Origin of the sequence: Candidatus Liberibacter asiaticus (assembly GCF_000590865.3) — a bacterium.
In the GTDB taxonomy this organism is placed as follows: Bacteria; Pseudomonadota; Alphaproteobacteria; order Rhizobiales; family Rhizobiaceae; genus Liberibacter; species Liberibacter asiaticus.
Map to the genome: position 1 here is coordinate 57,672 of NZ_CP010804.2, position 230,686 is coordinate 288,357.

The following is a 230,686-nucleotide window of genomic DNA, read 5'->3' on the forward strand; positions in this document are numbered from 1 at the left end:
CGTGTCCGACGAGGAGTATCAAGTTCATCTTTAACCGATAGCAGTTCCTGCTTGATAATACCCAGCAGACGAGATCGCGACGACAAAATGTCTAAGCACTCCTTAATCTCTATGCCAAGACTATTTAACTCATTACGAATATCGTCTCGACCCAATCCCGTCAACCGCGCTAAGCGAAGCTCTAGAATAGCACGCGTCTGTACTTCTGATAAGTACATCGTTCCATCACTACCTATAGTATAACTTGAATCATCAATCAGATCAATTAAATCTTTAATATCAGAAGCGTTCCAACTTCTCTGCATAAGCTCTCGCCGAGCAGTTTCTGGATTAGGTGAAAAACGAATAATACGAACAACTTCGTCTAAATTAGCCACAGCAATAGCCAAACCTACCAAAACATGAGCTCTATCACGTGCTTTATTCAAAAGATATTTTGTTCTTCTTACAACCACTTCCTCACGAAAAGCAACAAAAGCCTTGAGTATTCCTATGAGGGTAAAACGCTCAGGTTTATATCCATTCAAAGCAACCATATTGACGCTAAATAAACTTTGTAAAGAAGTATAACGATATAATTGGTTGAGAATAACATCCGCAGAAGCACCTCGCTTCAACTCAATGACCACTCGATAACCTTGACGATCCGATTCATCTCGCAGATCTGCTATATCAACTATCCGCTTTTCTCTAACTAATTCAGCAATCTTTTCAAGCATTGCCGCTTTATTAACCTGATATGGAATCTCAGTAACGACAATTTGCTCCCGATCGCCTGATGTTTTTTCTATGTGACTGACCCCTCGTATTACAATAGATCCCCGACCCGTTGCATAAGCATTTTTAATGCCAGTACGTCCTAAGATCACCGCTCCTGTTGGAAAATCTGGACCACGAATAATCTCCATCAAGGCATCCAGATCAATATCAGGATTATCAATTACGGCCACACAACCATCAACCACTTCTCCCAAATTATGAGTCGGGATATTGGTAGCCATGCCAACGGCAATACCGCCACCACCATTGACCAGCACATTGGGATATCTAGCACAAAGCACAACAGGTTCTTGAAAAGAGCCATCATAGTTAGGGCGGAAATCAACAGTATCTTTACCAAGATCATCTAGCAGAAAATGCGCTGCTTTCTGCAAACGACATTCAGTATACCTTTCTGCTGCCGGAGGATCTCCATCGACTGATCCAAAATTTCCTTGTCCTTCAATTAACAACAAACGCAAAGACCAGTCCTGTGCCATACGCGCCAATGCGTCATAAATGGCAGCATTACCATGTGGGTGGTATTTACCCATCACCTCTCCGGAAATACGTGCGCACTTCACATATTTTTTATTCCATTCTACGCCCATCTGCATCATACCAAAAAGTATACGACGATGAACAGGTTTTAACCCATCTCGCAAATCAGGGATAGCACGGCCTAAAATGACATTAATTGCATAAGTAAGATAAGAATTTTGCATTTCATCTGTTATTGAAACAGAAGTTATGCCCTTCTCCTCTTCTTCATCACTAGATATAATATGCTCGGTCAATGGATTTCATGATCCTCTTATAAAACTGTTAGTACACGTTACCGTATCAGTACCCCTCGTACAAGCGAAAAGTATAAATAGAGGGCACTCCAGTAGATCAAGAGATCACATCTACTGAATCTAATTCTTATATACGATTACTAAAACGGAATCTCATCGTCAAGTTCATCAGAGAATACACTCTCTTCTCGTGGTGATGAATAGCGGTTACCAACAACATTTTCCTTTAAATTATTACTATGCTGTTCACTCCTCTGTTCTTCACCTTGTAAAGAATCTCTACGCCCATCTAACATAACCATACTACGCATAATAATCTCCGTCGTATAACGGTTATTACCAGATTGATCCTGCCACTTACGAGTTTGAAGCGAACCTTCTATATAAACTTTAGAACCTTTGCGAAGATACTGTTCCACAATCCTACAAAGCTCTTCAGAAAAAACGATGACGGAGTGCCATTCTGTTTTTTCACGACGTTCATTCGTAACACGATCTTTCCAACTGTCAGAAGTAGCAATACGAATATTTACAATCTTACGCCCATCTTGCGTATGCCGCACATCCGGATCTGCTCCGAGATTTCCTATCAAAATAACCTTATTGAGACTTGCTACCATTTATAAAACACCCCAATTTCCTTAGTTGCTCATAGAATTCTTCATCAATAAAAACCAACTCTATTCTAAAAATATGGAATCGATATATTATATCCCTTTATTCGTATATGCTATTTTTCTATACTACTTTACAGGTGATTCTTCCTACCATACATAATAATTTGTACTAATATCCTCATCCAACACAGATTCTATCAAACATAATGAGTAAAATCAAAAATATTTCCATTCGCGGTGCTCGGGAACACAATCTTCAGAACATTAGCATAGAATTGCCACGCAATAAATTAATTGTCATGACTGGTGTTTCTGGATCGGGAAAATCCTCACTAGCTTTTGATACAATTCATGCCGAAGGACAAAGACGATATGTAGAAAGTCTCTCTACATATGCACGACAATTTTTAGGAACCATCAAAAAACCAGATGTAGAACAAATTGATGGCTTATCTCCTACCATATCCATTGAACAAAAAAATACATCTCATAATCCTCGTTCTACTGTTGGTACCATAACCGAAATCCATGATTATTTGCGCTTACTGTTTGCACGAATAGGCATTCCCCATTCTCCCACAACAGGACTCCCTATAGAAAGCCAAACTATCAGCCAAATGGCAGATCGCCTTCTTTCATTTGAACAAGGAACTCGCATGTACTTGCTAGCTCCTATAGTACGAAATCGCAAAGGAGAATATAAAAAAGAGCTAGCAGAAATACTCAAAAAAGGATTTCAAAGAGTGCAAATTGATGGGGTGTTTTATCATATATCCGACGCACCCGACCTTGATAAAAAATACAAACATACTATCGAAGTTGTTGTAGATCGCATTGTCGTTCATGAGAATATCAGAGAAAGAATCGTCAATAGCCTGAGAACTTGTCTGCAATTAACCAATGGTTTAGCTATTGCCACTATTGCGGATTCTACTTTCCATAATGATGAAAAAACAAGCCCAAATCTGTCTCATAACTCCTCTGATCATATTCTTTTTTCTGAAAATCTTTCCTGTCCTGTATCAGGATTCAGTATCGCAGAGATAGAACCTCGTATTTTTTCTTTCAATAACCCAGCAGGTGCCTGCCATCATTGCGATGGGCTGGGAACAAGACAAAAAGTAGATGAAAAACTTGTGATCCCTAATTCAAAATTAGCATTAAATAATGGCGCCATCGCTCCTTGGTCAAATCCTTTATCCGCATATCATACCAACATTCTCACCGCTTTAGGGAAAGATCTAGGATTTTCTATCAATGATAGTTGGGATCTTTTATCTAATGAAAATCAACAAATACTTCTTTACGGAACAAAAAAAAACAGCATTGCCCTAGCTCGTCATAAGAAATCTTCATATTCCAATCTATCCTTCAGGGGAATCATTCCAACCTTAGAAAAACGTTGGAGTGAGGCGGATTCCTCACTTCTCCAAGAAATAATACAACGATATATGTCTTCATCTCCTTGCACAATTTGTCATGGATATCGTCTTAAAGATGAATCACTCGCAGTCAAAATTGCCGGCAAACATATCGGAGAAATCGCCGATATGTCAATTAAAAAAGCACAAATTTGGTTTGAACAACTCCCCACACAAATCACACAAAAAGCCAATAAAATATCAGAATCTATTCTAAAAGAAATTCAGAAAAGAATTCATTTTCTTGTGGAAATAGGACTTGATTATTTAACTTTATCACGTAATTCCAACATGTTATCAAATGGAGAAAGTCAGCGTATACGCCTCGCATCCCAAATAGGATCTGCATTAACCGGAGTGCTTTATATATTAGACGAACCCTCTATAGGCTTGCACCAACGTGATAATACTAAGCTAATCAACACTCTCAAACATCTTCGCGATACAGGGAATACTGTGATCGTTGTTGAACATGATGAAGAAACCATGCTCGCTGCCGATCATATTGTAGATATAGGACCAGAAGCTGGTATTAATGGAGGGAAAATCGTAGCAGAAGGCTCTCCATCTCAAATTATAGCACATCCAACCTCCCTAACTGGGAAATATATGTCTGGCAAAATGAGCATTAAAATACCAGAAAAAAGACGCCAATATAATCCAAATCGAATGATTCACGTTATCAACGCACGAAGCAACAATTTGAAAAACGTCACAGGATCTATCCCTCTTGGATTATTTACCGCAATTACTGGAATATCCGGAGGAGGAAAATCTACTTTTCTTATATCTACTTTATACAAAGCAGCTGCGCGCATTATTATGGGATCTAAGTATAATCCTGGAATATATGACCGTATTGATGGGCTTGAGTATATCGACAAAGTTGTCAGCATCAATCAATCTCCTATCGGTCATACACCTCGCTCTAATCCCGCAACTTATGTTGGAGCGTTCACACCAATCCGCGATTTGTTTAGCAACCTACCTGAATCCAAAGCATGTGGATATAAAGCCGGATGTTTTTCTTTCAATGTCAAAGGGGGAAGATGCGAGGTTTGTGAAGGAAACGGTGTAATAAAAATTGCAATGCACTTCCTTCCAGATGTATACATCACATGTGATGTATGCCAAGGACAACGCTATAATCCTGAAACCCTACAAATACGCTTCAAAGATAAATCAATAGCCGATGTTCTCTCTATGACAGTTGACGAAAGCTTAGATTTTTTTGCGGCTATTCCCACAATACATAATAAATTAACAACCCTGAAAGAAGTAGGCCTGGGATACATTAAAATTGGACAGTCAGCCAATACACTATCAGGAGGAGAATCGCAACGCGTGAAACTTGCCAAAGAACTCTCGAAACAAGCTACAGGCAACACCCTCTACATATTAGATGAACCCACGACTGGTCTGCATTATCATGACATAGCCAAACTATTGAATATTTTGCACACACTCGTTGACAGAGGAAACTCTATTATTGTTATCGAACATAATCTAGAAGTTATCAAAACAGCTGATTGGATTTTAGATTTTGGACCAGAAGGAGGAGATGGCGGTGGAGAAATCATCGCATCTGGACCCCCAGAAGCAATAGCCAAAGAACCCCTTTCATATACTGGAAAATTTCTCAAATCTATCTTAAAAAACAAATGATTATAAGAATATGGTTTACTGTTATTAAAAATAATGATACCCGAACTGTATGTTGCCAATATCTCAAGTATTATACCATAGTAGAAACCATAGAGTACAACACACCTTTACCAACTAATATCAAAAAAAGATGATCTTCACATTGCGATATAAGAAAAAAATTTTCACTAAAGATTATTGTATTATTTCTTCATTACACAAAAAATAGAAGGAGAGTGTAAAATGGTTGATAAAGCTACTAGCATTATCCAAAAAATTGCACAAGAGAAGGTAAAATTCATTGATTTACGTTTTACCGACTTACAAGGAAAATTTCGCCATATATCAATGAACGTCTCCTTGTTCAATGAAAACACTCTTCTAAATGGAATCACGTTTGATAGCTCTTCTATCGATGGATGGCATTCTAAACATCCAAATTTACTTCTAATCCCCGATATAGAAACAATGCACATGGATCCATTTTATGCACAATCAACAGTAGCATTCATCTGTAACGTATATGACCCTATTACTCTCCAACCCTATAATCGTGATCCTCGTTATACTGCCCAAAAGGCAATAGATTACCTCCAAACAACAGACATAGGTGATACATTATTACTCGGAATAACAACCGAATTTTTTGTATTTGACAACGTTCATTGTACAATTTCGCCCATCAAATCAGGATTTGCATTGGAGTCCACTGAATTTTTACAAAACGGCAATAATAAAGGATATGATTCACACGCGAAGAGTAGTTATACACTGCCTCCACAAGATAAGTTGCATGATATGCGATCCGAAATTGTAAGCGCTCTAAATAACATAGGCGTTCAAATCACAAAATATCATAATCAAATAAATGATGCTCAACACTCATTCGGTTTACAATCAGAATCATTATTACATGCTTCTGACAATCTGCAAAAGTATAAATATTCTGTTCATCAAGTAGCCAATTCATATTGCAAGATTGCTACTTTTATGCCAAAACCTATCGCTTCTCATAATGGTTCAGGCATGTATCTAAATATGTCAATTCACAAAGGGGAAAAAGCGATTTTTACAGGGAATCAACATGATAGAGTATCTCTAAAAGGCCTTTATTATCTAGGAGGTATCATCAAACATGCAAAATCCTTGAATGCTTTAACAAATGCTTCAACTAATTCCTATAAACGCTTACTAACTGATAGTCAGTCTCCAACAAAACTTACTTATTCAACTCATAATCATTCAGCCTCTTGTCGTATCCCATATGAAAACAAGTCAGACAATAAAAGCATTGAAATCAGATTTCCCGATCTTAGTGCTAATCCTTATCTTGCACCTGCCGCCATCCTCATGGCAGGATTAGATGGAATTGCCAAAAAAATTCACCCTGGGAAAAATATTGATGAACTCTCTTTAGAAGAACAAAACACAATACCGAGAATATGCATTTCACTACGCGAATCCTTGGAAAACCTCGATAAAGATAGGGAATTCTTAAAAGTGGGAAATGTTTTTGACGATGATCAAATTGATGCATTTATCAACTTAAAAATGAAAGAAGTACTGAAGCTAGAAAGCAGCCCTTCCCCTGTTGAATTTGAAATGTACTGTTCAATATAAAGTGGATAGGGTAATTACTTAATCCTCGAAAATCGTCAATACTATCCTATTGGTTCAACGATTCTTTAAACCACTCCTGCAATTTTCAAAAATTAAAAAGGAGGGAAATCTCATGTCTGAAGAAGAGATAAAATAAGAATGGCGAAATCATGTAGATAGATAGTTTGTAAAGGTTTACAGAGCATGGATACAGAAGGAGAAAGACAGGGCACAACGTGCTGTAGAGGATACCCGAAAGAGCGTTTTAAGGCACTTCAACTTAATCGAGATGAAGCACAGCGGTATTTTAAGATAATACTGCTCTGTAAGAGCGTTAGCAATATTTATAGAAGTATCATATCTGTAGTAAGTCTAATTTTATTATCTACAAAAATATCTAATAAACTATTGAAGTAAAACTACTTTAGTGGAATTTTAAAATCAATTATCTATAAAATAATTTTTGAGTATTTGCAAAATGTACATTTTATATTCTCCTATATACTACTTTATTAATAGCTCAAAAGCGCAGAATTTATTCATTCTTAATCGTTTTCACGTCTCAAAGCCATCCTTCCTCATGTTCTATATTGTTTAAAGATATGAAAAAGCCAATTAGTGGTGGCTTCATCCTCCCTATGCATATTTATATTTTGATGACCCATGTTTAGCATCTATGAGAAAAAATTCAGCACCTGAATTTTTAATCGCCATAAAAGCCTTATGTACAAGTTCGATCCGATCCCTCTTTACCTATATTCTGGAAAAACGCCGAAAGGCTCTCTTTTAACAAAATTTATATTTACCTATTTGGATAATCAAATACTAACTGATTCCCTATTCAATTACGGAAGAAATAAACCCATGATTTTTTTATCCATACGTCATCAGGGAACTGTCGGTCGATTCAATATAAATTGATAAGAAAATGCACTAAAATAACTGCTAGAAAACCAATATCTTGATTTTTAGATCACCGAAGGATCAAATATTGACCAACCTGTGCGAATTGCTAAAAGTTCAAGCGCTTTAGCACCCAATAAGGAATTGCCAGAATTATCCAAACCAGGAGACCAAACAGCAATGGACGCTTTAGACGGCACAATAGCTAGAATACCTCCTCCAACACCACTTTTACCAGGAAATCCAACACGATATGCAAAATCACCAGAATGATCATAATGACCACATGTCAGCATTACTGCGTTCACGCAACGGGACTGTAGTGGAGAGATAACCGACTGATTCGTTAAGGAATTATATCCTCGAAATGCAAGATACAAACCCGACTTGGCAAGTTGCACGCAATTCATCATGAGGGAACATTGATGAAAATAAAATTTCAAAACATCCTCAATTTTATACCTTATGTTACCATAAGAACGTACAAAATTCGCAAGAGCAAAATTACGGTAACCCGTTTCAATTTCTGAATTAGCAACAACGGAATCAATATGAATTGATGCATCACCGGCAATACCACGCATAAAATTCAAAAAATTCTCTATTGCATCATCTGCAGAACTGCTCCCAAGAACTGCATCCGAGACAACTATAGCTCCAGCATTAACAAACGGATTGCGGGGAATACCATTCTCATTCTCAAGCTGTACTATTGAATCAAAAGAAGATCCTGAAGGTTCCCGACCAACGCGTTTCCAAATTTCCTCATCAAACTTTCGTAGAGCTATCGTGAGAAGAAAAACCTTCGAAATACTTTGAATTGAAAACAAAAATTCCGATTCACCTACGGAATAGACAGTGCCATCTTCTAAAGCAAGAGACATACCAAAATGATCAATACGCACCTTAGCCAATTCGGGAATATAATCTGCTACACGACCTTGACCAATTTGGGGCTTTATCTCTTCATAAATACCATCTATAATTTTTTTTAAATCCAAATATATTCCCCCAAGGTAATCTATCCCACAATATAGTTTTTAACGGGAATAAAACTCAACAACAAGATTAGGTTGCATAATAACAGGATACGGAACATCCTTGAGAGAAGACGGGATTCTAACAAAAGTAGCAACCATATTATCATGATTGACACTAATATATTCAGGCACATCACGTTCAGCGAGCTGGGAAGCTTCTAAAACAGAAGCCAATTGTTTAGATTTTTGTTTCACCTCTATAACATCACCTTCCTTACAGCGATATGATCCAATGTTAACAGAACGACCATTAACAAGTACATGACGATGATTCACAAACTGGCGCGCAGCAAAAATGGTAGGAACAAATTTAGCTCGGTATACTATGGTGTCCAAACGAGATTCAAGAAAAGAAATCAAATTATGAGAAGTATCGCCTCTACTACGATCTGCTTCTTTAAATATAGAGCGAAATTTCTTTTCACTGATATCACCATAATATTTTTTCATCTTCTGCTTAGCGCGCAACTGCAATCCAAAATAGGAAGGCTTCGACTTACGACGCTGACCATGTAAACCAGGTCCGTAGGAACGCGTATTGACAGGCGACTTCGGACGTCCCCATAAATTTTCACCTATACGACGATCAATCTTATGCTTAGATGACTCACGCTTACTCATATATACTTCCTCTCAAATTACCGCTTCCACATCCTCTATCCTCTAGAGAAACGATTAGGAAACGCACCCTCCTCTAACTTTGTTTTGCAAAATTTGACAGGTCACAAAAAATACACGTCATAGAACCGTGACCATGGGATACGTTTAATCAATAAAAAAGCAGGGTCGACTATCTTTTTTATATACTGTTATTTCTAAGCTGAATTCCTATTAAGGTCAATCCTCAAATATCATCTTACCATTTATGAATGCATTTTTTATAAAAAAGCTTTCAACTTTTCCCTTCGACACTATTATTGTTTTATACCAATCAAGATAAAGATACATTTTTTACCCGTTATTAAGAATTCTTTTGAATCATTTACATGAAAATCCATAATACAAAAAGTCATTAGAATTGTACTTGTAAATCAAGAATTTAAACTACTCCTTATCCTAAAGATCTTTTATTCGTAACTCCCCCACTTTTTATGAATCTCAAGAGGAAAGAAAATGACATCCTAAAAAGGGGTTCACAGAGACGAGTTATTGATTTATTATTCTTAAAATTTTTTTTAGTTAGTCGTCGAAATGAAAATTGCATTAATGGATGTTAGAAAATTATGGGGAGCATCTCTGCTATCATCGACAGTTATAATGAGTGACTGTGATTCATTTAGTTCTGGAACTCAAATGTATAACGATCTTAATATACATAGGCACATTAAAATATTATACCGTATAATCAATTGTTTAATCTCCTTATAACCCTTAAAACCCATCAATAATATCCTATTGATTCAACGATTATTTTTTAACCCCCCTCGCACCTTTCAACACTGAACAAAGAAGGAAAACTATGGCAAATAACACAGGATTAAGCCCTATTCAAGCAGGAGAAAAGCGGGTCAATGTCGATGATAAACGCATGTTGAATGCCCGCTCCGACGTCAATCAGTTATTACCCCTAAAATACGGATGGGCATGGGAAAAGTATTTATCTGCTTGCAATAATCATTGGATGCCAACCGAAGTACCTATGCAAGACGATCTTGCACTGTGGAAATCAAAAAACGGATTGACAGATGATGAACGCCTGATGATTAAACGTAACCTCGGATTTTTCGCCTCTTCTGAAAGCCTAGTCGCTAACAATATTGTCCTAGCAATCTATCGCCATCTTTCTAATCCTGAATGTCGACAATATCTCCTACGACAAGCATTCGAAGAAGCAGTGCATAGCCATACCTTCCAATACATTATCACTAGTCTCGGTCTTGATGAAGGAGAACTATTTAACATGTATCGAGAAGTCCCTTCCATCACCGCTAAAGCCAATTGGGCTTTACAGTATACTCAAACTCTGAGCTCTCCATCCTTCACTACTGGAACAAAAAGACGCAGATCAAGAATTCTTACAAGATCTCTTCGTTTTTTATGTCGTGTTTGAAGGAATGTGGTTTTACACGGGGTTTGCTCAAATACTATCGCTAGGAAGAGCCAATAAAATGGTGGGAATCGCCGAACAATATCAATACATCATGCGAGATGAATCACTGCATCTCAATTTTGGTATTGATGTCATCAACCAAATTAAAATCGAAAACCCCCATCTTTGGACAAAAGAGTTCCAACAAAAAAGTCGCACCATGCTCCATGAAGCTACCCTCCTCGAAATCGCCTATGCACATGAAACAATGCCAAAAGGGTTCGTGGGGTTAAATGCTCCCTCATGTGAACAATATATGCAGTTCATCGCCAATCGTCGTTGTCACCAAATCGGTTTAGAACCTTTGTTCAAATATACAGAAAACCCTTTCCCTTGGATGAGTGAAGTAATAGATTTGAAAAAGGAAAAAAACTTCTTCGAAACTCGGGTCACAGAATATCAACAAGGAGCAGGGTTGAAATGGGATTAAGCCATCAAAATCATTTCTAAAAAGCATTGAAATAAAGCGGTAACCCTTCTCAACCATAATTCCATAAACGATCGCTTTTTAACTAATTATCAAAAGTGTATACGTTGACTCAAATAAACCAATGATCAATTATTTGCAATCTACAAGTGCATTTTATGGCTATTACTAACGAAGCGATTAATTAAATGAATGCCACAAGGATTAATAGTAGCGTCTCTAATATCATCAGCCGCTACAAGAAAATGCTGAAGAAACTTATACCAAGGAGATGAAATCCAGTGATCAGAGCATCGAGGGAAAGAAAATAGGACATAGCATGTCCATGCAAAGACATAGTAAATATGATAAATTATGTAAAGCAGAAAGGAGAGCTACCACTAATCAAGGGAGGAATACCATTTCTAAAACCGAAATCCAAGAATCCAAGCAATGATATCTTGGTAAATGAGGAATGATAAAAAAAGGATCTTCATCCACATAGTCCTTTTGTACGGGGGTGATCTCAGATGACTGCCTATGCTCGTGTATCTAACCATGATCAAAAAATGACCTAGAGCGTCAGAAGCAATTTTTGAACTCTGTTATGCTCGACAAGGTTGGACTTTTGGGATTGAGATCATTGCTGATCTTGGCTCTGGTATGAACTATCGTAAAAAGGGTCTCCAATGGAAGGAAGTTCTTTTAGTCACGTATTACTTCAATATGTGTCTTCAGTATATTGGTCTTTTCAAAAAACATTTTTTACCAGAGATCTTATTGCTAAGTTTAAAAAATAATAATATATACGTTTATACAAAAAGATAAAGATTTTCCATGGATCAGAGAATTTAAATGGAATGCATTCACAAAAAATGCGATCATTATGTTTGAGTTGATAAAAAACTTATAATGTTCTTGCGTTTATAGCAATATTCTCCAAGAAAGATATCATAGTATTGAAAGAAAAAACGATGACTAACACTCGCAATGAACAAGATAGCTTCGGCACCATGAAAGTGCAAGAAGATCGTTACTGGGGAGCTCAAGCACAGCGTTCGTTAGAAAACTTCAAAATTGGAGAAGAAAAACAACCTCTTGTTATCATACGTGCACTCGGAATTATAAAACAAGCAGCAGCACGGGTTAATATAGAACTAGGCAAACTTGATCCAAAAATTGGGGAAGCAATTGTAAAAGCATCAGAAGAAGTAATCAATGGAAAATTAGACGATCATTTTCCTTTGGTTGTGTGGCAAACAGGATCCGGCACACAGTCAAATATGAATGTTAACGAAGTAATATCCAATCGTGCAATAGAAATACTCGGCGGAGTTATGGGGTCAAAGAGTCCCGTACATCCTAATGACCATGTTAATTTATGCCAATCTTCAAATGATACTTATCCAACAGCAATACACATAGCTTGCGCAGAACGCATAGTCCATCGTTTACTACCAACTCTTCGCAATTTGCATGTAGCCCTTACAAAGAAAATCAGTGATTTTCAGGATATTATAAAGATTGGACGGACTCATACCCAAGATGCTACTCCTTTAACTCTAGGTCAAGAATTTTCAGGATATGCCACACAAGTCAAAAACTCTATCAAACGCATAGAAATGACTCTTGATGGTCTTTATGAGCTTGCTCAGGGTGGAACAGCTGTTGGAACTGGACTTAATACTCCCGTAGGATTTGCCGAAAAAGTTGCTCAAAATATAAGAGACATTACAGGGTTGCCATTTATCACGGCTCCTAATAAATTTGAAGCACTGGCTTGCCATGACGCTATTGCTTTTTGTCATGGCGCGATTAATACCTCTGCTACAGCTCTCTTTAAAATAGCCAATGATATTCGTTTTCTGGGGTCTGGACCACGTTCAGGATTAGGAGAACTGATGCTGCCTGAAAATGAACCTGGATCTTCCATTATGCCGGGAAAAGTTAATCCGACTCAGTGCGAAGCAATAACACAAGTGTGTGCGCACATTTTTGGAAATCATGCCGCTATTACTTTTGCCAATAGCCAAGGACATTTTGAACTTAATGTCTATAAACCAATGATTGCCTATAACGTTTTGCAATCTATACAGCTTTTGAGCGATTCTATTGATTCATTCACTATTAATTGTATAGAAGGTATCCAAGCACGGAAAGAAAATATTCAGCTTTCTTTAAACCGATCTTTAATGCTTGTAACTGCCCTGACATCTAAAATAGGATATGACAATGCAAGTATGATTGCTAAAAAAGCTCATCACAATAGCACTACTCTTAAAGAAGAAGCTATTGCTAGTGGGCTTATCTCTGCCACAGAATATGACCTCATTGTTAAACCCGAAAAAATGATTTATCCTCATTGACTAAACGACAACGATATTACAAACATAAGCTATGCTTAACGGAATTAAAGGCATATCCATGCTAGGTGATTTTCTGAAAAAATGAACATCTATACTGTTGCAAGCCATATTTGATAACCAAGGCACTCATCGATAGTCTTTTCCCTGTCTAGCAACCATGGATATTTCCATATGGCATAAATCATAGCGATGGAAAAATTTTATTTTTTTATATCACTTATTCTACTTTTTCAGAAAAGATGCAACCCCTGCAATAGCTTGATCTGCTTTATTACCATTAGGTCCACCAGATTGAGCCATATGAGGGCGTCCTCCACCACCACCTCCTCCCAATACCTTCGCAGACAAACGAGCAAGGTCAACAGCATTAAAACGATCAAGTAAATCTTCCGTCACTACAATCAAAACAGAAGCCTTTTTCTCTTTAGAAATGCCAACAAGCATGATGATTCCAGACTGGATTTTCTTTTGCAGTGCATCCATTACACTTTTGAGCTCTTTAGAATCCACTTCAGAAATAATGTGGCTCATAAAATTAACATCTGCAATCTTATGACAAGATAAATCCTCAACATTTAATTGTAACTTGCGTTTAGCATGAATCAATTGCAACTTACGATATTCTTCCCATATTTCTTCTACACGTCCGACAACATTGCCCTGTGATACCTTAAGAAAAGATGCAAGTGATTTCAATTTTTCATCTTGTCCCATAAGATGAGAACGTGCCCTTTGTCCAGTGATAGCCTCAATACGACGGATACCAGCACGAATCGAACTTTCAGACACAATATACAAAAGCATAATTTCTCCCGTAGAAGAAACATGCGTTCCTCCACATAATGCAGAAGAATGCACTCCTCCATCTTCGTATTCTACAGAGACAACTCTGACTCTATCATTATATTTTGTCCCTAGTAAAGCAGCAGCACCAGATGCTATTGCATCTTCTCTATTCATGATTCTCGTAACAACGGGAAGGTTTTGTGCAATAATATCATTGACATTATCCTCAATAGATTTGAGTTCTGCACTAGTAATTGGTTTTGAATGTGTTACGTCAAAACGCAGTCCATCGGGAGTAATACATGATCCATTTTGAGAAACATGGGAACCAAGAATCGTGGATAACGCATGGTGCAATAAGTGCGTTGCCGAGTGGTTAATACTGAGTTGACGACGATTTTGGTAATCAATTGTAAGGACAAGCGACATCTCTGTTCGTAGTATACCTCGTTCAACAATCGCATGATGAACAAATATTCCTTCTGCTTTTTTTTGTACATCTGTGATTTGAAGACGAATTCCATCACCTATAGCACAACCTGTATCTCCTAATTGCCCGCCCGCTTCAGCATAAAAAGGTGTTTGATCAAAGACTACTTCGACTTTTTGTCCCGAAACTGCTTCCTCTACTATCTCACCTTGCTGTACAATCGCCTTAACTATAGATGAAACACCGTTAGTAAGATCTATAGGAGGTTTTTGACATAATACTTTTCTATCTTCCTTCATAAACTTAGACCCACGAAGCAGATCATATCCTATGAATTGAGTAGCACCATATTTTTCTTTGAGAGAAAACCAAATTTTTTCTGTTGTCCCTGATCCTAAACCCAAAGAATGCGCTCGTGCTCTTGATCTTTGTTCCTCTAAAGCCTGATTAAAAGAAATAATATCTATCCCTGCTAAACCTCGTGCACACAAAATGTCCTGCATAATATCTAAAGGAAGTCCATGGGTATCATATAATTTAAAAGCAACATCACCATTTAAAATCTCATCTTTCCCAAGATGAGACAACACTCCATCTAGTAGAACTAACCCTCGATCCAATGTCTTGCCAAATCGCTCATCCTCTGATCGGAGAGTTTCTTCAATTAGCAATTTTGCTTGAATTAATTCAGGATATGCACTTCCCATCTCCGTACAAAGAGCAGGCAAGAGATGCATCATAAGAGGCTCTGTATAACCTAGTAATCGGGCATAGCACATAGCACGACGCATAATACGCCGTAATACATATCCGCGCCCTTCATTTGCGGGCAATATACCATCTGCAATAAGGAACGAAGATGATCGAAGATGATCCACGATAACACGATGATTGACTATATTATTGCCCTCATATTTCATCCCCGTTACCTGTTCGGAAGCCTGAATAAGATGTTTGAAAAGATCTATATCGTAATTATTGGTCTTCTCCTGTAAAACCGTTGCCATCCGCTCCAATCCCATACCAGTATCTATGGACATTTTAGGTAAGATAAAACGTTCTTGCTTGTTTTGCTGTTCAAATTGCATGAAAACGAGATTCCATATCTCAATATAACGTTCTCCTTCCTCAGAAGATCCTGGTAATCCTCCTGGAATACACTCACCTTGATCGAAGAAAATTTCTGAACAGGGACCACAAGGACCTGTTTCTGCCATTGACCAAAAATTATCGTTAGTAGTGATACGGATAATTTTATCTGCGGATAAACCAGAAATCTTTTTCCACAGCTTAAAGGCCTCTTCATCTTCATCATAAACCGTTATATAAAGTCGACGCTGATCAAGATCAAATTCCTTTGTCAACAGATCCCAAGCAAGTTGAATAGCTCTTTCTTTAAAATAACCACCAAAAGAAAAGTTTCCTAACATTTCAAAAAAGGTATGGTGACGATTAGTACGACCAACATTGTCAAGATCATTATGTTTACCACCAGCACGGACACATTTTTGCACTGTCGTCACCGCTTGATATACAGGTTTCTCTTGTCCTGTAAAAATATTTTTAAATGGAACCATACCCGAATTTGTAAACATTAATGTCGGATCATTACACGGAATGAGTGAAGACGAAGGTAAAAGTTCATGTCCATTTTTTTGAAAAAATTCAAGAAATGTCGTCCGAATACTACTTACATTGCTCATAGTAATAGCCTTTAATTTCTATTGTGCAACAAACACGTAATACACAGGCTGCACTCAACTCATGATACATCAAACATCTATTTATTCAACATTATCAGTATCATCTTTATCTGCATCATCTTTCGTATTAATCGCAGGTTCCTGCAAAAGGCTATCTGCAACTAATCCGGCATTTTGACGTAATAAACTCTCTATATTTTCGGCAATCTCAATATTTTCCCGTAAGAATATTTTAGAATTTTCACGCCCTTGACCCAAACGTTGTCCTTTAAACGAAAACCAAGCTCCTGATTTATCAACGATAGATGCCTTGACACCTAGATCAATCAGCTCACCAAAAAAAGAAATACCCTCTCCATACATAATATCAAATTCTACTTGTTTGAATGGAGAAGCCATTTTATTTTTAACTACTTTTACCCGTGTTTGATTACCAGTAATCGAATCCTTGTCTTTAATAGAGCCGACACGACGAATATCCAAGCGAACAGAAGAATAAAATTTCAGCGCATTCCCACCAGTAGTAGTTTCAGGAGATCCAAACATAACTCCTATCTTCATTCTCATTTGATTAATGAAAACAAGAATACATTTCGAACGAGAAATTGATGATGTTAACTTACGAAGCGCTTGACTCATTAACCGAGCTTGCATCCCTGGCAAACTTTCACCCATATCCCCTTCAATCTCAGCACGCGGAGTCAAGGCAGCAACAGAATCTATAACAATAATATCTACTGCTCCCGATCGCACCAACATATCTGTTATTTCCAATGCTTGCTCACCTGTATCTGGTTGCGAAATAAGCAAATTCTTTAAATCAACACCCAGTTTTCTCGCATAAATAGAATCTAACGCATGTTCTGCATCTACAAAAGCACACGTCCCTCCTGTTTTTTGAGATTGTGCAATTGTATGAAGCGCTAAAGTTGTCTTTCCAGAACTTTCTGGTCCATAAATTTCAACGATGCGTCCTTTGGGGAAACCACCTATACCCAAGGCAATATCTAACCCTAAAGATCCACTAGAAACAACCTCTATCCCCTCAAAGATACTACCTTGAGAGCCAAGTTGCATTATGGCTCCTTTTCCATATACACGTTGTATTTGTGATAGTGCTGCTTCTAGCGCTTTACTCTTATCCACAATATTCATTTCCTTTCTATAATCCAAATCATCTAACTGTTATCCTTTTAGAAAGGAAATCATTCTAAGAAAAGATAGCGAAGTTATTTCTTATCCCGAAAGAGGGACAATAAATATCGAATAAAACAAGTGTTTCTCATATCATTTCTCACAGAAAAACCAATTGCTTTTAAAAGAGTGAACTTACGGACATCCATCCTTATCTTAAAAATAGTTTATATACTATTGCGACATACCAAGGATGTGATAATGAGCATAAAAACCCGATTTTTTTAGAAGTTCTTCGTGTACTCCCTTTTCCACGATCACTTGATCATGCAATACAAAAACCATATCCGCATCCTGAATAGCGGAGAGCCGATGAGATGCAAAAATTGTCGTACGCCCCCTTCTTTGTTCACGTAATACTTTCCATATTTTCTGTTCATTTTCAATATCTAATGCTGATCCCATCTCATCTAATAATAAAATGGGGGAATCTTTCAGAATAGCACGTGCGATAGCAATACGCTGGATTTGACCTGTCGATAAATGCACCGCACCATCCCCCAAAATTGTATCATATCCGTTCTCTAGACAACCGATAAATTCATGAGCCTGAGCAAGCATCGCTGCATTCTGTATCTCCTTACGGGTTGCATGAGGGCAACCTATCGCAATATTATCATACACGGACGCAGCAATCATTATAGGGTGTTGTGGAACCCACGCAATAAACCTACGAATTTCTTCCAATGATAGAAGCCGAAGATCTATCCCTTCTATTTCTACACTTCCTGAGCAAGGATCATAAAAACGGAGTATCAAAGAAAAAATACTAGTTTTCCCAGCACCAGAATCCCCTACCAATGCTATCGTTTCTCCTGGTTGTACTGTAAAATTAACATTTTTTAAAATAGATCTTTTTGATTTTCCAGGATAAACAAAAGAAACACTGCGAAAAGAAACACTCCCTAATACTGGAGAAGGAAATGTCCTAGATGAGATTGGAGACGAAATATCTAATTTGCATACTATTAACTCACGCAATCGCCGTAATGAAGCGATTGCTTGTGATATTCCACCAATAAATCCTAAACAAGACCTTATTGATGCAAAAAAAATAAAGGCATAAACGACGAATTCAGCTAATTTCCCTCTTGGCATCTCAGCGGTAGCAACATAATGAGCGCCTATTAAAAATACGATAAAAATACCACAAGATACGAAAAAAATAACAAAACATGCTATACATGTACGAATGAGTGCAGACCTTAAAAAACCTTTATATGTCTTTTGAGATTGTATGTCATAGAGTCGTATCGCCTCTTTCCCTGCATTAAAAGATTGCAATACCATCACAGACTTGATCATATCAGAAAAAATATTAAGTAACTTCTTTTCATCAGCATAGAGAGTATTGGTTTTTTTACGTGAAAATTTGATCATAACCATAAGGAATAATGTCACAATAGACACTACGATCAAAGAAAGCTTTATGCTAATGACAAACATCATACACATAGCACCAAAACCCATCAGCAAGCTGCGCAATACAATTGACATGCCGATTCCGATTATAGCTTTAATTCTCTCTGTATCCTTCACTAGAATAGAAAAAATTTCGCCATGACCCCGTGAATTAAAAAAAGAAGGAGATAATTTAATAATCTTTGCGATAACATCTCTTTGCATAAATAAAATCATGCGCTCACCAAGCATTGTAGCACAATAGTAACGTAAGGAACTTGCGACAGCCAAAAGCAACAACACGAACATGCCCCAAAGATATAGAGACACATCCCTTTTGTCCAAAAAAACCGAAGTCATTAACGGAGAAACACCCCTTTTGTCCAAAAGAACCGAAGTCATTACAGGAATTAATAGAGTAATGCCTGAATAAAGAAGGATTGCACATAACTCTCCTGTTAGAAACCACCAGCAATGTCTCAAATACAATATTTGAAACTTAAATAGCGAAATGTTCTCGTTGAGATTCTTATGTGTGATTTTATTTACCATATTATATCAAACAGACTACTACCGTTGGGTTTTACGTTGTGTTATATAACATGTCCATATCATATGTGTTGTGTTAAATAAAGAATATCAATATTATTTAAACTCTTACCATCTGTAATCTGTATTCAATTTCCAACCATTCATTCTAGGAGAAAAGCATGAAAAAAAATATTCATCCGGAAACTCACCTTATTACAGTAGTCATGACTGATGGAACGCAATATCAAACTCGCTCTACTTGGAAAGAAGAAGGAGCTGTTATGAAACTGGACATTGATCCTTTGTCACATTTTGCTTGGATTGGTGGAAGACAAAAGATTACTGATCGTGGAGGACAAGTATCAAGATTTAAAAAGCGTTTCGCTGGCTTATCAATTGAGTAAATAAAAATTTTTTATAAAGCATAGATTTATTAACTTCGGAATTGCATTATTGAATAACGTGCAATTCTTCCTTCTTCTCTGTCCAATTTCGAGGAATATGACAAACAATAAAGAAGGATTTCTGGCAAGTAATAATGGCAACGTTCTTCTAGGAACGTTTATTTACTTGATGTTCTTCAAAAAACCAATAACGAATCCACACAAATACGTGGGATCACCCTATCTCGTCAGAGAACGTGCTAACTTCAATTTGAAAAACCTCATAGGCTAGTCTAGTATAGCTATCTGTAGACAATAAGAACTAAAAGTGCATAGGTATGGCTATACTGTACATCACTTGGTTCTCGTGGCATGATATCCCATGCACTGTGCGTCTTGTAGCAATGCGGGATTACAGGAGCCAGTTCATCATAAAGCGGTGCATATAAAAACCATAGAGCACTCCTAACGCATAGCATGAGTTGCGAGTTTTTTTCTACATCGATTGTCATACTTTTCCCATATTTGAAATCGACAATGACTCTATTGATCAAAAAGCATAATGATAAAATCCGCTGTCCCTATTACATCTTTTTTCAATATAAACGCACCAATCGTCATTTTGATTTCAATAGGATCGCCTCCTCACAAGTTCAAAGCGAAGGACTGCTTCTACCCACTCAAAAAGATGTTAAAACATTTCTTGAGCTTTTTGAATCTATGACAACACCTGACGAGAAAGAAAAAAGGAGATGCCAAATACAGAGGATGAAAATTATGTATTGAGATATACACATCCAAAGTAATGAGATTGCTTTTATGTTATTTCGGTGAAGAATTTTACAATGGATCTCATAACACGTGAAGACCATAGTGGAAAAATATCAATATTATCTAAAATATTTCTGATATAAAAAATATCCCAGAAAACTTTTTCATCTTTTATACAACACAGATATAAATAATCGAAAAATAAGAGAGAATTCTTGTATTTTTATTATTTTTTGAATATACAAAGAGTTCCGTATGACAGATTCTCTTCTTATGAAGGATATTGAGAGTTATGCGCCCTTCGTCTATCGGTTAGGACGTCAGATTTTCATTCTGGAAAGAGGGGTTCGATTCCCCTAGGGCGTACCACATGATTATAATTTGATTACTATGATCATGAACGGCTCTTTCAAAGCTACTCTATTAATCATCGTCTACTGTGTATAAAAATGTGCCTAAGTAGAAGAGAGCAGTCTGAAGGGGGATGATTAGTACGATTTTTATATTTTCCTAATAAAGAAAACAATCCCCTCCTCTAAGAAAATAGAGAATGCTTAAGCATCTGTAAAAATAGTAACACAATCGACATAACAGGGAATCTAATCTCGGAATCGTTGCTATAATATAAAGGTTGCTATCGACCGCGAAATGTCAATCGCGTTAATATAACAACCGCCATCCTCATCTCTTAAAGCGATACCTCATTTTACTGAGGGGCAATCCCTGTAAACGGGCAATGTTAATCAACGTTTTTCAATTATAATAAAGATATACTGTGCAAATCACAATGACCATACTTTACCTTTTTGCACCCTATAGCCATCTATAAAACGAAAAAAATGCGTCTCAAACCACTCATAGTACTATTGATAATAAATTAATTAATATTGATTTAATTTAATACTACTGAAGACTTACAGAGACTGGCTATATAACACAGTAGCTTGGATAAAACTAACAAAAAGCGGATGCGGATCTAACGGTCTACTCTTTAATTCAGGATGATACTGTACTCCTATAAACCAAGGATGATTTATATATTCCACTACTTCGGGAAGAGCATGATCTACAGAAAATCCTGAAAATTTCAAACCACAACCCTCTAATTTTTCCCTATAACGCACATTGACTTCATAGCGGTGCCGATGACGTTCTGGAATTAAATCAAGACCATAGATTCTAGAAATTAAAGTTTCTTCTTTCAAAGAAACATCATAAGCCCCCAATCTCATTGTTGCCCCTAAATCATCCGAGGGCAAACGCTTTTCCTGCTGATCCCCTTTCATCCATTCACTCATAAGCGCAATAACTGGTACTCCTGCCTCAGAGAATTCAGTGGAACAAGCATTAGGTATTCCTGCAAGATTACGCGCAGCTTCTATAACAGCCATTTGCATACCAAAACAAATACCTAAAAAAGGTATTTTATTCTCACGAGCAAATTTTATAGCAGCAATTTTCCCCTCAGAACCACGTTTACCAAATCCTCCTGGAACAAGAATTCCATGAACGCCATAAAAGTGCTTTACAGGATCTTCTTTTTCTAATGTTTCCGCATCAATCCATGACAATTGTACCTTTGTATAATTGCTGACACCGCTGTGACGTAGCGCTTCTATTAAAGATCTATAAGCATCCTTAAGATGAATATATTTTCCAACGATAGCAACTTTCACCTCATTCTTCAGCGATAAAGTACGATCACAAAAAGTCTGCCAATTATCTATTTGAGGAAGTGAGACATTTTCAATGCCAAAAGCATTTAAAACGACACTATCTATTCCCTCACGGTGATATGAAAGTGGAACTTTATAAATATCATCAACATCAAGCGCTGGAATCACAGCCGACATCGGAACGTTACAAAATAAAGAAATCTTACGACGCTCCATCTCAGGAATATCCCGATCAGCACGTATTAATAAAATATCCGGATGTACACCAAGAGCTTGCAGTTCCTTAACAGAATGTTGCGTGGGCTTTGTTTTCAACTCCCCAGAAGACCTGATATATGGCATAAGAGTTAAATGAATATATAAAGCTTTACTACCACGATGTGAAAATTCATTCCCAAACTGCCGGATAGCTTCCACAAAAGGCATGACTTCAATATCACCAATAGTTCCACCAATCTCACAAATAACAAAATCAGCGTCTTCATTTCCTTGAGTGATAAACTCTTTTATTTCATTGGTAACATGAGGAATAACTTGTACAGTTGTACCGAGATAATCTCCTCGACGCTCTCTATCTATCACATTCTTATAAATACGTCCGGCAGTAATATTGTCTGCTTTAGCGGTAGAAATTCCCATAAAACGTTCGTAATGACCAAAATCTAAATCCGCTTCTCCACCATCATCTGTGACAAAAACCTCACCATGTTGTACTGGACTCATTGTTCCAGGATCAGAATTAAGATAAGGATCAAGCTTACGCACTCTCACTTTATATTTATGTGCCTGTAACAATGCACCTAGCGATGCTGCAGCCACTCCTTTCCCCAAAGAAGAAACTACTCCACCAGTGATAAAAATATACTTAACCACAAATACTCCTTAAAATATTCATCATCCCATCTTGCTAGGATAAAGAAAACGCATATTTCGCAAAATATATTAACACACGAAATCCGTCTACTTTGTACGAGAAGAAGAACGCTTCCCAGCAACAACAGAAGAAGAAGATTTCGCAGATACTGAATCTAATTTAGGTGAACTACCATCACCAAAATTATCATTACCCTGATCCTTTATAGAATCAACTAAAGACCGATGCATATTATCCTTGTACCTTGTAGAGGTATATCGTGAGATCATGCCCAAAGCGATCGAAGTTGCAAAGAAAAAAAATGCAAGAATTGCAGTAAAACGCCCTAGTGAATGTGCGGTACTGCGAACTGACGTAAAGTTAGAAGAAGAACCAAAAGCACTACTATCAGAAGATTGGATTAAAATTACACATACCAATCCAACAACCACAATCAAATGCACAACCATAAGAAATATCTGCATTAAAACGTTCCACTCATAAAGTTTCCCAATAAAGAGTATGTATACTATCTATAATGACGTATCTTCAAGACAAGAATCAACGTACACGCGCTCAACAATCTCAACAATTTTTAAAAATAATTCATGTTGAAGGCTCGCTCCACCGACTAATAACCCATCTATATTTTCAATCAACGAAAAATCTTCTGCATTCGCGACATCCACTGATCCACCATATAGAATACGCATCTTCTGCCCCTCTTCAGGAAAACGATCCAATAAAATACGACGCACAAAAGAGTGAATCTTTTCAAGATCAACAACAGCAGGGACACGACCCGTACCAATCGCCCATATAGGCTCATAGGCAATAACGGGAACCGAAGATTTAAACTCACTCGGCAAACTACAATCTAATTGTTTTTGCAATACTTCAAAGGTTCTACCAGAACGATATTCCTCATCGGTCTCCCCAATGCATACTATGGGATATAACCCTGCATTACAAGCAGATTTTACTTTAGATTGCACAACGTAGCTGTCCTCTCGATGACCAATACGTCGTTCGGAATGACCTAAAATTACGAAATTAGCCCCACAATCTGCCAACATATTTGCCGAAATATCACCTGTATAAGGTCCATATTCAGCTATATGACAATCCTGCGCCCCAATAATTACCGAAGATGTTTTACAAAGACGAGAAGATTCGTATATTAAGGTTGCCGGTGGACATATAGCAACATCAATACAACAACTATTCCTTCTTATACCTTCAACAATTTTCTGAATTCTTTCAAGAGATAAACGCAATCCATGCATTTTCCAGTTTCCAACTACAAGTGGACGAATGCCTACTTTCATTACTATACCCTTACAAATAAAATTATGAATTGGATATATTCATCATATCTCCACTCTTTTCACAATACCATATCTTTCAATATTCCACTCGATTCCTTTTATGATAACATCCACGGTAAAGCTATGTATTCTAGAATCAGTGACAATCTCATGAAGAGTCTAGAACCAATAGAATTTCTGAAATATAACATTTATTGATTTGTAGATATTCTCTGAACCTGATTCCAATACTTTTTGTAAAAGATAAACCACAATTAAGAAGGAGATGAGCGTCATATAATTAACATTTTCATTAAAATCTAAAATACCCGCGTTTTCTGAATTACTATTTCAACATTATATTCCAACAAATTATTTGCATTATTACAAAGAAAGATTAGAATGCGCCGTGTACGAATGACCTTTCACTAAGGAGCTCATTAAAGAGGATGATTCAGCATTTTTGGATAGCAGTTGATGTGTTTGTAATAGTAGCCACGATCATAACATGTTTTTTTATGAACAAACAATGTGCATGGTGGCTTAGAGTTTTTCTCCCTTTCCTACTCATTAGCATCATGATAGTTCATATCACTCATATTAGCGGACACGTGAACTTTTTGTTATTCCCCCCACTCTCTATGATATTCCTTAAGTGATTTTTCATTAGAATATTATACGTTGCCGAGTAATTGCGATTTGTTATCATATAATTTATTTAAGCCAAATTCAGAGTATCCAATGATGTCAAATACATATACTTAATTTACAGAGATAAATTAAAAAAACACCTCAACTCGTCTAAGGAGATCTCCGTAAAAATGCAAGCTCGGTGCTTTTTATCCTTATCGTTCCTTTTTCCCCTCGTTGCTGCCATAGCTGTGGTTTCTTGTAGTGCCTTGTCAGTCGTTGTTGATAGCAGTGAGTTATTGCCAGAACCAATGGATATAACAGGATATTGGGAAGATGATAATGGAATTTTATCGTATTTTCAAAAAGATGGAAAATTCAAAACCATCTCTACAGATGGATCCAGTAGCGTTTTAGCAACAGGCTCTTATCATGTTAAAATTAATCAAGACGTAGAAATTAAGCTCACCTCTTTAATTCGCAATACTTCAGGAAAGATTCAATGTCAGTTCTTAGATTCAAATAAACTCAACTGTCTTGCAAAAGATCAAAAACAGTTCTATTTGCGACGCACACATCTAACAGAATTGCCTTCCTCTAAACCACAGGACGATGTCGCTGAGATTCCTGAGGATCCTACCACCCCTTCTACGTCAATCATATTTTATAAATAGGTTAAGAGGGAGGATCTGATTGTATTCAATATTCCGTTGCTCTTTTTCAATAGATTCAAATATATCTGTTGCATACTGATACACCTATATATACATGGCAGAAATCTTGGGATAGGATACCGACTGTGTCTTTTGAAGATAGAACCTCATATCTAACGGTATACAATGAACATTTCCTCCTTTGCTCCACGGAATCACCCTAAAGTCAAATTTGGCAAAATTGGTGTTTTGTTAGTTAATCTCGGAACGCCAGACGGTCATGATTTCTTTTCCCTCCGTCGTTATTTAAGAGAATTTCTTCTGGATAAGCGCGTTGTAGAGTTGCCATCTTGGCAATGGCGACCAATTCTCTTTGGATACATCCTTAACTTTCGCCCTTCCAAGATAAAACATGCTTATGCTAAAATTTGGAATACTGCAAAAAATGAAAGTATACTCCGAACCCATACGCGTGATCAAGCCACTAATCTAGCCAAACGGTTAGAAAGCATCTCCTCCATAGTAGTTGATTGGGCTATGCGATACGGCAAGCCATCTGTTAAGGAAATCATCAATAATCTTAGAGAGGAAGGTTGCGATCGACTCCTTATATTTCCTTTGTATCCACAATATTCAGCGGCTACGACTGGGACTGCACAGGATAAAGTGTTCCAAGAATTAATTCACATGCGTTGGAGTCCAAGTTTAAGAACCGTTCCGCCCTACTATGAAGATTCAGACTATATTAGTGCACTAGCTCAATCGATACGTGAGCATTTTGAATCTATTCAATGGACTCCTGAAATGCTTCTAGTTTCATTCCATCAGATGCCTGTTTCTTATCTTTTGAAAGGAGATCCATATGGTTGTCACTGTCATAAAACCGCACGCCTTCTTAAGGAGTTCCTATCTTGGCCAGACGATCGTTTTAAAATATGTTTCCAGTCACGTTTTGGAAGAATTAAATGTCTTGAACCTCCTACAGACAAAACGGTTGAAAAATTAGCACATGATGGAATTAAAAGCCTAGCTATTATTACTCCTGGATTCTCTTCGGATTGTCTGGAAACAAGTTATGAAATTGCACATGAGGCAAAGGAAATTTTTGTCAACGGCGGTGGAGAAAAATTCACACAAGTTCCCTGTCTTAATAGTAGCAATTTAAGCATAGACCTTTTAGAAAAAATAACCCGCCGTGAATTAATGGGTTGGATTTGATAATCATGAAAATATCGAATTGTCCCGAGAAAATTCCCCTTTATTTTGGAGAATAAAGAACGAATTCCAATATATAAAGTTATCTATAAAGTATGCATAAATATTCTTTGATGCTTATGGTGATAAACGAGAATAATGAAAATAGGATCGTTGGCTACGTTTGGTCAGCTACATATCAAGAAATTCGTTCATTCATAGAAAAGGAACGAGAGAAACGTTCATAGGAGAGAAATCACGGTCGATGCTGGGGAAAAATCCCTACAAGATTCTTTAAATTACCCCAATAAGATGCCAAGTAGCGCTTTTTGTTTATATCATAATATGTCAATCCACTAGTGTAGTAATCGCTCATATTCTGCAACACAATCAACTGATTCTATAGAAAATTCCGTATACCGGACAGAACAGGCAAAAAAGCGTTCGACAGCATGTTCTAATGCCCCATCTTTAAGATTGCGCTCTTCCTCAAATTCTCCTATAAGGTGAAGATTTCTTAGGGGCTCTAAACACTTTGGCTTAACCCAAAACATGGTTCCATTAAAAAAATCTAAATGAAGTCTCTTAGTAGGGAAACCCGCTCTTTTAGCAAGATCTATAACGCGCCGATATACTTCACTTCTTTTTGCAAAAAAAGACCATCTTTTATAGCGCCTATATCTTCTAGAACCAATCATACCAAGGCAAGGATTCTGTTCAAATGTATTAATAATCCGAATAGCAATATCGGAAAATCCTAAAAGATCAAAAAACAACCAACGTCTCCAAATAATACCTTCAATAGGATGATAGCCTTCCCTCTGAGATTTTTTCCCGTGAATCTTACAAAGATAATCATAACGATCAAAAACTCCTAATTCCAATAAATACAAGAAAGGACGAACATCTCTCCCCTTGTTTTCCATGACATATAATTGTGCTGAAGGAAAATATTTTAAAACGTCTTGTTCAAAATCTTTGTTGGCTTCTACCACAGTAACGAACAGATCAAAATCGAAATTTAGTCTCAATAAAATATGAGAAATTTCAATCCACGTATCTTGATAATAGCAATGTACAACTATTGCTATTTTCGACTTTATTGTGAGCCCAGATTTTTTTGGGGAAGAGGGCCTATCATTCCATCCCTCAAATAACTCCTTCACATACAAGAATTTTTCGCTATCAAAGGGCATTCTACTATTAGACATAAAACGATTGAGTCGAAGAAAAGCCTTTTGCTCTTTTCTAGACCCATAGAAAAAGATACGACAACTAGGAAAAGATAACTTACTATATTTTGAAAAAGCCAAAAAAGACCTCAACCAAAAAATAAATGATTCAAATATTGACAATTCTTGAAAATGCACATCTTTACTTGTAATTCTTTGTTTGGGAGAGAAAGACCATAGCACGTAATATCCAGAAACATGCGCTGGTATATAAATAGCCTGCATATTACCTTTCTCTTCTACATCAAGGCGTAACAATAGATTCTCTATCTTTCCCAATTTACTTTTTAATCGGAATACCTTATACACCCTAGACCTCTTACCTTCTCCATAAAGCGCAGATTTGTACTTAATAAATCAACGAATTCCAATAAATTTATGAGTTTGTACGCTAAGACGCCATTTCGGATTTTGAAAACAATAAGAAATTGCCAAATTTGTATTCTCTTCTAAAAAAGGACCATCCATAGGCTGCAAAGAAAATCTCTCAAAATCAAATCCGATATAATTTTCTGGCGAAACATTAACTTGTGGGAATACTAGTTTTAATTCTTGCCCCCCCTTAATCTTGAGATCACAACCTGCCTTAGGACTAACACAAATCCAATCAATACCCTGAGGAGGTTCAATTGTGCCATTAGTCTCAACAGCAATCTCAAAACCACGTTTATTTAATGCCTGAATCAACGGAACATCCACTTGTAATAAAGGCTCACCACCTGTCAACACACAGTAACGTCCTTCTTTTTCTCCTGTAATCCACTGTTCTTCAATCAAATCAGCTAATTGGTCTACATTATAACGACCACCTTTAGTACCTTGAATTCCCACAAAATCAGTATCACAAAAACGACATTGTGCAGACAAGCGATCTTGTTCTCGTCCTGACCACAAATTACAACCAGAAAAGCGACAAAAAACAGCAACACGCCCTGCATGTCCACCTTCACCTTGAAGAGTGAGAAAAATTTCTTTAATAGAATACAATTTCATTATTCCACATCCTACAGCCAAATATGTGGCAAAATAAATGTTATTGGATTGATCCCATGAGATTACACACGCCAACAACCAACCATTGCCACTGCATTGTTCATGGTAGTGCTCTTATCTCAGATATTAAAAAAATTAGCTATCTATTTATTCTATTAAAAATATTTTACGACAACGAACGTATCAGTAAGAACAATCATCAGACTTAATTTATTTGTATAATCAAAAAAACAACTAACAATAACTACGCAATGGAATGCAATCAATCAACTAAAAAATTCTTAAAATATAAAGGTAAGTTCACTTACCTTTCAAACCCCAATCCTGTATAATTCTAATGAGGAAACCTCCATCACCAGCTAATAAAAACCGAATAAGCTACTAAAAGAGGGAACACCAGAAACCGCGGAAGACTTCTAAAAATAGCCTTTTCTTATCTCCCATCAGTGGGGTTACCCTACGCTAAACTCTCGTATAAAAACACTAATATTATAGTCGTTTTATTATGTTGATTAATACACATTGTCATTTTCTTTTGCCCGATTTTGATGAAGATCGTCATAATGTGATCATGCGAGCTCATCAAGCCAATGTCTTGAAGATGATTGCTATTGCAATCAAGGTTATAAGGACTTTGTTCCTTTAATTAAACTCTGTCAAGATTATACTTAAGCATTGCACATATCTCCCTTATGTGTTTTTTCTTAGATTATAAGATTTGCGCTCAATCTCCACTCCATCAAAGTCTTTATTTTTTAATAACTCTATAAGTTCACAAACGTGACTGATGTACGATTCATATCCTTTACCATGAGATTTAACTGGATTTTTTAATGGCTCAACATCAAATGTACTAAGACCCTTTTCAAGGGCTTTTATCAACTCAGGGAAAGCGTCTCTCACCTCTTCTTTTGATGGTCGGTACTTCCGATCATCCATCGTATTCTGCCGTACGATATTGCTTTGTGAAAGTCGCCTGTTTTATGTGTAATAAGTTTCATCGCTAGTTCTTTCGCCTTCGGGAATACCTAATGCTTCATAGATAAAATCTGGAACTGCAACAAGTAAATAGGAACACGAAAGCCTATAGACGCACTATCTGTGTGCCAATACCGATTGGGATGTTCTAAGCATGCAGCAAATTCTGATATTTGGTATAAAGATTCTTCTAAATCCTTTTCTTTAGCCTTACGGCTTATAACTTGTTTTCTCTCATACTTGATATCATTCATTGTCATTCCTTCTTCAATAGTTGGTATGGCTATAGACAGAAGGATGGCTAATATCGCTGTTACTACCAAACACGCCGACGTCAAAGACAGCACAAAAGATGCAGAGTGAAAAAGAAGATAAGACAGTCCCGAAAAAAATAATAAATACTGAAAAGATTTCTTATACCACTGCCAACGCCCACTAGATTTTTTAAAAGCTTTCCACATAATCTTAGGGGTTTCTGCCACAGTGTGTCGGAAATACGAATAAACAGGACTCACTATTACAGATAAAAAAGACAAGATCAGCCCGCCGTAATCCACCGTCGCTTTTAAAATATCATATCCCTTTAAATTCATCCGCTATATCCCCTTATACAAAACACTTAAAAGTTGTAGAAATTTGTACACGACACCCTATACCCCCAAAGGTCAAGACATCGCCCTTTTGGAATCGTCACTTCATCTCCGCAGAAAATTCAACCTATTTGTTCAATACTTTCTTAATTTCAAGAGTAATTTTGATCTTTAATGTTCTTGGCCTTTCTTCATAGTTACGACCGCCATAATTTGAACTTCTACTAATTTTCCAAATCCGATTTATCTTGAGTTACTCCATTATTATCACGAATAGCTTTGAGCCTTCTTCTCATGGGAATAAAAGATTGCAAATATTCCCTTGTTGCACATCTTCATAACTTTAAAGCAAGGGCAGCAAAAGTACTCAAAGAAATGTAAACCTATTTCTTAGGATATCCTAAGATAGCTTCTCAAAGCCTCTAAGAAACTTTTTGCACCTACTGGAAAGAACGGCATCTCAAAATTGATCTAAAAATAAGGATATAATTAAACAAATCAAAATCAAGATTCCTACGACACCAGCACTGTGAAAAAAAGAACAACACTGTTTAGAACAAGAAATATCCAAAGCAATGATACGCTTAATGGTGAGAAACAGCGCTATCAACAATCCAATCCAAGCAAAAAAGTTCACTGTTAACAGACAAAAAGCAACCATAAAGCATAGAACGAAAATCCCATATAAAATAAAAAGCCATAATTTAGTTTGATAAGAAAATAACCTTGCTGTGGAATTTACACCTATCAACTCATCATCCTTCTTATCTTGATGTGCATAAACCGTATCAAAATAAACAACCCAAAAAATGGTTCCTATACACAGAAAAAAAGCAGGCCAAGAGAAACTTGCATGTAAAGCACCCCATCCTACAAAAACTCCTCCCGCAAAACCGATACCTAAAACAACTTGCGGACAAAGAATAAAACGCTTAGAAAAAGGATACAGTAGAGAAATGAATAGTAAAGCAAATCCCACACAAATCACAAAGGGATTAAATTGAAGCAACAACACAAAAGAAATTAAAAATTGCAATACCGCAAAGACAAGAGCTTGAAAACGAGTACATTGCCCTGAGGGCAAAGGACGTGACCGCGTCCGCAACACTTGCGAATCAATATCATGATCAACGAGATCGTTCCACGTACAGGCAGCACCACGAGTAACAATAGCACCAACAATATAGATGAATAGATACCAAAAAATGGTTGACCAACCCAATACCCCCGCTCTCCTTAAAGGATAAGCAGCAAGCACAGTAGACCAAAGACAAGGCAAAACCGCCAGATGCCACCCCGTTGAAGAATGCCATCGCGCTAAATATACATAAGGAGCAATTGCCGACCCCATGATACAATCGCGAACCCACTTAAAGTTAAAGAATTGAGACATGGTCAAACCCTCTCCTTACCTTACCCGCGTAAACGTACATAGATGACACATCCCTGTCAAGAGAGGGAAAAGCTATTCATGACAAATCATAATCTGTCAATTATTGACCCATTTTATTGTAATACTATCATAATATGGGTTATGTGATTATTGAAAAATAACGAATTATACTTTAGAAGAGGATGTAGGTAGTGAGAGTCTTGTTAATTGGTTCTGGCGGGCGAGAACATGCCCTCGCATGGAAAATAGCACAATCACCTTTATTATCAGAGTTATGGTCTATTCCAGGAAATCCAGGAATTGCGCAACATGCTCAATGCGTTGCTATTGATATACAAAATCATTCTGCAATCATTCATTTTTGCCAAGAAAAGCACATTGATCTTGTAGTTGTCGGACCAGAATTACCGTTAGTAAATGGCATATCTGATGCATTAAATGCCGCTGGTTTTAAAGTTTTTGGACCTTCTCAAAGAGCTGCTAAACTTGAATCTTCCAAATCTTTTGCCAAGAAATTCTGCACAAAATATGGAATTCCTACTGCCACATACCAGCATTTCTCCGATCCAATGAAAGCAAAACAATACGTACAAAACAAAAGCATGCCTATTGTTGTGAAAGCTGATGGACTTTGTGCTGGAAAAGGAGTAGTCGTCGCTGCAACAGTCGATGAGGCTACTTCAGCCATTGATCGATGCTTTCAACAAATCAATTCAACTGTGATAATAGAAGAATATCTTGAAGGCTTTGAAGTAAGCTTCTTTGCACTCTGTGATGGCAAAACCGCTATTCCTTTCACAACAGCGAGAGATCATAAACGCATTCACGATGGTGATATTGGTCCTAATACCGGTGGAATGGGCGCTTGTTCTCCAGCTTTAGGAATGTCCCAAGAGTTATATTCTACTGTTATACAAAAGATTATCCTACCAACAATCGAAGGGATGCAAAAAGAACAAAACCCGTTTCAGGGCGTATTGTTCGCAGGACTTATGATTACTGAACAAGGACCGTACTTAATTGAATATAATGTGCGTTTTGGTGATCCCGAATGTCAAGCTATGATGATGCGCTTGGAAAGTGATATATTAGAGATTTTGAATTCTTGCGTTCATGGAAATTTACACAATACCCATATAAATTGGAAAGCAGAATATGCATTAACAGTTGTGGTGGCAACAAAGGGATATCCCGAAGAGTATCCTCACGGTACTATCATCAGCAAAATACCTCAAAATACGGGAACCACACAATTATTTCATGCAGGTACAGCCATAGTAAACAATAACCTTACAGCCAATGGCGGAAGAGTATTAAGCGCTACTGCACTAGGCAAAACAATAACCGAATCTCGCGAACTCGCCTACCATATGGTAGAAAATATTGACTGGAAACATGGCTACTGGCGCGAAGATATAGGTTTACAAAAAAAAGAGAGAAATGTAAAGTACAGAAATAAATCATAAAACAATTCGCAGATATAAATATTTAAAAAAATTAATTGATTATATAAGAAAATTTTTAGAAAAGCGTGTCCCTAAACAATAGGATCCAAATATGCGTCATTTGATTTTAATAATGCTTTTATCCATACTAACCACTAATATAGCTAGAGCTCAAGTTTATCATATCCATTCGCCTCGTATTGCAACAAAATCTTCAATACATATTAAGTGTCATAGTTGCACTCTAAATAAACATCATATCAATAAAACCCCTTCATCTTCTTCCGCCGTGTACACCAAAAAAGAAGAACTAATTGATGGGAAAAAAGCAATGATCACAACAGATAATTTTATGGGAGGTGAACCTATAACTTTTATCAAATATTTATTTGAAGAAGATAAAAAATAGTCTCGGTAGCCACTTTTTGAATTGACTACCCTTCAGTAAAAAATAATCAATGAAGAAAAGATTTTGGGATACTGCAGTGACACCTCTCTTTCATATCTTCAAACCTTTAGAGAGACATTATATATTTCAGGTAAATGGCGAGTGATGTTAATTTTTTGAAGGAGGGGACAGGTAATAATTTATCGGAAATAGGAAGACAAAAGCCGTAGAGACAGTATATGCTGGCAGTTCTAAATAAGAAGATGTTTACTTTTCATCTTTTCAAGGAGATAATTGATGTGTATTTGGGGAATGATGATAAGAATCATGCACTTGTTTTTAGATCAAATAGGTAATTTCTTAATGTTCTTTCCGATGTTGAGAAATCGCCATATGTCAATTAAAATATTAAAGAACACGCTGACCACTGCTTTTATATCAAGTTTTAAATCATTCATTTCACGTTTTTTGCATATGATAGCCAATAAAGATCGGTGATAACAAGCAGCCAAGAACCTTTTTTATGAAGAAATTGGTTAGTTGCAAATGTCTATATTGTGATGAAAAAATCAGTTTTTAACTACTCCTCTCCCTGAAAATTGACTTCACCAACATCCTTGTTTCAACATGGTCCAATTCTAATTCACCATCCTTGGGGAATGAAAGTCGCAGGTAGAAAACTTGTTAAAGAATCTAATCTTTGAAGGCTTTCTAAACTTTAGTTATCCGAATATTCAGCATAAAACTCTTGAGGCTATCATTACGGTATTGCTCAATTTTACAATCAAAATAACCATTTAAAATCTCATCTTCGCGAATACAGCACTTACATACTTGGCTTTGCAACATTCTTCTTAAATAGCACTAATCGTTCGGAATTTCTTGATACCAACGTGATTGACAAAATGGAACAAAACGGAATTTATAAGCTGGATTGCCGATTTAACAACGAAAATTAAAAAAACGCATTAGAAATATCCGCTTATATATATGCTGAGTGCATTAAACTTATCAAATCTTGATACTTAGATTTCATCAGCAATGTTGAGCATCCCTACCATAACAGAAACAATCCTCTGTAAACACCTATGAAAGGAAAAAACATACTCATTACATAAACAACAGCAAGACAAACACCTTAGGTTATCAACTATAATAACGAACTTTTCGTTAGAGATATCTATATCCATGTCCAGATGAATAATTTCAATTTAACCTATTTGGTGCAAACGAAGCGATTAGAAAAAATAATGAATGATTTTTTCTCTGGCGGATCCCGTATCACAAACAATCAATTTTTAACTGATTAATAACATTTAACTCTTGACTAAAATCAACTAATAGTAGAATGTTATGTCACCTGCAGCTTTTTTTATTAAATGGTAAGAGGATTTATTCGATGTATACCAAAAGTTTGTTAATGGTAGCTTATTTGTTATCTTCGGTTGCAATATCGGGTGGGCTATGCTTTAACCGCCCAAAAGGCCCGTCTAAAGAAGAACAAGCACGAATAGAACAAATACGAGCAGAAGCAAGAGAAAGGCGCTACCAATAAATAGGCGAACAAATAGCAAAACAAAGTAAGAGAGATCTGGAGGAAAGCAAACGAAGTGGACGGGTGTCTCTAGTAAGATATGGTAGTTTATCCGATCATGGTAAAGTAGCAGGAGAAGAAGCACCAAGAAAAAAATCGGAACAGCCAAAAAGAGAACCGCAACCACAACAAGAGAACCGTAAGTTTATCAGAAGAAGTGAGATATCTACAAGGACCCATTCTTTATCAGATCATTAACACGCTTACGACACTGATAGTGAGTAGTGGTGATTACTTTCCCCTGCCTCTTTTGCACTTGCTTTTGCCGAATGCAGTGTTAGTATATTGTTTAATAAAAACAGCTATTTTAAAATACCTGTGAATAGGACATTCGGTACGTTCTCTTACCACAACCAATGCCGTTTTTAGAAAAAGTTCACCTTCGATCTGAGAAAAAATCACATGACATCTTTATCTGTGGGAGACAAAGCCCCTCATTTTGTATTACCTAGCAATGACGAACAAGAAATCAGCTTGCTTGCACTCGGTGGTTCGAAAATAGTTCTCTATTTTTACCCAAAGGATGATACCAGTGGATGTACTGCTGAGGCTATAAATTTTAGTAGCTTAAAAGCTGATTTTGATGAAGAGTCAACTATCCTTATCGGCATCTCTCCAGATTCTATCGCAAGTCATAAAAAATTTCACCAAAAGCATAATCTCTCTATTACACTGCTTGCCGATGAGTCCAAAGAAGTGCTGAAATCTTACGATGTTTGGAAAGAAAAAAGTATGTTCGGCAAAAAATATATGGGAGTAGTAAGGACAACTTTTCTTATTGATGAGAAGGGAATCATTGCTCAAATATGGAAGCCTGTAACCCTTAAAAATCATGCGCAAAGTGTGTTAAAGATGGTAAAATCCTTAAAACAATAAGTATCTCAGAGTTGTGAAATTTCTTCTTTTAGAAGATTTTTTTTATGCTGTTCTTATCGATGATGTTTGGCATTAATTTGATTAGAATAATACGCAAAAAATATACATCATACATTAATTAATATTATAGTAATCTTTACCGATTACCATTAAGAACGTGGCGAGTCCTTGTACTGCTCTTCACCATCCGTATCTCTTATCTGTTATTTCAAATAGGATACGATGCTCATTAAGTCATACAAATGGGAAACGATCACTTGCGTGGGGGATTTGATGCACAGCTTGTGCTCAAAGTTGATATCAATGTCTCTATAAGACTTGGTTGCAGAGCGTCCGACGTTTTATAAAATATGATGTTTCCCTATAAAAAATGGGTTTTATTACAAGCTTATCTAAGTGGGATATAGAAGTGAATAGTATATTAAAAGAAGAAATTGACGATATCTCTGTAGTATCTCTGCCGTTATCAGATGATAATATGACAATTGACGAAGAGTATTTAGAAAAGTTAGTTGTTGAATCCTTAGATCGTAGCTTGCGCTGTAACTATGAAAAGAAATAAGAGTTTACAAATCAGCCTACATCTGAGTATAGAAAACGTTTGATCCATCTGGTTAAATGTTGTGCACCGTAAAGAATCATAAACAAAGAGCATGAACCATGCCTAAGTGAAGAGGAGATGGTATAAGTGATGCTTAAAATTGATCTAAGGATAGTCCAATCTCAAAGAATCCGAACAACTGAAATTTGACCTTAGAACCAGGAAATATGTTGGAATATTACTGACCATTGATAATAATGGAAAGGTATGACACTAATTTTTTTCCCTTATAAACAACAGGATATTCAAAAAAACTAAATCTCTATATACTGCACAAGAAATCACGGAATAGGAGAACTAAACTGCATCCCATCAAAAGCCGGGACAACACGCGAAGGAGTACTCTTCAACACCATATCATAATCTAGATCAACATGCATATGTGTTAAAATAGCATTCTTAGGATTGATGAGCTCTATCTTCTTTAAGGATTCTGACAAAGAAAAATGACTACTATGTAAACCATTCTTGAGAGCATCAATGATTAAAAAATCTAAGTTTTGCAATTTTTCCAAACTTTCTGCTGGAAATGCGTTGACATCGGTACAATACGCAACGTTGCCAAAACGAAAACCTAAAGAAGAAATCCTCCCATGTTGTTGCAATATAGGAATGGCTTCAATGACGCCTCCTGCACTCTTCATACATATAGGAACATCGTTATTCTCTATAACAATAGGATTAACAATCGGCGGGTAGGTCCTATCATCAAGAGCCTTAAAACAATATCTAAAAGATTCAAAAAGATGCTTCATACAGTCTGGAGCGGCATAAACATCAATAGGACGCTTTTGCTTTAAAAAATATCCCCTCAGTCCATCTATTCCATGAATATGATCTGCATGCGGATGGGTATATAACACAGCATCAATAGAAAGTACTTGTTCCCGCAACACCTGCATATAAAAATCAGGACCAGTATCAACGATGACAGTTGTATTGCTACCTCGTTCTGATACCCTAGAAATCTTCAACGACGAACGAGTACGACGATTTTTAGGGTTTGTTGGGTCACAAGCACCCCAATCACCTGTGATGCGAGGCACACCTAGCGAAGCACCACACCCTAAAATGGTAAAATGGTAATAATCCTTCATCAAACAACACATTCCGAAATTTTTGAAAACAACTTCAAAGCGTTTTTAGTCGTTTCTTCCATTAAATCTTCATAAGACACATCTTTTTCCTTTGCAAGCGCTTTAGCTGTATTAACAACATAAGCAGGTTCATTACGTTTTCCTTGACATGAAACAGGAACAATATAAGGAGAATCCGTTTCCACAAGAACTCGATCCATCGGAATACCCCTTGCTATAGCTCTCAAAGCATCATATTTAGGAAAAGTAATCATGCCTGTGAAGGATATATACCCCCCTAATTCTAAACAAATATCTGCTAATTTTTGACTTGATGAAAAACAATGAATTACAAAAGGAAAAGGTCCTTTTTTCATTTCTTCTTGTAATATAGCAGCCATATCATCATCTGCAGAACGGCTGTGTATCACCAAAGGGATACCGGTAATACGAGAGGCTTCTATATGACGCAAAAAAACAACCTTTTGCTCTTCTATTGTATGAGCATTATGATAACGATCTAAACCCGTTTCACCGATAGCGACAACTCTTGGATGCGAAGCTAGACATACCAACTCATCAACGAGCACTTCATTTTCTTCATGGGCATGACAAGGATGCGTTCCGACTGAACAAAAAATTGAAGAAGGATAATCTTGACAGAGTTTAATTAAAGGAACAAAGTCCTTAACCTTGATTGCAATAGCAATCATCTTCAAGACATTGGCTTGATGAGCTCGCATGATCACATCATGACGATCTTCATCAAAATCGGGCAAAAGCAAATGACAATGTGTATCAATCAACATAATAAAACCACTATAAAAAACGAGGAAAAATTGGATCGAATGTTTTATGTAGCATGAATCCTGGTTTCAATCTTTGATCTAACGATTGAAAACAACGATTTTCATCCGCAACAAACAAAATGTCGAAAATTTTGTTTGCCAATTTAGGAACAAAAGCCTGCAACAAAATCGCAAGTTGGCGTATGACTTCTACCGTCACATACAAAACCGTAGATGCACGATCAGGATTCGTTTTTTTCAATTCCCACGGCTTTTGTGCATCAAAATATCGATCTACTTCGGAAACAAGAGAAATAACTTGTGCCAATGCTCTATGAATCAACTGATTTTGCATATTCTCCCGAATCTCCTGAAGGACTCTAGAACAAACAGATAATATACTTTCATCAGACTCAGTAAACGCACCGGGAGTAGGAATCATGCCATCATAGTCTTTTAAAATCATAGAAACCGACCGACTAACGAGGTTACCGATACCATTAGCAAGATCTGCATTAACGCGCTTTTTCAGACCATCCTTATCATAAAAACCATCTTTTCCACAAGCAATTTCTCGTACGAGGAAATATCGCAACGCATCAACGCCGACTTCTTCTATCACTTCTATAGGATCAATAACATTCCCCAATGATTTAGATATTTTCTCCCCTTTATGAAGAATAAATCCATGCGAAAAAACTTTTTTTGGCAAAGGCAAATTGGCAGACAATAGAAAAGCTGGCCAATAAATTGCATGAAAGCGTAAAATGTCTTTGCCTATAACATGCAAATCAGCAGGCCAAAATTTTGCTTTTGATCCATCTGGGTTATCTAAATACCCTGTTGTAGTCAAATAATTAGTCAAAGCATCAATCCAAACGTACATAATATACTGCGGATCATCAGGTATCTTTATTCCCCAATCAAAAGTTTTACGAGAAAGAGAAAGATCTTTTAACCCTGATTTTACAAAAGAAATAACCTCGTTGCGTCTTTCGATAGGCAAAATGAATTCTGGATGTGATTCATAATAAGAGAGCAACTTATCTTGATAGGCAGACAGACGGAAAAAGTAACCCTCCTCTTCCATCCACTGAACAGGATTATGTTGGGCATTATAGTACTGACCATCTGCTCCTTTATAAACCTCATCATCGTTGTAGTATGCCTCGTCACGCAACGAATACCATCCAGAATAACAACCTTTATAAATATCACCTTTATCTGATATTTTTTTCCATAAGATACGACATGTATCGTGATGACGTTTTTCCGTTGTACGAATAAAATCATCGTATGAAATATCTAAAACATCTGCCATATCACGGAAATTACGACTGTTTTGATCAACGAAAACTTTTGTCGTTACGCCAGCATTTTGTGCTGCTTTTGCAATTTTTTGTCCATGCTCATCGGTTCCTGTTGTAAAAAGAACATCTAAACCATCCAAACGATGAAACCGTGCTAAAACATCTGCTATAATCATCTCATAAGCATGTCCAATATGTGGTTGAGCATTCGGATATGCGATAGCTGTACTGATATATAATTTCTCACGTTCTTTTATCACATTAAACACCCCTTTTAAACCATACATATCCTACATTAACCTCCTGGAGATTAGCATAAAATAATAGAATACTCAAATAGCGTAGAAATCGCGAAAATAAAGATCATTGCACTCCCTTGCTTTGGAAAGAAGATGAAAAATCATCTGTCTACGATCCAAATTATACATAGAAAAAGCATGGACTCTTTTTACAAGAGAAAAATAGATTTGTGCAATTTGATCTGCTTCTTCTAATTGACCAGATAAAGCCGCTGCCTTAGCACTTTTACAGATCTCTTTCAGGATAAACTCTATAAGAAAATCAAAAGCTATCTTCTGATCTTGAGACAATAATTCATCGGCAATTTGTTGCATTTTTTGTAAAGCATATTCTTGTCGGGGAATATGAATGAGATCAATGTAAGAGGAAATAATTTTATCACAATCATAATGCAAAATCTTAATTGCCCTAGCGACACTACCATAAGCAGCAATTTTAACAAAATCTCTTTTTGAATCCCAGCCCATAATCTTTAATTGCTCAAGAGCTTTGTATAAATTATTTTCAGAGAGAGAATTAAACTTTATAGATAAGCAACGTGAGCGGATTGTCGATAGAATCGTTGGTGAAGCATGGGATATAAGGATAAATAATACCTTTTGAGGAGGCTCTTCCAAAGATTTGAGTAAGGCATTGGCGGCATTGCGATTCATTCCATCAACAGGATCAATCATGATAACGCGCCAATAACCGGTATTAGCCGTCAGAGATAAAAAGTACCGAATGCGCCGAATCTCATCAACAGTGATAACTGTACGCCATTTTCCTGTCTTAGGATTGAGTGAATATGATAGATACAAAAAATCGTGCAAGGCATGCGAAGCCATTTGTTTAACAAAAGGAGAACAAGGATCAGGATTACACATACGAACAGGAGCTTTGCTAAAATCAGGGTTTTGTAACACATGTCCCGCGTAGCGAAATCCTAAAGTAGCCTTACCGATGCCTTGTTCCCCTTCAAAAAGCAAAGCATGATGCATACGTCCAGAACAATAGTACTGTGACAAGAATTTTTCTATATCCTCATGACCAAATAATCTTTGATTGTATACGGGATCAAAAGCTCGATCTATCACAGCTAGATATCTTTTTTAGATGATAAAGGAGAAACACGTTTTTGAACTAATTCCCAAACAATATTCAAGATATTAGTAGCAACACTTTGAAAAGAATGAGCTGAGTCAACAATATGACACCGATCTGGCTGATTACGCGCAATATCTAAAAATATCTGACGTCTTTTTTCATGAATCATCACATCTTTTCGTTCGAAATAATCCAGACAAGCACTTTCCCTTAAAGAATATCGATTCTGAACACGTTTTAGTCCAATATCTACAGGAAGATCAAGAATAATGGTACAATCTGGCATCACTTCTTGAACAGAGATTTCTTGTAGAGAATCCAAAAATAAATGCTGAGAACTATCTCGTTCCCCTTGATACGCATAGGACGAATCCAAAAAACGATCACACAACAAAATCTTACCTTCCATGAGAGCAGGACGAATAACATTTTCCACATGATCCAATCGAGCAGCAGCAAAGACAATAGCTTCGGCTTCAGCACCGAATTCATCTACTCCACAAGACAATAACACATGTCGGGCAGCTTCTGCTGCTGGAGTCCCTCCTGGTTCACGAGTAACGTGAACATCATAATTCTTCCTTTGAAGAAAACGTTTGAGAAGAGAAATATGAGTGGTTTTCCCTGCTCCTTCAATTCCTTCAAAGCTTATAAACAATCCTGAATTCACGAATCTTTTTTGACCTCATTACAGACTAGGATTCTCGAGCAATAGCACAATATTTTCTTCTATTGAGATCCTCTAATTAAAGAATCTGAGAGAATTACGACTATTGATTCCATCATATTTAAGTGATACTTGTTAGACAAGTAAGTAATAGAATTTTTTCATCAAATAATTTTTCCTACAAAACAACGAATTTTATAAAAAATATTGCCATAGTATAGTGAGAAAAAATGCATTTTAAAATAAAACGATTTCTCTTTCCTTTGTTAGCCCTCTTAGGGAGCTGTGACGACAATCCGAAGGATCCGATTGTTCAATTCAAACAAATGAAATATGAAAGTCAAGAATCGAAGAAGTCATTATCAGATGCCCTATTTAAAACGTATCCCGACACAATGGATAAAATAAATACAGTACAAACAGCGCTAAGGAACTTGCATAATGCAATTTCGAAAATGGAATCTGAATATCACGAATTGAGAATGAAACCTGAATTGAAAGAATTGTTATCAGATATCCTATTGAAAAGGCATCCCGACGAAATTGATAAAATAAATCCAATAAAAAACAGCGCAAACGAAATTTCGAAACTGAAGGAAGACCTCTCTTAATTTTATGACAATTACAGAATCGACGTCAAGTAAGGATATATTTTTTATTAGGTAATTTTTCCTGAAATAATCACGAGTTTTATAGCACTATTATCAAAGTATAGTAAAATGAAAAAAACACAATTACTTTTGCCTCTTTTAACACTCTTAAGCAGTTGTTCTGATTATGTATATGAAGATGCGATCAGGTCTCAATTTGAAAATGAGATCAGGTATTATAAATCAATGCATCCGTCTACGCAAGACGACATAGAATATAATCTCTCAGAGATAAAATCTTTCGAAAATCAAATCCTGGCAATATCCAATAAACTGGAAAAAGGACAGAAGCCGAAATATCTGCACTTAAAAGAAGCGATACAGAAAATTGTAAAAACCATTGAGCAAAATGAGAAAGAGTAATTGAAAAAATCCTCTGGCAAAATAATTTGACCACCAGTTTCACGATCTTTGAATAACCGATTTTAGATAAAAAAAATATAACTTTTTCATCAAATAATTTTTGATCAAGTAATGACGTTTTTCATAAAAAATATTATCACGGTACGTAGGAAGAAAATGCGCTTTAAAACAAAACAATTAATTTTAGCTGTTTTAGTAACCTTATTAGGTAGCTGTGCCGATGACAGGATTACGGAATTAAATACCCTTCTCGCTGAATATAAAGAAGAGAATCTTAAAATAAGAGAATTACAAAAGGAATTGTACCCGGCTATTAGCACTCTCGCGCACAGGATGGATAAATTACATTTCGAATCAGATGCTTTAGACCCTATTTTGAGACGTATGGATGGTCCAGTAAAACACGTGGAAAGACGGATTAATCGTAAAACCACAACCCTTGAACAATAAGTTACTGTATAATATTACAATAAATCAAGATAATTGAGGTAATTCTCGCACACTGTATAGCTATATGCATTGTATAATAATGAAGGAATCGTTCCTTCATCTTAAATATTTACAAGATACGTTAACACACAACTTTCTTTTTTTTGTTCTCTTGGTTATAAACATAACCGTAGCTCGGGAAGATGCTATGATTGACAACCTTAATAATTATGCTGAAATAACATGACGGACGATAGTATTGATCTTTTCTCGACATTACCACCGCAAAGTCAGGGATCATCTGAGAAATTAAAAAAATCAGGTGAAATACCTGATTCGCCTGCATTTGCGAATCAAAGTGCCTCCGATAATTATGATGCTTCTTCGATTCGTATCTTAGAAGGATTGGAACCTGTTCGCATGCGACCAGGTATGTATATTGGCGGCACAGATGAGAAGGCATTACATCATCTTTTTTCAGAAGTCATTGACAATGCAATGGATGAAGTGATTGCTGGCTATGCGAATCTTATTGAGGTATCCCTTGATGGTAATGGATTCCTGACAGTTGTCGATAATGGCCGTGGTATTCCTGTAGAAAATCATCCAAAATTCCCAAATAAATCTACTCTGGAAATTATTCTGACTACATTACATGCTGGGGGAAAATTTGATAATTCTACTTATGAAATATCAGGTGGACTACATGGTGTAGGAATATCAGTCGTCAATGCTTTATCAGACGAATTGCATGTGACTGTTGCAAGACAAAATACTATTTTTTCGCAAAAATTTTCTCGTGGCATTCCCTTAAGTCCCCTTGAAAAGAAAGAAAAAGTACGCAACAAACGTGGTACTAGAATAACGTTTCGTCCTGATCCTAAAATTTTTGGGGATAAAGCAGGTTTCGATGCAGCTCGTCTTCTCAAAATGACACAATCCAAGGCTTATCTATCGGGTCGTGTCAAAACATGTTGGTCTTGCGACAAAGAAATAGCAGAAAAATATGGTATTCCAGAAAAAGAAGAATTCTATTTTCCTGGTGGATTGAAAACATATCTCCAGACAAAATTAGAGAACCGCTCTTTGATTTCTTCGGAAATTTTTACTGGAAAGACAGAAAAAAAAGGCACTCATCGTGGAACAGTTGAATGGGCTATTGCTTGGTGTGAAGAGAATCCCGAAATAACTTCCTATTGTAATACGATTCTGACTGATGAAGGAGGAACGCATGAATCAGGACTCCGAGTTGCTCTTACCCGAGGCATAAAGAAATATGCTGAACTTACCCAGAATAAGCGAGCTATTTCTATTATTAGCGATGACCTCATGATTTCTGCAGTTGGCATTTTATCTGTCTTTATTCGCGAACCTGAGTTTGCAGGACAAACTAAAACAAAACTTGTATCTCTTGACGCTCAACGCACTGTAGAAAACGCATTACGCGATCCTTTCGATCATTATTTAGTGCAAAATCCAATTGAAGCAACAAAATTATTAGAATGGGTAATTGAACGCTCTGAAGAGCGTTTGAGAAGACGCAAACAAAGGGAAGTCAATCGCAAAACAGCGATACGTAAACTCCGCCTACCAGGTAAATTAGCAGACTGCTCACAAAATATAGCGCATGGGACAGAACTCTTCATTGTAGAAGGAGATTCAGCAGGTGGTTCAGCGAAACAAGCAAGAAATCGCAGTAATCAAGCCGTACTACCATTGCGTGGAAAAATTCTTAATGTTGCAAGTGCTGGATCAGAAAAGATTCGGAATAATCAGCAAATTATGGATCTCGTTCAAGCTTTGGGATGTCGTACGAGATCACAATATCGAGAGGAAGATCTACGCTACGAAAAAGTTATTATTATGACAGATGCTGATGTCGATGGAGCTCACATTGCCTCTCTCCTTTTGACTTTTTTTTACCAAGAAATGTACGATCTTATTGAACAGAAGCATCTTTTCTTAATCTCCCCCCCCTTGTTTAGAATTACTCAAGGCACGAAGTCAGTGTATGCGCACGATGAAGAACACAAACAAAAAATTCTTGAAGAATTTAAGAAACACGGAAAGGGAAAAATAGAGATAAGTCGCTTTAAAGGACTGGGAGAAATGTTGGCATCTCAGTTGAAAGAAACAGCGATGGACGCTAATAAGCGCACTCTTCTGCGTGTAGAAATTAATAAAGATCTTAATTCTCTGAAAGATACTCAAGATTCGATCAATAAATTAATGGGCACTAAAGCAGACGAACGCTTTAAATTTATTCAAGAAAGGGCAAGTTTTATAGATGATGTAGGTACCTAATCAAAAAAGTAAAATAGCAAATATTAAGATTGGAAAACTTACTATTGCTCATTGGTATATTTAAGCGTTATATTCATCTATAGATTGATAGAAGAGAATATACGCTTATCTTTCTAGTAGCTTCATGCTATACAAGATTGAGTGATTACCAACATAAAAAAATCGGCAAAGGTACACCTACATGAGAGAAACAATGTTGAACCCTCAAGGAATAATGCGCTGGATGATTATGTTTATAATTCTGGTGTCTCTTTATTTTCTCAAAGGATTTTTTGCCCCTGTTCTCTCTGCTCTTATTATCGGTTTCACGAGCTGGCCGATATACAGCTCATTTATATCAAAAAAAGAAGAATCTTCTACTTTTTTAGCGGTAATCGCCACTGTATCAGTGATGTGCTTATTTATTGTTCCTCTTTTATTTCTATTTTATTATGGAATGTTAGAGATGAAAGAATTGGTATCAAAAGTAGTATTAGCAAATCAACATGGTATTCCTGTTCCCCGTTGGTTATCTGACATCCCTGGTGGTATGTGGGCTTCAGAATTATGGACAAAGCATCTTTCTCATCCTCAAAGCCTCAAAATTCTTTCTGAAACCTTTTTAAAAACAAACGGCATTGATTTTATACCAAGATTTGCCTCTCGTTTCGGTATGATCTTTCTTGATTATTGTTTGTCTATCATTTTTATGATTATCGCATTATTCTTTTTTTATCGTGATGGATTTTCCATCTCTCAACAGTTAGATTCTTTGGGCGAACATCTTTTTCCTGCATATTGGAAAAAGATCTCTAGAATTGTTCCTAAGGTGATTAGATCAACCTTTCTAGGTATGACAATTATCGCGATTGGGGAAGGATTAGTCCTAGGAAGTGCATATTGGTTAGCAGGTGTTCCCTCGCACGTTGCCTTAGGAGTTATTACTGCTATAATGGCTATGATCCCTGGTGGAGCGCCTATTTCATTTACAGCCGTGTCAATTTATCTTCTTATAAAAGGGAATATTTTTAATGCCACTTGTCTCTTCCTTTGGGGGGCAATCGAATTGTTTATCGTCGATAAAACACTCAGACCATTCCTTGTAGGAGGACCTATCAAACTACCATTTCTTCCGACTTTTTTTGGTTTAGTTGGAGGTGTACGAACCATGGGATTGCTAGGGCTATTTATCGGACCAGTACTCATGGCGCTGATCGCGGTAATTTGGAAAGAATCTATTATGGCGATAAAGGAAAATAAAGAAAAAATATCTAGCAATTTTTGACTTGATATCAAATTACTCTTCTATAGAAGGAAAAACGATTATTGCATCTTAATGCGATGTTTGGGAATTACCTTATGCTTACCTATCAATTTTATCCCAAGATTGCCGTTTAATAAAATAGTAGTGTACAGCTAATCTAGGATAAAAAATAGGAATTTATACTTTTTATATAGCACAATAACATGTTTGAGGAAGCGCGATCTCACTGATTACGGTTGACTTTCTATTTTATGCCGCTGCAATCAGTCGAGAAGATCGAGTTGCCATTGAACGGACAAATCTTCTATTCACGTCCAAATATATTCTTTCGACCATTTCCAATAGTTCTCCTGCAGGCAAACCACTGATGTTTCTTTTTCGCATTCTTTCCAATAATTTTTCTGCTATAATCCCAGGCTCCATGACAGTGGATCCAACAGCTAGTTCGCGCCAAATCATCGTGGCTTCAACAAAAATTTCACTAATCTCAGGAGAGAGTCCCACCAACTCATATAAAGCACAAATAACATGAAATCCACCTGTAGAGAGGATGGAATAAACTCGATCCGTGCTATATTCCGCAATATTTGCGAGAATGACAGAAACAAAATCAATAGCGCCGATCATGATAGCATAAATCAAAAGAGCTGGTGTCAACTGTCCATCATCGTGCAAAAGGTCGACTAACTCGCGTAGAGCTTGCACATCACGTACATGGGATATCATTTCAAGGATACCTACCCTCATACTTTCTTCAAAAAGAATTTGAGTACGACGAAAAGTAATGCTTTTTTGTACAATTTTTGACTGAGATAGCACGTTGCACACACTTTTCATTAAGAGATATCGCGCTTTTAAGGACAAATCCGTACGCAATGACAGCAGGTTTCTTATGCTTGCGTCATGACAAAAACGCTCTACTATCTGCATTAATAACGAATTGGATAAGAAAACCGACTTATTCCCTAGTAGAGCTACAATATTATCTACACACCCCGTTTCTATTAAATTTTCTACCACAACATGCGATAACTTATGACGAGAAGCTACAAAAATAGATGTCAACTTATTGCCTCGACCGATAAGATCAACAAGATCATTGTCCTTGAGAACAGGAGAATGCAGGATTATAGTGCCCGATACATCAGGATGATCTTCACTGAGAGCAAGCACGACATGCTTAGGTGCAGTATCAGACAACGCTATTGCGCGCGCCAGAGACAAACGCACTCTTGAAGAAGGATCATCAAGCAAATGCATCATTGCTAAAACCAAAGAATCTTTTTCCTGATCTAACAGCTCTTCCATACACCACGTTCTACCTAAAATACGGGCAATACTGATTCTTTCTTGTAGTTTGGCATTTTTAGCCCATTTTATAAATGATTGTACACTCACAGCGATCCTCAAAAGAAATTAACTTACCTATATATCAAAACTAAAAGCTATACTGGAAAAGTTAATTGTTAGTTCGCATTTTTCAGAATCGCTATAATCATACAAACGATATATTGAAAATTATATTTCATGGCCGACATTACTTTTCAAATTTTTCCATGTAATCTCATAGAGAAGCAAATCCGCGATTAAAATATTTTTTAAATTTGGGATAAAAAAATAATTCTATGCTATTACAAGAGGTTACACTCTCGCCCGATATAGTATAATTTTAGCAATCAGTTTTTCATAAAACGATGATTTTGTTTTTATCGTACTGCAAATCAAGCTATAAAAATATTTTAAAATTTCAGACAAAATATAAACCTGAATTGTTAACCAGAGGAGATTTTTTATGTTCATCGTCGCTGGTCTTGGAAACCCTGGACATGAGTACTGTGAAAACCGTCATAATATTGGTTTTATGTGTATTGATAGAATCCACTCATTTCATTTTTTTCCCGCTTGGAAAAAAAAATTTCATGCTGAAATATCCGAAGGACAACTTGATGGCTTACGGACAATTCTGATAAAACCACAAACCTTTATGAATTTATCTGGACAATCTCTTCTAGAGGTAATGAACTTTTATAAACTTCCTAACCTTGAAAACTATTTGGTTATTCACGATGACTTAGATCTTGACTTTGGTACATTACGTTTAAAAACCGGAGGTGGCGATGCTGGACATAACGGTTTAAAATCCATTAGTGAAAAATGCGGAAAAAATTACAAACGTCTTCGCATTGGAATTGGTCGCCCTCCAGACACAGCACATATCATTAGACACGTATTAGGTAACTTTTCTTCTCCCGAAAGATATTTTTTATTGCCTATCATTGATAATATCGCTCGATCTCTTCCCCTACTAGCTAAAAGAGAAGATGTTTCGTTTTTAAACCACATTGTATCAGTTCGAAAATAGAATTCTTAAATAACGAATAGAAATATGATAATTGATTGTTAGGCTATTATATTCTACAAGTACATATGCTGATCTTTTTGAATTTTGCGTATAAGCCATATAATAAATTCCTATAAAAGGCTTAGAAAATTCAATCTTATCCTTGATCTAATGCCAATGCTTTGCTTCATAAAGGAAAGATATTTTTTAAGAGGACAAATATTTATGGGTTTTAAATGTGGTATCATAGGGCTTCCTAATGTTGGAAAATCAACTCTTTTTAATGCATTAACGCGTACGGCATCGGCTCAAGCAGCAAATTATCCTTTTTGTACGATTGAACCCAATTCTGGTGAAGTAGCTGTTCCTGATCCTCGAATGCATAAATTAGCTGAAATTGCCGAATCAAAAGATTTAGTTCCTACGCGTATGTCCTTTGTTGATATTGCTGGCCTAGTGCGTGGTGCATCAAAAGGCGAAGGACTGGGCAATCAATTTCTTGCTCATATTCGTGAAGTAGATGCCATTATCCATGTATTGCGTTGTTTTAAAGACGAAAATATTATTCATGTTGAAGGTCGGATTGATCCTATTAATGATATTGAAACAATAGAAACAGAATTAATGCTCTCTGACCTTGAGAGGCTTGAACGCCTTTTTGAAAAGAATAAAAAATATAGAAATCATAAATCTGAAGAAATTGTTTTGCTTCAATCCATTATTTCTTCATCTTTACGCCTAATAGAAGAAGGAAAACCTGTCCGCAGTTTGTTAGAATCTCTTGATTCTGATGCAATACCTATTTTTAAAAGTCTCAATCTCTTGACCGCAAAACCTATACTTTATATTTGCAATGTTTCAGAACATGATTGTAAAAAAGGCAACATCTACACGGAAGCAGTTCAAAGATTAGCATCACAACAAAATGCCGAAATGATTATAATCTCTGCAGCTATTGAAGCTGAAATATCACAACTTCCAGAGGAAGAACGCGCCTTGTTTATGGAAGAACTAGACATTTCTATATCAGGACTTGAATTACTGATTCGATCTGGATATCGACTTCTTGACTTGATAACATATTTTACAGTTGGTCCCAAAGAAACTCGTGCATGGACAATTCCTCGAGGCACTAATGCTCAAAAAGCAGCAGGAGTCATCCACACTGATTTCGAAAAAGGATTTATACGTGCTCTTACCATTTCCTATAAAGATTACGTAGCAATGGGTGGAGAAAATGCCGCAAAGGAAGCTGGAAAAGCACGCGATGAAGGAAAAGAGTATATCGTCAAAGATGGTGACATCTTGCATTTTCGTTTTAACGTATAGTTTTTTCCTGAAAAAGGTATTTTTGAATTTACATAATATCTGTTATCCTTTTCAGGAATGCTATTGATTCTCACAACTTATGAAGCATATAATTATAAAAAACGCATAGGAAAATTGCCGAGAACAATGTTTTATAATTCTTATCGTAATTGTATCATCAATACAATTAATGTTTTTTATTAGTAGTACATTATTTTTCCATCTTGAGATATTCTTGTGATCGTTTTATAAATGGTGGAATTTTTGTCATATATCTCTAATTTGGATATGTGGATTCTTACGGGTGTTCTTTCTTTTTTGGAAAAAGATATGGTAGCGCATAAAGTAGCTTTTTTAACGGCTGGGGGCATTGCTCCATGTTTATCTTCGATCATTGGCATGCTGATTAACCACTATAATAAGATTCTACCCAAAGCAGAGTTGATTTATTACCGCTTTGGATATCAGGGGCTACTGTTAGATGATAAGATTACCATTACTGAAGATATGCGTCAGAATGCAGAGCAATTGCTATCTTATGGTGGTTCTCCTATAGGAAATAGTCGTGTAAAACTCACGAATTTTTCTGATTGTATTAAACGAGGGTTAATTAAGAAAGATGAGAACCCATTAGAAGTATCGGCTCATCATCTTATGCAAAGTGGTGTTACTATTCTCCATACGATAGGAGGAGACGATACTAATACAACGGCTTGTGATCTTCTTCGTTATCTTAAAGAAAAAAATTATAATATTACTGTTGTGGGATTACCAAAAACAATCGACAATGACATTATTCCAATACATCAATCTTTAGGTGCTTTAACGGCAGCTCAAGTTAGCGCATGCTTTTTTGATAATATCTCTAATGAACGTAGCGCAACACCTCGAAGTCTTATTATACACGAAGTCATGGGGAGAAATTGTGGTTGGTTGACAGCTTATTCTGCTCATTGCTACCTGAATATGATTCAAGATAGAAACTATATCGACGGATTTATTTTTTCTCCTGATTTTAAAGGGATAGATGGTGTTTACTTACCTGAGATGTCTTTTAATCTTGAAGTGGAGATTGAACGTCTCAGCAAGGTTATGGAAAAGAAGGGATCAGTTGCTATTTTTGTATCTGAAGGTGCTTGTCGCGATGTTATCATGGATAATCGTTTATCATCTGGTGAAAAAATTAAGCGAGATTCTTTTGGCCATATTCTTCTTGATAAAATGAATGTTGGCTCTTGGTTTGCTGATAAATTTGCAAATATGATCAAGGCAGAGCGTTCAATTGTACAGAAATCAGGATATTTTGCTCGCTCTGCTCCTTCTGGATCAGAAGACTTAAGTCTCATAAAGAAAATGGTTGTCCTTGCGGTGGACAGTGCTATCTCTGGTATATCTGGTGTTACAGGAGAAGATGAGAGAGAAAATAATATTTTACGAATCATCAAGTTTGAGGATATCCGTGGCGGTAGAGTGTTTGATACAAATACACCTTGGTTTTCTGATATATTGCGGCATACGGGGCAAAAGTCTTAAGAAAATATGATAAATCTTGTTCGTCTTTCTGGCTTTCATTCTGCACAAGAAAGAAGAGTAGAGCTACTTTAACATCTGATAAATAATAACAACAATCCTCAAAATGCATCTGTACGCCCTAGATTATTGTGTATTTTTTATTTTTGAATTTATCACATACCCGATAAATATTTGCAATCACCCTGTGTTGTTGCTATCCTTCGTGAGTATTTTTCATATTTTTATATAAATTTTTTTAGCAATACTATTTTTTAGAAATTATAAATGAAAAGCAATTCATTATATGCAAGTCTTATCCATCATTTCCGATGGGCTATTCTCGTCACAGTCGCGGGATTTTTATGCGGTCTTGGGATCGGGTGGCAGTTTACGCACACGTTATCTGGAACAATTTCCACAGTATATATCTGCATAATACTGGCAGTAGTAGAAATCTCTCTCTCTTTCGAAAATGCTATTCTCAATGCAAAAAATCTACAAAAAATGTCTTCTATCTGGCAAAAAAGATTTCTTACTTGGGGAATATTAATAGCGGTATTCGGCATGCGCATCATATTTCCAATTATGATTGTTTGCATTGTATCGACAATTAATCCTATTGAAGCGATGAATCTGGCAATATATTCCCCTCAAGACTACTTAAAAATCATTTCTCAGGCTCATGTACCTATTTCAGGATTTGGTGGTACATTTCTGATGATGGTCAGTCTGACGTTTTTTTTTAATAGCCAGAACAAGCTGCACTGGATTCATTTCTTAGAAATTGCTATGTCGCATCTTTCTAAAATTAAAGGGATAAAGATTTTTATCGTTTTATCAATTATTTTTGGAATATCAAATATACTACCTACAAATGAGATGTACTCGTTTGTATCCTCTTCTACTGCCGCTATTATCATATTCTATGGTATTAATTTTTTAGAGAGCGTACTATCTAGTGACTCTTCCAATAATGTTACGCACGGGAAACATGGATTGAACTTGTTTTTATATCTTGAAATAATTGACGCCAGTCTTTCACTTGATGGTGTTATTAGTTCTTTTGCCATTACCAAGAATTTTTTCATCATAGTCATCGGCTTAACAATTGGTGCTATATATGTTCGTTCTATGACACTTTTGATGCTCAAGCAAGGTATATTAAATAAGTACAAATATCTTGAACATGGATCCTATTATTCTATATTTGTTCTATCTGTAATTATGTTTTTACAAACAATAGTTGATATTCCAGAAATTTTTACAGGTACGAGTAGTACTATCTTAATTTTCTTATCAATTTACTCGTCGATAAAGAATAAATGAATATTCCAGTCAGTGAAAAACACTAGTATTTAAAATTATTATCAACCAAGCTCTTATGACAGTTACTTTTTAAAATATACAAAAAATTTTATGAATATTCTTCTTATTTTGTTAACATCCCGAACATTGTTTCAACAAACGCATAATTGCCATGTTTACTCTATTCCATGAAGCATTCCTTTGCTCTCAGTATAGGTAATGTTATGTAAATGAACCACCAGCAATACTTTCTCCCCCCTCACTCTCTAGTAGATGACGATTTTTGGGATATCAATTCGCGTAGCTCACGAATGATGGGTTCAATAACTTCATCCGGATTGCTAAACCAATCTACCGACCAAATACGTCGGATACGCCATCCCATCCGTTCTAAAACTTCTTGTCGCAAACGATCTCTATCGCGTGCAGATTTCGCAGAATTATACATTGCACCATCACATTCAATCCCCATCAAATAATGTCCTGGATTATTTGGATCGCGTACAACCACATCAATAGAAAAGCCCATATCTCCCAACTGAGAATCACAAGCAAAACCTGTTTTTTCAAGCTCATTTACAACAGACACAGCAAAATCACTATCCTGCTTGTTAGTCTTGGTTTTAAGGGAATGCTCCATATATCCTGTTTCAGCAAAATGTAAAAAGTCACGCATTACCCGAATACCAAGCTTCGAATCTATATCCACTACCACATCTAAATATCGCATCGTACTAAAAACCTCTATGCGTCTTCTAGAACGGGTAAAAAGGACATTAAGACGCCTCCACCCAATATCTGAATTAATGGGACCAAAACGTTGGAAAACACGCCCACCAGGCTCATGCGGACCATAAGTAAACGAAATGAAAATTCTATCACGCTCGTCTCCTTGAACGTTTTCTAGATTTTTAATAAAGAAAGGATCTGCATGCATCCGCAATTTGCTAATCGCTTTTTCTACTTCACTATCTTTGCGACATAATTTATTAATGGTACTTTCAATCAGATCACGTTGTTTAGCATTCATTGCTATCACTCCTAAAGATTCTTCAGGATAACGCAGAGCATGATCTTTTACAGCAAGCGCAATAACTCGAGCTTCTTCAGGATTACCTTGATCAACGACTACACCATTTTTTACATGGGTAAATCCAACACCATATCTATCCACACTAGTATACGGAGAAGGGAAAACGATCAAGCTATTGTCATAAAAATAATAGTTTGAACAAGCGATCAAATTTTCATTCAGTGATCGATAATGCCATTGCAAACGGCGCATCGAAAATAGAGGCAATAATGCATCCAGGATACTCTCTGTTTGACTAACCGCCGCTACCTCTTCATCATAATCTTCTTGATCATTATCATGATCGAAGAATCGTGTAGGAGGTAACTGTTTCGGATCTCCCACAACAACAATTTGCTTCCCTCGGGCAATAACACCTAAAGCATCCTCTGGTTTGATTTGCGAAGATTCATCCATAATCACAAGATCAAACTTGACATCCTTAGGCTCTAGATAATTAGCTACAGACATAGGACTCATCATAAAACAAGGCTTTAACTGAAGAAGTGAATTCTTAGCTCGAGAAATCAACTGTCGAATCGGTATATTTCGATTTTTCTTCCCTAATTCACTGCGAATCAACGATAATTCGGTATAATCAGACTTCAATCCACCTGAAATACCTTGAGCAATTTTCTGATTGCCAATTACGCTCGCAATACGTTGTCTTTGAAGAAATTGTAATCGCTTATCGTATTCGCGAAATCTTTCTTGTTTTGCAGTAAATTGAACAGCCGAATAATGCATTAAATGTGGTTTTTCGGTTAAAATCTCCTGAGAGAGTTGATGATATATAGCAGCCAGCAAACTAGATTCTAAATACTTAACATCAAGACTATTATTAAAGATTGCTGCTTGGATTTCCTTTAACCCTTTATCCTGCATATCTTGAACCATATGCATTAAGTTTACCCATCCATTTAACCAACGTGGTTTCTTGATAGCCTCAGAATTACGTGAAATTAATTTAACAAGCTCATCATTACAACGTGCTGCCCACTGCGCCATATCCAATTGCGTATCTTCTATAAAATCTTCTTGTGTTTTAACCTGCTGTTGCCAAATCATTCTCAAATTTTTGAGATCTTTGATAAAACTATTATAGATTGTATGGTCATCAATATGATTAATTCCTTGGATCAATTCATCAAATAAAACCCGTTCTCTTATAGAATGTGCGAATTCCAATGTGCTATTGATAACAGCTAAAGATTTATTGGATTCTTTAGTATTCGAATCAAAAACACTAAGTTTAATTTCCTCTCCAAAAAATTTTTTAATTAATGATTCTTCTGCCAATACAATATTTTTTTCGCGTATTTTATGTAGTTTTGCACTGAACTCTTGAGCTTCTTGTAAGAGTATTTCATCTTCCTTGAACCAATTTTGCCAAGGATCAAAATTATGAGACAATCTTTGAATCAGAGAATCAAAAACATTCCCTTCTCCAACAAAGAGAGCAGAACGATTTTGTAATTCTTTTTGTTTAGGTAAAAATTGCTCAAGCTCTTGAATCCGTCCAAAAACTTTGGTTATTTTCTTACTTAATTCGTCACAATGAAGTTTTTGAATCCTTTTGAAAAGTTGGCTATCCAACATTAAAAAGCCATTAATAAGAGCATCATCTAAGCTGGAATTATCCTTCCAAATTTGATGAACCTTGCGATACCACTCTCTTATATTCTTCAACGCTACTATATCCGTGGATAAACCACGATAATGCTCTCCTAATGTATTGCCAAAATTCCTCTTCTCAAGCTTTTCTTTTTCAACTGCAAACTGATAAGCATTGGGCAATTGGGCGTATAGTTTTTTCCAAGAAATACCAGGATTTTTCGCTAAACTAAGAAGAGATGCTTTGGCTTTTTTACATGATGCACCCCACCACGAAGATAATAATCCTGCTGAGTGCAATACCTTATTAAGGTCTTGCAAAACTTGTGCATCTGGTAATTTTTTCATATTGAAGACATCGTCTAAAGATTCCTGAAGAATCTTCAAAGAATCTAATCGTTCAAATAGCTCTTCCAATACAGAGTCTATGCCGCTGTTATTGAAGAAATCATCTCTTAAACGCAATAACGATACCGGCAACTCCACTGCTAATTCCATGAGCAAAACCGCATTTTCAAAACCTTGACGATTAGGAAGAATCTTCTGCGAAAAAACTGGAGGAAAACACTGCATCAATCCTGAAAAAGATTCCCAGTACTTCTCACATGACACCATCATCTTCTGCAAAGAAGAGATAGTATTGCGAATATCTTTAAAAGAACTTTCTGCACTAATACCAAATTCTCCCGATAAATCAGGGAAATATGGTATATCCTTGCCAACTTTCAACTCCTCTAATTTTTTAGGATCTAGATGAATGTTGATATCATTGAAATCATCTTGCAGATGACTAAAATCTACGATCCATTGTTTAATAGATGCAATAGAAGAATCCTCTAATTTTTTGAATGCCTTAAAACAAATTACTCGCGGCAAAGAAGGCACTTGATCAACTGCAGCAAGTAACTGTCCTTGCCAATACAACAATCGCTGTCGTTGATTTTGAACACCATACCTATTTAAAAAAACCTCGTGATCCTTCTGCCATTTAATAAGAGCAGACTGCCAATTCTCTAAAGAAGAAAGCGCTTTATTATAATTTAGTATATGAATATCAGAACTGTGAACACCATACCAAGGATGATTCATCAATTCCATACTTTCCCCTGCTTGTTTGTGAAATTCTACAATAACATCCTTAAATGCCTTTATTTGATCTTCTAGACGCGAACGTAGCAAACGATCTGCATTTTCTCCTGACAATCCTTCTACATGCAATTGTACAGGATCTAAAGGTAGATTATGACGATATCGAGCGGCTCCCATCAAAATCTGATGAATGCTTAACTCAGTGTTTTTCCAAATCTGATTAATCTCTTGAGCATATTGATTTAATTGCCCCTTTAATTCTTCATAACGTGTGATTTCTACATCAATTTCTTGAGGAACTGTCTTTATATTCCTATTATCAATACGTTTACGAAGATCATCAAGAATCGCACGTTTATGCACTTTGTGACTATGTAATTCAAGACAAAACTCTCCCAAGCCAGCCTTTTCCAAACGATGTCTGACCACTTCAATAGCAGCCATCTTCTGAGCACAGAACAATATTTTTTTACCATGCAACATTGCAGCAGCAATAATATTGGTAATAGTCTGTGATTTTCCTGTTCCAGGAGGGCCTTCTATTATTAAATTTTTACCATTTATCACATCAATTACAGCACTATGTTGTGAACTATCAGAATCATCAATCAATGGACAACGCTGATGAATGTCTTCTATCTCATCAATCTTATATTCTATATTCTGATTAGAAGAGGCATTGTCCTTATCGTGATCACATGATTGTGCAATAAAAAGACGCTGGATAATATCATGATTGAGGATATTATCCTCTCCTTCTGGCCAGCGTAGATGATCAAGATCAAGATACATCAACATTTTGCTAAAATTTAGTAATCCTAGCACACCATAACGACGTACTGCCCAATGTGACTTGCTCTCTTCTATAATTTTTTGAATTTGCAGGAAATAATCTTCTGGCCACATACCTTCTGCAATTGCTGGCAGGATAATTCCAAAATCACTTTGTAGCTTTTCTTTTAACGAAAGGTTTAAGATTATTTCTTCACCTGTATAACGCAAGTGATATTGAGTAAGTCCTGGTTGCGAGGTAGAACTCCTCTTTTCTAGCGCAACGGGAATCGTAAACAAAGGCGCTAGTCGTGGATTATCATAATCATCTATCTCATACCACTCAAGAAAACCCAATACAATATACAGTATAGAAGTCCCAGTTTCTTTTATAGAAATCTGTGATTTTTCATTTATTAATCGTAAAATGCTCTCTAATTTATCTTGAAAGTACGCGGTTTGTATTTGATTATCTGATAAATTGTTTTGAAAATGAGGTGGTTTTAAAGGCTTATTTTCTTTAATTGCCCTTTCTAAGTCTTCTATATCTGCATAACCATAATTCTGTATGATAGAAGTCAATTTCTGTAAACTAATCTCTATTTTCTTCTCTATCTCTCTTATATCTACTAAGTCATTAGAGGTCTTTATATCTTCAACAATTAAATCCCTTACCTTTTGAAGTACTTGATAATTTTTTTTTTCATCATCAGAATCATATTCTATAGGAAGATCATAATTAATACTTAAACCTAATTTTTCAATCCACGTAGATTCATCTATAGTATGATGATTACCAGTATCTGCAAAACCATATGCTTGAGCCTGTTTTTTAGTAGGCATAGGAAGCGGCATAAACTGCATAACTTCTTCCCTAAAAATCTGCTGATATAATTGATTAGGTGATGTATTAAAAATTCGTAATACAGATTGTTGATCCATGCGAAAATTTAGTAGTTTATTCTGCACACTACAATCTAAAAGCTTACGCCGCATATCATCAAGACATTGCCGTACATGTTTTATGTTATAGTTATTCATCAAAAATTGCCCACCTATTATCAAATATCCTTATAAGAACATTCACCTTTATAGGATTAGAAAAGAGATCTCTGTGTTACTAAATCAATTCACTTATCTAATATTTATTGGTTTTTAACCAATATCTCTCCCTATTTATGATGTAATTGTACTGGATCCATTATTGTAGAGAGAATAAATGATCTACACGAATTTTTTTACCTAGTTCTGATAAAGTAATTTATATTGTATATTTTAATAAAAATAAACTTATTAAGGTTAATAGATCTAATTTTTATTAGTCGATATTATAAAAATATAAAACGAAGTATTTTATTACATTTGATAATATTGATTATTTGAAATAATTATTTCAAGAAAAATCGATATAAAATATTCTCCACTGTAATTATGAAATTTAATTCTTTAAAATAATAAGAATCTCAACCATACAATGATGGTTGATATTATTCCATGTGGTAGTAACATGTTGCTTATTTCTATTTTGTGCTATAGTTTTGAGAATAAAAAATAATAGGAAAATCAGTTGGATTCTTCGGAAAATTCAAAGCCTAAAAATAGCAAATGCTCTGTAAAAAAACCAAGCAATGCAATCTCTTCAAAAGATACCCTACTATAAAAAATGATTTAAGTATAAAAATTGATTGATATACGGGAATTTCGTGCCGATATCTCCAACGAACTGTACGAAGCAAGTGCTGCGTATTCTTTATTGAAAAACGAGAATATACGGTCATTTTCATCAATACAAATGTTAAGAGACTTGATTGAAGAAAACATTGAAACTAACAGTAAAAAAAAATCGGAAAAAATAAACTATAATATACAGAAAAATCAAATAATTTTACTCATTTCTATGTTTATCATGACTGGAATCAATCTGCTAACATTGTACCTTAGATAGACAATATTACTACTGCACCATGTTACCTGTAAAATAATTCAGTATCGTTTAATAAATTAATAAAACGCTATTTATTCATCTTTTTAAAGAATACTCTCATTGCATGAGATAAATACATTTTGAAACATCAATAATCTTTATTTTTCTCATACATAATAAAGGGGAATAACTTGGTTTTTTCCTATTATTCCCCTATATAAAAGATGCTAATCACTTGAGACATTACGGAAAAATCAAATGAACTTTCTTTTTAAAATTCTGCTCCTACTTTTAGAATTATATGCGAATATTGTAATCACAAGAATTGTATTCTCATTCCTCTATACCTATGATATAATCAATCCCCTGAATTTTTTTGTACAAACAGCTAGACAATTGCTCTATAGTTTTACAGAGCCATTCTTAATACCGATAAGAAGATTCACGCCCTCATTGGGAGTCGAGTGGAAAAGAATCGATTTATCCCCTATAATTCTCCTAACCGTGATATATATCCTACAGTGTTTTTTGAAATTCCTTATACTGTAGTAAGGTATCTTTTTAAAAATAGGATATACCTTATGTGCAATGTTATTGTTCGCCTTATTCCTAATGCAAAAAAAAGTGGCATAGCATCCTTGGAAATCCCCAAAGACACCAGCGATACCATTCATATGAAAATAAAAGTGACTGCTACTCCGCAAAAAGGTAAAGCTAATAAAGCAATGCTTGCCATGCTTGCTAAGAAATTAGCTCTTAGCAAATCCTCCTTACGAATGCTTTCCAAGCAATCCTCTCCTCTAAAAATAATCTACATCGATAAAGATTGTAAAGAAATTACTGAATTATTACAAAACAACGACTCTCTTACTCTTTGATCCCCCTTTTTACAGCCTCTAATATGATCTTATGAGCACTGTTAACTCCTTCCCAACCATCTAGTTTAGCCCATTTCCCATCTTCAAGATCTTTATAATGCTTGAAGAAATGTTCCACCTTTTGCAAGTAAGCATTGGGAACATCTTCATAACTCTGAATGGAATCGTATAAGCTGGTTATATTTTTTGATGGGACAGCAAGTATTTTCTCATCTATTCCTCCATCATCTTCCATTTTCATCACCCCTATAGGGCGAGTACTTATAACAGAACCCGGTAAAATAGGTTCTGAGCTATACATAATTACATCAACTGGATCACCATCATCAGAAAGCGTATTTGGGATAAAACCATAATTACCTGGATAAAGCATAGGGGTAGAAATAAAACGATCTACTACAAGGACGCCACTTTTTTTATCCATTTCATATTTAATAGGATATCCACCAAGAGAAATTTCGATGAAAACATTCACATCTATTGGCGAATTAGAACCTAAGGAAATTTCATTTAATTGTACCATCCCTCTTATCCTTTCTACATATCACTCTTTAAATACAACAACCATTCTTATAGAAAATTTCGAGAATCACTTATTTTTTAATCGAATAGGTGATTTCTTTCCTAACTAAGATCATACATCCATGCTATAGGTATTTTTACAAAGAAAAACGTCAAACATTATATTCCAAATTTACCGACTTACCTTTTCTTTTACGTTCATTAGGATCTAAATACATTTTTCTCAGACGAATGGATTTCGGGGTTACCTCAACTAGTTCATCGTTTTGTATCCACGACAAAGCCTGCTCTAAAGTCATCTTAACAGCAGGGACTAACTTAACAGCTTCATCTTTACCTGAAGCACGCATATTAGTTAATTTCTTACCCTTTAGCACATTAACATCTAGATCATTTTCTCGAGTATGAATCCCAACTATCATCCCTTGGTATACTTTATCACCAGGCTCCACAATCATAGAACCACGATCTTCAAGATTAAATAACGCATATGCAACGACTTTGCCTTCTTCATTAGAGAGAAGAACACCGTTACTACGCCCCCCTATTTCTCCTTTATGCGGTTGATATGAGTGAAACAAACGATTCATAATAGCAGTACCGCGCGTATCGGTCATTAATTGTGATTGATATCCTATTAAACCACGCGTAGGAGAGAGAAATACAAGACGAACACGCCCTGTACCAGAGGGACGTAATTCTATCATTTCCGATTTATGTAAGGTCATTTTCTGTACAACCGCCCCAGAATGTTCCTCATCGACATCAATAACCACTTCTTCAATAGGCTCCAAAAGAGAATCGCCTTCTTTTTTTATTACGACACGAGGACGTGACACCGCTAACTCAAAACCCTCACGACGCATAGTTTCAATCAAAACAGCAAGTTGAAGCTCTCCCCTACCAGATACAAAAAAGGCATCCTTTGAACTACTTTCCTCAATTTTCAGAGCAATATTGCCTTCTGCTTCCTTGAAAAGACGATCCCGTATCATACGACTCGTCACTTTATCTCCTTCAGTCCCAGCCAAAGGGGAATCATTGACACCGAATGTCATCGTCACAGTTGGAGGATCGATAGGTTGTGCCTTTAATGGCTCGTCAATCGAAGGATCACAAAAAGTATCAGCAACAGTCGCCTTAACCAAGCCTGCGATAGAGACTATATCTCCAGCATGCGCTTCATCTATTGGCTGGCGATCAATGCCACGAAAAGCGAGAATCTTGGAAACACGACCGACTTCAACCAAAGCACCATCAGGACTGAGTGCCTTGATATTTTGATTCGATTTAATTGTCCCTGAATGAATACGCCCTGTTACAATACGACCTAAAAATGGATCTTTTTCCAAAATAGTCCCTATCATTTTGAATTCTCCTTCACTAATAACAGGAGGAGGAACATGATCTACTATAAGATTTAAAAGAGGTACCATACCCTGATCTCGCGAACCATCAGAAGAATCACTCATCCAACCAAAACGACCAGAACCATAAAGAATTGGGAAATCTAACTGAGCATCAGTCGCATCTAAAGCCGAGAAAAGATCAAAAACCTCGTTTATTACTTCATCGGCACGCGCATCAGAACGATCCACTTTATTCACTACTACTATTGGACGAAGACCTATTTTTAACGCTTTACCAACAACAAACTTTGTTTGCGGCATAGGACCTTCAGCGGCATCAACTAGTACAACTACACTTTCTACCATACATAATATTCGTTCAACTTCTCCTCCAAAATCAGCGTGACCAGGAGTATCAACTATGTTAATACGCACGTCATTCCACACAATCGAAGTAACTTTTGCAAGTATAGTAATGCCACGTTCTTTTTCTAGATCATTACAATCCATAACACGTTCACTAACACGTTGATTGTCACGAAATACTCCTGACTGTTTGAGAAGCTCGTCAACCAATGTTGTTTTTCCATGATCTACATGAGCAATAATAGCTATGTTGCGAATCTGCATATATCCCAATCTTCCATATATAAAAAATAAACCATCATCATAGAACAAGATAAACGACTTTAAACTTCTATCTCCAACTATTTAATCCAAAAATCTCATTCGATAGAAAAATGATGTAGCTAAAAAAGTCCCTTCGATGGACTAAACTTTATTACGCCTTGCAAGAGTACGCAAACGTAAAGCATGCAGTTTTATAAAACCTTCCGAATCACTTTGATTATAAGCATCCAAGTCATCTTCAAAAGTGACAAGCTTGTCCGAATATAAAGATTTATTGCTTTCACGCCCAACAACCATCACATTTCCTTTGTACAGTTTTAGCGTAATAGAACCTTCTACATACTCTTGACTCTTATCAATCAATGCTTGCAACATCTCCCTTTCAGGAGAAAACCAAAAACCCTGATAGACTATACTTGCATATCGGGACATCAAATCATCTTTTAAATGAGCAGATCCTGAATCCAAGGAAATAGATTCAATAGCACGATGCGCATGTAACAAAATCGTACCTCCAGGAGTTTCGTACACTCCCCGAGATTTAATCCCTACAAATCTATTCTCCACTATATCAATGCGCCCAATTCCATTACAACGACCATATTGATTCAATTGTTCTAGTAATACCTCTGGTGACATTACCTGACCATTAATAGCGATAGGATCACCTCGCTGAAAATCAATTCTAATAGTAGTAGGAGTGTCTGGAGCTTCTTCCGGAGAAACAATCATTTTATAGACATATTCTGGTGCTGGCTGCGATGGATCTTCTAATACTCTACCCTCAGAAGAAGAATGTAATAAATTAGTATCTATCGAAAAGGGTGCCTCTCCTCGTTTATTTTTATCAATAGGAATCGCATGTTTTTCAGCAAAATCAATGAGATCCTGCCTACCTTTAAACGACCAATGTCTCCATGGAGCAATAATTTCTATGTCCGAATTCAAAGAATAAGCAGATAATTCGAAACGTACTTGATCATTTCCCTTACCAGTAGATCCATGCGCAATTGCATCTGCTCCTGTTTCATTTGCTATATCAACTAGATATTTAGCAATCAGAGGACGAGCAATAGCTGTACCTAATAAATAATACCCTTCATACAAAGCATTGGCTCTGAACATAGGGAACACAAAATCACGCACAAATTCTCTTCGTAAATCTTTAACGTAAACTTCTTTTGCCCCAAGTAACCTAGCTTTATCGGATGCTATCTTCAGTTCTTCCCCTTGACCAAGATCAGCAATAAATACTATTACTTCTAGGCCTTTTTCTACTTGAAGCCATTTCAATATAATCGAAGTATCGAGCCCGCCTGAATAAGCTAAAACAACTTTTTTTACATCTCTAGACAAAATACTACCCTATATTCAAATACGCAAAAATACCACTAGAGGAAAACCAGAGCATACCGCACACGCATAAAAGAAGGCAAACCAATTTTTCCATCATAAAAATGAAAAATTCCTGTTTTAGAATAAACATACTGTTATTATCCCAACCAAGATACATATCTTTTTTCAAAGAAAGAAATACTGTACCTGCCTTACAAAATGAAAAGAGAAATATCTCTTTTACAAACAAGCAAAAAAATCAATTTTTACTTCTCTACCTTATGAGATTTACGAGATACAGGTGTGCCTTTTGCTGAAAGATCTCGATCTACGAATTCAATCACAGCCATAGGAGCACTATCACCATAACGAAATCCACGCTTCATAATCCGGAGATAACCACCGGAACGATCAGAATAACGCTTAGCGATTATACCAAATAGTTTATTAACAACGTCAACATCCCCGATTTTAGAGATAGCTAAACGCAGGGAATGCAAACCTCCTTTTTTCCCTAAAGTTACAAGTTTTTCAACAATCGGACGCAACTCCTTTGCCTTTGGAAGCGTCGTGACTATCTGTTCATGCCAAATAATAGAAGCAGCCATATTAGAGAACATAGCCTTACGGTGACTGGAAGTTCTATTTAACTTCCTCCCACTTATAGCATGTCGCATTACATTCCTCCCCCTTTATCAAAAAAAAATCTATTTTAGCACTTATCTTCATATTTTTTCGCTAACTCTTCTATACTTTCAGGAGGCCAGTCCGGCAAATTCATGCCGAGAAATAATCCCATAGTTCCTAACACTCCTTTAATTTCGACAAGAGATTTACGTCCAAAATTGGCCATACGCAACATGTCGGCTTCGGTTCTTTGAATCAAATCTCCCATATAAACAATATTCTCACCTCTTAAACAGTTAGTAGACCTAACAGAAAGTTCTAATTCTTCAACTTTTTTCAAAAGAGCAGGATTAAAAGGAAGAGACTTAACATTTATGTCTTCTTTTACTTCCTTTTTGGGTTCTTCAAAATTAATAAACATCCCCAATTGATCTTGTAAAATACGTGATGCCAAAGCAACCGAATCTTCTCCAGTAATAGAACCATCAGTATCAATCGTCATACTCAATTTATCATAATCAAGAACCTGCCCTTCACGCGCACTTTCCACCGTATAAGAAACCTTTTTGATAGGAGAATATAAAGCATCAATCGTAATCAAACCAATTGGATCATTTTCCGTCCTATGATGTTTAGCGGGGACATAACCATGTCCCTTAGAAACCGTGAGTTCCATACGAACCACCGCATCTACATCAAGATTACAAATAACATGATCTGGATTAAGCACCTCAATATCATTAACAGTCTGTATATCACCTGCAGTAACAACTCCAGGCCCACGCTTGAAGATAGTTACCCGCTTATGCGAATCACCAGACATTTTCAGGTTAATACCCTTGATATTCAGAATAATATCCGTCAGATCTTCGTGCACTCCTTTGATAGAAGAAATCTCATGCAATACACCATCAATTTGAACAGCAGTTATTGCAGCACCACGCAACGAAGACATTAACACACGACGAAGTGCATTCCCAAGAGTATGAGCGAAACCACGGGGAAGAGGTTCTGCTATCATCAAAGTCCTATTTTCTTCTTCTTGTCCAAGGACTATATATTCAATATTATTCGGCTTAATCAACTCTTGCCAATTTTTTTGGATCATAATACCAACCTTTTTAAAATCACCAACAACCAATCGAAATAGCCAGCGCAATCAAAACTAAATTGAATGGGAAAAGAACGCAAAGAGGTTTTAAATGCGACGTCTTTTACGCGGACGACATCCATTATGTGCTATCATAGTCACATCACAAATAGACACAATAGTAAAACCGATAGCTCGCAATGCCCTTAAAGCAGAATCACGTCCAGCACCCAATCCACTAACTTTCACTTCTAGAGAAGACATGCCATGATTTTGCGCTTTCGCTGAACAATCATCCGTCGCAACTTGAGCAGCAAATGGACTATTTTTACGAGATCCAGAAAAACCAACCACTTTAGGAGAAGACCACGCAATAGTATTCCCATGAGGATCTGTTATTGTAATCCTAGTATTATTAAACGTCGACACAACGTGAGCACGACCAGAAACTATATTCTTCCGCTCACGATTCCGAATACGAGAAGGACTCTTAGGCATTATAACCCCTCCCTCTCTCTTCTCCTCAAACATCTCAAGCTAATAAACAAATTTAACTCCTCTTACGCTCTCACAATTAAAACACACAAAACTACCTCTTCCTTGCAACGCCACCCTTACCAAATTTCTTTCTAGTACGAGCATTCGTATGAGTCCTCTGCCCGCGAACAGGAAGACCACGACGATGTCTCAAACCACGATAACAGCCCAAATCCATCAAACGTTTTATATTCATAGCGACTGTTCGACGCAAATCGCCTTCAACTTGGTAATCTTGCTCAATAGCTTGACGAATCTGAATCACTTCTGACTCTACTAACTGATGAACACGACGCTCCGGAGGAATCGCTAATTTATTACAAATATCCTGAGAACTCTTAAAACCAATACCATGTATATAACAAAGCGCCCTCACTACACGCTTCGCACGCGGTATATTGACACCAGCAATACGCGCCACACCAACATCTCCTTTCTAAAAATTTACAAGACCCATAGGTCATTACATCTAAAAAATATTCCACACCGATATAATAGTACCTATCTCAAGAAACCTATCGAAATAAATAAAAATAATCAACTACTAGAGCATTTTTTCCTTACAGAAACAAGAAGTGAATCTATACTTCTTGATACCTCATCCATGTCTAACATACCATCAATTATATACAAACAACCCATATCACGATAATAGGAAGAAAGAGGAAGAATCGTTTTACGATAATTTTCAATTCTTTTCAGAAAAACATCATATTTATCATCAGATCTCACAGATTTCTCCGAAGCAATAGCCTCTAAAACACGCACTTGTATCCTCTTAAACATCGAAGCATCTTCGACTCGCAACTCAATTACCGCATCTATAGCACAATCCATATTAGAAATAAAAGCATGCAAGCTCTTAGCTTGATCCACAGTTCTAGGATAACCATCCAGGATAAAACCCGAATCACAGTCAGGCAATCTTATTCGATCACAAACAACTTGATTGACAATAGCGTCCGAAATTAAAGAGCCTGATTCCATACTCCCCTTAACTTGCTTACCAAGCAATGTATTTCTATCCACCTCTGCACGCAACATATCCCCAGTAGATAATTGAGGAACATTTAACTTTTGAGATAAACGACAAGCTTGCGTTCCTTTTCCAGATCCTGGAGGTCCTAGGAATATAATTCTCATGAATTTTTCTTTTTACTCCGAGATTTTTTAAAAACCCCTTCATATTGCTGTGCAATTAAATACCCTTGAATCTGCACTATAGTATCCAAAACAACACTAACAATAATTAATAAGGAAGTCCCACTTAATGACACAGGCACTCCAGTAACCGCAATCAAAGCCTCTGGAAAGATACATACGCAAACGAGATATCCAGCGCCAACAACCGTAACACGCGTCAATACATAATCAATATGCAAAGCAGTACGATCTCCTGGACGAATACCAGGAATAAAACCACCATGCTTTTTAAGATTATCCGCTGCTTCTTTGGGATTAAAAACAATAGCAGTATAAAAGAAAGCAAAAAATACAATAAATACAGAATACAAAACCATATAGAATGATCGACCATGGCCTAGGGAATCAACTAGACCTACTATCCATGTTGGAGATGAACTGACATCAATAAAACCCATAATAGTAGCGGGTAATAGTAACAAAGAAGATGCAAATATTGAGGGAACGACACCTGCAGTATTAAGTTTTAACGGCAAATAAGAAACGTCATCTTGAAACATACGATTGCCTACTTGGCGCTTTGGATACTGAATTAGAAGACGACGTTGCGCTCGTTCAAAAAAAATAACAAGAGCAATAACTGCAACGGTAGAAGAAAAAATTAAAAGCATCAAAGGAGTAGAAATACTTCCTACCCTTCCGAGCTCAAGAACACTAACAAGAGAAGAAGGCAAACCAGCAACGATACCACTAAAAATAATCAAAGAAACACCATTACCTATGCCACGCATAGTAATCTGTTCTCCCAACCATACAAGGAACATAGTGCCACCAAGAAGTGTAATAATCGTAGAAAAAACGAAGAAATAATCAGAATCAGAAACAATTCCCTGACCATTCTTCAAACCAACTGCAATCCCATAAGCTTGTAGAATTCCTAAAAGCACAGTCGCATAACGAGTATATTGATTAATAACTTTACGTCCTTGCTCCCCCTCCTTTTTAAGATTTTCAAGGGAAGGAACTGTTGCAGCTATCAATTGGACAATAATCGATGCAGAAATATAAGGCATAATACCTAGAGAAAAAACTGCCATACGCTCTACAGCTCCCCCTGAGAACATATTAAACAGACCAAATATCCCCGCACTTTTCGATTGAAAAGCCTTCGAATAAGAAATAAAATCAATGCTTGGCAAAGGAATATATGTACCAAAACGATATACTATGAGAGCAATAATAGTAAAAACAATCCTAGATTTTAAATCTTTCGCCCTCGAAAACGAAGCAAAATTCAAATTAGAAACGAATTGCTCTACCGCAGACGCCATAAAAAACCTCAGTTCTTAAATCATAAAATAACAAACTGCCGCGATCACACAACACCAAATACATTCCAACAATTACGCTTAACTCTTACTTGCAATCTATTAGAACATACCACACTGTCAATCGTGCACAAAGTAACCCAAGCATACAAGAATATCAAATGACAATAACCTGACCACCTAATTTCTCAACCTTCTCAACTGCAGAAGCAGAAGCCCCTGAAACGCGCAACACCACCTTTGCTTTCAAATCACCATCAGATAAAATACGAATTCCTCTTTGACTACGCCGCACAAGACCAGATGCAACAAGAACACTCGCATCTATTTCCGAAGAACAATCTAACCTATCCTTATCTATATAAGCTTGTAACAGCCCTAACGATATTGTTACAAAATCAGAACCAGCAATATTCACGAAACCACGCTTTGGTAAACGTCTATACAAGGGCATCTGTCCACCTTCAAAGCCACGGACACTAACACCCGATCTAGATTTCTGCCCCTTAACCCCCCTACCAGCCGTCTTACCTGTTCCCGAACCAATTCCACGAGCAACTCGTTTCTTTACTTTACAAGATCCCTTGTCATAAGAAATTTCGTTCAACTTCATTTTCTCAAATTCCCTTTATTCTCATTCAACAATGCGAACAAGATGGTGGACAGTAGAAATCATCCCACGTACAGAAGGAGTATCATCTAAAACCCGACAACGATTCATCTTATTCAATCCTAATCCAATTAGAACCTTACGTTGAACGGAAGGACGACGAATAGGACTACCGATCTGCTGAACAGTTATTTTTTGCATCTTAAGCGAAGAAGACATCTAGTTACCTCCCTTATTTTTGGAATCTCTGGAATAAGAACTAGATTTGGAAGAAACAACACGCCTTGCCTGAAGAAGAGAATGCTTTATACCTCTACGATTAGCAACATCTCTCGGGTGAGACTGAGAACGAAGCACCTCAAAGGTAGCACGTATTACATTGTGCGGATTAGAAGAACCAATAGACTTGGCAACTACATCATGCATACCAAGAACTTCACAAACTGCACGAATAGCTCCGCCAGCAATAACACCAGTTCCAGCCATAGCAGATCTCATAATAACTTTCCCAGCTCCATGACGCCCCACACCATCGTGATGCAAAGTGCGCCCATCCAATAATGAGACAGATATCATGTTACGCTTTGCCGCCTCAGTTGCCTTCCGAACAGCTTCCGGAACCTCACGAGCAGTACTATGAGCAAAACCAACCTTACTTTTAGTATCTCCTACAACAACTAAAACAGAAAATGCAAATCGACGACCACCTGGAAGAGCTGTAGAAACGCGATTGATCGCAACAATCCGATCAACAATGCTATTATCACGCTCTTCACGGTTCTGCCAATTATCACGCTGAGAACGCTCTTTTTGCGCCATACTTTACGATTCCTTCTAAAAAAATAAAAACCACGGTACTTTTGCTTATCAAAACAATTTGTTAAATATTAAAAAGAAACCCCACCTTTGCGCACCGCATCAGCTAATGCAGCAATCCTACCACAGTATAAATGCTTTCCACGGTCAAAATAAACACTTTTAACACCCACCTTTACTGCACGCTCTACCAAGAGATTCCCAACAGCAGTAGCAGCAACTATGTTGGCTCCCGTCTTTAAAGAAGAACGCAAAGGTTCATTTAAACTAGAAGCCGAAACAAGGGTATGACCGATACTATCATCTATAATCTGCCCGTATATATGCTTAGACGAACGGCAAACACTCAACCGCAAACGCCCTCTTGATACACTCTTCAAATGCCGACGTATGCGACTAATACGACGAGCAAGAACTTTTTTCTTAGTAGCCATATAGCCCCCTACTTCTTCTTGCCTTCTTTGCGTATGATAACTTCACCACTATACCTGATTCCTTTGCCTTTGTAAGGCTCCGCACTGCGATAAGAACGAATCTCAGCAGCAACATGCCCAACTTTTTGCTTGTCTATACCAGAAACTATAATTTCAGTTGGCTTAGACACAAAAATAGAAATCCCTTCTAAAGGAGTATAGAGAACATCATGCGAAAATCCCAAACTCATCTTTAAATTTCTACCATCCATAAAAGCCCGACATCCCACTCCACTAATCTCAAGCTTACGCTCATAACCTTTTGTCACTCCATGGAATAAGTTATTAATCATAGTACGCGACATACCCCATGCAGCACGAGCCTTTTTCGAACCATTAATAGTAGCAACAGATAACATACCCTCTTGAAGGGTTACACTTATACCATCACTCATCATAAAGGATAACTGACCTTTTGGCCCTTTAACTTTTATTTCATGATCTTCAACCGCGACATCTACGCCCAGAGGGACTTGAATAGCTTTCTTACCAATTCGAGACATCCTACGAACTCCAAACAGAACAGCGCAAAACAGGCATTGATCTTAAAACACAGAGCACAAAACTTCTCCCCCTACTTTACATTCTCGAGCCTGATGACCCGCCATTACTCCCTTTGAAGTCGTAACAATCATTATGCCTAATCCATTACAAACCTGAGGGATATCCTTAAAAGAGGAATACAAACGCCGTCCCGGTTTAGATACACAATCAATCTTACGTATTACGGAAGCACCATTATGGTACTTCAAATCAACCTTCAATTGGATCCTCCCTTTTCCGGCATCAATTTCACAATATTCCCCAATATAACCCTCTGTTTTCAATACATCCAAAACACGAGCATGCAATCTAGAAAACGGAATTACAACAGACGGCTTGTATCGTAGATTCGCATTACGAATACGAGTCAACATGTCCCCTAAACAACTCATATCACTTATATTCCTTACCAACTTGACTTAATAATACCTGGAATCTTACCAACACCACCTAGTTCGCGCAAGGCCAAGCGAGACAATCGAAAATCCCTATAAACACCGCGAGAGCGACCCGATATCTCACATCGATTACGGACACGTACTCTAGAACCATCACGCGGCAAAGAACCTAATTGGAGCATCGCATCGAATCTTTCCTCCAATGTCACTGACTTATCCATTACTATTTTCTTCAAAGCAAGCCTCTTGGAAGCTTGTTTAGCAACAACTCTCAAACGCCGCTTATTTCTCTCAACCGCACTAACTTTTGCCATCTATTAACAATCCCTTCAAAATCATTTTGGAAATGGAAAACCAAATAGAGTCAATAAATACTTAGCCTCCCTATCACTCCTAGTAGTAGTACAAATGGATATATCCATACCTAAGACACAATCAACTTTATCGTAGTTTATTTCTGGAAAAACAATATGCTCCCTTATACCAAAAGAAAAATTTCCACTACCATCGAAACTTCTAGAATTCAAGCCATGAAAGTCACGGATACGCGGCATACCCATGTTAATCAAACGATCGAGAAAATCATACATATTCGTACCACGTAAGGTCACTTTAGTACCTATCGGCATACCCGTCCTTAGCTTGAATCCAGCAATAGAGCGGCGTGCACGAGTAATAACAGGCTTTTGCCCAGTGATTAAAGCAAGATCAGCAGCAGCCGATTCCGCCTTCTTAGAATCAGCAATAGACTCACCCACTCCCATATTAACAACTACTTTTTCAATTTTCGGGATTTGCATTACATTCTTGTAAGAGAATTCCTGCTGCATCGCTTCACGAATGCGCAGACAGTACTCTTTTTTCAAACGCGGCTCATACTTACAATCAACCATCGATAGGCTCCCCAGAACGTTTTGCTATACGAATCTTCTTACCATCAACGAACGAGAAGCCAACTCTCACTTGCTTACCATCTTTATCAATCAAAGACAGATTAGAAAGATGGATAGATGCTTCTTTGGAAATAATCCCAGCCTCCTTATTAGGCGTTTGACGTTGATGACGCTTTACAATATTCACACCTTGAACAAAAGCCCGACCAGATTTACGCACAACTCCCATAACCTGCCCAGCCTTACCTTTGTCTTTTCCAGCCAATACTAAAACACGATCACCTGTACGAATCTTTTCCATTGTCATGATTCCTTATACAACTTCTGCAGCTAAAGAAAGAATCTTCAGATGACCTTTAATACGCAATTCACGTGGAACAGGACCAAAAACACGACTAGCTAGCAAATCCTTTTTATTATCTATCAAAACAGCAGCATTCTTATCAAAACGAACTACACTCCCGTCAGAACGGCGAATACCATAGCTCACTCGAACAATGATAGCCTTCTGAACACTACCCTTCTTTACCTTACTACGAGGAATAACCTCTTTAACTGCAACAACAACCGTATCGCCAATAGAAGCACATTTACGCTTTGAACCACCTAAAACCTTAATACACTTAACCAAACGTGCACCAGAGTTATCAGAAATCGAAAGACTTGTCTGCATTTGAATCATCGCTGCAACACCCTCTTTATTAAAATCAAACGAGCCGTCATACAAAAACCTACCTAAAATAATTTATAACACAACACATAAAGATCTATTCAAAAAACACCTATACTCTCTCAAGATAAGCGAAATCTACACCCCTTCAGAATCAATCACCAACCAACTCTTCTTCTTCGAAATAGGCGCAGATTCTTCTATAGAAACAAAGTCCCCCACTTTATATTTATTGTTCTCATCATGGACAGCATACCGCTTGGAACGGCGAATAGTCTTCTGAAAACGAGGATGAGAAAACCTCCTCTCAACTAAAACAATTATAGTCTTTTCAGATTTATCACTAACAACCATTCCCTGCAAAACCCGCTTCGGCATTTCTATCCCCTTAAGAATTATTCTTAAAAACTCGACTATTCATCATAGTTTTAATACGTGCAATATCACGACTTACCTCTCTCATACGGAAAGGCTTTTCAATCTGTCCTGAAGCTTTTTGGAAACGAAGAGACATCTGATCTTTTTTTAACTGAATCAACTTCTCCGTTAACTGATCAATACTCATAACAGAAATATCCTTGAATTTTAACATTTTATCCTCATTCTACGACTCGCTGTATGAACTTCGTCACGACAGATAATTTGGCTGCGCCAAGACGAAAGGCCCGCCTAGCAACTTCCTCACTGACGCCATCAATCTCAAATAAAATACGCCCTGGCTTCACACGACATACCCACTTCTCAACATTACCCTTTCCTTTTCCCATACGAACTTCTGTAGGTTTAGCAGTTACGGGCACATCAGGGAAAACACAAATCCAAACACGACCAGCACGCTTCATACCACGACTAATAGCACGGCGCGCCGCCTCAATTTCGCTTGATCCAATCCTATTAGCCTCTTGAGCTTTAAGGGCAAAATTACCAAAACAGATTCGAGAACCTCCTTTTGCTACACCCTTAATACGCCCTTTAAACTGTTTAGGATATTTAGTATTTTTAGGTTGACGCAGCATACTTTATCCTCTCCCAAAAGAAAAACCATAACTCTTGATCATATCAATGAAAAACACCTTAACTATCCTTTTCTACTACGCGATGCTCAGCAGCAGGTATTGTACTATCCGAATCAGAAACTTCATCGCGCAAGGAAACATATACCTTAATTCCACATGATCCATACGCAGTTTCAGCCACAGCAGTTCCATAATCAATATGAGCACGAAGAGTTTGAAGAGGAACTCTTCCTTCCAAATAACACTCAGTACGGGAAAGCTCTGCACCATTCAAACGTCCCGAAGCAATGACCTTCACTCCGTCGGCTCCAAAACGCATAGCAGACTGAACAGCGCGCTTCATAGCACGACGAAAAACCACGCGTCTCTCCAACTGTTGAGCAATAGACTGAGCTATTAAGGTTGCATTGATTTCTGGCTTAGGAACCTCATTAACACTTAAATGGATTTCAGAATTTGTCATATTAGAAAGTTTTTTACGAATTTTTTCTATATCTGTCCCTTTTTTTCCGATGATCAAACCCGGACGAGCGGAATAAACAATTATACGGCAATTTTTATGAGTTCTCTCTATCAAAATCTTCGCAACACCTGCTTGCTTTAAATGGCATTGCAGATATTCACGTATCTTCAAATCCTCATGTAAAAGAGCACCATATTCAGAACCACGCGCAAACCAGCGGCTATTCCAAGTACAATTCACACCAAGTCGAAACAAGATAGGGTTAATTTTTTGCCCCATTATACAACCTTTCCTTCATCCGAGACTTCACGAACTATAACAGTCAAACGAGAAAAAGGCCTGACAATACGGCCAATACGTTGACGCCCCCTACAATGAAATCGTTTCATAAAAACAGACTTACCGACATAGGCTTCTGACACTATGAGACGATCAACATCAAGATCATGATTGTTTTCTGCATTCGCAACAGCAGAACAAAGAGTTTTCCTAACTTCACCAGCAATTCTCTTTCGCGAAAACTCAAGATCGGCAAGAGCATCAGAAACTCTTTTTCCCCTAATCATAGCAGCAACAAGATTTAATTTTTGAGGACTAACACGGAGCATGCTTGCAATAGCATTAGCTTCGTTATCCCCCATTCGACGCTTTGACACGCTCCTCTTCCCGCTCATAAACTACTTCCTCTTAGCCTTTTTATCACTACCATGCCCTGGACAATGACGCGTCGGAGCAAAATCACCAAGCTTAAACCCAACCATCTCCTCACTAACAGATACAGGCACATGCTTACGACCATTATATACACCAAATGTCAAACCGATAAATTGTGGCATAATATCACAATTACGACACCATACCCGCACAACACCACGACCACCTGAATCACGAGCTTGCGATACTTTTTTAAGAAGAGACTTGGTAACAAAAGGACCCTTCCGAACTGAACGCGCCACTATAAATACTCCCTATTTCTTATTCTTATGCCGAGAACGAGCAATAAAAACATCTGTAGATTTGTTTGATCGTGTCCTCTTTCCCTTTGTAAGCTTTCCCCAAGGACTACAAGGGTTACGACCTCCAGACGTTTTACCTTCACCACCACCATGAGGATGATCCACAGGATTCATAGCCACTCCTCTAACATGCGAACGCATACCCAGCCAACGAGCACGACCTGCCTTAGCATGATTAACATTGCTATGATCCTGATTCGAAACCGCCCCTATAGAAGCCATGCAAGAAGAGTGAACAAAACGCATCTCACCAGAAGAAAGACGCAGAAGAGCTCTACTACGATCTCGCTCCACGAGTCGTGCATAAGAACCAGCAGAACGAGATATTTGCCCTCCTTTTCCAGGCTTCATCTCAACGTTATGAACTATCGACCCTACAGGAATAAATCGTAGCGGCATAGCATTCCCAGGCTTGACGTCAACAGCACTATCTGAAGAAATAACTTTATCGCCTACAGATAAACGCTGTGGCGCCAATATATAAGCCAGCGATCCATTTGAATACGAAATAAGAGCAATAAAGGCTGTCCTATTAGGATCATACTCTAACCGCTTCACAACACCTTCAAGACCATATTCACCGCGCTTGAAATCTACAAGACGATACCGATTCTTATGCCCACCTCCACGAAAACGCATAGTGACACGACCAGTGTTATTTCGTCCCCCTTTAGAACACAATCCCCTAGTTAAAGACTTAATAGGTTTCCCTGAATGCAAAGAATTACGATCTACCATAACGAGTTGACGTCTACCCGATGTATCAGGATTAAAATTCTTTAACGCCACAATACCATCTCCTTAAAAACAAACATCCCTAAACACCAGCTGAAATATCAATAGAATACCCCTTAGCCAATGTTACAAAAGCCCTCTTAACATCCTTGCGCGATACATACATATCACGAGAAGACCTCACTCGGCTACGAGCAGCAGAAATTCTACTCAAACGTTTTACCTTTCCCTTCCGAATCAAGGTATTGACAGAAACTACTTTTACACTAAACAACGCTTCAACAGCGGACTTGATCTCAGACTTGGAAGAATCCTTTTTAACATTAAAAACGACCTGATTTTGTCCGGCTAACAAAGTGGATTTTTCTGCTATAACGGGGGATATAATAGTATCATAAAACCGAATATTTATCATTTAAAACGATCCTCCAAAGCCTCAATAGCAGACTTAGACAGAACCAACTTAGAACAACGCAAAATATCATAAACATTAATCCCCTGAACGGGCAGGAGATTAATGTTTGGAATATTACGAGCAGCGAGTTGAAAATTTCTATCTAGCTGACAGCCATCAATAATAAGTGCATTTGATAAGTCAAGAGCACGAAAACGTGTTACCAAGTATTTGGTTTTGCACTCCTTTGAAACCAAATTATCAATAACCATAATATCATTGGAACAAAACTTGTCTGATAAAGCATGACGCAATGCAAGAGAACGCACTTTCTTCGGCAGGGCATGAACACCAATAATAGGAACGGGACCAAAGGCCTTTCCACCACCACGAAACTGCGAAACAGACTTAGAACTATGCCTAGCTCTACCTGTTCCCTTTTGCACATACATCTTAGAACCAGTATATGCAACCTCAGAACGCCCTTTTGATTTAGAACATCCAATCCTTTTACGCCAAGATTGCCAACGAAGAACCCGCGCTAAAATACCCTGTTGAGGCTTTAAAGCAAAAATATCTTCCGAAACGGAGATAACACCCTTATCCTCTCCGTCAAGATTCCTGACACTTAACTCTATCACGAAACTTTCCCCTTACAATTCACCGCACTTTTAAAAGAATCTCGCACAAGAATCCAAGAATTCTTCTTAGCACCAGGAACACAACCCTTAACAAGGATCAATCCCCTCTTATCATCAACCGACACAACCTCTAAATTTTTAACAGTGACACGATTTCCACCCATACGACCTGCCATCTTTTTGTTCTTAAAGACACGACCAGGATCCTGACGACACCCCGTCGAACCATGCGAACGATGCGATATAGAAACCCCATGCGTAGCACGAAGACCACCAAAATTATGCCTCTTCATAGCTCCAGAAAATCCTTTACCAATAGTCATACCTGTCACATCCACCAACTGACCAACAGTAAAATAACTAGGAGAAAAAACAGAACCAACCGGCAATAAATCATCGTCTTTTTGAACACGAAACTCAAATAATTTCTTTTTGGGAGACACATTCACAGATGAAAAAAAACCTCGCATAGGCTTAGAAACATTTTTAACTTTCGCCTCTCCCGCACCAACTTGGACAGCCATATACCCATTCTTATCCAAAGTACGATGAACCACCACCTGACAATTATCTAAATGCAACACCGTCACGGGAATACGCCTACCCTCAATATTATACACACAGGTCATGCCTAATTTTCGCGCAACAACACCCGAACGCATTAACTCATCCTCTCAAAAGCTACAGTTTAATTACTACATTAACACCAGCGGCGATATCTAATTTCATCAAAGCATCAACCGTTTGAGGAGTAGGCTTGATAATATAGAGCAAACGCTTGTATATCCGCATTTCCAATTGATCTCGACTCTTCTTATCAACATGAGGAGATCTATTAACAGTAAACCTTCGTATAGAACGAGGAAAAGGTATAGGACCTACAATCTGCGAACCAGATTTTTTAGTAGTTAACACAATTTCACGCATAGAAGAATCAAGTATCCGTGAATCAAACGCTTTCAGGCATATGCAAATACGGATGTTCCGACTTGTCATTTATTTAAACCTCTTCTCACAATCTACCCCTTTTCTCAAAACTTATCTATAAACGATATATTTCCTTATTAATATGGACAGACGTATTATTCTATAATTTCAAGAATCAAACCAGCCCCTACCGTCTTTCCTCCTTCACGCATAGAAAAAGTCTGATTTGGCTCCATCGCAATTGGATAAATAAGTTCTACCTCTAAATCCACCCTATCACCAGGCATTACCGCTTGAGATCCAGGACTCAGAATGATCCTTCCCGTAACATCCGCCGTATCCATAAAGAACTGTGGGCGATAATTATCCATAAATCCTGTAGTACGACCACCTTCACTAGCTGTCAGAATATAAACACTCGCCCTAAACCTAGAATACTCTTGAATCGAACCAGGAGCACAAACAACCCTACCCCTTGGAACATCCGCACGATTTACTCCACGAAGAAGCAAACCTACATTATCACCCGCTATCGCTTCGTCTAATTTCTTACGAAACATCTCCACATCTGTACACTTGACCTTAAGCTTCTTACCACCCATACCAATTATTTCAACGTCAGATCCAGCTTTAATCCTACCACGCTTGATACAACCAGTAACAACAGTACCACGCCCTTCAATCCCACAAGAACCCTCTATATGCATTAAAAAAGGAGCATCCAAAGAACGCTGAGGAGTAGGAATATGAGTATCAACAGCCTTCATCAAAGCATGAATAGAATCCTCACCCAATTCCTTATTAGTACCCTGCAATGCACAAAGAGCAGAACCACGAATAATAGGCGTATCATCAGAATATTTATGTTCCTTTAAAAGGTCACGAATCTCATATTCAGAAATATCCAATAATTCATCGTCATCAACAGCGTCAACCTTATTCATATAAACAACTATCGACGAAATACCTATTTGACGCGCTAAAAGAATATGTTCCCTCGTCTGCGGCTTAGGACCATCCTCTGCAGCACAAACAAGTATAGCACCATCAGCCTGCGTCGCACCAGTAATCATATTCTTCACATAATCAGCATGCCCAGGACAGTCAATGTGACTATAAAACCGCTTATCCGTCTCATAGCTAACATGCGCAGTCGCAATCGTAATACCCCGTAATTTCTCTTCTGGAGCACTATCAATATCGCCATATTCTTTCTTCTCTTCACTATAGTACTTCGTAATAGCCGCCGTCAGCGTCGTCTTACCATGATCAACATGACCTATAGTACTGAGACCAAGACTCTCCTTGTTACGAACATATCGTTTTTCCACCATCGAATTAATCTCTCCTATCTCTCCATCTCAATAAATATAATGCCCTGAAAGACGATTTATTGTCCTAAAAAACCAATTATTTACAGCAAATCATGCAGATTTTACAACAGAATACTTTTCTTGTATCTCCTTAGAAACATGCGCAGGAACAGGAGCATAATGATCAAAAATCATTGTATATTGCCCTCGACCCTGCGACATAGAACGCAACGAATCCACATATTTAAACATACAAGACAAAGGCACATGAGCATCAATTACAACATATACGGAACGATTCTCTTGCCCTTGAATCTGCCCTCTGCGCGAACTCAAATCACCAATAACATCCCCAACATATTCTGCAGGAACAGTAACCTCAACTTTCATAAGGGGCTCTAATAACTGTACACCCATTTTACTTGCCGCCTCTCTAAAACAAGCTCGAGCAGCAATTTCGAACGCAAGAACAGAGGAATCAACATCATGATAGTCACCATCCAATAAAGTGACCTTCATCCCAAGCATAGGGAAACCAGCCAACGGACCAGAAGATAGCATACTCTCAATACCCTTGCGAACACCAGGAATATACTCTTTTGGGATAGCCCCTCCCACAATTTTCGATTCAAAAACAAAATCGTCTCCATCAGGATTAGGTTCAAAAGCTATCTTGACTTTAGCAAATTGTCCTGCACCACCAGATTGCTTTTTATGAATGTAATCATGAACACAGCTCTTAGTAACTGATTCACGATAAGAAACATAAGGAGCCCCGACATTAGCATCTACTTTAAATTCACGCAACATCCGATCCACAATGATCTCAAGGTGCAACTCACCCATACCAGATAGATTAGTTTGACCAGAATTTGGATCCATACTCACTCGCAACGAAGGATCTTCCGCAACGAGACGACTCAAAGCCAAAGACATACGCTCCTGATCCCCCTTTGATTTAGGCTCAATAGCAATCTGTATCACAGGCTCAGGAAAATCCATCCGCTCTAAAACAATAGGCCTTGAAGGATCGCATAATGTATCACCAGTTGTGGTTTCTTTCAATCCTGCCAGAGCAATAATATCCCCACAATATGCCTCGTCAATATCCTCACGGGAATTAGAGTGCATCTGCAACATACGACCAACACGCTCTTTTTTACCCTTGACTGTATTCAACAAGGAATCCCCTTTTGAAATTTTCCCTGAATAAATACGACAAAAAGTCAACGAACCAACAAAACTATCTGCCATTACCTTAAATGCCAACATAGAGAGGGGAGAAGAATCTACCGCAGACACATCAATCTCACTATTACTCTTCACATCGACACCCTTAATCGCCCGCACATCAAGAGGAGATGGCAAGTAATCAACAACTGCATCCAGCAACGGCTGCACACCCTTGTTTTTGAAAGAAGAACCACACAGGACAGGAAAAAATTTTACAGAGATAGTCCCCAAACGAATCAAAGAACGTATTCTATCGGAACTAAAACTTTCACCTTGAAGATAAGAATCCATAGCAGAATCATCTAACTCAACAATAGACTCAATCATCTTATCGCGATAAGAATTAGCCGAATCTTTCATATCTTCAGGTATCTCGACCACATCCCAACTGGAACCTAAATCCTCATTTTTCCACAATAGTGCCTTCATTTCAACTAGGTCAATCACCCCTTGAAAATTGCTTTCAGACCCCACAGGCAATTGTATCACTAAAGGATTCGCCCCCAGGCGAGAAGAAATCATCTCAACAGAACGATAAAAATCCGCACCCATCTTATCCATTTTATTGCAAAATATCACACGCGGAACAGAATACTTATCAGCCTGACGCCATACCGTTTCTGTTTGCGGTTCAACACCAGCGTTAGAATCTAATAACGCTATCGCCCCATCCGTAACACGAATAGAACGCTCAACTTCCATAGTAAAATCAACATGCCCAGGAGTATCAATAATTGTCAACTTTTTCTGACCACCATCACGACCTGGCCAAAAAACCGTGGTAGATGCAGATGTAATGGTAATACCACGCTCCTGTTCTTGTTCCATCCAATCCATAGTAGCAGAACCATCATGCACTTCGCCAATCTTATGAGATTTTCCAGCATAATACAATATCCGCTCAGTAGTTGTCGTCTTCCCAGCGTCTATATGTGCCATAATACCAAAATTACGGCTATCTTCTATCTTACACTTACGAGCCATTTCTTTGCATCCCCCGCAATAACTTTACCAACGATAATGCGAAAAAGCACGATTAGCTTCAGCCACTTTATGCGTTTCCTCACGCTTCCTTACCGCAACCCCTCGGTTGTTAGCAGCATCAATAATCTCTCCGCCCAAACGATCTATCATGGTCGTTTCATTACGCTTACGCGCAGCCATTATAAGCCAACGAATCGCAAGCGCTTGGCTACGTTTCGATGTTATTTCCCCAGGAACACTATAGGCAGCCCCTCCCACACGACGAGTACGGACTTCAAATTGAGGAGTAACATTAATCAAAGCCTGTCGAAACAAAGCCACCGGATCTTTCTTCTCCTTCTTTTCAACCAAATCAAAGGCTCCATAAACAATACTCACCGCCACGGATTTCTTGCCACCATACATAATGGCATTCATGAATTTAGCAACGACAAAATCAGAAAATTTTGGATCTGGCAACACTTCACGCACTACCGCTCTACGACGTCGGGACATATATAACTCTCTGTCTTTCTCAATCTACTTACAACACTCTAAAAAACGACCGATACTTTATCGGCAAACATCACAATTATTTGGGACGCTCAGCCCCATATCGAGAACGAGCCTGTTTTCGATTCTTCACACCTTGCGCATCAAGAACCCCTCTGATAACCCGATACTTAACCCCAGGAAGGTCTTTTACACGACCACCACACAACATAACCACTGAGTGTTCTTGCAAATTGTGTCCCTCTCCAGGAACATAAGCTATAACTTCAACGCCACTTGTTAAACGTGCTTTAATAACTTTACGCAACGCAGAATTAGGTTTTTTAGGTGTCACTGTGTAAACACGGAGACACACTCCTCTTTTCTGAGGATTACCTCTAAGAGCGGTTACTTTAGCACAAGCGCGAAAAGAGCCTTTACGAGGTTTGCGTATAAGCTGATTAACAGTAGGCATCTATAGCACTCTCCCTAAACATCTTTATATCCCTCACATTTACAATTCAAAAACAAAACACAACAGCTGAACACAAAACGCACCAGCAAAATAGCCCATCCAAAAATAGCCAAAGGAAAGCACACCGAAAAACGACATGTTCACGAACAACCACATTCCTGGAATTATACCAGAAAAAGAGTACCAAGAACTAAAAAGATACAAGTGTACCTGCCGTGGTAATATTTTCTTCCGCTCACGTCAAGATGAATCCATATAAAATCATTCGAAAAGCTATAATCCCACTTTTAGTAACAATTTTGTTCCTTAATTTGAAGTGTTTTTTTTAAATCATATTAAAAAATAAATGATTTTACCCTATTGATAACAGAAAAATCTCTAGCGTAGATAATTTCCTAAACAATTTAGTTAAGCAATGGCATTTCAAATGTAAAGAAATCCTTGTTTTACTATGTCAGCACCTCTATACTCTTGCGAAGAAGAAAAGTTAAATGCCGGTAAATTAATGCGATTATCATGTTTGTGCACGAATAAAATCGCCTTATTCTTCCATCATTGCTCTTGTTTTTTTTCTAAAAAACTTTGTATTCATAACATTGACAGTGGTATAAGACCCTTACTAGCATAAAAATTAATTTCAAAGCGTGAGTTACTTAATTATGACTCTTAAGATGATGCGACAAAAATGAGAAGTTTGATTTGATATCTTATGACTGATAAAAAACAAAAAATTAACCTGACACTAATCCGAAATCTTGCGAATATCCTTAATGAAACTAATTTGACAGAAGTTGAGATAGATAACGATGGAATGCGTATTCGTCTGTTGCGTTCTCCACAAAAAGATACTGTTACAAATTATTATTCTGAAGATAATAAAAATAACCATTCTCTGGTAGGATTTCCCCCATCTAGTACAATAGATAATACTCCTCCTGAATCAGATCTCATCCCTCTTCTTTCCCCTGACAATTACCATACTGTAACCTCTCCAATGGTGGGAACCGCATACTTGGCTAGCAGTCCAGGAAGCGATCCTTTTGTTAATAAAGGGAATCTGGTGGTCGAAGGACAAACTCTTCTTATTATCGAAGCTATGAAGACCATGAATCATATCGTCGCACCATGCTCTGGTAAAGTTCAGGATATCAATGTAAAAGATGGACAATCAGTCGAATATGGTGATGCCCTCTTGGTTTTAGAAAAAACGGGGGATAATAAATGATTTCTAAGATTCTTATCGCCAATCGTGGAGAAATTGCCCTGCGCATTTTACGTGCTTGTAAGGAACTAGGTATTCCTACAGTGGCGGTACATTCAACGGCAGATTCTGGTGCGATGCATGTACGCTTAGCAGATGAAAGCGTGTGTATTGGCCCTCCTTCTTCAAAAGATAGCTATCTGAATATTCAACAAATAGTCGCTGCATGTGAAGTAACCGGTGCTGATGCTATCCACCCTGGATATGGATTTCTTTCGGAAAATGCAAAATTTGCCGAAATACTAGAAGATCATCACATTAAATTCATTGGACCTTCTTCAGAACATATAAAAATTATGGGCGATAAGATTACCGCTAAAAAAACCGCCCAACAACTTGGAATTCCTGTAGTTCCCGGATCTGGAGAGGTATATCCGCATACTGCTATGCCTATAGCCAAAGAAATAGGCTTCCCTGTTTTAGTTAAGGCCTCTGCAGGAGGAGGAGGGCGTGGTATGCGCATAGCATACTCTGAAAATGATCTCAGCGAAGCAATTGATCAAGCGCGTTCCGAAGCACTTGCCGCCTTTGGCAATGATGCTGTTTACATAGAAAAATATCTTGAAAATCCACGTCATATTGAAGTGCAAATTTTTGGAGATGGCATGGGAAATGCAATTCATTTTGGTGAACGCGATTGTTCAGTACAGCGTCGGAATCAAAAAATATGGGAAGAAGCACACTCCCCTGTAATCAGTGCACAGGATCGCACAGAAATAGGAGAAACATGTGTGAAAGCCATGAAAAAAATTGACTATCGTGGCGCAGGAACTATCGAATTTCTTTATGAAAATGGACAGTTCTACTTTATTGAAATGAATACGCGGTTACAAGTAGAACATCCTGTTACTGAAGCAATCACAGGCATAGACCTTGTACATGAACAGATCTACGTAGCATCGGAAAACCGTTTGTCCGTCCAACAAAAAGATATAACCTTTTCCGGTCATGCTATTGAATGCAGAATCAATGCCGAAGATCCTGAAAATTTTATCCCTAATCCAGGAGAAATTACTTATTTCCATGCTCCTGGTGGCTTAGGAATAAGAATGGATTCTGCGTCTTATCAAGGGTATACAGTCCCTTCTTACTATGATAGCCTTATTGCTAAATTAATCGTACATGGGAAAAACCGCAAAGAATGCATGATGCGTCTAAATCGTGCATTGAACGAGATTATCATAGATGGAATTAAAACAACCATACCATTGTTCCAGAAACTCATAAAAAATGAGGACATCATAGAAGGAAACTATGATATTCATTGGTTAGAAAATAAATATCTAAAATAACAATCCCAAATATCTCACCCGCTGAAGTAGCAACATTGTGAATATAGATCCAGACAGTATAATAAAAGCATATTCTTTGGGATTATTTCCAATGGCGGATTCAGCTAACAGCCAAGACATTTCATGGATCAAACCTTTAAGAAGAGGTATAATTCCCCTCGAAACATTTCATACTCCAAAAAGATTAAAAAAATATATCCGTCGTGAACTATACGATATCCGTATTAACACAGCATTTGAAAGCGTAATCTCTGCTTGTGCTCAGAAAACACAGAAGCGTCCAACAACTTGGATTAATATGACAATCCAAAAAGCATATATTGATCTTTTTTATATGGGATATGCTCATACAATAGAAGCATGGAAAAAAGATGTATTAGTAGGAGGACTATATGGAGTATCGCTCGGAGCGGTATTTTTTGGAGAAAGCATGTTTTCTCATATGGAAAATGCATCAAAAATTTGTCTTACCCATCTAGTTAAACACCTCAAGAAACGCCAATTCCTACTTTTGGACATACAGTTTATAACTAATCACTTACGACAATTCGGAGCTATAGAAATAACACATGTCCAATACGCCAAGCTACTCGAAAATGCCTTGAAACATCCAGAAATATCTTTCCTATAAAAATGCAAATCAATTCCTAATATCCCTATAATATTTCACACCCGTTATAAAGGAATTGAAATAATTAACGTAAATCCCATATCGATTTTAATGAGCTACTGATCTGCCATCTTTACCAACAACAATACCCTCTACAGATAAAGGAATTGATTTGTTACCTTCACTTTCAAGAGGATCTGGCATCCTCAATAATGCATGTTTTAGAACTTCTCCCATAAAAGAAACGGGTATAATTTCCAATCCATTTTTAACGTTTTCAGGAATATCCATCAGATCTTTGATATTCTCTTCAGGAATAAGGACTTTTGTCACACCTGCTCTCAGGGCGGCAAGAAGTTTTTCTTTTAATCCCCCTATAGGCAATACCCTCCCACGAAGCGTTAATTCACCCGTCATAGCAACATTCTTATAAACGGGGATACAAGTCATAATAGAGACTATCGCAGTCGCCATAGCAATACCAGCGGACGGGCCATCTTTGGGAGTAGCACCTTCTGGGACATGAACGTGTATATTAATCTCATTAAATGCAGAAGGAATAATGCCAAAAGTTGTAGCCTTTGATCTTACATAAGAAGACGCTGCTAAAATAGATTCTTTCATGATTTCCTTAAGATTACCTGTAATCGTAATTTCTCCTTTGCCAGGCATGATGACTCCTTCTACCGTCAGTATCTCACCCCCTACCTCAGTCCAAGCTAATCCTGTAACAATACCAACCTGATCCTCTCCTTCTATTTTACCATACTTATAACGAGGAACACCCAGATAATCCTGTAAATTATTTTCATTAATAGAAACGGTTGTATCAGAATTTTTTACAATTTTTGTTACTGCTTTACGCGCTATCTTCATCAATGCGCGCTCAAAACTACGAACCCCCGCTTCATGTGTAAACAGGCGAATTATATCTAATAACACGCCATCGCTAATACAACACTCTTCCTGTTTCAGCGCATGTTCAGTCAAAACTTTTTTAACAAGATGATTTTTAGCTATTTGTAATTTTTCTTCTTCGGTATAACCAGCAATACGGATAATTTCCATACGATCCATCAAAGGAAGAGGAATATTTAGCGTATTAGCCGTCATGATAAACATAACATCGGATAAATCATATTCAACTTCTAAGTAGTGATCAACAAATGAAGAGTTTTGAGCAGGATCCAACACTTCTAATAATGCTGCAGATGGATCCCCTCTAAGATCAGATCCCATCTTATCTATCTCATCAAGCAATAGCAAAGGATTACTTCTTTTTGCTCTTTTAAGTGACTGTATAATCCTCCCCGGCATCGAACCTATGTAAGTCCTACGATGTCCCCTAATATCTGCTTCATCATAAACACCACCAAGAGACATCCGTACATACTGACGTCCTGTAGCTTTTGCAATAGATTGAGCTAATGACGTTTTCCCGACGCCTGGAGGCCCTACAAAACAAAGAATCAATCCTTTATTTTTAATAACACGCATTTGCACTGCTAAATACTCAATAATGCGCTCTTTAACTTTTTCAAGTCCAAAATGATCCTGATCAAGAATACGAATAGCAAAATCAAGATTCTTTTTAGTCTTTGATTTTTTGTCCCACGGAACACCTAAAAGCCAATCTAAATAATTACGTACAACGGAGGACTCAGCAGAGAGAGGATTCATCTGTCGTAGTTTCTGCAATTCAGATAAAGCTTTTTCACGCGCTTCTTTTGAAAGTCTTATTTTAGAAATACGGGCTTCAAAGTCGCTTATTTCATCGCGACCTTCTTCACCATTATCAAGTTCTTTTTGAATTGCCTTCATTTGCTCATGCAAGTAGTACTCACGCTGAGTTTTTTCCATCTGACGTTTAACACGAGAACGTATACGCTTCTCAACTTGTAAAACAGATATCTCACTCTCCATGAAGACAAGCAACATCTCAAGACGCTCTTTAACAGAAACAGCTTCCAATATTTTTTGTCTTTCAGCTACTTTAATTGACAAATTAGCAGCAATAACGTCAGCTAGTTTTGAAAAACCTTCAATTTGGGACGTTATCCCTATCACTTCGGGAGATATCTTTTTGTTCAATTTTATGTAATTACTAAATTCGGCGATAACAGAACGGCTAAGTGCCTCAAGTTCAACTGGATCTTCAGTAGGATCTGGCAATACCTGAGTAATAGCTTCTAGAAAATCTTCACGCTCTATATATTCAACAATACGCGCTCGAACGCTTCCTTCTACCAAAATTTTTACAGTACCATCGGGTAACCTGAGAATTTGCACTATATCCACTATAGTACCAATTCTATAAACAGAAGAAGCAATTGGATTTTCATCATTTGAATTCATCTGAGTAACAAGAATAATTTTCTTATGAGAATTCATCGCTTCATCAAGGGCACGAACGGATTTCTCTCTCCCCACAAATAGTGGAACAATCATATAAGGGAAAACTACAATATCACGCAATGGCAGAAGTGGATAGATTATACCATCAGCGCCACAACGATCTTTACTTTCGTCTTCACACGTAACATATTCCCTTTTTTCATCGCTTTGATTCAAAACCACCCACCGAAATAAACAATTAATAATACCATGATTAGAGATTTATAAACGTAACCCTAACCTTTGATCACACCAAATATATCTAACGAATAAAAAAGAGTACAGAAGAGTCACTAAGAAAAATATCCTCCAGACCTGCTATCGTTAGAAATCAGTACATCATCCTATTACTAAATCACATGTACACCATAATCTAACTTTTTCATCTCCTTAAAAAATTTCTCAATCCTTTTAACATTTCAATGATAAATACTTAGGCAGAAACATTAGCCTTTTCATCTCTTCTATCGGTATACACATTAAGGGGACACGCTTTACCTTTGACAACATCATCAGAGATAATCACACTGCTGACTCCCTTTAACATAGGTAATTCGAACATAGTATCAAGGAGTATTTTTTCTAATATAGAACGTAAACCTCGAGCTCCCGTCTTATGAGCGATCGCACATCTAGCGATTTCTCTCAAAGCATCCTCATGAAAGACAAGCTCTACATCCTCCATATCAAAAAGACACTGATACTGTTTTATTAAAGCATTTTTAGGTTCAGATAGAATCCTAATCAGAGAATTCTCATCAAGATCTTCAAGGGTTGCCAGCACTGGAAGACGCCCTATAAATTCTGGAATCAACCCAAACTTCACTAAATCTTCCGACTCAAGATTACGCAATACTTCACCAACAGGACGATTATCTGAATCCTTGACGACAGCAGAAAAACCTATTGATGCTTTTTCTCCTCGCGCAGATATTATCCGATCCAATCCTGCAAATGCTCCGCCACAAATGAACAAAATATTTGTCGTATCTACTTGCAAGAATTCCTGTTGAGGATGTTTCCTGCCTCCTTGCGGCGGAACAGAAGCAATAGTTCCTTCCATAATCTTCAAAAGAGCTTGCTGAACTCCTTCTCCAGAAACATCCCGCGTAATAGAAGGATTATCCGATTTCCGAGATATTTTATCCACTTCATCAATATAAACTATACCACGCTGAGCACGCTCTACATTATAATCTGCAGCTTGCAATAACTTGAGAATAATATTTTCAACGTCTTCACCAACATAACCAGCTTCTGTCAACGTTGTCGCATCAGCCATTGTGAAAGGAACATCAATGATACGCGCCAGCGTTTGAGCCAGATAAGTCTTACCACATCCCGTAGGACCAACCAAAAGGATATTAGATTTGGCAAGCTCGACATTACTACTCTTGGAAGAATGCGCCAATCTTTTATAGTGATTATGGACAGCAACTGCCAAAACCTTTTTTGCTTGCCCTTGTCCAATGACATACTCATCAAGAACCCGAAGTATCTCTTGTGGATTTGGAATACCTTCATGTGACTTGGTAATAGAAGACTTGTTCTCTTCACGAATAATATCCATGCACAATTCAACGCATTCATCACATATGAATACAGTAGGACCTGCAATTAATTTGCGTACTTCGTGCTGACTCTTACCGCAAAAGGAACAATAAAGTGCGTTCTTTGAGACACTACCATTATTACTGGCTTTACTCATAGAATCCCCCTTTAATTAGCAAGCTACTAAAAAGTATTTCAAATAGACTAGAAGATATCAATAATTTTTCAGTTATACGAACACTACGACTTTCTGTTACCATAAAATACATCTTTCTTAACCAAAACACCTGTGCTCTCGTATTTATACACAATTTTAAAATATCCACTGGTGGATATCAGCAACGCATATAAAAGATAATTAACGCAGATTACGCCACACTGGCCTATCAAATCTCTCCACTATTTCTACAAAAGATAAAGAACTCAGAGTATCTATTTGCTCTTTTCTTCAATATCAATTCGAGACATCAACACCTTATCAACAACACCCCAATCACATGCCTCCGAAGCTGACATGATGTGATCACGATCTAATGTCTTTTCAACCTCTTCATATGTCTTACCACAATTTTTAACATATATCTCATTTAAACGACGCTTGATTTTAACAATGTCTTGAGCATGGCGTTCAATATCAGAAGCTTGACCAGAAAATCCCCCAGATGGTTGATGCAGCAGGATACGTGCATTAGGCAATGCAAAGCGCATCCCTTTTTCCCCTGCAGACAAAAGCAAGGAACCCATAGAAGCTGCCTGCCCCATACAAAAAGTCGAAATGGGAGGCTTGATGAACTGCATAGTATCATAAATCGCCATTCCAGCGGTTACCACCCCTCCTGGAGAATTAATATATAAAGATATTTCTTTTTGCGGATTTTCTGCTTCAAGAAACAAAAGCTGGGCACATATAAGCGTAGCCATATGATCTTCAATCTGACCAGTGACAAAAACAATACGCTCTTTAAGCAAACGGGAATAAATATCATAAGAACGTTCTCCCCGATTAGTTTGCTCCACCACCATTGGAACAAGACCTAGAAAAACATCCTCGGAATCCTTTTTTGCACATCCCTCAAAACTCATTCTTCAAAGACTCCTTGTCGACAGTTCATATGCACTCAAAAATATATCTCCTCAACATCGATCAATCTTCATGAATCGACCCTTTGGGATATCACCACAACTTCGACCCAACCTTTCACATAAATCCCTATGAGAAGGTTAACACAAAGTAGAAAAACAACAATTCTTCAATGATAGCAACCAAAATTCATCGTATCCACTTTTGAGCAATCATTATAACGGAAGCAAAGTTTGTTACAATAACTATATCACTTTATTAAGCTATGATTTAGTCTATTAATTGATTTGATCATCATGGTAATGTGAAAAAACGCAAGTAAATACCGCATTTTAAAGGAATATTTCCTTTAGAAATCATCACACTATTCTCCCAAAATTTACCTAAACACATAAGTAATTTCATTGATTAAAACCTTAAGCGTTTTCAAAAAACAATCGCGACCCCCTAGTGAAAAATTCTCGAAATGATGATAAATAACTTGCCACCCTAGGATAAAACACGAGCTCTACCATCAAAAATAACCCCGACGAACTCCTAAAAACCTGTTGCCTTTAGTACTCATGTTTTAAAAGGAAAAACCAGACAACACCTTACAAAACAATAGAAGACTATAATCCCAAAAGTTAGTACTTACTTATGCCCCAGATAAAACTCTACTAGAACGAGATAGTTTATCTTTTTCATACTCTTCAAAATTACCCTCAAACCATTCAACGTGGCCATTCCCTTCAAAAGCCAAAATATGCGTTGCTAGACGATCTAAAAACATACGATCATGGCTAATAATGACAGCACATCCTGCAAAATTTTCTAGCGCATCTTCAAGGGCAGATAATGTTTCTGTATCCAAATCATTCGTAGGCTCATCAAGCAAGATGACATTGCCACCACTTTTGAGAATTTTTGCCAAATGAACGCGCCCTCTTTGCCCTCCAGAAAGAGAACCTATCCTCTGCTGTTGATCTCCTCCCTTGAAATTAAAAGCACTACAATAAGCGCGCGAATTTATCTCATGTCCGTTAAGTTTGACGATATCATCCCCCCCTGAAATATCTTCCCAAACTGTTTTCTCTGCCTCTAAAGAATCTCTGCTCTGATCAACATAACTCAAACATACTGTTTCCCCGACATGAATCGTACCAGAATCAGGACTTTCATCTCCCGTTAGCATACGGAACAAAGTCGTTTTCCCAGCTCCATTAGGCCCAATCACACCCACGATTCCCCCAGGAGGTAACTTGAAAGAAAGATTGTCAATTAATAGGCGATCATTATAAGACTTTGAAATGCCTTTAGCTTCAATCACCACATGACCCAAACGCTTTCCAACAGGAATAATAATTTGAGCGTTACCAGGATGACGATGCGCGGCAGATTCCACCAACTCTTCATAAGAACGAATCCGAGCTTTTGATTTAGACTGCCGTGCTTTAGGAGAGGAGACAATCCAGTCTCGCTCGCGCTCTATTGCTTTTTGACGAGAGATTTCTTCACGATTTTCCTGTGCCATACGCTTGGCTTTCATTTGCAAATATGCGGAGTAATTTCCCTGATAAGGAATTCCTTTTCCACGGTCAACTTCTAAAATCCAATTCGTCACATTATCTAAGAAATACCGATCATGCGTAACCATCAAAACAGCACCAGAATATTCCCGCAAATATTTTTCCATCCACGCAATAGTTTCCGCATCAAGATGATTAGTTGGTTCATCAAGCAATAAAAGATCTGGGGAAGAAAGCAATAACTTACAAAGCGCAACACGCCTCTTTTCTCCCCCAGAAAGAGAAGTAATATTTAAACCATCAGCTGGACAATGCAGAGATTCTATAGCCACCTGTACTTCAGTCTCAAGATCCCACAATCCTTTGCTATCAATAATATCTTGTAACTTAGCAATTTCTTCTTCTGTCTTTTCAGAATAATTCATCATCAGTTCATTATAACGATCCAAGATAGCCTGTTTATGTGCGACTCCTTCTATAATATTTTCTTTCACTGTTTTAGAAAGGTCTAATTGTGGCTCCTGTGGCAAATAACCAACCGTAAAACCAGTTGCCAACCAAGCTTCTCCATTATATTCCTTATCAATACCAGCCATAATCCGTAAGATAGTCGACTTCCCAGCACCATTAGGTCCAAGAATTCCTATTTTCGCATCCGGATAAAAAGAAAGATTAATATCGTCTAAAACCTTCTTGCTTCCAAAAACCTTACTAAGGCCTGCCATGTGATAGATAAACTTACGCGCCATATAAAAATACCTTTACTTTTTAATTGAGTTTTAGTCCAATTATGCTACTAGATCAACAACCGAGCAACCAATTAACTGGAATCAGTTGTCTGCCAGCACTAGAAATAATATCTCTTGGCATTTAATGAAGAATAGGATCAAAATTACATGTCACAAAAGACATTTCTAACCGAAGATGAAACAATACATAAATCTGTTCACTCATATAATCAAACACACAAAACCCCTCGTGCTATCATACTGGCATGCCAGAGCATAGAAGAGAACATTGAAGACTACAATGATTTCCGTGAGTATTTTGCAGAAGAAAATGTAGCCGTGTACATATATAGCTATCGTAATACCATAAAAACAACCTCTGATTATCTCCGAGATTATCCTAAAAACACTAGTGATACAACAATTGTATGCGATGTAATGAAATTACGCACATTGATTTCAGAAAAGCACGGCAACACATCCGTTCTCCTCTTCGGATATTCACTCGGCACAATTATCGCTTTATCAACGTTGCTTAAGTATCCACAAAAATTTTCTGGCATTGCCCTATGGAATCTTGATCTGTGTTTTGAAAAGTACAGTTGTATGCTGATGACACTGCTTTTAAAAATAGAAAAGTTTTTCAAGGGATCAGATACTCCAAGCAGACTTATGCGTCATCTCACCACTGATCTGTGGAATCGAAACAATCAAAATTGGAAAAATTTTCTAAAAGATCATTCCGTAAAGAAGAATTCCCAAAATTATATATTAGACTCTAACCACATACCGATATCAGTATGGTTAGAATTTATGTCAATGGCCACCGATATAAGCTCCCGAGGATCTTTCAATCCATTATCTAGATTCATACCTTTTTGCCTTATTGGAGGAGGAAATGTCTCTTCAAAGATTGAAGATCTTACTCAAACATATAAGCTCACGACTAGATTACAAAACGAAGAATTTTACGATATATCTTTAATGAGCTTGCCGCCCACAATGCACTCCAATGATCCGCACAATGTTTTTCCTCCTCCAGCAATCAAAAAATTGCGTAATTGGATAGTGAATTCATATTTACCAAAGGTGATACCCCTCATATCTCAACATAAAAAATAGGTTTGATATTCTTAAAAATAAAAACATCAATGTGTTGACACCACCTTAAAAGCCACCAAAATTGTTTTTCACATCTAATATTTCATCTAAAAATTGTAGCAATGGTATTATGAAAAACTCTTTCGAAAAAATTATTTGCAACATAAACATTCGCAACATCATCAAATAAATAACCTAATCAACAAATAAAAATGTATACAGAAACCATTTTTAAGTTGACCATTCGCATAGATTCGCATACGATTGGTAGACGAGCACTTCTGTGGAAGATCTCTGAGAGCGCGTAGCTCAGTCGGTAGAGCGGTCGGCTTTTAACCGGTAGGTCCTGGGTTCGAACCCCAGCGCGCTCACCAATATGCATTCGTCAGTGCATCATACAGAAATCGTAAATGTTAGAAATCCACTTGTACTAAAAATAGTATACAAATGCGCTAAGAAAATGTTCATCAATATACGTAGTAACCCTGTCGTTACCCTCCTAATTTAAAGGGCATAAATGATGAAAATTGGAAATTTATAAAGCTTCGGAAGAAGAATTTATTCCCTATCATTCATGCTACGGTTTGTTGTTTGAAAAAAACCTTATTCTTGTATGGATCATACTTTTCTCATACAATAGGAAGATCAGTTGTGCTCTCTAAGAATTCGGTGTTTTTGACGATCCCAGTCGCGTTTCTTCTCAGTTTCACGCTTATCATAATTCTTCTTACCTTGAGCAAGGGCAAGATCAATTTTTGCAAGTCCTTTTGCATTAAAATAAATTTTCATAGGAACAAGAGTCATACCATCGCGACGTACAGCCGCATACAAACGATGTATTTCTCTTTTAGACAGCAATAGTTTACGATTTCTACGCGGATAATGATTAAAACGATTGGCTTGAAGATATTCTGGGATATAAGAATTTGTTAACCAAATTTCATCATTTTCAAAAGTAGCATAAGAATCGGAGATATTAACTTTTGATACCCGCAACGACTTCACTTCGGTTCCCGTTAACACGATACCAGCCTCAAATGAGCGAACAATATGATAATTGTATCGAGCTTTTCTATTGTCAGATACCACCTTTTTAGGCGGATTGCCACGAGATTTCAAACTCACATTCTCTCCCCAACATCATATCGTCAAGACCTACTTTTGTGATAACACGGACTGACATAGAACTACTCAATACACTATCCTAGCCGCTCAAGCGCTTGATCGATAGCGATCATAGTATCCTTCTCAAGAGTTGATACCATCGGTGACCGCACCGCTAAAGATACATTCCTTCCCAAACGAGACAAAGCATATTTCACACAACATACAGCAGGCTCCATAAACAGTGCTTGATGTAGAGGCATGAGTTTATCTTGATATAAAAGTGCTTGACGATAATCCCCTCGAATCATTGCTTGTTGGAATTCAGCACAAATCCTTGGCACAACATTAGCTGTCACGGAAATACATCCAACACCTCCATGAGCATTAAATCCCAAGGCCGATGAATCTTCTCCTGACAACTGAATAAAATCAAAACCACAAGAAAGACGCTGTTCTGATACTAACTCAATCTTTCCTGTAGCATCTTTTACCCCTACTATATTAGGATAGGTTGCTGCCAATTCCGCCATCGTATCCACATCCATTTCAATAACCGTACGACTTGGATTATTATAGATATAAATTGGCGAACTTACCGTAGTCGCTATCTCTCCAAAATGAGCTAAGAGTCCCCTTCTATTAGGTTTATTATAATAAGGAATAACAACCAATAAAGCATCAGCGCCGATACTGTGAGCATATTGAGCCAATTCAACCGATTCTCTTGTATTATTAGAACCAATCCCCGCCATCACAGGCACACGACTCGCAACTGTTTTAACACATAATTCGATGATTCGACAATGTTCTTCATGCGATAACGTCGAAGATTCTCCTGTCGTACCAGCAGGGACAAGACCTCCAGATCCCTCAGTTATTTGCCATTCAATATGCTCTACAAAAGCATCTTCATCAATTAAATTACCCTTTGTAAAAGGCGTAATCAAAGCAGGTATAGACCCTCGAAACATTACAATACTCCATAGAAGCTATCTGTAAACGATACCAAAAAAACAAGAAAAAATAGCAAAACATGTGAAAAATCACCCTATAGTACTCTGATATAGTATATTTATCTATATTGAAATAGAGTAGACAATAATTGACTCTTCATATTTTAGCCTATCTAAGATCTTTCAACCCCCCTGATCTTTTTATAGCTTTACAGTTATCTTCTCAATTTCATCATTAACAGGAAACAAAACTAGTGAAATAATTTGATCTTAATCTCCTCTTCATAAGAATATTTGGATTTTCTAAAGATTCTGCACATGAGGTTTTTCCACAATCAATATCACAAAAAAATCCCTACCAATCGTTTTACATCCATTGGATTATTAAGAGATAATTCCATCTTACAACTATTACATTGTAAAAGTATAATTAAAACTATTGACGGATACATATACAAAAACTATTAATGCGAATGTAGATATTTCGGATCTTTAGTGCTAATTTTTTCCAAAGTCGCTCTCTGTGATAATCGATGTGCGTCTGGCATTATAACAATTCTAAGAGTCAAATACTTTATGCAAAAAGAGAATCATCTTTTTCTCGTTGATGGATCTAGTTTCATATACAGAGCCTTTTACGCAACCCCTTTACTTTCTCGTAAACACGATGGGCTACCTGTTAATGCTATTGCTGGTTTCTGCAATATGCTATGGAAATTATTGCAGAATTCTCGCAAAGAAAGTATAGCATCACACTTTGCTGTCATCTTTGATTATCCTGCTGTAACTTTTCGTAATGAAATTTATCCTGATTATAAAGCTAATCGCCCTAAGATTCCCGAAATGTTGCTTCCACAATTGCCGCTTGTACGTCTTGCGACACAAGCATTTGGAATACCTGCCATTGAAATCCAAGGGTTTGAAGCAGATGATATTATTGCAACCTATACATATATTGCTGAAAAAGAAGGATTTGCCGTTACCATTATCTCTACAGATAAAGATTTAATGCAACTAGTCAGCCCTACTACTTGTCTATACGATACTGTTAAAGAAGAAAAAATAGACATTGAACATGTCATTAAAAAGTGGGGCATCCCTCCAGAAAAAATGGTATGCTTACAAGCATTAACGGGAGATTCAATTGATAATATCCCAGGTATCCCGGGTATAGGCTATAAAACCGCAGCATTACTTCTACAAGAATATGGAAACCTTGAAAATATTCTTATCAATGCCAGTAGAATAAAACAAAAAAAAAGGCGCGAAAACATTTTAGAATACGCTGAAACAGCTCGTCTTTCCCGCAAACTCGTAATGCTACGCACCGATGTACCTATCACTATTCCACTAGAGCATCTTATATTAGAAGATTGCAATGGTCCGCGTCTTATTTCCTTTCTTAAAGCACTTGAGTTTACAAAACTTATTAACCGTGTTGCTACGACTTACGACTGCGATGCAGCGAACATTGAACCTGTCGTTTTAGATATAAATACTACTGAAAATAAAGGTATTGCGATAGAAACAGAAATAGACAGAGATACAACTATAAAAACAAGCCAATTCAGTAGCCTTTCAGATCAAACCAGTAAAATAAATTCAGAACAGACCCCTCAAAAATTATTCTTAGAACGTTTGCAAAAACTAAGCCAATATCCCATAAACAATGATTCTTATACCAAGATCGTCAATACTAAAGATATACAACAATGGGTTCAAAAACTGGAAACAATTGGCAGCGCTTCTTTTAAAATCATCACAGATACAATGGATGCTTTCCATTCCAAGCCCATCGCTATTGCAATCAGCACTCTCGATCAAAAAGATGATACATCTTTCAAAGTAGAAACTATCTTCATTGATCTTTCAGTACATACCTCGCAGGATTCCACAGGAAAAAATACTTTAACCAAAGAAATTCTATCATACTTAAAAAAATTTTTCGAAAATGAACACTTTCTGAAAATAGGCCATAACATCAAATATGATAAATTAGTGCTCCATCGTTATGGAATAAGCATGCGTGGTTTCGAAGATATTATGCTCATGTCCTATGTTTTGGATTCTGGACGCTCTTCTCATGATATAGCAAGCATTGCTCAAAAATGGCTATCTTATACACGTAAAGAGATATTGAAATCAAGAAAATCCTCTATACCCATTGACAAAATATCTGATTCGCAAGTCCAAGAACACGCTATAGAGAATAGTAACGTTATCTTACAATTATGGTTACTTCTTAGACCAAAATTAATTGTCGAAAAATTGCTCCATGTATATGAGCGATTGGATAAACCAATGATTGATGTTGTATCACAAATGGAAATAACAGGCATTCAAATAGATCAGGACCTGCTTAAGCAGGTCTCAGCCGAAATATCGAAAAATCTCTTGTCTCTAGAAGAAAACATATATGATCTTTCCGGAGAAAAATTCAATCTCAGCTCTCCTAAGCAATTAGGAGATATTTTATTTACAAAACTAAAATTCCCAAGTGGAGCAAAAACAAAAACAGGACAATGGAAAACTACAGCTCAAGACCTTGAACAGATAAACTGTGGTGACAATCCGATCATAAAAAATATCTTGGAATGGCGTCAACTTTCAAAGATAAAATCCACATACGCTGATTCTCTTCCAAACCACATTAATAAAAGGACACAGCGTGTTCACACTTTTTATTCCTTAGCCTCCACAATGACTGGACGCCTTGCTTCCCTAGAACCTAATCTTCAAAATATCCCTATAAAAACTGATTTAGGACAAAAAATTCGCAGAGCATTTATTTCCCCTCCTACTAAAAAACTTATTTCTGCAGATTACAGCCAAATTGAATTGCGCATTCTAGCACATATAGCAAAAATAACTCCTTTATATCAAGTATTTGAAAATTCATTGGATATCCATAGGATGGTAGCAGCAGAAATTTTTGGTGTAAACATAGAAAAAGTGTCTCCACAGATGCGGCGCCATGCAAAAACTATCAATTTTAGTATCATTTATGGCATTTCACCTTTTAGACTTGCCACTCAGCTTAGGATTCCACGTTCTGAAGCTGCCGATTACATTAAACGCTATTTCCATCGTTTTCCAGGAATACATGAATATATCGAAAAGACAAAAAATTTTGTTCGGCAAAATGGATATGTAGAAACTATCTTTGGACGTCGTATACATTATGATGAAATAAATTCCCCTAAGTCCTCAATTCGCAACATCAACGAACGAGCAGCGATTAACGCTCCAATTCAAGGATCTGCCGCCGATATTACACGTAGAGCCATGATTTCAGTACATAAATCTCTCGAAGATCATAAACTTGCAACCAAAATGTTATTGCAAATTCACGACGAGCTTGTTTTTGAAGTTCCAGAAGAAGAAATCACGACAGCCTCTCAAATCATTGTTCACTCAATGGAAAAAGCATGTCTTCCTAAAATAAATCTGAGAGTCCCATTAAAAGTGAATATAAAAGTCTCGAATAACTGGCAAGAAGAAAATTAAGGCACTTCTCTCATATCTCTAATTCACTCAAAATAAAATAGAAATATCCTCTATTTTTCAGCAGGAGATTGACCTCGCATAATGTTTTTTGAAACAATACTAGCATCTGCACCTAACTGGTAAACAAACGCTTCTCCCGTCCCTATCGTCACTTTAGGAATATCATCTACTGTTATTTTTTCTAAAACCATGATCAAAGAACGCAAAGAATTTCCATGAGCGACTACAAGAATTGACTTGTTCTGAAGAATAAGAGGTAATATAAACTGCACATAATATGCTAAAACACGAGCGACTGTGTCTCTAAGGCTTTCTCCTCCTGGCGGGGCTACACTGTAAGAACGACGCCATAGATGTACTTGCTCAGCTCCCCATTTGTTACAAACATCATCTTTGTTCATACCAGCAATATGTCCATAATCGCGCTCATTAAGCGCATCATCATAAATAGGCGTAATATGTTGCTGATTAATTTCTTGCAAGATTATCTGACAAGTGTCCTGAGCACGTTTTAAAGAAGAACTAAACGCTGCATCAAAGACCATGCCCTGTTTAGCTAATAACTTACCAATCTCATTTGCCTCACTCATTCCGATAGAAGTCAACGGAGGATTACGAAGTCCAGTGAAGAGATTTTTTATATTCCACTCACTTTGACCATGACGCACCAAAACAAGCCTTCTATTCATTTATTTTTTCCTTATCCAATCCAATACCTAAAACATCGCGCATCGAATATAGTCCAGGAATTTGAGATTTTGCCCACAATGCCGCAGTCAAAGATCCCCGTGCGAAAATACGACGATCGTATGCACTATGGGATAAAGTTATAGACTCACCCTCACCTGCTATAACAACAGAATGCTCTCCAACGATAGATCCAGCACGTAATGAAGCAATACCAATAGATCCTTCTGTACGAGCACATTGTTGTATATGACGGTTTAAAACCATATGATCGGTGAGGTTTACCTTACGACCATTTGCTATTGCTTCCCCTAGTAACAACGCCGTTCCTGAAGGAGAATCTAATTTACGTCTATGATGCATTTCTAAGATCTCAAAATCCCAATCCTTTGCTGGAAGAAGATATTCTGCGGCAGTCTCAACTAAAAAACCCAAAAAATTTATGCCTAAACTCATATTGCTCGATTTGACAATCGGAGCATTCCTTGCAAAAGAAGAAATCACTTCGTTTTCTTTAACAGAAAAGCCCGTAGTCCCTATAATATGTACAATATTGTGTTGAGCAGAAATATTTAAAGACTGCAACGTCAATGCAGGAGAAGAAAAATCAATGATCCCATCTACAGATTGAATCGCCATAGCTAAGTTATCAGAAAATTTTATACCCATAGGGGATATGCCCACGAAATTGCCCACATCTTGCCCTATTAAAGGAGAACCAGATCGTACTATAATAGAATGCAATGTGATAGAAGGATTATTATGGATCTCTTTAATTAAGGCTTGACCCATACGCCCTCCACCCAAAACACTAATTCTCATTGGCGATTGATGCATATTTGCCCCCTAAACAAGATTACGATTCTATTGATTGCCTATCATCGATTAATCAATCTTTGAACCAACGACGTTTAATTCCTTCACTAATGAAAAGATTGAAGCAATCTGTCATCTTGATGTAAGAAACCATACCTGCAATTGCAATATAAGGATTGGTTATAACATATGTAGGTATTTGACGCATAAGTTCCTTATGTGGCGATTTGTTTTCGAAAGATTCTCGAAAACTGGAATTACGCAATAAATCTATGATTTTATAAGGGATACCACCGGAAATATACACCCCACCTCTCGCCATAAAAATCAAAGCAAGATCACCTGCAACCCTTCCAAGATACTCACAAAAAAGATTAATTGCCTTCAAAGCGATAGGATCTTCACTCTTAGAGACAATATCCTTTGAAGATAATACTTTATTACTTTCAAAACCATCGGCAATACAGAGTGCTTTATAAATATTGACAAGACCTTTACCAGAGAGCAAATTTTCAGCAGATAATCGTCCTTCAGCACGCTCTGTCAAATGGGGAAAAATTTCATAATCACGTTGTGTACTGGGACCTATATCCATGTGACCTCCTTCACAAGAAATTGGAATCCACGAATCTTTTGCCCTTATTACACTCGAAATCCCCAATCCTGTTCCAGGTCCAACGATTACTCGAGACGAAAAAAGAGAGCGATTATCTTCTACAAACTGACCAATAGAAACATAATTGGAACAAGACAAAGAACAAATAGCGAGTGCCTGTGCTTCAAAATCATTAATCAACAACACATCTTCAAACTGCATACGTGAGATTAATTCTTCTGGATCAATAACCCAATGGTAATTTGTCAGCGTAAAACTTTTTTGATCACCAATCGGAGTCGCAATAGCTAGAAAAGCAGAACGTAATCGTATGGAAATTTTACGGTAAATTACCTCCTGTATTGCATGCTCCAAATTCTCATAATCAGAGGTCTGTACTGTACAACAAAATTCAGGCTCAGATTCCATACTGCGCAATATCGCAAAACGAACATTCGTTCCTCCTATATCTGCCAAGAGAACAGGAAAAGCAATCGGAAAATCTTTTTTCGATATATTATTCATATCAAAAACACACTGAAAAAATATGACTAACTATCCATTTTCCCTCGAATTTTAATTTTTCCCAAAATAAAAGCACGGACAACTTTATACCCTTAATAGAATCCATACAATGTACCTACTTCTTAATTAAATGTAATGAGAGCCTCTTATGCATCAAACTATACTATCTTCTGAACATGCAGAAAACTTTATGAGAAAACATACATAAGGCGATATTGCTTAAAAAACTTAAAGGTGCAATGATAAAAACAAATAACTATCTCCATACAAATAAAAACCACATACAAACTATCATATAACCACAGTCGATACTAAAAGATTTAAATTATAATTTATATACAAATAAATCAAAAAAACACGCTATTCCTTTTACCTATTTGATAGCCCATAGAATGATAAAAATATTTCAAAATAAAATTGTGGTTTCCAGAAATAAAATGCTATCCATAGGTATCTTATTACGATATCCTGTCTCTATTTTCTTGTTTAAAAAAAAGCTATCCTCAATCTACTCATTCTCAGAGAAGAAAGCACTTACAAGACAAACAATGGCAATTTCACTGGTTCAAAATAATCTCAAATATAATTTGTTACCATTTCCTTGTGATGAAATAATTATCGAGTACCTGACTTATTCCTACTCTCTATTATTTGACTACATTTCCATAGGTAATTAATCGATTTATTTTTTCAATAGCAGAATCTGAATCGTCTTTATAAGGAATAACACCCACAATGCTTCCAGCAGTATCAAACAACAAAAGGGCTGTTGTGTGATCAACAAAATATTTTTCTTCTACACCTGATTTTTCTGCTAAAACATTATTGACATAGATGCGAAAATTCTTTGCCACACGCATAACATCAATAGGATCCCCTGATATCCCTATAATACGATCAGAGAATCGCTGGACAAACTTTTTCATAACCTCAGGGGTATCTCTTTTGGGATCAACCGTAATAAAATACGCGTTCAATAATGTCCCAGTTGGATCAACCTGTTTCAACAAACGATCTAATCTAGAAAGCGTAGTAGGACAAACTGCAGAACAGTTTGTGAATCCAAAAAAAACAATAGAAGGCTTGATATATAGAGAACTAAGCGAAAAATCTGTGCCGTCTTGCGCAACTAGATGAACATCGCTATTGAACCTCCTATTTCCGTCAACAAATTTTGAACTGAATGATACGTAAGCAATACTCCCTAATACTGCTAGGAGTATAGTACCTAAAATTATCCCTAACGCCTTCAATATTCCTTACCCCTCGATCATTTTATCACCAATTGTACATTAAAAGTATACTTTAATCCCACAAAATCAACGTGTTGATCAAAAGAATTACATGGATATCAAAAAATTTTGTCAAATTAAAATAAGTAACTTATAGGAAGACTGAGCACTACCCAAAAGAAAAATCGATCACCACATCAAGCCAAAACGAAAATATCATTAAAAAAAACCCGATCTCTCTAAATGACCCTAGAGTATCTTTCATCTATCACTAGAATTTAAAAATCGCAATAAAAAAATCCCCCGAATTATACCTAATTCATTGCAAGTACCATATCTTTTTTATGTTAAAATTTCCAATCCCGCGCTTTAAGAAAAATAAAATTTCTAAAAGCTTTTAACTTTCCCGTATTTTTCAATGCCTCAGGATAACAAAAATAAACTGTGAATGATGGCGTGATAACATCTTCCATTATTCTTACTAAATTAGGATTATCTTTGACAATATAATCAGGCAAAAGAGCTATCCCAGAGCCTAACACACAGTATTGCATGATAGAAAGGTAACTATTAACCTGCAAACAAGAAATTCTCGGCTCGCCAATAGGACGGTCGACGGTTGCCAACCAATTAAAATCTTCCATACACTTGGGAATTAAATCTCCAAAAGTAATCAAATTATGTTTGTCTAGCTCTTGGATAGACAACGGTTCTCTACAATTTTTAAGATAATGCGGAGCAGCATACGCATGCATATGAATTGTCACTAACTTACGTTGTATTAAAGAAGAAGATTGAATCGGTTTTCGAAGGCGAATAGCGCAATCAGCATAGTCCATACTAATATCTATGTCTTTGTTATCCAAAATCAATTGAATTTGAATATCAGGATACAACAATAAAAACTCTTTTAAATTACCCTGTAATAGATTTTGCCCCAAATCTATCGTCGTTGCAATTCGTAATTTCCCAGATGGTTTTACAGATGATTCTTGTAATTCAATTTGTGTAGTTTCTAACTTGTGATAAACCTCAGATGTAACACGATGGAGCTTACTTCCCTGTTCTGTTAGTGTAAGACCTCGTGCATGACGATAAAAAAGCTTAATACCGACTTCTGTTTCAAGCCCACTTATCTGCCGACTAATAGAAGATTGGGAAAGATGAAGTTGCTCTGCAGCATGAGTAAAAGAACCAGATCTAGCAACTACATAAAAGACCCGAATTTTATCCCAATCAAAAGACATTATCTACCGTTTTTTTGTAAAATACACACGCCATAATAAATTCATGTAATAGAAGATTGATGAATAGAAAGGTAATGCTCTACTTCCAATGCCGCCATACAGCCCATAGCAGCAGCAGTAATCGCTTGCCGATAACGTTCATCTGCAACATCACCTGCCGCAAAAATACCAGGGATACTAGTAGCCGTCGAATCTGGCATAGTCCATATGTAATTTGTATTAGTCATCTTTAATTGATGACGGAAAATCTTTGTATTGGGCTTATAACCAATAGCAATAAAAATCCCATCAACATTCCTTTCAAAAAAATTACCCTCTTTCTTATTATGCAAACGTACTCCCGACACAGACGGAAACAGTGGAGGCTCTGGAATTGAACCGATAACATCAACGACTTCGGTATCGAATAAAAAATCAATATTCGACTGCAGAAATAATTTCTCTTGAAGAATTTTTTCCGATCGCAATGACGAACGACGATGTACTATCGTCACGCGACGAGCGATTTTAGCAAGGTGAAGAGCTTCTTCAGCAGCTGTATTACCTCCTCCTACAACAATAACATCCTTGTTTTTATAAAAAAAACCATCACAAGTAGCACATGCCGATACACCAAAACCTTGAAATTTTTTCTCACTTTCCAATCGAAGCCATTTGACTTCAGAACCTGTAGCAATAACCACAGCATCAGCATGCCAAAGATCACCTGATTGAGTTTCTACAAGAAAAGGATGCCGATCTAAATCTACCGATACAACCAAATCCTGGATTATCTTTGTCCCAAAATTCTCTGCTTGCTGGCGCATTTGCTCCATCAACCAATCCCCTCGAATAGAAGTCGCAAATCCTGGATAATTTTCTATACTTTCAGTTATCATTAATTGCCCCCCTAAATCTGATCCAGCTATAATTACTGGTTTCAGCATGGCACGTGCAGCATAGATAGCAGCAGTATATCCAGCTGGACCTGAACCAATAATTAATATCTTAGAATCGTGAGAAGCCATAAAGTTAAACCCCTGCATCAAAAAATTATACCGAAAAAACGAAAACCACCCTTTGTACGAAATATTTTTCTTTATAACAACAAAGCAAAACATCTCATACTATTTTCCAAAGAACTGTATTCTATTGTCTATTACAGATACCTATTCAATTAAGACTTATAAAAATAATAACACTGCTTCATAGCAATTATTCGACATTCAGATCAAATAGACTATATCGCAACACAAATACTCATGACAATAATCATACACGTAGTATCTTTTAATTTCATACTACAACTATCCCCCCTCCTTGTAAAAGAAAACCCTGCGCTCATCATCTAAAACGCGACGAGGCAATAGGTCAATCTCTCTTAATTAACGATGTCAAAAATTATCAGCCAAATAATGCTTATCAACTTCGATTCGAATAGGAACGAGGGACAGGAATGTTACCTTTCAATTTGCTTAAATTTATTTGTAGAGAATCTACTCCTTGAAAATTTTCCTTATTATCCATAAGAAAACTGGACTGCTGCGACAATTGAGGTATTTCTTTTTCGACAATAATAGATTCTGATCTTGATCTATCTTCATTTTCTGCAACTGATACCTGCGAAACAGCCTGAATATCCCGAATAGAATTCTCTATTATACTAGGAGATTTATAATGACTTGTTTCTTGATTTTGTACCGGAAAATCAATGGGTTTTTCTTGTAAATTTAAAAGCGTTTTCTGTTTAGGAGATGATGGTTTTTCCCCCGAGAACCGATCATATACTTCATGAACTTGGTTGAAAGAAGTATCATTTTCTTCCTCAGACGAACTAGGTATAACCTTCATAGGATCTTTAATCGCATTAACGATAAGTGGCTTCTCATTAGCAAAACTTATCTCTCGATGCAATTGAAAAAACCAATAAATACCACATCCTACTACAATCAAGATATATCCTATCAACCAGAACTTTCTATTTTGTGCTACGTCCCTTTTGGAATTACTCTTGAGAGCTGGGGAAACAAGTGAAGAACCTTCATGAAATCCATCAACAGAAATCTCTGGAGCAGAGAACATATTCTCTCTATGCACATCATCTCCTAAACTACAATCTCTATTAATAGAAATCCCCCGCGCTATGCCTTCAGTATTACTATTAAAAAGGTATTTTTTACCCCCTTCTTCAAAAGATAAAGTAGCAATATCTTGCTCAAGAGAATGATTGACTTTTTCAAGTGATAATTTTTCTTCATCAACTAATAAAGAGGATATCACGAGTTCATCCATATCCTTCGGATATTCTTCAAATCTCACAATTTTTTTAAGATCAAAAACAGGACCCTGACTTTCAGACTTTTCGATATCAGAAGATTTTTTTTCCTGATCCCTAGAATCCGATTCTCTATTCGCACAACCACTAATAGACAAAAGTTCTTTCTCGATATCCCCAAAGTCCAAGCCAAGGTCATCATCGATTGCAGAATGAGACCCCAATCTCTTTTTTGGAGATTCCGTTAAAGATATACCACAATCATCTACTGGCGACTTTTCCAGAGATTGGATATCCAAAGTTAGCATATCCTCTTTTGACTTTAAAGAAATGCCTTGATCATCCGCGAGGAAAATATTTTCTTTTTTCCCTTCAAGCGCAGAAGACATACCTGTCCCATATTTTGCCATAGAATCAGAAAAACTACTATCCGTTTTATCCGTTAGTTCACCCTTTAAAATTTCTTCTGTTTTATCAAGTTGAATAGCACTAGTGCGATCTTTTTTCTCAAAACAACGATCTAAATCATCATCTAGACCACGCATAATTTCCGAATCACAATCTGGATAATCTATTACCGATTCTTTGAGAAAAGAAGTCGCTTGAACTAGCAAATCTGTACTAGGTTTTGATTGCAAGGATTTATCAACATTTTCTTTTTTCTCCACAACTGTTTCTACAGGAAAAGGCTTGTTTTCTAAATCGCAATCAAAAAAATTCTCATGTGCGCTACCAAATCTAGGAGAGAGATGTTTCGACGATGGCAGTTGATCTTCCGGAGAACGTTGAGATCGCTTTTTTCTAGCATAAGAAACAAATTTTTCTTGGCCCATACTACCTAGAGAAGCGAGTAACTCCTGCTCTAGCCCATCAAAAAAAACTTTATCCTTCAAAAAAATATTTGTTAATTGTCTCGAATAATCTTTTATGGAAGAATCCAAAGAAGGAATTGAAGAAGGAAACTGCCCTATTCGAAAAGAAGCATCTCTTTTATCAAGAAATTCTTTCTCGTTTTTCATACCCCATACCACTCAACTGTACATCTATTCTGCAGCGACGAATCACCTTGTATATTCAACTCATTTCATTAGGAGATTCAACCCCTATAATGTTAAGACCAGAATTAATAATAGATGCAACAGCATGCACCAACTGCAATCTCATCATAGTTAACTTTCTATTATTTGCTTGTACAAACCTTAACCTTGGATTCTCTCTTCCATGGCTCCAATGACCATGAAAAACACTAGCAAGATCATATAAATAAAAGGCAAGCTTGTAGGGTTCTTGGGCAATAGTAGCATTCTCAATAACACGAGGATATTCTGCAAGATGTACAATTAACTGCAATTCACTGGTATCAAATTCCGATTCCTGAGGAATTACGTTTCTTGGAAATAAATCAAAATCAAGATCTGGAAAAATATCTTTTGCCTGCCTGAAAATAGATCTACACCGCGCATAAGCATACTGTACGTAGAATACAGGATTTTCTTTTGATTGTTCTTTGACTTTACAGAAATCGAAATCCAATAACTCTGAATTTTTCCTCCACAACATCATAAAACGCACTGAATCAGAACCTACCTCATCAACAACGTGCCGTAGAGTTATAAAGTCTCCTGCACGCTTTGACATTTTAATGGGCATACCATCTCTATACAGTCTTACTAATTCACATAACAGTACATTGATCTGTGCTTTTTTCTCAGAAACAGCAGCAGCTACTGCCTCAAGACGTTTAACGTAACCACTATGATCAGATCCCATGACATATATCATATTATCAAAACCACGTTCATATTTGCATTTAAAATACGCAAGATCTGCGGCAAAATAAGTATAAGACCCATCTGATTTAAGCAAGGGACGATCAACATCATCTCCAACCATCGTCGAGCGAAATAATAATTGTTTCCGATCCATATCACATTTTTGGGTTGTTTTTGATTTGGGTGGAGGAAGAATTCCCTCGTATACATACCCTTGACGAGCTAGATTATCAATGATGTCCCGTATAGGAGAGGGATCACCACGATGAAAATCATCTTCTGAAATAAAGATATCATGTTGTATATTGAGAGCTTTTAAATCATCTCTGATGATTTTCATCATTGCTTGCACAGAATAATCCTTGACTATTGGCAGCCATTTTTCCTCGGGAAAATTCAAAAGCTCTGAACTATATTTATCTGCCAATTCTTTTCCCACATGTTTCAAATAAACACCTGGATAATACCCTTCTGGAAGGTCAGAATCATTATTATAAAGTGCTTGTTGATAGCGCCAAAATACAGAAAGAGCTAACGTATTAATCTGTGCACCTGCATCATTAATATAATATTCCCTGGTTACTTCATAACCAGAAAACGCCATCAGACTAGCAAGCGTATCCCCTACAACAGCACAACGACAATGCCCTACATGCATCGGACCTGTTGGATTAGCAGAAACAAATTCAATGTTAACTTTTGTTCCTTTCCCTATTAAATTACGACCATATTCTATTCCACTGACAACAATAGAAGAAAGAATTTTTCTTAAATAGGAAGGAGATAGGTATAAATTGATGAATCCTTTGCCTGCAATAAATACAGAATCTACATCAGGATCGATCTTTATACGCGCAACAATCAACTCAGCGATAGTAAGAGGATCAAGTCCAAGAGGACGACTCAAAATCATAGCGGCATTAGTCGACAAATGCCCATGCGCACAATCACGAGGACGTTCAATAACAATGCGATCTAAAATTTTCTTTTCTACTTTTATCTTACAATCAATTTCTTTAAGATAATTTTTCAGACGGGAACTAAAATCTGCAAAGAGATACATATCACCCTACTCCACTTGATAACAAAATATCCACTGTACCAATAATTCAGTGAAACTCAGAATAATCTACAGCAAAATCAGGTATATAACCAAATAAAATATGGTGTTCCCGTATCGCATAACTATCTGTCATCCCCGCAAGATAATCACCCACATGCCGTGCCTTTATGGAATCAGTCATATCTCTTTCATATTCCAATTGATTACAACCTCGCATTTTACGTGGATCTGACATATATGCAGAAAAAAGATTACGAATAACATTCGCTATCTGATTACAACAGGTCATAATACTAGGATGACGATATACATATTTCACAAGCATAGACTTAATTTCCTTGTCTACCAGAGTCATCTCATCAGAAAAATCTATAATTCTATAACCAGCAGAACGAATATCATGAATTGCATGAGGTTTTAAGTGAGCTATTCTCTTTTGCGATACCGTAATCACATCTTCAACCATAGCAGTAATCTGTCGCCTTACAAGCTCATGTACCAAACGTTTGTCATCTAGATGACCATAAAGATCATGTAATGATGCAATATGTTTTTCCAAAAACGATATTTCTTTCAACATATCAACAGTCAATAACCCTGCCCGAACACCATCATCAATATCGTGTGCATCATATGCAATATCATCAGCAATAGCTGCAACTTGCCCTTCAAGACTAGCAAAATTCGCAAGACTCAAGCCATGTATATGATAATAATCAGAGAATATCCTAGGAATAATCCTTGGTTTATCCAGATCTTGTGGTAAAATAGGGCCATTGTGACCTATTAATCCCTCTAAAGTTTCCCATGTGAGATTGATACCATCAAAATCTGCATAACTGCACTCTAATTCGGTAACGATACGAAAAGACTGAATGTTATGATCAAAACCACCATAAGAAGAAAGTAATTCCTGTAAAACATCTTCCCCAACATGACCAAAAGGTGGATGACCAAAATCATGTGCCAACGCGATTGCTTCAACCAAATCTTCATCAATCCTGAGCGCACGTGCCAAAGACCTTGCTATTTGCGATACTTCGATCGTATGCATCAAACGAGTGCGATAATGATCTCTTTGTCTATGAAAAAAAACCTGTGTTTTATCTTTTAATCGCCGAAATGCTGTCGTATGAATCATGCGATCTCGATCACGTTGAAATTCAGAACGCGTCAGGCTTCTCTTTTCTGGATACATTCTACCCAAACTTTGCGTAGGATCTGCCGCATACGCAACTTTTTTTTGATGACCAAATCCTAACTTACGTACTACTATCAATTTAACTTCCCCACCGTCCTCCTAATAATGCAGAATAGGTATTTCATGTATATATAAAACCTACTATCATAGAGAATAATATATTGGAGGGAAAAATGGTACCCATTATAAAGATTACCGATGCCGCTGCCACACAAATTAAAACTATTTTGGAATCCAACAGTGACAAAAAGGCGCTTCGCATTACTATAGAAGGTGGCGGATGTTCTGGATTTTCGTATAAATTTGATCTAGAATCAAAGCAATCTGAAGACGACATTGTATTTGAAAAAAATGGCGCTCAAATATTCATAGATAAAATATCACTTGCATATCTCACCAACTCAGAAATAGATTTTGTAGACAACTTATTAAGCAAATCTTTCCAAATACGTAACCCTAATGCTACAAGTAACTGCGGTTGTGGAACAAGTTTTTCCATATAAAAGAAGGAATTGTAATGAGCGTAGTAACAGTAGCTACTTGGAATGTCAATAGTATCCGAGCACGCATACATAATCTAGCTGCATGGATTAAAGAAAATAATCCTGATATTATTTGCCTTCAAGAGACTAAAACCGAGGATAAAAATTTTCCTTTTGAAACGTTGCAGTCTTTGAATTACCATATTGAGACTTGTGGACAAAAATCTTACAATGGAGTGGCTATTTTATCAAAATATCAACCCATAGAAATTGTAACCCACCTTCCCGGAGATGATCTTGATGTGCAGGCACGCTTTATAGAAGCAACTTTCACAATCAATACCCAAACACTGCGCATAGGTAATCTTTATCTACCTCATGGCAATCCTATTACATCTACCAAATATGATGATAAAATATCGTGGATCAAGCGCTTTTTACGATTTGCATCTCAACGCCTTGAACTAGAAGAGCCCCTTATCTTTGCGGGAGATTATAATATAATTCCCCAACCCCATGACTGCTATAATCCAATTATATGGGAAAATGACGCGTGCTTTACATTGGAAGTGCGACAATCCTTTCAAAAATTGCAAAACATGGGATTTACAGATGCAATACGCGCTACACATGATACACATCACCTTTATTCCTTCTGGGACTATTATGCAGATTCTTGGTCGAAAAACAAAGGAATCCGAATCGATCACATAATGCTCTCTCCAGAAGCAACCTCTTTGCTCCATTCAGCTAGAATAGACACAAAACCACGTGGATGGACAAAACCATCAGATCATACCCCCGTCATAGTATCGCTAGATATCCCTGAGCCACGCAAAAAACAGCAAGATAGTACTTCTCAAAATATGAAACCAATATAAATTTAGAGAAAATAACCTTGGATACACCTTCCAAAAACATAACGACATCCTTCGTTAGTCCGTTGGGTGCTTTACACAATAAAAAAGTTATGGAAAATAAGCAATCACTACCAGTATTTTTATCTTCAATACCGCGCAATCCATTTCATTCACTCATGAATCTTACTGTACAGAATAATAGTTAAATCCCAAATGACGTTACCCTTTCATCACTCTTGGATTATCCTTTCCCTTACGAACGCAATCATCAAAACCAACAGATACCGTAAACACAATCCTTATGAATGCACCTAACCATCTAAAAAACTCCTTAATTTCTTCGAACGACTAGGATGTTTTAACTTACGAATCGCCTTTGCTTCAATCTGACGAATGCGCTCTCGAGTAACGCAAAATTGTTTACCTACTTCTTCTAGCGTATGATCTGTATTCATCCCTATACCAAAACGCATACGCAATACCCTTTCTTCCCGTGGCGTCAAAGAAGCAAGAACGCGTGTGGTCGTTTCACGCAAGTTCGCTTGGATAGCAGAATCCAAAGGAGAGACTGCATTTTTATCTTCTATAAAATCTCCAAGATGAGAAGTATCCTCATCACCTATCGGCGTTTCTAGAGAGATTGGTTCTTTAGTTATTTTTAAAACTTTTCGCACTCCTTCCACAGGCATTGCGAGTTTTTTTGCTATTTCTTCAGGCGTAGGCTCACGTTTGATTTTATTTGACATCCTACGCGCTGTCCGAACAACCTTGTGGATTTTATCACGCATATGGACAGGTATTCTGATCGTGCATGATTGATCTGCGATAGAACGCGTAATTGCTTGTTTAACCCACCACATCGCATATGTCGAAAATTTATAACCCAAACACCAATCAAATTTTTCCGCAGCTTTCATCAAACCAATATTGCCTTCTTGAATTAAATCCAAAAATTGCAATCCACGATTTGTATATTTCTTAGCAACAGAAATAACGAGACGCAAATTAGCTTCTACCATTTCTTTTTTGGCAATACTGGCTTCGCACTCTCCTTTACGCACCATCGAAACAATATGCCGGAATTCAGAAATAGATATTCCTGTTTCAACTGAGATGCTTTTAATCTCATTTCTAATTTTGAGGATGGAATCGACTTCACAAGCAACAAAATTCTTCCACTCCCCTTCAGGAAAATCTTTTGCATAACTCACCCAATGAGGGTCCAGTTCGCGCCCTTGATGGCGCTCTAAAAAAACATCTCGTTTAATTCCATAAGATTGAGCCAACCGTAACAACTCACCTTCATTATGCATAATCCGCTTCGAAATGTCATATAACTGCTCCACTAATAAATCGATGCGACTTTGATTCAGTGACAGTGATCCAACTAATTTAACCAATTTCTCTTTTAATACTTTGCATTTGACAGAAGATTTTTCATCTTTTTGACCATTCACCGCATTATCTTGAAGCGAACGCAATTCCCGATAAACTTCGGCAATTTCATCAAGCGCACACATTACTTTCGGTCTTAATTGATCCTCCATTGCAGAAAGAGTATGCGCAGAATCATCCTCATCTTCATCTAAATTTCTTTCGTCATTTTCAGCATTTTCTGGAGGAGAATCAACCTTACTACGATCATCTTTACTTACCTTTGCAGCACTCTCAATATCACCCTCTGTTTCTTGAACATCATCCCTTTCCTTTTCTTGAGAACTATCCTCTCGTTTTTGATAGGAATGTCCTTCTGTTCCATGGAAGAATCCCCCTTTTGACTCTGGCCCAATACATGCTTCTAAATCTATAATCTCACGCAAAAGCGTAGTGCCATCATTTAACTCATCACGCCAAATAATAAGAGCCTGGAAAGTAAGAGGACTTTCACATAGACTTGCCATCATCATAGCTCGCCCTGCCTCAATCCTTTTAGCTATAGCAATTTCACCCTCACGGGATAACAACTCTATGGAACCCATCTCACGCAAATACATGCGAACCGGATCATCAGTACTACGATCAGCCGAATCTTTGCGTTTTTGCAAAAATACGGACGAATTACTTGCACTACTTGCGAGATCAAGAGAATCCTCAGATCCCTCCTCATCCTCTAAATCATCGCCGTCAACCACGTTAATCCCCATATTGGATAACATAGCCACTGTATCTTCCATTTGCTCAGAACTCACCTCATCGGGAGGCAAAAAAGCATTTAGCTCTTCTATGGTCACATAGCCGCGCTGTCTAGCAAGTTTGATCATCTTTTTCCAAGAATCATCGGAAAAATCAAAAACTAGAGAATCATCAGAATCCTCATGCTCACTATCAGAATCTCTATTTCTCTTCTTTCCTATTGTCATCGCTTTTACCTTATCCCTCATTAATTGAGATCTACCATTACCTAGCGAAATTAATTTTTATACCATTTTACTAATGATTATCTTTTATGACCGTCATCGTTTCTGAATTCCAAACAAAACTTCTAACCAATCGAACTAAAAAATATCTTAACCAACCTTACATCTTATTATATTCCACACACAAATGACATTTATGATCCCTTTGTCAAATAATATGGTCTCTTTTTCAAATAACAAGTCTACTAACCTATAAAAATTGCAAATAAGGGAAACATTCCACTTATTTTAAAGCATTGTGCTGTTATCTTGCCCGAAAAATGCTACACTGCATATGCAAAAAACCGTACAACTATCATTTTTTTACCAAAACGACAGTGCTATTTTCCCACGACCTCTTGACATCTTACCATCCACCATTTTCACCTAATAGCATACCATAAGAAGATGCTCTTTATCTTTATCTTTATTATCAAAATTAAGGTAATCATATGCCTATTTGTAAAAAAATGCGTCATGTTGCAATGTCTGGATATGGAAAATCCAATGTTATGTTTCTTGCTGAATCACCAATTCCTCAACCTCAAAAAGAAGAAATTCTCATTAAAGTTGAGGCAATCGGAGTTAATAGACCTGATGTTATGCAAAGAAAAGGATTATATCCCCCTCCTAAAAATGCCAATCCTATCCTAGGTCTTGAAGTGGCCGGAAAAATTGTAGATCTCGGAGAAAATACTACTCACTGGAATATAGGAGATGAAGTATGCGCCTTAGTAAATGGAGGTGGATATGCTGAATATTGCTTATCTCATCAAGGACATACTCTTCCCATTCCAAAAGGGTACAATGCAATACAAGCCGCTTCTCTCCCTGAATCTTTTTTTACCGTATGGGCTAATCTCTTCCAAACAGCCAACCTACGAAGTGGACAAACAGTGCTGATTCACGGGGGATCCAGTGGAATCGGTACTACAGCAATCCAATTAGCATCTTATTTCGGAGCTACAGTGTACACAACAGCTAAATCGGAGGAAAAATGTTTAGCCTGTTTAAAACTTGGAGCCAAGCATGCAATTAACTATTTGAAAGAAGATTTTTTAGAAATTCTACAAAAAGAGACTCAAGGAAGAGGTATTGATATCATATTAGATATGGTCGGGGCAGAGTATTTAAACCAACACCTCACTCTTCTTTCCAAAGAAGGCAAATTAATTATTATTTCTTTTTTAGGGGGCAATATTGCAACAGAAATCAACCTAAATCCCATTATTTCTAAAAGAATAACAATCACAGGATCCACTTTACGTCGCCGTACTGATATAGCTAAACAAAGCATTCGTGACTCATTACAATTAAAAATTTGGCCTCTTTTAAATTCTCATGTTATTGCTCCAGTAATACACACCGTCTTACCATTAGGAAAAGTGGCTATGGCTCACGATATCATGGAAAAATCCGAACATATTGGAAAAATTATACTTTTGCCATAAAGTAATTTTTAATAAATTCAAATATAAAAAATTATTTTAATAATTGTAAAAATTTATATTTAATAAAAAAAATTTTATCTAATTAGTAAAATAATAATTGAAATTTTTATGATATAAGGGCCTTTTTAATATTATATGATCAGAGGCCTCTATAATAGAATTACAGAATATGTCAAAAACAAAACACTTGAAAAAAACAATATTTTTATCGAAAAAAGGTAATATAACAATATTAACAGCGATAATCATCCCATTGATTATTACCTTAATAACTATATCGACAACATGTGCAAATATTTTATACCATAGGGCTAGCATAGAAGCATCCGCTGACGAAGCCTTAAATCATGGAATAGTCCTGCTATGTAAGGATTCTGATCTTACACCGCAAGACATCACCCCTCCCGTATTAAAAGATCTAGAGACAAGCCTTATAAAAAATGATTTCAGCATCAAAGAAGCTGCACAGATAAAGAAAGAATCCTCCATAAATTATCAAGGAAAAATCCCTTTATCCCAGGGGACATATCTCAATCTACATGCCGTTTATCATGTGCCACTCAATAGTTTAGAACGTATTTTACTCCCTCACAAGCAAAATATGGACATAGTAGTGGATGTTAATAAAATTTTGAATTGTCATCATAAAGGAATCGCTGTGATAGCCGATCCTTGGTATAAAGCTGATACACCCATGTTCGTCGAAGCTATCAATTCACTCAAGTCTAGTAAGAATATTATTCTCGGAATACTTACGGGAGATATGACGCAAAGTAGCACTACAAAAGAGCTAAAAAGATTCTACAACATATATTCATTAAAATTCCCTTTTTTCAGGGGATTAGGATCTCAAGAGTACATAGGAAATAGACCTTGCAGAGATCCTTATACCCTTACTCCCAGCATTTATGGATGTGCTTTCATTGCTATCAATGATATATCCCAGCAAATAAATGATCACTATCCACAGATTAAATCAATAAAGGAATTCAACGGTGATTCACAAAGGTACCGGAACAGAAGCTGGCATGGAGAGACTTACAGCATCAGCATTAGTGGATCTCAGTCTTACTCATGGAATATAGACAATGTGCATTTCATTCAAGCAAACTATAGCATGTTTCATTCAGTCTATTTCAATGACGAATGGTCCAACATATTTACAGTCGCAGTGCCCGAACACATTTCCAAACAAGACTTACCTTCACACGTTTCCAATGGCAGTGAAATTTCCCAGTGGATTCGAGACGATGTGTTTCAAGCTCAACGCGAAGGCAAATATATTATTCTCTTTGCAGATGATATAGATCGCTTTTCTTCTATTGACCAAAAAAGGATGTTTGAAAAATTTTTAACACAGAGTAAAATATCAACCATATTTACCACAAGATTTACATCATCACCTGAAAGCTACATAAAAGATTCTACCGGAAGACCTGTGCGAGTTTATAATATAAACAAGAACTCTAAAAATGAATTCATCCTTTTGGAAATGACTCCCCATTACATTAATGTGACAGCGTATGAAAGAAGAGGAAAAGTACCTCATATAACAAGAAAAATGTCACCCATTGATCTTCTTCCTAAACAACGGTAACGGTTATTCTTCCTACCTATCCCTGATAAAGTAGGATGTCGTCACTTCACGCAGTATCAACTGTGCGTCTTATGTGGCATTTGCAAAAAATGCGATGAATAAACCTCATTTATTTAAGAGAATATAGTCATTTTTATAATTGTAAAGCCTGACACGTTATTGACTGATGAAGAAGTATCCGATATCAATAGCACTGGTTATAGTTCTAGATAATGCTCTCTCTGTCTAGAAGGATATTGATGGAGAGCAGAATGATGTGTTCCGCTAGGGGAATGGTTATAACATAAGGAAATCGTTGTGATGATACCAACCTTCTTTCAAAAATCGAGTGAAGTGGAAAAAAAATGGATATTAGTTGACGCAAAAGGATTAATTGTTGGAAGATTGGCGTCTCAAATAGCCCTCCGTTTACGCGGAAAAAACAAGCCTACCTACACACCGAGCGCTGATGATGGAGATCATGTTGTGATTATTAATGCGTCTAAAGTAGCGTTTTCGGGAAAGAAATATGACCAAAAAACCTATTATCGTCATACTGGCTATCCAGGGGGTATAAAGAAGACGACTGCAAAAGAAATACTTGCAGGGGCTTCTCCAACTAATATTCTTAAGAAAGCGATTGCGAGAATGCTTCCAAGAGGTCCTCTTGCGAGAAAACAAATGAAGAATTTACACATCTATGCCGAAGACCATCATCCTCATGAAGCGCAAAAGCCGGTATTCATGGATATCGCAAAAATGAATCCCAAAAACTCTAGGAGAACTTAACTATGGAAGATATCGAAAATATCCGAGATATCATTGAACAACAAGGGGGAACTCTTACCGAAGAGAACACTAGTCAACCGGAAGAGACTTCATCTTCTCCTGCGATTCATTCCCGCAAAGTTGACCAATGGCAACGTTCTTACGCTACCGGAAAGAGAAAAACTTCTATAGCACGCGTATGGATTAAGAGTGGTAGCGGAAAGTTTACCATCAATTATGTGGATATATCAAAATATTTTACACAAGATTTACTTGTACTAAACATAAAAAGACCTTTCAACACAGTATCTCAGGATAATATGTATGATGTTTTCGCCACTGTATCTGGGGGAGGACTTTCCGGACAAGCCAGTGCCATATGCCATGGCGTCGCAAAGGCTCTTACATATTTTCAACCAGACTTGAGACCACAAATCAAAAAAGGTGGATTCCTAACGCGAGACAGCCGTATTGTTGAGCGCAAGAAGTATGGAAAAGCTAAAGCCCGTCGCAGTTTCCAATTCTCCAAACGCTGATCTACGGCCTCTTTTTTCAATGAATTTGGTATGGAAGCACCGTATTACGTCACGTTCTGTTGTAAAAAAGTATTTTCACAAAGTAAGCGACTATTTCTGGAGTTTTTTTTAAATCCTGTTGACATCAATGGTATGCGTTCTTTTGTTTTTTGGATAACCAATGTATAAAATTTTTATAGACGGGGAACATGGAACAACTGGATTAAAAATTCGCAGTCGCATAGTGCAACGCAAGGATTTATGTCTTCTATCCATTCCATGCGAGGAAAGACATAACCTGCGCTATCGAGAGGATCTTTTGAATGCAGCAGACGTCTCTATCCTCTGTTTGCCGGATGTTGCATCACTAGAAATAATCCAATTAATCAAAAAAAATGGTATAAATAGTCGCATTATTGATACTTCAACTGCACATCGAATCGCACCAGGTTGGGTATATGGATTTCCTGAAATGGATAAATCCCAAAAAGAAAAAATTAGATCAGCACGCTATATAACTAACCCTGGATGTTATGCTACGGGAGCCATCGCAATTTTACGTCCACTACGTAAAGCAAAACTACTACCCGATAGGTATCCTATTACTATAAACGCCGTTTCTGGATATACAGGAGGAGGGAAAAAACTAATATCCCGTATGGAACAAAAAAATATGCCTGATACAATCAGTAGCAATCATTTTTTTTATAGCCTAGATCTGCTGCATAAACATTTACCAGAAATAACTCAATATAGCTTGATAAAAACTAGTCCTATGTTTTTACCATCAGTCGGTCGCTTTCCTCAAGGAATTGCTATCCAAATTTCACTTGACATGGAGCGACTTTCTTGGAAGACGAACTCCGAAGAACTACATAGTATTTTTCAAGAATATTATATGGGGCAAAATATAGTTTCTGTTGTTCCACTAGAAGAAAGTAGAAAAATTAAGACCATAGCTTGTGAAATGATGTCCGGAAATGATAAATTGCATCTTTTCTTCTTTGACTCATCTGAATTACCATACATCAATATTATAGCGGTTTTTGATAACTTAGGAAAAGGAGCCTCAGGAGCCGCAATTCAAAACATGGATTTACTTCTTTCTTCTCTTTAAACATACAATAAATACTTGCGAAGAAAACGTATAATTAAGAATATTCTACAGAGTCAAAATAAAGTCCTTCTGGAGGAGCTAGAGGTCCACATTCTTTGCGATCTTGAGCTTGCAGTGCCTTTTCCAAGTCGGTTGATGTCCATTTTCCATCACCTACTAATTTTAAACTACCCACAAAAGAACGTATTTGAGTATGCAAAAAACTCCGAGCAACAACTCGAATTTCAATCAAATTTCCAAATGAATTAACATCAAAATGGTCAATGGTACGTATAGGAGATGATGCCTGACAGTGAATTGATCGAAAAGTAGTAAAATCATGTCGACCCACCAAATGTTGTGCTGCTATTCTCATATTTTCACAATCTAAGGATTTTGGAATCAACCATGCACGCCCTTTTTCTAGGGCAAGAGGCGCTTGCCTAGTAATAATACGATAAAGATAACTGCGACGAATCGCTGAAAAACGCGCATGAAATTGCTTATCTACAATGCTTAAATTGAGTATAGAAATGGTATCAGATATCTTCAAATAAGCATTTAATGCTTTACATAATATCACGGGAACCCATTCTCGTACTAAATCAAAATGCGCGACCTGCCTCAGAGCATGGACACCCGAATCGGTGCGACCTGCGCCATGCACTACCACAATTTCACCTGTCACCAAGAAAATGGCTTTTTCTATAGACCCTTGAATTGAAGAACCATTTTTCTGCCTTTGCCAACCAAAATAGCCACTTCCATTATATTCAATGATCATACAATAACGAATCATCAACCAACTATACAGCCTATTATGACTGGACACCCTAAAAGAAAATCACCGATATCCAACACCCGTCCACCTGCTCGTTGCAAACGCATGATACGCACCGCCCCCTGACTACATGCTATTGTAAAATTCGGGTTAATCACTTCGCCCGGCTTGCCTTCACCTTCCACTAATTGAGATTCTAATAATTTAATACGTTCATGCTTATTTCCAATCATCATTTCCAACCATGCTCCAGGAAAAGGTGATAGTGCTCTAATATGATTATGCACATTTTCTGCAGATCGACAAAAATTCACACGCGTTTCTCCTTTAGAAATTTTCTCAGCATAAGTAATGCCATTTTCTATTTGAGGAGAGAGAGGAAGATTATTCTGCTCAAGCTTATCCATAGCTTCCACCATTGCATGAGCACAAAGAACACTCAACTCCTGTTGCAATCCTGCTGTATTTATATTCGAAGATATTGGAACCTTTCTCATGAACGCAACTGGACCCGTATCTAAATGCTTATCCATTTTCATAATAGCTATACCAGTCTCATTATCACCAGCCATGATAGCACGCTGTATCGGAGCTGCCCCACGCCAACGTGGCAACAAAGAGGCATGACCATTGTAAAATCCTAATTTCGTTGCGTTTAAAATACGTTGTGGAATAACTAATCCGTACGCAACAACTACGGCAACATCAGCATTAAAACTCAAAAATTGTTCATATTCTTCTTGGCCAAGTTTAGTGGGAACCAAGGCAGGCAAACTGAACTCTTGTGCCTTTTTATGAACGGCGGAAAGTACAGATTTTAAACCACGTCTTCCCGCCGGACGTGGTGGCTGTGTATACACAGATACAATACTATGAGAGGAGGAAACTAGAGCCTGTAAAGTAGCCACTGCAAACTCTGATGTCCCCATAAAAACAACTCGCAACGTCAATCATATCCTTTTTTTCTACAAACTAATAGTTTAATCGCGTAACTGTACTAATTTTGACATTTTTTTTGTTATCATATCACGCTTTAAACGTGATAGATGATCTATAAATAATATACCATTTAGATGATCAAGCTCATGTTGCAAACAAGTTGCTAACAATCCATCAGCATATATAATCTGATGTTGCGCATTGCAATCCATATATCTCACGGTTATAAAAGCCGATCGCTTTACATCAGCCCTATAATCTGGAATAGACAAACAGCCTTCTTGATAAACAGAAAAATCATCTGAAAACGTTATTATCTTAGGATTAATAAAAACCATCGGATTCTTACGATGAGCATGATCCTGCAAATCGATGACCACTAGTCTATACAAAACTCCGATCTGAACGGCAGCTAGCCCAATACCGTCGGTGGAATACATAACTTCCAACATGTTGTCTATTAAGTTCATAATATCGGAATTGATTTTTTCTATAGGACGAGATACTCTCCGTAAAATAGGATCTGGAAAAATAACAAGAGGTTTTTTTACCATAGCTTTTCTTGACTCTCATTCTATCTATAATATTTTAAAGACGGATCTTACAGTGGATCCCCGCTTCTAGTACTTTACAGAAAAACATATCCATTTTGTAGATAATTTTAGAAACGAGTAATGCTATCTTAACGTAATAAATGCACCTACTTCTTGTATATACCATATGGAAAAAATAATATCTCGACAATTTATAGATAATAATACAAATCCGAAACTCAGCAATTTCAAAAATGGAGAAAATTCTCTTACGATCATCTAAAAGCCACAACAAATAAATATTTCACTTTCATATATACCGCGACTTTATCAGGAAATCGTATACTAAAATGATGCATATTTGCACAATTCCCTTTTAGAAAGGAGAAAAATACCTTTGCTTGACAATTTATGAAAAAACTGCTTCAGTGTCTACAAGTCTTTTGACTTTTATTTTCCATTTTGATATCCCTCCACCGTCTGCGGTTTCGCTCCTCTGATTTTTGCAGGTAACACTCCGTGGAGGTTTTCCTTGTTTCGCAAGTAACGCTTAGTCATTATGGAAAGAGGATGATAACACTCTGCAATACTTGATATCCACAGGGAGGGACGATGAAATGGATCGCTCTGCTCGCGAATGTGGCACTTGGTGTCTTGTCTTCTGTTTTTATAAAAATGTCTATAATACCCCCAGAAGCCCCCCCCCACTTTGCTGATTCGACGCGCTTTTCAGATGGTAAATTATTTTGGCTTGGATTTTTCTTCTATGCTATAAGCTTCTTTACCTACATTATGGTTGTTGCACACTTTTCTGTGCGAATTGCACAAACCGTTGTAACTTCCGCTATTATAATAATTGCTACCTGTCTTTCGTCTCTTATTTGGGATGAACCATTTTATTGGACAACTGCAATAGGAATTATGTTTGTCATGATCGGCATAACGTTGATTTCGTTTCATACAATATAATAGAAGACGAAAACGCCAAATTTTCTCCAATAAACCGATATTACAATAAAGCTAGAAAGTTTCCTCATTTGTCCTTAAAAATAAAATTTTATTTGCTATGACAAGGAAGATGCTACTCAACAATCTAAGTATAAAGAATCAATGATATGAGCAGCATTAAAACGACCATGTAGCATACAGTGTGTTGAGTGGCAATTATCTAAAAACCTATTTTCCAAAAACACATCTGCTATATCGTTCATGCCCGCTCGATAAAGCGCGGCTGCAGAAGAAGCCAACGCTATTTTTTCTGTCAAAAATCGTGCTAATCCCTTATCTTCTTTACATAAAGAAATTGAATCTCGAAGAATAGTAATGACTTTTTTACCAGATGAACCAAGATCTTGTTCTAAGGTAGAAAAAAGCTGTTCAAACAAATTTGTCCCTTTTTCCAAGAGATTGAGCACATCTAATACCATCGCATTACCAGAACCCAATAAAATAGAATTAGCAGGAGACTCTCTGTAATGACGAGCAATAGAGCGTTCTTCTATATAACCTGATCCCCCTATACACTCCATTGCCTCAGCAATAACCGCCGGTGCCATTTTACAACACCAATATTTAGTAATAGGTGCCATAATACGTGCGTAAGCAGCTTCTTCAGAACGTGATTTAGCCTCATCAAAAGAATTAGCTAATCGAAAAGAAAGAGCCGTTGCCGCAGCAATATCCAAAGCTATATCTGCTATAGCTCGCTTCATTACTGGCTGATCAATTAAAATACCTCCAGAAACATGCCGCCTGCGCGCATAGTGAATGGCTTCAGCGAGAGAAACGCGCATTCCCGATACCGACATGATCGCACTATCCAAATAGATCAGTATTTTCATATCTTCGACAGGACCCGTACTGACATTGAGATCCCCGAGCAAAAAACCAAAAGTATTAGAGAATTCTAATTCAACTGTAGCATTTGATCGATTGCCGATTTTATTCTTCAATCTTTGATAGCAGAGACCATTAGGAGAACCATCTTCTAGTAATCTTGGAACTAAAAAACAGCCAACACGCCCCTCTACTTGAGCAAGCATAATAAAAGCATCACTCATGGGAGAAGACAAAAACCACTTATGTCCCGATAAACAATAGATACCATCACTAATTTTTTGGCCTTGAGAAGTGATGGCAGCAATGTCAGTACCCCCTCTTTTCTCAGTTAATCCCAATCCAATCGCAACAGAAGTTTTTTGCATAGGTGCTTTATTAGTGGGATCATATTCCCGAGAAAATATTTTAGGCGCCCAATCTTTATGCACCCTTGGAGTAGTCATTAACGCAACCATAGATGCACTAGTCACACTGGGAGACATAAGATGTCCTGCCTCTAATTGAGCCATTAAGTACAAACGTGCAGCTCTTATTTTATGCGCTTGTTTGCGCACTACTGGCTCAAAGCTTCTATCCCAAATAGAACAATGCAAACCGTCATGTATAGAACGACGCAACAAGGCATGCCAAGCAGGATGAAATTCAACCTTATCCCAACGTTCTCCACCAGGTCCATACGCATGAAGTTGAGGAGTATTATAGTTCGCCATACGCGCTAATTCCTGTGCAGTACAAGAAAGAACATACTCTCCTAATAATTCAAGCTCCTTGTGCACAACACTGGGGAAATTTGCAATAAGAGCAACAAGTAAAGAATCACTGCTATATGCATTCATTCCAATAAAAAGAGGCGGTTGATTCAACGCAAAAAGGGAATCTGATGGTTGATGTACTTGATTCATAGCTAATCTTCGGTAAATTTCCCTCAACGTCATGAGAGGATACTCGCAATAGAGTTTCCTCTCGATTTACTTCCCTATAACCTAAACTTCAAACTTCTTTACCAGAGATAAACTATCTTGCTGAAGATAGTCAAAAGATCTTTCGCACTATTCCTTCTATCTGTTATTAACAATTATTCCTCTTTATGCTAAGGTAAGGATAACGGTTTTTTTGGAGAACATTTAATGTATTCTTTTCCCCTGTACAATTTTGTTACTGTTAAAGACCTTTCGATGCAAGATGTAAACTATTTATTGGATCGTGCAAACGAATATTTCCAAAAGAAGAGTCATTTTAATCCATCAACTACAAGATTACAAGGCTTAACCCAAATTAATCTTTTCTTAGAAACATCGACTCGTACACAAACTTCTTTTGAAGTTGCAGGGAAATTACTTGGTGTTCACGTGATAAATATTAATACAAAAAATTCTGCCATGAAAAAGGGAGAGAATATAGCAGACACAATCGCCACATTAAATGCTCTACGACCTAATATCATTGTCATTCGCCATCCATATTCTGGCGCAGTGAATTCATTAATGCATAAAATTAAGGGTCCTAGTATCATTAACGCTGGAGATGGTACACATGAACATCCGTCACAAGCACTGCTCGACGCTTTTGCTATTCGCCATTTTAAAGGAAAAATATCTAATCTGCATATCGCCATTTGTGGCGATATTTTGCATTCACGCGTCGCACGTTCTGATATTATGCTCCTCAATACCATGGGAGCACGCATACGCGTCATCGCCCCTATAACATTACTCCCAAAAGATATATCTAACATGGGAGTTGAAGTTTTTCATGATATGCAAAAAGGATTAAAAAATGTCGATGTAATTATGATATTACGTATGCAACAAGAGAGGATACCCCGATCTCTCATCCCTTCAATAAGAGAGTATAAACATGTGTACTCTCTTGATGAAAAAAAACTCAAGTATGCTAAGAAAGATGCACTTGTTATGCATCCTGGACCCATAAATCGTAATTACGAGATTTCCTCTAGTGTAGCAGATGGATCACAGAGCATCATCCAATATCAAGTCGAAATGGGTGTAGCTGTCCGTATGGCTATCATAAAGGAACTTCTAGAAAACCAAAATAAGATCACACAGAAAGAACTATGACATCCTTTGTTTTGAATAATACACGCATTATTGATCCCAGTCGAGATATTGATGAAGTAGGCGCAATCATTGTTGAAAATGGTATTATCTTAGCTGCTGGCGCCGATGCTCTTAATGCAAAATTTCCGACATCTGCTTTGATACATGACTGTACAGGACTTGTTGCTGTTCCCGGAATTATTGATGCACGGGTAACCCTTACAGGATCACCAGACGAATATAGCAAGAATATCACCACATTATCCAAAGAAGCGGTAGCAGGAGGAATAACATCTATAATTTTAATGCCTTTAGGCATGTCTTCTTTTCTTGATGAATATACTTTTATAAAATATGCTTTGGAAGAAATACGAGTAAAATCCCTCATTAATGTCTACCCCACTGCCTGTTTAACAAGTAACATGGAAGGCAAAGAAATCAGTGAAATGCGTCTTCTCCAAGAACAAGGGATTGTCAGTTTTATACAAAGCCCAATGAGCATACACGATACGCAAGTTCTTCTTAATTCTATGAAATACGCACATATGCTTAACGCAATAGTTGCACTCGATACCCATGATCATTTTCTTGGATCAAGAGGAGTTATCAATGAAGGTATTATAGCCAACTATCTTGGATTAGTAGGCATCCCCTCAATATCCGAAACCGTTCCCCTAGCAAGGGATTTGCTTATAGCACAACACACTGGAGGACACTATCACGCTTCGGTTATTTCTATTCCTCAATCAATTGCGCTAATAAAACATGCTAAAGCACACAACACAAAAGCGACGTGTGGCATTTCAATCAATAATCTCATTTTAAACGAAAACGATGTCGAAATGTATAATAGCTTACGCAAAGTATTACCCCCATTACGCTCTGAAACAGAACGCATGAGTATGGTTGAAGCGCTGGAAAAGGGTGATATAGATATTATTGTATCTGATCATACTCCTCGTCACATGGATACAAAACTTCTTCCTTTTGCCGAGGCAAGTTTCGGATCAATAGGGCTAGAAACAATGTTATCGGCAGCGTTGCGCTTATTCCATGGACAACAGATATCACTCAAAAAACTAATCCGTGCTCTGTCAACACGCCCTGCTCAAATATTCAACCTACCAGGTGGCACATTACAGACTGGAACAGCAGCCGATATTGCATTAATAGATTTAAACTATCAGTGGACTGTAAAAGCAGATGATATGTCATCGATTCATAAGAATACTGTTTTTGATAAAGAATTTTTTACAGGAAAAGTCGTAAGAACCTATATATCAGGCAAGCAAGTCTATACACTAGAAAGTTAATTCATCAATGAATAATTTACAATTTGCATACCATGAACTTATCGCTCCAATAATCTCCCTTATTCTGAGCTATGCTATTGGTTCCATACCTTTTGGATTGTTGCTCACTCGCATGTTCGGATTCCAAGACATACGATCTATCGGATCTGGTAATATTGGCGCTACCAACGTACTTAGAACCAGCAATAAAAAACTGGCTTTTGCTACTCTGTCGCTTGATGCGATTAAAGCAACTGCTACCATTATAATCGTCAGCGAGTTATTTGATCATAAAATTGGGATTTTGGCTGGATTTGCAACATTTTTAGGACATATATTTCCTGTATGGCTTAAATTCAAAGGTGGTAAGGGGATATCAACATACATTGGTGTCTTAATTGCGTTAGAGCTCAAGATGGCTATACTTTTCTCGGCTATTTGGATGTCATCCGCTTTGGTAACAGGTTATTCTTCAATTTCATCGCTTTTTTCAACATTGATAATTGCAATGATCATCTGGATCACATACCCAGAAGTCAATATACCTATCATATTTACATTTATGACTATAACAGTTTATTGGAAACATATAGAGAATATCAAACGTCTGATTTTAGGCTCAGAAAAAAAAATATTTAAAAAATAAATTTTATTATAAAGAAAACACTAAAGAATAATAATGAAAAAAATGAATCCTCTCAAGGGAGGGGTATCCTTAACAGATGACCAAAAGATTTCTTGGTTACGTCTTATTCGAAGCGATAATATAAGTCCTGCAACTTGTCGTGATATGATTAATTATTTTGGTTCCGCAGAACAAGCTTTAGAAATGATTCCGGAACTTGCTCAAAGAGGCGCGGTATACGCAGGAAAACGCGCGTTTGTTCAAAAGAATCAGCAGAAAAAGAGTTAGAAATAGCAGATTCATTTGGAGCACACTTTGTTGCTCTTAGCGAACCAAACTATCCACCAGCACTCCGTTATATAGACTGTCCCCCATCCCTCTTAGCCGTCAAAGGCAATGTAAAAGCCGTATGCGCAAAACCTTCTGTAGGTATTGTTACACGCTATCCTTCTATAAGTGGAATAAAATTCACCGAAAAAATAGCTAGAGAAATAGGCAATGCAGGTTATACCGTCGTATCAGGATTAGCGTTAGGTATAGATGCAGCTGCCCATCGCGCTACCCTTAAAACAGGGACTATTGCCGTAATGGCAGGAGGATTAGATTGTCTCTATCCACCAGAAAATCGTAATCTATTAGAAGAAATTTGGGATAATGGAGGAATAGCAATAAGCGAAATTCCTTTTGGATGAGAACCTCGAGCTTATGATTTCCCACGTCGCAACCGTCTCATTGTAGGAGTAGGATTAGGACTAATAGTTGTTGAAGCAACTAAAAAATCAGGATCTCTCATCACATCTAGAATTGCGGGAGAATGTGGGAGGCTGGTTTTTTCTGTACCCGGATCACCCCTGGATCCTCGTTCTGAAGAGACAAATCAACTGGTTAAAGAAGGCGCTACTCTTATTACCTCTTCTCACGACGTTCTTCAAATGGTGCATCCCCAGATAGAACAAAACTTTTTTTCATCCCAATCTGATACAAATCATACAAAAAATATTAACATCACTCATTACCCTGAATACACTCAGTGTGAACGAGTACGCATAAAACAATCTTTGAATAATGTGCCAATCCACATAGATGATATCATCCATCATACTGGGATAGAAGCGCCCGTTGTATATCTTGTGCTCTTAGAATTAGATCTGGCTGGAAGGCTTTGCCATCATCCTGAAGGGAAGGTATCGTTAACAATGCATCTGCCTTCTCCTCAATAACTGCGAAAAAGTTGCATAATGAATATCCCCTTATCCCTAAATGCAACTGTACAAAATATGGAAATTAATTAAAGCATCTATCCATTCTTTATAAATTAAAGTATGCAATACCCTGCAGGATCTATGATATACAATGACTGAATATCAAAGGATAAAGTAATCTATCAGATTGCATGCTTGTATAGAGATAAAAAAATGAATGTTATAATTGTAGAATCACCAGCCAAAGCAAAAACGATCAGCAAATATTTAGGATCGAATTATAAAGTATTATCATCTTTTGGACATATACGTGATTTGCCTGCCAAAAAAGGGTCGGTGCTCCCCGAAAAAGAATTTGAGATGATTTGGAATATTGATCCTTCATCTCAAAAACATCTGCAAAATATTATTCACGCTGTCAAATCGTCTACAATTCTCATTCTTGCTACCGATCCTGACAGAGAAGGAGAAGCCATATCTTGGCATGTCTTAGATGTTCTACGGCAGAAAAATCTCATAGAAAAAACAAAAATTCAACGCGTATCCTTCAATGCTATAACCAAACAAGTTGTACTGAATGCCATGAAAAGTCCACGAGATATCAATTTAGATCTCGTGAATGCTTATCTAGCTCGACGTGCATTAGATTATCTAGTAGGCTTTAATCTTTCACCAATTTTATGGCAAAAACTTCCAGGCGCTCGTTCAGCAGGCAGAGTGCAATCTGTAGCTTTGCGTCTCATATGTAATCGCGAAAATCAAATAGAAAGTTTTGTTTCGGAAGAATACTGGTCACTTTCAGTCTTATTAGAAACACCTCGCAACGATAAATTTACAGCACATCTCACGGATTTTAATGGTCAGCGTATCGAAAAAAAATCTATCAGTAATAAAAAAGAAGCGGATGACCTCATATCTTTTGTGAAAAAAGCTACTTATTCGGTCGAAAAAATCGAAAATAAACCCATTAAACGTAATCCTTGGCCTGCTTTTACTACCTCTACTCTACAACAAGTTGCTTCATCTAGATTAGGTTTTTCCGCCTCACATACTATGCGGATAGCACAAAAATTATATGAAGGAATCGATGTTAACGGTGAAATTGTTGGGTTAATTACCTATATGAGAACCGATGGTGTGCATATGTCACCTGATGCACTTGAAGCAGTACGTCGTTCCATCACTTCCCATTATGGAGATCATTATCTTCCTGAAAAACCAAGAATATACTCTTCTAAATCCAAAAATGCCCAAGAGGCACATGAGGCTATACGCCCCAATGACTTTGATTTTCTACCTTCGAAAATGAAACAATTTCTGGATTCCGATCAATTCCAACTTTATAATTTGATATGGAAACGCAGTGTTGCTAGCCAGATGGCTTCTGCTAAATTTGAACGTACAACTGTGAATATTATTGCTACATATAACGATCAAATAGGGCATTTACGAACCACTGGATCTCTCTTATGTTTTGACGGATTTTTAAAAGTATGGGAAAATCAATATGATCAAGAGAAAAATTCCGAAGAAGATATACTTCTTCCATACATCAGCGCTAACGAACAACTTATTGCTACAGAAACCAATGCATCTCAACACTTTACTGAACCACCTCCGCGATACTCAGAATCTTCTTTAATTAAAAAAATGGAAGAGATCGGAATTGGGAGACCTTCTACCTATGCCACAATTTTAGAAACACTCTACAAAAGAAAATATGTTATTGCCGAAAAACGTAAGATTCTCCCACAAAACACGGGTAGAATCGTTACGGCATTTTTAGAGAATTTCTTTAGCCAATATGTAGAATATGATTTTACAGCAGATCTTGAAGAAAAACTGGATGAAATATCCACTGGCAAACTAAATTGGAAAGAAGTTCTACATGAATTTTGGGAAGAATTTATTGAGAAGATTGACAGTATAAAAAAACTACGCATATCAAATGTACTTGATATTTTAAATGATACCTTATCATCTGTAATATTTCCTCCTAAAGAAAACAATGAAGATAGTCGTACATGTCCTGAATGTCATACCCATTCTCTATCTTTAAAACTCAGCAGTAAATATGGGGCATTTGTTGGATGTACTAATTATCCCGAGTGTAAGTATACCCGTCAATTGACATCAAACCCACAAGATATACCAGAAATGAAAGAATCTGTGCTTCTTGGAAATGACCTAGAAACAAAAGAATCTGTGACATTGCGATCAGGGCGTTTTGGTTTGTATGTGCAACGAGGAGATGGAAAAGATGCTAAACGTTGCAGTCTCCCTAAAACTTGGAAAAGCGACAGTGTAGACTACGACAAAGCAATGTCTTTACTTTCTTTACCTAGGGAAATAGGAATACATCCTGAAACTCAAAAAAATATCATTGCTGGCACTGGAAAATATGGCTACTATCTGAACCATGATGGCGCCTATACTAAATTAGAATCAATAGAACAAGTCCTCACAATCGATCTTGAGCAAGCAATTTCTTGCATTACGGAAAAGAAAAAGATTGAGAAATCCTCTCGAAAGAACTCTAAAAACCAAGGTCATGTGATAGGCACGCATCCAGAAGGTGGATCTATCACTGTTCATAACGGGCGTTATGGACCTTATCTTCATTGGAAAAAAATCAATGCAAGCCTTTCAAAAGAAGAAAGTCCTGACACAGTTGACCTCGAAAAAGCCTTAAAAATTCTCAATATAAAAAAACAAAAAAAGCTTTAAATCAAATATATACCAGTGATATTTTTGGTTTTATGTTAATCAGACAAATACAAAAGAATAATAAACGCTTTCTACGTTGCAAGATTGTAATATCTGTTAGTTAACCGCCTAATCACTAATCTCAATTTCTCAAGAGACTTATTATTCTCATCGTGGAGAGGTTTTCATCAGAAAAAGCCATACAATACTTTTAATAGACTCCGCATTATCTTGATTTATAATCAATACCTTTCCTCATATCCTCATCTTTGAAAAACAGCTATCCTCATACAAAAATTGCACATAGACAATAAAATGAGCAGATGCGATAAGAAAAAATAATTATCGCCATCAAAGCATATTTGATCAACTTCTCATGGAATTAATTAAGTCGGTATGCTAGTTTTTCTATTATTTTGTGTGATTCAACACACCTCTTCCCAAAGATAATTAACAGCTAGGATACAGAAGTAGGAAAACGATGTTCGGATACCCTATACGGAGGCGCTGATCCACTTTGAAGAACAGTGCATACCATGTCTTAGTAGAAGTGGTAGAGCGTCTTTTTTTTTAAAGATGTTAAAGACGTTCAAATGCTTTGAGGTCAGCAAATAATAAATTCTAGAAGACAAGGAAAAATATTCTAACCTATTCCACAAAATGCCCATTACCATTTTACTAACATCAAATCTTGAGAACTGGAAACGTTTTGATTCATCAAAAAATGTCAATTCCATAGAAGCTTTTCTTGACTATTATTTTAAAAATACTATTTTAAGGGCGTAATCCATTTTCCCAGATACCTATATAGGAGTGTCTAAGTAGCCGTTGTGACACGTTTATTTGTTGATAAGAAGATAATATTATGACTTTCAAAGTCGCAGTTGTTGGTGCAACAGGGAATGTTGGAAGAGAGATGCTCAATATTATATGTGAGCGTGGTTTTCCCATCAGCGAAGTTGTTGCATTAGCTTCCGAGCGTTCAGCTGGCACCAAAGTCCCATTTGGGAAGGAGACTATTGATGTACAGGATGTTAAATCCTACGATTTTTCTGATACTGATATTTGTCTTATGTCAGCGGGTCATGCGGTTTCTTCTCAAATGTCACCTAAAATAGCCGCAAATGGTTGTATTGTTATAGATAACTCTTCTGCATGGCGGTATGATTCAGATGTTCCGCTTATTGTCCCTGAAGTGAATCCCCAAACGATCTCCCTAGCTTCTCGTAAAAATATTATAGCTAATCCTAATTGCTCTACCATCCAGCTTGTTGTAGCACTTAAACCTTTGCATGATCTTGCAATGATCAAGCGTGTTGTCGTCACAACGTATCAATCTGTTTCTGGAGCGGGGAAAAAGGGCATAGATGAGCTCCTCGCTCAAACAAAGGCCTTTTTGGCAAAGAAAACAATAGAAAATCGAGTTTTTACCAAAAATATTGCATTTAACGTTATTCCGCATATAGATGTTTTTATGGATGGTGGTTCTACAAAAGAGGAATGGAAAGTTCTTGTAGAGACACAAAAAATTTTAGATCCAAATATAAAAGTCAGTTGTACAGCCGCTCGCGTTCCTGTTTTCATAGGTCATGCGGAATCTGTGAATATAGAATTTGAAAAAGATATTTCCATCAAAGATGCTGTCGCTGCTATTAATAAATCTAAAGGTTGTATAGTAGTAGACAAACCTGATAAAAACGAATACATTACACCTGTCGAGTCCATAAGAAGAGATCTTGTGTTTGTCTCACGAATAAGAAAGGATCCCACGCTCAAAAGTGGACTGAATCTATGGATTGTTGCTAACAATCTGCGTAAGGGGGCAGCACTAAACGCGGTGCAGATTGCTGAACTGGTAGCGCAGGAAGCTTGAGACAAACAATAAGAAGTACCTTCCGACTCTACCTCACACAATAGAAAGGATTTATCGTGTCTTTTAAAAAATACTTGTTGATATCACTGTTAATGATGGTTTATCCAATGCTTGCGCAAGCAGTAACGCAACCTAAGAAAGCAACAACGCAATTTATTTGTTCAGATACTGCGGATAGATTTGGAGAGTGGAAATCGGCTGCGCGTGCACGTGCTGTACGAGAGGGTATGAGTCCAAAGACTGCTAAGCATCTGTTTGCTGATCTTGAGTATCTAGATACAACCATTGCTAGAGATAGAAAGATGGTTACATCTCCGCCGGTATCCTTTAAAGATTACCTTGATGGTCTAAGTTCTTCCGAGATTATCGCACAAGGGATCGCACTGAAAAAGGCAAATAGTAGGCTCCTTATAAATCTCAAAAAAGAATATGGGGTTCCTCCAGGCATTTTAATGGCGTTATGGGGATTAGAAACCCATTTCGGTGAAACAATGGGAAAAACTCCCTTACTGTCAACCCTAGCTACTCTTGCCTATGATTGTCGTCGTGCTAAATTCTTTACAGAGCAATTTTTTTATGCCCTTGATCTTGTTAAAAAAGGCGTTATATCTTCTCACGCCCTTGGTGCTACTTTTGGCGAAATCGGACAATTTCAATTTCTCCCAGTTAATGTCGTGAAATACGCTATAGATGCGGATGAAGATGGGAAAATTGACTTGGTCAAATCTAACATAGACGCAATTGCATCTGCAGCTAAATTTTTAGCAAAACTAGGATGGACGAAATGTGCTGGATATCAGCCTGGTGAGAAAAATTTTGCCATTCTAAAACATTGGAATGCTTCTCTGAATTACAACAAAACAATTGCATATATAGCCGCTCATATTGATGGTGTACCAATAGGAAAAGGATACGATACATAAATCTATAAAATAGTTTTTAAGATCACTAAAGGACTAGTCCTTTAGTGATCTAGAAAAAGTTAAAATACTGACTGTCATAGCCCCTGCTTTTTTGAGTGCGATAGCGGCACATTTAGCTGTTGCCCCCGTTGTATAAACGTCATCTATCAAAAGAATTTTTAATCCTGCAACGTGTTTAGAAACATATTGAGGTACATTGAAAGCATTTCGCAAGTTCTTTTTTCTAGCAGATAGAGATAACTCTACCTGTTGTCTAGTAAAACGAGAACGGATTAAAACTCCAGGAACAAATGGCTTTTTCCCATACTGGGCAATGAATCGTGCGAGTTCCGCCGACTGATTATATCGCCGATGGAATCAAACGAAAATGGTGTAGCGGAATGGCAACGATCAAATCAGAATCGATTACTAAATCTTTTCCAGCACGCGAAACATCCACTGAGCCATCATAATAGCTAAATCAGTCCTATCGTGGTACTTTAAAAGGCGAACTAAAACACATGACATATCACAATAAAGAGTTACAGAACGTATCTGAGTTAACGGTAAATCCTTTTGCATAGACTTCAAAGGATCTTTGTCAATATTATCCTTGTTATTTTTTAAAATATGTTCAGTAGCAGTTATAAAATGAATTTTTGACCAACAATGCCCACATAAACAAAAACGAAGATTTATTATTCTGCTATAAATTGGACAAATACTTGGATAAATGCAATGAAATAGTTCTATAATGATAGATTTTACTGTCTGTATTATTGCGGGCATATGAAAAAATACATGTCTTTGTTAAAACAACACTATTAGATAATTTTCGATTCATTAATTCAAAATACATGAGCCCCATCAAATGCACCTTCTCATCATCTCCAATAATAATAATACGATAGAATTTTTCTTTGAATATCACATAAAATAATTGACAATAAAGGAATAACATTCAAGATACGATAAAGCCCAGATGGCGGAATCGGTATACGCGCAGGTTTCAGGTACCTGTGCCGCAAGGCATGGAGGTTCAAATCCTCTTCTGGGCACCATGAGGAATACTCGATAATAGACTTATATAAACATCGATTCCAATTCTTTAGGATTTTTGATTTTTTCTCTTATTTTTTTGCTGTAATAAGTTAAATTTTCCTTATCTTATCCCCCTCATTCCTTAATACAAAAAAGTAAAATAAAAACAATGAAACTCACTGAGTCATGAAATCATAGCCAGTGAATTTCATTAATAAAAATGCCATAAAAAGATCCACGAACACAATAATTTGACATGAATGATTAACTATTTTTTACTTTCTCGAATAACTTTTAAAACATTTTCTGGAGAAGAAATTTCATAAGGATCTGTAGCGCAATTATCGGAAAACCCCTCTTCTACAAACCAGCTTTCTACTACCATATCTTTGATAAGAGCTCCATAACGCCAAGAACGTAAACCAAATCCCACATTATCTTTATAAACAAGCATTCCCATTTTACGAGTAAATTCGCCCGAACCATCAGGTAATAATTTGACATTTTTAATTTCTAACTTTTTACCCCAAGCATTCATAACAAAAGCATCGTTGACCGAAAGACAATAAACCTCTTCAATCCCCTCACAACGCAAATCATCATAAATCTTTTCAAAACCAGGAAGTTGATGATCTGAACAAGTAGGAGTAAAAGCTCCTGGAAGAGCAAAAAGAAAAACTCTTTTCCCAGCAAATAAATCCTGAGTATTTACATCTTTCCATTGGAAAGCCTTAGAACCATCCGGTAATACTGTTGCAACACGCATATGGAAAACCACTTGAGGTATTTGAAATCGGATCATTTTCATAAACTCCATTTGCTAATACATAAACAAAAGCTACGATATTATAAATCATAAAGATAAGGCATACAATGAGTTATTCATTCAATGTTTTCCCTTCACAAAGAAAATATTTTTATTGTTCCTTTAATTCCTATAACGAGGAATATTTGAAAATATTGCCTTCCAAAAAAATACCACGATATTGAAATGACATATCCTTAATCATTTGTCTAAAATCTATTTTTTTTCCCTGAATATTAGCGGAATACGTTGAGCTAAAAAAATATAGATATATTAACGAAAAAGGTTACCTAATAGGTATTTTTTCTTAGAAAATAAATTCTAATCTTTACCATTGAAAAGCAAAACTGTTAAAGATGCGAGATTCATTATGCATAATATCTAGAAATAAAATGTCTATTCATGTATCAATATTTAGCTGAACTCGAAGATACTAATCTTCACGTAGGATATTAACATTTAGGCAGATTGTAATATCATTCATGACCATAAAGATCAAAATAGTATTTAGAAATAGCGGCTCTATACAATGAATCAAAAAATTTTGCTTGCTGAAGATGATGATGATATGCGCCGTTTTTTGATAAAAGCCTTGGGAAAGGCTGGATACGAAGTCGTATCCTGCAATAATGGAGCTAGTGCATATGATAAAGTTCGCGAAGAACCTTTTTCCCTGCTTTTAACGGATATTGTCATGCCAGAAATGGATGGTATTGAATTGGCACGTCGAGCGACTGAATTAGATCCCGATTTGAAAGTAATGTTTATTACGGGTTTTGCTGCCGTTGCTTTGAATCCTGATTCTAATGCTCCTAAAAATGCGAAAGTCCTCTCAAAACCCTTCCATCTACGAGATCTCGTTAATGAAGTAAATAGATTGTTGACTATAAAAAATTAAATATAAAATTCATTAAATCCGTTGACGAAGTTACGTTATATGCGTTAGAAATAGCGGTCGTACTATTTTTAAAAGGGCACGTAGTTCATTGGTGGAATACTACGTTGACATCGTAGGGGTAACAAGTTCGATTCTTGTCGTGCCCACCATTAATTGTTAAAATAGTAAAAGAATTCTAGGAACGTTAGTGTCGTTGTGACCTGGAATCGGATGATGAAAATATCTGATTTGAAGTATTGTAATCTCCCTTAATATGCAAAATTTAGTTAAATACTATTTACTGGTATGATATGTGGTTTTTTAGAGAAAATGACTAAAGGACCAGTCTCATGGCGCAGGTCTATTTTATTTAGGAAAATACAGAAAATCTCTAGAGATATTTCAAACATGCTGATTTCGCTGAGATCTTTCTTTCTTCTACATTATGACATCATTTGAAATCTATGCCTACGCCGCCTGACAGCTAACGCAAGCAGCAAACTAATGCTTTTTAAGGATCATATTTAACCAATTCGGTTCCTTATCTGGATAATCGTTCAGAGTTATCTTGGCAGAGTGTACCTGACCTGCATGGCATATTACGCCTATCTGAATAATATCTCTATTGATATCAAAGACAGTCTATCAGATCGCGTAGGATATTAGCCCCCCTTATCATCTGCGAAAACATTGAAGATAGGATAAAAATTAAGTAAGATTCCAGAGAAGCAGACTTTACTCCATCTAGCCGAAAAAATAATGCAATGAATATTCAAAGAAAATGAATACAGATTATATACAACAAGAAAGACTTAGCATGGTTCAAGAACAGCACATTTTCAAATCATATCCTCAACATTGTCCATTATAGAATAAGATGTTGTATGCTCGACAAATCAGTATAACCAAAAGATAAAGCGGGTTTTGATAGTAGGATGATTAGGATGCTACTGATAAAAAGCATATACCAAAAACAATCAGAAATTGAGAAAAATAACGATCCTCACAATGAATATACCCATTAACTTAAATCATTATAAACATTTAAGTTGGATTCAAAAATCCTTCTACTACCATTGCTCAACTAGCTGAATTTTCTGAGGCTCATGAACATTTTGCCAGTAAATCGTATAAAAGAAAAAAAGAGATTGACTGATATTATTAAAAGATATTTATAGGGATGATAACAAAACTTCTGCCTAGATTCAAAACGCAACTTAATTACATACTTCGATCTTAGTAGAATAATGATCTTTTACTTTCTAAATCCCTTAGCAAGCAAAAACATTTCTACTGATTCTGCACGCGATGCGACTGGTTTAACATGGATGACTTTTTGAAAATGTTTTTTGAGAAGGCAAAGTATATCGTTTGTCGTTCCTCCTTGAAAAGTTTTAACAAGAAAATCTCCCCCTATATTCAACATTTCCAATGCAAAAAATGTAGCAGCTTCGCACAAACTCATAGTACGCAAATGATCAATTTTACGATGACCAATAGTCGGATATGCCATATCAGATAATACAAGATCAGGATTTCCACCTATCGCTTGACGTATAAATTCCCAAGAATCTAAATCTAGAAAATCAAACTTGAAGAATTTAACTCCTAGAATCGGCTCCATATCTAATATATCAATAGCAACAACACGGGTATTATTAGCATTAGAACCTGTTATACGCGCAGCTACTTGCGACCAACTGCCTGGAGAAGATCCAAGATCAACAATACGCCTATTAGATTGCAGTATTTGATGTTTTTCATTAATCTGAAGCAATTTATATGCAGAACGTGCTCGCCATCCTTCTAATTGTGCTCTTTGTACATAAGGATCATTAATATGCCGATTTAACCAATCGCGGGACGATCCTTGACAAGAACGATTTTTTACCTTTTGAGTTAACCCACGTCGAGAAGAACTACCTGGTGGTTTGACCATAACTTTCTTATCCCCCTCTACTGCCAAAAATACTGTTTATATCATAAAGGTTATATTATCACGGGAGATCTTTTATAAGATACCTTCGCCAAAAAGTGATCTTAAAACTAAAAAATAATCAAATACAACATATTTTATAGATTTTTGATAATGACGAAACACAAGCGACAAAATAAATTACTAACCTAATATTGACAAAAAAGACAAAGAAAATTTATTTACTAGTGGATCCTTTTTGAAAAAATCACCTCTTTTTACCTGTGAGGCAGAATTACGAAGAACCAATCCTTAAGTTATTGGGGAATAGTTCAATGGCAGAACGGCGGACTCTGACTCCGTTAATCTTGGTTCGAATCCAAGTTCCCCAACCAAATATAAAATATCTACTCATAATAAAGTTATGTTCGGTTACTAGATAGTAACATCAAGCAATAAAAAAAATTTATCACTATAAAAGCGATGTAAAGATACTTCTTTTGCCATGATTATCATCATGAACATTTTTATAATTTAAAAAAAAGCGACCACATCGTGGTCGCCAGAAACAAGAAAATTAAACTGTTTGTATTAGAAAGATTTCTTTAAACCAACTGAGAGATCCACTCCTTTATCGATAGCAACACCTTTCTTCACAAAATTGTCATTAAAAGCTACAGAAGCCTGCGCTTCTAATCCCGATGAAATCATATACTTAGCGGAAATACCAGCCGACCAGCCGTCTTTACCAGTCTTATTGATATCCCCAAAATACTGTCCCCCTCCAGAAATAGTTATACTTTTCGCAACATCAAACTTATATCCAGCAAAAACAGAATATTTAGACTTATCATAGTACGAATTATCACCACTAGCCCACACGGCACCACAATCAAGAGTACCAGCGCGACTAACAGGAGAAGAAATATTAGCACGTATAGCTACATTGTTAGTACCTGCATCATAGCCACCTGTCACTGTAGAACGTATTTTTCCAATAGCATAAGAAGCCATATATCCTATTCCCAAAACTTGCTTTAGACCATCTTTTTGCAAAAGATCTGTAGAAAGACCTGCTTTGAGTAGACCAAAAGAATGCCGATAAGAAAGAGACATCATCTTATCTAAACCTCGGGCATCATTATAAAGAGTAGTCGGAGAGTAAACAGGATTAACTTCATCACTCCAAGACTTATAATAACCCAACCGTGCTCCTTTCATGCTAAGAGACAACTCTTCTACAGAAAGCTTACTAGATGGTACAGTAAATGCCAAAGCCCTAACATCCGATTCAGCAAACTGCATCGATAAGACATCATCAACAGCTAATTTCAATTTGGCGACACCTGTAACATCCCCTGCATTAGCATTGACTTCAAGATTTCCTTTTACAGGTATATCATATGCAAGACTATTAAATTCATTGTTCCCGTTTAGTTTGTGGTACCGAGCCTGCAAACTTTTTTCCAAAGACCCACCAACTTTCGTAATATGAGGAAGAACATTACCCACCTTGCCAGCGCTCCGATTGCGAGCCCTGTTATTAGAAACCATTGACGTTTTCCCACGAACATATGCAAAAGACTCGCTATAAGAGATAATTGTAGCAACCGCAACAGTGCCTAAAAAAAATTTTTTTAATCCCATGACTTAACCCTTCAATTAAATACCGTGTACAGCATCTCCCAAAATGCTCAATAAAAACAACAAAATGGGCGAGAAACTAGGCTCGAAATCTTACAAAACTAAACTTATTTTTAACTAAAAGTAAATAAAATCACAATCTACAATTTTATTAATTCACATTTTTATTATTTGCAAAGCAACAATATGAATAAATAATTTTACCGCTTATCGCATAATTACATGTTGAACAATTATTTTACAGTACATATCACGCTAATAGCCGGTGTCCGAAGTACAAAGTACGCAGAATCATAGCACTACTATAAATTGATAGATTGAGGTTATTTGCCCAAAAAATATAAATCGAAGCGTAAAAATTTTAATTTAAAAAAAACTATCTGATCTTTTAAAAATGAACGCAATAAAAAGAACATAAGACATGGCGAACCACCAAGAGACAACTCCCATATTGAACGCATCAACTGGGAGATTCCCCTCCTATCATTATGAAAATTAATAGAGAAAAACTCTCTTATACAACGGCTAATTTGGTGTATATAGACATGTTATTTAGGAAGAACGCAAAACAGCATTAGTTTTCTTAACAACATTTTCCACAATACGATCCATCAATATCCGGATATCATCATCACGAAAAGTATCTTTCAAAGGCTGAATTAATACTTGAATCGCAACAGATTTTTTCCCTTCTCCCAATGATTTTCCTTGGAAAACATCGAAAACCGTAACATCGTCTATTAGACGATCGACATTTTTAATTATGTTAACCAATGTACCCGCAGGAATATGCTGATCCACAATAAAAGCAAGATCACGCTTGACGGGATGTAAAGAAGAAAGATGAACAACTTTCTTAGTTTTCGTGCGTTTCTTTTGAGAAATAGGGATAGAATCAAGATAAACCTCAAAACCACAAATAGGATTAGATAATCCAAAAAAATCCAAAATATTAGGATGAAATTCCCCAAAATACCCCAAAACTATTTCTGCACTTGTCTTAATTATCCCAGAACGCCCTGGATGATACCACGAAGGGGCACCTGATTCAAATCGAAGAGAATCAAGAGAAACAAAAGGTTCTATAACAGATAACGCATCGGCTTTAGCATCAAATAGATCTACAAATCTACATCTTTCCTCAGATTTATCCGACCACAACCTTCCAGATCCTTCTATACCAGAAGATCCTTTTCTAATGCCTGCTGCCATATATTTTTGTCCTTCAGGCGTATCATTTTCATAAACATGCGATACCTCAAATATTGCAAAATCCGCAATGGCCCGATCGACATTACGACCAGTGGCCTTCAACAAGCCAGGTAAAAGAGAAGTCCGCATATTAGACATATCTGCAGAAATGGGATTCAAAATTTCCAATTCACGCTGTCCTCCTCCGAAAAGGACTGACTGTTCTTTAGAAATAAACGACCAATTAACTACTTCCATCATAGCACGAGAAGCGAGAACTCTCTTGACATAGCGGGTTCTACTCTGTTGCAGTGATAAATTTCTTTTATCTTCTACTTGAGTTAAAGGAAGTGGTTCACTTTTAATCTGATCCACACCATAAATTCGCAATATCTCTTCTACTAGATCAGCTTTTTCCTCCACATCTTGACGCCAAGAAGGGACAGAAACCTCGAACTTATCATATTCCCCTATAACAGAAAATCCTAACCTTTCTAAAATACGCAAACTATCTTCGATAGGAACATCAATACCAGATAATCGTTTAACCTCCGAATTCATAAATACAATTTTACGTGGTTTATATGTTATATTTCTTGCAATACAGATATCAGAAGCTGTTCCACCACATAAAGAGAGGATTAACGATACTATGTGTTTAAGAACTGGAATCATCCCTTGCAAATCAACCCCACGCTCAAAACGATAACGAGAATCGGTGATGATACCCAAATTCTTTCCAGAACGCGCTATATTAATAGGATCCCACAAAGCGACTTCAACCAAGACATCTGTGGTATTATCATCACAACCAGCATGTTTTCCACCTATAATACCGGCAATAGATTGAATACGACCGTCAGATGCGATTACTACGTTATCTGGAGACAAATCGTATTCTTGATTATCTAGAGCTAGAATTTTTTCACCACTGCATGCACGACGAACAGTGAGAACATCCGATATTCGAGAAGCATCAAATACATGCGAAGGATATCCTCGGTCCAAAGAGACATAGTTCGTAATATCTACAAGAGCACTAATAGAACGTAATCCAACAGCTTTTAATCGTTGACGCATCCAATTAGGAGCGACATTATTGCGCACACCTTTGACGCAACACATCGCAAATCCCTTACATAAACTTGAATCATCTAAATCAAACTTAATTTCTAATGGAATTGATTCGGACGATAGGGGACAAGAAATATTTATTTCTTTTAACTTTCCTAAACCAGCAGCAACTAAATCCAACGCAATACCACGTACACCAATGCAATCCGATCGATTAGGAGTTAACGAAACATCAATAATCGGATCAGATAATTCCAAATAGTCACTTAATCTACCTCCTACAGGAGCATCGATGGGCAGTTCCATTATACTAGCAGAATCATCAGAGAGCATCAATTCCTTCTCAGAACACATCATGCCCGTACTCTCAATTCCACGAATCTTGCGCACATTGACGATCATGTTATTTTCCGGAATACAGCTTCCGGGAGGAGCCCATACTCCCAATAGCCCAACACGAACATTAGGAGCGCCACAAACAACTTGAATCTCCTGATGCTTGCCAGTATCAATTCGAAGTATTGCACAATCTAAATCAGGATTTCGTTCTACAGATAACACCTTTACTATTGTAAAAGGAGATAAAGCTTCACGATTATCAACTTTCTCAACTTCAAGCCCAATAGAGGTCAAGGTATCACATATTTTTTCAAGGCTCACATCTGTATCAAGATGATCTTTTAACCAAGATAACGTAAATTTCATAGCAAGATACCCTTATGCTAATCGAGAAAACAAGGGGGGAATATCAAGAGGAGAAAAACCATAATGTTCAATCCAGCGCACATCAGCGCCAAAAAATTCACGCACATCAGGCATACCATATTTCAGCATTGCTATACGATCAAGTCCCATACCCCATGCAAAGCCTTGATAAATATCTGGATCAATGCCAACACCACGTAACACTCTAGGATCAACCATACCACATCCTAAAATTTCCATCCATTCTGTGCCTTCATCAAACTTTATTATTCCATCAGAAAAACTGCATCTAACATCTACTTCAAAGGAAGGCTCTGTAAAAGGAAAAAAAGAAGGGCGAAAACGCATCTGAAGGGAACTTACCTCAAAAAATGATTTACAAAAAGACTCTAAAACCCAACGAAGGTTTGCAATCGTCGCAGAATCACTCACGACCAATCCTTCTATCTGATGAAACATTGGTGAATGCGTAGAATCGGAATCTCGACGATAGGTCTTGCCAGGGACAATCACCTTGATTGGCAAATCCTGAGACTCCATGACTCGAATCTGAACAGGAGAAGTATGTGTGCGCAATAATTTATGCTTCCCTCCCGCAATCCCTGGAACGAAAAACGTATCATGCATCTGTCGCGCAGGATGATCATCTGGAAAATTTAACGCAGCGAAGTTATAATAATCGGTTTCAATATCAGATCCCTCTTCCAATGCAAATCCCATATCCATAAAAATACAGGTTACTTCATCAATAACCTGCGTAACAGGATGAATCCTTCCTCTATGACATGGGGAGGAGAAAACCGGCAAAGACACATCAACAGATTGAGATGATATCTGCTCAAAAATCAATTGATTACGTATAAAATCTTTGCGAGCAGAAATCTTTCCCGAAATATCCACTTTCAATTGATTGAGGATAGCTCCTCTAGCACTAACCTGCTGTGAATCTAGGTTCTTTAAATCCTTCAAGAGAGAAGATATAGATCCTTTTCTTCCAAGTGTAGCAACACGAATGGCATTAAGCGAATCCATATCGGTAACAGATGCAATAGAATTATAAAGAGAAGATCTTATCCTCTCAACCTCATCTTCAAAAACATTACATTCAGTCACTGTACATAAACCCAAACTAGCAATAATCTAAATCTTAAGGGGAAAACACCCAAAGACCACGAAAAAGAAATGGAAAAAGAGACGTCGGTAAAAACCGATAAAAGCAAACAAAGTATACGAGATTTTACCTGCTCAGGAGGCTACGTCTAATAGTCATGGAAAAAGAAACGTCGGTAAAAATCGATAAAACCAAACAAAGTATACGATATTTTACCTGCTCAGGAGGCTACGTCTACTAGTAAACGGGATCTTGAAAGCTCTACAATCTTTTTAAAAGAATCTAGCTGTGTGATAGCAAGATCAGAAAGAACTTTACGGTCAAGAACAATGCCTGCTTTATGTAGACCATTAATAAATTGGGAATAATTTAAATCATACACACGGACGGCAGCATTAATACGCTGGATCCAGAGAGATCTAAAATCACGCTTTTTAACCCTACGATCACGATACGCATACTGCTGAGAACGATCAACAGCGGCCTTTGCAGCACGTATGGTATTCTTACGACGACCATAAAATCCTTTAGCAGACTTTAAAACTTTTTTATGCTTAGCGCTAGAAACGACGCCCCTCTTAACACGAGTCACTACCGCACTCCTTCAAAAGACATAACACCTCACTCCTACAAGAACTAAATACCATTAGGCAGATAATTCCTGATAACCTTCTTTGCATCAGCAGACGCCAAAACCATGGTACCTCGTGCATTCCGAATAAACTTATTCGATCTCTTTATCATCCCGTGACGTTTTCCAGCAGCCTGCGCCCTAACTTTTCCAGTAGCGGTAATACTGAAACGCTTCTTAGAAGAAGAATTCGTTTTCATCTTAGGCATTTATCACTGAACCCCAAAAAAGAAAAATATTCTCGGAATCGAAAAGAACGACCCCAGAAAAACTAACAACCACCTATTCTATTAATATCCCCGTAATCTATACAAATTAGGGGGAATAGTCAAGAACATACGGAAACGAATTTTCTCTCAAACGCACTTCGAAGACAAAATCATAATCATCTGCCGCCCTTCAAACTTAGGCTCACAATCAATCCTAGAAATCTCACCAAAACGCTCTTTTATATTACTTAAAAGTTCTCGACCTAAATCTTGGTGCATAATCTCACGCCCGCGAAACTTGACAGAAATCTTTACTTTACAACCGTCCCTCAAAAATCCATCTATAGCTTTAAGCTTAACCTGAAGATCATGAAGATCAATAACGGGGCGCATCTTTACCTCTTTTATCCCCGTACTCTTCTGCTTTTTGCGAGCTTCTACGGCATTTTTTTGTATGGTATACCTTAACTTTCGCAAATCGAGTATCTTGCAAACAGAAGGAGTAACAGACGAATCAATTTCAACCAAATCCAAATTAGCCTCTTGAGCCATCTGCAATGCCTCAGAAGCACTTATCTCATTGGCATTTTGACCATCGGCCGTAACTAATTTTATAACCCCAGGATTGTGCAACAACACTTCATCGTTGACCCGATAATTATCTTTGGAACCCACATCTAACTTAGATGATCTACATACCTTGCGAATGGCCATATTATCCCTTGCTAAAAAAAACTCCCCGAACATGCAGCAACTATACCTTTTAGTCAAGTATATTTTAACATTTCAACCATCCTAAGCACAATACCCCTTAAATCCTATAAAGCGAAACAACATTTTCTTGATGCTACAAATTATTAAAAAACCATATTAAAGAATCAGTACACGTGTAAATTTGATATAATAACTGAGAACAACAAGCCTTTTCCTTTTGCGACAATGACAATCTCTTGTTATAATGGTAGAATGCAAAAAAAACCTACCCCCCTATCAAGAATACGTAATTTTTCCATTGTAGCTCATATTGACCATGGGAAATCAACTCTTGCCGATCGATTTATTCAACACTGTAGAGGGCTTACCGAACGTGAAATGTCATCGCAAGTCCTTGATAATATGGATATAGAGCGTGAAAGAGGAATCACAATTAAGGCACAGACAGTCCGCCTTAATTATACAAGTACCGATGCCAAAGATTATCAATTAAATCTCATTGATACCCCAGGACATGTGGACTTTACATATGAAGTTTCTCGCTCTCTGTCGGCTTGTGAAGGATCTCTCCTAGTTGTAGATGCGACTCAAGGCGTAGAAGCGCAGACTCTTGCCAATGTTTATCAAGCAATTGACAATAATCATGAAATTATCACGGTTCTAAATAAAGCAGACCTACCATCAGCAGATCCGGATCGAGTAAAAAAACAGATTGAAGAAACGATTGGCATTAGCACAGAAGACGCTCTTCTTGTCTCAGCAAAAACAGGAGAAGGAATACCACTGCTACTAGAAAGAATCGTGCAACAATTACCATCTCCTACAAGCCCAGAAGGAGCAAATGCTCCACTCAAAGCACTACTCATTGATAGTTGGTACAACAGTTATCTCGGCGTTATGGTCTTAGTACGCATTATAAACGGACAACTAACCAAAGGACAGTCTATACGACTGATGGGAACAAATGCAAAATACCAAGTAGAGAGAATCGGAATCTTAACACCTAAAATGATCGATATAGAGGCATTATATCCCGGAGAAATCGGAGTTATGATAGCCTCTATTAAAGAAGTATCGCATACCCGAGTTGGTGATACCATAACCGATGATAGCTCTCCCACCACTTCAGCCTTACCCGGATTTAAACCTATACAGCCTGTAGTTTTTTGTGGTCTTTTCCCCGTTGATGCCACTCAATTTGAAAATTTACGAACAGCGATAAATAAGTTACGCCTTAATGATGCATCTTTTTCTTTTGAACTAGAAAATTCCACCGCCTTAGGATTTGGTTTTAGATGTGGATTTCTCGGACTCCTCCACCTGGAAATCATCCAAGAGCGCCTTGAAAGAGAATTCAGTCTAAACCTCATAGGGACTTCTCCATCTGTCGTGTACGAGCTATACATGCACGATGGTAGCATGCAAAAACTCAGCAATCCGATTGATATGCCAGAAGTCACAAAAATTGCTGAATTACGAGAACCTTGGATTCAAGTAACCATCATCACACCAAACGAATATCTAGGATCGATTCTTAAACTATGCCAAGAGAGACGCGGGATACAAATTGACATGAGCCATCTTGACAATCGGGCAATGATAGTATATGAGTTACCCCTTAATGAGGTCATTTTCGATTTTTACGATCGTCTCAAATCAGTTTCGAAAGGATATGCATCTTTCGATTATAACGTAATCGATTATAGAGACAGTGATCTAGTGAAACTTACTATTCTAGTCAATAATGAAACAATAGATGCACTGTCCATATTGGTTCATCGTTCTGTTTCTGAAAAACGTGGTCGTGGAATATGTGAAAAATTAAAAAATCTCATCCCACAACAAATGTTTCAAATCGCGATTCAAGCAGCAATTGGAGGTCGTATTATTGCTCGAGAAACAGTAAAAGCACGTCGTAAAGATGTGACAGCAAAGTGCTATGGAGGAGATATAACACGTAAACGCAAACTATTAGAAAAACAAAAAGAAGGGAAAAAACGTATGCGTCGGTTCGGAAGAGTAGACATACCTCAAAGTGCCTTTATTTCTATTTTAAAAACCGATAACGAATAAATTATGCAGTTCAAAACATAACAGAAGCACTACTTTTTATCGTATTTTTTCGTACAAAACTGCTTGCCAAAGAGTGTAGACCGATCTTGAAAAAAAAGAAATATGTCCAAAAAAAAAATACTCTGCCGTATAAGATATGAGCACAACAATTAATTTAAAGATGCATTCACCTCTATTTTTTACACCAACCAATAAGATACGAGAAAATACAAAGGATTTATCCCCTTTTATTTCCTCTTCCTAATCGTTGTATCAAGAAACCAATAACCCAATACACAAGCGATAACCTGAAAGAGAATCTATTCTCCCTCTTCTCAAGCCTACCCGAATTCCTTTGAAGTCGTAGCTCTGAACATATCATTGACATTATCTGCAAAGTCGCATTTAAATTTTTTTGTTAATCTATCCAATTATTCTTTGATGTTCTATCTTAACCACTTTTTTCTTAAGATCATCACTCTATGAACTTCCCAAAACATTTAGTAGAAGCCATTCCCTAATATAGATATTATACAAAAAAACACGCGATGGTTTACTATAATACTAATCAATACATTAAAAGAGCTACGATGAATATTCTTTTTGACATGCAATTAATTAATAGAAATCGCCTACGATCTTTTCGACAGAAAGATTTTTCCGTTTATTTTCTTCTAGATAGAGTCGCGAAAGAGATCGCTTTTCGATTAAATATGATCAATCAAACCTTTGAAAATGCCTTAGAATTACATGGAATAACAGGAATAGTTGGATATACCTGTATGGAAACAAAAAAGATTCATCGTATGATTCGCGCTGAAATATCCACAGAATTCTCTACTCTAAAAAGAGAAGTAATTAGTTGTCCCCTTGAAGAAATCCCGTCCATCTCTCAATCCGTTGATTTAATTTTATCCCCCCTAAACCTACACATTATCAATGATACATTAGAAATGTTCTCAAAAATAAACCATATGCTGAAACCAGGAGGAATGTTTTTAGCAGCAATCCCCGGAATAGGGACACTTCATGAACTTCGAAAAGCATTGCTTAAAGCCGAAACCGAATTAACTGGTGGCGCCAGTCCCCGCGTCATCCCATTTATGGATATTAAAAGCGCAGGAACACTTATGGAAAAATCTGGGTTCATATCCCCTATTATAGACCAAGATACTTATACCGTGTATTACAAATCAATGTTACATTTAATGCATGATTTACGTGGAATGGGGATGTCCAATCCCCTTATTCGCCGTAGCAAAACCCCCCCCTATAAATCACTTTTCAAACGTGCCTCTACAATCTATACAGAAGAAAATTCTGACTTGACAGGAAATGTAACTGCCAGTTTTTCTATTATTTACGTGATGGGATGGAAATCTACTACTTTTAAAACCGGAACAGATGAATAAATAAACAGTCACCATCTCAGAAAAAAAATATTACCAAAGTGACAGTATACTTGCTAAAGAAAATATCGAATCTGCTAACTACACAATAAAAATAATCGATCCAAAAAATAAAAATAATAAAAACGAGAAGAGAAAATTCCCAATCATACAATATACACGACGACATGTACGATTGGGAAGAATAAATCTATTGCTATTTAGTTATCAATAGCCAACTTCAAAGACCCCCAAATTTAAATGGGGATCTTTTACGACACTTATTCTTTACTAATAAGCTGAGTATATTCTTTACTCAACTGGTTAACTACATATATCCAAATAAACATTAGACACAGGAAGAAAACGGCTAGATAAGGAACAATACTTGAGAACGTTGCCATAGGAAAGAGCATAAATATAAAAGACTGAATTACGGCTCCACCCGATTTAGCCATCCTGCCTCCTATAACATCCACGACTGCTTTACCCTTGGTTCTAAATTCATCATCTAACGGAATAAAAGCCATCTCTTTGGTCGAATCAAACATCGTATACTTAGTCGCCTTACTTAAAACATTCTGTAAAGAACCTAAAAACACCGCTAACGCTAAAGGAACTAGCTTGATTACATCCTCTGTGAAAGGCAACAGCGCATCTTCAAAGATAACGAAGACAAAGAAACCTCCCCCTGTAATCAATATCATTAGAGGAGTAATGATAGCTGAAGTAAACCACCTAAAACTTTTCAGAATATTACTACCAAGAATCATAAAGACGATAGTTACGATACCAGTCCATTGTATAAACTGACCCATAAACTGCGCATAACTATTTTGAGTTGGATATAACTGTCGCACCTTTTCTTTCCATGGACCTTCAACTAAATTAATAGCAGTTCCATAACAAATGACGAGTAAAACGAGATATCCCAAGTACTTAGAATTGAGTGCCATCCTAAGGCTTTCAAGCACTGATAATTTTAATTTTTTCTTAACACTACCACGCTTGGGTGAATACTGCTGTGGATCTGTTAGAACATAAAGATTCATCCATCTGTACACAGCCATCAGCAAAATACTAGAAAGGATTAAAGTAAGCATAGAATAATAGATCATAAGCTCATTTGTGAGCTTAGAGAATGTTTTTACAATACCACCAGCAAATATCAAGCCTACATTCCCGACCAATCCAAAAGTCGCATAAAAACGAGTTGCTTCCTCCGTCTTAGTAATCCTATTTGCAAATTGCCAAAACATAAGATTAATCATGACAGCGCCCCAAAGCTCTGCAAAAACATAAAACAACGCAAAAGACCACTTACCAGCTAAATAAATAAACCATTTAAGGTAAGGCCATGAACTCGCCAACGCACGAATTGACTCTGGAGAAGGATGTAGAAAATCCCGATATGGATAAAGTAAAAACGCAAAAATCGCAAAGAAAGAAACAAAAAAACTGACTACTACATAAAAAAGTTTTTCAGTCTCTAGGATATTAGACAACTTCATATATAAAATAGTGAACAGGATCGCAGAGGGAAAAACACACCACAACTTTACAAAACTGATAATTTCTGCCCCCATATGAGGAACAACCAAACTATCTTTTATAGGTCTCAAAGTACTAAAATTAAATAATACAAGAAACATCATAAGCGTCATAGGAATAAATTTCTTCGCCTCCGACATCTTAACGGCGCAAAAAACCTGCCATATTTTCAACAAAACACTGAGTATTTTCTGATTATGTGCCACAATAAATCTCTCAAACAAAAGTTAAAACCGAATGCTCGCAACAAACGCTCTCTAAATCCATCGCATTTGATTCAAAGAGTCGTGATACTATATTGATCAAAAAAATCAATCACAAGTATTACTTACGTTATCAACGGTATTTTCCTATATTCTATACAGAAATAAGGATAAGATTCCTTTTTTAGCACAATATTATTCTATCAATATCAGAAAATAACTCAAAAAACACTGTTTGACAGAATCATCAATTAAAATCAAATCAATATCCAAAGAGAATACTTTCTCACATACATGAATGAAAAATTAATATTAATGCAGAATGCACCTATCCCCTAAAATCGTTTTACAGAAAATCATTTAAGACACAGGATAACACACATTCAAAATCATAAAATAACTTCAGCTATTAAAAGATACATACAGAACTTCTTCACTTATGAGCGATGAATTCAGAATAGAGATCGTTAAGACAGTCGTGAACGTTATAAGAGGCAAATGACTAATTTAGTAGAGCCGCGATTCAGTCGTATTCTTTTTTGACTTCCATTATTCCGTTTTCATACTTATTTGGACATATCTACGGTTAATCACTGAAGTACTGCGAGCTGCAGTAGATCCCATTTTTCCATATAAAAAGCTATCTTCTATAGTCATGGTAAAGGTCATGCTTTTGATCTACGTAATCAACAATACGACTTGAAAAGGAAATCGAAAAATAAACCATTACTACACCAAATAAAAGCCAGACATTAGCATCTCTCCACTTGATGTTTACTATAGAACCTTCTGCTTTTAAAATTGTAGAATTGACACTATTTCCCATCACCATGTGCTCCATTTTCGATTTTAGATTATCTAACCCGATAAAAAGAGTAGTTCATTAAGGTTAAACACTTCCTAACAAAAAGGATGGGATTCTTCATTTGTTTAAATACGCCATCTACATATGTAGAGCATGCTTACGCAAAAAAGAAATAAGAGATAAGTCTGCAGGCAACATAGAGTAATTCTGCAAATCATCCAGCGCTACCCATTGTAGTTGCTGCCCTTCACAAGATTGTGGAATACCTTCAAAACAATGACAGACAAAAAAAGGCATTAAAAGATGGAATTTTTCGTACGGATGACTGATAAAAGTAAGAGGAACCAACGAAAATGGTTTCACAACAATTGCTAACTCTTCAAATAATTCTCGCGTCAATGCCTCTTCTGGTGTTTCGCCGTCCTCAATCTTTCCTCCTGGAAACTCCCAAAATTCCCCATGTGATTTATCTTTGGGACGACAAGAGAGTAAAACCTTTCCTCCAGGTTCAAAGACTGCGCACGCTACTACTAAAAGTATTTTTTTCAAATTTACATCGATCAAAACTCAACCTTTCTCATCACGATATGGCAAACTCTTGCGGAAGACTTGCCTCTCCCCCTTAAACTCAAAAAGTCCCCTCTCCTTAAAAACCCAACAGATATTATTCCATAAACTCAGCGGAGCATTGATAGATCAACTTTGAACATTACTATTAAAATGAATATATTCTTTACTAAAATCACAAGTCCAAACAGTGTGAATCCCATTACCAATCTGAAGATCAACTGTAATCGGCACACATTTCTTCTTCACGATCGAACGAACTGATTCTTGAGAAAAGTTAATCTCTGGCTCACCATTATTCGCAATCCTGACGTCTCCAAACCAAACAGATAATCTATCACGGTCTACCAGCACACCAGATTTCCCAACAGCCATGACTATGCGCCCCCACCATCCAAAAGATTCACTGGCAAAAGCAGTTTTAACCAGAGGAGAATTAGCGATAGATAGAGCCACCTTCTTCGCAGATGCGCAATCTGCAGCCCCCTTAACGGTGACTTCAAGAAGCTTTGAAGCCCCTTCTCCATCACATACCACTTGAAGAGCTAAATCCTTCAAAAGATCAAAGAGAGCAGGACGAAAAAGAGATAAACGCTTATCACTTACATCCGTAATAGGGGCAAAATTTCCGAGAACAGTCCCAGTCGCAAACAACAGAAGGGTATCGGACGTTGATGTATCACCATCCACGGTAATAGAATTAAAGCTATACTCTGCTCCTTCAGACAAGATATTCTGCAATACAGCAGGAGAAATATTAATATCCGTCACAACGAATGCAAGAGTAGTAGCCATATCAGGAGCAATCATCCCTGCTCCTTTAGCAAGACCATTAATTGTTACCCGAATCCCATCAATATCTACTGTGCGTACTGCAACTTTAGCATAACGGTCTGTGGTCATCATCGCCTTGGCGGAATCAAGCCAAGCATCGTCAGTGGCATCGCACAACATTTTACTCAACACACCATCAAACAAAGCGACATCCAAAAATTCACCTATAATCCCCGTAGAAGCAACATAAACCTCTTCCTCCTTACAAGGGATAAGCTCAGAGACAGCCTTAGCAATAAAACGCACAGTATCTCGCCCTCTTTTTCCTGTAAAGGCATTAGCAATCCCAGAATTAACTATCAATGCCCTCGCAATACCATGCGATAAATTGCCTTTACAGAAATCCACTGGTGCGGAAGGACAGCTTGAGCGAGTAAAAACACCCGCTACAGATGCTGGATTATCAAATACCATCAAAAAAACATCATCACGCCCAACATATTTAATACCTAAAGCGGCGGCAGATAATCTGACTCCTTTTATTGGCAAAAGGACAGGAGAAACATGAGATTGTAACATAAAAGGGAGACAAGAAATAGGCAACACAACATTAATCCAATCTAATTTATCAAAAAACTCTATTTAGTTTTGTGCTAAAAAATATCTAAATTTAACATAACCCTCTCAAATTAAAGGTCAAAAGGATACTCTTAAAAGATATTCATACTCATGTTTATAATCAAAGTATAGTTGTACAAAATTTTTTATACCATATGCGATCCCGTTGACATCAAACAAGATATGATTGTATCTAGAAGCCCCGACCAAGGCATCCATACGGGTATGTCAAGGATTATAAAGTAATAACAATCTCATAATACGGGATATTCTTCTGAAGAGGAAAACATTTTTCATGCTCAGTCATCTAGCAAAGCTGGCAAGCAAGTTACTCATTCCTTCTAATGAACGACGCTTGCGACCCTATTATGCGAAGGTTATTGCAATTAACGAGCTTGAGAAGGAGATTTCTCATCTATCCGATGATTCCCTTGCAAATAAAACATCAGAATTCAAAGAACGTATCAACAATGGCGAAACACTGGACGATCTATTAGTTCCCGCATTTGCCGTAGTACGTGAAGTTGCTCGTCGCACCTTAGGTATGCGCCCTTTTGATGTACAGCTTTTAGGAGGAATGATACTTCACAAGGGCTGTGTAGCAGAAATGAAAACCGGCGAAGGAAAAACTTTAGCAGCCGTTCTTCCTGTCTATTTGAATGCGTTATCTGGGAAAGGTGTGCATGTCGTCACTGTTAATGATTATCTCGCTCGCAGAGATTCCAACACTATGTCTGCTATTTACAAGTTTCTTGGGCTTTCAACAGGTGTTGTCTTCCATGATCTCTCTGATGACAAACGCCGCGCTGCTTACGCCTGCGACATAACATATATCACTAACAACGAACTTGGCTTCGATTACTTGCGTGATAACATGCAATATAGGCGCGTAGATATGGTACAACGTGGACACAATTTTGCGATAGTTGATGAAGTGGATTCCATATTTATTGACGAGGCACGCACGCCCCTCATTATATCAGGCCCAGTGGAAGATCACTCTGATTTATACAGAACTATTGATTCAATTATTATTCAGTTACATCCTTCTGATTACGAAATCGATGAAAAACAACGCACAGTCCACTTTTCTGAAAAAGGGACCGAAAGAATAGAAGAGCTATTACATGGTGAAAACCTTCTAAAATCAGGAGGACTTTACAGTTTTGAAAATGTAGCCATTGTCCATCTCATCAATAATGCGCTTAAATCACATACACTTTTCCTTCGCAATAGAGATTATATAGTCAACCGCGATGAAGTTGTCATCATTGACGAGTTTACTGGGCGTATGATGCCAGGAAGAAGGTATTCTGACGGACAGCATCAAGCTTTGGAAGCCAAAGAACGGGTAAAAATACAACCTGAAAACCAAACTCTCTCTTCCATTACATTTCAAAACTACTTTTTGAAATACCGTAAATTATCAGGAATGACTGGAACAGCATCTACAGAAGCTGAAGAACTCGCCAACATTTATAATTTAGACGTCATCGAAGTGCCCACCAATGTTCCAGTAATTCGTATTGACGAACATGATGAAATCTACCGAACTTCTGAAGAAAAATATGCTGCCATCATTGCGGAAATTATAGATTCTCATAAAAAAGGACAACCTGTTCTTGTAGGAACGCCTTCAATAGAAAAATCGGAGTATCTAGCTAGCCAACTTCGCAAGCATAAATTTACAAAATTTCAAATTCTCAATGCCCTCTATCATGAAAAAGAGGCTTATATCATTTCTCAAGCTGGCATTCCTGGTGCAGTCACTATTGCGACCAATATGGCTGGCAGAGGTACTGATATTCAACTCGGAGGAAATGTTGCTATGCGCATTGAACATGAGCTGGCTAATATTTCCGATGAAGAAATAAGAAATAAGCGTATAAAAATGATTCAGGAGGAAGTCCAGTCTCTTAAAGAAAAGGCTATTGTTGCAGGAGGGCTTTATGTAATATCTACAGAACGCCACGAAAGCAGACGAATAGACAACCAACTACGTGGGCGATCAGGACGTCAAGGTGACCCTGGGAGATCGAAATTTTATTTATCGCTTCAAGATGATCTGATGCGTATATTTGGCTCACCTCGCATGGAGAGTTTTTTACGCAAAATAGGATTAAAAGAGGGAGAAGCTATCATTCATCCGTGGATTAATAAGGCAATTGAGCGTGCCCAACAAAAAGTTGAAGCACGCAATTTTGAAACAAGAAAAAATCTACTTAAATATGACGATGTCCTCAACGAACAACGTAAAATCATTTTCGAACAACGTCTTGAAATAATTGATACGGAAAATATCTTAGAAATTATTGCCGATATGCGCCATGACACGCTACATAATATCGTTGAAAAATGTATCCCTAACAACTCATATCCAGAAAAGTGGGATATTAAAAAATTGGAAACTGAAATTTATGAAATTTTTGGAATCCACTTTCCTGTATTAGAATGGCGTAATGACAACGGCATAGATCATACTGAAATGTCCAAAAGGATTTTTGCCAAAGCTGATAAGATAGCAGAAGATCAAGAAAATTCCTTCGGCACAGAAAAAATGCAGGCCTTGGGACGCCATATCCTCCTCCATACTTTAGATTCTTTCTGGCGCGAACACATGGCAAGACTTGAACATTCACGATCTATCATAGGATTTCGTGGATATGCGCAGCGGGATCCATTACAAGAATACAAATCTGAGGCATTTGGGTTTTTTAACACATTACTTACTCATTTGCGGAAAGATGTTGTCTCTCAGATTGCACGTATTGAACCGAATAACATCAATAATCAAGAGCTAAACAATTCGCTACCTTATATAGCAGAAAATGATCACGGACCTGTCATTCAAAAAGAAAATGAATTAGATACCCCCAATGTCTGCAAAACGAGCAAAATTAAACGCAATCATCCTTGTCCTTGTGGAAGTGGTAAAAAATACAAACATTGCCATGGATCCTACCTCTAAAAGGTAATCGATGGCACGAGCATTTTTGCAAACTATAATATTCTATTTGAAATAAGCATTCTTTAAATGTTTTGTCTAAAATTCAAGTGTGAAGTTTTTACCTAACGCCTCATCTCCCCCTTACTTAGGGTTATGATTTCAATAGATCGTTACTATCATGGAAAACAAAAATGTTCTCGTTGTTGGAGGAGCTGGATACATCGGTGCCCATACTTGTCGCGTCCTATACGAAAGAGGTTTTTTACCCATTGTATTGGATAATTTATCAAGTGGGCACGCTGAATTTGTTTTATGGGGACCGTTAGAACAAGTAGATATCTGCGATTATACAAATCTTCGCGCAGTCTTTGCCAAGTACCAACCAGCGTCTGTTATGCATTTTGCAGGCTTAACTAACATCAGTGAATCTGTAAAAAATCCTTCTTTATTTTATGAAATTAATATTAAGGGTAGTTTTAATCTCATTGCAACCGCTATAGAATCAAATGTAAGAAGATTTATCTTTTCTTCTACTTGCGCAACATACGGCATACCTCACAACACGATCATCACGGAAAATGATCCACAAGAATCAATAACACCTTATGGATACACGAAATACGTAGTAGAAAGAGAACTACTACAACATAATAAAGTAAATGGATTACGATCTGTTGTACTTAGATATTTCAATGCAGCTGGCGCAACATTGGATAGCATCATTGGAGAATGGCATAATCCTGAAACTCATGTTATTCCATTAGCAATTAAAACAGCCATGGGTTATCAAAATAGTTTCAAAGTTTTTGGGCAAGATTATGCAACAAGGGATGGGACTTGTTTGCGTGATTACATTCATGTCCTCGATTTAGCTAACGCCCATATAATGGCATTAGAATACTTGATAAATCAAGGTGATAGTATAGCTATCAATCTTGGAACTGGGACAGGAATCACGGTCAAAGAAATTATCTCTACTATCCAATCAATGTATGAATGTGCCTTCCCTATCACTTACGAATCCAGACGCATAGGAGACCCCCCTTCCCTTGTAGCCGATAATAAAAAAGCAAAGAAAATTTTGGGGTGGAATCCAAAATATAAATTACGTGATATTATAGAATCTGCTTGGAATTGGCATCTCAAATATCCTAGATCTCTATCAAATGAACATGAGTAAACAAGCAGCGAGTTTTCTTACATTTACTTTAAGCATTCTACCATGATTAGAACAAAAATATTTTAAAAAATAATCTGTTCACAGCCAATCCTTATCCTCCTATTCTTCGAAAACAAGCAATGATAAACTGTCCAATTAAGTTCTTCAAATATTTGAAATTAATCATGAATCATTAGAACGAGTAACAAAAGATATACCATCAAATACAATCTCCAATACTTACGCGCCTTGTTAATCTGCCTATATTGAACATTATAAAGTTTGAGAGCCCCTTGATTTTTACAATAAATGCATGTACCGTCCTGTTTTTAACGGGTATTTTAGTTGTATTCACTGACATTTTTTGCAAGAAAATAGCAGAGTTTTTGGGAAAGATCCGAACTTTTCGTTATTGTACTAAATGTATATGATGAACAAAGAAAAAATTGGAATAAAAACGCTAGAAAAGGCTATTAAGTATGAAACTATACGAGCATGTTTTCCTCTTGCGACAGGATATCTCGAGTCAACAGATTAAGGATACAATTGGGCAGTATCAATCTTTGATTCAGGAAAATGGTGGCGAGGTTCGTCTTGTAAACGAATTGGGAATGCGAACCATTGCGTATCGAATCCGTAAAAATCGCAAAGCCTACTACGTTTTCATGAATATTGCATCTCCTCCTGCTGCTATTCATGAAATGAAGCGAAAGATGCGTATTGATGAGAATGTTTTACGCTCTCTTACGCTTTTAGTTGATTCTCACGAACAGTCACCAACTCTAACAATACAAAGACATGATCGCGACGATAGAAACGACCGGTTCCCTAGAGATCGAAACGTGGATCGTAAGCAACATGTTAGCGAAGAAAAACCTTTATCATAGGAGTTATCAAAAATGGCTGAAGTTGCACCTACCCCTTTATTGCGTAGGAACGTGAGTCATCGTCGCAAATCTTGCCCTCTATCTGGCAAGGGGGCACCTCGCATCGACTATAAAGATATTCGTCTTTTGAATCGATTTTTATCTCAACGCGGGAAAATAGTCCCCTCTCGTATTTCTTCTGTTTCCCATAAAAAGCAGCGTGAGCTTGCCAAAGCGATCAAACGAGCACGCTATCTTGGGCTAATTGCCTATGTAAATCTCTAAGAAGATTGTCCAAAAATTGGAGAACACTGTATTTCTTCATGCATTAGTATTGATTATAGCTTTGCGTTTGGAGTGTTACTGTTTGAGTATGATTTAAAAACAGCGTAAAATATCTCTCAGTATAAAATATATTAAAGTGGTTTCTACATGCTGACATGGGGTCTTTATGTTTCTTTCTCTTCGAGGAAAGGTATTTTTTTGTATCAAAATAATTTTTATACGCAGGAAAAAGAAGTGTGTTATTGCAAAGTGGTAATATAATTACGTGCATCCATGTCAGCACCTGTAAACAAGAGTATTGATCTCTGCGATGGACTTCTTATCTATGTCATTCTATTGTAAGGGATCTTCTTAGAGAGTTTTTAAGAAAATGATTTTCATAATGCAGAATGTATGATACGCAGAAAAATAAGAAAGGGAAAAAAATAATGGAGGTAATTCTTCTTCAAAACGTAACAAATCTTGGACCTATGGGGGAAGTAGTCAAGGTTAAGAACGGTTATGCACGCAATTATCTTTTGCCCAAGAAAAAAGCCTTACGGGCTAATAAAGAAAACAAAATTCTTTTTGAGTCTCAGCGTTCAGTTTTAGAGGCGGCAAATCTTGAAAAAAAGGCAAAATACGAAGGAATTTCTAAGGATTTAGCGAAAAAGAATTTTTCTTTAATCCGCGCTGCAGGGGATACAGGATATCTTTATGGGTCAGTTTCAAGTCGCGATATAGCTGATTTATTAATTGAAGAAGGATTTGATGTTAACCGTGGGCAAATTAATCTTAAATCACCTATCAAATCAGTCGGAATACACAATATAATGATATCGCTCCACGCTGACGTTTCTACTACCATTACATTAAACGTCGCCCGCTCTACCGAAGAGATGGTAAAACAAGACATATTAGGAGAGCATGAGGAAGAAATACTAAGCTGATTTTCCCCTCTCCCCATTGATAACCCTTAAGAAGTTCTTTCTCCTCATAATAAATAAGGAAACACAGTTAGATTCGTCCTTGAGGGGAATTAGGAGTGTCATTTTGTAGGGCGGGATTGGTATTGAAGGATTCCTTTCCTTTTCTTAAAATTTACCAATGGATCGTTTTATTGATGTGTTTTTTAATGTAGACACCTCAACAATATTGGAAACTAGAAAATGATTAATACAGCTCAGGATATCATTTTATCTATTCCAAAAGAAGATTCCTCTCAATATCGTGAATCTCCCAATAACATTGAAGCAGAACAAGCTCTTTTAGGAGCTATCCTTGTGAATAATGAGGCTTTTTATCGAGTATCAGATTTCTTAAAACCGTTGCATTTTTTCGAAGCGATTCACCAGAAAATTTTCGAAATAATGGGTAAGTTGGTTCACATGGGAAAAACAGCTAATCCCGTTACGGTTAAAACTTTCTTATCTGATCAAGATATGTTAGGAGAGCTAACAGTACCACAGTATTTAGCGCGTCTAGCTTCCGAAGCAGTTTCAATAATAAATACCGAAGATTATGGAAGAATAATATATGGATTAGCGCTGCGCCGTACTCTCATCACTATTGGTGAAGAAATGGTGAATGCCGCTTATGAAGCGTCTCTTGATAAATCCCCTTCAATCCAAATTGAAGAAGCAGAACGAAAACTATTTCATTTAGCAGAAAATGGACGATACGATGGGGGATTCCATACATTTTCTGATGCAATGACAGTCGCAATTGATATGGCTGGACAAGCGTTTAATCGAGATGGAAGACTCGCCGGAGTTTCTACAGGAATTCAAACGCTTGATAAACAAATGGGAGGATTACAACGTTCCGATCTCATAATTATTGCGGGACGCCCAGGTATGGGAAAAACATCACTGGCAACGAATATTGCCTATAATGTTGCAGATGCATATAAAGCAGAACTACAAACAGATGGATCTTATAAAACTATTAATGGTGGCATTGTTGGATTCTATTCTTTGGAAATGTCTTCTGAACAACTCGCTACCCGCATTATTTCTGAACAAACAGAAGTTCCTTCTTCAAAGATACGCAGAGGAGAATTGACGCGACCTGACTACGAAAAAATTGTTGCTTGTTCTCAGGTAATGCAAAAATTACCACTATACATTGATCAAACTGGTGGTATTTCCATGAGTCAATTAGCGACACGTGCACGTCGATTAAAACGTCAACGAGGACTTGATCTTCTTATTGTAGACTATATACAACTAATGACTACTTCTAAAAAAATTGAAGAAAATCGTGTTCTGGAAATCACAGGCATTACCATGGCATTAAAAGCTCTGGCAAAGGAACTTAATATACCTATCATTGCGCTTTCACAACTTTCTCGACAAGTAGAGAATCGTGATAATAAACGCCCTCAACTTTCTGATTTACGTGAATCTGGTTCCATTGAACAAGATGCAGACGTAGTACTATTCGTCATCCGCGATGAATATTATATCAGAAACAAAGAACCTACAAACAAAGATGATATTCTTGCTTATACAAAGTGGCAGGAAGATCTTAAAAGAGTAAAAGGCATTGCCGATATTATTATAGCCAAACAACGTCATGGACCAACAGGAACGGTTACCCTTGCTTTTCAAGCAGAATTTACACGCTTTTCCGCATTATCTGATTCGTCTTATCAAACTGGTGAACATTTTGATTCTGCATAACAATTCCCTGTTTTTCATCAAGTATCGAATTATCCTATGCATTCAAATGAATTTCTAAGACTTAAAATTGATCTTACAGCCCTGAAAAATAATTGGCATAGTATGAATGCACTTTCTGGTAACGCACGAACAGCAGCAGTAGTGAAGGACAATGCATATGGGTTGGGTTGTGAAAAGATAGCTCCAGCCCTCTACAATGCTGGAGTGCAAGATTTTTTTGTGACTAGTGTAGAAGAAGGAGTAAAACTTCGTCTATATACCCCACAAGCAAGAATTTTTGTTTTATATGGTATACATCCAGGACAAGAAAAAATTATATTTGACACAAATCTCATACCTGTTATCTCTTCTGTTCCTCAACTGACTTTTTATTCAAAGTTAATGTCTTGTGGCGTTTCACATCCCTACGCTTTACAAGTTGATACAGGCTTCAATAGGTTAGGACTCTCTCTACAAGAAGCATTAGATTTTACACACAATTCTTTTAATAAAAAATTAGGTCAGTTATCTCTCATCATAAGTCATCTTGCTTGTGCTGATGACCCGAGTTCTCATGTTAATTCTGTGCAATTAGAAAGATTTCGTACTCTTATCTCACATTATAAGGGAATAGAAGCAAGTTTAGCCTCTTCATCAGGAATTTTACTCGGTCCAAATTATCATTTTCAATTAACTCGCCCTGGAATATCCCTATATGGCGGAACTGATAAAATCAATAAGTCGCATCCTATGCAAACTGTTGTCACTGCAGAAGCACGTATTATTCTCATCCGCAAAGCATTGGCAGGAGAATTAGTTAGCTATGGAGGACAAAAAAAATTAACACGCGATAGTCTGATAGCCGTTGCAGCCATTGGATATGCCGATGGCTATCCTTTAACCCTTTCTGGATTAGATTCAGAACACAGTCCATCTGTATTTCTAGGAGGGAAAGGATTTATCAAAGGTTATATGGTTCCCATTTTAGGGAAAATAACAATGGACATGACAATGTTTGACATTACCGATTCTCTTAGCATAGAAGTAGGAGATTATATCCAGATTTTTGGACCTGATATAAAATTAGATGATGTAGCCCTTGCTTCTGGAACTACTAATTATGATCTTCTTGTGAGAATTGGAACGCGTTATGCAAAATTTTATACATAAAAAAGATTATAAGCGATGTAACTCATCTGAATCGTTGACATGAAAATTTTAAGATAGGTCGATAAATGGTAAAAATACGATCTCAATACTTTTGTCAATCCTGTGGTGAAATCCATTCGCGTTGGATTGGAAAATGTGATTCATGTAATGCATGGAATACCATCATCGAGGATAGTTCCAGAAAAGAAAGCGATCAAAGATTTAGCAAAACAATTAAACAAGGTCACTCTATCTCTCTTTTTATGTTATCAGAAGAATCAATAGAAGAAGAATCACGCATTCAAACCCATATTGATGAACTCGACCGTGTCACAGGAGGAGGATTTGTACGCGGATCAGTCATACTAGTAGGAGGAGATCCAGGGATTGGAAAATCCACACTGCTAATGCAAACAGCCGCATCTTTAGCATATAAAAAACACCGCATCACTTATGTCTCTGGTGAAGAAGCCATTGGGCAAATTAGGTTACGCGCGCAACGATTAAATACTATTAACAGCTCTGTCTACATAGCTATTGAAACAAATGTTGAAGATATTATAGCAACTCTTATAACCAATGAAAAACCCGATCTTGTCATTATAGATTCCATACAAACTTTATGGAGTCAAACAGCAGAATCTTCTCCTGGAACAGTTATACAAGTACGCACGAGTGTTCAAGCAATGATTCAATATGCAAAAAAGAATGGTGTTGCTATGGTATTAGTTGGGCATGTTACTAAAGAAGGACAGATCGCAGGACCACGAGTTATTGAACATATGGTAGATGCAGTCTTGTATTTTGAAGGTGGTACACGCAATACACAATATGATTATCGTATATTACGCAGTGTCAAAAATCGTTTTGGGCCAACAGACGAAATAGGTGTCTTTGAAATGTCTGACAAAGGACTTCAGGAGGTTTCTGATCCTTCTAAAATATTTTTATCAGATCGAGATTCAACATCCCCAGGAACAGCGGTCTTTGCAGGAATAGAAGGTACTCGTGCTCTTCTAGTAGAAATACAATCTTTAGTTGTTCCTACTTCCCTTGGAATGCCTCGTCGCACTGTCGTTGGATGGGATTCTTCTCGCCTAGCGATGATTTTAGCTGTATTAGAAGCGCGTTGTAATATCAAGTTTGGAAACCACGATGTTCATCTTAACATCGCAGGGGGTTACCGTATATCAGAACCAGCCGCCGATGTTGCCGTTGCAGCAGCATTAATTTCATCTATATTATCCATACCTCTACCCAGTGACTTTGTCTACTTCGGAGAAGTGAGTTTATCGGGATCTGTCAGAGCTGTTGGACATATGCAACAACGATTAAAAGAAGCAGAAAAAATTGGTTTTTTATCAGGAGTATTTCCAGAATCTGCCAAAGGAGAATGCAAAATCGGTATGCTTGATCGGCAATACATCAAAAATCTTAGTGATCTTGTCAAAAAAATCACTGCTCTTCAAAAAAAGGACAAAAAAACTGTGCATAAAACTAGGAGTTTAAATTCACCATGGGAATAACATATTTTGATATTTTTTGCTTTGGATTCATATCGATTTCATCTATGTTGGCGATGGCACGAGGAATATTTAGTGAAATGATCTCTTTAACTAACTGGATCGTTGCCGCCATAATGACCCGCTATCTATATCCAATGCTTTTGGAAAGAGTATCAGAATTTTTTAAAAGCAAGCAAGTAGCAATAATAATGACAATAATACCATTATTCTTGATTATATTAACGGTTGTATCAATCTTATTAAAGATAATGAGCACGCCGATTCGTATTCGTTCCGTATTACTGGATAAAATATTAGGATGTGCCTTTGGAGGGGTGCGAGGATTATTTTTACTTATCATCACCACTTCCTGTTGGAATTTAATCGTACACGAAAGCAGAGAACCAGCATGGATTCAAAAATCTATATCCAAAAAAGCCTTGGACAGAATGGGAACACGCTTACAATCAATCGTTCAATGAACTTAAGGAGCAGTACCGTCGTCGTAACGTATAATAAATTTGCTATCAAATGCTGATATCTTATTATAATAAAGTTGTCTATTTTTAATATGTATAAAATATTCTTATCATCAGTTAGCGATAATGCATATCAAAAATGGCATGACTTAATTTCTCTCCTTTTATAATAAAGAATATTTGCTAGCACCGCAAAATAGAATAACTACTTCCTGAGTCTATAGAAAAAAGAGGAATATCCCTTTGAAATCCATGTGTTCTAAGCGAAACAATTACAAGCAGATAAACGAGAAATGTGGAGTATTTGGAATCCTTGGACATCCAGATGCTGCAACCCTTACTGCTATTGGATTACATGCTCTTCAACACCGTGGACAAGAGGCTACTGGGATAATATCTTTTAATGGAAATAAGTTCCACTCTGAAAGACATTTAGGATTAGTTGGAGATCACTTTACAAAGCCAGAAACATTATCTTTATTGCCGGGGAATATGGCTATTGGGCATGTCCGCTATTCCACGACGGGGGACCAAATCATAAGAAATGTACAACCATTGTTTGCAGATCTTCAAGTAGGCGGAATTGCTATCGCACACAACGGAAATTTTACAAATGGTTTAACCTTACGAAAAAAACTAATTTCTAGTGGAGCTATTTTTCAATCTACTTCTGATACAGAAGTTATCCTACATCTAATTGCACGCTCTCAAAAAAATGGCTCCTGCGATCGTTTTATTGATTCCTTACGGCATGTACAAGGTGCATATGCGATGCTTGCCCTAACACGTACTAAATTAATAGCAACACGTGATCCGATAGGAATCCGTCCATTAATCATGGGCGAGTTACACGGAAAACCCATTTTCTGTTCCGAAACATGCGCTCTGGAGATCACGGGAGCTAAATACATCCGTGATGTAGAAAACGGTGAAACCATTGTATGCGAACTACAAGAAGATGGTTTTATTTCCATTGATTCTTATAAAAATCCTTCTACATCCCCTGAACGCATGTGTATTTTTGAATATGTTTATTTTGCCCGACCTGATTCAATAATCAGTGGAAGAAGCATCTATGTATCCCGCCGAAATATGGGTAAAAATCTTGCAAAAGAATCTCCTGTTATTGCTGATATCGTCGTACCGATTCCAGATGGGGGAGTTCCTGCAGCTATAGGATATGCAAAAGAAAGTGGCATTCCTTTTGAACAAGGCATTATTAGAAACCATTATGTAGGACGTACTTTTATTGAACCATCTCATCATATTCGTGCTTTTGGTGTTAAATTAAAACATTCTGCAAATCGGACAATCCTTGCGGGGAAACGCGTAGTACTTATTGATGATTCAATCGTTCGTGGAACTACATCTGTTAAAATTGTACAAATGATACGAAGTGCAGGTGCTTCAGAAGTACATCTTAGAGTAGCTAGCCCAATGGTATTATACCCTGATTTTTATGGTATAGATATTCCAGATCCCACTGCACTCTTAGCTAATAAATGTTCTTCTCCACAAGAAATGTGTAACTTTATAGGAGTTGATTCTTTAGGATTCTTGTCCGTAGATGGTTTATATAATGCTATTTGCGGTATACCACGCGATCCTCAAAATCCTGCATTTGCTGATCACTGTTTCACAGGAGATTACCCAACGCCCCTTGTAGATAAGCAATCTCAACATAACGATGAAGAATTATCGTTGATTATCAGCTCATGATAGATTGTGAATCTAAAAATAATTCCGAGATTCATGTCAATCTCGACAATCGCTTAGCACTCGTTACAGGATCATCTCGTGGTATTGGTTATTATACTGCCTTAGAATTAGCACGATCTGGTGCATATGTCATCGCTTGTGGTCGTAGTATTAGTCAATTAGAAAAACTAAAAAATGCTCTACAAAAAATTAATAAGAAAATAGATATTTTTGCATTTGATTTAAGAGATAGCAATGCTCTTGAATTAACCAAAACATACATTGCAAAACGCTGGGGCAAACTAGATATTTTAATAGCTAATGCAGGAATTCTAGGATCCATTAGTCCTATTTGGCAAATAAAAGAAAAATCTTTCGCAGATGTTATATCAGTTAATGTAATGGCAAACTGGAATATTATGCGCAGTTTTGATCCTTGGCTTAAAAAATCGCATTGCGGACGCGCTATTATTCTTTCATCTGGAGCAGCTTATAAATGTCGCCCACTTTGGGGAGCTTATTCTGCTTCTAAAGCAGCAATAGAAGCATTAGCACGTACTTGGAGCAAAGAAACAGTCAATACTGCATTACGCGTCATAAATATAGATCCTGGACCCACTCGCACTTCCATGCGAGCAAAAGCTATGCCTGCAGAAGATCCGAATACTGTCCCACATCCACAAAAAGTTGCAAAAATAATCTCATTCTTATGTGCCACACAAAAAATTGAAACGGGGAAATTGTTTTCCGTTCCACAAAACCGTTTTGTCAATTATCTTACACCTAATTAGCACCGCAGATAAAGTGATTCGCTCAAAACTAGGTTCTTTACCTTCAATTCCTTCGTAAAAGAAAAAACCACCACATCTTTATGCTCCTAGTTCCCAACTCTGTAGTTCACCATAGGATTTTTATTATCCACCATCATGATTAATTTAAGCTACTACCTGCTGCTTAATTTATACGAGAACCGCGCACTTTCAATTAACAATACATTAGATTTTAATTTAATAATTGATAAAACGTTGGATTATCAAAACATTGTGTTAATCCACATTCCAGTATTGTGGATATAAAGTTAGCGAATATTAAAAACACAAATAGATAAATCGCTATTTCTCTGACAGGAGACTTCGCTACTTTTATTTCAGCAGTATCAAACAACATTAGTACAGAAATAAATAGGATGATAACTAAAGAAAAAATTAGCGACCAAGTATAAAGATGCATACCGAAGACTGGGATAGAATATCCAAGATCACCTGGCAGAATATGAATTAACACTTGGCGGGTTGCGATAATACATGTGGTGATAGCACCAAGGATCATTATACTATAGTGACGCTGCTTAATACCAGAAATAAGATTAAATAGAAAACCTATGCCTATCATGATGATTCCTACTCGTTGTAGTAAACATAGTGGGCATGGTATTTCATGCAATATAATTTGATAATAGAATGCAACGATTAATACTGCACATATTCCTAATAACCCTAGAATATTGAGATTAGAAATAAATTTTCTTGAAGACAGTGTTTTTATCATAATTCTCTAACTAAAACGATAAATTAATATTATTGGTTGCATGATATTTAAATAACAAAATAGTTATAATAAACAGTATTAATAGAAGGATATAACTTATTTTTCTTTGTTTAAGAATAAGTGAAATAGAAACAAGAAAAGCAATCAAAAAAGGTAAAAACATTACAAGATCCTATCAATATAAAATTAACTATTCGATTCTACATGCACAATGATATTATCAATAAATTTATTTATTTTTGAATAATATTTATTAAAAACTTAAAGTGATTGATTATCCTTTTGAAGGTCCAACTAATATTTGGAACATTTGATTTACTTTCCAGCCAAGTTAAGCCTAAAACAGGCGTGTGGAGAATAACAAATCTATCTAAGGAGTATAGTTAGTGATACTTTTAATAACTCATGAACGGTATTATGGCATGGTGGCGAAAAATCTAAAATCAAATAGACAACCTACCACCAGAGGAAATTAAAAATATCCAAGATTATCGCATTATTCTCTTAGAAAAAAACGATAAAAAAAAACTAAGTGATAAAGTCGACAAAGGATTCAAATTTAAAGGAAGCGATTACAAATAATCGTGTGGAAATTGCAAATATTCGTGCAGATATGAGTGGCACGTCTATGAAGATTCAGAGTGAAATCAATAATATGTCTTGGAAAATATTAACCACTATGATTGGCTGTTCGTCCGCCATGTTGGGTACTATTAATCAAGTACTGGTATTAAACGTTCCTACCGCCAATTCTTTACAGAATTGGTTTTTACTATCTACAAATTTAAGTGAATGTTAAGGAAAGCCACTGATGAGTAAAGTAATCAGGCAGAGCAACCCTTCAACCATATTCCACAAACCATCGGTTTTTAACTAACGAAATAATTTAAATACAGTGTAACCCTTGAATAAAATCAACTAATGATAAATTATTTACTGCCTAGAAGTGCATTTGTTACTAGTAAGCACTAATGGATAAAGGGATTGATTCAATGAATATCAAGAGATTAATAATCACTTCTCTAATATACATAGATTTAGAAAACTAGTAGAAGCGGGCATAAAGACAAAAAAGGTACCACAACAACAGCTAGCAGAAGCTGAAAAGAAGACAAGGAGATTGCTAAAGGTATAGAAACCCATATAATCAACGCATCGAAGAAAAAGAATCCCAAACACAAGTAAAGGCGAAAGTAAAAGAGGGATTGGAAGTCCGGCAGGCAATGACCGCAGTTGAATCTAAAAATGAGCAACCTATCCAGAATCATGAACGAGATACCTCAGGTATCTCAGTGAATCCAAGATACGCTCCCCTTTTTATTGTCCATCAGTCACTGAATATCAACAAGGATCAGGCTTGCAATAGGATTGAGCCGTCAAAATCATCCTAAAAAAGCATTGAAATAAAGCGGCAATCGTTACAATGAATGGATGTTCTAGGACTATAGTCCAGCACATGAATCTAAAAAATAATTGGAGAATCAAGTGGATTCGCATCATACTGTCTAGTGTTCGGCTAAGAAGATTAATTGAATTAGCAAATTGTCAATATTACTGTCCAGTTTGCCAGTTCAATACAAGATTTACTCCCCTCTTCTTCTGAGCTATTCTAGCTTTAGCCCAAAAAATAAGAATTTATTCACTTGTAATCGTACTCACGTCTCAAAGACATCCTTCCTATCATGTTCTCCACAATGTGGTTTTTAAAGATACGAACAAGCCAATATGTATTTGTAGATCACCATATAGTAGAATACCTGAAATCTTATTAAGATCGATGTATTCAACTCTACATATTTAAGCATTTCACCAATCTCAGCATATTCATTAACCTACTATGCCTTACAAAAAGTTGGATTAACATAACTCCTAATCAGCAATGCGATATACATTTGTAAGTAGCTTCTTACCCCTTGATCGACCATTCCAGTGTTATACTCACTATATTAGAGGGTTTTTTGAGAACGTACTCGATAAAAATACACCAACTACACTACTTATTCAAAATACGTGGTCTTTTCCTTTATATCAAGAAAATCTCCTACAACAAGAAAGACCTCTAACAATGTCTATGGCAGTAATAATACCAACGATTCTATCATCTTCGACAACTCCAATTTTGCCTAGATTATCAGCTACCATATCAATAATATCTATCAAAGGCATCTGTCGAGATATCTTATGAACAATATTCGATTCATCATCTATAGAACAAACACGCATAACATCAGCTGCAACAAGGGCAGTAATAGGATTTAATTTTTGTATAAATTCAGATACATAACAATTAGCTGGATGTAAAATAATTTCCTGTGGTGTCCCACATTGTATAATACGCCCTCCTTCCATAATAGCAATACGATTGCCTAATCGGAAAGCCTCGTTAATATCATGACTCACAAAAACAATTGTCTTTTTTAACTTTCTTTGTAATGCCAGTAATTCATCTTGAAGACGCATCCTGATCAATGGATCTAAAGATGAAAATGGCTCGTCCATGAGCAAAATAGGAGCACCCGTAGCAAATGCTCTCGCAAAACCTACTCGTTGCTTCATGCCCCCCGACAACATATTAATTTTACAATCAGCCCATTTAGTCAGATTAACAATTTCAAGATGCTCCGCAACTCTAGATTTTCTTTCTACATCAGGAATATCAAGAAATTCTAATCCCAATTCAACATTACGAGCAACTGTTCTCCAAGGTAACAACGCAAATTGTTGAAATACCATAGAAACAGTATGCATGCGCAATTTACGCAAAACATTTGCATCTGCGGCATATGGATTCACAAATCCCTTATCCGTATCAACTAATACCTCACCTCGTACTACAGGAGCTAATCCATTAATAGAACGCAATAGAGTAGATTTTCCTGCTCCCGAAAGACCCATTAATACAAGAATCTCACCTTTTTTAACCTCAAGATTAGCCTTAATAACCGCGGAAACCATACCATACTCAGAAACTTTATCATGTTTCTTGATGCTATACCGTGACCTCTTCCGGATTTTGTTTGAAGTCTCCCCAAAAACAATATCGACATCACGAAACTTTACTGCACAGTCATTCATATCCTATCCCTTGGATCTGGAATACTAAACAAACGATCTAATATAATTGCTAGAATAACGATACACAGACCCGACTCAAAACCTCTACCTATATCGACTGTATTAAGAGCACGCAACACAGGCACTCCCAATCCATTTGAACCAACAAGCGCAGTTACTACAACCATTGACAAAGAAAGCATAATTGTTTGAGTCAAACTCGCTACAATCTGTGGAATAGCAAATGGAAGTTCTACTTTACGAAATACCTGAAAAGGCGTTGCGCCAAACGCACATGCTGCTTCTTTGAGTATTGGGGGTGTAGAAATAATGCCCAGTCGAGTTAATCGAACGGAAGTTGGAATGGAAAACACAATTGTTGCAACTATCCCCGGCACCATTCCTAAACCAAAAAGAACCAATGCTGGAATAAGATAAACGAATGTTGGAATAGTCTGCATAGAATCAAGAAATAACCGTATGATAGAGTAGAATCTTGGATACCAAGCCGCTAAAACTCCAAGCGGAACACCTATGAACATCGAAATAAAAGTAGAAACCAATACCAAAGATAAAGTCTCTGTTGTTTCCTGCCAATATCCTTGCTTAATGATCAACAACAAACCCATAGCAGTACCAACTGCGATAGTTATAGAACGCTTGACCATCAGTACCAACAAAGATACCACACAAACGAATACCAGAGGCGGTAAATATTGCAGAACAAATAAAACAAGATTCACAGCTTTAAGAAGTATAAATGATAGAATATTACAAAACCACTCTCCGTTTTGAGTAAGACACACAAAAAACTCTTGCAAATAATCCCCTAAAGGGATAGGCGCCTGAATAATTGGACTCAATTTCTCATCCTATCTGCCATACAATAAAATCCCCAAGTACTACGATACAATGTAAGCAACGATTGGGAAAGTTAATTATTCATAAATCTCTCTAGTTGACGAGAAGGGTCTTGCCCATCAAATGTCGTAACTCCTATTAGCCAATTCTTCAAGAGATCAGGGTGAGTACGAAGCATTGTTCTTCCCACGAATTGCCGATCTTGCTTATTATTCAAGATCAATTTCATCATCTCATTTTCCAATGCAACAGAAAACTTAATATTTTTAAGCAATCTACTGATATTAGGACATTTATCCAGATAATCTGAACGCACTACAGTATAAACAGATGCTTCTCCAAATCCAGAAATTTCTTCCCCACCAGGGAGATAATGTATATTAAGATCAGAATTAATAGGATGAGGTTCCCAACTTAAAAATACTGCAGGAATATTATTTCTTTGATCACGCCGAATTTGAGAAAAAGAAGCGAGTTCAGAAGCTTCTATTAGACGGAAACCTTTAAGAGAAAACTTATTATTGTTGATCATATCCAAAATACGCTGATTGCCTTCGTTACCAGGCTCAATACCATAAATTTTAGCACCAAGTTCTTTTTTATACTTTGCGATATCCTGATAGCTTTTGATACCAAGGGCAAATCCTACATCATTGACTGCAAGCATATATTTTGCGCCTTGAAGATTTTCCGCCACTAATTTAATTGATCCCTCCTCGAGATATGGAGCAATAAATTTTTCAAGAGATGGATACCAATATCCCATAAAGATATCTATTCCTTTGTTCTTTAATGATCTAAAAGTAACCGGTACTGCAAGCAATTTAATATTAGTCTTGTAGCCCAATATCTCTTCCAAAATCACTGAAGTCATAGCTGTTGTAGCGGCAATATCAGTCCACCCCGTGTCCGCAAAACGGACTGGCGTACAAGAATCGGCATCTCTAGCATAACTAATTGAAAATGTTGTTAAAAACAAGCATACAGCTAATATTTTATACATTATTAAGAACCCTTCTCTTTGAACTACTGAAATGCTTACTACAGAAAATATAATGATCCTAACATAACAAAAAACAATATTGATGAAATCAACGTCAAACAATCAAAATATACACAATATCAAATCCTATAAACAAGCGAATGAGATAATCGCATAAATCATCGCCTAACAAATAAATTGCACTTCTTTCTTAAAGAAATTTTGAAAAAGAAAATCTCTGATTATAACATTACGATTTCTCTTCTCTTCTTTAAAAAACTACTTTTCAAAATAAAATTGAACTGATTAATCGTTTAAACGTTATTAAATGCTTCCATAGAAAATGATGCTTCGATACCATATAATATCTTATTTACTTTTTAAAGCATGAAATAAGGTATCGCTTGATATTGTTCAAGTACTTTAATCAATCAAATGTTAATGAAAATAAGTATCAAAGATATTTGGAGGAATATATCAATTAGTGTATAATTTGATCTCAATTCATTAATGATTTATGCTACTAATGTATGAACATGTCTAAAAAATAAGATTCTTAAATGAAAGTTGATGATCAAAACAATATGATACGGATGGCGCTATGGGGAATCCCAATATCCGCAGCCATTACTGCCTTAAAAATTATTGCATGGTATGTTACCGGATTTATCTCATTACTATCTGATGGACTTGAATCCATAGTGAATATTATAACAGCAATTATATCGTATTTCACACTCAAATATGCATATCGTCCAGCAGACAATACTCATCCTTTTGGACATCAGAAAGCAGAATATATTGCAGCCGTCGTAGAAGGGTTGCTGATGACTAATATCGCGTTGATAATACTCTACGAATCATGGCACAATATGTCTCATTCTCCTTCTAATGATTTTTCAATAATGGGCTTGTTCATTGGATTTATGGCAAATATCATTAGCTTATTTTGGGGAAAATGGCTGATTTACTCTGGAGAGAAAAATCATTCTGCAGCATTCAAGGCAAATGGACAACATTTTGTTGCAGATGTGGTGATGTCTGCAGGTGTTCTGTGCGGATTACTCTTAGTGCTGATAACAGAATATACGGTACTAGATTCTATTATAGCTTGTTTCATGGCCTGCAATATTTTATATCAAGGTTGCAAGGTGATATCATCTTCCATAAAGAATCTCATGGATGCCGCAGTTAAACCAGAACATCTAGAAAAAATAAAGAATATCATTGCCCTCAATGCTTCTGGATCAATTGGAATCCATGATTTAAAAATAAGACAGGCTGGCGCAACTTTTTTTATAAATTTTCACTTAGTTGTAGATTCGCATATGATCGTTCTCGATGCACATAAAATTTGCAATAAACTAGAAAGATCCTTAGAAGAAAATATTGGTCAGGCTATCATCACTATACATATTGAACCTGCAAATGAAGTGACCCATGGAATTCACGTACCATTAAAGGAAAATAAAAATCAATGTCTGAAATCACTTTAAACGGATTATCTATTCTTGGAGGAAAAGCAAAACCTTGCGACGATCCAAATGAAGCATTGTTGGAAAGAATTCCATCCCAAAACAAAAATTTAAACTACGTTGTAAGATTTACAATACCAGAATTTACTTCACTATGCCCTGTTACTTCTCAACCAGATTTTGCGCATATGATCCTAGATTATATTCCAAAAGATTGGTTGATAGAATCAAAATCTCTCAAATTATTTATGGCATCTTTTCGAAATCATCATTCATTTCATGAAGATTGCACCATTTACATTGCACGAAGACTAGTAACAATCCTTGATCCCAAATGGCTGCGGATTGGTGCATATTGGTATCCTCGTGGAGGTATTCCTATTGATATATTTTGGCAAACTTCTGCGCCTCCAGAAGGAGTATTTTTGCCTAATCAAGATGTCCCACAATACCGCGGTCGAGGCTAAAGAAAAAACAAACTGGTAATTTATTGAGTGATAGCAGAAACACAACCGCTTCTCTTGATTTCCTCTTTACGAGATACCTTATCCAAAACAGCATTAATGAATTTGGGCTCATCTCCATAAAAAAAATCATGCGCTATGCAAACATATTCAGAAATAATTACCTCTACCGGGACGGAATGACATTCGATTAACTCTAAGACACCTGCCCTTAAAATAGAACATAAAATCATATCCAACCTAGAAAAGCTCCATTTCTCTGTAAGACAAGAGGAAATTAATAAATCAATATGTTGTTTTCTATCCATCACACCATGGATGATGACACGAAACCATTCTAAATCAACATGCAAATAAACACTTTCTACATCTAACTCCGTATCTGCACAAAATCGATACGTTTCGTACTCTGAGATAATCTCCGTTGTACTACAACCGATAATATCGATTTGATATAGTGCTTGTACCGCTGCAAGCCTTGCTATCCCTCTTCGATGAGATAACTTAAGATCTTTTTTATTATCTTGTATCGTCATAAAACCTATTCAGATAAACTTTTTTTTAATTCAATCATTGCAAGAGCAGAACGTGCTGCACATCCACCTCTATCTAGATGAGAAGGACTAACACGATCAAAGGCTTGTTGTTCGCTATCTACCACAACAATTCCATTCCCGATAGGAAGAGAACCGTTGATCGAAAGATCTACAAGCCCACGTGTTACAGCATGTGCTATAACATCACAATGAGCAGTTTTTCCCCTCATCACGACACCAAGAACGATAATCCCATCATATGTTACACTACGCGTTTTAGCATTCATTACCATGCTAACGGCAGCAGGTATTTCCAAAACACCTGGCGTTACTATAGAACTCCACTGAACGGCTCTACTGTGCAAAACATTTACACAACCTTCAAATAGCATTGCAGAAAGATTTTCATAGAAGCGAGCTTCTATGATTAAAACATGAGGAATGAAAACCTCCATTACTTATACTCCATCCACACTACACCACAATCATCTAAAAAAAACACCTTATTGATATCGCTTCTACTGAGAAGTATTCAACGCATATAATCGTGCAATATAACGCATCATAGAATCTACTTCTATATTGATCAAATCACCTACTTTATGCATCTTCCACGTTGTCTCCTCAATAGTATGACGAATTAATAAAACATCAAAAAAATTCTTACCTACTAAATTCACTGTTAATGACACTCCATTAAGGCATACGGATCCCTTAACTGCTATAAATTGTTCTAAGTTATGAGGAAGACTGAGACGACAATACATAGAGTCGCCAATAAAATCTAGAAAAAGAATTTCTACCGTCCCATCAATATGACCAGAAACAAGGTGTCCGTCCAATCGATCACCTAATTTCACGGATCTTTCTAAATTAATAAAAGTCCCTATACCCCATGAAGCTATATTAGTGATCCGATTAGTCTCCGCCCAAACTTCTACTTCATACCAATTATCAACCGAATGCTCTTCTGATAGTCGTACAACCGTTAAACAAATACCAGCGTGTGCTATAGAGCAACCGAGTTTCATTTTAGAAGTGTTGTAAGATGTCATTACACGCAATCGCATACCTTTTGCTATTGGTGTCATAGCTATAATTTTGCCTATATCCGTCACAATTCCTGTAAACACAAATTTTTTCCTATATACTCAAGACAAACATCAGAACCAAAATAATCACGTCGGACACACATAAAATTCTTTTCAAGATATCCTTCTTCTAGAGGAGAAGGAATACCCCCCTCACCTATGACTATCTGTGATCTATAAAGAATAATAGAATCCACTAATCTAGAATTGATAAAAGAATGAGCTACCGCTGCCCCTCCTTCCACTAATAACGAAGTAACACCTCGACCTACCAATATGGTCAACAACTTTTTCAAATCACGACAATCACAATAAATAATATTTATATTCTTTTTTCTAAAGGCAAGAGCAAGAACAGGATCATCATTCTCAGTTACAATAATAACAGGTGCTAATAATGCTGTTTTTATAATTTTAGAATCAAGAGATAGTTTGAAATGTGGATCTAGAATGATACGCATAGGAGAATGTTCCTGCAAACCATTTAATCTACAAGTTAATTCTGGATCATCGGCAAGTACCGTACCTATACCTACAAGAATAGCATCTGACTGTGCTCTCAATAAATGCACTTGATTTTTTGAAATAAACCCCGTAATAGGTACGGATCCGCATCCTGCCATACCAATCATGTTATCTTGAGAAACTGCAATCTTAAGTGTAATATGAGATCGTTTTTCAACTTGACGTGTCAAATAAGCATGAAGAAATATTTTTCCTTCACTTTCCATCATCCTGTCAACAATAATGCCTTTTTGCGATAGCCATTGTAGCCCTCTCCCAGAGACTCGCACATCAGGATCATCAACACAGACAACCACACGTCTTATTCCACATTCAATAATAAATTGTGCACAAGGGGGAGATCGTCCGTAATGCGAACAAGGTTCTAAAGTAACATAAGCTGTAGCACCTCGTGCTTCTTCTCCAGCTTCTTCAAGAGCTTGTACTTCAGCATGGGGACATCCTCCATAAGCAGTCACACCTCTGCCAATGACAATTCCATCCTTAACAATTAAACAAGCAACAGAAGGATTAGTCGAAGTTAAACCCACATGCCAACGAGAAAATCTCAACGCAGCAGACATAAACCTCGCATCAAAAGAAGATACAGGCACCACATGAAATTCCTATAAAGCAAGGGAATGACAAAGAATCTAGAAAATTTCCCACAAATATTTTTTCCAAAAAACCAGTAGCCACCAATGATCCAGCTTGAAGAAAATTAATGCTCAAACCCGAATCTAAATATAGCCAACAACTATTTCAACGCAGAAGCGGAAAAATCATAAATAGGGAAACAATGAACAAATTCTTGAACTTTATGAAGCACCGTTAACTCTAACGAATGATTCTCTTCATCAGACGAAGATCCATCTAGAATTTGTGCAATCAACTCTCCTATATATTCAAAATCTTTTTCCTTGAATCCCCTAGTTGTTCCAGAAGGAGTGCCCAAACGAATACCAGAAGTAATAAAAGGACTTTCGGGATCAAATGGAATACTATTTTTATTACAGGTAATCGAAACTCGACCAAGAATACTTTCTGCTCTTTTCCCTGTCATGCGTTTCGAGCGTAAATCTACCAACATAAGATGATTATCCGTACCACCAGAAACGATATCAAATCCCAAAAATTGTAGTTTCTTGGCGAGAGCTTGAGAGTTCAAGACAATCTGTTTAGCATAATCTCGAAATTCAGAACTTAATGCCTCACCAAAGGCGACCGCTTTAGCTGCAATAGAATGCATAAACGGCCCTCCTTGCAAGCCTGGGAAAATAGCACTATTGATCTTTTTAGCTAAATCAGCATGATTAGTCATTATTAATCCACCACGCGGACCTCTTAACGATTTATGAGTTGTGGTGGTCACTATATGACAATGCGGAACAGGAGAAGGATGCTGACCTCCCACTACAAGACCCGAAATATGAGATATATCTGCCATAAGATACGCACCAATGGAATCTGCGATTGAACGAAAACGTTCCCAATCCCAAACACGAGAATAGGCTGTACCGCCTACTATAATCAACTTAGGATTATATTCAATAGCTAAACTCTCAATCTCATGCATATCGAGCAAACCATCTTCTTTTCTAACATTATAGGGAATAGCTTTAAACCACTTTCCAGACATATTCACCGATGATCCATGAGTTAAATGCCCTCCTGAATCTAAACTCAAACCCATAAAACTATCACCAGGATGCATCAATGCTAAGAAAACTCCTTGATTCATCTGAGATCCAGAATGAGACTGAACGTTAACGAAATTAACATTGAATAACTTCTTTGCCCGCTCAATCGCAATATTTTCAATATCATCAACATACTGACAACCACCGTAATAACGCTTACTGGGATACCCTTCAGCATATTTATTGGTAAGAATAGATCCTTGCGCCTCTAAAACAGCTCGTGAAACTATGTTCTCAGATGCAATCAACTGTATCTCATCATTTTGCCGACAGGATTCTTGTCCGATAAGAGAAAAAACATCTGGATCAGACTCTATCAAGGACTGCTGAAAAAAACGATTTTTACATATTATAGTCATAATGCAACTCCCTATATATCACAAATCTTCCTGCCATAGAACATATGACAGCAACAATACCTGTTAAATACACATAACCAGTCCTTCAATATCGTTTCAATGATACAACGATCAGTCAGAATCTATAGGATGATCCTCAGGAAGAGGAATAATACCTACGTGAACATTATCTAATCCATAAATGTCATCCCGAAATTGTATTATTGAATCCTTCGGCGACCACGCTGATATGTAAACAAAATGAACAGGAACTTCTGTAGCAAGCTTGACAGGAGTAGTCTTACGTGTCTTGACAACCTCTTCAATATGATACCGTGACCAAGTAGGTGTATCTTTAAGAAGCCATACATCTAAATCAATGATATTTCTTACACGGACACATCCAGAAGTTTCAAATCTCACAACATTGTTAAATAAAATAGGCTCGGGTGTATCATGCATGTACGTATTGTTTCGACTGTAAAATTCAATCTTAGTCGAAGCCATTGCATTAATCTTACCAGGATCCTGTCGAAAAATAAAATTAGGAGGCTCAGGACTGTTCCAATCCACTTCCTCCACGAAAACCTCTTTACCCTTCTCATCAATCATATGGATATTATTATCCTTCAAGTATTGAGGATCTTGACGCAACAATGCCATCATATCCTTCTGAATAATAGACCGCGGGATCACCCAATAAGGATTGAACATAATGCGATTTATTCTAGAGTGTAAAATGGGGGTTTGACGATCTACTCTTCCTACTATAACTGTACTACGCAATCCTACCTTACCATTCTCTACAGCTTCTAAGGATGCAGCAGGAATATTCACTAATACGTAACGAAGCCCCATCTTCTGTTCTAAAAGCTTCTTAATGCGCATAAGATTCACCTGCAATTGTCGAATCCTTAAATCTACAGGCACATTCATAGCCTCAAGAGTAGAAGAATCAACCATTCCACTAGGATCTAATCCATGTCGCATTTGAAATAATTTAACAGCAGATTCAACATATGCATCAAATGCTACAGACAGTCCCTTAGAAGGATCAAGATCACCTGATATAATAAGTCTTTCCCGTAATCTTTGCACCGAAACACTAGAATTACCCAAATGCAAAGGACGGATTGGTAACTCTGGCCACCCTCCTCTACTAAGTATATCCTGATAAAATGCTATCGCCTTTTCAGTTTGAGCAATGGTTTCCTTACTGATAATTGGGATATCCGAATCAATTCCCATATCTACACGAGCAAGAAAATTATCAAAACGATCATTTACAATAGAATGATACGATTCATTAATAATTTCATCTAGTACACTCGCATGAATGGGTTTCTCTACCAGAGAAAGACCCATAGGCAATATCAAATAAACAAAAAAACAATATAAAATCTTATTTATCTTTAAATATCCAACCATATTTCTTCCTATATTCGATCGATATCCAAAATATTATGCGATAAGTGCTATCATATACCACCGACAATAACACAAAATAAAATTCGAACATAATTAAAATACAAGGAATATTAGAAGAAATCCTACAAAATAAGGAAGGTTACCTAATTTAAATCACAGAAATTTAAAGAAATATGTTATCACTTTCATATCTATTCCTCAAAGTCGATACGCAATCTGATCACCCCAAAAACGATTTAAACGCTGTAGGAGCTTGTTCATAGCAATAAAATCGTCAACCGATAATCCCCCTACCTTATCAATCGACTCTATATGACGTTGATAGAGTTGAGAAATAGTCTCTGCTATCTCTTTTCCGGATTGAGTCAAACTAATTCGAATAGACCTCTTATCAATACGCGATCTTTGATGTTTAATAAAGCCGAGATCTATCAATTTCTTTAAATTATATGATACATTAGAACCCAAATAATATCCTCTTGAACGTAATTCTCCTGCTGTTAACTCAAGATCACCTATATTGAAAAGTAAAAGTGCTTGCACAGCATTCACATCACTACGTCCCTGTCTTTCAAACTCATCCCTTGTAACATCCAAAAGACTTCTGTGTAATCGCTCAACCAAACGCAAGCATTCCACATATAGACCAGAGATATCGTTTCCTATAGCACTATCCGTGTCCGAAATTATCTTTGATTGTATATTATTGTTCATCAATATGCCCCTTTGGTTTAAAAAATACAGTTCTTGAAACCATACCAACAGGAATACTAACACATACTATTCAAGTTCTAATTAAAACTCAGCCTTAATGCCTCATTAGCAATTATAATATTTATGTCGTTAACGTAAATTATTGCCTTTTACAATCGCACATCGAATACGTCAAATACCGATAGTAGAAATGGCAGAGAATAATATTACTACTAAAAGAAAAATTGCCAATTGAGATCAGTAAAAATAGATTTGCGGTCGAATTTGGCATTAGATTTTTAACTTTGCTCTTTACATTTTATGTGATATTGCTTGCCGAAATAATGCGAGAGGATAAGCCTTTGTGTAATACCAATGCAATTAGTCATAAGATATGTTGTCATCGACGTATGAGAAGAAATCGTAAGTCCAATTGGATACGGGAAATGGTTCGGGAGCATCGGTTATCTGTCAGCGATCTCATCTTACCCATATTCCTCACTTCTGGGGAAAAAACAGTAGAGTCAATAAATTCCATGCCTGATGTTATGCGTATGAGTATTGATGTTGCAGTAGAGAAAATCAAGCAAGTTGCTGATTTAGGAATACCAGCTATCGCTATATTCCCTAATATCCCAATGGATTTACGCAATAATACAGGATCACATATCATAGATCCAGATAACCTGATTAATGAAGGCATTTGCGCTATCAAGAAAAATATTCCCAATATAGGCATTATCACGGATGTTGCCTTGGATCCTTTTACCATACATGGACATGATGGCATATTATGCGATGGTGAAATCGTTAATGACGAAACGATAGAACTCATCTCACATGCAGCAGTAATACAAGCAGATGCAGGAGCGGATATCATCGCTCCATCGGAAATGATGGATGGGCGAGTGCAAGAGATTAGAAAAAAACTTGATAGTCATGGTCACATCAATGTGGGTATTATGCCCTATGTCGCCAAATTCAATTCTTCATTTTATGGACCATATCGTGATGCTATTTCCACTCGAGACCTTTTGAAAGGGGATAAGAAAACTTATTATTTGGATCCTGCTAACGTACAAGAAGCAATCCGCGAAGCATCTATTGATATTCAAGAAAGCGCTGATATGCTTTTGGTAAAACCTGGATTACCTTATTTGGATGTCTGTTTCCGAATTAAAGAAAAATTCGGATTACCCACTTTTGCCTATCAAGTATCTGGCGAATATGCCATGATCAAAGCGGCCTCTCTTCAAGGATGGATCAACAAAAACGATGCGATGATGGAGAGTTTACTAGCCTTTAAACGCGCAGGATGCGATGGTATTTTTACCTATTTTGCAATGGAAGCTGCCCGTATTCTTACTCATTCTTAGATTCAATTGATCCCAAACTGCACACATCTAATACGACTTTTTGATATCAGAAATTTTATGCCTTTTTTCTCATAACCATTTTCATTGTGGAAGTATCCCCCATAAAAATAACAGGGCACTAAAAATTCTCGTGTGAAGAAAAATATTCTAAAATTCTCTCATATCAAACATGCTGATCATAATAATTAAAAAATTCGTCGACATGCACCTGCAAAAAATCCAATCCTTTAATTTTGAGAGAACCACAAACCCTCTACCACTGTGATCCTAATAATATCTCAAAATCGCGCCAATATTATGAACTCAAAAACTTACCTGAACGAGGAAATCCTTTTGGTACAAGAGAACCTACCCCTCCACGCTTACCTAACCATCCTAATAAATCATTTTCAGATCGATTATAAGAACGCCCTGCACTATCTATCCAAGTAAGTCCTTCGCATATCTTAAAACATATAACATCAGAAATACCTCCATCTTTATATGATTGCAGACGCACGCCCTTGCCACGACTCATTTCAGGAATCTGATCGATGGAAAATATCAGTAACTTACGATTTTCCCCCACAACAGCAACGTGATCGCCTGTCACTTTTACTACCAATTTCATCTTCTCTTCGGAAGAAACTTTTAAGAATGTTTTACCCTTACGAGTATTGGCAATGATCTCTGATTCTTCTACTATAAAAGCATTTCCTTTACTGGACACAACTAGTAACTTACATGTCGAATCATAAACAAATGCCGTCACAATGTCTTGATTGTGATTAAGATCAATTAACAATTGTATTGCTTCTCCATGACCACGCCCACTCAACAAATTACCCGCAGGAAGCGTATATGCTTTTCCATCCGTTGATAAAAGCAGTATCCTGTCCGTAGTATGAGCATGCAATGCTATTTTCAAACTATCGCCTTCTTTGAAATGAAGAGCTGACAGATCAACAGAATGACTCTTTAAAGATCGAATCCAACCCCGATTAGAAATAACAACCGTTATGGGCTCTTTTTCAATCATCGCTTGTTGTAATGTTGCTTTATCAGCCCTTGATACCTCACAAAATGTCGTACGCCTTCTACCCAAATCCGTCGATTTAGAGAAAATCTCTTTTACTTCACGAATCTCGCAAGCTATCTGATTCCATTGTTGTTTTCCCGAATTCAACAAAGAATCAATCTTTTCCTTCTCAGCGAGTAAATTATCTAACTCCGACTTAATCTGATACTCTTCTAACTTACGTAATGAACGTAATCTCAAATTAAGTATGGCATCAACTTGATTTTCTGTCAGGGAAAAACGCGATACCATTACTGGTTTTGGTTTATCTTCATTTCTAATAATGGCAATGATCTCATCAATATTCAAATACGCAATCAATAAACCTTTTAATATTTCTACTCGACGATCAATTGCTTGCATTCGAAACGAGGATCGTCGAAAAAGAACTTCTCGGCGATGCGCAAGCCACTCTTTTAATATACCATCAAGCGGCATCACTTGAGGAACACGACCCATTGATAAAACATTCATATTCAATGGAAATCGTGTCTCCATGTCACTTAACATAAAAATTGATTCCATTAATAAATCAGGATCTACTGAACGATTTTTAGGGAATAAAACAATTCGCACATCTTCAGCAGATTCATCACGAATATCTTCTAACAAAGGTATTCTTTTAGCTATAATAAGCTCAGCGATTTTTTCAATTAATCGCGATTTTTGTACCTGATAAGGTATTTCAGTAACAACAATACACCAAGAACCACGCCCTACTTCTTCAACGCACCATCTAGCACGGACTCTAAAACCACCTCGACCTAAACGATAGGATTCTACAATACTCTCACGACTCTCAACAATAATACCACCTGTTGGAAAATCAGGACCTATAATATATTCAAGTAATTTTTCTATCGATATTTCTGGATTATCAATCAAAGCAAGAGCTGCTTCACAAATCTCTTGAACATTATGCGAAGGAATAGACGTGGCCATACCTACAGCTATGCCAGATGTACCATTAGCTAAAAGATTTGGAAATTTACTTGGAAAAACAACAGGCTCTGAATCTTCTTCATTATATGTATCACGAAAATCAACAGCATCCTCATCGACTCCCTGAAGAATCAACTCAGCAACTTGAGTCATACGCGCTTCTGTATAACGATAAGCTGCCGCACTATCACCGTCAATATTACCAAAATTACCTTGCCCACTGATCAGCGGATATCTTTGGACAAAAGGTTGAGCAAGCCGTACTAACGAATCATATACAGACTGATCTCCATGAGGATGTAACTTACCTATCACCTCACCAACAATACGAGCACTTTTCTTAAAAGCAGCCCCAAAATCCAAACCCATTTCACTCATTGCATGGATAATGCGCCTGTGTACAGGCTTAAAACCATCCCGTAAATCTGGAATTGCACGCTCTTTAATTGTAGACAAAGCATATGCAAGATACCTTTCCTCCAAAGCAAACCGCAGAGAAACAGCTTTAACATTCTCTTCAACTAAAGTATTTGAATTAGATATGTTATCGACACCCATGTACCTTACTCGTTATAGAAAAATATCTTACTCTAATCTTCAAAAATTCGTATAATCTCATAATTGTCAATACCAATTTTGCAACATACAACTACTTTCTCCCAATAAAATATATACATGGGCCGAAACACAATTCTTTAAAATTAGAAAAAATACAGATAATGCCTTCTTATCAATTTAAGACAATCTCAGAAATAATCCAAACAAAACAAGCGATTACCACGAATAATGAACAAATAAAAAACGCCTCTTGAAAAATTACCCTGAGATCGCAAAAAGATAAAGGCATCAACTATTAACCCTTACCGTAAAAACATATGCTTCTCAAAAGCACTTATTCTCTCTCTTCTAAAGGAACATAATCTCGTTTTAAAGCACCCGTATAAAGTTGACGAGGCCGACCTATCCGTCGCGATGGATCCACTATCATCTCTGTCCACTGCGATACCCAACCAGCTGTACGTGCCACTGCAAACAATACCGTGAATAAATTTGTTGGGAAACCCAAAGCTCTTAATGTAATACCAGAGTAAAAATCAACGTTGGGATAGAGTTTTCGCTCAATAAAGTATTCATCTTCAAGAGCAATTCTTTCTAATTCAATGGCAACCTGTGCTATTGGATCATTGAAACGCCCTGTTACCTCCAGAACTTCATACATGGTCTCTCGCATAATTCTACACCGAGGATCATGATTTCTATAAACACGATGCCCAAATCCCATAATACGAAATGGATCATTCTTATCTTTAGCCCGCATTATGTAATGAGGAATCCGCTCTAGCGAGCCTATCTCCATCAACATATTAAGCGCTTCTTCATTAGCCCCACCATGTGCACGCCCTCCAAGACAAGCTACGCCAGCCGCAATACATGCAAAAGGATCCGCACCAGAGGATCCAGCTAAACGCACTGTGGAAGTCGACGCATTCTGTTCATGATCGGCATGCAATATAAATATACGATTCATAGCACGAGCTAATAAAGGATTTACCTGATATTCTGCACAAGGAACCGAAAAACACATATGCAAAAAATTTGAAGCATAATCAAGATCACTCCTTGGATATACAAAAGGTTGTCCTATAGAATATTTGTAAATCATTGCTGCTATAGTGGATATTTTAGCAATCATGCGTAGGGACACGTTTACGCATTGTTCCAAATCTTGCACACCAGAGGGACTATAGTAAAAGGATGACAAGGCACCTACTGCACTCACCAACATAGCCATGGGATGCGCACTACTCGGAAAACCCATAAAAAACCGAGACATATTCTCATTTAACAAAGCATGCCTTGAAATTTTATCATTGAAATCTTTTTGTTGACTGACATTGGCTAACTCCCCATGCAACAACAAGTAACAAACCTCTAAAAAATCACTCTTCTCTGACAACTGCTCAATCGGATAACCACGATACAACAGTATTCCGTTATTACCATCAATAAAAGTTATTTTAGATTTACAAGAAGCAGTGGAAGAAAAAGCCGGGTCATAGGTAAAAATACCATTTTTATGAAGAAACGATATATCTAACACAGAAGAACCCAAACTACCCTCCTTTATAGGCAGATCAATCTCCTCATGTCCCAAATGGAGTTTTGCAAATTTATCCGTCATAAACCACTTTCCTTACAAAAAATCTTGTACTGCCAAAAGCAAGATTAACAATTAAAAACAAATCACCTAGTATCCAAATGCACAAATAATATGATATTACATAGCTGAAATATTCTACAGACACACTAAAATATTCTTTTTTCTTTAAATCTCATAAAAATCATGTCGTAACAACCCATATTTTACGAATAAATTACATGCTCCAAAAGAAAATTTCTAACCCGTTATGCAATATTATACAACATGTTAAATATCTCATACAATTAGAACAAGAATATGGAGGTTTTTTCTTATTCATTCCTGTTTTTCTCGCATTTGGAGCAATATTCTGGTTTGTATACTCTCCAGAGATACCCATTTGGGGGATTGTACTAAGCATTCTCATCATAGCGATCATCTCACTGAGAATTCGGTATTCGCATCCTCATATACTCCTTATCGTAAAAACTCTTACATATTTTCTGACAAGGATGATACTGGCGGCTATTGAGATTACACGCAATCCTACCACTATCCTTTCTCAATCTATTACGACTAATTTACGAGGAATCGTCAAATAGCGTGAACCCTTACAGGGTGGAAAATGGCGCTATTTAGTTCAAGTTTTTACAACATATTATCATCATTCAGAATTGTTATTACAACAAGTAATGTTATCTATCACAAAGAAATACGATCCCTTCCCTGCTGAAACAACAATAGAAGGAATTGCAAGACTATCCCCACCATCAGGACCTGCCTTTCCTGGACTTTTTGACTTTAATTTTTCTTCTTATTACAAAGGAATTAGTGCTATCGGTTATTTCTATTCCATACCCAAAATGATATATTCATCCGAATCTCATAATACTTGGACTTGGAAAAAAATTTCATCAATAAAACAATCTTTTTTGAATGAGATTCGAGCTAATATAGGAACATACGGCAGCGCCTCAGCTTCAATTTTTTTGATAAAACATTTTCACTGCATACCCGTATATGGGTTAATTGCCAATATCCTTGCTATACCAATCTTATCATTTGTAGTGATACCTGCAGGGCTTATAGCCATCTTATTAATGATTCTGTCTTTAGATAACATACCTTTCGGTGTAATGGCTTGGGGACTCGATATCATCATTCATATTGCACATAGAATTTCAGTGGCACACAATGAATTCTGCATCGGAAGAATTCCTGAAACTTCATTTGTAACCATAGTAGTTGAATTTCTATTAATGGTATTTTGCAAAACAAACATTCGTCATATTGGTAGCATAATGATTGGAATCACCATCATTATCCTCTTCACTTTCCCTTATTCTTTTTCTCCTGATCTACTCATATCTGAAAAGGGGAATCTCGTTGCATTAGTAGATAAAAATACCCTTATTTCAAATTATTCCAATCCTCCATCTTTCATATTCTCCCAATGGAAATCAGCTTTAATCACCCCATTCCACGAAGCTCCTCATGTGCAAAAAGAAGATCTTCAAGAAAAAAATCAATCTTCTCTAAAAGAAATACTACGATCAATGCAACCAAGAAAATTTCTCTGCATTAAAAAATCATTTTGCGTTGGATGCCATAGAAGTGATGTCATTGTGGGTGTCCTTAAAAGAAAAGACATGATCCGTTTATCTTGCCAATTATCTGACATTCTCATAACAACGATAAGAGATATAAACACCAAATTATGCAATGTTTCACTACTCATTACACCAGAAATATTACAGAAACAGGGATCATTAGAAATAACGATCATTCCACCATCAAATGACAATGATAAAGTTAAATTTATTATCAAAAGTGCTATAGAAAATCTCCACTTTCCATGGACCAAGCATAGAATATAAAACCCTTGAAAAAAAATTAAAATGCCGACCAATTAAATCACAATGTTCACGATGTTACAATAAACACAAGGATACCTTTTAAATTATAAAAAGGTCTAGTACGACCTTTCCTTTAAACAGCGTTATAAAGAAAAAAACTTCTTCTCATTAAGAGCTGAAGATTCATAAAAGATTCAAGTGACGTCGTATCTTCTCAAAAACCAAAGATACGAAACGTATTGCTAAACACATTCTTGTGACTTTTAAAATATAAGGGAAACCCATCTATTGGCGAGGACAACCGGAAATTCTTTAGGGTGAATTAGGATGGAAATGCCATAAAGACACGCTTTTCCTTTATATCATCAAAGAACGCATACGACATGGGAATTTTTATACTATTCTAGAATTAGAAAGGATTCTCACCCGCCTACTCTTTCCTAGAAGCCTTACGTTCAAATCTGTTTATATTGCAACAATATCAAGACTTTTTTTAAAAAAAGGGTCTATCAAGCCAATACCGAAAAAATTACGATTGGGTTATAGCACAAAATCACCGAAGCCAACATTAGGAGAGTTGAGTGGTTATTGCGAGAAATAATCGAGATTCATGTTTCGAATGGATAGAAAACGATTGGGGATACAGGCATCTCATCTTGTTGCTTCGTTTATCCTTGCATAAACAAAAGGTAAGGTATGGGGTATAAAAACATTGTTTAATCAACCTTATAAGGACATTTATCGTATTTTATGGTATAATTCACCGTACAGAATACAGAATACAGAATACAGAATACAGAATACAGAATACAGAATACAGAATATTATCATTTGAAAGGACGTCATGAAGAAAGGAAATGTTTTTATGTCTTGTGCCCTAGAAGAGGCACAGAATGCTGCTTTGCGTAACGAAATTCCTGTAGGCGCAGTTGCTGTCCTGAACAATAAAATTATTAGCCGTGCAGGGAATAGAAATCGTGAACTTAAAGATGTTACTGCACATGCCGAAATATTAGCTATTCGCATGGGATGCCGAATATTATCACAAGAAATTTTACCCGAAGTTGATTTATATGTGACATTAGAACCCTGCACAATGTGTGCCGCTGCTATTTCTTTGGCACGAATTCGTAGACTTTATTACGGAGCTTCTAATCCCAAAGGTGGAGGCATAGAGAATGGTACCCAATTTTATACGCTGGCAACATGCCATCATAGTCCAGAAATATACCCAGGAATATCAGAACAACGTAGTAGACAAATCATTCAGGATTTTTTTAAAGAAAGACGCTAGATACATTACTAGAAACCTACGCTTTTAATATTATGTAATGTATAATGACAACTGATTTATTGACCCCAAGAGATAGAAGAACTATTCTAAAAATCACCAAACAATGTTTCCTAACGCACTCAAAATTACATAACATTTCTTATTCATTGATTTATTTTTCAGATATTGCAGAGCTACTTCAATTCTAAGACAAAGCTCTATGGAGATAAATACAATAATGCTTAACTAGTACTATCCGTGGTATAAACAAAATAATATGCAATATAACTAACCGGATGCTTACTCATTACTAGAAGGATAGAAAAAAATATGAAACAGAAAAAGTCGTTAGATGAACGATATATTGAAGATGTCATTCAAAGTTTTCAAAAAGGAGAAATGGTTATCGTCACGGATGCAGATGACCGCGAGAATGAAGCTGACTTAGTACTTGCCGCCATACATTGCACATCCGAAAAAATGGCATTTATCATCCGCCATACTTGTGGAATCGTTTGCACTCCCATGCCCTTTCACACTGCACATAAGCTTAAACTTAATCCTATGGTATTAGAAAATGAATCCGTTCACAAAACTGCTTTTACCGTCTCCGTTGATTCTAAACATGGAATCACTACTGGCATATCTGCCGATGACAGAGCATATACCATCAAAAACCTTGCTAATCCACACAGCATTGCGGATAATTTTGTCCGCCCAGGACATATCTTCCCTCTTATATCCCGCGATGGAGGAGTACTAGTTCGCCCTGGTCATACAGAAGCATCAGTCGATTTATGTAAAATCACAGGACTACCTCCGATAGCGGTTATTTGCGAATTAGTTAACGATGATGGAACAATCAAAAAAGGAAAACAAGTGATTGAATTTTCAAAGAAATATGACTTGAAAATCATTTCAGTCCAAGATCTAATTGCTTGGCGAAAGAAAAAAGAAATATAAATTATATCCTTCATATTCGTCGGACAATAAAAAATGCATTTTCTTGAATCCGACCATAGTGATATGTTTTCTTTCCTCTTCGTAGCAGGATTCAAGTTTCCACTCAATACATTTTAACTACTTACCTAGTGACAGTATATCAAATATTCCAAAAAAATGAATCTATGAGAACTAAATTTCCCAGGAGTTCTTAGGCGTATTATCCTTGATAAATCTATAAGAAACTGGAAAAAAAATAGCGCTCGACAGTCTTCATATCTATAAGATGATCAACCATTAAAATTGTGAATAACACAAAAAGATAGGTTATAGATTCCAAAAAAAGTTTTTTCGTCACACGAATATCTTTATCTTCTTTGCACAAAAATGTGCGCCATGCCCATAAAGTAAAATGATACCCTAAAAAGAATACTATGATCCCATACGTAACACTGGCAAAGCCCAGCATCGTGGGAAGAACTCCTACGATAGAAGTCAACACTGTATATATAAGAATATGCATTTTAGTTGTTCTATCTGTAACAACATTCGGCAACATAGGAATAGAAGCCTTCTGATAATCATCTTTACATAATAATGCTAAGGACCAAAAATGCGGTGGTGTCCAAAGAAAAATGATCAAAAACATCACCAAAGATGCTATCGATACATCACCAGTCACAGAAGCCCAACCAATCATTGGGGGGATAGCCCCCGCTATTCCTCCAATTACAATATTTTGCGGCGTAAAACGTTTAAGCCAAATCGTATATATCACAACGTAGCAAAAAATAGACATGAAAAGTAGTGTAGCCGATACCCAATTGATGGCTAATCCCATTATCACAATTGATGAAACTGCCAAAGAAACTCCTAATACCCAAGCTTCCCACGGAGAAATTTGACCTAGCGGAATAGGACGTGATGCCGTACGCGCCATCATTTTATCAATGTCTGCATCGTAGTACATATTAAGAGCACCAGAAGCTCCCGCTCCCATAGCTATAGCAAAAATACTAATAACACTTTTTAATACACTTATATGTCCAGGTGCTAAAACGATTCCAACAAAAGCAGTATATATAGCTAAAGACATGACACGCGGCTTAAGAAGAACAATAAAAAAATTAAGCCTAAATACTTGAAAGTACACTTCTTTATCCTTTAATGCTAGAGAACTAGTACTAAAATACTCATTTATACATATACTTATAAATCTTAGTTATCACTATTATAGAAAACACAAATCATCTATAAAAAGTAACGAAGCAAATGATAATTGCCGAGTTTAAGTAAAGCCTATACAAAAAAGTAATACTAGTATGCATTTACTAAAAGAAGACGCCAAATACCCCTTATATTGAAAATTCCATACGTTCAAAAAATGATTCAAAAATCAGAGAACCTGACATGAAGAGAATCCTTGGTGAACCGTACTTAAAAAGGTATAAAATATTCCATATTAGATTGCGATTGTTTCATATCATATACTTCTCTTGATAACCCCTTGAAAAAGGCTATTTTACAATGGCAACATCTTGAAATCTCAGATTATCGCCCCCGAATCATGAGAAAAACTCATCTTTTATTCTAAAATACGATTGCTATAATAACTGTCTTTATTTCAGAACCGCATTTCCCATTTATCTCTCACAATGTACATAAATCAATCAAAACACAAGAAATTATACTAAAACGACCTTTTATATTTTGGGTAGAAAAAACCCTTATTCTGTAATTCATTCCTATCAGAACATAAAAAACCAGAGTAGATCCCTGTATAAATGATATCTCAAAGTCGCATGAACAAGGAAGAAATGACATGCTACCTACTTCTATTTCCCCCCTCTATTCGCTGAACAGCCGCATAATCATGCATAACAAATACCCAAACATTCGACCTATTCAACGAGCAACATAACAACGCACGTTATTCTTTTGTCTTCAAAACGAAAACCTGACGCCCCCGATACAAACCTGTTTTCATATCTACATGGTGTGGACGCCGCAATTCTCCAGACTTTTTATCCTCTACATAAGCAGGGGGAGTCAGGGCATCCGCAGAACGACGCATACCTCGCTTTGAAGGACTAGTTTTTCTCTTAGGGACAGCCATATCAAATCACTCCTTCATTATAAAATTAAGAAACATCTACAACATCCTCATATAGCAAACGGAATTGCTACAATACCATGGAACTACCACTAGCTTCGTGACTCTTACACCACGTTTATACTTTTGAAAAGCATTGAATTTATGCGAATGAGTATATAATATCCCAATCATTATAATTGCGCAATTTAAAAAAGAAGAAAGTAACGCATTGCGTTATCTGATCCCTTAAGCCTTGTAAATTGCTGAACTTTTGCATAATAAATTGTGCACAGTATGCAGTTCACCTATCGTTTACATAACTCTATCATGGATTGTTGGCACGGTTTTATGAGTCATCTTTATCTTTTAGCAAAGCGGTCATTGACCAAAAATAAATTCTTCCTATACCGAGATAATTTCACTGGCATTTTGTTGATCAGCACAACTTTCATAACAATGATCCTTGCCAATATATCGTTCTCTTCTGCATATTATTTTGATGCTTTAGAATATAAAATCGCCAACCTTACCCTAAGGGACTGGGTTAATGATATTCTAATGATACTTTACTTCTTCATGATTGGATTAGAACTCAAACATGAACTTATTCATGGAGAATTATCCAGTTGGACAAAACGCTCTCTTCCTTTATTGGGAGCCATAGGAGGAATAACATTCCCCGCTTGCATATACATGATTATTAATTGCCATACAGAGATCTATCTAAAAGGATGGGCTATTCCTACCGCAACAGACATTGCATTTACATTAGGAATATTGTCGTGGATAGGACCAAATATACCTTCTTCTCTTAAAATATTTTTCACAGCTCTCACAATGATTGATGATTTTTCTGCTATTGCTATCATGGCAATATTTTATACGCAAAGCCTCAATTTATTCGCATTACAAGTTGCAATAACACTAATTTTTTTACTTTTTTTATTAAATCGTTGTGGGTTTACCAACCTCTTTATATATGGATTCCTAGGGTTTTTCTTATGGCATTCAATATTTAAATCAGGGATACACACAACAGTATTTGGAGTTATTATGGCTCTTCTTTTACCTGATATAAAGAACTACCACTCACCAAGCAATAGAATATCATTTTACTTACTGGGAGATGGACTAAAATCTTGGGTTATGCCTCTTGTATTGCCGGCATTTGTATTTGTTAATACTGGCTTAACCATATCTACAATACCCTATACAGATATCTCGGATCCCATCGTATGGGGAGTAATGCTAGGACTCTTCCTCGGAAAACAGTCAGGTATTTTTTTATTTGCTTTTTCTACCGTCAAAATCGGATGGGGAAAGCTTCCCAAAGACACCAATTGGTGTCTACTATATGGAGGATCTATCCTATGCGGAATAGGCTTCACAATGAGCTTATTTTTAACATTACAAGCTTTTCCAAATGCCAATAATCTGCAAGAAAAAGCAAAAATAGGAATCATATTATCTTCTGTAATATCAATAATCTACGCTTATTTGGTGTTTAAAATCCCATTGCGTAAAAAATGAAATAATCAAAACACGAGAATCACATCTTCCCTATAAGGAAAAGGCGCGCTCTACAACAAAAGTCCCAGGTCTACTATTTGACCCTTCCCTAAATTTTTTTGCTATCAGCAAATCCTTCATATCCACTATCATGGTCGGAGATCCACAAATCATTATCCGATCAGTATCGGGATTTAATGGAGAAAGATCCATATTACGATAGAATTCCCCCGATAATATGTGATTAGTAATGCGACCCTTGTATAAATAATCTTCTTGGGTAACTGTCCTATAAAATTTAAGCTTCTGACCAATCAAATCTTTTAAAATCTCATCTTGAGATATTTCGTGCATCACATCTATTCCATATTGCAATTCAACAACTTGGCGACATGTCTGTGTGACTATAACCTCATCAAATTTTTCATATGTTCCAGGATCACGAATCACGCTAACGAAAGGAGCAATACCCGTTCCCGTAGAGAATAAATATAATCGATTCCCAGGAATCAACGCATCTAGAACTAAAGTCCCTGTTGATTTTTTATGCAACAAGATAGTATCGCCAGGCTGAATATTCTGAAGATGCGTTGTCAGAGGACCTTGCTCCACTTTTATAGAAAAAAATTCTAATTTATCGTCCCAACAAGGACTAGCCATAGAATAAGCACGAGATATCCGTCTTCCATTGACCATGAGACCAAGCATGACAAATTCACCAGATCGAAAACGGAAACTCTTCGGACGTGTGATACAAAAACGAAACAACCTATCTGTATAATGCTTTATCGATATAACACTTTCACAGTATACATTCACAGGCAACTTAGGAGAAACATCACACATTTTTCAAATATCCAATTCCTATACCTTAAAACCTAATTCCAGCGTATTAAATATTTTAAGAATCAAAAGAAAGAAGCTACTTAGTAAGACTATCCTACTGTTATTTACAAACAAATCGTACCTTAAAATATCTTGTTCATCATCTTTCATCATACATAATGTCGGTAGTATCTATTATTTTAATGCAGATACAAGCGTTTTCAAATCAGTTTCTATATCAGAACGAATATGTCAAAAGCAATGTTTGAAAGTCCCAAGTCTACTATTAGACCCTTCCCTAAATTTTTTTGCTATCAACAAATCTTTCATATCCACCACCATGGTCGGAGATCCACAAATCATTATCCGATCAGTATCGGGATTTAATGGAGAAAGACCCATATTACGATAGAATTCCCCCGATAATATGTGATTAGTAATGCGACCCTTGTATAAATAATCTTCTTGGGTAACTGTCCTATAAAATTTAAGCTTCTGACCAATCAAATCTTTTAAAATCTCATCTTGAGATATTTCGTGCATCACATCTATCCCATATTGCAATTCAGCAACCCTACCACATGTATGCGTAATTATAACTTCATCAAATTTTTTATATGTCTCAGGATCACGAATCATGCTAGCGAAAGGAGCAATACCCGTTCCCATAGAGAATAAATATAATCGATTTCCAGGAATCAACGAATCTAGGATTAAATCCCCTGTTGATTTTTTATGCAACAAGATAGTATCGCCAGGCTGAATATTCTGAAGATACGTTGTAAAAAATCCTTTGTCCACTTTTATAGAGCAAAACTCTAACTTATCATCCCTACAAGGACTAGCAATAGAGTAAGCACGAAATATCGGTCTTCCATTGACTATGAGACCAAGCATGACAAATTCACCAGATCGAAAACGGAAACTCTTCGGACGTGTTATACAAAAACGAAACAACCTGTCTGTATAATGCTTTACCGATATAACACTTTCACAGTATACATCTGCAGCCAATTCGGAAGAAACATCACACATTTTTCAAATATCCAATTCCTATACCTTAAAACCTAATTCCAGCGTATTAAATATTTTAAGAATCAAAAGAAAGAAGCTACTTAGTAAGACTATCCTACTGTTATTTACAAACAAATCGTACCTTAAAATATCTTGTTCATCATCTTTCATCATACATAATGTCGGTAGTATCTATTATTTTAATGCAGATACAAGCGTTTTCAAATCAGTTTCTATATCAGAACGAATATCTTGTCTTGCAAGAGCGAAAGCGATATTTGCCAAAACGAATCCTTTTTTCGAGCCACAATCATATGTATGCCCTTTGAAATGATATGCCAAGAAATCGTGTCTTTCAGATAACTTGCGCATAGAATCCGTAAGCTGAATTTCACCCTTACCTTCGTTTTCCTTCCAATCATTCAAAATGCTGAAAATATCGGGATGTAAAATATAACGACCATTAATAAAAAAATTTGAAATAAACGTGCTAGAATCTGGCTTCTCAATCATATCGGATATATGAAAAACTTGATGATCGATTGCTTTACCCACCTGAACCATCCCATACTTACAAGATAATTGAGGATCGCATTCTGAAACAGCTAAAATGTTTGCACCTTCTTTTTCATATAATTTGATCATATTGGCCATACAATTTTCTCCTTCTAAAGGAGACATAATCATATCAGGAAGCAACAAAGCAAAGGGATTATCTCCAATAATATTTCGCGCACACCATACCGCATGCCCCAATCCCTTCCTCTCATATTGCCACGTAAATACAGCATTCCCAATCGAAGGAATAGATTCTGCGAGCAAGGTTAATTCCGCTTTTTTATTGCGTTTTCTGAGGGATTGTTCCAGTTCAAATTGAATATCAAAATAATCCTTGATCAAACCTTTCCCACGCCCCGTAACAAACACAAAATCTGTTAATCCAGCTTCCAAGGCTTCCTCTATAACATATTGGATAACAGGTCTATCGACTATCGCTAACATTTCTTTAGGAATCACCTTAGAAATAGGAAAAAAACGCATCCCCAAACCCGCAATAGGGAAAACCGCCTTTCGAACCTTTTTCAATGAACCCATCTTGTTCATTCTTTCATATTTTCAAATATTATGCCCATCTGCAACGACCTATTTACTACACGTTTACCAATGTCGAAATTTAAAAATTCTTATTTTGCAATTACCATTAAAATCTATCTGATTACTTCTTCAATAGTAATGTTACCTTGATCATATCATCATCCAAGAGCATTCATAATTTAAAAAAAATAGATATCATACAATCTACTTAATTTTATGAGTAATGTAGGAAATAATTTTTCTTTTCTTTTGACATTTTCATCAGGAAAATACGACAATTAAAGTACTCTTAATCCTATCACACAAGTGGTCTATACCCGTCGGGGAGTAGCTCAACTTGGTAGCACACTTGACTGAGAACCAAAAGTCTCTGGTTTAATTCAATGTGAACACTGAAAAAAAATCTTCTCTTGTAGAATATAACCACATAATATCTGCTGTTAAAAACCTTTTAACTGCGATCAAATATTACCTTCCTATTTTGTCAAAGAATTTACATTGTAATTGTCATTAAATTTCAATTTTTATATCAAGAAAATAATAGTATTTTCTTATTTCCTATGCTTTTTTTAGTATCATTATAGTGCAAATACTATCACATTGATGTTTTTATCAAATAATATCTAACCTACTGGTTACATGCTTGGGCAACATTCTTGAATTGGAGAATACTCACAGTGATTAAATCGTTATTATCCACATTAGCAAATATACCACTCCCAAGAATCATCTTGTTAAACATTTCGGGAGTAATTGTTTGCTTTTTAATGATTCAGCACGTTGGAGGATATCCCCCTTGTGATCTTTGTATACAAGAACAAAAAATTTATTATTTTGGATTTCTGATTGCTCTAGTAGCAGATCTATCCACCCGAAACCACAACTCATATTGGAGTACTCGTTTATTACTGATGACACTCGGACTGCTGATGTTTTTTAATATGACTATCAGCGTGATTCACGTAGGAATTGAGTGCGGGATATGGGAAAAAAATGCGATCTGCATGAATAATTCTAAGATTGAATCAATTACAAGCACGGTAGACCTACTGACACAAATGGAACAAGAAAATATCCCATCTTGTAATAAAACAACCTTATATGTTCTGGGATTATCTCTAGCATTTTGGAACATCATTGTAAGCTTTTTTCTCTCTTTTATTACTAGCATAGCTATGCTAAAAATATCTCGAAAGAAATAAAACTACTTATTTTTTCTTTATTTACCTCATTAAAAAGCGTACGTAAAAAAAGCCTGAATTTATTTTGATCCCACAAAAATTCAATAATTATGCATTACGGCTTCTTACGCCAATAATATATGATCATAGAAGCATTTAACTCAGCACCAAGAATGAAAAAAACTCCCAACATATAAAGAAAAACTAAACATGTCATAATAGAAGCTAAGCCCGCATACATTGTAGAATATGTGGAAAAAGTGACAATATAGTGTGTAAATAACACGGCTCCTACTACCCAACTAATCCATGTAAAAATGACTCCGGGTAGAATACTCATAATCTTACTCTTTGCCGCGGGCAAAAAAAGATGAACAAAAATAAGCCCGATAAATAAAGCCAACATTGTAGCATATATCCTCCCATTCCAGATTATTAGCAAAAGATTTCCCAAAGCAGGAAAAAATTTTCGTACATATGCCAATGCCAATGGAATCGCTACAAAAACAAAACTCATTATAACTAATGTAACAGATGCAAGAAGCACATATCCAAAACTTATCAAACGAGTGATATACCAAGATCTCATTTCGACTACACGATACGCTCGATTAAGAGAAATGCGCAATGCCTCAACGCCATTAGAGGAAAAATATGCCGCAGCTAAAGCCGAAATAGTAAACAGTCCCTTGGCCGGCACTGCCAATACTTGCAAAATTTCGTCCGTAATCGGTTTTGCAATCACTTCAGGCCACGCACCAAAAACAACATCAATAACAGTTGGCACGAACTGATGTGCCCCTAAAAAACCAGCTAAATTTGCACCAAACACTATAAATGGAAATACCGACAACAACGCTGAGAGTGAAATATGACTAGCCATAGCCCAGCCATCTTCTTCCACAAAATGCTCAATAGCATCATAAATAATATCAAAGACGATGCAAAAATATTCTCGCATCTAAGTGCTCCATTCATTGGATTGGCATGCGATGACAAAATACCTATATAAAAAACACAACTATCCTCTTGTTGATCAATTGCCACAATCATTTTTTAAGAGAAAAGCACTATAACTGAACCTTTTTCATGTAAGTTCTACACGTTTGTTAGCTATAGTTACTAGTTTAATTCATATTACAACCTTTTAAAATTATACAACAGCTTGAAGTCAAAATACAGAAGATAATATGCGATGCCTCACTTTACCATACCGTAAATATATGTTCTCAAATACCATACCTAAAATTAAAGAAAATATCCCGTAATTTCACGTGAAAAATATGATTTTTTCATCCCTTTACTTAAACATAGAATTTCACTAGAATGAAAAAGATAGGAGTACATTACTAACAGCGCACTTCTCATCGTCAATGTTTATCTGCAAACATGCATCTCTTTCATAAGAAATCATGAAAAAACCGTCTAGTTTATGAATGAATTGTATATATCTATAGATAGAAAGTGCTCGCCAATTTAATCACTATGGAACCTGCATATGAAGATACTCGTACCTATTAAAGGGGTCATAAATTACAATACGAAGGTACGTATAAAAAATGATTACTCTGGTATTGAGACAGAAAATACGAAGATATCAATGAACCCTTTTGATGAGATCGCACTTGAAGAATCCCTACAGTTAAGAGAAAAAGGAATAGCAACTGAAGTTATAGTAGTGTCCATAGGATCCTGCAAAGTTGAAGAAGTTCTCAAAAATTCTTTGGCTATGGGAGCAGATAGAGGTATCCTTATTGAAAGCAATGAAACGCTTGAACCATTGTCGATAGCAAAAATTCTTCGTGAGATAGTAAAAAAGGAAAATCCCATAATAGTCATTGCTGGCAAACAAACTACTGACAATGAATCAAATCAAACCGGACAAATGTTGGCAGCATTAATGCGATGGCCTCAAGCGACATTCGTTTCCAATATAAAGATTATTGACAACCACGCAATCGTCACCCGTGAAGTAGGTCATGGCACTATGACTATGGAAACCCCCTTACCGGCAGTGATCACAGTAGATCTTAATCTCAACGAACCTCGTTATATCTCTTTGCCAAATATCATTAAGGCACGTAAAAAACGTATTGAAAAGAAAAAAGCCACTGATTTTGCAATCGACTTGACACCTCGTCTAAAAGTTCTCAGATTCGAAGAAAATCGAGCAGAAAGAAAGGGCTTAAGGCTATATTCTACTACAAAACTCATTGAAATATTGAAGAGTAAACATGACTTATTGTGACATGCCAGTACTTTTATTGGCGGATTATAATCAAGAAAATTTATCAGAACAAACCGCAAGAATCGTCACAGCTGCTCAAAAGATCAGTCATGATATCCATGTGTTAGTCTTAGGAGATAATATTGAAAATATTGCTCAACAAGCCGCAAGAATCCAGGGCGTTACTCAAGTTATTGTTGCGCAAAGCACCATTTTTCGACACAAACTTGCCGGTCCTGTCAGCGATTTTGTCGTTTCCATTGCAAGAGATTACAAAACAATCATGGCTTCTGCCAATGCAATGGGGAAAGATATATTGCCGCGCGTTGCCGCCATGTTAGATGTCATGCAAGTATCTGAAGTCATTGAAATTATCTCTCCTAAAATCTTTAAAAGACCATCATATACGGGAAATATTATTCAAACCATTGAAACAACTGATACTTATCAAATTATAACAATCCGTGCGATAGCATTTCCACCTGCACCAAAAGCAGAAAAAGTTGCTTCTATTCACAAAATTTCTGCGGAAGTTCTAGAGAAATACATTTCTAACACACGTTTCATTAAAGAAGAAAGGACCTCCCTCAGCCCAACGGATCTCTCTTCCGCAAAAATTGTCATATCAGGAGGAAAATCTTTCGGCTCTATGGAAAATTTTCACAAATTACTTCTTCCATTAGCGAAAAAACTCGGAGCAGCTATAGGAGCTACTCGCGATGCGGTAGATGCAGGTTTCGCACCTAATGACTGGCAAATCGGACAAACGGGAGTCACAGTATCCCCAGAGCTTTATATTGCAGCAGGAATATCCGGTGCTATTCAACATATATCAGGTATGAAAGATTCTAAAGTGATTGTATCCATAAACACAGATGAAAACGCTCCTATTTTCAAAATTTCTGATTATTTCATTGTTGGAGATATTTTTAAAATTTTACCAGAAATAGAAAAAAATCTGTAACTTTTAATCTTATAAAGAGCTATAGCATAAATGCTCTGATATAATGCAATGCTTCCACGTAATAAGCTTAAATGGAGAACCTAATATTGAGCAAAAAAATAAAATCCAATGAAGTCAATCAAATGTGGGGAGGTCGATTTTCTTCTAGTCCTAGTTGGATTATGGAAAAAATAAATGTTTCCATTGATTTCGACAAAAAACTCTTTGAGCAAGATATTCTAGGCTCTAAAGTGCATACCACTATGTTAGCAAAACAAGGGATAATATCCTCAGAAGAGGCTCAAAAAATCATAGAGGGATTAAAGGTGATTCGTGCTGAAATTGTGGATGGCTCATTTGTATTCTCACGTGATCTTGAAGATATTCACATGAATATTGAAGCAAGACTAACCTCGTTAATTGGATCAATTGCAGGCAAGATGCATACTGCACGATCACGAAATGATCAAGTGGCTTTAGACTTAAGATTATGGATCAAAGAAAAAACCCTAGAAATCACAAATGACTTAAAAAAACTGCTCACCATTCTTTTGGATAAAGCAGAAGAACATCATAATACCATTATGCCTGGATTTACCCATTTACAAACGGCACAACCTGTAACTTTTGGGCATCATTGTATGGCATATGTAGAAATGTTTGGACGTGATATTTCAAGATTTTTTGACTCTATCGAACGCCTCGATGAGTGTCCTTTGGGAGCAGCGGCTCTAGCCGGCACTAGCTTTCCTATAGATCGTCACTTCACAGCCAAAGAACTTGGGTTTAGAGAACCAACACGCAACTCCATTGATAGCGTCTCAGATCGTGATTTTATCTTAGAATGCCTTTCGCATTCCGCTATCTGCGCTATGCATATGTCGCGGTTAGCCGAAGAAATAATTCTTTGGTCAACGCCGCAATTCAATTTTGTCAGATTGTCAGATGCTTTCTCCACCGGCTCATCAATCATGCCACAAAAACGAAATCCTGATGGAGCAGAATTAGTGCGTGCAAAAACAGGCCGTATTAATGGAGCACTATTATCTCTATTAACAATCATGAAAGGATTACCCTTAGCTTATTCTAAGGACATGCAGGAAGATAAAGAACCTGTTTTTGATGCTTTAGAAACCTTACAAATTATCATTCTAGCTATAAGCGCAATGATTGAAGACCTTACAGTAAACAAAGATCGCTTACAGGAAGCTGCTACTAAAAGTCATTCTACTGCTACAGATCTCGCAGACTGGTTAGTAAGCCATGCTGGATTACCTTTTCGAGAAGCCCATTATATAACAGGATGCACTGTCTCATTAGCAGAAAAGAATCAATGTGAACTTGCAAAATTACCCTTGGCAATGCTACAACAAATCAGCCCTGTTATTACATCTGCTGTTTATGATATTCTCAAGGTTGAGTCATCAATATCAAGTCGCAAAAGCTTTGGAGGAACTTGCGCCGCGGAAGTCTTGAAACAAGTTACTTATTGGAGAAATCGAATCCAGAATATACCTAAAAAAATATGAAATATTAAATACATGTACTACGAATTATCCATGGATGGCCATAATGCACCTGACCTTACTACGATTAAGTATTTTCTTGACTTATGTTGTTTTGAGCACTACGTACAGTAGTTGCGGACGTAAAAGTGATCCTACACATCCTAAATCAAGTAATTATTCTTTCAAGACTATGCAACCATGAGTGCTTTTAAATACTTTGAGGGATCATTGCATGCAGAGAATGTTTCACTTGAAAAACTTGCTCATGTTGTCCAAACACCTTTCTATTGCTATTCTACAACTGCTATAGAAAAGAACTACCTTACATTCTCTAATGCTTTTGACGGCATGGATACAATGGTTTGTTATGCCTTGAAAGCAAACTCTAATCAAGCCGTAATTAAAACTCTCGCGCACTTAGGATCCGGATTAGATATAGTTTCTGAAGGTGAGTTACGTCGCGCTTTGGCTGCTCCAGTTCCAGCAGAAAGAATCGTTTTTTCAGGAGTTGGAAAAACAATTGACGAAATAGATCTAGCTCTTCAGTCAGGGATATATTGCTTCAATGTTGAATCGGAATCTGAATTAAAAACTTTGAATCAACGTGCTGTATCGTTAGGGAAAAAAGCCCCTATTGCTTTTCGTGTTAATCCCGATATAAATGCGAATACTCATAAAAAAATATCCACAGGGAAAAAAGAAGATAAATTTGGCATTCCTATTCATCAAATACACTCCCTTTATGCTTACGCGAGTACTCTCCCAGGCGTAAAAATATCAGGGGTTGATATGCATATAGGCAGTCAAATAGATCAGATTGAATCTTTTCACAAAGCATTTAAATTATTGCGTGATCTCACACAACAACTCCGATCTAATGGACATAATATCCAACATATAGATGTTGGAGGTGGCTTGGGAATTGCTTACCATAGTGATCACCGTCCTCCTTCTTCTTCTGATTATGCATCTCTGATCCATCAATATTTCGGGAACTTACAATGTAAAATTATCCTAGAACCTGGAAGATTCTTAGTTGCTGATGTAGGGATATTGGTCACTAAAGTAATCAGTATAAAAAAGAGTGCCGATAAAACTTTTGTCATCTTAGATGTCGCCATGAATGATTTTATGCGCCCTACTCTTTATGATGCTTACCATGAGATAAACTATATCGTTAATCCAGCAGGAGATCGCTTGCATATCCATGCAGACATAGTAGGACCCATATGCGAAACAGGTGATTTTATAGCTCTCAATCGTAAAATTGCTTTACCTAGACCAGGAGATCTCTTGTACATTGAAAAAACTGGCGCTTATGGAGCCGTTCAATCTGGAACATATAATTCGAGACTATTAATTCCTGAAATCATGGTCAACGGTTCTCAGTTTCATATCATACGCCCTCGTATGACATTTCAAGAGTTGATAGAACTAGATTCTATTCCAGCATGGCTACAAAAGACCCCAAAGCAATCATCTGAGAATTATTAATCTTATCTCCAAAATTCAAAAAATATTTCGGTATTCGTGAAAACACTTACCGTTTCAAGTAAGAGGATTCGAGCTTATTATAAAGAGATAGAATGATCAGAAACCATTCATTTTTATCTCTTACACTAATAGTTTTTTTCACGTTGCGCGGGCATGCTTGCACATCAAAATTACATATATCAAGTATTACTAAAATACGTGAAATATGTTCAAACTAGTTTTATGATCCAAATCAAATAAAAGATTTCACTAGATTTTCCACTAAAAGACTCCAACCGTCAATTAAAACAAAGAAAATAACTTTAAATGGCAACGATATCGACGTTGGGGGTAACATCATCATTCCCATAGCCATAACAATGGTAGCTACAATCATATCAATAATCAAAAATGGCAAAATAATAAGGAAACCAATTTCAAAACTGCGTCGAAGCTCCGAAATCATAAAAGACGGTATCAAAATTCTATATTCGATATGATCATTTTTCGTGATATCTGTATTTCTATGAGAACTATGAGCCATATCCATAAAAAGGGACAAATCTTTTTCCCTAGTATTATTTCTCATAAATACCCAAAATGGTTCAGCAACACGTTGAATGGCTGTCGTTTCAGTGATTTGATTGTTCATTAAAGGCTGTATTCCCATTTCTATTGAACGATCTAAAGTTGGAGACATCACATAGAAAGTCATAAATAGTGCAAGGCTGATTATAACAAGGTTAGGAGGAACAGATCCCATTCCCATTCCCGTTCGCAGTATTGAAAAAACGATGATAAACCTTGGAAAACAAGTAACCATAATGAGAAGAATCGGAGCGATTGACAAAATAGTAAAAATCCCAAAGGTTCTCACGATCCAAGTAGAAATAGACAAATCAGCAGGGATATTCATAACATCATGTAGAGACGATTTCGCAAAAACTAATTCTGGTGTCACTAAAAACAATGCAAAAAAACAGTATCTAATCATGCGATTATAAATGTCCTGAATATAACACTTGATACAAAACCCTGTGAACGTAGTTTCACACGCTCTTCAATATCCTCCTTGAAATATCGAAAACCTTGAGCACCCGTTATTTGCTTGATAGACACAGTGCGTATATACGCCATGATATCTTGATGAAGAGTTTCTAGAAAAACCTTGTCTGGTATGTCTTTACAAATCAATGCGATATCTAATCTTAACCAATCTTTAGGCGATGAATCAAAATTTGTTATAATGGGTTGAAGAGAAAATATTTGCAACTTTTTTAGAGAAATCGTGTCACCTGTATGGACAGAACGTACACTATTATCATAAAAATTGTTCAGTATAAATTTTTGATATTTTTCCTCTTTCTGCCCAGCAAAAAGGAAAAGCATTACAATCCCACCTAGCCAGCCACAAAATATTCCAATGAATGTGTACACTACAAACCATGTAACAAAAAGCTTATGTTGATTACCACGAATATATTGCGAGGTTGTATCATCGTATGACATATATTTAAGACCTTAATCTTAGAGTGGGGAAAGATTCTCAATTAACTGATGTCCGATAGGAGGTCGTAATAATTCTGTTGTACGTCCTTTTCCACCATAAGAAATTCTTGCTTCGGCAATCTTATCGTAAGAAACACTATTATGTGCATCAACATCCTGAGGTCGTACGATTCCAGTCACATTGAGACTGCGAATTTCATCATTGACACGTACTTCTTGCGAACCGCTAATGATAAGATTCCCATTTTCTAATATTGCTGTAACAATAGCCGCTATCAAAAGATTTAATTTCTCCGCTCTGCTGATAGATCCTTTGCCTGAAGAAGCACCTCCACCATCGTAATTGAGATTACCATTCATTTGAGGTGTTTGTTGTCCAAAAAGGGAAAACCCTCCCGATAACTTTCTATGCAAAGAATTATTACGGCTACGCCCTGTTTGATTATCAAAAACGGCTTGATCATCGATCCGGATATCCACCGTTAAAATATCACCTACATTGAGAGCACGAGAATCTTTAAAAAGAGCAGCATGAGAATCTCTCCATAAAGAATAACTTTTCTTCGTTGAATCGGAATTTTTAAAATCAATGCCGAGAAAAGGCATACGATTATTTTCATCTAAAGATGAACCCATGGGACTCATCTGTGGAATACCAGTAATTTCAGAAATACTGCTATGACAACCAAATAGTAACGACGAATAGCATAAAACAATGAACGAATAGCGATACATCACGAAGATCTTTTTAATTTCTTAAATTTAAGCATATTAGCCACAACATTGGTAATCATGGTCGCTGACTTGGGATTCATTTTAGACATAATTAAGCTGGACTGACGTGGAGAAAGTCGCATGAGGATATGAGAAGATATATCCGGATCTATTTGCTCTAACTGAAGAGCAGCAGAATCCGAATCCATCTTTTTATAAATATCTAAAATATTTTTGTTATATGACATAATAAAACTATCATATTTCTGAAACCATAAGTTGTATTCTTTTTTATGGTTTTCTAATAATATTACGCGCTGTTCTATATCTTTCTGTAGATCTTCTAATACTTTTTTTTGCGACAAATAGTCACGTTCTCGTACTGAATCAATAACATTAGTACAATATTGCTGAATTTCTCTGTCTACAAGAGTAGGATCCCCATAACTCTGATTAGCAAAACCTTGTAAGAAGAAAAATAGTAAAAATAAGAGTTGTGATAACATATCTCGCTTTTTATAATAATAAATAATCGGCAGAAGTATCATTGAATTATAATCTCTGATTGAAGGGCGCCCGCTGCTTTAATGCCTTGAAGAATAGAAATAATCCCATCTGTCTTCAATCCTATGCTATTCATCCCCGATATAAGACTATTGAGATCAGGAGCATCGATCAAAGAAAAAGATCCTTTATTATCAGATACTTTAAGATCTGTATTATTTTGAGTTACAGTGCTTCCATTGGAAGAAAAAGCATTTGGTTGAACAACTTGTTCATTTTCAGTAATCTGTACCGTTAAATTTCCATAACTCACAACAACTTTAGAAATTCTGACATTGTCCCCGATTACAATCGTACCGGTTCGTTCATTTATAATAACTCTAGCAGGCGTATCGGTCTCTACCGTCAGCATTTCAACTTCAGACATTAATCTAGTTAAATCAATATTCGTAGGCTTAGAAACTTTCACCGTTCGTGAATCATACGCTTCTGCAATGGGTCTACTAAAACGATTTAACGAGTAAGAATTAATTTGATCAGCAATCCGTATAGCAGTAGAAAAATCTGGATTACGTAATTGCAGAATAAGATCCGCAGAATCCTTAAACTTTTTGGGTAATTCTCTCTCAACAATTGCGCCATTAACAATTTTTCCACCCGTAGATATACCTTCCATAAAGGAAGAAGATTGTCCTTTAACAAACAATCCTGAAACAACTACCGATCCTTGCGCCACTGCGTAAATATTACCATCAGCTCCTAAAAGAGATGTCATCACTAATATTCCACCACGTAAAGAAGAAGCATCCCCTAACGAATTAATTGATACATCAATACGGCTACCAGGACTAGCAAAAGGAGGTAAATTGGCTGTCACCATAACCGCAGCCACATTTTTGGATCCTAACCTACCCCCTGGAGTCGATATACCAAGATTTTGTAATAAAGAACGCATCGATTGTTCTGTAAAAGGTGATGAACGCAAACTATCACCTGTTCCTTGAAGCCCCACAACGAGACCATACCCTATCAGCTGATTATCCCTACCTGATTGTAGGGAAACAACATCTTTTATACGAGATACAACCTGTGCTGATATCTCATGCAACCCAATAAGAGAAAAAATCAAAAAAGCTATACGAAAAATCATTTTACTACAACACGAACTGTGCCGGTATCTACCACACTTCCAGAAACCATGACCCCAGTATCAATATTTTTGACAGCAATAACATCTCCAATACTTGCATCAGAAAGCGCAATACCAGCGGTAGATATTGTCATATTTCCTTGGGTGAGAATGATTCGAACTTTAGCACCACGAGAGATGACATAAGGACGGTGCAATACTGACAGAGGTATGACATGATCTGGTAGTAAAACACGTCGCGTGACAAGTCCCACAACATCTTTGATGGAATGTGCGTAATTTCCTCGAATATTCGAATTTGTAACTTGCATCTCTTTGAGTCGAGATTCATTTAATACTTCTCCCGCATTAATAACGACAGAAGGAACAACAGCATGACCTATTACACTAGCAAATAAACTATCCAAAGAAAGCACATAGAGAGAAAAAAAGAGTAAGAATCTCACACAATCCATGTCTAATCTCCAACTGGTTATCTCATCTTAGTAATTAAAGAAGACATCTCATCAGCGGCCTCTATCACTTTGGAATTCATCTCGTAGGCACGCTGAGCTGATATCATTTCAGAAATTTCCTTTACGGCATCAACATTAGATGCTTCCAAATAACCCTGTTTAACATGTGCAAAACCAATATCATCAGGATTCGATATGATCGGATCGCCTGATACAGACGTTCTTGCTAAAAGATTATCACCAATGTTACGCAATCCTGCTTCATTAATAAAATTAGCAATAAGCAATTGTCCTACAGGTTGAAAATCAGAGTTTTTCCCCGTTACAGCTAGAATTTGACCAGATCTGGAAACCTTTATTTCTCTAGTCTCTTCAGGTATCACAATCCCAGGCACTAAAGTATTGCCATCAGCAGTAACCAATTGTCCTTTAGAATCTATATTAAAAGAGCCAGCTCGTGTATACATAACTGTTTTATCCGGAGTTTCTACCTGAAACCAACCACGCCCGACTAATGCAAGATCCAGATTATTGCCAGTATGCACAACTTCTCCCTGGGTATAAACATTACGTACAGATGAAATCTGTACACCACTTCCTATACTAATGCCTTCTGGAACCACAGCTTTATCTGCAGACTGACTCGGAGAACCTGCTACTTTTTCTGCTTGATAAAGAAAATCAGCAAACTCCGCACGTGCTCTTTTATAGCCTGTAGTATTAATATTAGCGATATTATTGGCGATGATTTCAAGATTTGTCTGCTGCGCAGACATACCAGCTGCTGCGATCATAAATGCTTTCATTTTCACAATCCCTATCAGTTATTATATATCATATCTGCATTTTAGAAACTTCCGAAACAGCCGAAAGGATTTTATCCCGCAAAGCTATTGATAAATTTAAAGTTCGTTCGGCCTGCATAATATGATCTACCGCCTCTCTCATAGATGTTTTACCCTGCAAAGCGGCAAGAGAAACATTCTCTGCTTTCTCCATATCTCCAATCGCTCCTTTAGCCATATCTTGCAATAAGGCAGAAAAACTAATAGGAGAACTACCACCTTCTTCATTTGAATTTTGTGTAAAATCATATCGCATCCCAATAGTATCAGTATGAGAAATAAAACTATTTGTGCCTTGAATTTGTTCAATCATCATCAATCTCTCAAAAGATCCAACGTTGTAGTCATCATGTCATGTGACTGCTTTATTGTCTGAAGGTTAGCCATATATAACCGATTGGTTTCTCTCATATCTGCTGTCTCAACAAGCACATTGACATTAGGATATTTCACAATGCCACTCGCATTTGCAACAGGATGTCCAGGATCAAATTCTTCAACAAAAGTGGATTGATCTACACCTATTTTCTTGACACGAACACCACCGCTCCCATGCATTACTTCCTCAAAAGAAATAGTCTTGCGTCGATATGGATCAGAACCAGGAGTATCACCAGTAGTACGAGCATTAGCAATATTTTCAGATATGATTTGCATTCGCGCCGACTGCACTGCCAATCCTGAGTTTGCAATATGAGCAGACGCAATTAAGTAATCCATAATCTTATCCCCTTACCACATGCATCACCATAGAATTCAATTTCTTTATCAATTTAGTATTTAATTCATACAAATACTTAATATGTCCAGATTTGTATAATTCGTTCGTTATTCCTACTGTATTTCCAGATACTTGCACCCCTGTCGTCTGATCTAATGGCGCCTCAATAACATGTGCATTCCAATGTAGTCCACTAGAATCTGACTCCTTTAAATGTGTTTCATGCGTTCGAGCCATCAAGAAATTTTGGTTAAGAATCGTCTCAAAAGAGCTTATATCTTTAGCACGATAATTTGGAGTGCTAGCATTAGCGATGTTTTCAGATACGATCTTCTGACGCTCGGACAACCAATTTGCATGCTGCGATGCAATTTGAAAAAATGTAATCGGCTGCATGACTATAATTCCCTATAATTTTTTTCTGTAGAGATACACCGACAATCTTGCGTGGAACTGAAAAATTATTATCTATTAAGAAAAATAAGGCATATTGGAAATGATATTTAAAAATGGCAAAAACACCGAAATTATTATGATGTTATGTCATGCAGATCTAATTTGCGATAAAATACTATCATGGAAATAAAAACATGAATCTAATAGACATTGCTTATAGCAACTTCAGAAATAAAATAAAAAAAATTAAGTCTGTAATTATGTTCTAGTCAAAAAGAAAAGTCTCTAATATTAAAGCCTGATACGAAAAAATATTCTTTGTAAAGAAGAAATAATTTAAAAAATTGCTACTATATTTAATATAGTAAAAATATATTAATGCCCTCGATAAACATAGAGATACATTAGCTGTTCACCAACAGTACCGAGAAAAATGATACTTCAATATATTAAGTAGGAATTGATAGATGCAGGATATCTTGTTAAACCTCGTGATAAGATTTTGATTCTAGAGTACAAAAAGAACTCTCAAAGTTACGTCAAAAAGGCTTGGATTGTAACATAATTCAAGTTGTATCTATTATTAATACCCCCTATTAATTCCGAGATCGGCACTGGTAAAGAAGAATCCGTGATAGGAAGCTGTGGTATTTTTCTCCAATATTTCTAAAATTATCAACAATACGTTCGATAATTTTTCTGGTATGAACAAAAAACAATAGCAAATTAAAAAAAATAAAATTTGATATATTGGTTAACCTATTATTCTATCTTTTTCTTTTATCAGGATTATCAAGTCTTGCATATTGATTGTTTTCAAGATACGATAAAGCTAGCTTCTTTCTAGGAGAATTTTGGATTTTTGTGATTTTTATAGAGCTTTTTTATGGATTTTGCTGACCTTGGTCTAAGTCCGAAGGTTGTTTGTGCTGTTTTAGATGCTGGGTATGTAAAGCCTACACCTATACAGATTAAAACTATCCCTTTGGTTCTTCAAAGACACGATGTGTGTGGTATAGCACAGACGGGTACAGGGAAAACAGCGTCTTTCGTGTTGCCGATGCTGACTATCCTTGAAAAAGGTAGAGCTCGTGTCCGTATGCCTCGCACCCTAATATTGGAACCAACGAGAGAACTCGCAGCACAAGTTGCGGATAATTTTGAAAAATATGGGAAGAATTATAATTTAACTGTTGCTCTTCTCATCGGAGGCATTCCTTTCGAGGCACAAAACAAAAAGTTAGAAAGAGGTGCAGATGTCTTGATATGCACCCCCGGTAGAATATTGGATCATTTTAACAGAGGAAAGTTATTAATGAACAATATTGAAATCCTCGTAATCGATGAAGCCGATAGAATGCTCGATATGGGTTTTATACCCTATATTCAGAATATCACGAGTCTAGTACCCTTTACCCGTCAAACCCTTTTGTTTTCCGCTACTATGACAGATGAGCTTCAGAAAGTATCTGAAAATTTTCTGCAGAATCCCAAACGCATTGAAGTAAATACACCTTCTTCAACTGCCGAAACTATAGAACACTGTTTTGTTGCTACATATGCGCAATATTCTAAAAAATGTGCCCTCCTACAACAATTATTACAATCGCAAGATACCATGAAAAATGGTATCATCTTTTGTAATCAAAAAAAGAATGTTGTGAATCTTTGTCACTCACTAGAAAAGCAAGGATTTTCAGTTTGTGCCATTCATGGAAACATAGATCAGAGATCCCGCATGAAAATATTAAGTAATTTTAAAGAAGGAACTATTCAGCTAATGGTTGCTTCTGATCTAGCGGCTCGTGGACTAGATATCCCTGATGTCGGACATGTGTTCAACTTTGATGTTCCTAATCGAGCTGAAAATTATATTCATAGAATTGGACGAACAGGACGCGCAGGACGCCATGGCAAAGCCTTTACTCTAGTCGCAAAAGAGGACATTAAACATATTGATGCCATTGAAAAGCTTATAGAAAAAAAAGTCGATTGGCTCAATGGGGATCTATCGAGTTTAAATCCTCCTCTAGAAAAAATAGATATAGCACAACACAATCATGCTAGAAAAAATAACCCTATCCCCCAAAAATCAACAGGATTTGATCGTCGAAAGAAAAATTACTCCTCTCAAAAATCGCATATTCCACTAAAAGAATCAGAAAAGATATCGAAATTACAGCAGGATATACAAGAAAATGATGCGGATTCTTTAGGATTTAGAGGCAATATGCCTGCTTTCATGCTTCCTAAAAACCGAGGGAAATTGAATGATAAACTTTGATAAAACATAAATATAATCTCGTCATGGCTGTTTGTTCTCATTGTTCTCAAAAGTATTACTGATATTTTTTAACTATAGTAATTGTGGAGTCGTTCTTTCTTTATTACAGTAGATGGGAACTATGATGGTTTCATCAAAAAAAAGCGATAGCTATCAAGGAAATAGCCCCTTAGGGTGTTTATATACTCCCAAAGAATTAGAAGAGATTTTTTATCTTTTTTCTCTAAAATGGCCCTCGCCCAAAGGAGAATTATATTACGTCAATCATTTTACGCTGATTGTGGCAGTTCTGCTATCAGCACAATCCACAGATGTCAATGTAAATAAAGCGACAAAGCACCTATTTGAGATAGCTGATACCCCTCAAAAAATGCTCGCGATAGGAGAAAAAAAACTCCAAAATTATATAAGAACTATTGGTATCTATCGAAAAAAATCAGAAAATATTATCTCTTTATCCCATATACTCATCAATGAATTTGATAATAAAATACCTCAAACATTAGAAGGGCTAACACGATTACCCGGAATAGGACGAAAAGGCGCTAATGTTATTTTATCCATGGCTTTTGGAATACCGACCATCGGCGTAGATACCCATATATTTCGCATTTCCAATAGAATTGGACTAGCACCTGGAAAAACCCCCAATAAGGTTGAACAATCTCTGTTGCGTATTATTCCCCCTAAACATCAATATAATGCACACTATTGGCTTGTTTTACACGGGCGATACGTCTGCAAGGCTCGGAAACCACAATGCCAATCATGTATAATTTCCAACCTTTGCAAACGAATAAAACAATAATAATCAATTTCATATCTATCAGGAAAAATCATGATTTATATCATGCATAGAATATAAATCACTATCATAATAATTCCCGTCTCCAAAGTAATCTGTATATAAATCTACTTTTTTATGGTCGAACGAAAGAGATAAATCAGCTTTATCACGCGATTTTTCTGATAAATTCATAACAGACTTAAACTGCATACCAGATATTCCCAAAGCACGACCTTCTTTCATCCCATGCGTAATATAGTGTTGAGCTGCAGCACTCCTATCAGAACCAAAGACATTCCATAAATCATCGTAACTAGTCAGATATAAATCTGGATTAAAAGTAATAGAACGACCTTCTTCATAACCAAAATTGGAAAAATGATCTTTCCCAGCTTGAACAAGATCTGGTGCATCAGCAAATGCATTTATCAAATCTTCATGTGATGCAATATATTCTAGAGCCTTAAACGCATCTGGATTTCGCCCTTCTTTCACTCCATGTGTAATATAGTGTCGAGCTGCAGCACCCCTATCAGAACCAAAGACATTCCGTAAATCATCGTAACTGCCAAGATATAAATATGAATCAAAAGTAACAAAACGACCTTCTTCACAACCAAAATTGGAAAAATGATCTTTCCCGACTTGAACAAGATCTGGTGCATCAGCAAATGCATTTATCAAATCTTCATGTGATGCAATATATTCTAGAGCCTTAAACGCATCTGGATTTCGCCCTTCTTTCACTCCATGTGTAATATAGTGTCGAGCTGCAGCACCCCTATCAGAACCAAAGACATTCCGTAAATCATCGTAACTGCCAAGATATAAATATGAATCAAAAGTAATATCCCGTCCTTCGGACAAACCAAATTCATAAAAATGTTTCATTGATTCAAAAACATCTTGTCCTATAACTTGTATAAGATCTTCATAAGATGCAGTGTATTCCAAAATAGATCTTTGTTTTACATTAACGGAATCGATACATTGATCCGCAAAACGCAACCTCTCAACATCTGAGAGAAAATCTTGTTTATGCTCGTTCGCATCATAAACAATAATTGCATTTTCAAAACGGTAAATTTTGTACAAATAACTTGGCGCGTAATAGAAAAATGTATCCAATCCACTCGATCCATCGAAAACATCATTGCCAGAAGATTCAAAGAAAACATTATTCGCACTATTACCAATTACAACGTCATTACCACTGCTACCAACAACTGATTCTATAACAGTGTGCTGTGCGATTGTCATATTTTTCTCATATCCACCAATACTAGACCAAGATTCCGTATTGAGATCAATGTAATTTTTAACCCCTCCTATCAATGTTAAATCTAATAAATCATCACCGCCTGAATCGTAAATTGTTTGAATAAAAGGACTATCCTTTTGTTGAACCTCAATTTTGTAAATATTATTTCCCAGCGATCCCTTAGGTGCACCATATATTTTTTGCACAGCGACAATATCAGAAACCATTGGCGTAGCACAGTAACCGAAAGAAGCATCCATCATACTATCTTGTGGCATAAAATAAGACATAACGGAAGTCAAAAAGGAATCATTCTCATAATCATTATCAACTCCATATACCGGATAACCACCATTATATGAACCTGGATGCATCAACCCTAGCGCATGTCCAATTTCATGCAGTGCATTATGCGATAAAATCGTTCCTTTCCCTATGCCATATCTCCATACGTCTGCTTTATCAAAATTAATTTCCATGAAATATCTAGAATCATATCGAGGAGTACAAACATATCCATTATTGGAACTGATGAATTTAATATCAGAATGGATAGAGGTCTCCTCGAAAGTAAGATCTACAACTTTAGACCATTCGCCTAGCGCCCAACGAGCAACTTCCTGTGCATTAGGATTTAACTCGGTGATATCAAAAGATAACCGATGAGTTGTCAATACATCAGGCTTATACCGTATAAAATAATTAGACCAATATTGATCACGCAACAGATGATCTGCGATTCTTTCAGTTGTATAAACCGGTTTTATATTATGCATTATTTCACTTTTCTTCTAAATAATTTTAAATATTTGAAATGAAAATCCAAGACCTTCTTTAATAAAATGTGGAGTATCATTTTTTTAATTATTATATAAATATTCCTTATTTATATTATTAATTAATTAGCTCAAAGTCTATAATTTGTAATACCATAAAAACGCTATTGCGATGATCAATAAACACAATATTTGAAATATAATTTTTATAATTAATTTTAATAATAAATATAAGGATTTTTCATGTATCACTTAAAATACTCTGCTAATTTTATGAAAATATACTTCTCATTTTTTTGTATTACTATATTGCCGAGTTTTTTTATAAATATTCTTTATTTGACTAATCCTCTATACATGATGCACATCTATGATAGTGTCATCGGTACGCAGAGCAAAATTAATCTGATCGCCTTAAGCACCATAACACTTTTCCTCTACGCACTATTCTTTGGTTTTGATTTAATACGCTCAAGACTACTTATAGAGTCATCTCATTTGATAGAACGTTTTTTTAAACCTTATATCATAACCGTGACTAAAAAATATGAAATGGATGGCACATCTCTTTTCTCCATCATCTCATCACTAGATCAGCTCAAACAATTTATCACGTCACCTGTGTTACCTGCCTTGCTTGACATCCTATTCACTCCAATCTTTATTATACTAAGTTTTTGTATTCACCCAATATTAGGATCTTGGGCAATCCTAAGTGGAATCCTACTGCTTACTATAACTATTTTATTTCAAGCTAATAATGAACGATTAGAACGCAGATACAAAAAGAGTCGACAAGATGAAATAAATTTCGGAAAAGCAATACTGCATAATTCAGAATACATATATGCTCCTTCCACACGTGATTTTTTATTAACATATTGGAATAAAAAACGTGCTACTTCACAAGAATATCAATCACTTATCGCAAAAAAATACTATTTTGGAATCTCTGTAACAAAAACACTCCGCATGACTTTACAGTCTTCAATTCTAGGGATTGGCGCCTGGTTGGTTATCCATCAAAAATTATCGGCTGGTGCTATTATAGCGACTTCCATTATTACTGCTCGAGCAATGGCACCCTTAGAACAAATCATCAATTCAAAAAAATCTCTGAATGTAGGCCTTAAATCTTTAAAATATCTCATAAATTTAAATGATTTTACCACTCTTTTAAATTCATCCGATTCGAAAAAAGAGCCCATAAGCATGCGCCTATCCAATAATACCATTACCGCAAAAAACATAGTATTCCGAGATAAAAAAACATCTCGTCTTATTTGTCAAAATCTATCTTTTACTATCCCAGAAGGGTCTTGTTGTATTATTGCTGGACCAAGTGGATGCGGGAAAAGCAATTTCTTACTTTGCATGCTCGGTTTACTTACACTAGAAAAAGGCACTATTTCTTTTGGTGACAGACAAATATCTCGCGATTTCATTGAAAAATTTTCTGCACAAATTGGTTATCTTTCACAACACTGTAGTTTATTTCCTATAAGCATTACAGAAAATATCATCCTATCTCATGATCAAAACTCATTACACATTGCCCAAAAGACAGCAAAAATCGTAGGATGCCACGAAGATATTTTATCCCTTAAAAATGGATATCAAACTACTTATTGTTCTGATGAAATCCCTTATAATATCGTACAAAAAATCCGTTTATCACGCATCATAGCTAATAATCCTGCAATTCTTTTGATGGATGAGCCACTCTATCACTTAGATAATGAAGCGAAGAATAACTTCTATACACTGCTCAAACAATTCAAAGAAAATAAAAAAACAATTGTCATAATATCTCATGATCCAACAATTATCAGCATGTCAGATTTTTCGCTGATATTCCATCCTATACAAGGCTCCCTTTTTGGACTAACACAAGATATTTTCAAATTCAATACCGTCACTCACAATCAGATAAAAATTTAAAATAATGCATCATTTTATGTGGAAAAATTTAAAAAGAAATCACCCTGCATCCCTTAAAAGGATGACTCTGTTATCTATTATTGGGATCATCGGACTGATTACATGGTCGATTCTACTTCCAATAGAAATATCTGTTTCCTCTTCAGGAGAAATTTTAAATGAGGATAATGTCGTTGAAATAAAGTCTCCCTTTTCTGGTATAATCAAAAAATTTCAAGTAGAAAATGGTTCACAGATCCTACAGGGAACACCCCTTTTAACATTTGAAGATATCGAAACAACAGATTTAATTGATCTGAAAAAAGTATCTATTAAAAATTTACGATGCCATATAGACACTGAGAAATCTGCATTAGACTTTCTAAACAACAAATACGATGTCCTCGAAAAAGCTTTTGAGTCCCGCGAAGAACAACTATTGGACTTTTTAGGAAAGTATCACTCCACTTGCTCCAAAGTTTTTAATTATGGGATATCCAGTGTATACAGATCATTAAAGATGAAATTAACACGTATGCGCAGTATTTATTTGAATCGCCTTGATCTAGAAAATAAAAGTTCTCTATTACGTGCACTCTTATCATCTCATCAAAAAGATTTAACAATGATGAAAAATCTTTTTGAAAAAAATGCTGTCAGCCAAAATGATTTAAATCAACAAGAAAGAATCGTATATAAAAGCACCCTTGAACTACGAGAAAACATCCATGAACAGAAAAATATGTTACGTCATATCAATGAGCTATATGATGAAGCAAATCTAGAATTTGCTAATTACCTCAAAGAAATATCGCGCGATTTAGAACAAAACCAACGAACTTTCGCAGACGAAATGTCAAAATTGACTATCCTTGAAAAAACAAGAGAGCAAAAAACTATTTTGTCCCCAATTGCTGGAACGATTGTATATAATCAAAGTTTTTCTTCTAGTAACTACGCACAACAATCACAACCCTTAATGAAAATAGTACCTCATAGTAAGCTCACCTATATCAGAGCAAAAGTTACACCTAAGCAAATTCAACACGTCAAAAAGGGTTACACAGCTACAGTACGTTTTCCACATTATGCTGATATTCGAGAAAAAAAATTCAAAGCAATCATCGAAAAAATAGATCCCATCATTTCACAACAGGATAATAATTTACAAACACAAGAATATTATGAAGTAATTTTGAAAATCACTGACCTTGCTTTCTCCGATAACAATATAGAACTACGCAATGGATTCCCCGCTGAAGTTCTTTTCACAGCAAAAAACACTACTCTCGCACAAGAAATCATTCATCCCATTACCGATAACTGGCCTAAAATATTTGAAAGGTAATCAACAAAAATTTCCCAATCAACAATCTCATCCTCTCAACACAACAAAATTATTAAAATGCCACTCCAGTCAATAAATATTTTTTGATAACTAAGGATGCAATAAAATTTAAATATCTCTAAAATACAGATACATATACCGAAAAGTACGCTGGAAATTCTAAAAAAATTCCATGCAAGCTATAATATTCGTTATTGATAAGAAATTTCTATAGATTTTATGCACAGATACGTGTAAAAATCCGTTTCTATAATGATCGTATAACATGCGAAAACCTTAATATTGCAACAGATGTGAGAAAATGTTATGAAGGAATCAGTTCAAGTTCATGGAGATATTCGTCCCCCTTTATATAAGATTCTTTATATTCAAGTCCTTGTAGCGATTTTCAGTGGCATGGCGCTTGGTCACTTTGTTCCACAGATAGGCGTGCAAATGCAGCCGCTGGGTGATATCTTCGTAAAAACAACAAAGATGCTCATAACACCTGTAATATTCCTTACCGTTTCCACAGGGATTGCACGGATGAAAGATATGAAGGTGATTGGGCAAATTTTTTGGAAGGCAATGTTCCTCTTCTTTGTATTTTCAATGTTCGCGCTAGTTATTGGATTAATCGTTGGAAATATAGCTAAACCTGGCATTGGAATGAATGTCGACTTAAAGTCCCTGAATACAGAAAGTATCGCACATATCAAATCATCTCATGCGAAGTCTTTTATTGGATTTATGCAAGATATGATCCCTGATACAGCCTTGAGTGCTTTGACATCTGGAAATATATTACAAACATTAATTGTGGCTTTACTCTTTGGAATTTCTCTTTCTCTGGTGGGAGAAAAGTCAGATACTATTAGAAAATGTCTTGAAGAAATTAATTTCCCTGTTTTTAGAATGGTCTCCATTGTTATGCGAATTGCGCCTCTAGGAGCATTCGGCGCCATGTCCTTTACAATAGGAAAGTATGGCCTATCTTCAATCTCTAATCTTATATTCTTAGTGTTCTGTTTATATGCCACATCTGCTTTTTTTATTTTAGGAGTCCTAGGAATTTTAGCACGATTTTGCAGGTTTTCCATAATCAAACTAATCATTTTTCTAAAAGAAGAAGTCCTTTTAGTTTTAAGTACTTCTTCCTCAGAATCTGCCCTTCCTGGATTAATGAAAAAAATGGAAGAAGCTGGATGCCACCGTTCAATCGTGAGTATGGTTGTGCCTACAGGATATTCTTTTAATCTTGATGGTAGCAACATCTATATAACATTGGCAACATTATTCATCTCACAGGCAACCAATGTTCCTTTAAGCTTGACGGATCAGCTCTCTCTCCTTTTAATAGCAATGGTATCGTCGAAAGGAGCAGCAGGAGTGACAGGATCCGCTTTTATAACCCTAGCTGCGACCATAACCTTAGTTCCATCATTACCAATTGCAGGCATGACCTTGATATTAGGCGTTGACAGATTTATGTCAGAATGCCGTTCAGTGACAAATTTCATTGGAAATGCAGTGATGACAGTCGTCGTAAGCCGATGGGAGAAGAAGTTAGATCCTAAGTTATTCAATAAATATATAGGAATTGAATGATTTATCTTGTTCGCTCTTCTAGCGTCTTTTGCTAGCCAAATAAAATCACGATGATCTCCTTACAATAGCTAGGTAATAATCTAAAGAGATGCATTTTTCTATATTTCTACTTGGTCGCGTTATACATTTCAGAAGAGTATCTTCTGAAAAATTAATAATAATCCAAAGAAAGAAATTCACCTACCATTATTAAATATGGCCACTGGTTTTCAAAATTGTGCGCATCTTCTGAATATTTTTAAAAATAATCGGTAATACATTATGCTTACGAATTTAATGACATGCACATAATACATTCACGAGCCGATTATGATGATTCAAAGATTATCATCGGTGTCGCCTCCTTGGAGAGATTATGCCTCTTTGTTGCACACACCACGCCATAATATGATAATCCTCCCTCATCATCAATAAAAAACTTTGACGCAATGCAATGAAACATAAAAGAAAATATGTTGTTATAATTAACATTAACTACTTTGTGTATATTTCAACCCATTAAAGTTTTTCGATTATCTAAGCATCCATCATACTACTTCCCCACTGCACCTTGTATTAAAGAAGAATAATTCTTATTTCGTGATTCTAATCACGCGTTCAAAAATCTCATTGCCTATACGATCACGAAAAATTTTATTAAGTTCATGAGTACTATTAGCTTCAAAAAAACTATTTGGACTCGCACAGTTACTTAAAAAGTATCGCGCTTTTTCTTGCTGCGTCTTATTCACTGAAAAAGCTATTGTCATTATTCTTATGCCTTGTGATTTAGCTTTATTGCATATTGCAATTCCTTCTTCATTATCTTGAGTATTCTCTCCGTCTGTCAACAATACTATATATTTTTTCGCCTCTAGATTATTTTTCATTCGATGCACTTCATCCTCATTCGAGGAAATGATTGTATCGTACGCTGTTTGCATCGCATCATTAATAGCTGTAGACCCCATCTCATTCTCATCTATAGCGAATGTCTTCACTATAGTCCTTATCAGTTTATGCACCCCCCAAGAAAAAGAAGGATCAGATATAACTCGATCGTTAAAAAAAGTTGCTCCCATTCGTACTGTATCGTTAACATTATCTATTTTCTTAATACTCCGGATTACGCTAGCCAATGCGTCACGTACAAGATGTTTTTTCTTAATCACGTGCCGGAGACTAGAAGAATCAACAAAATGCTCTTCTGACAACGATGGATCTAATGGGCCTGGATACAACATATAATATAAAGACTTGTTACAAGAAACCATATAAGGGGATAATTTTTCGTCCCTAATTCCAACTTTACCGTTCTGCGAAGAATACGATTTCACAGTCCTATCAGCAGGTTGACCAAAACAATTCAGTGGTTGCCCCTCAGAATCTCTTTGATAATCCAACATGGAACGAGAGAAATCAATGACCCATTGAATGGATACACCATGTTCTTTGTGATAACTTCTAGAAACTGTTTCGGCTTCAGCTTTAGTTTGTATTAGCCACGACTTTATCCCCATAGATCTTAAAAATAAAGACAAAGGATTGAGCAATAAATCATAGCGCGAAGAAAGAACAACTTGGTATGCCGATTTCCGAGGATTCATTTCCACTGCCGTATCTCGAACAATATCTCTCACTTCTCTATCGGTAAAATTTTTCTTTAGATTATTCTCAAAATTACGTATCAAATACTCCTCTATCTTTTGTTTTGGAAATGTAAAAGAATTTTTTGCGCGAGAAGAAACCTCCTCTAAAGATTGTATCAATGGCACTGAAGCAGTAATAATAGCTGTTTGAGCCGCTTGTTTTAAAGCATGTTCATAATACGACCAACGCACTACATCAACGAGCATACCACCTACCCCTAACATAACTGGCATGAGTAATGCTGTTATGATGAAGAAATGCCCTGTACAAGATTTTATTAACTTTTTAGAATAAAAAATAAACTTTGTGTCAAAAACCATAAATTATTTCCGTAATATCTTTTTTGAAATGTATATTTGATAAAAAATTCTCTTTAGACTATAAAATAAATATTATAAAAGAGATAAGAACGTTGTATATTTATAATAACCTCAATATATCAACATGGTAAAAATGCTTGTTATAACATTATACAAATAAATATGATGGAAGCATCTTTATAAGACACTGCCTCTATCCCATAGAAAAATTCTTTTAAAGATAAAAAAACGATCAACCTTATTCATAATAAGTATTATACTTGCCACTATCTTTGAAGACAATTTCATCTTTTGATGCAAGAGGACACAAAACGAAATAGAATGACTTGATCTTCAGACATATGTCCGCCAATTACTTACAGTAGATATACCCACCGAAGCTTCGAAAATAGATGATTCACAAAAAAAGATCCTTTGTAAGTGCTAATTAAACACAGGATCCCATGACCCACACTATCAATTTATCTATTTCAAAAAATTGCCGTAAAAACGCGATACGTTCGACATGATATTATAAAATTCCTGTAATATTTAGAATATCCCCCTTCTCCATTGAATTTCAAAAATCTAATATTCCCCATACCGTCAAAAATAAAAGGATGCATCATTCGTGTTGTAAAACTCCTCTTTCTTTTCAATCGAATCAACAAAAGAAGACGTCAGGGAAAACCTCATAAGATTTAGAATATATCATTCATACATCACTAAAAAAAAAAGCGAACTCTATCCTATAATTTCATTTCTAGCGAACCAATAAGATATCTCTTCCAATGCAGTTTTCAAAGAATCCGAACCATGAATCGAGTTTTCGCCAATTGAAATACCATATTTATTACGGATAGTACCTTTCAAGGCTTTTTTAGGATCAGTATCTCCCATAACCTCACGGTTTTTGGAAATAGCCTCCTCTCCTTTAAGAACCTGCAAAAAAACTGGACCCGAAATCATTGCCTGTACTAATTCAGGGAAAAAAGGACGATCCTTATGAATTAGATAAAAATCTTCGGCCTGTTTTCTATTCATCCAACAAAACTTAGCAGCTACTACGCATAACCCATAATCTTCTAACTCTTTAACAATAGAGCCGATCAAATTACGCTTCACAGCATCAGGTTTGATCATTGAAAAAGTTTTTTCTATAACCATATCAATCCTATTTTAAATTCTCATAATCTTTGATTTATCATCAAATCGCATATTATAGTAATCGCGAACCTCTTATCCATCCTATCACAATATATTAAACATTGTAATCGATCCAGGGAATTTCAATAAAAATTTTCTTTTCCAAACACAATTTGTTTATAACAGGCTAGATACTCATATAACATCTGGCGCATATCCACTATTTTTAAGGCTTCGCCAATGTGCACGCCCCCATTCAAGACTCCCCTGATCATCAGTGTTTATAATAAAAACTACCTTCTCGTAATAATCTACATCCCCTATATGCATGGAAGCCTCATCTACAAGAAACCGTATAGTAGAGGTATTAGCATTCAAAGAGCTTATCGTCAGCAAAACTGGTTGAAAAGAAGAAAAATCCCCCTCATCTCCCACATCTACACCATGAGGAAGAAAACCATCTTTTTTCCACGTCCACAAGTACTCATTTAATGAATCACGTACCCTTTCAGACCCACATTGAACAGAGACCCTTTTACCTTTTTCATACTCATCTTGCAACAAAACTAGGAGGTTATACTCCCAATCGTTTTTGAAGCGATAAAAAAGAAGAGTTCTCATTTCTCATAAAAAGCTCTCACAAATTCATCTAACAAACGCACTCCAAATCCTGATGCCCAAGATTGATTAATCTCTTTAGGATATCCTCCCGTCGCTACACCAGCAATATCTATATGCGCCCAAGAAGCATCTTGTACGAATTTTTCCAAAAACTGAGCAGCTACAATAGATCCAGCACCCCGCCCCCCAATATTTTTCATATCAGCAAACTTACTTTCAATGAGTTTATTATATTCCTCATTCATAGGCATACGCCAGAGAAGCTCTCCTGTAGACAATCCAGAAGAAAGCAATTGTTCTGCTAACACATCATTATTTGCAAACAATCCAGCGTAAATATTCCCTAGAGAAACCACCATTGCACCTGTCAACGTGGCCAAATCAATCATCAAATGAGGATTATAATGAGTGCGACAGTACCACAACGCATCCGCAAGAATCAGCCTTCCTTCTGCATCAGTGTTAATAACTTCAATGGTTTGACCGGACATCGACCGCACTATATCGCCAGGACGCTGTGCAGAAGAACCAGGCATATTTTCAACAAGAGCCAAAACACCAATGGCGTTGATCTTCGCCTTTCGCTCCGCTAAAACATGCAGTAATCCAGTAACGGCTGCAGCACCACCCAAATCACCTTTCATTTCTTCCATCCCATGCGAAGGCTTAATAGAAATTCCTCCAGTGTCGAATACGACTCCCTTTCCTATAAAAGCAAGGGGTTGCTCTTCTGAATCTCCACCTTCCCACTTCATTACAGCTAAATATGGAGGACGAGAAGACCCCTGAGCCACAGCCAAAAGAGCGTTCATTCCAAGCTTATGCATGGCTTCCTTATCGAGGATTTCTACTGCAACTCCAAGACTTTCCAGTTTCCTGACTTGTTTGCAAAATTCATCTGTACCCAAAACATTGGCAGGTTCATTGATAATATCTCGAGCTAGATTCACTCCTTTAACAACAGATTGAATATCCGCTACAACTTGAGAAGATTGCTGAATCATCTCTGTCACGATCGTGACAGAGATATTTTCCTTAGACCGTGGAGAAGAACTCTCTCTCTTCTTAGTTTTATATTGATCAAAAGTATAAGTCTTCAGCATAAATCCGAGAACAAGATCTCTGATTTCTGCTTTAGTGATAGGATATTCAGGTACATCAACAAATATTTCGATATTTTTGTCTTCTTCAATATAAGAGGCAATACTTCCACCTGCTTTTAACCAAGAAAAATTAGCATCCCTAGGATCACCAATACCAGCAACAACTAAACGATCCCATACACAATCTACGGGAGCTAGAATGTTTAAATGCGATTTAGATTCACCTATAAAGTTTTTAACAGATACCGCACGCATGACAATACTTGGAGAACCAATAAGAGAAAGACCTGCTACATCGGAAAAACTCGTTTTTAAAAGAATCGCTAATCCTTCCTGTTTAATAGAAGGATTCTTTGCAAATGAAAACTTTATATCCATAATTTTGATCTTACCTATTTTGTGTACTATAAATCCATAAGTACCCTCTTTATAAAATACAAAAATACGGCTGACAATCCTCTTTATGTGTAATAAGGTGATGATATGTACCTAACCACTTCGGGGAATACAAACACAGTGCTCACGGCAAAAATTGCAATGCACAGTGTTTTTTATACTCCACAGAAACTGTCTTTGGGATTTTTTATCTTTCCTATGAAATCGTTTGAGCTTTATATATTGCGTTGCATAGGCCGATCATTTCTCATGTCATGCCTTTTTATAGTTTTTATCGCATGGGTAATACAAATTTTACAACGGATCAATCTTGTATCAAGCAGTACTGAATCCCTAAATATTTTGCTCAAAATATCTGGCTATCTCATTCCAACAGTACTTCCAATGGTTACTCCTTTCTGCTTTGCGATGGAAACCACTAATGTCCTCACTTCCATGAATCGAAATACAGAACTGTTAATTATTGATAATACAGGTACATCACGCATTACACTTATAAAACCTGTTTTATTTTTAGCTATCTTATTGAGTATATTTTTATTCATATCAGAAAATATCATAGAACCCAAATGTCGCTCTACCATTAAACAACTCAGCGCAAAAGCACAGTTAGCGCTCACGTTCTCTTATCTAGAAGAAAATTTATTCTTCCGCCTTGATGACGATTTATATATCAAAATTTCAAAATATAATCCAAACAATACCTTACAAGGGATTTTCATAGTGGACTCACGTGATACTCAAACGCACAAAATATACTACGCACAGAGTGGATCCATAGATTTAGATAGACAAGCAATAATTTTAAATGACGGTGAAGTACATAGAAAATCGCCTATATCTAAAGACATATCAATTATGAAATTTAAATCTTATACTCTACAGACAGAATCTGCTAATTCCTCAACCATTGTACTCAAAGCAAACGATCAAAATCTATCCTTTCTTCTCAATCCCAACCCTAATAATCCCAACTATCGACCAGAACTCCTAGAGACATATCGTTCAGAATTTCACAAGCGACTGACACAGTGGCTATTTCCCGTAATATTTGGGTTGATTTCTATAGTTGCAGCCGATAAAAGAGCATTGGTCCGTCAGCGTAAGAAAATACATCCTATCTTCATATCGCTATCTATATCTTTCGGGGTTTTTTGGGGATTTTCTTATATTATACATAAAATTGAACAAAATCCTTACTACATCCCTATTTTATATCTATTCCTTTTTTGCATATCCAGCATATTTCTCCTTATGATTAAGAAGAAGTATACGAAAATATAATAATTTAATGAACTATATTTGTGATGATAATGGAGATTCCATGCCAGGCATCTTATGGCGATACTTTTTCAAATACTATTTGAAAACTACTTTGTACTTCTTATTAGGAGCTATGATATTGGTTTTCGTTATTGACTTGAATGAAATACAGAATCAAATGGGCGAATTACCCAATTATAGCATATCTCGTGGAGCGGTACTAGCAGCTACGCGCGTACCATTAATCATTCAACAAATCATTCCATTTATCACACTAGTTGTGAACATAGTTGTTTTTTTTAACCTAAACAGAACCAGTGAATTAGTGATCTCACGTGCCATAGGAATTTCCATATGGCAACTACTCAATCCTTTTGTCGTTGGATCTATTCTATTAGGGATTTTTACAGTATTAGTGATCAATCCGATTGCTACATCAGGAGAAAAAATAGGCATCGATCTCATACAACAATGGAAAGATAATGGCGACAAACAAAAATCAGATATCATCCCTTGGATGCAAATAAGCAATCCTCAGCAAGATATCTTCATAGGTGCAAAAAAAAAACTATCAGAAAATCATATCTGGGAAGATTTCACTTCTATTACTATTGATAAAAAAAACAAAATTATTCATCGAAAAGATGCCGATCTTGCTATCATATACAATGACAAAGTAAAACTCAAAAAAGTAGTTGAGTATCAATATGGCAGGATTCCAATTGATAAAAATTCAACGACACTCAATATCCCTATTAAAATGGATGGTTTTCAAAAATTTTCTGAACAATTCGCATCGCGTTCCTTTTATGAAATAATCAAAAAGATGAGTTTCTCTAATAAATCAAACATTTTTCATAACTATCGTGCGGAAACTCAATTCTATTTTCTCATAGTTATACCACTCATGCTTGTAGCTATGACCTTGATAGCGGCCTCTGTGTCTTTAGAATT

At 36.7% G+C, this 230,686-nt stretch carries 203 protein-coding genes, 5 tRNA genes and 4 pseudogenes (2 of these 212 only partly in view); 86 read left to right on the top strand and 126 right to left on the bottom strand.

The features are described 5' to 3' along the window. Together gyrA and ssb are read right to left on the bottom strand one after the other, a co-directional pair. Positions 1 to 1,556, bottom strand: the 5' portion of a protein-coding gene (gene gyrA, locus CD16_RS00280; RefSeq protein ID WP_012778402.1) for a DNA gyrase subunit A. Its footprint begins 1,177 nt before the window's first position; the window shows 1,556 of its 2,733 coding nt (coding positions 1-1,556); the start codon lies at positions 1,554 to 1,556; its stop codon lies off the left edge, out of view. A 140-nt stretch (positions 1,557 to 1,696) separates the two neighbouring features. Next, on the bottom strand, positions 1,697 to 2,176 hold the full coding sequence (gene ssb / locus CD16_RS00285) for a single-stranded DNA-binding protein (RefSeq protein ID WP_012778403.1): 480 nt from the start codon (positions 2,174 to 2,176) through the stop codon (positions 1,697 to 1,699). Positions 2,177 to 2,379: 203 nt separating this feature from the next. Between ssb and uvrA the strand changes: the two genes are divergently transcribed. Together uvrA and glnA are read left to right on the top strand one after the other, a co-directional pair. Beyond that, entirely contained in the window at positions 2,380 to 5,259 is a 2,880-nt protein-coding gene (gene uvrA / locus CD16_RS00290; protein ID WP_012778404.1) for an excinuclease ABC subunit UvrA, read from the top strand. 222 nt (positions 5,260 to 5,481) lie between these two features. Then, positions 5,482 to 6,858: a type I glutamate--ammonia ligase gene (gene glnA / locus CD16_RS00295; RefSeq protein WP_012778405.1), complete on the top strand. Its 1,377-nt coding sequence runs from the start codon at positions 5,482 to 5,484 to the stop codon at positions 6,856 to 6,858. Between the two features lie 947 nt (positions 6,859 to 7,805). On the opposite strand, the gene CD16_RS00300 is transcribed toward glnA, so the two are convergent. Both CD16_RS00300 and rpsD read right to left on the bottom strand, forming a co-directional pair. Then, positions 7,806 to 8,741 (bottom strand): glutaminase, encoded by a 936-nt coding sequence (locus CD16_RS00300; protein WP_012778406.1) that lies wholly within the window; start codon positions 8,739 to 8,741, stop codon positions 7,806 to 7,808. 39 nt (positions 8,742 to 8,780) lie between these two features. Continuing rightward, positions 8,781 to 9,401, bottom strand: a complete 621-nt coding sequence (gene rpsD / locus CD16_RS00305; RefSeq protein WP_012778407.1) for a 30S ribosomal protein S4 — start codon at positions 9,399 to 9,401, stop codon at positions 8,781 to 8,783. 838 nt (positions 9,402 to 10,239) lie between these two features. Between rpsD and CD16_RS00310 the strand changes: the two are divergent. The 4 genes and pseudogenes from CD16_RS00310 to fumC all read left to right on the top strand — a co-directional run bounded on the left by CD16_RS00310 (position 10,240) and on the right by fumC (position 13,641). Then, positions 10,240 to 11,299, top strand: a pseudogene (locus tag CD16_RS00310) (ribonucleotide-diphosphate reductase subunit beta). Positions 11,300 to 11,567: 268 nt separating this feature from the next. Then, positions 11,568 to 11,732, top strand: a complete 165-nt coding sequence (locus CD16_RS05685) for a hypothetical protein (RefSeq protein ID WP_012778409.1) — start codon at positions 11,568 to 11,570, stop codon at positions 11,730 to 11,732. A gap of 79 nt (positions 11,733 to 11,811) precedes the next feature. Then, a pseudogene (locus CD16_RS05765) lies at positions 11,812 to 11,965 on the top strand (recombinase family protein); the annotation flags it as partial. A gap of 284 nt (positions 11,966 to 12,249) precedes the next feature. Then, on the top strand, positions 12,250 to 13,641 hold the full coding sequence (fumC, locus tag CD16_RS00320; protein WP_012778410.1) for a class II fumarate hydratase: 1,392 nt from the start codon (positions 12,250 to 12,252) through the stop codon (positions 13,639 to 13,641). A 222-nt stretch (positions 13,642 to 13,863) separates the two neighbouring features. On the opposite strand, the gene alaS is transcribed toward fumC, so the two are convergent. The 3 genes from alaS to CD16_RS00335 form a co-directional block, all read right to left on the bottom strand. Next, positions 13,864 to 16,560 carry an alanine--tRNA ligase gene (gene alaS, locus CD16_RS00325; RefSeq protein ID WP_012778411.1) on the bottom strand — a complete coding sequence of 899 codons (2,697 nt, stop codon included), beginning with the start codon at positions 16,558 to 16,560 and terminating at the stop codon, positions 13,864 to 13,866. Positions 16,561 to 16,641: 81 nt separating this feature from the next. After that, positions 16,642 to 17,715 (bottom strand): recombinase RecA, encoded by a 1,074-nt coding sequence (recA, locus tag CD16_RS00330; RefSeq protein WP_031935118.1) that lies wholly within the window; start codon positions 17,713 to 17,715, stop codon positions 16,642 to 16,644. A gap of 213 nt (positions 17,716 to 17,928) precedes the next feature. Beyond that, entirely contained in the window at positions 17,929 to 19,644 is a 1,716-nt protein-coding gene (locus CD16_RS00335; RefSeq protein WP_236301213.1) for an ABC transporter ATP-binding protein, read from the bottom strand. A gap of 221 nt (positions 19,645 to 19,865) precedes the next feature. Between CD16_RS00335 and rpmE the strand changes: the two genes are divergently transcribed. Continuing rightward, positions 19,866 to 20,090, top strand: coding sequence for a 50S ribosomal protein L31 (gene rpmE / locus CD16_RS00340; protein WP_012778414.1), 225 nt, complete (start codon positions 19,866 to 19,868; stop codon positions 20,088 to 20,090). Between the two features lie 281 nt (positions 20,091 to 20,371). On the opposite strand, the gene CD16_RS00345 is transcribed toward rpmE, so the two are convergent. Further along, positions 20,372 to 20,581 carry a hypothetical protein gene (locus CD16_RS00345; RefSeq protein WP_031935119.1) on the bottom strand — a complete coding sequence of 70 codons (210 nt, stop codon included), beginning with the start codon at positions 20,579 to 20,581 and terminating at the stop codon, positions 20,372 to 20,374. Between the two features lie 553 nt (positions 20,582 to 21,134). Here CD16_RS00345 and CD16_RS00350 point away from each other — a divergent pair. Then, positions 21,135 to 21,209 (top strand) — tRNA-Glu (locus CD16_RS00350). 545 nt (positions 21,210 to 21,754) lie between these two features. Here CD16_RS00350 and CD16_RS00355 read toward each other — a convergent pair. From CD16_RS00355 to tpiA, 3 genes are all read right to left on the bottom strand, one after another. Next, a complete protein-coding gene (locus tag CD16_RS00355) occupies positions 21,755 to 23,389 on the bottom strand; it encodes a CTP synthase (protein ID WP_012778415.1) in 1,635 nt (544 codons plus the stop codon). Between the two features lie 87 nt (positions 23,390 to 23,476). Next, a complete protein-coding gene (gene secG, locus CD16_RS00360; RefSeq protein WP_012778416.1) occupies positions 23,477 to 23,854 on the bottom strand; it encodes a preprotein translocase subunit SecG in 378 nt (125 codons plus the stop codon). A gap of 48 nt (positions 23,855 to 23,902) precedes the next feature. Further along, a complete protein-coding gene (gene tpiA / locus CD16_RS00365; RefSeq protein ID WP_012778417.1) occupies positions 23,903 to 24,697 on the bottom strand; it encodes a triose-phosphate isomerase in 795 nt (264 codons plus the stop codon). A gap of 800 nt (positions 24,698 to 25,497) precedes the next feature. Between tpiA and CD16_RS00370 the strand changes: the two genes are divergently transcribed. Both CD16_RS00370 and hemH read left to right on the top strand, forming a co-directional pair. Further along, the gene (locus CD16_RS00370) at positions 25,498 to 25,980 is read left to right on the top strand and encodes an Omp10 family outer membrane lipoprotein (protein ID WP_012778419.1); all 483 of its coding nucleotides are present in this window, start codon (positions 25,498 to 25,500) and stop codon (positions 25,978 to 25,980) included. Positions 25,981 to 26,145: 165 nt separating this feature from the next. Beyond that, entirely contained in the window at positions 26,146 to 27,177 is a 1,032-nt protein-coding gene (hemH, locus tag CD16_RS00375) for a ferrochelatase (protein ID WP_012778420.1), read from the top strand. A gap of 332 nt (positions 27,178 to 27,509) precedes the next feature. Here hemH and CD16_RS00380 read toward each other — a convergent pair whose 3' ends face one another. Next, positions 27,510 to 28,694 carry a rhamnan synthesis F family protein gene (locus CD16_RS00380; RefSeq protein ID WP_012778421.1) on the bottom strand — a complete coding sequence of 395 codons (1,185 nt, stop codon included), beginning with the start codon at positions 28,692 to 28,694 and terminating at the stop codon, positions 27,510 to 27,512. Between the two features lie 48 nt (positions 28,695 to 28,742). Further along, entirely contained in the window at positions 28,743 to 29,378 is a 636-nt protein-coding gene (queE, locus tag CD16_RS00385; RefSeq protein WP_012778422.1) for a 7-carboxy-7-deazaguanine synthase, read from the bottom strand. A 505-nt stretch (positions 29,379 to 29,883) separates the two neighbouring features. Here queE and CD16_RS00390 point away from each other — a divergent pair. Continuing rightward, positions 29,884 to 30,024 carry a hypothetical protein gene (locus CD16_RS00390; protein WP_236301214.1) on the top strand — a complete coding sequence of 47 codons (141 nt, stop codon included), beginning with the start codon at positions 29,884 to 29,886 and terminating at the stop codon, positions 30,022 to 30,024. A gap of 44 nt (positions 30,025 to 30,068) precedes the next feature. Here CD16_RS00390 and CD16_RS00395 read toward each other — a convergent pair whose 3' ends face one another. From CD16_RS00395 to ubiA, 3 genes are all read right to left on the bottom strand, one after another. Then, positions 30,069 to 30,317 (bottom strand): hypothetical protein, encoded by a 249-nt coding sequence (locus CD16_RS00395; protein WP_012778423.1) that lies wholly within the window; start codon positions 30,315 to 30,317, stop codon positions 30,069 to 30,071. An 89-nt stretch (positions 30,318 to 30,406) separates the two neighbouring features. Beyond that, positions 30,407 to 30,949 carry a hypothetical protein gene (locus CD16_RS00400; RefSeq protein ID WP_012778424.1) on the bottom strand — a complete coding sequence of 181 codons (543 nt, stop codon included), beginning with the start codon at positions 30,947 to 30,949 and terminating at the stop codon, positions 30,407 to 30,409. Between the two features lie 457 nt (positions 30,950 to 31,406). Next, positions 31,407 to 32,339, bottom strand: a complete 933-nt coding sequence (gene ubiA, locus CD16_RS00405; RefSeq protein WP_012778425.1) for a 4-hydroxybenzoate octaprenyltransferase — start codon at positions 32,337 to 32,339, stop codon at positions 31,407 to 31,409. Between the two features lie 191 nt (positions 32,340 to 32,530). Here ubiA and purD point away from each other — a divergent pair, with 191 nt between their 5' ends. From purD to CD16_RS00430, 6 genes are all read left to right on the top strand, one after another. Beyond that, positions 32,531 to 33,805 carry a phosphoribosylamine--glycine ligase gene (gene purD / locus CD16_RS00410; RefSeq protein WP_012778426.1) on the top strand — a complete coding sequence of 425 codons (1,275 nt, stop codon included), beginning with the start codon at positions 32,531 to 32,533 and terminating at the stop codon, positions 33,803 to 33,805. A gap of 91 nt (positions 33,806 to 33,896) precedes the next feature. Beyond that, on the top strand, positions 33,897 to 34,193 hold the full coding sequence (locus CD16_RS00415; protein WP_012778427.1) for an HPE1 family effector: 297 nt from the start codon (positions 33,897 to 33,899) through the stop codon (positions 34,191 to 34,193). A 1,378-nt stretch (positions 34,194 to 35,571) separates the two neighbouring features. Further along, positions 35,572 to 35,727: a CLas virulence factor CLIBASIA_00470 gene (locus CD16_RS05690; RefSeq protein ID WP_012778429.1), complete on the top strand. Its 156-nt coding sequence runs from the start codon at positions 35,572 to 35,574 to the stop codon at positions 35,725 to 35,727. 63 nt (positions 35,728 to 35,790) lie between these two features. Next, complete coding sequence (locus CD16_RS05695; RefSeq protein WP_012778430.1) at positions 35,791 to 35,964, top strand: hypothetical protein; 174 nt, start codon at positions 35,791 to 35,793, stop codon at positions 35,962 to 35,964. A gap of 204 nt (positions 35,965 to 36,168) precedes the next feature. Beyond that, positions 36,169 to 36,642 carry a thioredoxin-dependent thiol peroxidase gene (gene bcp, locus CD16_RS00425; protein ID WP_012778432.1) on the top strand — a complete coding sequence of 158 codons (474 nt, stop codon included), beginning with the start codon at positions 36,169 to 36,171 and terminating at the stop codon, positions 36,640 to 36,642. Positions 36,643 to 37,012: 370 nt separating this feature from the next. Then, on the top strand, positions 37,013 to 37,204 hold the full coding sequence (locus CD16_RS00430; RefSeq protein WP_012778433.1) for a hypothetical protein: 192 nt from the start codon (positions 37,013 to 37,015) through the stop codon (positions 37,202 to 37,204). A gap of 320 nt (positions 37,205 to 37,524) precedes the next feature. Here CD16_RS00430 and CD16_RS00435 read toward each other — a convergent pair whose 3' ends face one another. The 5 genes from CD16_RS00435 to tmk all read right to left on the bottom strand — a co-directional run bounded on the left by CD16_RS00435 (position 37,525) and on the right by tmk (position 42,473). Then, complete coding sequence (locus CD16_RS00435) at positions 37,525 to 38,340, bottom strand: MBL fold metallo-hydrolase (protein ID WP_012778434.1); 816 nt, start codon at positions 38,338 to 38,340, stop codon at positions 37,525 to 37,527. After that, complete coding sequence (locus tag CD16_RS00440; RefSeq protein ID WP_012778435.1) at positions 38,340 to 39,128, bottom strand: TatD family hydrolase; 789 nt, start codon at positions 39,126 to 39,128, stop codon at positions 38,340 to 38,342. The genes CD16_RS00435 and CD16_RS00440 overlap by 1 nt, the downstream gene beginning before the upstream one ends. A 10-nt stretch (positions 39,129 to 39,138) precedes the next feature. Continuing rightward, the gene (gene metG, locus CD16_RS00445; protein WP_012778436.1) at positions 39,139 to 40,674 is read right to left on the bottom strand and encodes a methionine--tRNA ligase; all 1,536 of its coding nucleotides are present in this window, start codon (positions 40,672 to 40,674) and stop codon (positions 39,139 to 39,141) included. A 75-nt stretch (positions 40,675 to 40,749) separates the two neighbouring features. Further along, positions 40,750 to 41,793, bottom strand: a complete 1,044-nt coding sequence (locus CD16_RS00450) for a DNA polymerase III subunit delta' (protein ID WP_012778437.1) — start codon at positions 41,791 to 41,793, stop codon at positions 40,750 to 40,752. 2 nt (positions 41,794 to 41,795) lie between these two features. After that, entirely contained in the window at positions 41,796 to 42,473 is a 678-nt protein-coding gene (gene tmk, locus CD16_RS00455) for a dTMP kinase (RefSeq protein WP_012778438.1), read from the bottom strand. Positions 42,474 to 43,189: 716 nt separating this feature from the next. Between tmk and CD16_RS00460 the strand changes: the two genes are divergently transcribed. The 4 genes from CD16_RS00460 (at position 43,190) to CD16_RS00475 (ending at position 47,480) form a co-directional block, all read left to right on the top strand. Next, the gene (locus CD16_RS00460) at positions 43,190 to 43,483 is read left to right on the top strand and encodes a hypothetical protein (protein ID WP_012778440.1); all 294 of its coding nucleotides are present in this window, start codon (positions 43,190 to 43,192) and stop codon (positions 43,481 to 43,483) included. Positions 43,484 to 43,639: 156 nt separating this feature from the next. Then, a complete protein-coding gene (locus tag CD16_RS00465; RefSeq protein WP_015452324.1) occupies positions 43,640 to 43,933 on the top strand; it encodes a hypothetical protein in 294 nt (97 codons plus the stop codon). A gap of 222 nt (positions 43,934 to 44,155) precedes the next feature. Then, entirely contained in the window at positions 44,156 to 46,216 is a 2,061-nt protein-coding gene (parE, locus tag CD16_RS00470; protein ID WP_012778442.1) for a DNA topoisomerase IV subunit B, read from the top strand. 181 nt (positions 46,217 to 46,397) lie between these two features. Next, on the top strand, positions 46,398 to 47,480 hold the full coding sequence (locus CD16_RS00475; RefSeq protein ID WP_012778443.1) for an AI-2E family transporter: 1,083 nt from the start codon (positions 46,398 to 46,400) through the stop codon (positions 47,478 to 47,480). A gap of 228 nt (positions 47,481 to 47,708) precedes the next feature. On the opposite strand, the gene CD16_RS00480 is transcribed toward CD16_RS00475, so the two are convergent. After that, positions 47,709 to 48,857, bottom strand: coding sequence for a DUF2336 domain-containing protein (locus CD16_RS00480; RefSeq protein WP_012778444.1), 1,149 nt, complete (start codon positions 48,855 to 48,857; stop codon positions 47,709 to 47,711). A gap of 394 nt (positions 48,858 to 49,251) precedes the next feature. Here CD16_RS00480 and pth point away from each other — a divergent pair, with 394 nt between their 5' ends. The 4 genes from pth to CD16_RS00500 all read left to right on the top strand — a co-directional run bounded on the left by pth (position 49,252) and on the right by CD16_RS00500 (position 53,946). After that, positions 49,252 to 49,821: an aminoacyl-tRNA hydrolase gene (gene pth / locus CD16_RS00485; protein ID WP_012778445.1), complete on the top strand. Its 570-nt coding sequence runs from the start codon at positions 49,252 to 49,254 to the stop codon at positions 49,819 to 49,821. 204 nt (positions 49,822 to 50,025) lie between these two features. Then, entirely contained in the window at positions 50,026 to 51,129 is a 1,104-nt protein-coding gene (gene ychF / locus CD16_RS00490; RefSeq protein ID WP_012778446.1) for a redox-regulated ATPase YchF, read from the top strand. 309 nt (positions 51,130 to 51,438) lie between these two features. Beyond that, positions 51,439 to 52,641: a pyrophosphate--fructose-6-phosphate 1-phosphotransferase gene (locus CD16_RS00495; RefSeq protein ID WP_015452326.1), complete on the top strand. Its 1,203-nt coding sequence runs from the start codon at positions 51,439 to 51,441 to the stop codon at positions 52,639 to 52,641. Positions 52,642 to 52,905: 264 nt separating this feature from the next. Beyond that, a complete protein-coding gene (locus CD16_RS00500) occupies positions 52,906 to 53,946 on the top strand; it encodes a DUF475 domain-containing protein (protein ID WP_012778448.1) in 1,041 nt (346 codons plus the stop codon). A 238-nt stretch (positions 53,947 to 54,184) separates the two neighbouring features. Here CD16_RS00500 and hhe read toward each other — a convergent pair whose 3' ends face one another. Then, positions 54,185 to 59,512: a DUF4011 domain-containing anti-phage protein Hhe gene (gene hhe / locus CD16_RS00505; RefSeq protein WP_012778449.1), complete on the bottom strand. Its 5,328-nt coding sequence runs from the start codon at positions 59,510 to 59,512 to the stop codon at positions 54,185 to 54,187. A 1,141-nt stretch (positions 59,513 to 60,653) separates the two neighbouring features. On the opposite strand from hhe, the gene CD16_RS00510 reads away from it, so the two are divergent. Together CD16_RS00510 and CD16_RS00515 are read left to right on the top strand one after the other, a co-directional pair. Further along, the gene (locus tag CD16_RS00510) at positions 60,654 to 60,944 is read left to right on the top strand and encodes a YggT family protein (RefSeq protein WP_012778450.1); all 291 of its coding nucleotides are present in this window, start codon (positions 60,654 to 60,656) and stop codon (positions 60,942 to 60,944) included. 32 nt (positions 60,945 to 60,976) lie between these two features. Continuing rightward, positions 60,977 to 61,273, top strand: a complete 297-nt coding sequence (locus CD16_RS00515; RefSeq protein WP_012778451.1) for a DUF167 family protein — start codon at positions 60,977 to 60,979, stop codon at positions 61,271 to 61,273. Here CD16_RS00515 and ppa read toward each other — a convergent pair. The 34 genes from ppa to rpsL all read right to left on the bottom strand — a co-directional run bounded on the left by ppa (position 61,263) and on the right by rpsL (position 83,905). Continuing rightward, positions 61,263 to 61,796, bottom strand: a complete 534-nt coding sequence (gene ppa, locus CD16_RS00520) for an inorganic diphosphatase (protein WP_012778452.1) — start codon at positions 61,794 to 61,796, stop codon at positions 61,263 to 61,265. The genes CD16_RS00515 and ppa overlap by 11 nt on opposite strands. A gap of 151 nt (positions 61,797 to 61,947) precedes the next feature. Continuing rightward, positions 61,948 to 63,774 (bottom strand): translational GTPase TypA, encoded by a 1,827-nt coding sequence (gene typA, locus CD16_RS00525; RefSeq protein WP_015452329.1) that lies wholly within the window; start codon positions 63,772 to 63,774, stop codon positions 61,948 to 61,950. 141 nt (positions 63,775 to 63,915) lie between these two features. Beyond that, on the bottom strand, positions 63,916 to 65,130 hold the full coding sequence (locus CD16_RS00530; protein WP_012778454.1) for an argininosuccinate synthase: 1,215 nt from the start codon (positions 65,128 to 65,130) through the stop codon (positions 63,916 to 63,918). 245 nt (positions 65,131 to 65,375) lie between these two features. Then, positions 65,376 to 65,786, bottom strand: a complete 411-nt coding sequence (gene rplQ / locus CD16_RS00540) for a 50S ribosomal protein L17 (protein WP_012778456.1) — start codon at positions 65,784 to 65,786, stop codon at positions 65,376 to 65,378. A gap of 35 nt (positions 65,787 to 65,821) precedes the next feature. Then, positions 65,822 to 66,844: a DNA-directed RNA polymerase subunit alpha gene (locus CD16_RS00545; protein ID WP_012778457.1), complete on the bottom strand. Its 1,023-nt coding sequence runs from the start codon at positions 66,842 to 66,844 to the stop codon at positions 65,822 to 65,824. Between the two features lie 90 nt (positions 66,845 to 66,934). Further along, the gene (gene rpsK / locus CD16_RS00550) at positions 66,935 to 67,324 is read right to left on the bottom strand and encodes a 30S ribosomal protein S11 (RefSeq protein ID WP_012778458.1); all 390 of its coding nucleotides are present in this window, start codon (positions 67,322 to 67,324) and stop codon (positions 66,935 to 66,937) included. Positions 67,325 to 67,415: 91 nt separating this feature from the next. Beyond that, entirely contained in the window at positions 67,416 to 67,784 is a 369-nt protein-coding gene (rpsM, locus tag CD16_RS00555) for a 30S ribosomal protein S13 (RefSeq protein WP_012778459.1), read from the bottom strand. Positions 67,785 to 67,900: 116 nt separating this feature from the next. Then, the gene (locus tag CD16_RS00560) at positions 67,901 to 68,506 is read right to left on the bottom strand and encodes an adenylate kinase (protein WP_012778460.1); all 606 of its coding nucleotides are present in this window, start codon (positions 68,504 to 68,506) and stop codon (positions 67,901 to 67,903) included. After that, on the bottom strand, positions 68,503 to 69,837 hold the full coding sequence (gene secY / locus CD16_RS00565; RefSeq protein ID WP_012778461.1) for a preprotein translocase subunit SecY: 1,335 nt from the start codon (positions 69,835 to 69,837) through the stop codon (positions 68,503 to 68,505). Before secY ends, CD16_RS00560 begins: the two co-directional genes overlap by 4 nt. A 154-nt stretch (positions 69,838 to 69,991) precedes the next feature. Then, complete coding sequence (gene rplO, locus CD16_RS00570) at positions 69,992 to 70,447, bottom strand: 50S ribosomal protein L15 (RefSeq protein ID WP_012778462.1); 456 nt, start codon at positions 70,445 to 70,447, stop codon at positions 69,992 to 69,994. A gap of 21 nt (positions 70,448 to 70,468) precedes the next feature. Next, positions 70,469 to 70,663, bottom strand: a complete 195-nt coding sequence (gene rpmD / locus CD16_RS00575; protein ID WP_012778463.1) for a 50S ribosomal protein L30 — start codon at positions 70,661 to 70,663, stop codon at positions 70,469 to 70,471. Continuing rightward, positions 70,664 to 71,263, bottom strand: coding sequence for a 30S ribosomal protein S5 (rpsE, locus tag CD16_RS00580; RefSeq protein ID WP_012778464.1), 600 nt, complete (start codon positions 71,261 to 71,263; stop codon positions 70,664 to 70,666). 68 nt (positions 71,264 to 71,331) lie between these two features. Then, on the bottom strand, positions 71,332 to 71,694 hold the full coding sequence (rplR, locus tag CD16_RS00585) for a 50S ribosomal protein L18 (RefSeq protein WP_012778465.1): 363 nt from the start codon (positions 71,692 to 71,694) through the stop codon (positions 71,332 to 71,334). An 8-nt stretch (positions 71,695 to 71,702) separates the two neighbouring features. Beyond that, positions 71,703 to 72,236 (bottom strand): 50S ribosomal protein L6, encoded by a 534-nt coding sequence (rplF, locus tag CD16_RS00590; RefSeq protein WP_012778466.1) that lies wholly within the window; start codon positions 72,234 to 72,236, stop codon positions 71,703 to 71,705. Between the two features lie 42 nt (positions 72,237 to 72,278). Further along, on the bottom strand, positions 72,279 to 72,668 hold the full coding sequence (gene rpsH, locus CD16_RS00595; protein WP_012778467.1) for a 30S ribosomal protein S8: 390 nt from the start codon (positions 72,666 to 72,668) through the stop codon (positions 72,279 to 72,281). A gap of 14 nt (positions 72,669 to 72,682) precedes the next feature. Continuing rightward, the gene (gene rpsN / locus CD16_RS00600) at positions 72,683 to 72,988 is read right to left on the bottom strand and encodes a 30S ribosomal protein S14 (RefSeq protein WP_012778468.1); all 306 of its coding nucleotides are present in this window, start codon (positions 72,986 to 72,988) and stop codon (positions 72,683 to 72,685) included. A gap of 21 nt (positions 72,989 to 73,009) precedes the next feature. Continuing rightward, a complete protein-coding gene (gene rplE / locus CD16_RS00605; protein ID WP_012778469.1) occupies positions 73,010 to 73,567 on the bottom strand; it encodes a 50S ribosomal protein L5 in 558 nt (185 codons plus the stop codon). Next, on the bottom strand, positions 73,560 to 73,868 hold the full coding sequence (gene rplX, locus CD16_RS00610) for a 50S ribosomal protein L24 (protein WP_012778470.1): 309 nt from the start codon (positions 73,866 to 73,868) through the stop codon (positions 73,560 to 73,562). The genes rplE and rplX overlap by 8 nt, the downstream gene beginning before the upstream one ends. Positions 73,869 to 73,880: 12 nt before the next feature. Further along, positions 73,881 to 74,249: a 50S ribosomal protein L14 gene (rplN, locus tag CD16_RS00615; protein WP_012778471.1), complete on the bottom strand. Its 369-nt coding sequence runs from the start codon at positions 74,247 to 74,249 to the stop codon at positions 73,881 to 73,883. Positions 74,250 to 74,375: 126 nt separating this feature from the next. Continuing rightward, positions 74,376 to 74,615 carry a 30S ribosomal protein S17 gene (gene rpsQ, locus CD16_RS00620; RefSeq protein ID WP_012778472.1) on the bottom strand — a complete coding sequence of 80 codons (240 nt, stop codon included), beginning with the start codon at positions 74,613 to 74,615 and terminating at the stop codon, positions 74,376 to 74,378. 10 nt (positions 74,616 to 74,625) lie between these two features. After that, positions 74,626 to 74,829 (bottom strand): 50S ribosomal protein L29, encoded by a 204-nt coding sequence (rpmC, locus tag CD16_RS00625; protein ID WP_012778473.1) that lies wholly within the window; start codon positions 74,827 to 74,829, stop codon positions 74,626 to 74,628. Between the two features lie 7 nt (positions 74,830 to 74,836). Next, positions 74,837 to 75,250 (bottom strand): 50S ribosomal protein L16, encoded by a 414-nt coding sequence (gene rplP / locus CD16_RS00630; RefSeq protein ID WP_031934749.1) that lies wholly within the window; start codon positions 75,248 to 75,250, stop codon positions 74,837 to 74,839. Positions 75,251 to 75,311: 61 nt separating this feature from the next. Beyond that, a complete protein-coding gene (gene rpsC / locus CD16_RS00635) occupies positions 75,312 to 75,995 on the bottom strand; it encodes a 30S ribosomal protein S3 (RefSeq protein ID WP_012778475.1) in 684 nt (227 codons plus the stop codon). After that, positions 75,995 to 76,390 carry a 50S ribosomal protein L22 gene (gene rplV / locus CD16_RS00640; protein ID WP_012778476.1) on the bottom strand — a complete coding sequence of 132 codons (396 nt, stop codon included), beginning with the start codon at positions 76,388 to 76,390 and terminating at the stop codon, positions 75,995 to 75,997. The genes rpsC and rplV overlap by 1 nt, the downstream gene beginning before the upstream one ends. Positions 76,391 to 76,393: 3 nt before the next feature. After that, positions 76,394 to 76,672, bottom strand: a complete 279-nt coding sequence (gene rpsS / locus CD16_RS00645; RefSeq protein ID WP_012778477.1) for a 30S ribosomal protein S19 — start codon at positions 76,670 to 76,672, stop codon at positions 76,394 to 76,396. Positions 76,673 to 76,684: 12 nt separating this feature from the next. Then, entirely contained in the window at positions 76,685 to 77,521 is an 837-nt protein-coding gene (rplB, locus tag CD16_RS00650; RefSeq protein ID WP_012778478.1) for a 50S ribosomal protein L2, read from the bottom strand. Between the two features lie 28 nt (positions 77,522 to 77,549). Continuing rightward, the gene (gene rplW / locus CD16_RS00655; protein WP_012778479.1) at positions 77,550 to 77,882 is read right to left on the bottom strand and encodes a 50S ribosomal protein L23; all 333 of its coding nucleotides are present in this window, start codon (positions 77,880 to 77,882) and stop codon (positions 77,550 to 77,552) included. Further along, complete coding sequence (gene rplD, locus CD16_RS00660; RefSeq protein WP_031934751.1) at positions 77,879 to 78,499, bottom strand: 50S ribosomal protein L4; 621 nt, start codon at positions 78,497 to 78,499, stop codon at positions 77,879 to 77,881. The genes rplW and rplD overlap by 4 nt, the downstream gene beginning before the upstream one ends. Further along, positions 78,499 to 79,164: a 50S ribosomal protein L3 gene (rplC, locus tag CD16_RS00665; RefSeq protein ID WP_012778481.1), complete on the bottom strand. Its 666-nt coding sequence runs from the start codon at positions 79,162 to 79,164 to the stop codon at positions 78,499 to 78,501. Before rplC ends, rplD begins: the two co-directional genes overlap by 1 nt. A 19-nt stretch (positions 79,165 to 79,183) precedes the next feature. After that, positions 79,184 to 79,498: a 30S ribosomal protein S10 gene (gene rpsJ, locus CD16_RS00670; RefSeq protein ID WP_012778482.1), complete on the bottom strand. Its 315-nt coding sequence runs from the start codon at positions 79,496 to 79,498 to the stop codon at positions 79,184 to 79,186. An 86-nt stretch (positions 79,499 to 79,584) separates the two neighbouring features. Then, the gene (gene tuf / locus CD16_RS00675; protein WP_012778370.1) at positions 79,585 to 80,763 is read right to left on the bottom strand and encodes an elongation factor Tu; all 1,179 of its coding nucleotides are present in this window, start codon (positions 80,761 to 80,763) and stop codon (positions 79,585 to 79,587) included. 90 nt (positions 80,764 to 80,853) lie between these two features. Continuing rightward, the gene (fusA, locus tag CD16_RS00680; RefSeq protein WP_012778483.1) at positions 80,854 to 82,959 is read right to left on the bottom strand and encodes an elongation factor G; all 2,106 of its coding nucleotides are present in this window, start codon (positions 82,957 to 82,959) and stop codon (positions 80,854 to 80,856) included. A gap of 24 nt (positions 82,960 to 82,983) precedes the next feature. Then, the gene (rpsG, locus tag CD16_RS00685; RefSeq protein ID WP_012778484.1) at positions 82,984 to 83,454 is read right to left on the bottom strand and encodes a 30S ribosomal protein S7; all 471 of its coding nucleotides are present in this window, start codon (positions 83,452 to 83,454) and stop codon (positions 82,984 to 82,986) included. A 76-nt stretch (positions 83,455 to 83,530) separates the two neighbouring features. After that, the gene (rpsL, locus tag CD16_RS00690) at positions 83,531 to 83,905 is read right to left on the bottom strand and encodes a 30S ribosomal protein S12 (RefSeq protein ID WP_012778485.1); all 375 of its coding nucleotides are present in this window, start codon (positions 83,903 to 83,905) and stop codon (positions 83,531 to 83,533) included. Between the two features lie 709 nt (positions 83,906 to 84,614). Between rpsL and CD16_RS00695 the strand changes: the two genes are divergently transcribed. From CD16_RS00695 to aat, 3 genes are all read left to right on the top strand, one after another. Then, positions 84,615 to 85,130, top strand: a complete 516-nt coding sequence (locus CD16_RS00695; protein WP_012778486.1) for an acetyl-CoA carboxylase biotin carboxyl carrier protein — start codon at positions 84,615 to 84,617, stop codon at positions 85,128 to 85,130. Next, a complete protein-coding gene (accC, locus tag CD16_RS00700; protein ID WP_012778487.1) occupies positions 85,127 to 86,458 on the top strand; it encodes an acetyl-CoA carboxylase biotin carboxylase subunit in 1,332 nt (443 codons plus the stop codon). The genes CD16_RS00695 and accC overlap by 4 nt, the downstream gene beginning before the upstream one ends. A 91-nt stretch (positions 86,459 to 86,549) precedes the next feature. Next, positions 86,550 to 87,089 (top strand): leucyl/phenylalanyl-tRNA--protein transferase, encoded by a 540-nt coding sequence (gene aat, locus CD16_RS00705; protein ID WP_012778488.1) that lies wholly within the window; start codon positions 86,550 to 86,552, stop codon positions 87,087 to 87,089. An 87-nt stretch (positions 87,090 to 87,176) separates the two neighbouring features. Here the strand turns inward: aat and lon are convergent, their stop codons facing one another. The 4 genes from lon to ettA all read right to left on the bottom strand — a co-directional run bounded on the left by lon (position 87,177) and on the right by ettA (position 94,351). Further along, entirely contained in the window at positions 87,177 to 89,564 is a 2,388-nt protein-coding gene (gene lon, locus CD16_RS00710; RefSeq protein ID WP_171816666.1) for an endopeptidase La, read from the bottom strand. 331 nt (positions 89,565 to 89,895) lie between these two features. Then, positions 89,896 to 91,170: an ATP-dependent Clp protease ATP-binding subunit ClpX gene (clpX, locus tag CD16_RS00715; RefSeq protein ID WP_012778490.1), complete on the bottom strand. Its 1,275-nt coding sequence runs from the start codon at positions 91,168 to 91,170 to the stop codon at positions 89,896 to 89,898. 275 nt (positions 91,171 to 91,445) lie between these two features. After that, complete coding sequence (locus tag CD16_RS00720; RefSeq protein ID WP_012778491.1) at positions 91,446 to 92,096, bottom strand: ATP-dependent Clp protease proteolytic subunit; 651 nt, start codon at positions 92,094 to 92,096, stop codon at positions 91,446 to 91,448. A 635-nt stretch (positions 92,097 to 92,731) separates the two neighbouring features. Further along, a complete protein-coding gene (gene ettA, locus CD16_RS00725; protein ID WP_012778492.1) occupies positions 92,732 to 94,351 on the bottom strand; it encodes an energy-dependent translational throttle protein EttA in 1,620 nt (539 codons plus the stop codon). Positions 94,352 to 94,498: 147 nt separating this feature from the next. Here ettA and CD16_RS00730 point away from each other — a divergent pair, with 147 nt between their 5' ends. Both CD16_RS00730 and CD16_RS00735 read left to right on the top strand, forming a co-directional pair. Next, on the top strand, positions 94,499 to 95,452 hold the full coding sequence (locus tag CD16_RS00730; RefSeq protein ID WP_012778493.1) for a serine aminopeptidase domain-containing protein: 954 nt from the start codon (positions 94,499 to 94,501) through the stop codon (positions 95,450 to 95,452). Between the two features lie 277 nt (positions 95,453 to 95,729). Then, positions 95,730 to 95,805, top strand: a tRNA-Lys gene (locus CD16_RS00735). A gap of 271 nt (positions 95,806 to 96,076) precedes the next feature. Here the strand turns inward: CD16_RS00735 and smpB are convergent. Both smpB and dapA read right to left on the bottom strand, forming a co-directional pair. Continuing rightward, positions 96,077 to 96,556 (bottom strand): SsrA-binding protein SmpB, encoded by a 480-nt coding sequence (gene smpB, locus CD16_RS00740; protein ID WP_012778494.1) that lies wholly within the window; start codon positions 96,554 to 96,556, stop codon positions 96,077 to 96,079. 74 nt (positions 96,557 to 96,630) lie between these two features. Beyond that, positions 96,631 to 97,509 carry a 4-hydroxy-tetrahydrodipicolinate synthase gene (gene dapA, locus CD16_RS00745; protein WP_012778495.1) on the bottom strand — a complete coding sequence of 293 codons (879 nt, stop codon included), beginning with the start codon at positions 97,507 to 97,509 and terminating at the stop codon, positions 96,631 to 96,633. Positions 97,510 to 98,067: 558 nt separating this feature from the next. On the opposite strand from dapA, the gene polA reads away from it, so the two are divergent. After that, the gene (polA, locus tag CD16_RS00750) at positions 98,068 to 100,998 is read left to right on the top strand and encodes a DNA polymerase I (protein WP_012778496.1); all 2,931 of its coding nucleotides are present in this window, start codon (positions 98,068 to 98,070) and stop codon (positions 100,996 to 100,998) included. A 50-nt stretch (positions 100,999 to 101,048) separates the two neighbouring features. Here polA and CD16_RS00755 read toward each other — a convergent pair whose 3' ends face one another. From CD16_RS00755 to CD16_RS00795, 9 genes are all read right to left on the bottom strand, one after another. Beyond that, the gene (locus CD16_RS00755; protein ID WP_012778497.1) at positions 101,049 to 101,687 is read right to left on the bottom strand and encodes a 2,3-bisphosphoglycerate-dependent phosphoglycerate mutase; all 639 of its coding nucleotides are present in this window, start codon (positions 101,685 to 101,687) and stop codon (positions 101,049 to 101,051) included. After that, a complete protein-coding gene (gene dapB, locus CD16_RS00760; protein ID WP_012778498.1) occupies positions 101,680 to 102,522 on the bottom strand; it encodes a 4-hydroxy-tetrahydrodipicolinate reductase in 843 nt (280 codons plus the stop codon). The genes CD16_RS00755 and dapB overlap by 8 nt, the downstream gene beginning before the upstream one ends. Before the next feature lie 52 nt (positions 102,523 to 102,574). Next, positions 102,575 to 103,621 carry a glucokinase gene (locus CD16_RS00765; protein WP_012778499.1) on the bottom strand — a complete coding sequence of 349 codons (1,047 nt, stop codon included), beginning with the start codon at positions 103,619 to 103,621 and terminating at the stop codon, positions 102,575 to 102,577. Between the two features lie 647 nt (positions 103,622 to 104,268). Next, positions 104,269 to 104,874 carry an SCO family protein gene (locus tag CD16_RS00770; RefSeq protein ID WP_012778500.1) on the bottom strand — a complete coding sequence of 202 codons (606 nt, stop codon included), beginning with the start codon at positions 104,872 to 104,874 and terminating at the stop codon, positions 104,269 to 104,271. Positions 104,875 to 105,200: 326 nt separating this feature from the next. After that, complete coding sequence (locus CD16_RS00775) at positions 105,201 to 106,100, bottom strand: LysR family transcriptional regulator (RefSeq protein WP_040055282.1); 900 nt, start codon at positions 106,098 to 106,100, stop codon at positions 105,201 to 105,203. A gap of 41 nt (positions 106,101 to 106,141) precedes the next feature. Then, entirely contained in the window at positions 106,142 to 107,107 is a 966-nt protein-coding gene (gene trxB / locus CD16_RS00780; RefSeq protein ID WP_012778502.1) for a thioredoxin-disulfide reductase, read from the bottom strand. A 394-nt stretch (positions 107,108 to 107,501) separates the two neighbouring features. Continuing rightward, positions 107,502 to 109,373 (bottom strand): hypothetical protein, encoded by a 1,872-nt coding sequence (locus tag CD16_RS00785; protein ID WP_012778503.1) that lies wholly within the window; start codon positions 109,371 to 109,373, stop codon positions 107,502 to 107,504. Between the two features lie 55 nt (positions 109,374 to 109,428). Next, the gene (argS, locus tag CD16_RS00790) at positions 109,429 to 111,189 is read right to left on the bottom strand and encodes an arginine--tRNA ligase (RefSeq protein WP_012778504.1); all 1,761 of its coding nucleotides are present in this window, start codon (positions 111,187 to 111,189) and stop codon (positions 109,429 to 109,431) included. A 46-nt stretch (positions 111,190 to 111,235) separates the two neighbouring features. Then, positions 111,236 to 112,468, bottom strand: coding sequence for a deoxyguanosinetriphosphate triphosphohydrolase (locus CD16_RS00795; RefSeq protein WP_012778505.1), 1,233 nt, complete (start codon positions 112,466 to 112,468; stop codon positions 111,236 to 111,238). 95 nt (positions 112,469 to 112,563) lie between these two features. On the opposite strand from CD16_RS00795, the gene erpA reads away from it, so the two are divergent. Further along, on the top strand, positions 112,564 to 112,893 hold the full coding sequence (gene erpA / locus CD16_RS00800; protein WP_012778506.1) for an iron-sulfur cluster insertion protein ErpA: 330 nt from the start codon (positions 112,564 to 112,566) through the stop codon (positions 112,891 to 112,893). Between the two features lie 14 nt (positions 112,894 to 112,907). After that, positions 112,908 to 113,753, top strand: a complete 846-nt coding sequence (gene xth / locus CD16_RS00805; RefSeq protein WP_012778507.1) for an exodeoxyribonuclease III — start codon at positions 112,908 to 112,910, stop codon at positions 113,751 to 113,753. Positions 113,754 to 114,043: 290 nt separating this feature from the next. Here the strand turns inward: xth and rpoD are convergent, their stop codons facing one another. After that, a complete protein-coding gene (gene rpoD, locus CD16_RS00810) occupies positions 114,044 to 116,092 on the bottom strand; it encodes an RNA polymerase sigma factor RpoD (protein WP_012778508.1) in 2,049 nt (682 codons plus the stop codon). 488 nt (positions 116,093 to 116,580) lie between these two features. Here rpoD and CD16_RS00815 point away from each other — a divergent pair, with 488 nt between their 5' ends. The 5 genes from CD16_RS00815 (at position 116,581) to argC (ending at position 121,555) form a co-directional block, all read left to right on the top strand. Continuing rightward, a complete protein-coding gene (locus tag CD16_RS00815) occupies positions 116,581 to 117,579 on the top strand; it encodes an NAD(P)H-quinone oxidoreductase (RefSeq protein ID WP_012778509.1) in 999 nt (332 codons plus the stop codon). 169 nt (positions 117,580 to 117,748) lie between these two features. Beyond that, positions 117,749 to 119,176, top strand: coding sequence for a hypothetical protein (locus CD16_RS00820; RefSeq protein ID WP_012778510.1), 1,428 nt, complete (start codon positions 117,749 to 117,751; stop codon positions 119,174 to 119,176). A 303-nt stretch (positions 119,177 to 119,479) separates the two neighbouring features. Further along, positions 119,480 to 119,944, top strand: coding sequence for a 50S ribosomal protein L13 (rplM, locus tag CD16_RS00825; RefSeq protein WP_040055292.1), 465 nt, complete (start codon positions 119,480 to 119,482; stop codon positions 119,942 to 119,944). 2 nt (positions 119,945 to 119,946) lie between these two features. Beyond that, complete coding sequence (gene rpsI, locus CD16_RS00830; RefSeq protein ID WP_012778512.1) at positions 119,947 to 120,459, top strand: 30S ribosomal protein S9; 513 nt, start codon at positions 119,947 to 119,949, stop codon at positions 120,457 to 120,459. A 160-nt stretch (positions 120,460 to 120,619) separates the two neighbouring features. Further along, positions 120,620 to 121,555, top strand: coding sequence for an N-acetyl-gamma-glutamyl-phosphate reductase (gene argC, locus CD16_RS00835; protein ID WP_012778513.1), 936 nt, complete (start codon positions 120,620 to 120,622; stop codon positions 121,553 to 121,555). A gap of 34 nt (positions 121,556 to 121,589) precedes the next feature. Here argC and truA read toward each other — a convergent pair whose 3' ends face one another. The 3 genes from truA to def are packed head-to-tail and all read right to left on the bottom strand — an operon-like array spanning position 121,590 to position 123,808. Next, positions 121,590 to 122,333, bottom strand: a complete 744-nt coding sequence (gene truA, locus CD16_RS00840) for a tRNA pseudouridine(38-40) synthase TruA (RefSeq protein WP_012778514.1) — start codon at positions 122,331 to 122,333, stop codon at positions 121,590 to 121,592. Further along, the gene (gene fmt, locus CD16_RS00845) at positions 122,333 to 123,265 is read right to left on the bottom strand and encodes a methionyl-tRNA formyltransferase (protein ID WP_012778515.1); all 933 of its coding nucleotides are present in this window, start codon (positions 123,263 to 123,265) and stop codon (positions 122,333 to 122,335) included. Before fmt ends, truA begins: the two co-directional genes overlap by 1 nt. 30 nt (positions 123,266 to 123,295) lie before the next feature. Next, positions 123,296 to 123,808 carry a peptide deformylase gene (gene def, locus CD16_RS00850; RefSeq protein ID WP_012778516.1) on the bottom strand — a complete coding sequence of 171 codons (513 nt, stop codon included), beginning with the start codon at positions 123,806 to 123,808 and terminating at the stop codon, positions 123,296 to 123,298. Positions 123,809 to 124,399: 591 nt separating this feature from the next. Here def and CD16_RS00855 point away from each other — a divergent pair. Next, positions 124,400 to 124,756, top strand: coding sequence for an EamA family transporter (locus CD16_RS00855; RefSeq protein ID WP_012778517.1), 357 nt, complete (start codon positions 124,400 to 124,402; stop codon positions 124,754 to 124,756). A 116-nt stretch (positions 124,757 to 124,872) separates the two neighbouring features. On the opposite strand, the gene CD16_RS00860 is transcribed toward CD16_RS00855, so the two are convergent. Then, complete coding sequence (locus CD16_RS00860; protein WP_015452336.1) at positions 124,873 to 126,528, bottom strand: acyl-CoA dehydrogenase family protein; 1,656 nt, start codon at positions 126,526 to 126,528, stop codon at positions 124,873 to 124,875. A 225-nt stretch (positions 126,529 to 126,753) separates the two neighbouring features. Between CD16_RS00860 and CD16_RS00865 the strand changes: the two genes are divergently transcribed. From CD16_RS00865 to CD16_RS00895, 7 genes and pseudogenes are all read left to right on the top strand, one after another. Further along, entirely contained in the window at positions 126,754 to 127,704 is a 951-nt protein-coding gene (locus tag CD16_RS00865) for an aspartate carbamoyltransferase catalytic subunit (protein WP_012778519.1), read from the top strand. Next, positions 127,701 to 128,996, top strand: a complete 1,296-nt coding sequence (locus tag CD16_RS00870) for an amidohydrolase family protein (protein ID WP_012778520.1) — start codon at positions 127,701 to 127,703, stop codon at positions 128,994 to 128,996. The genes CD16_RS00865 and CD16_RS00870 overlap by 4 nt, the downstream gene beginning before the upstream one ends. Positions 128,997 to 129,003: 7 nt before the next feature. Next, entirely contained in the window at positions 129,004 to 129,621 is a 618-nt protein-coding gene (plsY, locus tag CD16_RS00875) for a glycerol-3-phosphate 1-O-acyltransferase PlsY (RefSeq protein WP_012778521.1), read from the top strand. 33 nt (positions 129,622 to 129,654) lie between these two features. After that, a pseudogene (gene dprA / locus CD16_RS00880) lies at positions 129,655 to 130,820 on the top strand (DNA-processing protein DprA). A 195-nt stretch (positions 130,821 to 131,015) separates the two neighbouring features. Beyond that, a complete protein-coding gene (gene topA / locus CD16_RS00885) occupies positions 131,016 to 133,529 on the top strand; it encodes a type I DNA topoisomerase (protein WP_012778525.1) in 2,514 nt (837 codons plus the stop codon). An 844-nt stretch (positions 133,530 to 134,373) separates the two neighbouring features. Then, positions 134,374 to 135,381 carry an aspartate-semialdehyde dehydrogenase gene (locus CD16_RS00890; protein WP_012778526.1) on the top strand — a complete coding sequence of 336 codons (1,008 nt, stop codon included), beginning with the start codon at positions 134,374 to 134,376 and terminating at the stop codon, positions 135,379 to 135,381. Positions 135,382 to 135,437: 56 nt separating this feature from the next. After that, entirely contained in the window at positions 135,438 to 136,304 is an 867-nt protein-coding gene (locus tag CD16_RS00895; RefSeq protein ID WP_012778527.1) for a lytic murein transglycosylase, read from the top strand. Positions 136,305 to 136,337: 33 nt separating this feature from the next. Here the strand turns inward: CD16_RS00895 and CD16_RS00900 are convergent, their stop codons facing one another. Further along, positions 136,338 to 136,517 (bottom strand): ComF family protein, encoded by a 180-nt coding sequence (locus tag CD16_RS00900; RefSeq protein WP_012778528.1) that lies wholly within the window; start codon positions 136,515 to 136,517, stop codon positions 136,338 to 136,340. 195 nt (positions 136,518 to 136,712) lie between these two features. After that, positions 136,713 to 137,072: a hypothetical protein gene (locus tag CD16_RS00905; protein ID WP_012778529.1), complete on the bottom strand. Its 360-nt coding sequence runs from the start codon at positions 137,070 to 137,072 to the stop codon at positions 136,713 to 136,715. 187 nt (positions 137,073 to 137,259) lie between these two features. On the opposite strand from CD16_RS00905, the gene CD16_RS00910 reads away from it, so the two are divergent. Further along, a tRNA-Leu gene (locus CD16_RS00910) sits at positions 137,260 to 137,344 on the top strand. A gap of 248 nt (positions 137,345 to 137,592) precedes the next feature. Here CD16_RS00910 and CD16_RS00915 read toward each other — a convergent pair. Continuing rightward, positions 137,593 to 138,126: a peroxiredoxin gene (locus tag CD16_RS00915; protein WP_012778530.1), complete on the bottom strand. Its 534-nt coding sequence runs from the start codon at positions 138,124 to 138,126 to the stop codon at positions 137,593 to 137,595. Between the two features lie 532 nt (positions 138,127 to 138,658). Between CD16_RS00915 and cpdR the strand changes: the two genes are divergently transcribed. Both cpdR and CD16_RS00925 read left to right on the top strand, forming a co-directional pair. Then, positions 138,659 to 139,027 (top strand): cell cycle two-component system response regulator CpdR, encoded by a 369-nt coding sequence (gene cpdR / locus CD16_RS00920; RefSeq protein ID WP_012778531.1) that lies wholly within the window; start codon positions 138,659 to 138,661, stop codon positions 139,025 to 139,027. A gap of 74 nt (positions 139,028 to 139,101) precedes the next feature. Next, positions 139,102 to 139,176: transfer RNA gene (locus tag CD16_RS00925), tRNA-Val, on the top strand. Between the two features lie 1,085 nt (positions 139,177 to 140,261). Here the strand turns inward: CD16_RS00925 and CD16_RS00930 are convergent. Beyond that, on the bottom strand, positions 140,262 to 140,945 hold the full coding sequence (locus CD16_RS00930; RefSeq protein WP_012778532.1) for an RlmE family RNA methyltransferase: 684 nt from the start codon (positions 140,943 to 140,945) through the stop codon (positions 140,262 to 140,264). Between the two features lie 297 nt (positions 140,946 to 141,242). Between CD16_RS00930 and CD16_RS00935 the strand changes: the two genes are divergently transcribed. Further along, positions 141,243 to 141,316 (top strand) — tRNA-Gln (locus CD16_RS00935). A gap of 196 nt (positions 141,317 to 141,512) precedes the next feature. Here CD16_RS00935 and CD16_RS00940 read toward each other — a convergent pair. The 6 genes from CD16_RS00940 to infC all read right to left on the bottom strand — a co-directional run bounded on the left by CD16_RS00940 (position 141,513) and on the right by infC (position 148,200). Beyond that, positions 141,513 to 142,568: a porin gene (locus CD16_RS00940; RefSeq protein WP_012778533.1), complete on the bottom strand. Its 1,056-nt coding sequence runs from the start codon at positions 142,566 to 142,568 to the stop codon at positions 141,513 to 141,515. 549 nt (positions 142,569 to 143,117) lie between these two features. Beyond that, entirely contained in the window at positions 143,118 to 145,535 is a 2,418-nt protein-coding gene (pheT, locus tag CD16_RS00945; protein ID WP_012778535.1) for a phenylalanine--tRNA ligase subunit beta, read from the bottom strand. Positions 145,536 to 145,547: 12 nt separating this feature from the next. Next, positions 145,548 to 146,567 (bottom strand): phenylalanine--tRNA ligase subunit alpha, encoded by a 1,020-nt coding sequence (pheS, locus tag CD16_RS00950; RefSeq protein ID WP_045490428.1) that lies wholly within the window; start codon positions 146,565 to 146,567, stop codon positions 145,548 to 145,550. 299 nt (positions 146,568 to 146,866) lie between these two features. Further along, positions 146,867 to 147,238, bottom strand: coding sequence for a 50S ribosomal protein L20 (gene rplT / locus CD16_RS00955; protein ID WP_012778537.1), 372 nt, complete (start codon positions 147,236 to 147,238; stop codon positions 146,867 to 146,869). 44 nt (positions 147,239 to 147,282) lie between these two features. Further along, complete coding sequence (rpmI, locus tag CD16_RS00960; RefSeq protein ID WP_012778538.1) at positions 147,283 to 147,486, bottom strand: 50S ribosomal protein L35; 204 nt, start codon at positions 147,484 to 147,486, stop codon at positions 147,283 to 147,285. Between the two features lie 147 nt (positions 147,487 to 147,633). Beyond that, positions 147,634 to 148,200: a translation initiation factor IF-3 gene (gene infC / locus CD16_RS00965; RefSeq protein WP_076778740.1), complete on the bottom strand. Its 567-nt coding sequence runs from the start codon at positions 148,198 to 148,200 to the stop codon at positions 147,634 to 147,636. A gap of 252 nt (positions 148,201 to 148,452) precedes the next feature. On the opposite strand from infC, the gene lepA reads away from it, so the two are divergent. Next, complete coding sequence (gene lepA, locus CD16_RS00970; protein ID WP_012778540.1) at positions 148,453 to 150,273, top strand: translation elongation factor 4; 1,821 nt, start codon at positions 148,453 to 148,455, stop codon at positions 150,271 to 150,273. A gap of 569 nt (positions 150,274 to 150,842) precedes the next feature. After that, positions 150,843 to 151,664, top strand: a complete 822-nt coding sequence (locus CD16_RS00975; protein WP_012778541.1) for a methyltransferase domain-containing protein — start codon at positions 150,843 to 150,845, stop codon at positions 151,662 to 151,664. A 257-nt stretch (positions 151,665 to 151,921) separates the two neighbouring features. On the opposite strand, the gene CD16_RS00980 is transcribed toward CD16_RS00975, so the two are convergent. The 4 genes from CD16_RS00980 to argJ form a co-directional block, all read right to left on the bottom strand. Beyond that, on the bottom strand, positions 151,922 to 153,397 hold the full coding sequence (locus tag CD16_RS00980; protein WP_012778542.1) for an Npt1/Npt2 family nucleotide transporter: 1,476 nt from the start codon (positions 153,395 to 153,397) through the stop codon (positions 151,922 to 151,924). A 637-nt stretch (positions 153,398 to 154,034) separates the two neighbouring features. Continuing rightward, entirely contained in the window at positions 154,035 to 154,220 is a 186-nt protein-coding gene (locus CD16_RS00985; protein WP_012778543.1) for a hypothetical protein, read from the bottom strand. 117 nt (positions 154,221 to 154,337) lie between these two features. Beyond that, positions 154,338 to 154,763: a (deoxy)nucleoside triphosphate pyrophosphohydrolase gene (locus CD16_RS00990; protein ID WP_012778544.1), complete on the bottom strand. Its 426-nt coding sequence runs from the start codon at positions 154,761 to 154,763 to the stop codon at positions 154,338 to 154,340. 132 nt (positions 154,764 to 154,895) lie between these two features. Then, positions 154,896 to 156,119: a bifunctional glutamate N-acetyltransferase/amino-acid acetyltransferase ArgJ gene (gene argJ, locus CD16_RS00995; RefSeq protein WP_031935129.1), complete on the bottom strand. Its 1,224-nt coding sequence runs from the start codon at positions 156,117 to 156,119 to the stop codon at positions 154,896 to 154,898. Positions 156,120 to 156,453: 334 nt separating this feature from the next. Between argJ and secA the strand changes: the two genes are divergently transcribed. From secA to CD16_RS01050, 11 genes are all read left to right on the top strand, one after another. After that, positions 156,454 to 159,126 carry a preprotein translocase subunit SecA gene (secA, locus tag CD16_RS01000; RefSeq protein WP_012778546.1) on the top strand — a complete coding sequence of 891 codons (2,673 nt, stop codon included), beginning with the start codon at positions 156,454 to 156,456 and terminating at the stop codon, positions 159,124 to 159,126. Positions 159,127 to 159,283: 157 nt separating this feature from the next. Further along, positions 159,284 to 160,285 (top strand): UDP-glucose 4-epimerase GalE, encoded by a 1,002-nt coding sequence (gene galE / locus CD16_RS01005; protein WP_012778547.1) that lies wholly within the window; start codon positions 159,284 to 159,286, stop codon positions 160,283 to 160,285. Between the two features lie 458 nt (positions 160,286 to 160,743). Next, positions 160,744 to 161,151 carry a 30S ribosomal protein S6 gene (gene rpsF, locus CD16_RS01010; RefSeq protein WP_012778548.1) on the top strand — a complete coding sequence of 136 codons (408 nt, stop codon included), beginning with the start codon at positions 160,744 to 160,746 and terminating at the stop codon, positions 161,149 to 161,151. Between the two features lie 12 nt (positions 161,152 to 161,163). Then, positions 161,164 to 161,415 carry a 30S ribosomal protein S18 gene (gene rpsR, locus CD16_RS01015; protein WP_012778549.1) on the top strand — a complete coding sequence of 84 codons (252 nt, stop codon included), beginning with the start codon at positions 161,164 to 161,166 and terminating at the stop codon, positions 161,413 to 161,415. A 428-nt stretch (positions 161,416 to 161,843) separates the two neighbouring features. Continuing rightward, complete coding sequence (gene rplI / locus CD16_RS01020) at positions 161,844 to 162,344, top strand: 50S ribosomal protein L9 (RefSeq protein ID WP_236301217.1); 501 nt, start codon at positions 161,844 to 161,846, stop codon at positions 162,342 to 162,344. A 219-nt stretch (positions 162,345 to 162,563) separates the two neighbouring features. Next, the gene (locus tag CD16_RS01025; protein WP_012778551.1) at positions 162,564 to 164,078 is read left to right on the top strand and encodes a replicative DNA helicase; all 1,515 of its coding nucleotides are present in this window, start codon (positions 162,564 to 162,566) and stop codon (positions 164,076 to 164,078) included. A 36-nt stretch (positions 164,079 to 164,114) separates the two neighbouring features. Beyond that, positions 164,115 to 165,227, top strand: a complete 1,113-nt coding sequence (alr, locus tag CD16_RS01030) for an alanine racemase (RefSeq protein WP_012778552.1) — start codon at positions 164,115 to 164,117, stop codon at positions 165,225 to 165,227. Positions 165,228 to 165,292: 65 nt separating this feature from the next. After that, positions 165,293 to 166,732, top strand: a complete 1,440-nt coding sequence (gene radA, locus CD16_RS01035; RefSeq protein WP_012778553.1) for a DNA repair protein RadA — start codon at positions 165,293 to 165,295, stop codon at positions 166,730 to 166,732. Beyond that, the gene (locus CD16_RS01040; protein WP_012778554.1) at positions 166,723 to 167,193 is read left to right on the top strand and encodes a CvpA family protein; all 471 of its coding nucleotides are present in this window, start codon (positions 166,723 to 166,725) and stop codon (positions 167,191 to 167,193) included. Before radA ends, CD16_RS01040 begins: the two co-directional genes overlap by 10 nt. A 249-nt stretch (positions 167,194 to 167,442) precedes the next feature. Then, positions 167,443 to 168,909 (top strand): amidophosphoribosyltransferase, encoded by a 1,467-nt coding sequence (gene purF / locus CD16_RS01045; protein WP_012778555.1) that lies wholly within the window; start codon positions 167,443 to 167,445, stop codon positions 168,907 to 168,909. Then, the gene (locus CD16_RS01050; RefSeq protein ID WP_012778556.1) at positions 168,906 to 169,679 is read left to right on the top strand and encodes an SDR family NAD(P)-dependent oxidoreductase; all 774 of its coding nucleotides are present in this window, start codon (positions 168,906 to 168,908) and stop codon (positions 169,677 to 169,679) included. Before purF ends, CD16_RS01050 begins: the two co-directional genes overlap by 4 nt. A gap of 211 nt (positions 169,680 to 169,890) precedes the next feature. On the opposite strand, the gene CD16_RS01055 is transcribed toward CD16_RS01050, so the two are convergent. Both CD16_RS01055 and CD16_RS05950 read right to left on the bottom strand, forming a co-directional pair. Then, positions 169,891 to 170,436 (bottom strand): disulfide bond formation protein B, encoded by a 546-nt coding sequence (locus tag CD16_RS01055; RefSeq protein ID WP_015452339.1) that lies wholly within the window; start codon positions 170,434 to 170,436, stop codon positions 169,891 to 169,893. A gap of 10 nt (positions 170,437 to 170,446) precedes the next feature. Next, positions 170,447 to 170,599: a DUF5993 family protein gene (locus CD16_RS05950; RefSeq protein ID WP_041186033.1), complete on the bottom strand. Its 153-nt coding sequence runs from the start codon at positions 170,597 to 170,599 to the stop codon at positions 170,447 to 170,449. A 369-nt stretch (positions 170,600 to 170,968) separates the two neighbouring features. On the opposite strand from CD16_RS05950, the gene CD16_RS01060 reads away from it, so the two are divergent. Beyond that, entirely contained in the window at positions 170,969 to 171,235 is a 267-nt protein-coding gene (locus CD16_RS01060) for a hypothetical protein (protein WP_012778558.1), read from the top strand. A gap of 1,229 nt (positions 171,236 to 172,464) precedes the next feature. On the opposite strand, the gene CD16_RS01070 is transcribed toward CD16_RS01060, so the two are convergent. The 3 genes from CD16_RS01070 to CD16_RS01080 all read right to left on the bottom strand — a co-directional run bounded on the left by CD16_RS01070 (position 172,465) and on the right by CD16_RS01080 (position 175,354). After that, on the bottom strand, positions 172,465 to 173,511 hold the full coding sequence (locus tag CD16_RS01070; RefSeq protein ID WP_012778559.1) for an ATP-binding cassette domain-containing protein: 1,047 nt from the start codon (positions 173,509 to 173,511) through the stop codon (positions 172,465 to 172,467). Then, complete coding sequence (locus CD16_RS01075; RefSeq protein ID WP_012778560.1) at positions 173,508 to 174,353, bottom strand: ABC transporter permease subunit; 846 nt, start codon at positions 174,351 to 174,353, stop codon at positions 173,508 to 173,510. Before CD16_RS01075 ends, CD16_RS01070 begins: the two co-directional genes overlap by 4 nt. A 71-nt stretch (positions 174,354 to 174,424) precedes the next feature. Then, on the bottom strand, positions 174,425 to 175,354 hold the full coding sequence (locus tag CD16_RS01080) for an ABC transporter substrate-binding protein (RefSeq protein ID WP_012778561.1): 930 nt from the start codon (positions 175,352 to 175,354) through the stop codon (positions 174,425 to 174,427). Between the two features lie 539 nt (positions 175,355 to 175,893). On the opposite strand from CD16_RS01080, the gene CD16_RS01085 reads away from it, so the two are divergent. Beyond that, positions 175,894 to 176,829, top strand: a complete 936-nt coding sequence (locus tag CD16_RS01085) for a cation diffusion facilitator family transporter (RefSeq protein ID WP_012778562.1) — start codon at positions 175,894 to 175,896, stop codon at positions 176,827 to 176,829. Then, positions 176,811 to 177,275, top strand: a complete 465-nt coding sequence (gene queF, locus CD16_RS01090) for a preQ(1) synthase (protein ID WP_012778563.1) — start codon at positions 176,811 to 176,813, stop codon at positions 177,273 to 177,275. The genes CD16_RS01085 and queF overlap by 19 nt, the downstream gene beginning before the upstream one ends. A gap of 20 nt (positions 177,276 to 177,295) precedes the next feature. Here the strand turns inward: queF and nusB are convergent, their stop codons facing one another. From nusB to ldtR, 7 genes are all read right to left on the bottom strand, one after another. Then, positions 177,296 to 177,808 carry a transcription antitermination factor NusB gene (gene nusB / locus CD16_RS01095; RefSeq protein ID WP_012778564.1) on the bottom strand — a complete coding sequence of 171 codons (513 nt, stop codon included), beginning with the start codon at positions 177,806 to 177,808 and terminating at the stop codon, positions 177,296 to 177,298. A 5-nt stretch (positions 177,809 to 177,813) separates the two neighbouring features. Beyond that, on the bottom strand, positions 177,814 to 178,263 hold the full coding sequence (locus CD16_RS01100; protein WP_012778565.1) for a 6,7-dimethyl-8-ribityllumazine synthase: 450 nt from the start codon (positions 178,261 to 178,263) through the stop codon (positions 177,814 to 177,816). 63 nt (positions 178,264 to 178,326) lie between these two features. Further along, on the bottom strand, positions 178,327 to 178,941 hold the full coding sequence (locus CD16_RS01105; protein ID WP_012778566.1) for a riboflavin synthase: 615 nt from the start codon (positions 178,939 to 178,941) through the stop codon (positions 178,327 to 178,329). Further along, complete coding sequence (ribD, locus tag CD16_RS01110) at positions 178,923 to 180,017, bottom strand: bifunctional diaminohydroxyphosphoribosylaminopyrimidine deaminase/5-amino-6-(5-phosphoribosylamino)uracil reductase RibD (protein WP_012778567.1); 1,095 nt, start codon at positions 180,015 to 180,017, stop codon at positions 178,923 to 178,925. Before ribD ends, CD16_RS01105 begins: the two co-directional genes overlap by 19 nt. 143 nt (positions 180,018 to 180,160) lie before the next feature. Next, positions 180,161 to 181,462 (bottom strand): serine hydroxymethyltransferase, encoded by a 1,302-nt coding sequence (gene glyA, locus CD16_RS01115; protein WP_012778568.1) that lies wholly within the window; start codon positions 181,460 to 181,462, stop codon positions 180,161 to 180,163. 111 nt (positions 181,463 to 181,573) lie between these two features. Further along, on the bottom strand, positions 181,574 to 182,869 hold the full coding sequence (locus CD16_RS01120) for a L,D-transpeptidase family protein (RefSeq protein ID WP_012778569.1): 1,296 nt from the start codon (positions 182,867 to 182,869) through the stop codon (positions 181,574 to 181,576). Positions 182,870 to 183,067: 198 nt separating this feature from the next. Then, positions 183,068 to 183,583 carry a transcriptional regulator LdtR gene (gene ldtR / locus CD16_RS01125; protein WP_012778570.1) on the bottom strand — a complete coding sequence of 172 codons (516 nt, stop codon included), beginning with the start codon at positions 183,581 to 183,583 and terminating at the stop codon, positions 183,068 to 183,070. Positions 183,584 to 183,906: 323 nt separating this feature from the next. Here ldtR and hemB point away from each other — a divergent pair, with 323 nt between their 5' ends. Beyond that, positions 183,907 to 184,938 (top strand): porphobilinogen synthase, encoded by a 1,032-nt coding sequence (gene hemB, locus CD16_RS01130; RefSeq protein WP_045490431.1) that lies wholly within the window; start codon positions 183,907 to 183,909, stop codon positions 184,936 to 184,938. A 295-nt stretch (positions 184,939 to 185,233) separates the two neighbouring features. Here the strand turns inward: hemB and parC are convergent, their stop codons facing one another. Both parC and CD16_RS01140 read right to left on the bottom strand, forming a co-directional pair. Continuing rightward, positions 185,234 to 187,495 (bottom strand): DNA topoisomerase IV subunit A, encoded by a 2,262-nt coding sequence (gene parC / locus CD16_RS01135; RefSeq protein ID WP_015452341.1) that lies wholly within the window; start codon positions 187,493 to 187,495, stop codon positions 185,234 to 185,236. 334 nt (positions 187,496 to 187,829) lie between these two features. Beyond that, positions 187,830 to 189,119, bottom strand: a complete 1,290-nt coding sequence (locus tag CD16_RS01140) for a citrate synthase (protein ID WP_012778574.1) — start codon at positions 189,117 to 189,119, stop codon at positions 187,830 to 187,832. 197 nt (positions 189,120 to 189,316) lie between these two features. On the opposite strand from CD16_RS01140, the gene CD16_RS01145 reads away from it, so the two are divergent. The 4 genes and pseudogenes from CD16_RS01145 to ribB all read left to right on the top strand — a co-directional run. Then, positions 189,317 to 189,679, top strand: a complete 363-nt coding sequence (locus CD16_RS01145) for a hypothetical protein (RefSeq protein WP_012778575.1) — start codon at positions 189,317 to 189,319, stop codon at positions 189,677 to 189,679. A gap of 90 nt (positions 189,680 to 189,769) precedes the next feature. Next, complete coding sequence (locus tag CD16_RS01150; RefSeq protein WP_012778576.1) at positions 189,770 to 190,954, top strand: ComEC/Rec2 family competence protein; 1,185 nt, start codon at positions 189,770 to 189,772, stop codon at positions 190,952 to 190,954. Positions 190,955 to 191,777: 823 nt separating this feature from the next. Then, positions 191,778 to 192,227, top strand: coding sequence for a nucleoside deaminase (locus tag CD16_RS01155; RefSeq protein WP_012778577.1), 450 nt, complete (start codon positions 191,778 to 191,780; stop codon positions 192,225 to 192,227). Between the two features lie 309 nt (positions 192,228 to 192,536). Further along, positions 192,537 to 193,163, top strand: a pseudogene (gene ribB / locus CD16_RS01160) (3,4-dihydroxy-2-butanone-4-phosphate synthase); the annotation flags it as partial. A gap of 220 nt (positions 193,164 to 193,383) precedes the next feature. Here ribB and CD16_RS01165 read toward each other — a convergent pair. Beyond that, positions 193,384 to 194,301, bottom strand: a complete 918-nt coding sequence (locus CD16_RS01165; RefSeq protein ID WP_012778579.1) for a heme o synthase — start codon at positions 194,299 to 194,301, stop codon at positions 193,384 to 193,386. 777 nt (positions 194,302 to 195,078) lie between these two features. Then, positions 195,079 to 195,264: a 50S ribosomal protein L32 gene (gene rpmF, locus CD16_RS01170; protein WP_012778580.1), complete on the bottom strand. Its 186-nt coding sequence runs from the start codon at positions 195,262 to 195,264 to the stop codon at positions 195,079 to 195,081. A gap of 327 nt (positions 195,265 to 195,591) precedes the next feature. On the opposite strand from rpmF, the gene nhaA reads away from it, so the two are divergent. After that, positions 195,592 to 196,773 carry a Na+/H+ antiporter NhaA gene (gene nhaA / locus CD16_RS01175; protein WP_031934781.1) on the top strand — a complete coding sequence of 394 codons (1,182 nt, stop codon included), beginning with the start codon at positions 195,592 to 195,594 and terminating at the stop codon, positions 196,771 to 196,773. 30 nt (positions 196,774 to 196,803) lie between these two features. Here nhaA and CD16_RS01180 read toward each other — a convergent pair whose 3' ends face one another. From CD16_RS01180 to CD16_RS01190, 3 genes are all read right to left on the bottom strand, one after another. After that, positions 196,804 to 197,598 (bottom strand): ferredoxin--NADP reductase, encoded by a 795-nt coding sequence (locus CD16_RS01180; RefSeq protein WP_012778582.1) that lies wholly within the window; start codon positions 197,596 to 197,598, stop codon positions 196,804 to 196,806. Positions 197,599 to 197,829: 231 nt separating this feature from the next. Then, positions 197,830 to 198,612, bottom strand: a complete 783-nt coding sequence (locus CD16_RS01185) for a ferredoxin--NADP reductase (RefSeq protein ID WP_040055284.1) — start codon at positions 198,610 to 198,612, stop codon at positions 197,830 to 197,832. A gap of 174 nt (positions 198,613 to 198,786) precedes the next feature. Beyond that, a complete protein-coding gene (locus tag CD16_RS01190; RefSeq protein WP_012778584.1) occupies positions 198,787 to 199,686 on the bottom strand; it encodes a UTP--glucose-1-phosphate uridylyltransferase in 900 nt (299 codons plus the stop codon). A 677-nt stretch (positions 199,687 to 200,363) separates the two neighbouring features. On the opposite strand from CD16_RS01190, the gene CD16_RS01195 reads away from it, so the two are divergent. Continuing rightward, positions 200,364 to 200,888, top strand: a complete 525-nt coding sequence (locus CD16_RS01195; RefSeq protein WP_012778585.1) for a disulfide bond formation protein B — start codon at positions 200,364 to 200,366, stop codon at positions 200,886 to 200,888. A gap of 94 nt (positions 200,889 to 200,982) precedes the next feature. Here the strand turns inward: CD16_RS01195 and CD16_RS01200 are convergent, their stop codons facing one another. Further along, positions 200,983 to 201,828, bottom strand: a complete 846-nt coding sequence (locus CD16_RS01200) for a YihY/virulence factor BrkB family protein (protein ID WP_012778586.1) — start codon at positions 201,826 to 201,828, stop codon at positions 200,983 to 200,985. Between the two features lie 537 nt (positions 201,829 to 202,365). Here CD16_RS01200 and CD16_RS01205 point away from each other — a divergent pair. The 4 genes from CD16_RS01205 (at position 202,366) to lysA (ending at position 207,039) form a co-directional block, all read left to right on the top strand. Then, positions 202,366 to 203,115: an electron transfer flavoprotein subunit beta/FixA family protein gene (locus tag CD16_RS01205; protein WP_012778587.1), complete on the top strand. Its 750-nt coding sequence runs from the start codon at positions 202,366 to 202,368 to the stop codon at positions 203,113 to 203,115. Then, positions 203,102 to 204,058: an electron transfer flavoprotein subunit alpha/FixB family protein gene (locus CD16_RS01210; RefSeq protein WP_012778588.1), complete on the top strand. Its 957-nt coding sequence runs from the start codon at positions 203,102 to 203,104 to the stop codon at positions 204,056 to 204,058. Before CD16_RS01205 ends, CD16_RS01210 begins: the two co-directional genes overlap by 14 nt. 71 nt (positions 204,059 to 204,129) lie before the next feature. After that, positions 204,130 to 205,566, top strand: coding sequence for an argininosuccinate lyase (gene argH / locus CD16_RS01215; RefSeq protein ID WP_045490160.1), 1,437 nt, complete (start codon positions 204,130 to 204,132; stop codon positions 205,564 to 205,566). A 177-nt stretch (positions 205,567 to 205,743) separates the two neighbouring features. Beyond that, a complete protein-coding gene (gene lysA, locus CD16_RS01220) occupies positions 205,744 to 207,039 on the top strand; it encodes a diaminopimelate decarboxylase (RefSeq protein ID WP_012778590.1) in 1,296 nt (431 codons plus the stop codon). Between the two features lie 232 nt (positions 207,040 to 207,271). On the opposite strand, the gene fliP is transcribed toward lysA, so the two are convergent. From fliP to flgB, 10 genes are read right to left on the bottom strand one after another with little or no spacing between them, the layout of a single operon-like run. Next, positions 207,272 to 208,012, bottom strand: a complete 741-nt coding sequence (fliP, locus tag CD16_RS01225; protein WP_012778591.1) for a flagellar type III secretion system pore protein FliP — start codon at positions 208,010 to 208,012, stop codon at positions 207,272 to 207,274. Next, a complete protein-coding gene (locus tag CD16_RS01230) occupies positions 208,009 to 208,527 on the bottom strand; it encodes a flagellar basal body-associated FliL family protein (protein ID WP_012778592.1) in 519 nt (172 codons plus the stop codon). The genes fliP and CD16_RS01230 overlap by 4 nt, the downstream gene beginning before the upstream one ends. Positions 208,528 to 208,545: 18 nt before the next feature. After that, positions 208,546 to 209,262, bottom strand: a complete 717-nt coding sequence (gene flgH, locus CD16_RS01235; protein WP_012778593.1) for a flagellar basal body L-ring protein FlgH — start codon at positions 209,260 to 209,262, stop codon at positions 208,546 to 208,548. After that, complete coding sequence (locus CD16_RS01240) at positions 209,262 to 209,789, bottom strand: MotE family protein (protein ID WP_012778594.1); 528 nt, start codon at positions 209,787 to 209,789, stop codon at positions 209,262 to 209,264. Before CD16_RS01240 ends, flgH begins: the two co-directional genes overlap by 1 nt. Next, the gene (locus CD16_RS01245; protein ID WP_012778595.1) at positions 209,786 to 210,895 is read right to left on the bottom strand and encodes a flagellar basal body P-ring protein FlgI; all 1,110 of its coding nucleotides are present in this window, start codon (positions 210,893 to 210,895) and stop codon (positions 209,786 to 209,788) included. Before CD16_RS01245 ends, CD16_RS01240 begins: the two co-directional genes overlap by 4 nt. After that, positions 210,892 to 211,350 (bottom strand): flagellar basal body P-ring formation chaperone FlgA, encoded by a 459-nt coding sequence (gene flgA, locus CD16_RS01250; RefSeq protein WP_012778596.1) that lies wholly within the window; start codon positions 211,348 to 211,350, stop codon positions 210,892 to 210,894. Before flgA ends, CD16_RS01245 begins: the two co-directional genes overlap by 4 nt. Positions 211,351 to 211,367: 17 nt before the next feature. Further along, positions 211,368 to 212,156 (bottom strand): flagellar basal-body rod protein FlgG, encoded by a 789-nt coding sequence (gene flgG / locus CD16_RS01255; RefSeq protein WP_012778597.1) that lies wholly within the window; start codon positions 212,154 to 212,156, stop codon positions 211,368 to 211,370. Between the two features lie 28 nt (positions 212,157 to 212,184). Beyond that, on the bottom strand, positions 212,185 to 212,511 hold the full coding sequence (gene fliE, locus CD16_RS01260) for a flagellar hook-basal body complex protein FliE (RefSeq protein WP_012778598.1): 327 nt from the start codon (positions 212,509 to 212,511) through the stop codon (positions 212,185 to 212,187). Further along, positions 212,511 to 212,915 carry a flagellar basal body rod protein FlgC gene (gene flgC / locus CD16_RS01265; RefSeq protein WP_012778599.1) on the bottom strand — a complete coding sequence of 135 codons (405 nt, stop codon included), beginning with the start codon at positions 212,913 to 212,915 and terminating at the stop codon, positions 212,511 to 212,513. Before flgC ends, fliE begins: the two co-directional genes overlap by 1 nt. Before the next feature lie 4 nt (positions 212,916 to 212,919). Next, positions 212,920 to 213,312, bottom strand: a complete 393-nt coding sequence (gene flgB / locus CD16_RS01270) for a flagellar basal body rod protein FlgB (protein ID WP_012778600.1) — start codon at positions 213,310 to 213,312, stop codon at positions 212,920 to 212,922. Between the two features lie 886 nt (positions 213,313 to 214,198). Here flgB and CD16_RS01275 point away from each other — a divergent pair. After that, a complete protein-coding gene (locus CD16_RS01275; protein WP_012778601.1) occupies positions 214,199 to 215,596 on the top strand; it encodes a DEAD/DEAH box helicase in 1,398 nt (465 codons plus the stop codon). Positions 215,597 to 215,717: 121 nt separating this feature from the next. Further along, positions 215,718 to 216,404: an endonuclease III gene (gene nth / locus CD16_RS01280; protein WP_015452345.1), complete on the top strand. Its 687-nt coding sequence runs from the start codon at positions 215,718 to 215,720 to the stop codon at positions 216,402 to 216,404. A gap of 18 nt (positions 216,405 to 216,422) precedes the next feature. Here nth and CD16_RS01295 read toward each other — a convergent pair whose 3' ends face one another. Continuing rightward, positions 216,423 to 218,420: a M10 family metallopeptidase C-terminal domain-containing protein gene (locus CD16_RS01295; protein WP_012778603.1), complete on the bottom strand. Its 1,998-nt coding sequence runs from the start codon at positions 218,418 to 218,420 to the stop codon at positions 216,423 to 216,425. Between the two features lie 498 nt (positions 218,421 to 218,918). Between CD16_RS01295 and CD16_RS01300 the strand changes: the two genes are divergently transcribed. The 3 genes from CD16_RS01300 to dctA all read left to right on the top strand — a co-directional run bounded on the left by CD16_RS01300 (position 218,919) and on the right by dctA (position 223,275). Continuing rightward, positions 218,919 to 220,361, top strand: coding sequence for an ATP-binding cassette domain-containing protein (locus tag CD16_RS01300; protein WP_015452347.1), 1,443 nt, complete (start codon positions 218,919 to 218,921; stop codon positions 220,359 to 220,361). A 16-nt stretch (positions 220,362 to 220,377) separates the two neighbouring features. Further along, positions 220,378 to 221,688, top strand: coding sequence for an HlyD family secretion protein (locus CD16_RS01305; protein ID WP_236301219.1), 1,311 nt, complete (start codon positions 220,378 to 220,380; stop codon positions 221,686 to 221,688). 306 nt (positions 221,689 to 221,994) lie between these two features. Continuing rightward, positions 221,995 to 223,275 carry a C4-dicarboxylate transporter DctA gene (gene dctA, locus CD16_RS01310; RefSeq protein WP_012778606.1) on the top strand — a complete coding sequence of 427 codons (1,281 nt, stop codon included), beginning with the start codon at positions 221,995 to 221,997 and terminating at the stop codon, positions 223,273 to 223,275. A 572-nt stretch (positions 223,276 to 223,847) separates the two neighbouring features. Here the strand turns inward: dctA and CD16_RS01315 are convergent. The 4 genes from CD16_RS01315 to CD16_RS01330 form a co-directional block, all read right to left on the bottom strand. Next, positions 223,848 to 225,224, bottom strand: a complete 1,377-nt coding sequence (locus tag CD16_RS01315) for a vWA domain-containing protein (RefSeq protein WP_012778607.1) — start codon at positions 225,222 to 225,224, stop codon at positions 223,848 to 223,850. Positions 225,225 to 225,947: 723 nt separating this feature from the next. Continuing rightward, positions 225,948 to 226,370: a nucleoside-diphosphate kinase gene (gene ndk, locus CD16_RS01320; protein ID WP_012778609.1), complete on the bottom strand. Its 423-nt coding sequence runs from the start codon at positions 226,368 to 226,370 to the stop codon at positions 225,948 to 225,950. A gap of 174 nt (positions 226,371 to 226,544) precedes the next feature. Further along, entirely contained in the window at positions 226,545 to 226,970 is a 426-nt protein-coding gene (locus tag CD16_RS01325; protein ID WP_012778610.1) for a DNA polymerase III subunit chi, read from the bottom strand. After that, positions 226,967 to 228,451, bottom strand: a complete 1,485-nt coding sequence (locus CD16_RS01330; RefSeq protein ID WP_012778611.1) for a leucyl aminopeptidase — start codon at positions 228,449 to 228,451, stop codon at positions 226,967 to 226,969. The genes CD16_RS01325 and CD16_RS01330 overlap by 4 nt, the downstream gene beginning before the upstream one ends. A 267-nt stretch (positions 228,452 to 228,718) precedes the next feature. Here CD16_RS01330 and CD16_RS01335 point away from each other — a divergent pair, with 267 nt between their 5' ends. Both CD16_RS01335 and CD16_RS01340 read left to right on the top strand, forming a co-directional pair. Then, positions 228,719 to 229,753 carry an LptF/LptG family permease gene (locus CD16_RS01335; RefSeq protein ID WP_238556178.1) on the top strand — a complete coding sequence of 345 codons (1,035 nt, stop codon included), beginning with the start codon at positions 228,719 to 228,721 and terminating at the stop codon, positions 229,751 to 229,753. Between the two features lie 112 nt (positions 229,754 to 229,865). Further along, positions 229,866 to 230,686 carry the 5' portion of an LptF/LptG family permease gene (locus tag CD16_RS01340; RefSeq protein WP_244612078.1) on the top strand. It continues 193 nt past the right edge of the window, so the window shows 821 of its 1,014 coding nt (coding positions 1-821); it begins with the start codon at positions 229,866 to 229,868; its stop codon lies beyond the right edge, outside the window.

Bases quoted from the DNA above. Each gene is read 5' to 3' on its own strand.
- ssb (WP_012778403.1), bottom strand. From the start codon at position 2,176: ATGGTAGCAAGTCTCAATAAGGTTATTTTGATAGGAAATCTCGGAGCA.
- uvrA (WP_012778404.1), top strand. From the start codon at position 2,380: ATGAGTAAAATCAAAAATATTTCCATTCGCGGTGCTCGGGAACACAAT.
- glnA (WP_012778405.1), top strand. From the start codon at position 5,482: ATGGTTGATAAAGCTACTAGCATTATCCAAAAAATTGCACAAGAGAAG.
- rpsD (WP_012778407.1), bottom strand. From the start codon at position 9,401: ATGAGTAAGCGTGAGTCATCTAAGCATAAGATTGATCGTCGTATAGGT.
- CD16_RS05685 (WP_012778409.1), top strand. From the start codon at position 11,568: ATGAAATCCAGTGATCAGAGCATCGAGGGAAAGAAAATAGGACATAGC.
- fumC (WP_012778410.1), top strand. From the start codon at position 12,250: ATGACTAACACTCGCAATGAACAAGATAGCTTCGGCACCATGAAAGTG.
- alaS (WP_012778411.1), bottom strand. From the start codon at position 16,560: ATGAGCAATGTAAGTAGTATTCGGACGACATTTCTTGAATTTTTTCAA.
- recA (WP_031935118.1), bottom strand. From the start codon at position 17,715: ATGAATATTGTGGATAAGAGTAAAGCGCTAGAAGCAGCACTATCACAA.
- rpmE (WP_012778414.1), top strand. From the start codon at position 19,866: ATGAAAAAAAATATTCATCCGGAAACTCACCTTATTACAGTAGTCATG.
- CD16_RS00345 (WP_031935119.1), bottom strand. From the start codon at position 20,581: ATGACAATCGATGTAGAAAAAAACTCGCAACTCATGCTATGCGTTAGG.
- secG (WP_012778416.1), bottom strand. From the start codon at position 23,854: ATGCAGATATTTCTTATGGTTGTGCATTTGATTGTGGTTGTTGGATTG.
- tpiA (WP_012778417.1), bottom strand. From the start codon at position 24,697: ATGAAAGTAGGCATTCGTCCACTTGTAGTTGGAAACTGGAAAATGCAT.
- CD16_RS00370 (WP_012778419.1), top strand. From the start codon at position 25,498: ATGCAAGCTCGGTGCTTTTTATCCTTATCGTTCCTTTTTCCCCTCGTT.
- hemH (WP_012778420.1), top strand. From the start codon at position 26,146: ATGAACATTTCCTCCTTTGCTCCACGGAATCACCCTAAAGTCAAATTT.
- queE (WP_012778422.1), bottom strand. From the start codon at position 29,378: ATGAAATTGTATTCTATTAAAGAAATTTTTCTCACTCTTCAAGGTGAA.
- CD16_RS00390 (WP_236301214.1), top strand. From the start codon at position 29,884: ATGTTGATTAATACACATTGTCATTTTCTTTTGCCCGATTTTGATGAA.
- CD16_RS00395 (WP_012778423.1), bottom strand. From the start codon at position 30,317: ATGGATGATCGGAAGTACCGACCATCAAAAGAAGAGGTGAGAGACGCT.
- CD16_RS00400 (WP_012778424.1), bottom strand. From the start codon at position 30,949: ATGAATTTAAAGGGATATGATATTTTAAAAGCGACGGTGGATTACGGC.
- ubiA (WP_012778425.1), bottom strand. From the start codon at position 32,339: ATGTCTCAATTCTTTAACTTTAAGTGGGTTCGCGATTGTATCATGGGG.
- CD16_RS00415 (WP_012778427.1), top strand. From the start codon at position 33,897: ATGCGTCATTTGATTTTAATAATGCTTTTATCCATACTAACCACTAAT.
- CD16_RS05690 (WP_012778429.1), top strand. From the start codon at position 35,572: ATGTATACCAAAAGTTTGTTAATGGTAGCTTATTTGTTATCTTCGGTT.
- bcp (WP_012778432.1), top strand. From the start codon at position 36,169: ATGACATCTTTATCTGTGGGAGACAAAGCCCCTCATTTTGTATTACCT.
- CD16_RS00430 (WP_012778433.1), top strand. From the start codon at position 37,013: ATGGGTTTTATTACAAGCTTATCTAAGTGGGATATAGAAGTGAATAGT.
- CD16_RS00435 (WP_012778434.1), bottom strand. From the start codon at position 38,340: ATGAAGGATTATTACCATTTTACCATTTTAGGGTGTGGTGCTTCGCTA.
- CD16_RS00440 (WP_012778435.1), bottom strand. From the start codon at position 39,128: ATGTTGATTGATACACATTGTCATTTGCTTTTGCCCGATTTTGATGAA.
- CD16_RS00460 (WP_012778440.1), top strand. From the start codon at position 43,190: ATGAAAAAAACACAATTACTTTTGCCTCTTTTAACACTCTTAAGCAGT.
- CD16_RS00465 (WP_015452324.1), top strand. From the start codon at position 43,640: ATGCGCTTTAAAACAAAACAATTAATTTTAGCTGTTTTAGTAACCTTA.
- parE (WP_012778442.1), top strand. From the start codon at position 44,156: ATGACGGACGATAGTATTGATCTTTTCTCGACATTACCACCGCAAAGT.
- CD16_RS00475 (WP_012778443.1), top strand. From the start codon at position 46,398: ATGAGAGAAACAATGTTGAACCCTCAAGGAATAATGCGCTGGATGATT.
- pth (WP_012778445.1), top strand. From the start codon at position 49,252: ATGTTCATCGTCGCTGGTCTTGGAAACCCTGGACATGAGTACTGTGAA.
- ychF (WP_012778446.1), top strand. From the start codon at position 50,026: ATGGGTTTTAAATGTGGTATCATAGGGCTTCCTAATGTTGGAAAATCA.
- CD16_RS00495 (WP_015452326.1), top strand. From the start codon at position 51,439: ATGGTAGCGCATAAAGTAGCTTTTTTAACGGCTGGGGGCATTGCTCCA.
- CD16_RS00500 (WP_012778448.1), top strand. From the start codon at position 52,906: ATGAAAAGCAATTCATTATATGCAAGTCTTATCCATCATTTCCGATGG.
- hhe (WP_012778449.1), bottom strand. From the start codon at position 59,512: ATGAATAACTATAACATAAAACATGTACGGCAATGTCTTGATGATATG.
- CD16_RS00510 (WP_012778450.1), top strand. From the start codon at position 60,654: ATGAACTTTCTTTTTAAAATTCTGCTCCTACTTTTAGAATTATATGCG.
- CD16_RS00515 (WP_012778451.1), top strand. From the start codon at position 60,977: ATGTGCAATGTTATTGTTCGCCTTATTCCTAATGCAAAAAAAAGTGGC.
- ppa (WP_012778452.1), bottom strand. From the start codon at position 61,796: ATGGTACAATTAAATGAAATTTCCTTAGGTTCTAATTCGCCAATAGAT.
- typA (WP_015452329.1), bottom strand. From the start codon at position 63,774: ATGCAGATTCGCAACATAGCTATTATTGCTCATGTAGATCATGGAAAA.
- rplQ (WP_012778456.1), bottom strand. From the start codon at position 65,786: ATGCGACATGCTATAAGTGGGAGGAAGTTAAATAGAACTTCCAGTCAC.
- CD16_RS00545 (WP_012778457.1), bottom strand. From the start codon at position 66,844: ATGATCCAAAAAAATTGGCAAGAGTTGATTAAGCCGAATAATATTGAA.
- rpsK (WP_012778458.1), bottom strand. From the start codon at position 67,324: ATGCCTAAGAGTCCTTCTCGTATTCGGAATCGTGAGCGGAAGAATATA.
- CD16_RS00560 (WP_012778460.1), bottom strand. From the start codon at position 68,506: ATGAGAATTATATTCCTAGGACCTCCAGGATCTGGAAAAGGAACGCAA.
- secY (WP_012778461.1), bottom strand. From the start codon at position 69,837: ATGGCGTCTGCGGTAGAGCAATTCGTTTCTAATTTGAATTTTGCTTCG.
- rplO (WP_012778462.1), bottom strand. From the start codon at position 70,447: ATGAAGTTGAACGAAATTTCTTATGACAAGGGATCTTGTAAAGTAAAG.
- rpmD (WP_012778463.1), bottom strand. From the start codon at position 70,663: ATGTCTTCTTCGCTTAAGATGCAAAAAATAACTGTTCAGCAGATCGGT.
- rpsE (WP_012778464.1), bottom strand. From the start codon at position 71,263: ATGGCGCAAAAAGAGCGTTCTCAGCGTGATAATTGGCAGAACCGTGAA.
- rplR (WP_012778465.1), bottom strand. From the start codon at position 71,694: ATGGCTACTAAGAAAAAAGTTCTTGCTCGTCGTATTAGTCGCATACGT.
- rplF (WP_012778466.1), bottom strand. From the start codon at position 72,236: ATGTCTCGAATTGGTAAGAAAGCTATTCAAGTCCCTCTGGGCGTAGAT.
- rpsH (WP_012778467.1), bottom strand. From the start codon at position 72,668: ATGAGTTGTTTAGGGGACATGTTGACTCGTATTCGTAATGCGAATCTA.
- rpsN (WP_012778468.1), bottom strand. From the start codon at position 72,988: ATGGCAAAAGTTAGTGCGGTTGAGAGAAATAAGCGGCGTTTGAGAGTT.
- rplE (WP_012778469.1), bottom strand. From the start codon at position 73,567: ATGGTTGATTGTAAGTATGAGCCGCGTTTGAAAAAAGAGTACTGTCTG.
- rplX (WP_012778470.1), bottom strand. From the start codon at position 73,868: ATGGAAAAGATTCGTACAGGTGATCGTGTTTTAGTATTGGCTGGAAAA.
- rplN (WP_012778471.1), bottom strand. From the start codon at position 74,249: ATGATTCAAATGCAGACAAGTCTTTCGATTTCTGATAACTCTGGTGCA.
- rpsQ (WP_012778472.1), bottom strand. From the start codon at position 74,615: ATGCCGAAGCGGGTTTTGCAGGGAATGGTTGTTAGTGATAAATCTGAA.
- rpmC (WP_012778473.1), bottom strand. From the start codon at position 74,829: ATGTTAAAATTCAAGGATATTTCTGTTATGAGTATTGATCAGTTAACG.
- rpsC (WP_012778475.1), bottom strand. From the start codon at position 75,995: ATGGGGCAAAAAATTAACCCTATCTTGTTTCGACTTGGTGTGAATTGT.
- rplV (WP_012778476.1), bottom strand. From the start codon at position 76,390: ATGAGCGGGAAGAGGAGCGTGTCAAAGCGTCGAATGGGGGATAACGAA.
- rplW (WP_012778479.1), bottom strand. From the start codon at position 77,882: ATGATAAATATTCGGTTTTATGATACTATTATATCCCCCGTTATAGCA.
- rplC (WP_012778481.1), bottom strand. From the start codon at position 79,164: ATGCGTTCGGGTGTTGTTGCGCGAAAATTAGGCATGACCTGTGTGTAT.
- rpsJ (WP_012778482.1), bottom strand. From the start codon at position 79,498: ATGACAAGTCGGAACATCCGTATTTGCATATGCCTGAAAGCGTTTGAT.
- tuf (WP_012778370.1), bottom strand. From the start codon at position 80,763: ATGGTGGAAAAACGATATGTTCGTAACAAGGAGAGTCTTGGTCTCAGT.
- fusA (WP_012778483.1), bottom strand. From the start codon at position 82,959: ATGGCTCGTAAGTGTAAGATAGAAGATAGCCGTAATTTTGGTATTATG.
- rpsG (WP_012778484.1), bottom strand. From the start codon at position 83,454: ATGTCCCGACGTCGTAGAGCGGTAGTGCGTGAAGTGTTGCCAGATCCA.
- rpsL (WP_012778485.1), bottom strand. From the start codon at position 83,905: ATGCCTACTGTTAATCAGCTTATACGCAAACCTCGTAAAGGCTCTTTT.
- CD16_RS00695 (WP_012778486.1), top strand. From the start codon at position 84,615: ATGACTGATAAAAAACAAAAAATTAACCTGACACTAATCCGAAATCTT.
- accC (WP_012778487.1), top strand. From the start codon at position 85,127: ATGATTTCTAAGATTCTTATCGCCAATCGTGGAGAAATTGCCCTGCGC.
- aat (WP_012778488.1), top strand. From the start codon at position 86,550: ATGGCGGATTCAGCTAACAGCCAAGACATTTCATGGATCAAACCTTTA.
- clpX (WP_012778490.1), bottom strand. From the start codon at position 91,170: ATGAGTAAAGCCAGTAATAATGGTAGTGTCTCAAAGAACGCACTTTAT.
- CD16_RS00720 (WP_012778491.1), bottom strand. From the start codon at position 92,096: ATGAGTTTTGAGGGATGTGCAAAAAAGGATTCCGAGGATGTTTTTCTA.
- ettA (WP_012778492.1), bottom strand. From the start codon at position 94,351: ATGGCGCGTAAGTTTATCTATCACATGGCAGGCCTTAGTAAGGTTTTT.
- CD16_RS00730 (WP_012778493.1), top strand. From the start codon at position 94,499: ATGTCACAAAAGACATTTCTAACCGAAGATGAAACAATACATAAATCT.
- dapA (WP_012778495.1), bottom strand. From the start codon at position 97,509: ATGTTTCGAGGGTCTATACCTGCTTTGATTACGCCTTTTACAAAGGGT.
- polA (WP_012778496.1), top strand. From the start codon at position 98,068: ATGCAAAAAGAGAATCATCTTTTTCTCGTTGATGGATCTAGTTTCATA.
- CD16_RS00755 (WP_012778497.1), bottom strand. From the start codon at position 101,687: ATGAATAGAAGGCTTGTTTTGGTGCGTCATGGTCAAAGTGAGTGGAAT.
- dapB (WP_012778498.1), bottom strand. From the start codon at position 102,522: ATGCATCAATCGCCAATGAGAATTAGTGTTTTGGGTGGAGGGCGTATG.
- CD16_RS00765 (WP_012778499.1), bottom strand. From the start codon at position 103,621: ATGAATAATATATCGAAAAAAGATTTTCCGATTGCTTTTCCTGTTCTC.
- CD16_RS00775 (WP_040055282.1), bottom strand. From the start codon at position 106,100: ATGTCTTTTGATTGGGATAAAATTCGGGTCTTTTATGTAGTTGCTAGA.
- trxB (WP_012778502.1), bottom strand. From the start codon at position 107,107: ATGGCTTCTCACGATTCTAAGATATTAATTATTGGTTCAGGTCCAGCT.
- CD16_RS00785 (WP_012778503.1), bottom strand. From the start codon at position 109,373: ATGAAAAACGAGAAAGAATTTCTTGATAAAAGAGATGCTTCTTTTCGA.
- argS (WP_012778504.1), bottom strand. From the start codon at position 111,189: ATGTATCTCTTTGCAGATTTTAGTTCCCGTCTGAAAAATTATCTTAAA.
- erpA (WP_012778506.1), top strand. From the start codon at position 112,564: ATGGTACCCATTATAAAGATTACCGATGCCGCTGCCACACAAATTAAA.
- xth (WP_012778507.1), top strand. From the start codon at position 112,908: ATGAGCGTAGTAACAGTAGCTACTTGGAATGTCAATAGTATCCGAGCA.
- rpoD (WP_012778508.1), bottom strand. From the start codon at position 116,092: ATGACAATAGGAAAGAAGAGAAATAGAGATTCTGATAGTGAGCATGAG.
- CD16_RS00815 (WP_012778509.1), top strand. From the start codon at position 116,581: ATGCCTATTTGTAAAAAAATGCGTCATGTTGCAATGTCTGGATATGGA.
- CD16_RS00820 (WP_012778510.1), top strand. From the start codon at position 117,749: ATGTCAAAAACAAAACACTTGAAAAAAACAATATTTTTATCGAAAAAA.
- rpsI (WP_012778512.1), top strand. From the start codon at position 119,947: ATGGAAGATATCGAAAATATCCGAGATATCATTGAACAACAAGGGGGA.
- argC (WP_012778513.1), top strand. From the start codon at position 120,620: ATGTATAAAATTTTTATAGACGGGGAACATGGAACAACTGGATTAAAA.
- truA (WP_012778514.1), bottom strand. From the start codon at position 122,333: ATGATTCGTTATTGTATGATCATTGAATATAATGGAAGTGGCTATTTT.
- def (WP_012778516.1), bottom strand. From the start codon at position 123,808: ATGGTAAAAAAACCTCTTGTTATTTTTCCAGATCCTATTTTACGGAGA.
- CD16_RS00855 (WP_012778517.1), top strand. From the start codon at position 124,400: ATGAAATGGATCGCTCTGCTCGCGAATGTGGCACTTGGTGTCTTGTCT.
- CD16_RS00860 (WP_015452336.1), bottom strand. From the start codon at position 126,528: ATGAATCAAGTACATCAACCATCAGATTCCCTTTTTGCGTTGAATCAA.
- CD16_RS00865 (WP_012778519.1), top strand. From the start codon at position 126,754: ATGTATTCTTTTCCCCTGTACAATTTTGTTACTGTTAAAGACCTTTCG.
- CD16_RS00870 (WP_012778520.1), top strand. From the start codon at position 127,701: ATGACATCCTTTGTTTTGAATAATACACGCATTATTGATCCCAGTCGA.
- plsY (WP_012778521.1), top strand. From the start codon at position 129,004: ATGAATAATTTACAATTTGCATACCATGAACTTATCGCTCCAATAATC.
- topA (WP_012778525.1), top strand. From the start codon at position 131,016: ATGAATGTTATAATTGTAGAATCACCAGCCAAAGCAAAAACGATCAGC.
- CD16_RS00890 (WP_012778526.1), top strand. From the start codon at position 134,374: ATGACTTTCAAAGTCGCAGTTGTTGGTGCAACAGGGAATGTTGGAAGA.
- CD16_RS00905 (WP_012778529.1), bottom strand. From the start codon at position 137,072: ATGCCCGCAATAATACAGACAGTAAAATCTATCATTATAGAACTATTT.
- CD16_RS00915 (WP_012778530.1), bottom strand. From the start codon at position 138,126: ATGATCCGATTTCAAATACCTCAAGTGGTTTTCCATATGCGTGTTGCA.
- cpdR (WP_012778531.1), top strand. From the start codon at position 138,659: ATGAATCAAAAAATTTTGCTTGCTGAAGATGATGATGATATGCGCCGT.
- CD16_RS00930 (WP_012778532.1), bottom strand. From the start codon at position 140,945: ATGGTCAAACCACCAGGTAGTTCTTCTCGACGTGGGTTAACTCAAAAG.
- CD16_RS00940 (WP_012778533.1), bottom strand. From the start codon at position 142,568: ATGGGATTAAAAAAATTTTTTTTAGGCACTGTTGCGGTTGCTACAATT.
- pheT (WP_012778535.1), bottom strand. From the start codon at position 145,535: ATGAAATTTACGTTATCTTGGTTAAAAGATCATCTTGATACAGATGTG.
- pheS (WP_045490428.1), bottom strand. From the start codon at position 146,567: ATGGATTCGCTTAATGCCATTCGTGTTGCTACACTTGGAAGAAAAGGA.
- rpmI (WP_012778538.1), bottom strand. From the start codon at position 147,486: ATGCCTAAGATGAAAACGAATTCTTCTTCTAAGAAGCGTTTCAGTATT.
- infC (WP_076778740.1), bottom strand. From the start codon at position 148,200: ATGGCCATTCGCAAGGTATGTAGATCATCTAAGTTAGATGTGGGTTCC.
- lepA (WP_012778540.1), top strand. From the start codon at position 148,453: ATGCAAAAAAAACCTACCCCCCTATCAAGAATACGTAATTTTTCCATT.
- CD16_RS00975 (WP_012778541.1), top strand. From the start codon at position 150,843: ATGAATATTCTTTTTGACATGCAATTAATTAATAGAAATCGCCTACGA.
- CD16_RS00985 (WP_012778543.1), bottom strand. From the start codon at position 154,220: ATGGGAAATAGTGTCAATTCTACAATTTTAAAAGCAGAAGGTTCTATA.
- argJ (WP_031935129.1), bottom strand. From the start codon at position 156,119: ATGTTACAATCTCATGTTTCTCCTGTCCTTTTGCCAATAAAAGGAGTC.
- secA (WP_012778546.1), top strand. From the start codon at position 156,454: ATGCTCAGTCATCTAGCAAAGCTGGCAAGCAAGTTACTCATTCCTTCT.
- galE (WP_012778547.1), top strand. From the start codon at position 159,284: ATGGAAAACAAAAATGTTCTCGTTGTTGGAGGAGCTGGATACATCGGT.
- rpsF (WP_012778548.1), top strand. From the start codon at position 160,744: ATGAAACTATACGAGCATGTTTTCCTCTTGCGACAGGATATCTCGAGT.
- rpsR (WP_012778549.1), top strand. From the start codon at position 161,164: ATGGCTGAAGTTGCACCTACCCCTTTATTGCGTAGGAACGTGAGTCAT.
- rplI (WP_236301217.1), top strand. From the start codon at position 161,844: ATGGAGGTAATTCTTCTTCAAAACGTAACAAATCTTGGACCTATGGGG.
- CD16_RS01025 (WP_012778551.1), top strand. From the start codon at position 162,564: ATGATTAATACAGCTCAGGATATCATTTTATCTATTCCAAAAGAAGAT.
- alr (WP_012778552.1), top strand. From the start codon at position 164,115: ATGCATTCAAATGAATTTCTAAGACTTAAAATTGATCTTACAGCCCTG.
- radA (WP_012778553.1), top strand. From the start codon at position 165,293: ATGGTAAAAATACGATCTCAATACTTTTGTCAATCCTGTGGTGAAATC.
- CD16_RS01040 (WP_012778554.1), top strand. From the start codon at position 166,723: ATGGGAATAACATATTTTGATATTTTTTGCTTTGGATTCATATCGATT.
- purF (WP_012778555.1), top strand. From the start codon at position 167,443: ATGTGTTCTAAGCGAAACAATTACAAGCAGATAAACGAGAAATGTGGA.
- CD16_RS01050 (WP_012778556.1), top strand. From the start codon at position 168,906: ATGATAGATTGTGAATCTAAAAATAATTCCGAGATTCATGTCAATCTC.
- CD16_RS01055 (WP_015452339.1), bottom strand. From the start codon at position 170,436: ATGATAAAAACACTGTCTTCAAGAAAATTTATTTCTAATCTCAATATT.
- CD16_RS05950 (WP_041186033.1), bottom strand. From the start codon at position 170,599: ATGTTTTTACCTTTTTTGATTGCTTTTCTTGTTTCTATTTCACTTATT.
- CD16_RS01070 (WP_012778559.1), bottom strand. From the start codon at position 173,511: ATGAATGACTGTGCAGTAAAGTTTCGTGATGTCGATATTGTTTTTGGG.
- CD16_RS01080 (WP_012778561.1), bottom strand. From the start codon at position 175,354: ATGTATAAAATATTAGCTGTATGCTTGTTTTTAACAACATTTTCAATT.
- CD16_RS01085 (WP_012778562.1), top strand. From the start codon at position 175,894: ATGAAAGTTGATGATCAAAACAATATGATACGGATGGCGCTATGGGGA.
- queF (WP_012778563.1), top strand. From the start codon at position 176,811: ATGTCTGAAATCACTTTAAACGGATTATCTATTCTTGGAGGAAAAGCA.
- nusB (WP_012778564.1), bottom strand. From the start codon at position 177,808: ATGACGATACAAGATAATAAAAAAGATCTTAAGTTATCTCATCGAAGA.
- CD16_RS01100 (WP_012778565.1), bottom strand. From the start codon at position 178,263: ATGGAGGTTTTCATTCCTCATGTTTTAATCATAGAAGCTCGCTTCTAT.
- glyA (WP_012778568.1), bottom strand. From the start codon at position 181,462: ATGACTATAATATGTAAAAATCGTTTTTTTCAGCAGTCCTTGATAGAG.
- CD16_RS01120 (WP_012778569.1), bottom strand. From the start codon at position 182,869: ATGGTTGGATATTTAAAGATAAATAAGATTTTATATTGTTTTTTTGTT.
- ldtR (WP_012778570.1), bottom strand. From the start codon at position 183,583: ATGAACAATAATATACAATCAAAGATAATTTCGGACACGGATAGTGCT.
- hemB (WP_045490431.1), top strand. From the start codon at position 183,907: ATGCGAGAGGATAAGCCTTTGTGTAATACCAATGCAATTAGTCATAAG.
- parC (WP_015452341.1), bottom strand. From the start codon at position 187,495: ATGGGTGTCGATAACATATCTAATTCAAATACTTTAGTTGAAGAGAAT.
- CD16_RS01140 (WP_012778574.1), bottom strand. From the start codon at position 189,119: ATGACGGATAAATTTGCAAAACTCCATTTGGGACATGAGGAGATTGAT.
- CD16_RS01145 (WP_012778575.1), top strand. From the start codon at position 189,317: ATGCTCCAAAAGAAAATTTCTAACCCGTTATGCAATATTATACAACAT.
- CD16_RS01150 (WP_012778576.1), top strand. From the start codon at position 189,770: ATGTTATCTATCACAAAGAAATACGATCCCTTCCCTGCTGAAACAACA.
- CD16_RS01155 (WP_012778577.1), top strand. From the start codon at position 191,778: ATGAAGAAAGGAAATGTTTTTATGTCTTGTGCCCTAGAAGAGGCACAG.
- rpmF (WP_012778580.1), bottom strand. From the start codon at position 195,264: ATGGCTGTCCCTAAGAGAAAAACTAGTCCTTCAAAGCGAGGTATGCGT.
- nhaA (WP_031934781.1), top strand. From the start codon at position 195,592: ATGAGTCATCTTTATCTTTTAGCAAAGCGGTCATTGACCAAAAATAAA.
- CD16_RS01180 (WP_012778582.1), bottom strand. From the start codon at position 197,598: ATGTGTGATGTTTCTCCTAAGTTGCCTGTGAATGTATACTGTGAAAGT.
- CD16_RS01185 (WP_040055284.1), bottom strand. From the start codon at position 198,612: ATGTGTGATGTTTCTTCCGAATTGGCTGCAGATGTATACTGTGAAAGT.
- CD16_RS01190 (WP_012778584.1), bottom strand. From the start codon at position 199,686: ATGGGTTCATTGAAAAAGGTTCGAAAGGCGGTTTTCCCTATTGCGGGT.
- CD16_RS01200 (WP_012778586.1), bottom strand. From the start codon at position 201,828: ATGCGAGAATATTTTTGCATCGTCTTTGATATTATTTATGATGCTATT.
- CD16_RS01205 (WP_012778587.1), top strand. From the start codon at position 202,366: ATGAAGATACTCGTACCTATTAAAGGGGTCATAAATTACAATACGAAG.
- CD16_RS01210 (WP_012778588.1), top strand. From the start codon at position 203,102: ATGACTTATTGTGACATGCCAGTACTTTTATTGGCGGATTATAATCAA.
- argH (WP_045490160.1), top strand. From the start codon at position 204,130: ATGGAGAACCTAATATTGAGCAAAAAAATAAAATCCAATGAAGTCAAT.
- lysA (WP_012778590.1), top strand. From the start codon at position 205,744: ATGAGTGCTTTTAAATACTTTGAGGGATCATTGCATGCAGAGAATGTT.
- fliP (WP_012778591.1), bottom strand. From the start codon at position 208,012: ATGATTAGATACTGTTTTTTTGCATTGTTTTTAGTGACACCAGAATTA.
- CD16_RS01230 (WP_012778592.1), bottom strand. From the start codon at position 208,527: ATGTCATACGATGATACAACCTCGCAATATATTCGTGGTAATCAACAT.
- flgH (WP_012778593.1), bottom strand. From the start codon at position 209,262: ATGTATCGCTATTCGTTCATTGTTTTATGCTATTCGTCGTTACTATTT.
- CD16_RS01240 (WP_012778594.1), bottom strand. From the start codon at position 209,789: ATGATACTTCTGCCGATTATTTATTATTATAAAAAGCGAGATATGTTA.
- CD16_RS01245 (WP_012778595.1), bottom strand. From the start codon at position 210,895: ATGATTTTTCGTATAGCTTTTTTGATTTTTTCTCTTATTGGGTTGCAT.
- flgA (WP_012778596.1), bottom strand. From the start codon at position 211,350: ATGGATTGTGTGAGATTCTTACTCTTTTTTTCTCTCTATGTGCTTTCT.
- flgG (WP_012778597.1), bottom strand. From the start codon at position 212,156: ATGAAAGCATTTATGATCGCAGCAGCTGGTATGTCTGCGCAGCAGACA.
- fliE (WP_012778598.1), bottom strand. From the start codon at position 212,511: ATGATGATTGAACAAATTCAAGGCACAAATAGTTTTATTTCTCATACT.
- flgC (WP_012778599.1), bottom strand. From the start codon at position 212,915: ATGGATTACTTAATTGCGTCTGCTCATATTGCAAACTCAGGATTGGCA.
- flgB (WP_012778600.1), bottom strand. From the start codon at position 213,312: ATGCAGCCGATTACATTTTTTCAAATTGCATCGCAGCATGCAAATTGG.
- CD16_RS01275 (WP_012778601.1), top strand. From the start codon at position 214,199: ATGGATTTTGCTGACCTTGGTCTAAGTCCGAAGGTTGTTTGTGCTGTT.
- nth (WP_015452345.1), top strand. From the start codon at position 215,718: ATGATGGTTTCATCAAAAAAAAGCGATAGCTATCAAGGAAATAGCCCC.
- CD16_RS01295 (WP_012778603.1), bottom strand. From the start codon at position 218,420: ATGCATAATATAAAACCGGTTTATACAACTGAAAGAATCGCAGATCAT.
- CD16_RS01305 (WP_236301219.1), top strand. From the start codon at position 220,378: ATGTGGAAAAATTTAAAAAGAAATCACCCTGCATCCCTTAAAAGGATG.
- dctA (WP_012778606.1), top strand. From the start codon at position 221,995: ATGAAGGAATCAGTTCAAGTTCATGGAGATATTCGTCCCCCTTTATAT.
- CD16_RS01315 (WP_012778607.1), bottom strand. From the start codon at position 225,224: ATGGTTTTTGACACAAAGTTTATTTTTTATTCTAAAAAGTTAATAAAA.
- ndk (WP_012778609.1), bottom strand. From the start codon at position 226,370: ATGGTTATAGAAAAAACTTTTTCAATGATCAAACCTGATGCTGTGAAG.
- CD16_RS01325 (WP_012778610.1), bottom strand. From the start codon at position 226,970: ATGAGAACTCTTCTTTTTTATCGCTTCAAAAACGATTGGGAGTATAAC.
- CD16_RS01330 (WP_012778611.1), bottom strand. From the start codon at position 228,451: ATGGATATAAAGTTTTCATTTGCAAAGAATCCTTCTATTAAACAGGAA.
- CD16_RS01335 (WP_238556178.1), top strand. From the start codon at position 228,719: ATGTCATGCCTTTTTATAGTTTTTATCGCATGGGTAATACAAATTTTA.